Here is a 223792-nt window from a genome sequence, read left to right as displayed (position 1 = left end):
GTGTCCGTTGGTGTGCCGTTTGTGTGTGAGATTCTCCGTCCCACCGTTGTTCAGACCGGCAGGCGGAACTGCTTGCGCAAGGTCTTGTCGAACATCCCCGCGGGGGCGAAGCGGCGCAGCAGGCTGACCTGGCGCGCTGCCTTCCCTGCGGTATAGCGCCGTCGCGGACGGGCGTCGGTCGCTGCCTTGACGACCACATCCGCCGCCACTTCCGGCCGATCGGCTTTGGGCATCACATCGGCAAGCAGCGCCTTGAGACCGGCGCGCGCCTGATCGTAGTCCTTCAACAGGGAATCCGGCTCGATGCCGTTCTGGTCGAAGACGGTGCGCACGAATGCCGGCTCGATGACCGAGACGCGAATGTTGAAGGCGCGAACCTCATGATCGAGCGATTCCGAATAGCCCTCCAGCGCGTGCTTGACCGCCGAGTAGTGCGCTGAGTATGGCGCGGGCGCCAATCCTAGAATCGAGCCGATGTTGACGATGCGCCCTTGGCCGCGGCGCCGCATCGACGGCAACACCGCATTGGTCATGCGCATGACGCCGAACAGATTGACGTCGAACAGAGCCTGCACCTGTGCGACCGAAGATTCCTCGGCGCCGCCAAGCAGGCCGACACCGGCATTGTTCACCAGCAGATCGATACGACCGGTCTGGGCCAGCACGGTTGCAACGAGGGCGCTGACGGACTCCCCGTCGGTCACGTCGCAGGTCAGCATGGACACCTTAGCCGGGCCGTTGCCGGCCTTGCTGCGGCTTGTCCCGAAGACGGTATACCTCGCCCGCGCCAAGGCCTCGGCACTGGCGCGGCCGATGCCCGAAGAGGCTCCGGTCACGACTGCGGTTCTTTCTGAAAGGGTACTCATTTGATACTCCACAGACATGAGGGCTAGCTTTTTGCCGTTGATTGAATTATGATCGTAATATCACATTACACCCATAATGCAATAGCAGAAAGGAATAGCAGCCATGCGCTACGAAAAGGGCCGAAAGGACGCCTCCCGCGATCGCATCGTGGAGGTCGCAGCCCAGCGTTTTCGCGGTGACGGCATCGCCGCGTCCGGACTGGCAGCCATTATGGGCGACGCCGGACTGACGAACGGAGCCTTCTATCCGCATTTCCAGTCCAAGGCGGAGCTCGTGCGTGAAAGCCTTGTAGCGGCACTGGAGAGCCAGGTGCAGCAACTGCAGGAGGTATTGGCCGCCGGTGGTCCGGAGATGGGCATAGCGGCGTATCTGTCAGCTGCGCACCGGGACAACCCGGGAACGGGCTGCGCCAACGCCGCGCTGCTCCCGGAACTCGCGCGTCAGCCGCCCGAAACGCGCCAAGTCTATACCGAACGCTTGCTGGTTCTGGTGCGTCAGCTGTCTGCAGCGCTTCCGCAGGCCAGGGATCCGGAAGGCGTTGCCATGGGCGTCTTTGCGACCCTCATCGGCGCGCTTCAACTGGCCCGCGCGGTGGCAGGGACCGAATTGTCGGATCGCTTCCTTGCGGCAGGAGCAGATGCCGCGCGCAGGCTGATCCAGCCACGTGACGGCGAGAAGGCATCCTAGAGGCCGGTGGCGGCAGCGGCAAAGGGCCCTGACATCGTCCTGCGGGTCGCACACAGGAAGGGCCGGCTTTTGGAGGCGGGCCGAACCGGTATTTCGCTCCGATTCAATCGGGTCTAACGCAGATGCCTGAGCTTGTCGGGATTGCGCATGACATAGACGGCCGCGATCTTCCCGTCCTCGATGTCAAGCGCGGTCGTCTGCAGTTCGCCATCGGCCTCCTGGGTGACGAACCCCGGCAGTCCATTGACGAAGCCGATGCGCACCAGCGTCGAGCGATTGTCGCGCAGCCAGGCCGCGACTTGCGCGTATTGCTTCATGACGGCGTCGAAGCCCAGCACCGGCGCCAAAGCCGCCGGACGCTTGCCGCCGCCATCGGCATGAGCGCTGACATCTGCCGTCAGCAGCGCGCCGAGCGCCTGCATGTCGCCGCTGCGCGATGCCGCGAAAAAGGCTTCGGCGATCTCCAGGCCACGCTGCTTCTCCACCTTGAAGCGGGGCCGCGCCTCGCGGACATGGCCCCGTGCGCGAGCGGCAAGCTGGCGGCAGGCGGCTGAATCGCGCTCGATGGCGGTCGCGACCTCCTCGAATTCCAGCCCGAACACATCGTGCAGCAGAAAGGCCGCCCGCTCGAGCGGCGAAAGCCGCTCCAGCGCCAACATCAGCGGCAAGGTGACATCTTCAAGATCGCCCTCTTCGACGATCGGCTCGGGCAGCCAAGGGCCGATATAAGTCTCGCGCTGGCGCCGCGTGGATTTGAGCTGGTCAAGGCAAAGCCGCGTCACCGTGCGGCGCAGGAACGCTTCTGGCTCGCGAACCTGCGAGTGGTCGGTCCCCATCCAGCGGATGAAGGCATCCTGCACGACATCCTCGGCGTCGCTCACCGAGCCCAGCATGCGATAGGCGACCCGCATCAGCTTCGGACCCAGCGGGCCGAAGCCCGCTGCCGCGTCGTCGGGTGCCGTCGCCGTCATCAGGCCGCCTTGGCGCTGGCGCGTATCGTTGCTGCGTCGGTGTAGAGCCCGAAGCCAACGGCGATGCGGTTCCAGCCATTGATGATGTTGATCAAAACGGTGAGCTTCACCTGCTCCTCCTCGGTGAAATGCGCCTTAAGATCATCATAGGCGCTTTCGCGGTCCTGTCCTTCCGAGAGGCGCGTCAGCGCATCGGTCCAGCCGAGCGCGGCACGCTCGCGGTCGCTGTAGCAGGGCGCTTCGCGCCAGGCCGGCAGCAGATAGATGCGCTGCTCGGTCTCGCCATTCTCGCGCGCTTCGGTGGCATGCAGGTTGATGCAGTTGGCGCAGCCATTGATCTGCGACGCCCGAAGCTTCACCAGCTCGTTGAGGCTGTGCTCGAGCCCGGCGGCGACGGAGAGTTCGGTCGATGCGCGCTGCCACTGCTTGATCAGCGCAGGGGCGGCGGCGAAGAGGTCGATTTTGGCGGTCATGATTGCAGTCCTTGTGTTGGGTACGCCATCATGACGAGGCAGGTCCGGCCGGTGTGACATTCAGGCTGGATTTTTTCGAAGGTGCTTTCCCGGCGCGTTCAATCGTCTTTGATCAGCACGATCTTCGCCGGATCGAAATCGATCCCGACCATCGTCCCTTCCGCCACGGCGGGTGTGACATCAGGCGATGTCGCGAACAGTTCGACCGCCGGATCGCTGATCGCGATCCGGTATTCCATGTGGTCGCCGAGATACGAGCTCTTGACCACCTGGCCCTTCATGGTGCCCGCTGGCTGGCCGGGCAAGATGCGCACGGCATTCGGGCGCACAGCGAGCATCGCCGGCCCCGGAGCGTTACCGCGACCCGGCATGTCGAGCAGCAAGGGTCCGACCTTGACCCTCGCTCTGGTTGCATTGCTGGAAAGCACCTCGACGTCGAGCAGATTGGCGTCGCCCATGAAGTCGGCGATGAAACGGTTGGTCGGCTCGTTGTAGAGGTCGCGCGGCGTGCCGTCCTGGGCGACGCGAGCGGCGTTCATGACGATGATGCGGTCGGAGACGGCGAGCGCCTCTTCCTGGTCATGCGTGACATAGACCATGGTCAGCGCCAGATCTTGCTGGAGGCCGCGGATTTCGTCGCGCACGCGCCGGCGCAGCTTGGCGTCGAGATTGGACAGCGGCTCGTCGAACAGCAGCACCTTCGGCTCCAGCACGATGGCGCGCGCCACCGCGACGCGCTGCTGTTGGCCGCCGGACAATTCGCTCGGCTGGCGCTTCTCGTAGCCGGACAGGCCGACAAGCGACAGCTTTTCGGCGGCGCGCTCGGCTGCCTGCGCCTTGCCAAGCCCCATCGCCCGCAGGCCGTAGCTGACATTCTCCATCACGTTCATATGCGGAAACAGCGCATAGGACTGGAACACCATGGAGACATCGCGCTCGGCGGCGGACAGCAAGGTCACATCCTTGTCGTCGATCAGGATGCGCCCGGTGCTGGTCTGTTCCAGCCCGGCGATCAGCCTGAGCGTCGTCGTCTTGCCGCAACCCGAGGGCCCGAGCAGCGTCACCAGGCTGGCCGGCGCGATGTCGAAGCTGACATTGTCGACGGCGATCACCGCGCCGTATTTCTTGGTGACGCCCTCGAACCGCACGGCCGGCCTGTCCGTGACAACCGGGACAGCATTCTTCGCCGTCTGATCCACGCCGCTTCTCCCCATCAGATTGCTGCCACCACGGCTTCCGCCCCAGGCCGGCGCCGGCCGAGCCGGCGTTCGCCGACCAGCAGCTGGATGCCGATGAGGATGACCATCATGACAACGATCATCACCGCCGAATAGACAATCGCGATGCCGTATTCGCCGACATCTGCGCGCCCGACAATGTAGACCGTGGCGAGATTGAACCGGCCGCTCGCCAGGAAGATGACGGCGCTGACCGCCGTCACCGCGCGCACGAAACTGTAGATCATCGCGGTCACGATCGCCGGCTTCAGGATCGGCAGGATCACCCGCAGCAAGGTAGCAAAAGACCGCGCCCCAAGCGTCAGCGATGCCTCGTCCAGGCTCTTGTCGATCTGGCCCAGATTGGCGAGCCCGGCACGGATCGCCACCGGCATGTTGCGGAAGATGAAGGAGATGACGATGATCAGCCCGGTGCCGGTCAATTGCACCGGCGGCACGTTGAAGGCAAGGATATAGCTGACGCCGATCACCGTGCCGGGAATGGCAAAGCTCATCATGGCCAGGAATTCGAACATGGTGCGCCCGGCGAAACGCTGCCGGTCGAGCAGATAGGCCGTCAGGATGCCGAGCGCCGCGGTGAACGGCATGGCCACCAGCGCCAGGCCGATGGTCATCAGCAGCGACGGCCAGGCCGAGCCGCTGAAAAACCAGCCATTGACGCCTTTCTCGATCGAAAAGGCGGTGAGGAAATATTCGAGCGTCGGCGTGTTGTCGCGCCCGATCGATTGCACGAAACCGCCGCCCAGGATGATGCCGTAGACCACGATGGTCAGAACCAGCCACGGAACGACGGCGGCGTAGCAGCCGATCCGCAAGGCCTTGGGCAGCGTCGCCGGTACGCCGCCATCGCCCTTGCCTGCGACGGTGACGTAGCTGCGGCTGCCGATCCAGCGACGCTGGATGACGAAGGCTGCCAGCGTGAACATCAACAGCACGATCGCCAGCACCGCCGCGCGGCCCTGGTCGTGCGCCGCACCGACCACTGCAAAGAAGATGTCGGTCGACAGCACGTTGAAGTTTCCGCCCAGCACCAGCGGATTGGCGAAATCGGCCATGCTCTCGATAAACGAAATCAGGAAGGCGCTGGCCAGCCCCGGCCGGATCAACGGCCAGGTGACGGTGCGAAACGTGCGCCAGCGGCTGGCGCGCAGGGTTTGTGATGCTTCCTCCATGCTTGGGCTGACCCCTTGCAGCACGCCGACCAGAACCAGGAACGCGATCGGCGTGAAGGCCAGCACCTGCGCGATGGTGATGCCGGCCATGCCGTAGATCCAGCGGCTGCGCGGAATGCCGAGATGCACCGACATGAGGTTGGTGACGATGCCGGCGCGGCCGAACAGCAGGATCAGCGCCAGGCCGATGACGAAGGGCGGCGTGATGATCGGCAGGATGGACAGGCCGCGCAGCAGCCATTTGGCCGGCAGCTTGGTGCGAAGCGCGATCAGCGCCAGGGCCAGGCCGAGCGCCGTGCAGAAAAAGCCGACGAGGACTGCGATCGCCACCGTGTTCCACGCCACGCCGCAGGAGCCCTCGCCATAGAGGCAGCGCAGGCTCCATATGTTGGCGCTGAAGATCTTATCGAAGAACAGCGCCGGCACGACATTGCCGTCATTGTCCTTGATGGCCGAGGTGAGGATCGACAGCAGCGGATAGGCGACGAACAGGATCAGCGAAGCAATCACGATTGAGAGCGAGCCGACGACGAAACGGTCGCCCTTGCACCAGCCGCGCGCGGCGAGCGCCTCGGCGATGAACATCAGCATCGCCACGGCATAGAGCGCCGCACCCCAGCCGAGCCCCGGCTGTATCGGTCCCGGCGTGCCGGCGATCTGGGTAAGCAAGCCAAATCCCCAGCCCGAATGGATGATGGAAAAGCCTTCGATGGCCAGCCACAGCAGGCCCGCCGCGCCTGCAACCGCAAGGCTCTTGGGGTTGTTGCGCGCCACCAGCCAGCTCGCCAGCAAAAGCGGCAGGACAAGCGGCAACAGCCAGGGCCGGCCACCGAGCGCCAGGATGATGGCCGGCGTCGCATCCGCCGGCTGTGCCAGCCAGTCGAACGACAGGAAGCCGCCTTCGACCTTGTACCAAGGCAAGAGCACGAAGCTCGCCCACGCGGCCATTACCCAGGCGAGCGCGCTGCGTCCAGGAGCGGAACTGACCATGGAACCGGCCGCGGCCATTCAATGTCTTTCTGTTGCCAAAGGATGGTGCGCCGGCTGCCGCGAGGGGCAGCCGGCGATCAGATGCTAGAGTGAGCGCAAAAGAACGCGCTCAGCCGCCATTGCGAACCTCGTCGGTGAACTTCTTCAACAGCCGCTTGCGTTCGGCCGACGAGCCATATTTGGCGAAGTCGTAGTCGATCAGCTTGATCTTCGAGAGGTCCGGCGCCTCGGGCGGCACCGGCGTGGCGCTGTTCGACGGGATCTGGAAGCTGCCGTTCGGCGCCGCGAGCTTCTGCGCGTCCGGGCTCAGCGCCCAGTCGTAGAATTTCTGCGCCTCTTCGACATGCTTGGCGCCCGTCACGATGCTCATCGAGCCGATCTCGAAGCCGGTGCCCTCGCAAGGCGAAACCACCTTCACCGCCGGGTTCTGCTTGGCCGCGTTGATGACGTCGTGCTGGAAGGAGATGCCGATCAGCGTCTCGCCCTTGCCGACGGCGAGCGCCGGCGCGGCCCCTGCCTTGGTGTATTCGGCGATGTTCTTGTTGAGCTGCTTGAGATAGTCGAATGCCTTGTCCTCGCCCATCAGCTGGACGATGGTGGCAAGCATCGTCCAGGCCGTGCCCGATGAATTCGGGTCGGCCATCTCGATCTCGCCCTGGAATTCCGGCTTGACCAGATCGGCCCAGCACGCCGGCGCGGTCAGCCCGCGCTGCTTCAGATCTTCCTCATTGTAGCCATAGCCGAGTGCACCGAGATAAATGCCGACCGTGCGGTTCTTCGACCTGTCGGCCTGCTTCAGCGCCCAGTCGCGCAAGTTTGCCAGTTGCGGCGACTTGTATTCCTGGGTGAGGCCCTCTTCCGCCGCCTGCAGATGCGGGTCGCCGGTGCCGCCCCACCAGATATCGGCTTGCGGATTGTCCTTCTCGGCCCGGAGGCGGGCGTAGATTTCGCCGGCGCTCATGCGGGTCATGTCGACGCTGACGCCCGTCTCCTTCTGGTAGGTGGTCGCCATCGCCCGGCACCAGGCCTCGTCGACGGCGCAATACATTGTGAGGCTGCGATCGGCCGCCTGGGCGGCACCCGCCAATCCGAACATGGCCAGCGCCGCGCCAAGGCCAAGCCAGGCGGCGCGCAAGCCTTGCTTACTGTCAAATGTCTTCATCGATATTCCTCCCTATCTTTCACACTGAAACGATCTACCCGTCGTCGAGCGGCACTCCGATCACCTGGGACAATGTCGCCGCAACACCGGGTGCTGCCGCAAGCACGGGATTGCCCTTCGCCATGCCGTCGCCGTCGAGGAACCGGTTCACCCGGCCGCCGGCCTCCTCCACCAGCAGCAATCCGGCCAGGCAGTCCCACGAATTGATGTGCAGCTCGGCATAGGCATCGGAGCGGCCGTCGGCCACATAGGCCAGCCCAAGCGCTCCGGAGCCGGAGCGCCGCACGTTGGCGCCGAGTGCCCAGACAAGGCTCACCTTGTCCAGATAGTCGCGATTGGGAATCCTGGGCGACCAGCCGAACTCGACAAAGGCGCGGTCGAACGCTTGCGTCGGCGACACACGGATCGGCGCGCCATTGCGCGTCGCGCCTTGCCCGCGGCGGGCAAAGTACGTTTCGCCGATGGCCGGATTGGCAATGCCGCCGATCTCGCTGCGGCCGTCCTCGACGAAAGCTATCGAAATGCAGAAATGCGGAATACCGCGCATGAAATTGGCGGTGCCGTCGATCGGGTCGACGACCCACATGCGGGCAGAGCCGATGCCGCCGCCTTCCTCGCCCAAAAACCCGTCCTGCGGAAAAGCCTCTGCCAGAGTGGCGCGGATGTGCTCCTCGACCTTGCCGTCGGTTTCAGTGAGAAAATCTTGCGGGCCTTTCATCGCCACCGGCTGGACGGCGCCCTGCCGGGCATAGCCTTCCATCGCCAGTTGCCCGGCCGTGACAAGCAGTTTCCGGCAGACCTCGGCACGCCTGTCCATCTCGGCCTCGGACAGCCGGTCCGCCTTCGGATGCGCCGCCGCCCTGCTCATGCAGCCGGTCCGGACAATCGCGCCCTCAATGCCGTCTTCGGCGAAATGGACAGGGTATTCCTCCGATGCCACTCTTGAGCCGGCTTGTATTGCACGGCTGTGCAAAGCTGTTGCATTCCGCCATGCCTGTCAAGTGCGGTGGGTGGCAATGGCAGAAGAGTTGCATTACACTGCACGGGTGTGCAAAGAATCACGAAAACAGCAGCGAGAGCGTTCGCTTGACGGTTCCGAGAATCCGCACCGGTTTTTCCAGCGCCCAGCAGGTTGCCGACCTCGCCGGGGTTTCGCGCTCGGCCGTGTCACGTACCTTCACGCCCGGCGCTTCCGTTTCCGGGGAAACCCGCGAGCGGGTGATGCTGGCGGCCGAGCAACTCGGCTATCACGTCAACCATCTGGCTCGCGGCCTGATGCGGGCCTCGACCGGCATTGTCTGCCTCATCGTTGCCGATGGCGACACGCCCTATCATGCCCGCCTGCAGAAGGTGCTGACCCAACATCTGCGGGACGCCGGCAAAATGGCCATGGTGTTCAACACCTCCGGCCCCAGCCACCATGTCGACCAGGCGCTGCGCAACACGCTGAACTATCGCGCCGATGCGAGCATCGTTCTGTCCGGCTCGCCGCCGCAGTTGCTGATCCGCACCTGTCTTGAGAACGGCCAGCGGCTGGTGCTGATCAATCGCGATGACCGCTTCGACGGCCCGCACAATATCGGTGTCGACAACGCTGCAGCCGCAGAGGCAGCGCTGCATGCCTTCATCCGGGCCGGCTGTACCCGCCCCGCTTTGGTGACCTCGGCTGCCGGCACGCCCAGCCTGCTCTCCCGCGAAACCGCCTTCCTTACCGCCGCGCAGAAGGAAGGGCTGGAGGTGACCGTGTGGCGCGAGGGCCGCACCGGCTATGCCACCGGAGCCGATGGCGCCAGGCGGCTCTTTTCCGGCCGGCAGCGGCCGGATGCGGCGTTCTGCGTGACCGACCTGATTGCGTGCGGCTTTCTCGATGCGGCCCGCCACGAGTTCGGCATCAGCGTACCCCGCGATCTCTGCGTCATCGGCTTTGACGACATTGAACAGGCCGACTGGGCCTCTTACCGGCTGACGACGTTCTCGCCGCCGATCGAGGAGATCGCCAGGCGCGCCGTGCGGCTCGCGACCGGCGCGCGGGAGGAGGCTGGCAGCCGCCTGATCTGCCATGCGCCCATGGTCTGGCGCAGCACGGTGAGGCCGGGCCAGGGCTGATGCGAAACATGTGTCGGTCAAGACGGGAAACGTACTGATGTCCAAGAAAAAGGCCAGGAAGACCCGCCAGGCGGCAAGACCGGTGGAGATAGCTGTAGGCCCCGAAATCCGGAGCATGATGCGCAAGTTCGGCCTGACCGAGGAAGAAGCACTGCGCATGATGCGCGAATGCGATGCCACCCTCTATGGCGCCAACTCCGGGCACGTGCAGCCAGGATCTTGACGGCCCGCCAGGCGCGAACGGAATTTTAATGTAAATCAAGCGTAATCCCGACCGTTAAAATGATGCGTATGTGTTGGGGTTGCGCATGCCGGAATATTCTTTCTTCATCCGCTCGATCCGGATCCGCTACATCTCGGGATTGCTCATCTTTGCGCTGGCTTCCACCGCGGTGATGTTTGCGCTCAATCGCGTCAATTCCTTCCGCCACGACATCGACGCGCTGAGCAGCAATCTCGTCGTCTTCACCCGCGACCTGCGCAACGCCTCCAGCTTTGCCGAAACCGCCAGCACGGCCTGGCGCACCGAAACCCGTGACGGCCTTGCCGCCGCCGCGCGCGGCCATTCGCAACGCCTGACCAGCGAGATCGAAACACTGTCCGCGGAGCTTGCCGCGATCAAGCCGAGCCTGTCGGCCAAAACGCTGGACGAACTCTCGTCGGCCGCCGTCAACGGTGACCTGTTCTGGTCGTCGCGCGACATCGTGCGCAACTTCAACCTGATGTCGGCGGCGCAACAGACCGACGAATGGAGTTCGCGCGAAATCCTCAACCAGAACGACCTGTTCGTCCAGCCGATGCTGGTGCGTGTGCGTACCGCCATGGATGGCGAACGCCATCTGGCCGACGCCTCCAGCGACAGGCTGCTGTTTTGGGCAAGCGGCCTTCTGTTCGCGGTTCTTGCCATCGTTGCCCTCTGGATCTTCCGGCCGATGGAAAAGGCGATCCGCCGCGCCTTCACCGAATCCGCCGCATCCTTGTTCAAGGCCGAAGCGGCCGACCGTGCCAAATCGGAATTCCTGGCCAATATGAGCCATGAGATCCGCACGCCGATGAATGGCGTGCTGGGCATGGCCGAACTGCTCGCCAAGACCGAGCTTAACGCGCGCCAGAAAACCTTCACCGAAGTCATCGTCAAATCCGGCAATGCGCTGCTCACCATCATCAACGACATCCTCGATTTCTCCAAGATCAATGCCGGTCAGCTGACGCTCGATCCTGCACCCTTCCGGCTTGCCGAAGCGGTCGAGGACGTGGCCACACTGGTGTCGGCGCGCGTCGCCGAAAAGAACCTCGAGCTGATCGTGCGTGTCGACCCGCGCCTGCCTGCCCATGTCGTCGGCGATGCGGGACGGTTTCGTCAGATCGTCACCAATCTGCTCGGCAATGCGGTGAAGTTCACCGAGAAGGGCCATGTGCTGATCGATGTCGGCGGCGAGGTGGTCGACGGCATGGTCCAGCTCAAGGTCCGCGTCGAGGACACAGGCATCGGCATTCCTGCCGAGAAGCTCGAGAACGTGTTCGAGAAATTCGCGCAGGTCGACGGCTCGTCGACGCGCCGCCATGAAGGCACCGGCCTCGGCCTTGCCATCGCCGCCCGCCTCATCGACCTGATGGGCGGCAAGATCGGCGTCGAAAGCGAGATCGGCCGCGGCTCGGTGTTCTGGTTCGCCGTGCCGCTGCCGGCGCATCAGCAGGACACGCGCAACGAGATCGTGCCGGTCGATGTCACCGGCGCCCGCGTGCTGGTCATCGACGACAACCCGGTCAACCGCGAGATCTTGCTGGAGCAGCTCAGAAGCTGGAGCTTCGACTGCGCGGCCGCCGAAAGCGGCGCCGTCGGCCTCGCCTTTCTAGACCGGGCCAGCCAACTCGGTGCTGCGGTCGACTGCATCATCCTCGACTACCAGATGCCCGGCATGAACGGCGCCGATGTCGCCAAGGCGATTTCCGCCGACAGCCGTCTCTCCGCCATCCCGGTGGTGCTGCTGACCTCCGTCGACCAGGTCGATTTCGGCAAGATGGTCATCGATTTCGGCATCGCCGCGCATCTCACCAAGCCGGCGCGCTCGGCCATCCTGCTCGGCACCGTCATCTCGGCCATCCAGAAAGCGCGGGCCCAGATCGGCAAGGCCCAGTTCGTTCGCGAGCCTGTCGTTCCGCAGGCGGCACCCGTGACGCCACCCGCCTTCACCGTCATTCGCGGCCCGGCAATTCCGGCGGCCACAGTGCCTGAATCGATCGCCACGCCAAACGGCCCGATCGATATTCTGATCGCCGAGGACAATGACGTGAACCAGCTGGTGTTCGGCCAAATCCTCAATGGGCTTGGCCTCAGCTACCGCATCGCCAGCAATGGCCGCACGGCCGTCGAGATGTACCGGGCGCTGCGGCCGAAGCTGATCCTCATGGACGTCTCCATGCCGGAGATGAACGGCTACGAGGCGACCCGCGCCATCCGGGCGGCGGAGGCAGCGAGTGGCAATCACACACCAATCATCGGCGTCACCGCGCACGCACTGAAGGGCGACCGCGACAAATGTATCGAGTCCGGAATGGACGACTATCTGCCCAAGCCGGTGTCGCCCGACCGCCTCGGCAGCAAGATCGGCACATGGCTCAGCGAAACGGTCGCGGTAAAGAGGGCTTGATCAAATCGCCGCGTCCAGATGATAGCGGCGCATCCAGTCCAGACTAATCTCGTCCGAGAGCTTGGCGACGCCCGGCTTTACGTCGGCGGCATTCGGCGCCTGAACGCCCAGGGCCTTGCAGATGGATGCCAATGCCGCTGCCGGATCGCCTGACAGGCGCTCATAGCCGATGCGCAGCGGGACGATCCCCTGCTCCGCGAACCAGACGTTCCAGCCCGCGTCATAGGCTTCGAGTTCGGCAAGCTCGCGCTGGATCCGCTTGAAATCGTAGCGGGGTTCCTGCGGCGGTGCGACTCGTTCGATCTCGGTTCCGTCGGGCGCGATGTGCCAAAGCCCGGTCTGCTCGGCCTTGATCAGCGACACCGCCTGCGCCAGCTTGTTTTCGCGCGAAAGATGGATGTAGAGGACCCGCCCGAAGGCCTTTTCAAAGCGTGCTTTGTCCGATGGCAGGTCTGGGTAGATCCGGTCGAGGATGGCCGAGAGTTCACCCAGGTTCTCCCGCATGAGGCGCAAGCCGAAGACGGCTGTTCCGCCCTTTCCCGCGCTGATTGCCGCCTTGAGGTAGGCGACATCGAAGTCATGCGCGCTCATCGTATCGGGATGCGGCAATTTCCACTCTTCTGCCCATTCCGCCTTGTCCTGCCGCCGGTAGAACGAGTGCGGATCGCCGGCTGTTTTCGTCGAGGCCAGAAGGCCGCACAGCAAAGTGCTTCCGGTTCTCGGCGTGCCGCAGATTATGTAGCCGTCACGCATCTCGGGGCTCTGTCGCTTGTCATGGATTGGGCTAACCTCGCCAGGCGCGGTGACACGCGCGCTTCGCGAAGGACTCCAGTCTAGCCGCGCCGGAAGGGATAGAGGAATTGCTGCCAGTATCCGTTCGGAACGGGATGTCCGTGAATGCCGTAGCCGTTCGGCCAGCGCCCTTCGGGCATATGATGGGTGCCGAACAGCCGGTCGAGCAGCGGGAAATGGATGGCGAAATTTACGTCGATCGCTTCTTTTTCGAGGCCGTGATGCCAGTGGTGGTAACGCGGCGACACCAGCACCTTTTCGACTGGACCGAAACTGGTTCCGATGTTGGAATGGATGAACGACGAATAGACGTAGACGATCAATATATACGTCTGGATAGCCGATTCATCGAACCCCAGCACGAACATCGGGGTGGCCGTCAGGCTGCGCAGCACGATGATTTCCAGGAAATGCATGCGCGCACCGGCAATCCAGTCCATCGACTTGGCGGAATGGTGCACGGCATGGAACTTCCACAGCCAGGGAATGCGATGAAAGGCCCGATGCACCCAATACTGGGCAAGGTCGGTCAGGAACATCACCGCCAGCAGTTGCACCAGCCACGGCAAGCCGTGGACCCAGGCGCGCACCGAACCAAGGGTGCCCTGTGAATTGACGAAGTTGGACGGCGCCAAGGTCAGGTAGGTCAAAATCTGCACCAGCAGCGACGAGACCAGATAGTAGAACAGGTCCTCGCGCCATTCATCGCGGAACACGGTCTGATCCTTGTTGCGCGCGAAAAGACGTTCGAGCGGGACGAACAGCACACCCATGAACAAGGCGTTCAGGATGAAGAAATCGAGCCCGAAGAACACCCCGTCGATGTGCAGTTGATGGCGCACCGGAAGCATGCCGACCAGCGACGCCAGCAGCACAGTGAACATCGCTGCCGCGCCGAGCGTCTTTTGCCTGCGCAGCGTCATGCTGAGGATCGCCAGGATATAGCCGGAGATGAGGACGAAATAGAGCACCGGCTTGAAGAACAGCATCTGGTGGATGGGGGCCAGATCCGGCATCGATGTAAGCGACGGGTAGCGCAGCACGATGACCATCAGCAGGGCGGTGACCCCGGCAAGCAAGCCAATCGAGCCGGACAGCCAGCCAGAACCGAACGGCCGTTTGGCGCGCGGCGTTTCAAGTTCACCGACGACGCGTCCAAGGAAATTTGTCACCGGCATGATTTCCCCCGTTAACGGCCCCAAAGGTCTCGCCAGAAATTTCGACCTGTCTTACTACAGCAAGGCTCATAAATATTTAATCGACACGACTTTGCAGGCCAGAGACGGCTATCGGCGTTTTGGGCAATTGGTAAAAGCTGCGATCGTGTCAAAGACACCGGCCACTATAGTCGGAATCTTTCCTGGATGCGACGGGCGCATTCAAGCGGCGTCAGCCGGCTGGTGTCGACTTCGAGGTCGTAGTCCATGCCCTTGTGGACGCGTCCATATTGCCAGCGCGCCAGGCCAGGCAGCCTGTCGGCGCGCGCGGCCTCGCGCGCTTCCAGCACCTCCAGCGGCGCCATGACGCCGACCAGATGCAGATCGAAACCCGACAGCAGCATGCGGTACTCCGCTATCTCTTCATTGAAGATCACGTCGTCGACGATGAGATTGTTGCCTTGCCCGGCCATGGCAGCGATGGCATGGCGCATGCCGCGCATGGTTCGTGCGCCGACCGGTCCGCTCCTGATCACCACCGACGGCCTGCCGTCTTCCAGCACCGTCTCAAAGGAAAACCCGTCGGCATGATCCTGCAGCGCCGGCGGCAGCATGTCGATGAAAGCATCCATCTGGACATGCAGGAACGGTTCAGCGGCGATTGTTTGCAGCGCCCTGGCGATCGAGCTTTTGCCGGCGCTGCCGACGCCATTGAGCAGGACGATTTTGGCCGTCATGTCGCCCCCTATCGGTTGCGCACGACGATACAGGCGCCGCCGACGCTTTGCAGTTTCTGGCAGATGACGTTGGCGGCGCTACGGTCGTCGACACCGATCCTGACGGCGTAGATGCCGCGTCGGCCGATCGGCGTGCGCACCCGGCTGACCACCGGGTCACGACCGGAAAGCAGCGCCGGAAACCGGCTCCTGACCCGCAGCCACTGATTGATCGCAGCGCCCCTGCGGAAATTGCCGGCCACCTGGACGCCCCATGGCTTCACATTGATCGACGCCATGGCCACGGTTCTCGACATGATCACCGGCAGCTTGCGGCAGGCGACGGCAAAGCTGGTTTTCGCGTCGAGCGGCTCGATCGTTCCGGCGTAGGCGCTGTCGGAGAACTTGTCGGCCGGTTCGCCCATGATGTCGAAGACGTAGCTCTCGGTCTCCATGGGCAAGAAGCCGCCCGAACCCAGCCAGCGCGAAACGCGGCTCTCGCCGGCATTGTAGGCAGCCGCCGCCAGGCCGAGATTGCCGAAGCCGGTCTTCATTTCGGCGAGATATTTCGCCGAAGCCGGGATCGCCTGGTCGATGTCGAAAGGATCGGCCAGCCCGCGCATCTTGGCGGTGCTCGGCATGAACTGGGCGATCCCTTCGGCACCGACCGGGCTAACCGCATTGGGATCGAAGCGGCTTTCTTTCCAGATCAGCCGGGCGAAGTAATCCTTCGGCAGGCCGTTCCGCTCGGCATGCGTCTCGATCAGGTCACAGACACGGCCGATCAATCGTTTCGCCGCCGAGTGCGATTGCGGTGGATCGGCAAGTGCCTGTCCGGCACTCAGCCCGCAGAGCAGGATCACACCGGCTTTGAGCAGCCCCCGCATGGCTCATTCGGCCGCGGCTTTGCCGTGCTGGCCAAACCGCCGCTCGATATAGTCGGCAACCATTTTTTCGAAATCGGCGACGATCGACGGACCGCGCAGCGTCGCCGACTTCTTGCCGTCGACGAAGACGGGTGCGGTCGGCGTCTCGCCGGTGCCGGGCAGCGATATGCCGATATCGGCGTGCTTGGATTCGCCGGGGCCGTTGACGATGCAGCCCATCACCGCGACCTTGAGGTTCTCGACGCCGGGATATTTCTCCCGCCAGACCGGCATGTTCTTGCGCAAATCGGCCTGGATGTTCTGGGCGAGCTCCTGGAACACGGTGGAGGTCGTGCGACCGCAGCCGGGGCAAGCGGCGACGATCGGCACGAACTGACGGAAGCCCATGGTCTGCAGCAGTTCCTGCGAGACCTGCACCTCACGCGTGCGATCGCCATTCGGCTCCGGCGTCAGCGAGATGCGGATGGTGTCGCCAATGCCTTGCTGCAAGAGGATGCCCATGGCAGCCGACGAGGCGACGATGCCCTTGGATCCCATGCCGGCTTCGGTGAGGCCAAGATGCAGCGCATGGTTGGAACGCGTGGCAAGCTCGGTATAGACCGCGATCAAATCCTGCACGCCGCTGACCTTGGCCGACAGGATGATCTTTTCGCGGGCGAGGCCTATCTCTTCGGCCATTTCGGCCGACAGGATGGCCGACTGCACGATCGCCTCGCGGGTTACTTCCTGCGCCGTCAGCGGGAAGCCTTGGCTCTGGTTCTCGTCCATCAGCCGGGTGAGCAACTCCTGATCGAGCGACCCCCAATTGACGCCGATGCGCACCGGCTTGTCGTATCTGATCGCCATTTCGACGATCGCTGCGAACTGGCGGTCCTTCTTGTCCTTGAAGCCGACATTGCCGGGATTGATGCGGTATTTGGCCAGCGCCTCGGCGCAGGCTGGATGGTCGGCCAGCAGCTTGTGCCCGATATAGTGGAAGTCGCCGACCAGCGGCACATTGATGCCGAGCCGCTCGAGCCGTTCGCGGATGCGCGGCACGGCGGCGGCGCTCTCGTCACGATCGACGGTGATGCGCACGATCTCGGAGCCGGCGCGATGCAAAGCCGCAACCTGCGCGACGGTCTGGTCGATATCGGCCGTGTCGGTGTTGGTCATCGACTGCACGACGACCGGCGCGCCGCCGCCGACGACCACGCCGCCGACATCGACGCCGACCGATGTCCGGCGCGCAAAGGGGGAGGAAAAATACCCGGTCATGCCGGCAGCCTCTTGATCACCCGAGCGACACACGTCCACGTCGACGCACGCTCAATCAGCTATCAGCGCATAGCGCTGAGGTTCGGGCATGAGGTGGAGGAGCAAAGATGGCTTGTCAATGGCGACAGACAAGCAGAGCCGCCAAATCGCAGCAGCGCGGCGACCCCACAGACGGGTTTCGCCGGCCAACAGTATGGGAATTAGTAGCAAAAACAGGCCTCCGGCGGCATGTCGCCACCGGAGCGATAGTCACGCGCCAAGGCGGCGCGTCTAATCCTGGAAGGGCGTCAGTGTCTCGTCGGTTTCGCCTTCAGTTTTTCAATCTCGTCCTTGAGTGCCAGCTTGCGTCGCTTCAGATTCACGATTTCGAGGTCGTCGACCGATGGATGGTTCATCGCATCGTCGATCTCGCGTTCGATATCACCGTGTTTCCGCTGCAACTCATCAAGATGGGATGCAAGAGACATGATTGGTTCTCCCTTTCATGGTTTCCTCGATTGCAGCCGTCAAAGGCACGTCCACCGCAGGTCGCATCTGTGACGGCACCATGACAGTCTGCCACCATCCGGCTGCGATGTCGAATGCTGCGTGGTAGCATTCCACGACAATGTGATATGTGATATTGGCTGCGCGCCGGCGGCAATTGATGCCGCCCCCGCCCAATCATGCCCATTGCCGGGCGCCGCAGACATGCAGACGGTAGAGAATGTCCGACCAGGAAAAGGCCGATGTCCGCCTCGAATTTTCCCGCCTGAAGCAGGAGCATGCCGATTTCGACGCGGCCATCAATGCGATGATCGCCATGGGCTGCGACCCCTTGCAGATCCAGCGCATGAAGAAGAAGAAGCTTTTCCTCAAGGACCGGCTGATGGCGCTGGAAGACAAGATCATTCCGGACATCATCGCTTAGCCGACGGCCTCGGGGCCTAACTGCTCACCCCGCTATCGACAGCCGCGCCGCGCGATGGCGCAGCAACGTCAGCAATTCGTCGGTCTTCTCCGCTGAAGTGTCGATCGGCACCACCAGGCACATCGTCGCCTCGACCTTGCCGGCGGCCGCGAAGACAGGGGCGGCCAGGCATTTGGTGTAGGCGTCGACCAGCCCCGAAGTGATGCAATAGCCGGTCGTTCTGGCCGTCGCGATATCGGCAACGAAGTCGTCGAACTGCAGCCTGCGGCCGTCGGGCAGCAAAAGGTCGTCTTCCGAGACCATGTCCTGGATGGCGGCCCTTTCCAATCCGGCCAGAAGCAGCCGCCCCGATGCCGTCCATGGCAGCGGGATCTGCAGGCCGGTGGCCGAGCTGATGCGGAACGGCCTGGTGCCGGGGCTGGAATGGACGATGGTATAGCGCCCGCTTTGCAGCATGCACAATTCGGAGGTCTCGCCGGTCTCGCGCGACAGATTGTCGACCTCCTGCCGGCCCCGCCTAAGCAGGTCGTTGCCCCTGACATAGTCCATTCCATAGAGGTAGAGCTTCTTGCCGAAATAGACCCGGTTGCCGTCGCCCTCCATCTCCAGGAGACCCGCATCGACCAGCGAACGCACCAGCGTATAGGTGGTGGAGCGCGGCGCATTCACCCCCTTGGCGAGATCGCCAATGCCGATGGCGCGCTGCGTAACATGCAGGAAGTCCAGGATCTCCAGCACCCGGTTGAGGCCCTTCTCGCGCGAGCCGGAGGTCTTGTCGGGCGTCGGGCTCCCGGCTGGACCAAGCTCCGCCCGATCCGTGAGTCCATTGCTGTCTTGCATAACTGATTCCTGATGGTAGTATCTGTCTTGTATAGGATACATGTGTCTATTGTAAGAGACAATCAGGTCGGCGACACGTGTGTCTGTAAGGGGAACTCAAACAACAGGAGGTCGCAGTGAACGACGCATCCAAGCGAGATTTTCTGAAACTAGGCATGGCCGGGCTTGCAACGGCGGGCGTGATGACCGCTGTCAGCGCCGAAAAGGCGGCGGCACAAGCCGCATCCGACAGCGTTCTGCGCACCGCGCTTGACCGCGGAAAGCTGATCGTCGGCACCGGCAGCACCAACGCGCCATGGCATTTCGAAAACGATGCCGGCGAGCTGGTCGGCATGGACATCACCATGGGACGCATCCTGGCCAAGGGTCTGTTCGACGATCCGAGCAAGGTCGAGTTCGTCATGCAGGATCCGGCGCAGCGCATCCCCAATGTCACCACCAACAAGGTCGACATTACCATCCAGTTCATGACCATGACCGCGCAGCGCTCGCAGCTGATCCACTTCTCCAGGCCATACTATGTCGAGGGCGTCGCCCTGCTGACGCTGCCGACGGCGGAAAACAAGACCTTCGACAAGCTGCTCGCCGGTGGTTCGGCGACGCGCATCTCGATCCTGCAGAATGTCGATGCCGAAAGCTCGGTCCATTACGCCCTGCCGGAGGCGCAGGTGCTGCAGATCGACACCCAGGCCAATGTGCTGCAGGCACTGGAATCGAAACGCGCCGATGCCGCCGCCGTCGATCTTTCAACCGTGCGCTGGCTGGCCTCGCGCAACCCCGACAAATATTTCGATGCCGGCAAGAGCTGGTACTCGATGCTCTACGGCGCGGCGGTCAGGCAGGGCGACCTGGACTGGCTGACCTTCGTCAACCAGACCTTCACCATCGCCATGTTCGGCCATGAGACCGCACTCTACGACGCCGCCTTCAAGGACTATTTCGGCCAGGAGCCGCCGGCCCGCCATGCCGGTTTCCCGGTTGTCTGACAAGTGCTGGCGGAAGGGTTAGCCCTTCCGCCTTCTAGTTCGCATCCCCTTGGTTATTGCGGGAGACGCATGGGCTATACGCTCAACTTCAACCTGATCTGGCGCCATTTCGACAAGCTGTGGGGCGGCCTTCTGCTCAGCCTCGAGCTTGCCGTGATTTCGATTGCCATCGGCGTCGTCATCGGCCTGGTGCTGGCGGTCTGGTATGTCTCGGCCGGACGCGTGGTGCGCGCCATCATTGCGGCTTACGTCGAATTCATCCGCAACGTGCCGCTGATCCTGCTCGTCTATCTTGTCTTCTACGGCCTGCCGACGGTGATCGACGTCGCCTACGACGCGCCGACCTCGTTCGTGCTGACGCTGTCGGTCTATAGCGGCGCCTATCTGGTCGAGGTGTTCCGCTCCGGCCTCGAAGCCGTGCCGCGCGGCCAGCTCGATGCCGGCAAGGCGATCGGGCTCACGCCTTGGCAGCGGCTGGTTCATGTGCGCCTGCCGACCATGCTGCGCATCACGCTGCCGGCGCTGTCCAACACCTTCATCTCGCTGTTCAAGGACACGTCGATCGCCTCGGTGATCTCGGTGCCCGAGCTCACCTTCGGCGCCCAGTGGATCAACTTCAACACCTTCCGCATCGTCGAGGTCTATCTGGTGACGACGGCGATGTATCTGGTGACCGGCTACACCCTGCTCTTCGGGCTGCGGCTGGTCGAACGCCGGTTCAGGGCTGCGCGCTGACATGCTGAGCCAGATCCTCTACGCCGTACCGTTCCTCGCCCAGGGCTTCGCCATCACCTTGTGGGTGTCGCTGCTGGTCGTGGTGCTGTCGCTGATTGCCGGCGTCGCGCTCGGCGTCGGCCTGGTCTACGGCCCGGTGCCGCTGCGCTGGGCCGTGCGCATCTTCTCCGACACCATCCGCGGCATCCCGATCCTGGTGCTGATGTTCTTCGTCTATTACGGCCTGCCGGCCATCGGCCTGCATCTGCAATCCTTCTCGGCGGCGGTGCTGGCGCTGACCTTGTTCAAGACGGCGCAGGTCATTGAGTATCTCCGCGGCGCCGTCGGCTCCATTCCCAAGGGCCAGTCAGAAGCGGCGATGGCCATTGGGCTGACTTTTCGCCAGCGGCTCACCTACGTCATCTTTCCGCAGGCCTTCCGGCGCTTCCTGCCGCCCTGGATCAACGGCGTCACCGATGCGGTCAAGGGCAGCGCCCTGGTCTCGCTGCTCGGCATCACCGACCTGATGCAGGCGATCAATCAGGTCATCGGCCGCACCTATGAGGCGATGCCGCTCTACATCCTCGGCGCCTTGATCTATTTCGCCGTCAACTATGCGCTTTCCTACGCCAGCCGGCGGCTGGAACGGCGCTTTGCCTTCATCCGGGACTAGCACGATGGCCACAAGCTCGAACGACAATGCCGCCCTTCTCGACATTGCCGGGGTCTCGAAAGCCTTTGGTTCGGTCGAGGTGCTTCGCTCGGTCAGCCTCAAGGTGGACAGGGGCGAGGTGGTCACCGTCATCGGCCCTTCCGGCAGCGGCAAAACCACCCTGCTGCGCTGCGTCAACTTTCTCGAAAGCTACGACTCAGGCTCGATCCGCATCGACGGCAAGGAGGTCGGTTTTCGTGAGGCCGGCGCGCGCCAGCGGCGCAGCGAGCGCGACCTTGCCAAGCGCAGCGAGCGCGACCTTGCCAATATGCGCGCCGAAACCGGCATGGTGTTCCAGAGCTTCAACCTGTTTCCGCACCTCACCGCCGCCGGCAACATCATGCTCGGCCTCACCAAGGTGCGCGGCAAGAGCAAGGCCGAGGCGCGCCAGATCGCCGAGCATTGGCTGAGCCGCGTCGGCCTCGCCCACAAGGCCGACAGCCTGCCGGCGGAACTCTCCGGGGGCCAGCAGCAGCGCGTCGGCATAGCGCGGGCAGTCGCCATGGAGCCGAAGATCCTGCTGCTCGACGAGATCACCTCCGCGCTCGATCCCGAATTGGTCGGCGAGGTGCTGGCCGTTGTGCGCAGCCTGGCCGAAGACGGCATGACAATGGTGATGGTCACGCACGAGATGGCCTTTGCCCGCGACGCTTCGAGCCGCATTGTCTTCATGGCCGATGGCGGTGTCAGCGCTGTTGGCCCGCCGAAGGAGATCCTTGCCGAAGAGACCACCAATGAGCGCCTGCGCTCTTTCCTGGCGCGGTTCCGCGCCTCGCATTTCTGACATGGGCGGCCCAAAGCAATTCCAGGAAAAGTGTAAGCGGTTTTCCCGGGAAAAGCGCGAAGCGCTTTCCCTTGGGAATTGCGTAAAACAACAGGCCGGCCCAAGGAGAATTCTTCCATGACGCCTTACATCCGGCTCGCCGAGCTCGGCCTAACGCTGCCCGAGCCGCCGACGCCGATCGCCAATTTCGTCACCCATGCGGAAAGCGGCCGGCTGATCTTTCTTTCGGGTCAAGGGCCGCTGCGCGCCGACGGCACGCTGTGCACCGGCAAGGTCGGCGAGGACGTCACCGTCGAGCAGGCCTATGAGCATGCCCGCCTCACCGGCCTCAACCTGCTCGCCGTCATGCACGCCGCCGCCGGCGATCTCGGCCGCATCGTGCGCGTCGTCAAATTGCTCGGCTTCGTCAATGCGACGCCGACCTTCAGCGACCACCCGAAAGTGGTCAATGGCTGCTCGGACCTGTTCGCCAGCGTCTTCGACAAGATCGGCGGCCATGCCCGCTCGGCGATCGGGGTCGGCTCGCTGCCTGGAAACATCACCGTCGAAATCGAAGCGGTCGTCGAGATCGCCGCCTGACCGTCAAGGGATTGCTGAACATGAAAACCTATTCCGACACCGGCTCCAACACCACGATCCGTGAACGGCTGGGACTGCGGCCGATCATCAACGTCTCCGGCACGATGACGACGCTCGGCGCCTCGATCATCGTTCCCGAGGCGATCAGCGCCATGGCCGAGATCGCCTCGCAATGGGTGGAGATGGACGATCTGCAGCGCGCCGCAAGCGTGATCACCGCCCGCCTCACCGGCGGCGAGGCCGGCTTCATCACCGCCTGCTGCGCCTCAGGCATCACAATGGCGATCGCCGGGGCGATGACCGGCACCAATTTGCTGGCGATCGAACGGCTGCCCGACGATACCGAAGGGCTGAAGTCCGAAGTCGTCATCCAGCTCGGCCATATCGTCAATTACGGCGCACCGATCGACCAGTCGATCCGCGTCGCCGGCGCCAAGGTCATTCCGGCCGGCACGGTCAGCGTCACGCAGGATTATCATGTGCGCGAGGCTATCAACGAGCGCACGGCGGCGGCGCTCTACGTCGTGGCGCACCACACCGTGCAATACGGCATGCTTTCCCTTGAGGAATTCTGCGATATCTGCCACGCCAGGGGCGTGCCGGTGATCGTCGATGCGGCTTCCGAATATGACCTGCGCAGCTTCCTGGCGCGCGGCGCCGACATCGTCGTCTACAGCGGCCACAAATTCCTTTCGGGGCCGACCAGCGGCATCGTCACCGGTCGCAAGGATCTGGTCCGCGCCGCCTATCTGCAGAACCGCGGCGTCGCCCGCGCCATGAAGGTCGGCAAGGAAAGCATCGCCGGCACCATCGCGGCGCTCGAAGCCTGGGAAAAGCGCGACCATGCCGGCATCCGCCGACGCGAGGAAGCGGCGCTCCATCTATGGAGGGATTCGCTGCAGGGAATACCCGGCATCGTCGCAAACATCATTCCCGACCCAACCGCCAATCCGCTCGACCGGCTGCAGATCTTCGTCTCCCCCGAAAGCCGCTTCAGTGCCGCCGGCCTCGCCTCGGCATTGGCGGCCGGATCGCCGCCCATCATCGTGCGCAACCACGAAGTCGAGCGTGGCCATTTCTTCCTCGACCCCTGCAATCTGCACCCAGGCGAGGCCGAGATCGTCGCCGAACGCCTCCGCGCCGTGCTCACCGCGGCCGACAGGCCGGCGGATGCGATGAGACAGCCGCGAAAGGATTCATCCGGCGCCCTGCGCTGGCCGGACTAGGCTGCGGCGGCCGCCATCCTTGCGGGCCAGCCCGAATTCCGCTAAGGCGCGCCTTTACCGCCGGGAGCATGCGCTTGACCGACCACCGCGCCGACGTCGCCATCATCATGGGCAGCCAGTCCGACTGGGCGACGATGCGCCACGCCGCCGAAACGCTGGACGCGCTGGGCATCCCGCACAAGCGGCTGATCGTCTCCGCCCACCGCACCCCGGACCGCCTCTATGATTTCGCCAAGGGCGCCAAGGCGGCCGGCTACAAGGTGATCATCGCCGGCGCCGGCGGCGCCGCCCACCTGCCCGGCATGACGGCGGCGATGACGCCGCTGCCGGTGTTCGGCGTGCCGGTCGAATCGAAGGCGCTGTCCGGCCAGGATTCGCTGCTCTCCATCGTCCAGATGCCGGCCGGCATTCCGGTCGGCACGCTTGCCATCGGCAAGGCGGGTGCGGCCAACGCCGCCCTTCTGGCGGCCGCCGTGCTGGCGCTGAACGACGAAGAACTTGCCGCCCGCCTGGATGCCTGGCGCGCCGCCCAAACCGCCAGGGTCGCCACCGAACCGACGGACGCGCCGTGAGCCTCCCCGCGGGATCGAGCATCGGCATCATCGGCGGCGGCCAGCTCGGCCGCATGCTGGCTGTTGCCGCAGCGCGCCTCGGCTACCGCACAATTATCCTCGAACCGCAGGCCGATTGCCCGGCGGCTCAGGTCGCCAACCGCCAGATCACCGCCGCCTATGACGATGCGGACGCCCTTGCCGAACTGGCGGCAGTCAGCGCCGTCGTCACCTACGAATTCGAGAATGTGCCGGTAGCGGCTGCCGGCGCGCTCGCCGCCAAGGTCCCGGTCTATCCGCCGCCCAGGGCGTTGGAAATCGCCCAGGACCGGGTGGCGGAGAAGCTGTTCCTGAACGGCATCGGCATCAGGACAGCGGATTTCCGCTCCGTCGACAATGACGACGAGCTGACGGCGGCGCTGAGAGAGTTCGGCGGCAGCGGCATCTTGAAAACCCGCCGCATGGGCTATGACGGCAAGGGCCAGCGCGTCTTCCGCAACATGGAGACGGGCGGCTTTGCCGGCACATGCGAGACCATGGGCAATGTGCCGCTGATCCTCGAATCCTTCGTCGCTTTCGAGCGCGAAATCTCGGTCATCGCCGCGCGCGGGTTGGACGGCGCGGTCGCCGCCTACGATCCGGCTGAGAACGTCCACCGCGACGGCATCCTGCATACCTCGACCCTGCCGGCCCAGATCAGGCTGGAGACGACGGCGACGGCACAGGGGGCGGCAGCGAAAATCCTGTCGGCCCTCGACTATGTCGGCGTCATCGGCGTCGAGTTCTTCGTTCTTGCCGATGGCACGCTGCTGGCCAACGAAATGGCGCCGCGCGTGCACAATTCCGGCCACTGGACGGAAGCCGCCTGCATCGTTTCGCAATTCGAGCAGCATATCCGCGCCATTGCCGGCCTGCCGCTGGGCAACCCTGGCCGGCATTCAAACTGCGTCATGGAAAACCTGATCGGCGACGATGTGCTGCGCGTACCCGCTTTGCTCGCCGAGCCCGATCTGATGCTGCATCTCTACGGCAAGGCGGAAGCGCGCCCAGGCCGCAAGATGGGCCATTTCACGCGCATCAGCCGCCGTAGCTAAGCCATTCCGGCACTTTGCGCGAGGGCGTGGATCGAGCCCTATTGCAGCTCGTCGTTCAGATCCCCGTCCTCGTCGGGGCTGGCGCAACTCGCATCGCCTTCCCTACAATTGGCGCCCGCGGTGAGCTGTTTGATGCGCTGGTCAGTCAGTTCGGTCAGGCATTGTGAAACCTCCATCGGATGGATGGAGCCGCCCTCGCTGTCTGTCGTCGTATAGGCGCATTCGGCGTCGCGGAAGGCGATCCAGGCGCGTTGCGCGACCTGCAGCAGCTTCCTGCTCTTGTCGTCGTTGCGACCGACGAGATCCTTGTAGGCCTGGTTGAGCTTGGCATCGGCCGCCTGATAGTCCTCGCCGGCGCAGATGTTCATCATCTGCTGGCTGTCGTCGTTGCGGTCGCATTCCTGCGCCTGCGCGATGGAGGCGGCTGCCAGAACGGCAAGGCTCGCGGACACAAACAACAGGCGCATGGAGGTCTCCAAATCGGCTTGCGGGTGCCGCACCATTCCAGCCCGCCTTCGGCCGCGCAATGGCGTGGAGCCGAGATGGCGGATATTTGATGGCCAAAGCCATTCTCGGCCTCTATCCAGCACGCTTGCGGTTGACACGGGCAAGGCTCCTCGTTTATGAGCCACCGCAAGTTCAAAGGCGCGCTTTTCAGGCGCGCCTTAATAATTCGGCCCGGACAGGGCCCAGACCGACGGGCAAGACCATGAAGATCAAGAATTCGCTCAAGGCGCTGAAGGCGCGTCACCGCGACAACCAGCTGGTTCGCCGCAAGGGCCGCGTCTACATCATCAACAAGACCGCTCCACGCTACAAGGCGCGCCAGGGCTGAGTGTTCGGCCGGAGGCTCGTTGCCTCCGTCCATACGATGGTAATTGCCTGGTTTCAGGCACTTTCACGCTAATTTCAGTTTGACGATCCGCCGTCCGGGGTTAGATTCCGGCGATGCGGATTCTTTTTGCATTTTTGGCGACCCTGTTTCTTTTCGGCGTCGCTCCGGCGTCGGCGGACGATCCGCCGGCAAAGCCGCCGGTTGCTCTGACCAGGGAAGCCAGGCTCGACCAACTGTTTGCCGAGCTGAAGCGCGAGCGCAACGAAAAGGCGGCCGAGCGCATCGCCGGGCGCATCTGGGGCGAATGGTTCCAGTCCGGCAGCGCCTCGATCGACCTGATGATGCAATGGTCGCAAAAGGCGATGGACGACCAGAAGTTCGACGTCGCCCTCGACTTCCTCGACCAGGTCGTCATCCTGCAGCCAAAATATGCCGAAGGCTGGAACCGGCGCGCCACCGTCCATTACATGATGAAGAATTTCGGGAAGTCGATGTCCGACATCGACCAGACGCTGCAGCTGGAACCACGCCATTTCGGCGCGCTTTCCGGCCTGGCCCAGATCATGGCCGCCACCGGCCACAAGCAATCGGCGCTCGAAGCCTGGCAGAAGGTGCTTACCATCTATCCGATGATGCGTAGCGCCCAGGACCAGGTCGCGGCAATTTCGGAAGAGCTTGCCGGAGAAGGAATTTGATTAGGCAGTAGGAATTAGGGATTAGTCAGTAGTCAGTAGAGAGATTGGTCGAGACGCCACCTCCCTACTCCCTACTCCCTACTCCCTCTCCCTACTCCCTACTCCCTAGAACTTATCCCCCTCCACCCCCGTATCTCCGCGCATGAACCTCATTTACGCCGCCTGTGCTTTGCTCCTCGCGCTCGTCTTTGCCCTGGCCGGTGTCACCCGCGCCGGCGCGTGGCTGATCGAGTGGCGGAACCCGCCGGCCGGCGAATTTGCCGACATCGACGCCACCCGCATCCACTATGTCCACGTGCCGGCGCCACAAAATGCCGAGCTGCCGGCGATCGTCTTCATCCATGGCGCCAGCGCCAATCTCAGGGATCAGATGCTGCCGATCAGGCCTTTGCTCGAAGGCCGCGCCGAGATGGTCTTCCTCGACCGGCCGGGCTTCGGCTGGTCGGCGCGCGGCCCCGGCAATGAGAGCCCGTCGGGGCAGGCCGACACCATCGCCGGGCTGATGGACCGTCTCGGCATCCACAAGGCGATCATCGTCGGCCATTCGTTTGGCGGCGTGATCACCGCCGCCTTTGGCCGCGAACACCCGGAGAAGACGCTCGGGCTGGTCTTTCTGTCGCCGGTCAGCCACCCCTGGCCGGGCGGCGCGACCGCCTGGTACTACAAGCTGACCGCCACCCCCGTCATCGGCTGGCTGTTCTCGGAGACATTGACCTATCCGGCAGGCACGCTGCAGATGGACGGCGCCACGGCCTGCGTGTTTTCTCCCAACAAGGTGCCGGAAGGCTATGTCGGCAATGCCTCGATTCCGCTGGTGCTGCGTCCCGGCGCTTTCCGCGCCAACGCCATCGATATCGCCGGCCTCTACGACTATACGCTGAAGGCCGCGCCGCATTACCGCGACATCACAGCGCCGACGATCGTCATCTCGGGCGATCGCGACAAGGTGGTCTATGCCTCGATCCATTCGGTCGGCCTGGTCAGGGACATCCCCGGCGCCGAACTGATCTGGGTCCACAATCTGGGCCACAAGCCGGATTGGATCGCGCCAGACCTCGTCGTCGGTGCCATCGAAAAAGTCGCCGGCAAGGTCGTCGACCTGCAGGCATTGGCAAAAACCGTGGAAGCACGCATCGCCGGCGATGCCTACAACGATGCACAGTGCCCCGACATTACGGTGCCCGACGCGGAACTGGCCCCGACCTGATCGCAATGTATGTCCTGAAACACGGCATCAAGAGAAACCCGGAGAAGCGATGGGCGTTGCCGGACCGCATCTTCTTCGGCTATGGCGCGTGCGCCATTCTTGCCGGCGCCTTTCTCGAGCGTCCTCCTCTGGACGGCTTTTACGGCGAACGGATCATTCCTGGCGAGGGCTTTTCCGGGAACCATATTTACGCGACGAACGGCGTGATCGCGTTCGACTACCACGGCTATTCAGCCCGCGAGCGGCTTTTGGAACACCACAAGAGGGGCTGGGCGTCGCGCAATCCCGGGTGGCACTGCACGATCGCCACGGTCGATTTCGATCTGCTCGACACAGTCGAACTCAACCGGCGAAAGATGCTGGGTCCGGACCAGTACCTGCACGACCCCGTTCCCCGGGCTCGCCGCTTCCTTCGGCGCATCGATCACGCCGAAGGTGCGGCAAGAGCGCAGCGAACTGTGACGAGGTCTCAGCCTATGTTGCGGGTGGCCTGCACGTCCGATCCGACATAGGCGATGCGCAGCATGTTGGTCGAACCCGGCGTCCTCAGCGGCACGCCCGCCGTGATGATGACGCGGTCGCCCGGCTGGCCGAACCCCTCTTCGAAAGCGATGCGGCAGGCGCGGTCGACCATGTCGTCGAGGTCGCTGGCGTCGGGCGAGACGACGCAATGCGTGCCCCACAAAAGCGACAGCCGCCGCGCCGTGTTGAGGATCGGCGACAGGGCGATGATCGGCACTTGCGGCCGCTCGCGCGCGGCGCGCAGGCCGGTGGTGCCCGACGCCGTATAGGTGATGATCGCCGACAGTTTCAGCGTCTCGGCAATCTCGCGGGCGGCGAGCGAAATGGCGTCGGCGCCTGTTGCTTCCGGTTCCGAGCGCTGCGCGTTGATGATGCCGGCATAGGTCGGGTCGGTTTCGACCTTGGTGGCGATGCGGTTCATCATCGCCACCGCCTCGACCGGATAGGCGCCGGCAGCGGATTCGGCTGAAAGCATGATGGCGTCGGCGCCCTCGAACACGGCGATCGACACGTCGGAGACCTCGGCGCGGGTCGGCACCGGCGCGGTGATCATCGATTCCAGCATTTGCGTGGCGACCACCACCGGCTTGCCGGCGCGGCGCGCGGCGCGCGTGATCTGCTTCTGGATGCCGGGCACCGCTTCCAGCGGCATTTCCACACCGAGATCGCCGCGGGCGACCATCAGCGCGTCGGAGAGTTCGATGATTTCGGCCAGCCGGGCTACCGCCTGCGGCTTTTCGATCTTGGCCATGATAAGCGCCCGGCCGCGCGCGATCTTGCGGGCTTCCGCCAAATCCTCCGGCCGCTGCACGAACGACAGCGCCACCCAGTCGACGCTTTCCGCCAGCACCGCATCGAGGTCCTTGCGGTCCTTTTCGGTCAGCGCACCGACCGGCAGGTCGGTGTCGGGCAGGCTGACGCCCTTCTTGTCGGAAATGGTGGTGCCGGCGACGACCGCGCAGGTGATCGACTTGCCGTCGCTCTTCACCGCCCTGAGCTCCAGCTTGCCGTCGTCGATCAACAGACGGTGGCCGGCCTCGACCGAACTCAGGATTTCGGGATGCGGCAGGTAGACGCGGGTCGACGTGCCGGGCTCGGGATTGTTGTCGAGGGTGAAGGTCTGGCCCGGGGTCAGCACCTCCTTGCCGTTGGCGAACTTGCCGACGCGCAGCTTCGGTCCCTGCAAATCGGCCAGGATGCCGATCGGACGGCCGACCTTTTCCTCGACCGCGCGGATGCGGCCGACCAGCGTGCGCATCAGCTCGTGATCGGTGTGGCTCATATTGATGCGGAAGACATCGGCGCCGGCTTCGAACAGCTTCTGCAGCATCTCCTCGGACGATGAGGCAGGACCGATGGTGGCGAGGATCTTGACCTTGCGGCTACGTCTCATTGACTGTTTGTTCCCGGGGCGGCTGGAGCGCCTCCCGTTGTGGACTCATCGGTCAGCTGGACCATCCAGCTTGCCTGCTCGCCCGTGTCATATTCCTGGAATCCGGCGCGCTGGAAGCCCCGGGCGACGCAATCGGTAACGCCGGCAATCTTGAATTCTTTTTCGGCCACGCACATGTTGATCGGGCCATCCCAGCGCCCGCCGCGCTCGGCGTCTTCTGCATAAAGATAGTAAAACCTCGATGACAGCGGACCTTCGATCAGCGTCTTGCAGCTCGATCCTTCGATGTGCCACCACCCCTCGGTGATCCAGCCTGCCTTGGCGCGGTAGCCGATGCCGACGCCGACCAGGTTCTGCGTGGCGTTGCAGACGCGGAAATCGGCGCGGGCAGGCGAAGCCGCGACCAGCGCGGTGAGCCCTAGCGTCAGGGTCAGGAGCGGCACGGCAAAGGCGGTGCGCGCACGCGGCCTGCCGGCGGAACCCATCCCGAAACCCCTCAATAACGTCATCTGCATCTCTCAGCGCCCCTTTTCGGAAAAGTCCGGGCGCATGTCAACGCGCCGTTCTGTCCAATTCCAATCGATTTAGAAAGGCCCCCGACACGCGATCTGCCGCGCGTCACAGGATTTTCGCAGAAACCGTGGCCAAACAACGGCATTGCGCAACAGTCCTCTTCGTGGGAATGACGATACCACCCTCCCCGGAAGCCAGCGAACAGACCTTTCCAGCCAATGACCCGATCCACAGTTTTCGCGCCTTTCGATATCGTCGAAGGCGACCGCAAGCGAGGCATCGTGCTTGTCGCCGACCATGCCCGCCGCGACCTGCCGGAGGAGTATGGCAGTCTCGGCTTGCCGGCGGCGGAACTCGATCGCCATATCGCCTACGACATCGGTGTCGAGACGGTGACGCGCGAACTGGCCGCAGCGCTCGACGTGCCGGCGGTGATCGCCAATTTTTCGCGGCTGCTGATCGATCCCAATCGCGGCGAGGACGACCCGACGCTGATCCGCCAGCTCTATGACGGCACTGTCGTGCCGGGAAACTACCCTATGGCACCGGCCGAACGCGAAAGGCGGCTCGACGGCTTCTACCGGCCTTATCAGGACGCGGTCGGCGCCATGATCGCGTCGGTGGCGCACGCCTCAGGCAAAGCGCCGCTCATCTTCTCCGTACACTCCTTCACCCCTGTCATGCAGGGCTTCATCCGCCCTTGGCATGTCGGCATATTGTGGGACCTCGACGACCGCGTGGCGCGGCCGCTGATCGACATGCTGGCGCAGGATAAAAACCTCGTCGTTGGCGACAATGAACCCTATGACGGCGCGTTGCGCGGCGACACCATGTTCAAGCACGCCATCGTCAACGGCTTTGCCCATGCGCTGATCGAGATCCGCCAGGACCTGATATCAGACCGCAAGGGGGCGCTGGCCTGGGCGGAACGGCTGGCGCCGATCGTTGACGCCATCGACCGCCGTCCCGATATACATCAGGTGAAGATGTTCGGCTCGCGCACCGGGCCGCTGTGAGGACCCAAGGCAATGACCGAACTCAGCGATGACCAGAAACGCGATTTCGAGGCCGCGGCCTTCCGCCGGCTGGTCGAGCATCTGCGCGAGCGCAGCGATGTGCAAAACATCGACCTGATGAACCTCGCCGGCTTCTGCCGCAACTGCCTGTCGAACTGGTATCGCGAAGCGGCCGAGGCTGAGGGCGTCGATCTCGGCAAGGATCAGTCGCGCGAAATCGTCTACGGCATGCCCTATGCGCAATGGCAGGCGCTGAACCAGACCGAGGCTTCGGACGCCAAGAAAGCGGAGTTCGAGGCAAGACGGCCGAGGGATCCCTGAAGTAGCGCGCGGTTCACAGGATTGACGTCGGCGGGACAGCGCCTAACGGTTTCCCCTTAGATGTGGCCCACAAGCTTTTCGCAGCCAAGCGCTTGACGAGAAATTGAATCGATCTAATTTGCCGCGCAAAGCCATTCCTTGACCGGATTCGGGCCATGAACGCGCAAGACACCATGCAGAGCGCCCTTCAGGGGCGATGGGCCGTAGCCGCGATCTTCCTCGCCAACGGCTTCCTGACCGGCAGCTGGGCGCCGCAGATTCCGGTGTTCCTGACCCGGCTCGACATCTCGAAATTCACCCTCGGTCTGCTGATCCTGCTGTTCGGCGTCGGCGCGGTCGCGGCCATGAGCTGGTGCGGCCATCTGATCTCCAGGCATGGCTCGCGCACCGTGTTGCGCTGGTTCGGCCTTTGCGGCAGCCTCGGCCTGCTGATCGTGGCGCTGGCGCCCAACGTGCCGCTGGCGGCGATCGCCATGATCATCTTCGGCGGCTCGATCGGCGGCATGGATGTCGCGATGAACGCCAATGCGGTGGTGGTCGAGCGCCGGCTGTCCCGCGCCATCATGTCGTCCTCGCACGGCTTCTGGAGCCTCGGCGGTTTCGCCGGTGGCGGTCTGGGCGGTTACGCCATCCAGACTTACGGCCACCTCGCCCATGCGGCTGTGGTCACGGTCATAGCTTTTGCCGTCATTGCCGTGGCGGTCGGCTACCTCATCGCCGAGGACAAGCCGCAGGCCGCCGAGCATCACAGATTAACGCTGCCGGCCAACCCGCTGGTCTATCTTGTCGGGCTGATGGCGCTGCTGACGATGATTTCCGAGGGCGCCGTGCTCGACTGGGCAGCGCTTTATCTCCGGCAGGAGCTCGGCGCCGACCTCGCCATCGCCGGCCTTGCCTACGCCGCCTTCTCCGGCGTCATGGCTGTCATGCGCTTTTTCGGCGACGGCGTGCGCAACCGCTTCGGCGCGGTGGCGACGCTGCGCGGCTCGGCGGTGGTCGCCGCCGCCGGCATGCTGGTCGCCGGCCTGTCGCCTTCGCCCTGGATCGCCATCGCGGCTTTTGCCCTGTGCGGCTTCGGCATCGCCAATATGGTGCCGATCATCTTCTCGGCCGGCGGCAACCAGGAAGGCATGTCGTCGGGCACCGGCATGAGCGTCGTCACCACCATGGGCTATTCCGGCATATTGGTGGCGCCGTCGGCGATCGGCTTCGTCGCCGAGCATTCCAGCTTCGGGCCGATCTTCGTCGCCATGTCGGGGCTGTTGATCGTCGTGCTTTTGATGGCCGGGCTCGCTCACCGCGCCGAATTCGCGGCCGCCCCCGCCGAATAGCGCTTCAGCTCCTCATAGAGGAAATCCGCGACGCGGCGGATGCGCACGCTGGTGCGCACGTCGCGATGCATGGCCAGCCACACCGGCAGGCTGGGCAGTGGCAGGCCGGGCAGCAGTTTCTCCAGCGACGGGTCGCTGTCCGTCAGCGGCTCCTGGCCAAGACCGACGCCGTTTCCCGCCCGCAGCGCTTCCCACAGCACGATCTGGTTGTCGGCCCTGAAGCGGAAGCTGCTTCGGGTGACGGGGATGCCGGCCTGGGTAAAGCCCCGGATCATCTCGTCGCTGCGGTCGAAGCCGATCAGCGGATGGTCGAGAAGATCGGCGGGCTTGAGCGGGCGGCCGTGCTGGTCGAGATAGGATTTCGCCGCGCAGCAGCAGAGCTTGATATCGCAGACCTTGCGCGCCGTCAGCTCGTTCTGCGCCGGCTTGACCATGCGGATGGCGATATCGGCATCCCTTCGCAGCAGGTTCTCGACCTGGTTCGAGGCGACGATCTCGACCTCGATGCCGGATTCCTCGATGCCGAGCCGCGCCGTCATCCTCGGCAGCACATAGGCCGCCACCACCTCGCTGGCGGCAATGCGCACCGTGCCTTCGATCGCCTCGACCGAGCCCAATGCCAATAGTGAGAACGCGCTCGCCTGCTCGCTCACGGCCTTGCCGCGTTCGAACAGCGTGGCGCCTGCTTCCGTCAGCGCATAGCCGCGCCGCCCGCGCCGGAACAAGGTGACGCCCAACGCCTGTTCGAGCTCACCGATGTGACGCCCGAGCGTCGGTTGGCTGGCCGACAGTTTGCGCGCTGCGGCCGACAGGCTGCCGGTCTCCGCCACGGTGACGAAACTCTTGATCAGGTTCCAGTCGATGTCTTCCATTCATTTATGAATAACAAATCTGCATCCATAGTCAATTTTCATTCGCGTATGAACGCATCATATTCACCGTGCAAACACAGACACGGAGAAGAAAAATGACCAAGATCGCAATTCTAGGCGCCAATGGCCGGCTCGGCCGCGTGGTTGGCAAAGCCTTCATCGACGCCGGCTTCGATGTCCGCGCCGTCACCCGCACCGGCAAGGTCCCGGCCGAACTGAAGGGCGCCACCGCCGTCGCCGGCGATGCGCTCGACCGCGAGGCGCTGATCCGCGCCACGCAGGGTGTCGACATCATCTTCAACGGTCTCAACCCGATCTACACCGATTGGAGCAAATGCCTGCCGATGGCGGAGAACGTCATGGCCGCCTGCCATGCCAACGGCGCGCTGCATCTTTTCCCCGGCACTGTCTACAATTACGGCTCGCCGATGCCTGAGGTGGTCACCGAAGACACGCCATTTCGTCCGACGACCGAGAAGGGCCGCATCCGCTGCGCCATGGAAGCGCTGTTTCGCCGCGAGGCCGATGCCGGCCGCGTCCGCACCATCATCCTGCGCGCCGGCGATTTCTTCGGCGGCACCGGCAGCGGATCATGGTTCGACCTCGTCGTCGCCGCCAAGATGAGCAAGGGCGTCTACACCGCGCCTGGCCCGGCCAACCTCGTGCACGAATGGGCCTATTTGTTGGACTTCGCCATCGGCTTCGTCGGCCTGGCGCGTAATCAGGGCAAGCTCGGCTTCTTTGAGGCGCTCAACTTCCCCGGCCACGCCGTCACCGACATGGACATCAAGGCCGCGGCCGAGAAGGCGCTTGGCCGGCCGCTGAAACTGACCTTCATGCCCTGGTGGGTGCTGCGCGCCGGCAGCCCGTTCGTGGCGATGTGGCGCGAGATCGTCTCGATGTCCTATCTGCGCTTCGAACCGCACCGGCTCGTGTCCGACCGGCTGGAAGGCATCATCGGCGAAGTCCCGCACACGCCGCTGGACGAGGCCGTGGCCGAGGCCTTGAAGGACATCGGCATCAGCCTCGACCGTGCAAAAGACGCCGCTTAAATGCATGTCGCCCAGAAGTGTGCGCGGTTCTGGGACAACGACATGCATCAAAACAAAGACTTTAGACAAAATCTCTCGCGGTGCTGGCCCAATCGCTGGAAATCAGCAACCGGATGGTCATTATGAGGAGACTGTTTATAACGGTCGGCGAGATCACCATCACCAAGGGGAGACGATGCGTTACATACGTCCGCTTTCAATCGAAGACGCCGTTGGCCTGCTGGCCGACGCTTCCGGCACATCAGCCATTCTCGCTGGAGGCAGTGACCTCCTCGTTCGGATGAAGGGCGGGTTTGTCGATCCCGACCTGATCGTCGACATCAAGGCGATCGAGGGCTTGAGCGAGATCAGGGAGACGGCCGACGGCTTCAGCATCGGCGCCACCGTCCCCTGCGCCGTCCTGGGCGAGAGCGCGGTTCTGAAGAAGGCCTGGCCCGGTGTCGTCGAAGCGGCGAAGCTGATCGGCTCCAAGCAGGTCCAGGGCCGCTGCACCATCGTTGGCAATCTGTGCAACGCCTCGCCGGCCGCCGACAGCGTCCCGGCCTTGGTGGCCGCCGCCGCAAAGGCCGTGGTTGCCGGTCCCTCGGGCAAGCGCACCATTCCTGTCGAGGCCGTGCCGATCGGGCCCGGCAAGACCTCGCTCACCAAGGGTGAGATCGTCGAGGCGATCCTGCTCGGCAAGCGGGAGCCGCGTTCGGGCGACGCCTATCTCAGGTTCATTCCGCGCACCGAGATGGACATCGCCGTGGTCAGCGCCGGCGTGAAGCTGTCGCTCGACGAGCATGGCGTCATCACGGCCGCGCGCGTCGCGCTGGGCGCCGCTGCCCCGACCGTGCTTCTGGTGGAAGAAGCAGCCGAGGCTCTCATCGGCAGGAAGCTGGACGAGGCGGCACTTGAGCGGCTCGCCAAGATCTGCGCCGGGGCCTGCCGCCCCATCGACGACAAGCGCGGCACCATCGAGTTCAGACGAAAAGTTGCGGGCGTGCTGGCCGGACGGGCCGCGACGACCGCCTACGCACGTGCAGGAGGCAAATGATGGCCGGTGTAGCAGTTTCAACGACAATCAACGGCGATCACGTCGAATACCTTTGCCAGCCCGACGAGACGTTGCTCGACGTCCTGCGCGATCGGCTCGGCCTGACCGGCGCCAAGGAAGGCTGCGGCACGGGCGACTGCGGCGCCTGCTCGATCATTCTCGACAATCGGCTGGTCTGCTCCTGCCTTGTGCTTGGCGCTGAAGCCGAAGGCAGGCATATCGAGACCGTCGAGGGCATGGCGCATGGCGATCAGTTGCATCCGCTGCAGCAGAAATTCCTCGAGCATGCGGCCCTGCAATGCGGCATCTGCACGCCGGGCTTCCTCATCGCGGCCAAGGATCTTCTGGCCAAGAACCCCGATCCTACCGAGGAAGAAATCCGCTTCGGCCTCGCCGGCAACCTCTGCCGCTGCACCGGCTACGACAAGATCGTGCGCGCGGTCCAGGATGCGGCCAATGTGATGAAGGGAGCGCACGCATGAACTTCGATCCACGCTTTTCGGGCCGCAAATTCTCCTCCGTCGGCACGCGGCCCATCCGTCCCGACGGCGTCGACAAGGTGACGGGACGCGCCCGTTACGGCGCCGACTTCAACATGGCGGGACAGCTGGTCGGGCGTGTCCTGCGCAGCCCGCATGCGCATGCCAGGATCCTCAAGATCGACACTTCGAAAGCGGAAAAGCTGGCCGGCGTGAAAGCGGTGATCACCGCCGCCGACCTGCCCGATCTCACCGATGGCGATGCCGCCATGTACGACGTCCTCGACAATTGCATGGCGCGCGGCAAGGCGCTCTATGACGGCCACGCCGTGGCCGCGGTCGCCGCCGTCGATGCCCGCACGGCAAGGCAGGCGCTGAAGCTGATCGAGGTCGAATACGAGCTGTTGCCGCATGTCACCGATGTCGACGAGGCGATGAAGCACACCGCCCCCTTGATCAACGACACGATCTTCACCGAGGGTCTCGAGGAAAAGCCGGTAAAGCCGTCCAACGTCACCAAGCGCAGCCAGTTTGGCCATGGCGATGTCCATCAGGGTTTCGGCCACGCCGATGTCATCGTCGAGCGCTCCTTCAAGACCGAGCAGACGCATCAAGGCTATATCGAGCCGCATGCCTGCGTGGCGAGCGTCTCGTCCGACGGCACCGCCGACCTCTGGGTCTGCACGCAGGGCCATTTCGTCTACCGCCAGCATTGCGCGCAACTGCTCGGGCTGGAAGCCTCGAAGCTGCGCGTCACCTCGTCGGAGATCGGCGGCGGCTTCGGCGGCAAGACCCATGTCTGGGCCGAGCCGGTGGCGCTGGCTTTGTCGCGCAAGGCCGGCCGGCCGGTGAAGCTGGTGATGACCCGCGACGAGGTGTTCCGCGCCTCGGGTCCGACCAGCGCCACCTCGATCGACGTCAAGATCGGCGCCCGCAAGGACGGCACCATCACCGCCGCTGAAGCGACGCTGCGCTACACCAGCGGCCCCTATGCCGGCACCTGGGCCGAGATCGGCGCCATGACGGCCTTCGCCTGCTACAAGCTCGATAACGTCCAGACGGTCGGCTTCGAAGTGCTGGTCAACCGGCCGAAGACCGCGGCCTATCGCGCACCCTCGGCACCCATGGCGGCGTTCGCGGTGGAAAGCGCCGTCGACGAGTTGGCCAAGGAGCTCGGCATGGACCCGGTCGAGTTCCGGATCAAGAACGCCGCCCAGGAAGGCACCCGCTCTTCCTACGGCCCGGTCTACGGCCCGATCGGCATCGGCCCGACGCTGGAGGCGGCCAAGCACCATCCGCACATGAAGGCGCCGCTTGGCAAGAACCAGGGCCGCGGCATGGCCTGCGGCTTCTGGTTCAACTTCGGCGGTCAGACCTGCGTGGACCTGAACATCGGCATGGACGGCTCGGTGTCGCTGGCCGTCGGCACGGTGGACGTCGGCGGTTCGCGCGCCTCGCTGTCGCTGGTGGCGGCGGAGGAGCTCGGCATCGACTATGCCCAGCTCAAGGCGGTGGTCGCCGACACGTCCTCGCTCGGCTACAATGACATGACCGACGGCAGCCGCGGCACCTTCTCGTCCTCGATGGCGACCATCTCGGCCGCCCGCAACGCGATCAAGATTCTGCGTGAGCGCGCCGCCCAGACGTGGGACATCCCCGTCGACGACGTGGTCTGGGAGAACGGCCACGCCATCGCCAAGGGCGAGAAATACGGCAACCTTGCAGCCCTGTCGCTGAAGGAGATCGCCGCCGCTTCCGGCAAGACCGGCGGGCCGATCGCCGGCCACAGCGAGCTCGTCGCCGACGGCGCCGGCGTCTCCTTCGCCACCCATATATGCGACATCGAGGTCGACCCCGATACCGGCTCGACCAGGGTGATCCGCTACACGGTGATCCAGGATGCCGGCAAGGCGGTGCACCCGACCTATGTCGAGGGCCAGTACCAGGGCGGTGCCGCGCAAGGCATCGGCTGGGCGCTCAACGAGGAGTATATCTATGGCAAGGACGGACGCCTCCAGAACGCCGGCTTCCTCGACTACCGCATCCCGGTCTGCTCGGACCTGCCGATGATCGACACGCAGATCCTCGAGATCCCCAACCCCAACCACCCCTATGGCGTGCGCGGCGTCGGCGAAACCTCGATCGTGCCGCCGCTGGCGGCGATCGCCAACGCCGTCTCCAACGCAGCCGGCGTGCGCATGACCCACATCCCGATGTCGCCGCCACGGGTTCTCGCCGCGATCGAGGCGGAACGGGGAGGCTAGGGCAAAAATGAGGTTCTTGCCCTAATGGTCGAAGTGACGCTCTGGGGCGCGCTGGGCCAGCTCGCCGGCGGCCAGAGCAAGGTCGAGGTCGAGGCCAAGGACATAAGGGAGCTGTTCAGGAAACTGGCTGAACAGTATCCCGGCATCGAGCCCTGGATCGAGAAGGGCATCGCGGTGGCCATCGACGGGACGATCTATCGCGATACGTGGTCGAAGGAACTGCCGCCGGGGGCGGAGATTTTTCTGCTGCCGCGGCTGGCTGGGGGGTGAAGTGGGGTGTCGCCCTACGTCCCAGAGCGGACCGGCATCCTCGGTCTGCGACCTTCAAGTGCAGGTCGGTCCTCGCCTAGATACCAGTTTTGCTGACCGCGTCTTATCGGCGGCGGGTTGGCCAATAATCCAGAGAACCTGATCCGCTGGATTACTATCGGCAAGGGACATCAGTCCGCACACCGCTTTGAAGTGACTCGAGCGGGTCACCGTTTGACGGACAACACCGGCCCCTTTCTGGAGAGGCCGGCTATCGTTGATCCAGGATCATCAAGCTAGGTTTGGCGCTGAGACGTATCGGAAATACGTTCGCGCACGGCATGCTCGGTCTTGTCTGCTGTGGACTTCACGATCTCGCCGAGCTGATCGGCTATCGTGTCTGCTTCCATATCTTGCCGGCCAGCTTCCTGCTTGATGGTCTCATAGGCGTCGGCGGCGACCTGCTTGGCCTCATCGAGGCCCCTATTGAGCAAAGTTTCGGCGGAATCGCGAAGCTTGTCGCCATAGGCGCCTAGTTGCTCGTCCTCCGTTGCGGTATGGGGCAGCATAGCACCTATAGCGGCGCCGATGGCGAGACCGACGGCCGCTACGGCCAAGGGTTGATCCTCCAATAGATCTTGCGCGGAGCGGCTGGCTTTCGCCGCCATGTCCCCAGTCGTCGAGCTTGCATTGGCAGCGCTTCCCGTCAGGCCCGCCGCAGCGGCTCTTGCGGCGCTCGATATGGTGTCGCCGACGCTGGTAGCGCTCGAGGAGAGCGATTCCGCGGCGTCGGAGAGCGTGCCGCCCAAGCCGCCGCGCTCCCCTGCTGCATCATGTCGTCCCGGCGCTGAAGACAATGGATAGCCAGCCGAACGTTGGGCGGCGTTTGAGGTACCGCTGCCGAACATCAGCCAGGCCAGACCTGCGCCCACCATGGTGACCGGCAAAGGATTGTCTCGGACCTGCGTTCTGAGATTACTGAGCATGGCCGCGCTCTCCCCTCCCGAGAACAACCCGGTGAACTCATCCAGCAATTGTCCCGGCGTCATCTTGCCTCGAATGGATTCGGCGGTCTCCATCACCCGAGCGCGAGCCGCCTCGGCCTCGCGTTCAAGTTCGGCTGCGGATTTCTCGTTCATCTCACCTGCTCCTTAATCGCGCTCGCGTCGCGCTTGAGCTGTCCCTGGGTCCGGTCGGGGGTAAGTTCCGAAGGCGCCATGCTGGCCGTCCCCGTCCGCAGCAGGATGACGCCGAGGACCGCCACGACCACACCGACCAGCAGGGAAGACCATCCCGCGCCAAGCCCTGCTCGCGTCAGTGCGATAATGAGCGCCTGCAGCAACACCAAGAGCGCGGCGAGCAGGCAAATCGCGCCGCCCAGCACTTCCGCGGCACCTGCTCCGGCTTTGGTAAGCTTTTCAGAGAGCTCGGCCCGAAACAGCCTCGCCTCGGTTTGCACCAGAGTGGTGACATTCTGGGCCAAATCGGTGACTAGCCCGGCAAGGCTGGGATTGTCCTGGTTGTTCATCTGTCCTGCTCCGCGATCTGCGTGGCCCCATCATCGCCGACCACGCCAAAATCTTGTGGACGATCAGCGGACCAACCCTGTGGCTGATCGGTGTGTGATTTGAGGCCTCCCGGAGCGGCCTCAGAATCGGGCCTTGCCGGCGGAGAAGCCTTGATGAACCGCCCGAGAGCCAATCCGGCCAACACCGATCCCGCAAGCAGGACACCGGGATTTTGCCGGCCGAAGGACTGCACGTCATCAAGGACTTGGCTAAAGGGCTTCTGTTTCAAGGACGATGAAAGCCGCTCAAGGCCACTGGCAGCATCCAAAGCGAATTTCGATGCGTTCCTTTCATCGTTGCTGGCAAGATGATCGCTGGCCGCTCGCAGTGCACCACCCAACGCCGCCAAGCTCGATCCGATGTCGCGCTGCGCCTCCTCCGCCTTGTCGGAGATGACCTGCGTGGCTTCAGATGCATAGTCGCCAGCCTTACGGGTCACCTCGTCCCGCGCGTCGTGAAGCAACTCGCTGGCACGCTCATTTTCCTGGCGAAGTCTTTCGGAGACGTCGCTTTTCGCCTTGTCGAAATCGGTGGGCTGTCCGCCCTGATCCTTCTCATGCTGCATGAGGCCACCTAGTGAAAACCGAGGAAGGAGAGGACCGCGAGCACGACGACGATAAGGCCGATAAGATAGATTACACTGTTCATGTGCACGTCCTCCGTAGCTTTCCAACTTCGACGAACCTGCGATGTTCCGTAAGTGAGAACATTTATCTCAGCCGAAACGAAGAGCTTCGTCAGGCACGCACCCAGTCACCAGTGAGTTGCCCTGTCCCTCGTGCGGAGCGCCAGTTGTTCCGTACGAACGGGTGCGCCCGACCCTGCGGGAACGAGTGCCGGCTGCCTCCTCTATTGCAATCTTTGCCTATTCGGCGACCCCGCCTCGGCGTACCGGCGACCAAGGAGAACTCTCCCTTGCCATCAATTGACGGTCCATCGCTCCAACGGCCCCGCGCTGGTTCGGCACCTTCGACGAAGTAATGATGAAGGCATAGGATACGGCTTGAGGCGCAAAGCGGCCTGTCATGCATGCCTGAGCTAGGCTACTGGTGAACGCGTCTCCAAGGCCAAGTCTCTACTTTGCAGAACGCCTCCCTACGCCCCCAACGTCGGCTCCGTATTCACCTCCAGCGCCTCTTCCGCCTCATCTTCCTCGCCGAGCACCTCCCCATGCACCCCCAGCGGCCGGCCGATCCAGATCGGATCGACGAGATGGTCGCGTTTGGGGTTGGTGGTGTTGGGGTGGATGAGAATGCTCAGGCCGCCGTGGTTCAGCATCAGCCATGGGACCAGCGTGGCGAAGATCTCGGTGGCGAAGGAGACCTGGTACATGGCCTGCTCGTGCGGGCCGACCGGCTCGTCGCGCCAGTTGCCCAGGCGCACGCGAAAACGTTCGCCGATGCGCAGGCGCAGCCATTCGGCGTGTTGCCGCTCGGCTTGGCCGTCATAGTAGATGTGGGCGTGATAGCTGGCGATCTCGGCGAGCGGCCTTGGCGGGTTGGCGGTGTTCACCTTGATGGCTCCCTCGGCGATTATGGTGCGGGCAGCGTATACGCAAGGGGGCGGGGTGGCCAAGGGGGGCACAGCGTGTGCTCGTCATCTCGATTTCAGGCCAATCGCATAGGCGTTCCCCCACTCCGTCTCGGCTTCGCCGAGCCACCTCTACCCCCACATTCGTGGGGGAGAGGAAATGCTAACCGCCGAGGTCGTGGCCTTGAAAAGCTTGGCATTTCCTCTCCCTCATGGACATGGGGGAGGGTGGCCGCCCAGCGGCCGGAGTGGGGGCGGGCGCGCCGTATGCCTATTGCCAGCACTTCATCGGGCGAGGAAACGCTGATCGCTGAGGTCTCTTGCCCCGATCAAACCCTGCCCATCAGCACCAGGATCAGCAGCACCACCAGCACAATGCCGACGATGCCCGATGGCCCATAACCCCAGGAGCGCGAGTGTGGCCAGGCCGGTACGGCGCCGATCAGGATCAGGACTAGAACGATGATGAGGATGGTGCTGACGGTCATTAAGAGTCCCTCGCCTTGCTGGTCGGATACGGAGGGACAATGCAAAAGGCCGCCCGGTTGTTCCGGACGGCCTTTTGTCCGACTGCTCGAATGCAGCTATTCCGCGGCTTTCGGGAAGGCGATTGCCGGCTCATCGAGCGGACCCGGCTTCGGCCCTGTGGACGCATCCCTTTTCTTTTCGCGCCCGAACAGCCGGCGGAAGAACGCGTAGAAGCGGCTGTTCTTGCTGCGCGTGAAGATCATCAGCATGGACGGCGTCACCACCAGCGTCAGCAGCGTGGCGAAGGACAGGCCGAAGACGATGGCCGACGACAGCGAAATCCACCATTGCGTCGACGGCGCGTTGATCGTCGTCTCGTGATGGAAGATTTCAAGGCCGAGGCCAAAGGCGATCGGCAGCACGCCAAGGATGGCCGAGACCGCCGTCAGCACGACCGGGCGGGCACGTTCGCGGCAGGTCTGCAGCACCGCCTCCATCTTGTCCCAGCCCTCTTCGCGCAGCCGGTCATAGGTGTCGATCAAGACGATGTTGTTGTTCACCACCACGCCGGCCAGCGCGATGACGCCGATGCCCGACATGACAATGCCGAAGGCTTCGCCGGTCAGCAGCAGCCCCAGGAACACACCGATCGTCGCCATGACCACGCAGGACAGCACCAGAAGCACGCTGGTGAACTTGTTGAACTGCATCAAGAGCACCAGGAAGATCAGGAAGATCGCCGCGCCGAAGGCCTTGCCGAGGAAGGCGCTGGCTTCGGCGCTGTCCTCGTTCGACCCCGCCAGCTTCCAGCGTATGCCGTTGTCGAGCTTCATGTCGGTGACCGCCTTGGTCACCTCCGCCTGCACCGCCGCAACCTGGTTACCGGCGGCGACGTTGGCCTGGACGACCACTGTGCGGGCGCCATCGATGCGGTTGAGGATGCCGACGGTCGGCTCCGGCTTGCGCACGACGAAGTTGGAGATCGGCACCGAGCCTTGCGCAGTCTGCACCCGGAGCTCGTCGAGCGTCGACAGCGTGCGGCGGTCTTCAGGCAGCCGCAGCCTGATGTCGACGGCATCGTCGGCGCCGGCAGGCCTGTACTCGGACAGCTTCAACCCGTTGGTCACCAGTTGCACCACCGTGCCGACGGCGGTCGGGCTGATACCGTATTGCGCCGCCTTGGCGCGGTCGACCTCGAGCGCCCAGTCGACGCCGGGCGGCGGCAGGCCGTCGGAAACGTCGATGACACCGGGCACCTTGGCAATGCGCGCCGCAACCGCGCGGGCCTGGTCGTCGAGCCCTTTGGGGTCGATGGCCGAAAGCCGCAGCTGCACCGCCTTGCCCGTGGGAGGACCGGCCTCCGGCACGCGCACTTCGACATCGACGCCGGGAATGCCGGCCATGACGGTGCGCAGCTCATCCAGGATATTGTTCGCCGATTTGCGCTCGCGCCAGTCGATGAACTCATACTGGATGACGCCGACGACGTCCTCCGGCACGTCCTGTCCGCCGCCCTGCGTCTTGCCGACGCGGGTATAGACCGATTTGACGCCAGGCCAGCCAAGCAGCCGGTTTTCGGCGATCCTGGTCGCCGTGTCCATTTCGGCCAGCGAGAGATTGCCGCGGGCATGCACATAGAGCAGGCCGTAATCGGGCTCGACGCTGGGGAAGAACTCGACGCCGGCGCCATATTTCGAATAGGCGAAGCCGACGCCGGTGAGCAGCACGGCGGTGAGCACCAGCACGGTGATGGGGAAGCGCACCGCCTGTTTGACCAGCGCCATGTACCAGCCGTCGCGATTGTGTTCCTCGTGATGCTCCGGCGCCTTGGCGAAAAGCGCGCCCAGCGTCGGCGCGAACACCAGCGCATAAAGCATCGAGGCCGACAGCGTGACGATCAGCGTGATCGGCATGTATTTCATGAAGTCGCCGATGATGCCGGGCCAGAACAGCAGCGGCGAAAACGCCGCGATGCGGGTCATGGTCGCGGCGATGACCGGACCGGCCATGCGCTTGGCGGCCAGCGTGAAGGCTTCCGCCTTCGGCATGCCTTCGCCCATGCGCCGTTCGGCAAATTCGGTGACGATGATGGCGTCGTCGACCAGCATGCCGACCGCCAGGATAAGGCTGAACAGCACGATCATGTTGATCGTGTAGCCCATCATCGCAAGCAGCAGGATGCCGATCAGGAACGATGACGGAATGGCAAGCCCGATCAGCAGCGAGGCGCGGCCCGACAGCGCATAGAGGATGACGATGAACACCAGGATGACGGCGATCATCACGTGGTTCTGCAGGTCGCCCAGCAGCTGGTTGACGAAGACAGACTTGTCCTGCGTGTAGGTGATGTTCATGCCTTCCGGCATCGTCTTGACGTAGGCGTCGGACACTTCCCGCACCTTGGCCAGCGTGTCGATCAGGTTGGCGCCGATGCGCTTCTTGACTTCGATGGCGATGGCCGGCTTGCCGTTGAGGCGAGTGATGGTCTCGGCATCGGCGAAGGTCGAACGCACCGTGGCGATGTCCTTCGCCTGCACGACGGCATTGGGGCCGGCGACCACCGGCAAGGACGCGACATCCTCGGGTGTCTCGATCAGCGACGGCACCTTGACCGCGTATTTGCCTTCCGAACCCTCGATATTGCCGGCGGCGACCAGGCTGTTGGAAGCGCCGACCGCGCCGATCAACTGGTCGAGCTGCAGGCCGTAGGAGGACAGCTTCATCGGGTCGATGACGACCTCGACGAGATCGTCGCGCGCGCCCTGCAGCGAGCCTTCGAGAACGCCAGGCACTTCTTCGATGCGGTCGCGCAATTCGCGCGCGGCAGCCGTCAGCACGCGCTCGGGCAATTCGCCCGACAGCGTCACCACCAGCACCGGGAATTCGGAGATGTTGACCTCGGTGACGACGGGTTCTTCGGCCGCCTGCGGCAGGTCGGCCTTGCCGTCCTGCACCTTGGAGCGCGTGTCCTGAAGTGCTGTCGCCAGGTTGGTCTGCGGCTGGAACTCGACCAGCACATAGCCGCCGCCCTGGAAGGCGGCCGAGCGCATTTCCTTGAGGCCCTTGAGGCTCTTCAGCTTGCTTTCCATCGGCCGCAGCAGAAGGCGCTCGGAATCCTCAGGCGAAATGCCCTGATAGATCAGGCTGACATACATCATCGGAATCGGAACGTCGGGTTCCGCTTCCTTCGGCGTCGACTGATAGGCGACCCAGCCCGCCAGCAGCAGGAAGACCAGCACCGCAATGGTCAGCCGGGCATTGTTGATCGCGAGTTTGACGATATCCATGGCCTGTTCTCAAGATTTCAGGAGCCGCATTGCGGCCGGTTGTCCCCGCCCCGGCTGTCCCCGGCCGGGGCCGCTCCGGCGCTACTGCGTTGTCGCTTCGCCCAACAGCTTCTGGATGGTCGCCTGGTCGGCCTCGACCGGCTTGACGACGTCGCCTTCCTTGACGAGTTCCTGGCCGGCGACGATGACGCGGGCATCGGCTGGAATGCCGCCAAGCACCAGGCCCTTCGGCGAGTCGTCAACGAGGTCGATCGGGAAGAACACCACCTTGTTGTCCTTGTCGACGGCACGGATGCCAAGGTCGCCCTTGTCGCCCAGCGTCACCACGGAGCGCGGCAGCATGACGGCGTCGGTCGGCTGCGCGCTGAGCGAAATCTCGGCCGTCATGCCCGCCGGCACGGAGCCATCGGCATTGGGCACGGCAATCTCGACGCGGAAGGTGCGGGTCGCCGACGAGGCGTCGCGGCTGATGTAGCGCACCGTGCCTTCGACGGTCTGGCCGCTGACCAGCCGCACAGCAGCCTTGTCGCCGAGCTTGAGATAGCCGAGGTCGCGTTCGCTGACTTCGCCGCGCGCAATCACCGGATCGAGCTTGAGGATGGTTGCCACCTCGCCGCCCTGCATGATGGAACTGCCGAGCTCCACCGGCACCCGGTCGATGACGCCGTCGAAGGGCGCCTTGACTAGATTGCGGTCGAGTTCGGCCTGCGCCGTTTCCAGCTGCGACTGCGCAGCGGTCAGGTTCGAACGCGCCGTGTCGAGCTGCAGCTTGGGCAGATTGCCGGTCTTCATCAGCCGCAGCGATGCGTCGAGTTCAGCCTGGCGCTGCACGACGAGCTGCTTGGCATTGTCGACCATCGAGATCTTTTCTTCCGCCGCAAGCATCAGCACCAGATCGCCGGTCTTGACGTGATCGCCCTGCTTGACCGGCAGCTTTTCGATGACGCCGGCGACACGCGTCGCCAGCACGGCGCGCTTGTCGGCCTCGGTCAGCCCGGAAATGCGGATGGCGCGGGCATAGGTCTTGCGCGGCGGCGTCACCACCGCGACGGTGCGCAGCGGCGCCTTCGGTTCGGCCTCGGCGGTCTTGGTTGCATCCGGTGCCTTGGCCTGATCGCCCGGCTTGGCCTGATCGCCTGCCTTGCCAGCACCTTCGACAGCGGCGCTGCCGACGGACGAGAACGCGCCTGTTCCCATCCAGCCGGCGAAGCCGATGAGCACGACAATAGCGGCAAGCTTGTGAAACCTGATCTTCGGCATCATTGTTTTTCCACTGCGGGGTTCGGCCAAGTCGTTATCCAACAGGGTGTCCGTCGTCTAACAGCTACCGTGTCTTCCAACTCGGGCGCGTCGCCGATATGGGTGCGCGCCAGGCCGTGTTCAATTTGCCGTGAACGGCGAAGCCGCGCTTCTACATCAAAGTTGCATCACAATACAGTCGAAAAGTTGCAGGAACATTGTGCCAGGCGATGTAGTGTGGCCAATGGGAAACGGTTTTGTCAGCGCCCCGCCAGGCGACAGAACCACAGTCTCGGAACCATACGGGTGTTGGAGGCGCTTTGTTTTCAAGGCGTTTTGAGCACTGACATTCTCCTGTGCCTGCACTAGTTTTTGACGCTCAAATGTGGGCGCGACCTGCGTAGCCACTCAGTGAATGGCAGCAGGCGTCAGTATGATTTTGTATACCGTCACACGCAACGGTTGTTCCGGGACGGAAAGTCATCGGCGCTACTCCGATTTGCCGAACACTTCGCTGATCGTCTTGATCGATCCGGGCGGACTCAGGCCCGCCGGCGTTCCGCCTCCGGCTTCTTGCGGGCGGCGAGGAATTCCTTCACCCGCCGTCCCGGTGCCGGCCCGCGCACCGGTTTGAAGCCGTCATCGAGTTCGCCGGAAAGATCGAGCGTCGGCCGCTTGCCGACGGCGTAGTAATTCTCCTCCAGCCAGTCGCTCGCCGCTATGCGGCCAAGGTCGCGCAAATAGGTCAAAAAAGCCCATTCGGCGTTGACCTTGGACGACGCCGACAGATCCTTGAACGCCTCGTCGGCATCGATGCGGTGCATGCGGATGTCGCGGTATTCGCCACGCGGCAGCCGGCCGGCGGCGATCAGCTCCTTGACGAAGGCGATCGAGCGGAATTCGTTCAGCAGCCCGGCATTGAAGGTGATCTCGTCGATGCGGTTCTGGATTTCGTTGGCGCTTCTCGGCGTGCCTTCGCGCACCACCGGATTGATCTGCACCAAAAGCACATCCTCGGTCGCCGCCGTCTTGAAGAACGGGAACAGCGCCGGATTGCCGCCATAGCCGCCATCCCAATAGGGCACGCCCTTGATCTCGACGGCGCGGAACAATTGTGGCAGGCAGGCCGAGGCCATCACCGTGTCGAGGTCGATCTCGCCATCGGAAAAGACGCGCAGCTGGCCGGTCTCGACATTGGTCGCCGAAATGAACAGCTCCATCGACTTGCAGGCGTGAACATTTTTGAAATCGATCTCCTGCTCGACCACGTCGCGCAGCGGGTTCAAGCCCAGCGGATTGGCGACATAGGGCGAAAACACTCGGGACATGGTGTCGAAGAAGAAATAGCCGGGCGTGTTCTCGATCGACCAGTTGCCCCAGGCGACGTCCCACGGCATGCGCTGCACCGGGCTGAAGCGGCCCTTGGCCGCCACCGCGCGCCAGAAGTCGTCGAGCTTTTGCCGTGCACCCTCGACGCCGCCGCGCACAAAACCATCGGCCAGCGCCACCGCATTCATCGCGCCGGCGCTGGTGCCGGACACGGCTGAAATGTCGAGCCTGCCATCCTCCAGCAGCCGGTCGAGTACACCCCAGGAGAAAGCCCCGTGCGAGCCGCCGCCCTGCAGCGCGATGTTGATCTTCTTCGTTTCCTCCGCCTTGCCGTTTTTGGTCATGGCGTTCCTGTTCGGTTTGGTCGCTGCTGCCTCATTCCGCCCGGAAATCGGGCGGGTTCGACGGCAGCGGACTTATATTGCAGTGCAGCATATAAGGGATGACCAAGGCAAGAACACGAACACGGTCGCGTGATCACATGAAATTTTGGTCATGGGGAGTGGTCCTCCACGCCGAGGTCTTCGCCCTACGAATACCTCCACCCTTGATCCCTCCCCACAAGGGGGAGGGAGACTTGGTAGACGCTGATCTCAGTAAACCACCGACGTTTCGGCGGCGCGCGCCAGCTGCCCTCCCCCTTGTGGGGGTCCGAAGGACGGGCGAGACCCGTGGCTCGCCCCGGCAAGCTAGGGTGGGGTCCTCTTCGCAACAATCTGAACTTGGAACCTCAGGCCACGAGGTCCGGCACCGGCCCGACATAGCGCGACTGTGGCCGGATCAGCCGCCCGGTCGTCTGCTGTTCGCGCGCATGCGCGATCCAGCCGGCGACACGTCCGGCGGCAAAGACATTGCTGAACGCCTGTGGCGGAAAGCCAGCCGCCTCAAGCACAAGCGCTGTGTAGAACTCGACATTGGTCTGCAGCGAGCGCTGCGGCTTGGCGATCCGCAGCACTTCGAGCGCCGTCTGCTCGACCTGTTCGGCGAAGGCCAGCCGGCGGCCGGCTTCGCCTTCGCTGCAGAGCTGCCGCACAACGGCTTTCAGCACATCGGCGCGCGGATCGCGCACGCGGTAGATACGGTGGCCGAAGCCCATGATGCGCTCGCCATCTTGGATCTCGCCACGAAGCCAGCTGGCCGCGTCGCCATGCGCCTCGATTGCATCGAGCATCTCGATCACCGGGCCGGGCGCGCCGCCGTGCAGGGGGCCCTTGAGCGCGCCGAGCCCGGCCAGCACCGACGATGTCAGACCGGCCAGCGTCGATGCGACGACGCGGGTGGCGAAGGTCGAGGCGTTGAGGCCGTGATCGCAGACGGTCACCAGATAGGTGTCGAGTGCCCTTGCCAGCGCCGGCGACGGGACGGATCCCTCGAGCATCCTCAGCATGTCGGCGGCATGATCGGCCTTCGCGTCAGGTGCGGTCGGCTGCTCGCCGCGCGCCAGCCGCAGCAGAGCCGGCGTCAGCACAGCGGGCGCCGCGATCAGCCGCAAGGCGTCCGTCAGTGCCTCGCCATCCGGCAGCAGCGCCATGCCGGCGCGCATGGCGCCATAGATCTCAAGCGGTTCGAGCAGCGGCAGCGAGGGCGCAAGCCGCTCGAACACCTCGACGCGAGCCTTGCCCAGCCTCGCTGCCAGTTCGGCATCGCCGGGAAGGCCGTCGAAGAAGCCGTCGAGCAACAGGCGAACCACTTGCGCATAGCGCCAGCGTCCCGCCAATTCCGGCAGCGAACGACCGCGGATCGTCAGGCGGCCGCCAAGGCCATCGACATCGGAGAGCACGGTCTCCGCCGCCACCACATCATCGAGCCCGTTCGCCATATCTCATCTCCTTGCAGCTTTTCTGCATGGGAGATAAGGGTTAGACTGCGCCTCGATCAATCTTGATCAATATAATCAATATGTGAGCTAAAAATGTCCGAATGGCTGTCGCGGGAAGAGGCGCTGGAAAGGCTCAAGGTCCGGCCGCAGACGCTTTACGCCTATGTCAGCCGCGGCCGCATCGGCATGCGGCCGGATGAGAGCGACCCGCGCCGCAGCCAGTACCGCGCCGACGACATCGCGGCATTGGCGACCCGCCGGGCGCGGGGCCGCAGTCCCTCGGCCATCGCCGAGAGTGCGATCGCCTGGGGCGAACCCTCGATTGTCACCGCGATTTCGACTGTGCTGCACGGTCGACTGATCTATCGAGGGCAAGACGCCGTTGCGCTCTCCAAAGCGGCGACGCTGGAGGAAACCGCTGCTGTGCTCTGGGCCTCGACTGAACCGGTGGCTTTCAAAGCTCCGTCATCTGAAGCGCCTCATCCAGTCGGCCGCGCCTCGGCCTTTGCGCAGCTTGCCATGCTTGCCGGCCAGGGGCGGCCTTCGCTCGGGCGCAGCGCCGCCTCGCTGTGCACTGAAGCCGCGCACACAGTCGCAGCGCTGGCGCAGTCGCTGGGCGCCGGAACCGGCACAGCGCCCGTCCATAAGCGCCTGGCGCAGGGCTGGTCGGTGAATGATGCCGGCGCGGAAGCGATCCGCTGCGCCCTCGTCCTGCTCGCCGATCATGAACTCAACGCATCGACCTTCGCCGCCCGCGTCGCAGCGTCCACAGGCGCCTCGCCTGCCGCATGCCTGCTGGCCGGCCTGGCAACGCTGTCCGGCCCGCGCCACGGTGGTGCCGGCGAAGCGGTGATGCAACTGGCTGAAGATGCAGCAGCCCACGGCGCGGATGCGGCGATCCGGCGCTGGCTCGGCCATGATCGGCCCTTGCCGGCGTTCGGCCATCCGCTCTATCCCGAAGGCGATCCCCGTGCCACCGCACTTCTGGAAGTCATCCCTGTCGACGAGACGCTGCAACAGCTGCAAAAAGCCGCCATGGCGGCGGCCGGTGCCCAGCCCAACATCGACTTCGCCCTGGCCACACTAACGCGCGGCCTTGGCTTGCCGCGCGATGCACCGTTCCAGCTGTTTGCGCTCGGACGCAGTGTCGGCTGGGCCGCGCATATGGTCGAACAGATCATTAGCGGCAGCATCATCAGGCCGCGTGGCCGCTATGAGGGACGCGTGACTTAAGCCGACCTGGCCGTGTTCCCGAACCGCGCACGGTACGCGACGGGCGTCGTGGCGAACTGCTGACGAAAATGATGCCGCAGCGTGCCTGCCGCGCCAAAGCCGGCAGTCTCGGCAATCCGTTCGATCGGCATGGCGGTGTCTTCCAGCAGCGTGCGCGCCCGCGAAAGCCGTTCCGACAGCAGCCAGCGCGCCGGCGTGACGCCGGTTGCGGCCGCGAACCGGCGCAGGAACGTCCGCTCGCTCATACCGGCAAGCTCGGCCAAGATGGCGACGGGATAGTCGGCGGCAATATCGGCGCGCATCCTGTCGATCAACGGTCCAAGCCGGCTGCGCTCATGTGGCTCGGGAACGGAACTCTCGACATACTGCGCCTGGCCGCCGTCGCGATGCGGCGGCACGACCAGACGGCGCGCCACCATGTTTGCAGCCTTGGTGCCGAAGTCGCGCCGAACCAGATGCAGGCAGAGGTCGATGCCCGCGGCACTGCCTGCCGATGTCAGCACATTGCCCTCATCGATGTACAAAACGTCCGGAATCACGGTGATGTCGGGGTACATCTCCGTCAGCTTCTCGCTGTAGCGCCAATGCGTGGTCGCTCTTTTGCCCGCAAGCAGGCCGGCGGCGGCAAGCACGAACACGCCCGAACAGATCGAAAGAATGCGAGAGCCGCGCTCGTGTGCCTTTCGAAGCGCCTCGATCAGCGCCGGCGGCACCGGAGCCTCCGTTCCGCGCCATCCCGGTACGATCACCGTGCCGGCCTGGCCGATCAGATCGATCCCGCCGTCGGCAACAATACGCACGCCGCCCAGCGCGCGCATTTCACCGGTATCAATACCGGCAACCGCAAAACGGTACCAATCCTCACCCATTTCCGGCCGGGGCAAGGCGAAGATCTCAACCGCCACGCCAAACTCGAACGTGCACAGCCCGTCATAGGCAACGGCAACGACAAGAGGGTTGGCAGGGCGCGGATTGGCAGAGGATGGCATGATCTTGACGATATATGGCAAAGCTGCCAGCTGCAATCGCCCTGCTTCCTGTCTTATCTCTCCGTCGCATCAGCAATGGAGATACGAGGATGAGCCACGTGACAGACATTCCGGCGGCATCGCCGGATATCGCCCGCGACCATTTTCTGCGCCGGCTTTCCGTCGAGACCGACTGTTCCGACGTCGCCGCCGCAATGCGTGCCGGGGAGCCGGACTTTGTTCTCCTGCATGTGGTCGGTTCGCCGGAAGCCTATGGACGCCGCCATGTGCCGGGCGCGCTGCATCTGCCCCACCGCGAAATATCGGCCGAGCGGATGGTGCAATGGCCCGAAAAGACGCTGTTCGTCGTCTATTGCGCGGGACCGCATTGCAATGGCGCGGATCAGGCGGCCTTCAAGCTGGCCAGCCTCGGTCGTCCCGTGAAGATCATGATCGGCGGCATAACCGGTTGGCAGGACGAGGACCTTCCTTTCGCTTCAGGCAAGGAGCCCGGTGTCTTGCACGCGTGAGGCCACGCGATATGGTCGGCCTTGAAGACTGAGCAAGCATGCAGAAGGCGATGGTTAGAATTCGTCCATTCGAGCGCCAGGATGTCGGTGCGGTGCTCGCCCTCATGCGGGCGCTAGCTGTCTTCGAGGGTTATGACGACAAGCTTCGCGTCACCGAAGCGAACCTCATCGAGCACGGGCTGGGGCCATCGCCCCGGTTCGGCGTGTTGGTGGCGGAGCGAGAGGGCGTGATCGTCGGCATCGCCGTCCACTACCTCATCCCCTGGACCTACGACCTGAAGCCGGTTGTCTGGCTGAAGGAACTCTACGTCACTGAAGCGACGCGCGGCATGGGGGTCGGCCATGCGCTTGTTGAACAGCTTCGCCAACACGCTTTGAGCATTGGCGCCTCCGCCATCAAATGGACGGTGCTGAAATCCAACTCGCCGGCCAAAGCCTTCTACCGCTCGCTCGACGGCCAGCCCGACGATATCTGGGAACCGTGGCAGCTGAAAATCGACCCGTAACGGCCGCCTCGACCAACTGAGGGCGGTCGACCATGCGGCGGTCGCTTACGACATGGTGTCGAGCTTGCGCTGCATGGCGGCGATCTGTTGCTTCAGTTCCTGAAGGTCGTCGCCGCTCTTTTCCGGGACGTCCTTGCGGGCCGGCTCGGGTGCAGCCGCGGCCGCAGCATTTGTGGCGGCGGTCGGGAAGGGCGTGAACAGGCGCATCGCGTTCTGGAACATTTCCATGTTGCGGCGTGTCTGCTCTTCCAGCGCCTTGATCGGCGTGGCGATCTTCATCACATCCAGCGGCGACTTGCCGATCGCGCCCTTCATCTGCTCGCGGAACCGCTCCTGTTCCTTGGAGAAGGCCATCATCGACTGTTCGAGGAAGCTCGGCACGATCTGCTGCATCTGGTCGCCATAGAAAGCGATCAACTGGCGCAGGAACGGGATCGGCAGCATGTTCTGCCCATCCTTGTTCTCCAGTTCGAAGATGATCTGCGTCAGCACCGGATGGGTAATGTCGTCACCGGTCTTGGCGTCCTGGACGGTGAACTCCTCGCCCTTCTTGACCATCTCGGCCAGATCCTCGAGCGTGACATAGGTGCTGGTGCCGGTGTTGTAGAGCCGGCGATTGGCATATTTCTTGATAATGATAGGGTCGTCTTTCGCGGCCATCAGCATCCTCCCGGGACACCGGCGCGCCTGAGTAAGCCGCCGGTAACGATTGCGCCATTTTTAAGGATATGCGCAAAAGCTCTATAATTCCAAGCGCTTTGTGCAGTGCGGCATCATTTATTGCTGCATGGCCGGCCAATTATGCTGCGCAGCAAAGGTTGGGCGATCCCGCCGGCCGCCCGCGCCCTGCTTGCGGCGCTTGGCCGGCATGCCCATTTCCGGTTTGACTTGGGGTGTGGAACGGGCAAGAAAAGTCCCAACAAGCCCCCAAGAACACGACACCTCGAAGTCTGGAGAGAAAAATGTCCGCTTCCAATTCAATCGTCGTTGCCAGCGCCGCACGCACGGCTGTCGGCTCTTTCAACGGCGCCTTCGCCGCCACCCCGGCGCATGAACTTGGCGCCGTCGTCATCAGGGAGCTTTTGGCGCGCGCCGGCGTCGAGCCGGGTGAAGTCGACGAGGTCATTCTCGGCCAGGTGCTGACCGCCGCGCAGGGCCAGAACCCCGCCCGCCAGGCGTCGATCAATGCCGGCCTGCCCCAGGAGACCACCGCCTGGGGGCTCAACCAGGTTTGCGGCTCTGGCCTGCGCGCCATCGCGCTCGGCATGCAGCAGATCGCCGCCGGCGACGCCACTGTGATCATCGCCGGCGGCCAGGAATCGATGTCGCTGTCGCCGCACGCCGAGCACCTGCGCGCCGGCGTCAAGATGGGCGACTACAAGATGATCGACACCATGATCAAGGACGGGTTGTGGGACGCCTTCAACGGCTACCACATGGGCAACACCGCCGAGAACGTCGCCCGCCAGTTCCAGATCACCCGCGACGACCAGGACCAGTTTGCGCTGGCCTCGCAAAACAAGGCCGAGGCCGCGCAGAAGGCCGGCAAGTTCAAGGACGAGATCGTCGCCTTCACGATCAAGGGCAGGAAGGGCGACACTGTCGTCGACCAGGACGAGTACATCCGCCACGGCGCCACCATCGACGCCATGTCCAAGCTGAAGCCGGCTTTCGACAAGGACGGCACCGTGACCGCCGCCAACGCGTCGGGCATCAATGACGGCGCCGCCGGCGCGCTGCTGATGAGCGAGGCTGAAGCCACAAGGCGCGGCATCACCCCGCTGGTGCGCATCGCCTCATGGGCGACGGCCGGCGTCGATCCGGCGATCATGGGCACCGGACCTATTCCCGCCTCGAAGCGGGCGCTCGAGAAGGCCGGCTGGTCGGTCAAGGACCTCGACCTTGTCGAGGCCAATGAAGCCTTCGCTGCGCAGGCCTGCGCCGTCAACAAGGGCATGGGCTGGGATACGTCGATCGTCAACGTCAATGGCGGCGCCATCGCCATCGGCCATCCGATCGGCGCGTCGGGCGCCCGCGTCTTCAACACGCTGGTTTTCGAGATGCGCCGCCGCCGCGCCAAGAAGGGCCTTGCCACGCTGTGCATCGGCGGCGGCATGGGCGTCGCTCTGTGCGTGGAAGCGCTGTGAACAAGAAGTGAGTAGTGAATAGGGAGTAGTGAATAGGGAAGAAGGAGCAGCGCGGCGGGATATCGATCCCTACTCGCTATTCCCTACTCCCTATTCCCTTCTTCCGACCAAAGGGAGGAAGAACTTTCAATGACCAAAGTAGCGCTCGTCACCGGTGGATCGCGCGGCATCGGCGCCGCCATATCGATCGGCCTGAAGAATGCCGGTTACACCGTTGCCGCCAACTATGCCGGCAATGACGAGGCAGCGGGGAAGTTCAGCGCACAAACCGGCATCAAGGCCTACAAATGGTCGGTCGCCGACTACGACGCCTGTGCCGCCGGAATCAAACAGGTCGAGGCCGATCTCGGCCCGGTCTCGGTGCTGGTCAACAATGCCGGCATTACCCGCGACGCCATGTTCCACAAGCTGACGCGCGAGCAGTGGAAGGAAGTCATCGACACCAATCTGTCTGGGGTCTTCAACATGACGCATCCGCTGTGGGGCGGCATGCGCGACCGCAAATTCGGCCGCGTCATCACCATCTCCTCCATCAACGGCCAGAAAGGCCAGGCCGGCCAGGTCAACTATTCCGCCGCAAAGGCCGGCGACATCGGCTTCTCGAAGGCGCTGGCGCAGGAGGGCGCGCGCGCGGGCATCACAGTCAATGTCATCTGCCCCGGCTACATCGCCACCGAGATGGTCAAGGCGATCGACGAGAAGGTGCTGAATGAACGCATCATTCCGCAGATCCCGGTCGGCCGCCTCGGCGAACCGGAAGAGATCGCGCGTTGCGTCGTCTTCCTCGCCTCTGAGGACGCCGGTTTCATCACCGGCTCGACCATCACCGCCAATGGCGGCCAGTACTTCGCCTGAACGACAGCAATTTCGCTCGGTAGGACGGGCCGCCTTATGGCCCGTTTTTCATCGCCGGCCGGCGATGTTCCCCGGGCTGCGCGCGAGACATTGACCCGTTCCGGCACGCAAAGATTAACGATTTTTAGGCGCCATGTGCAAAACCCGGTTCGCAAGCTGTGAATTCTCGGTGGACAAGCTGTGGACAACACAACATGTTGGGGTGAACAAACCAGGAAAATCCCGCCATCGCTGATTCGTCACCCATTCGTTCCGGCTTTGAGCGGAACGTTAACGACCAAGGCCGAATACCACCGGAAAATGGTTAAGGCCGATTAAGAAAATTCAGCAATTTCATAATGTTGGCCGAGGCGTATCGGATCACGACGATGCCCCGCCGGCAAAGGTTAACGCCAATGGTCGCCTTGCAGGAATCGGGCCAGTCTCCGCGATTCAGCATATGGTGAGACTCAGGCTCGCAAAATCCACATGTAGCCGTGAACAAAAGCTGAATCTGCCGGAGTCACTGATTCGTCGCCGATTCGTTCCAGACTCGTTCCAACTGTTAATTGAGACCTCAACGACGAACCGTGGGACTGCCGGCCGGAACATTCCGCTTTCGCTTCGCGCCTGAAATCCCTATGTGTCGCCTGTCATACGCGCCATGCGAGGCGCGCTCCCGACAACACGATGCAGAAAGCCTCATCTCCAGGCCGATGAACATCCAGCCGAAACACACCGAGCCGCTGATCCTGTCGGGTCGCGACGTGACTGCCGTGCTGGGTCCGACCAACACCGGCAAGACCCATCTCGCCATCGAGCGCATGGTGGCGCATGAGAGCGGCATTATCGGCCTGCCGCTCCGCCTTCTGGCGCGCGAGGTCTATGCCCGCGTCTGCGAAAAGGTCGGCGCCCACAAGGTGGCGCTCATCACCGGCGAGGAAAAAATCCAGCCGCCCGGCGCGAAATATTCGGTCTGCACCGTCGAAGCCATGCCGCGCGAGACCGACGTTGCCTTCGTCGCAATCGACGAGGTGCAGCTCGCCGGCGACCTCGAGCGCGGCCACATCTTCACCGACCGTATCCTGCACCTGCGCGGCCGCCAGGAAACGCTGCTGCTCGGCGCGGCCACCATGCATGGCATCCTGCAAAAGCTGCTGAGAGGCGTCTCGGTGGTGACGCGCCCTCGCCTGTCGCACTTGGCCTATGCCGGTTCGAAGAAATTGACCCGCCTGCCGCGGCGTACGGCCATCGTCGCCTTCTCCGCCGACGAGGTCTATGCCATCGCTGAGCTGATCCGCCGCCAGCAAGGAGGAGCGGCGGTCGTGCTCGGCGCGCTGTCGCCCCGCACCCGCAACGCCCAGGTGGCAATGTTCCAGGCAGGCGACGTCGACTATCTCGTCGCCACCGACGCCATCGGCATGGGCCTCAACCTTGATCTCGATCATGTCGCCTTCGCCCAGAACCGCAAATTCGACGGCTACCAGTACCGCAACCTGACGGCGGCCGAGCTCGGCCAGATCGCCGGCCGCGCCGGCCGGCATCTGCGCGACGGCACCTTCGGCGTCACCGGTCAGGTCGATCCGCTGGACGAGGAACTGGTCAAGCGCATCGAGGGGCACGAGTTCGATCCGGTGAAGGTGCTGCAATGGCGCACCGCGCATTTCGACTTCGCCAGCCTCGACGCGCTGAAGCGCTCGATCGAAACCAACGCGCCGGTCGAAGGCCTGACGCGGGCGCTGCCGGCGGTCGATGCGCAGGCGCTCGAACATCTCTCCCGCGACGAGGACATCCGCGCGCTGGCTACCAATGCCAAGCGCGTGGCGCTGCTGTGGGAAGCCTGCGCGTTGCCGGACTACCGCAAGATCGCGCCGGCCCAGCACTCCGACCTGATCGCTTCTATCTACACCGACCTCGCCAAACACGGCCATGTCGACGAGAACTACATGGCCGAGCAGGTGCGCCGCGCCGATACGACCGAGGGGGACATCGACACGCTGTCGCACCGCATTGCGCAGATCCGCACCTGGACATTCGTGTCCAACCGGCCGGGCTGGCTGGCCGATCAGGCACACTGGCGGGAAAAGACGCGCGAAATCGAAGACAGATTGTCGGATGCGCTGCATGAGCGGTTGACGAAACGGTTTGTAGACCGCAGGACTTCCGTCCTCATGCGGCGCCTTAGAGAAAATACAATGCCTGAAGCCGAAATCAGTCCTACCGGAACCGTCCTTGTCGAAGGCCATCATGTCGGCGAGTTGCAAGGGTTCCGCTTCACCGCCGACCAGAGCGCCGGCGGCGAAGACGCCAAGGCCGTGCGTACGGCAGCGCAAAAAGCGCTGGCCGCCGAGTTCGAGGCGCGTGCCGAACGCTTCGGCGCCTGCGCCAATGGCGACCTTGCGCTCGGCTCCGACGGCACGCTGCGCTGGATCGGCGCGCCGATCGGCACGCTGGTTGCCGGCGAGGACGCGCTGAAGCCGCGCCTGGTGCTTTTGGCCGACGAGCAGTTGACCGGCCCCGCCCGAGACAAGGTCGCCGCGCGCGCCGAGCGTTTCGTCAATTTCCAGATCGAGTCGCTGCTGAAGCCGCTGGTCGACTTGAAGAATGCCGAGCAGATCGCCGGCATCGGCCGTGGCATCGCCTTCCAGCTCGTCGAGCATTTCGGCCTCATCAACCGCCGCGACATCGCCGAGGAAATGAAGTCGCTCGACCAGGAGGGTCGCGCCGCCTTGCGCCGGCTCGGTGTGCGCTTCGGCGCCTACCACGTCTTCGTGCCGGCGCTGATCAAGCCGGCGCCCGCCGGACTGATTACGCTGTTGTGGGCGCTGAAGAACGACGGCAAGGACAAGCCGGGCTTTGGCGACGTGGTGCACGCACTGGCTTCCGGCCGCACCTCGGTGGTCATCGATCCGGCTTTCGACAAGAGCTTCTACAAGCTTGCCGGCTACCGCAATCTCGGCCGCCGCGCCGTGCGCATCGACATTCTGGAACGGCTGGCCGACCTGATCCGGCCTGCGACCAACTGGAAGCCCGGTCTGGGACAGCGCCCGGACGGCGCCTATGACGGCCAGTCCTTCATGGTGACGCCGCCGATGATGTCCATCCTCGGCGCAACCGCCGACGACATGGAAGAGATCCTGAAAGGTCTCGGCTATCGCGCCGAGCCGAAGCCGCCGGCAGAGGTCAAGGCGCGGCTGGAAGCACAGGACAACGCGGTGCGCGAAGCCGCGGCGGCAAAGCTGGCGGAAGCGGCAGCGAAGGCCGAGCAGGCCCAGACGGCGGAAGCCGCTGCAGGCGAAGCTGTCGCTGAAGCGCCGACCGACAGTTCGGAGCCGGATGCGGCTTCCGCCACTGAGGTTACGGCTGAGGAGCCCGTTGCCGAAGTCGCATCGGAGGCTGTTGCAGACGCTCAGCCGGAAGCGCCTGCCGAGGGTTCGGAGCCAGCTGCGGCCGTTGAAGCTACCGCCGAGGTCCCAGCCATCGACGAAACAACTGCAGAGCCTGCAGCGCAAGAACACGCTCCGGCCGTTGCAGAGGCTGACGACACTGTCACCGAAAGCGCCGACGCTTTTACCTCCCCCTCGATGGGGGAGGTCGCGGCGCGAAGCGACGCGGGTGGGGGTGACAGCGCTGACGAAACCGATAGTGCAGACCGCGTAGCCGATGCAGGCGCAACCGCCGACGCCGGCGCTGCCCCCACCCCGGCGCTGCGCGCCGACCCTCCCCACGAGGGGGAGGGTGGAAGCGCTGAGCCTGTCCCCGAGGCCGAAGCGCCAAAGCCCATCTTGCTGTGGCGGCAGGGTCGTTTCGAGCAGCGCCCGCGCCATCGTCAAGGCCGGGACAATCGCCCGCGTAACGGCCAGGCTGGCCGCGCCGATGCGCCGGCCGACGCTGCCGGCGGACAGCCGGCACCGGGCGAACGGCCGGCCTATCAGGGCCGGCGCGACCAGCGCGACGGTGCCGCCAAGCCACGCTTCGACCGTTCGAAGTTCAAGCCCAAGCCGCAGGCCGAGGGCGAACAGCGCCGCGACGGCAAGCCGCAAGGCGAGCGTCCGCGCGAGGGCCGGCCTGACTGGAAAGGCGGCAGGCCGGAAGGCAAAGGCGGACCGCAAGGCGCCAAGCCGGCTTTCCAGGCCAAGCCACGCGAGGAACGCCCGGCGCGCTTCGATCCGGACTCGCCCTTCGCCAAGCTCGCCGCCTTGCGCGACCAGCTGAAGAAGTAAGCTCTGAGCATGATCCCGAAAAGTGGAACCGGTTTTCGGACAAGATCATGCTCCAACAAGAAATAACTCGCTGCGATGGTTGCTGAAGGTCGTCAGCGCATCGACAAGTGGCTGTTCTTTTCGCGCGCGATAAAATCGCGCTCGCTGGCGGCCAAGCTGGTTGTCGCCGGACGCGTCCGCATCAACAGCGACAAAGCAGCGCAGGCCTCCGATCTGGTCAAGCCTGGCGACGTTTTGACCATTACGCACGAGCGCCGTATTTTCATTTGGAAGGTGCTTGGCACCGGCGTGCGGCGCGGTCCGGCCGAGGAAGCGCGCACGCTCTACGAGGACATGTCCCCGCCGCCGGCGCCGAAAGGCGAGGCTGTTGCCGATGCCATTCCGGCGCTGCGCGACGCCGGCAGCGGCCGGCCGACCAAGAAAGAGCGCAGGCAAACCGACCGGCTGTTCGGCGAAGACTGAAGCCTTGGCTGTCTGCGCCATGCCGGCGGTCTGGAATTTCATTCCGGACACGCGGGCCCCGCCTGCAATGGCTGCCCTTGCAAGCGGCAGGCAAAGGCGTTACCTCACCAAAAAAGCCGCCGCATCGGCGCGAAAATCGGAAATCGATTTTTCGGAAGGCACGATGCGCAGATTCAAAGTGTTAGAGCGTACTTTGTGCGTCCAAGTGGACGCACGTCGCTCTAGCAAGAACGGGACGTCCCGGAGCCGACCAATGACCTATGTCGTGACCGACAACTGCATCAAATGCAAGTACATGGACTGCATCGAGGTCTGTCCGGTCGACTGCTTTTACGAGGGCGAGAACATGCTTGTCATACATCCCGACGAGTGCATCGACTGCGGCGTCTGCGAACCGGAATGCCCGGCCGATGCAATCAAGCCCGACACCGAGCCGGGCCTCGACAAATGGCTGCAGGTCAACACCGAATACGCCGAGAAATGGCCCAACATCACCGCCAAGAAGGAGCCTCCGGCAGATGCCAAGAGCTTCGACGGCGAGGCCGGCAAGTTCGAGAAATATTTCTCCGCCGAGCCCGGCGAAGGCGATTGAGCGCATGACCCTGGAATCGGAATCGATTTCGGAAAGGGTGATGCGCAAAGCAAAAAAGTGCGGCCTATTGGATCGTCATAACGCTGCGTAACGCGCATCATACATTAACTGCCTTGACAGGCGGCGATGTCGCTCGACCTTCGCGTTTGCAGCAAAACCTTGATTCTTCCGACTTTTTGTGCTACACCAGTTGAAACATGCCGGTGACACAACGTCGATTTATGGCGCAAGCGCCCCAAATCACTGAAAGGTGAAATCCCCAATCGGACCAGAGCGATCTGGGCCAGGCAGTCGCTATGTATGCGGTTTGCCGGTCCCGGCTTTTTCCGATGGGTTCATCTTGTTGTGCGGCTAACGATCGGTGTCCCCGGTCGCATGCGTTCGGACCGGCAGGCCGCCGGTGCCACAACAAGGAGTTCAGGGCGTAATGGCAACGATCACCCCGCAGAAGAAGTCCACCTCGGCACGCCACGGTTTCAAGACCGGCGAGTACATCGTCTATCCGGCACACGGCGTCGGCCAGATCGTCTCGATCGACGAGCAGGAAGTTGCGGGCCACAAGCTGGAACTGTTCGTCATCGACTTCCAGAAGGACAAGATGCGCCTGAAGGTTCCGGTCGCCAAGGCGACCTCCATCGGCATGCGCAAGCTGTCGGAAGAGGATTATGTCGAGCGCGCGCTGAAGGTCGTGCAGGGCCGCGCCCGCGTCAAGCGCACCATGTGGTCGCGCCGTGCGCAGGAGTATGATGCCAAGATCAATTCGGGCGACCTGATCTCGATCTCGGAAGTCGTGCGCGACCTCTACCGTGCCGACAACCAGCCGGAACAGTCCTATTCCGAGCGCCAGCTCTATGAGGCGGCACTCGACCGCATGGCGCGCGAGATCGCGGCAGTCAACCGCATGTCGGAAACCGAAGCCGTGCGCCTGATCGAGGTCAACCTTAATAAGGGCCCGAAGCGCGGCGCCAAGGCCGACAATGAGGAAGCCGAGCAGGAAGAAGCTGCCTGATCGCTTTCACCGTCGAATTCATGAAAACCCGGCCTTGTGCCGGGTTTATGTTTTTACCCTCCCCTTGTGGGGTTCCAAGGACGGGCGAGACCCGTGGCTCGCCCAGGCAGGTCGCTGCGAAGATGGGGGACGGCAACAGACCCGACCCGGACCTTCCGTCCGACCTCCCCACAAGAGGGAGGTAGAAGGCTCAGCCGCCGGCTTCCTTCTCCGCCTCCTGCTTCAGCGTCGCAATAAAACGCTTGGTCCGTTCCCGCTCCGGATTGCTGAACACCACGGTGGACGGCCCCTTCTCGACGACGACACCAGCATCGAGGAACACCACCTCCTGCGCGATCTTGGAGGCAAGGCGAAGGTCGTGCGTGGCCATCACCATGGTGGTGCCTTCGCTGGCGAGTTTTCCGAGCACGTCGACCACTTCCTGCGCCAGTTCCGGATCGAGCGCCGAGGTCGGCTCGTCGCAGAGCAGAACCTTGGGCGACGGCGCCAGGGCGCGGGCGATGGCCACACGCTGCTGCTGGCCGCCCGACAGCGTTGCCGGCCAATCATCCGCCTTGTGCGCCATGCCGACCTTCTCGAGCAGCGCCAGTGCCCGCTCGCGCGCCTTTGCCGTCGGCCATTTCAGCACCGTCACCAGGCCTTCCATGACGTTCTCGATCGCGGTGCGATGCGGGAACAGCTGGAAGTTCTGGAACACCATGCCGGTCTGCAGCCGCAGGCGCTGGATGTCGCGGCTGGGGATCTTGATGCCGGGACGGAATTCCAGCGTCTCGTCGCCGATGCGCACCATGCCCGAGGTCGGGATCTCCAACAGGTTGATGCAGCGCAGCAGAGTGCTCTTGCCACCGCCGGAGGGACCGACAAGCGCGGTGACGCTGCCTTCGGCAATGGTGACCGTCACGCCCTTCAGCACCAGATTGTCGCCGAAGCGCTTTTCGATATCGGTGAGGCCGATCATGAGCGCGCCTCCAGGAAGCCGCCATAGCGGTTGAGCCGCTCCTCCAGCCGCGTCTGCAAGGCCGAAAGCACCGAGCTCATCGCCAGATAAAGGATCGCCGCCTCGACATAGAGGATCAGCGGTTCATAGGTGGTGGCGACGATGCGCTGCGCCGCCTGGAACATCTCCGGCACGGTGATGGCGGCGGCCAGCGACGTATCCTTGACCAGCGAGATGAAGGTGTTGGACAGCGGCGGCACGGCGACGCGGCCGGCTTGCGGCAGGATGGTGCGCCGCATCGCCTGGCTCCAGGTCATGCCGATCGAATAGGCCGCTTCCCACTGGCCCTTCGGCACCGAGCCGATCACGGCGCGGATAATTTCCGAACTGTAGGCGCCTATGTTGAGGGTGAAGCCAATCAGCGCCGCCGGAAAAGCATCCAGCAATATGCCGACCGAAGGCAGGCCGTAAAAGATCAGGAACAGCTGCACCAGAAGCGGCGTGCCGCGAAAGATCCAGACATAGAAGCGGACCACGGCAACCAGAGGCTTGGGGCCGAACAGCCGCACCAGGGCGACAACCAGGCCGACGAACAGGCCGAGTGCGAACGATAGCAATGTCAGCGGTACGGTGAAGATCAACGCCGCCCACAGCAGTGTCGGCAACGAGTCCAGCATCAGGTGTAGCCAGTGCGGCACGAACGGCTCCTCCCTCACAGACCGCCGCGGTGACGGCAGTGCGATTGTGTGCTTCTCATATCATGCGAATAACGGCGAGCCGTCAAAGACGGCCCGCCGCTATTTGTCATTGCCGGCAAACCGCCGGGAGATGGTCTTTACTGCGAGACATCCTGGCCGAAATAGGTATCGGCGATCTTCTTGTAGGTGCCGTCGGCCTTGATGTCGGCCAGCGCCTTGTTGATCGCCGCGACCAGCTCCGGATCACCCTTGCGCACGATGACGCCGGAATAGTCGGCGTTCTCTTCCTGCGCGGCGATCTTCACATTGGCGTCCGGCTTGTGCTTCTTGAAGTCGAGGAAAGACAGGCTGTCATTGATGGTGGCGTCGGCGCGGCCGGTGAGCAGCAGCTGGATCGACTGGTCGAAGCCGTCGGTGCCGACAAGTTCGGCGCCGTTGGTCTCGGCGAGCTTGCCGAAATTCGATGTCAACGACTGTGCCGACTTCTTGCCCTTGAGGTCGGCGAAGGTCTTGATGTCGGTGTTGTCGCCGCGCACGATCAGCACGGCCTTGGAGGCGATGTAAGGATCGGAGAAATCGTACTTGGCCTTGCGCGCGTCGGTGATGCCGACCTCGTTGATCACGGCGTCGTAGCGGTTGGCGTCGAGGCCGGCGATCAGCCCGTCCCATTTGCCTTCGAGGAACTCGACCTTGACGCCGAGCTTGTCGCCGATCGCCTTGGCGATCTCGACGTCGAAGCCGACCAGCGCGCCGGAAGCATCATGATAGGTGAAGGGCGCATAGGTGCCTTCGGTGCCGACCTTGAGTGTGCCGGCCTGCTTGATCTGGTCGAGATTGGCGCCGGCGTGGCCTGATGTAACAGCCAGAACCTGCAGCGTTCCGGCGATGATGAGCGAATTGAGCCATTTCATTTCTATGTGATCCCGTCCTTGGCCGGTGTCCGGCGCTTGTGAGAGCCGGAAACTGACAGATACAGCGCAGCAAAATAAGGAACCAGATTTCAAAAAAACGGCGATCCAGAAATCAGATTCTCAAAGCAGCTCCGATCGGTGCCAATAGTCCCGATCTGCGGTGTCGATGCGCCCTGTCGGACCGCACAAAACAACCGCCCTCGGCGGCGGAACCAATCCCCGGTATGGCACGTTCATGGCTTGTTGTAGGGCGCCGCGTTTCCATTTCAAGAACCCTTGGCTGCGCTAGGCCCGAAGCAATTCCAGGAAAGTGGGAAAGCGGTTTCCTTCGGAATTGCGTCAAACAGAGATAACGGCCGCCAGGCCGTCCGAAAATGTCCGGGAGCAGGAGCGCGGCATGATCGAAGACACGGCAGGACGGACCATGGTCCGCACGGCAATGAAAGCCCCCTACCTCGAGCGCGATGAGGAACATGTTCTCGCCTTGCGCTGGAAGGAGGACCAGGATCAGCAGGCGCTGCATCAGATCACCGTCGCCCATATGCGGCTGGTCATCTCCATGGCTTCGAAATTCCGACATTACGGCCTGCCGCTCGGAGATCTGGTCCAGGAGGGCCATGTCGGGCTGCTGGAAGCAGCCGCGCGTTTCGAGCCGGAGCGCGAGGTGCGCTTCTCGACCTATGCGACATGGTGGATCCGCGCTTCGATGCAGGACTATATCCTGCGCAACTGGTCGATCGTTCGCGGCGGCACCTCTTCGGCGCAAAAGGCGCTGTTCTTCAACCTGCGGCGCCTGCGCGCCCGTCTTGCCAATGGCGCCGAGCCGATCTCCAACGCCACGCTCTACCGCGAAGTCTCGGTAGCCCTAGGCGTCTCCGAGGCCGATGTCGCGAAGATGGATTCCAGGCTTTCAGCACCTGACTCTTCGCTCAACGCACCGCTCGCCGACGAAGCCGGCACCACCGAGCGGATGGACTTCCTGATTTCGGACGATCCATTGCCTGACGAGGTCGCCGGCGACACCATCGACGTCGAACGGCGCCTGATGTGGCTGAAGACGGCGCTCCGCGCGCTCAATGCCCGCGAACTCAGGATCATCGAGGAGCGCCGGCTGACCGACGAAGGTGCGACGCTTGAGGCGCTCGGCGAGACGCTCGGTATTTCCAAGGAGCGTGTCCGCCAGATCGAGGCCCGCGCCATGGAAAAGCTCAAGCTCGCGCTGGTCAAGCAGAACCCCGAATTCATGGCAGCGTGAGATTGCCAGGAACAGGGGTACCGCCCCGAGTTATCTCAGAAAAGTTATCTCAGAAAAAAGCACTACGAAGGCTGGGGTTTCTGACGAAGACCGGCGCTATCTGTCCGTGACGATCTTGACCTTGTCGCCGGCCGAAACCGAGGCGCCCGGCGACATCGCGTTGAGCACGCGGAACAGATCGAGCTTGCGGTCGACGCCGACCATCTGCGCCGAAAGTGTGCCCATCGTCTGCCCGGCCTGTACCGTGACGACGCGGATATGCAGCGGCTTCAGTGCCGCTTTCTCGGCGGGGCTGAGCACGCGGAACGAACCGCTGACCGAGCGTGCCACCGGATCGAGTGTCGTGCTGGCCGAGGGGGCGGCCGTCAGCAGGCGATAGACCTGGCCGCCGGCGCGGATCACTGCAATGTCGAACTGCCAGCCATCGGCGCCGGCGTGCGCTGTCGCCGCCTCGTTGCCGTCGATCGTCTCCTGGCGCACACTGGTCTCGTCGAGACCGGCCACCCAGCCGCTTCTGATGTAGTCGGTCAGCGCACGATCCTTGTCGATCGACACACCGTCGAAGCGGATCGCCATGTCGCCGGGACCGGTCGCCGTCACCGCCGCTGCCGAATTGTCGATGATGAAGCCGTCGGGCACCGTGAACGAAACGCCGAGGCCCGGATGCAGGAAGGTCTGGCCGCGCACATAGCCCTCTTCCGGCGTGTCGCCATAGAGCAGGCCGTCTATCCCGGCCAGGAAGGAATCGCGGTCGCGGGTGCCGATGCCCGGCGCGCCGAACTGGCGGGCGTGGCGCTGCGCCAGATCAATTCGCTGCGGCGTGTTGGGGTGCGTAGCCAGGAAGTCGAGGCTGGCGTCGGTGGCGCCGCTGATCGAGCGGAAATCGGTATAGGCCGACATCGACTGCAGGAAACGCCCGGCGGCATAGGGATCGTAACCCGCCTCGCCGATCGATTTGATGCCGATCGCGTCTGCCTCCAGCTCCTGGTTGCGCGAGAACTGCGCCAGCCTCAGCTTGCCGCGGATCAATGCCTGCTTGGCGGTCGGACTGTCGCCCAGCACATCGGAGACCACCTTGGTCGCCAGGCCTTCCTCGGCCTCGAGCTGCTGTCGCTGCAGACCGTGATTGGCGGTGACGTGGCCCATCTCATGCGCGATGACGGCGGCGAGTTCGGCCGAATCATTGGCCAGCGCCAGCAGGCCGCGGGTGACGTAGAGATAGCCGCCCGGCAGCGCGAAAGCGTTGACGTTTGGCGAATTGAGGATGGTGATGCGATAGGTCTGGGTCGGATTGGCCGACACCACGGTCAGGCTGCCGACAACCTTGGCCACCATGCGCTCGAGCTTGGGATCGGAATATTCGCCGCCATAGGTGGCAAGGATGCGCGGATGCTGTGCCTTCGCCAGTTCGGCAAGCTTGCTGTTGGCGGCGACATTGTCGACCGTGATCGGCTTGTCGGAAGGCTGGAAGCCAGATTCCTGCACTTCGGGAGGCGTGAACATCTGGCAGCTGGCCAGCGCCACGGCAAGGCCGGCCAGCGCGAGGAAGCGCACCAGCGGTCTGCGTTTCAAAGTGTCAGTGCCGGTCGGCAGCACGGCGTTCCTTCAGCTCTCGGCGCATGATTTGGACCGGGGTCCGCGCCAGCGAAAAATCGGTTTTCGTTGGCAATCCTGCACACATCAAAAAACCTACAGCGTTTACGCATCCGGCCGGATGCGGCGCTGTAGGGGGCAAATCACGGCTCGTGCCGGACCAGTACTAAGCGGACCTAGCCACATCAGCTGGACCATGGCAAGCAAGCGCCACATCACCTGTAGCCGGTTTGGTCGTAAATTATGTCCGCTTCCGGGCAATATCGCGTGATCCGCCCGAACTTGCGCCGATATAGCGCCGAAACGCTTCAGGGCCAGTGCCGTCGAAAAAATCGGCGGCAGGTCCCGTCGCGGCAACCCTGCCATTGTCCAGAAAAACCATCTGCTCGCCGATACGGCGAGCGTCTTCCGGCTGATGCGTGACGAACAGCACCGTCATCGCCCGCTCGGCATGAACGCCGGCCACCAGGTCGAGCATGTCGTCGCGCAGTGCTGGCCCGAGCGAAGCGAACGGCTCGTCGAGCAGCAGCACTGGCCGGTCGCGCACCAGAACGCGGGCGAGCGCTACGCGCTGCCTTTCGCCGCCGGAGAGTTCGCGCGGCAGGCGTATCTCCTTGCCGGCCAGGCCGACGCGGTCAAGCGCCTCGGCGATTGCGGCGCGATCGGCGTCGGTCAGGTTGAGCGATGGCGAGCGGCCGAGCCCGACATTCTTCTCCACCGAGAGATGAGCAAACAGATTGTTTTCCTGGAATACCATCGACACCGGCCGCGCCGAAGGCGGCTCGGCGCCGACATCGGCGCCGCCGATCAGCACACGACCGGACTCCGGCGTCTCGAAACCAGCCACCAGATTGAGCAAGGTCGATTTGCCCGAACCACTTGCCCCCATGATGGCGGTGATCTTAGATGTATGGAATTCGACATCGAACAGGAATGACGTTTCGCCATAGCTGAACGAGACCTTGTCCAGCCGGACAGTCGTGCCTTTCTCCACAGCGGACGTCACGATCTCTCTCCCCGTCCCAGCCAGTCTGCCGCGACCACCAATGCAAGGCAGACCGCCCCGAGCAGCAAAGCCAGCCCGGCAGCATCGGCCGTGCGATAGCTGCCCATGCGCGCCAGCAGGAGATAGGGCAAGGTCTGTACCGAATCGCTGCCGAACAGCGCGATGACGCCGAGATCGCCGAGCGACAGTGCCATGGCGAAGGCAAAGCCGGTGGCCAGCGGCCGCCGGAGCGATGGCCAGTCGACCAGAAGCAGCCGGTTCCAGCCCGCAATGCCGAGCTGCGCGCACAGCTTTTCGTGGCGCTCGCTCGCCGCATCATAGGCCGGGCGCATCGCGCGGATGGCAAAGGGCATCGCCATCACCGCATTGACGATGACGACCATGACCGGCGCGATGGCAAAGACATCGCTGACCGTGCGCAGCAGGAGAAACCAGCCGGCGCCGATGACAATGGGCGGCACGACGAGGACGAAGCCGGCGCCGGTGTCGGTGGCATGTTCGAGCAATGAACGGGCACTGGACCGGCGGCGCAGCGACAGTGCCCGCCGAGCCATGATCAGCGACAGCGACAGCGCCACCGAAAGTAGCGCCGCCGAGAGGGCGAGACCGGCGCTGGTCAGGGTCGCCTGACGCACGGCACTCTCGCCCGCCAGCCGGCCGAGATCGGCGCCGAGGCCGGACGCGACGGTGGCCGCCATTGGTCCGGCGACGAACAGCAAGGCGAGCACGATCAGGACGGCGTTGAACGCTGTTTCTGCTTTGCCGGCCAAGTGATAGCGGCGCGGCGCGACAGGCAAATTGGCGTCGCCGGTCACATTGGCGCCGAGCCGCGTCAGCGCCAGCATGACGGCAAAAGTCAGCGCGATCTGCAGCACCGTCAGCGTCACCGCTCGCGCCGGATCGAAGTCGAAACGCAGCGCCTGATAGATGGCGACTTCCAGCGTCGTCGCCGCCGGCCCGCCGCCGAGGATCAGCACGATGGTGAAGGAGGTGATGCAAAGCATGAAGACAAGCCCGGCGACGCCCGGCAGCGCGGCGCGCAGCACCGGCCACTCGATCAGCCGGAAGGCTGGCCTCGCCCCCATGCCGAGCTGGCTCGCCAGCCGCCATTGATCGGCCGGCACCGTTCCCAGCGCTTCGAGGAACAGCCGGGTGGCCAGCGGCAGGTTGAAGAAGACGTGGGCGACGAGGATGCCCGACAGCCCATAGATGTCGGGCCAGCTCTGGCCACGGATCGCGGCGAAATAACCGGCGCGGCCATAGAGCGCCAGTATGCCCAGCGCTCCGACAATTGCCGGCAAGGCAAGGGGCACAGTGAACAGCTGCAGGATGAAGCCGCGTCCGAAGAAGCGCGGATGCCGCGACAGCGACCGGGCGACGAAGAGCGCCGGTACGGCGGAAAGCAGAGTCGAGAGCGCAGCCTGCCAGAGCGTGAAGCGGACAACGCGCAGGAGATAGAGGTCAAAGGCGGACGCGGCGCCGGAAAGGTCGTGCGCGCCTTCGCGGATAAGGCCGGCGAAGGCGCCACCGATCAGCAGCGCGATTGCCGCAAGCGCGACAATGCCGGCCGTGATGCGGGGGTCAGAGCGTTGCACTCTTTACCGGGCGTCGCGTTCCTTCGCGCCCCCCTCTGTCCTGCCGGACATCTCCCCCACGAGGGGGGAGATTGGCGGTTTTAGCGCTCCGCTCATTCCTGCAGCTTCGGAGATTGGCGAAAGTCAACGTAAAGGCCAATCTCCCCCCTCGTGGGGGAGATGTCCGGCAGGACAGAGGGGGGCGCCGTAGAGCACTCATCTTTTGACTATACAGCCAAATCTACTTGCTCATCACCGCCAGCCATTCATCCACCCAGGCCTTGCGATTTGCCGCGACCTCTTCCGGGCTGAACAGCAAGGTCTTCGCCGGCTTGACCAGCCTATCAAAAGCCGGATTGAGCGGCTTGTCGGTTTTCCCGGCCGGGAACATCCAGTTGGTTTCCGGAATGACATCCTGGAATTTCGGCCCGGTCATGAAGGCCAGGAACTTCGCCGCCAGCGGATTCTTCGCGCCCGTGGTGGTGATGCCGGCGACCTCGATCTGCAGATACTCGCCTTCCTCGAACGAGGCCGCCTGGTAGCGCCCGGTGTTCTCGGCCACCATGTGGTAGGCCGGCGACGTCGTATAGGAAAGCACCATCGGCGCCTCGCCCTTGGTGAACAGGCCGTAGGCCTCGCTCCAGCCCGGCGTCACCGTCAGCACTTTGCCCTTGAGTTTCGCCCAGGCTTCCGGCGCCTTGTCGCCATAGACCGACTTGACCCACAGCAGCAGGCCGAGGCCCGGCGTCGACGTCCTCGGATCCTGGATGACGATCTTGTCGGCGGCATCGCCCTCGACCAATTCCTTCAGGCTCTTCGGTGGGTTCTTCAGCTTCTCGGTGTCGTAGACGACGGCGAAATAGCCATAATCGTAGGGCACGAAAGTGTCGTCGCTCCAGCCGCCCGGCACGTTGTTTTCAGCCACCGCGCCATGTCGGACAAACAGGCCGGAAGCCTTGGCTTCCGCGGTGAGGTTGGTGTCGAGGCCAAGCACGATATCGGCTTTGGTCGAGGCTCCTTCCAGCTTGACGCGGTTGAGCAGCGCGACGCCGTCGGCCGCCGAGACGAAGTCGACGCTGCAGCCGCACTCGGCTTCGAATTCCTTCTTCACCTGGGGTCCCGGACCCCAGTCGGCAGTGAAACTCTCATAGGTATAGATCGTGAGTTTTTCCTGCGCTGACGCAGGGCTTGCCAGTAGCGAAACAGCAAGCCCCAGCGCTGGGACAAGACGGGACAAAAACATGCGCATCGGCGCCTCCTTCATTCGTGTTGAAAGGAATTGAGGCGTCGGGCTGTCCGAAGCGTCTAATCCCTCCGCCGGTACAAACCGGATCAGGTTCAGCGGGTTGGCGAGACTGCCTCTCAGCCGGCCCGCGAAGATCGCGTCCGGCACCCCGTTAGAGCGTTTCGACACATAGGCTCGGCCAAGGTGCCACGCAAGCGGAAGTTTGCCCGAGCATGATCCCGGAAAGTGGAATCCGTTTCCGGAAAAAGATCATGCTCCAACAAAGAGTGACGGTGCCGCTCGGCCTTCCGTTTCGTCGGCGGGGCTGGTAAGGGCCAGCGGATATGAGCACATTCACCATCCTGCTTGGCGGCGATCTCGTCCGCACGCCGCGGCTCGACCGCCAGGTCGCGGGCACGCGCGTCATCGCCGCCGACGCCGGCATCGGTCATGCCCGCCTGATCGGCCTGATGCCGGAGCTGTGGGTCGGCGATTTCGATTCTGTGCCGGCGGACCTGCCTGCCGATCTCGCCGCCGTGCCGCGGGAGGTGTTTCCTCCCGAAAAGGACAAGACCGATGGCGAACTGGCGATCGCGGCGGCATTGGAACGCGGCGCCACCAGCCTGGTGCTGGCCGGCGCTTTCGGCGGCAAGCGCGCCGACCACGCCTTCCTGCATCTGGCGCTCAGCCTTCAACTGGCAGAGACAGGCACAAAAGTGCTGTTGACCAGCGGAGCGCAGGAAGGCGCCCCTTTGCTGCCCGGCAAGGCCGGCTTCGACTATGCCGACGGAACGCTGTTTTCGGTGCTCGGCTTTTCCGATCTTTCGGGCCTCACCGTGTCCGGCGCGAAGTGGCCGCTCGACCATGTCGAGGTCGTGTTCGGCTCGTCGCTGACCATCTCGAACGAGGTCAAGTCCAACAAGACCGGGGGCGGCCTCGAAATTGAGCTCGGCCATGGCCGCGCGCTGCTGCTCGCCCACCCCTACCCCTTGCCTGAAAGCTGACATGGCCCCGCCCCTTCTCAACCTCGACGGCATAAGACTGACCTTTGGCGGCACGCCGCTGCTCGATGGCGCCGAACTGACGGCGTCCGCCGGTGACAAGATCGCGCTCGTCGGCCGCAACGGCTCCGGCAAGTCGACGCTCCTGAAGATTGCCGCCGGTCTGATCGAGCCGCAAGACGGCGAGGTCTTCCGCCAGCCTTCGGCAACGGTGCGCTATCTCCCGCAAATGCCCGATATGGACGGCTTTGCCAATGTGCGTGCCTATGTCGAGGCCGGGCTTGGGCCTGCCGACGATCCCTACCGCGCCACATATCTGATGGAGCATCTCGGCCTCGCCGGCACGGAGAACCCCAACGATCTCTCCGGTGGCGAGGCGCGCCGCGCAGCACTTGCCCGCGTCATGGCGCCCGAACCCGATATTCTGCTGCTTGACGAGCCGACCAACCATCTCGATTTGTCGGTCATCGAATGGCTGGAAGAGGAGCTCGTCCGGACGTCTTCGGCGCTGATCGTCATCTCGCACGACCGACGCTTCCTCGAACGCGTCTCGCGCGCCACTGTCTGGCTCGACCGTGGCCAGACCCGCCGCCTCGACAAGGGCTTTGGCCATTTCGAGGAATGGCGCGACCTTGTGCTGGAAGAGGAAGAGCGCGAACAGCACAAGCTGGGCCGCCAGATCGTGCGCGAGGAGCATTGGCTGCGCTATGGCGTGACGGCTCGCCGCAAACGCAACATGCGCCGGCTCGGCGAACTGCAGACCATGCGCCAGCGTTTTCGCGGCCATCGCGGCGCCGAGGGCTCGGCCACCATGGTGGCCAGCGACGCCGCCGAATCCGGCAAGCTGGTGATCGAGACCAAAAACATCGAAAAGAGCTTTGGCGACCTCACCGTGGTCAAAGGCTTCTCGACCCGCATCCAGCGCGGCGATCGCATCGGCCTTGTCGGGCCGAACGGCGCCGGCAAGACGACGCTGTTGAAGATGCTCACCGGCGAGATGAAGCCCGACGCCGGCTCGGTGCGGCTCGGCACCAATCTGGAAATCGCCACGCTCGACCAGAAGCGCGAGGCGGTCGATCCGGCCGAGACCCTGGCGCAGTATCTCACGGACGGGCGCGGCGAAAACCTCGTCATCAATGGCGAGCAGCGCCATGTCGTGTCCTACATGAAGGATTTCCTGTTCAAGCCGGAACAGGCGCGCACCCCGGTGCGCGAGCTGTCCGGCGGCGAACGGGCGCGGCTGCTCCTGGCGCGTGTTCTGGCGCGGCCGGCCAACCTTCTGGTGCTCGACGAGCCGACCAACGATCTCGACATGGAGACGCTGGAACTGTTGCAGGAACTTGTCGCCGGCTTTGCCGGCACGGTCATCCTGGTCAGCCACGACCGCGACTTCCTCGACCGCACCGTCACCAGCATCATCGCCCCGGACGGAGGCGGCCGCTGGATCGAATATGCCGGTGGCTATTCCGACATGCTGGCGCAGCGCGGCGGCACCCGGCTCGACGACCGCAAGGCGCGCGCCAAGGCCGAAGCCAGCGATGCGCCGGCGCCGGGCAAGAGCGAGCCGGCAGCGCCAAAAGGGCCGTCGAAGAAACTGTCGTTCAAGCAGAAATTCGCCCTGGAATCGCTGCCCAAGAAGATCGAGGCGGTAATGGCCTCGATCTCGCGTTTGGAAAACAACATCGCCGATCCCGCCTATTACGAGCGCGACCCGGCCTCGTTCCAAAAGACCATCGCCGCCCTCGACAAGGAACGCGCCACGCTGGCCGCACTCGAGGAAGAGTGGCTGGAACTGGAAATGCTGCGTGAGGAGATGGAGGGGTAGCATTGCCTGCGGTCTTTTATGCGCGTATATTGTGCGCATGAAAGGAGGCATCTCCGTGCTTCAATCGACGCCAAAAACTCAGCGGACCTCTGTGAACACGTCCATTGACTCTCAGTTGATCAAGGACGCCAAAGCGTTGGGCATCAACATCTCCCGCGCTGCCGAAGCAGGGATCGCGAAAGCGATTGCGGCGGAGAAAACGCGTCGATGGCAAGAAGAAAACAGGGAAGCCATCGAAAGCTCCAACGAATATGTCCGAAAGAACGGACTGCCATTGGCTAAACACCGGCCGTTCTGATGGCGCGTTACGATTTCTATCGGAGTACCGAGAGCGACGGTTATCTTCTCGACGTGCAGTCAGATATGCTTGAAGGGCTGAGCACGAGGGTGGTCGTTCCTTTGATGCCGCCCGAGATTGCCCCGCTTCCTGGCCGCCGCCTGAACCCGACCTTCGCTATAAACGGCAAAGATCTTGTGATGGTCACACAGTTTGTGTCGGCCTTCAGCGCGTCCGAATTGCGGATGCCAGAGGGAAACCTTTCTAGACATCACGACGACATCGTCGCCGCGCTCGACATGCTGTTCCAGGGCTTCTGAGCGAAGGCAGCCGCTACTGCCGCCCGTCAACCTGCCGTCTTGGCCTGCCAGGCCTTCAGCGCCTCGTCGAACACCTTCTCGCCCGGAATGCCCTTTTCCATGGTCAGCAGCGCCCGGCGTCCGGTCTTGTAGACCACCGGCACGTCGATCCAGTCCTGGCCTCGAAGCAAGGTCATATTGGCGTCCTCGTCGGCCTTGGTGTCGTTGAGCGCCACCAGAAAGAAGCCGTCGGCGATCTTGGCCGGAATGCCGATCAGCGGGCTGCCGGCATCCTGTTCCGAACTCTTCATGGCGACGCGCAGGATGTTGTCGACGCCACCGCCGTCAAAGCCCTCGGGCGTCAGGAAGATCATCTCGATGATGTGGCTGGCCGGCAGCGTCTGGTCGGTATTGCGGCGGATGGTCATGCGCAGCTGGATGTCCTTGCCGGGAATGGTCGCCTCGGCGCGGATCGCCGGCTCGGGCGGCAGGTCGCCGCCGGGCGATTCCTGCACCAGCGACCAGACGATGCTGCCGGGTTCGGCCGAACCTTGCGCGGTCGAGGTGCGTTCCTCGTAGAAGATCGCCTTCTGGCCGACCGCAACGGTCGGCGCGGGAGCGGCGGCCGCCGGCGCAGCGGGCGGCGTGCCGGCCGCGGGCGGCGTGGCGGCGGCATCAGCCGGTGCTGCCCCGTTGGCCGGCGGAGCGACGCCATCGGCGCGCGGCGTTGCCGGTGGCGTGGCGGAAGCGTCGGGCGCCGGCGTGGCGGGCGCGCCCGTGGCTGCGGCGTCGCCGGCCGGCGGGGTCGCAGGCGCTGGAGCCGCAGGTGGCGCTGGAGCCGGGGGTGGCGGTGTGGTCAGCGCGGCGTCGGACTCGCCCTCGCCGATGCCGCTTTGACCGGCCGCGGGACCGGGATCGGTCTCACCGCCTTCGGGCGACAGGCGCTGGGTGAACTTCGTTCCCTCGCCGGCAGGAGCCGGTGCGGGTGCATCGGCCGCGGGCTTGGCCGGCGCCGGCTTTACCAGCGGTTCGGTCGAGACCGTCTTGGTGTCGCCGCCGAGGCCCAGCATCGAGCCAAAGGCATCCTTGTTCAGCCAGATGCCATAGCCACCGCCGGCCACCACCAAAAGCGCGACGACAGCCGCGATCAACCCGCCATAGCTGCGCCTGCGCTCGGCGGGGCGCAGGCGTTGGAACGTGTCCGCCGCCGGCTGCTCGTCATTGGCAAAGACATCGGCGCTATCGTCGTCGGCGTCCATCTCCGCGGCTTGCTTGTCGATGGTTTCTGCACGCGCCACAGGCGGAGGCGGTGTCGGAGCGGGCCTCTGCCAGCTCGGCTCTGTCCTGGTGGTCGGCGCCGGCTGCACGGGTTTCGCCGGCTGCCAGGCCGGCGCAGGCGTGGCGGAAGGCTTTACATGACTGGACTGGTTCTTGTTGCGGTCTATGGAGGAGAAGATGTGCTCCAGCTCCGCCAGCGGATCGGATGCCGGCAGTGCCCTGGCATAGTCGCGCTCGACGCTCGAGATGGCATCTTCCAGGGATCGCTTCTGCGTGCTTATGGCTTCGGCGGCCAGCGGCGGCGAATACTCCGCAAGCTTCTTCGCCAGCATGGTACGAACGCTTTCATAGATCCGCGTACGCTTTTCGGGCGTTTCGTCGCCGTGCTTGTCGAGCGCCTTTTTCAGAATAGCAACGAAATCTGCCATGCTTCAGTCGACCTGTATTTGTTTCCGCGCCGGCCCCCGCAAATCGGCCGCGATGCCCGGAAAGGCTTCAGAAAACTAGTCTTGAAACGGATCGGTCACAAGTATCGTGTCGTCCCGTTCCGGGCTGGTGGAAAGGAGCGCGACGGGTGCCCCGATCAGCTCCTCGATGTAACGGACATATTTGACGGCCTGCGCCGGAAGGTCGTTCCAGCTGCGCGCGCCGGCTGTGGTGCCTTTCCAGCCTTCGAGCGTCTCGTAGACCGGTTCGACACGCGCCTGCGCGCCCTGGCTGGCCGGCAGATAGTCGATCGTTTCGCCGTCGAGACGGTAGCCGGTGCAGACCTTGATCTCATCCAGCCCGTCGAGCACGTCGAGTTTGGTCAGGGCGATGCCCTTGATACCGTTGACGGCGACGGCCTGGCGCACCAGCACGGCGTCGAACCAGCCGCAACGGCGTTTGCGCCCGGTGACGACGCCGAATTCGTGGCCACGCGTACCGAGAAATTCGCCGATCTCGTTCTTCTGCTCGGTCGGGAACGGGCCTTCGCCGACACGCGTCGTATAGGCCTTGGTGATGCCCAGGACATAGCCGATGGCGCCGGGGCCCACCCCCGAGCCGGCGGCTGCCTGGCCGGCAACGGTGTTGGACGAGGTGACGAACGGATAGGTGCCGTGGTCGATGTCGAGCAGCGTGCCTTGCGCGCCCTCGAACAGGATGCGTTCGCCGGCGCGGCGCTTGTCGTCGAGGATTTTCCAGACGCGGTCCATATAGGGCAGGATCTCATCGGCGACCGAGGTCAGCTCGGTCATGATCGCCTCATGCGTGACTTCGCCATGGCCAAGCCCGCGACGCAGCGCATTGTGATGCGTCAGCAGCCTGTCGACCTTGAGAGGCAGCGTTTCCAAATCCGCCAGATCCATCACCCGAACCGCGCGCCGGCCCACCTTGTCTTCATAGGCTGGGCCGATGCCACGACGCGTCGTGCCAATTTTCGTCCCGGAATTGGAGGCGGCGTCCTCGCGGAATCCGTCCAGCTCCCGGTGCAGCGACAGGATAAGCGCCGTGTTTTCGGCTATTTTCAGGCGGTCCGGCGTGACCTCGACGCCTTGCGCCTTGAGTTTTGCCACTTCCGCGACAAAGGCGTGCGGGTCGAAGACGACGCCATTGCCGATGATCGACAGCTTGCCTTGCCGCACCACGCCCGACGGCAGCAGCGACAGTTTGTAGACCTTGCCGTCGACGACCAGCGTATGGCCGGCATTGTGGCCGCCCTGGAAGCGCACGACCACGTCGGCGCGCTCCGACAACCAGTCGACGATCTTGCCCTTGCCTTCGTCGCCCCATTGCGAGCCGACGACCACCACATTGGCCATGTTTCTTTTCCCTTGAGATGCCGCCCTGGCGGCCTGGATATGGTTCGAAACGACAGGCCTCTATAACGTCAAGACCTCGCAAGCGCGACCTTTCTTTGCCGCCGAAAATGCCCTGAGGCACAACAATTTTCGGCTTTGACATCATTTACTTGCGTCGGCGGGGGCAATAGGCCGGCAAACACAACTCCCCAAGCGGCCGGAATCCCGCAATGCATCGACGCGCCTACCTGTTCCTGCTGCTGACCACCTTGTTGTGGGGCGGCAATTCCGTCGCCGGCAAGCTGGCGGTCGATCACGTCTCGCCGATGACGCTGGTCTTCCTGCGCTGGGTGCTGGCCGTCGCGATCCTGCTGCCGATCGGCTGGCGCACGATCAGGGAGGACTGGCCGGTGGTGCGCAAACACTGGTTCGTCCTGGCTGCACTTGGCGCCAGCGGCTTCACTCTGTTCAACACCATTTTTTACACCGCGCTCAACTACACGACGGCGATCAATGTCTCGATCGAACAGGCGGCGATGCCGGTCTTGATCATCATTGCCAATTTCTTCTTCTTCCGCCTGCGCGTGAGCTGGGCTCAGATTGCGGGCGTGGTGCTGACCATCTTCGGCGTCATCTTGACTGCCTGCCACGGCGATCCGCGCCGGCTGCTCACATTGGAACTCAATTTCGGCGACGCCATCATGCTGGTCGCGGTCGTCCTCTACAGCGGTTATTCGGTCGGGCTGCGGCTGAAGCCGGTGATGCGCTGGCAGAGCCTGATGTTGTCCCTGGCGATCGCTGCCCTCATCACCTCGCTGCCGTTCTTCCTGTGGGAGGTCGCCGCCGAAAAGGTTATCGTCCCCGATATCAGCGGCTGGGTGGTCATCGTCTATACCGCGATCGGCGCTTCGGTCATTTCGCAGATCACTTACATCAGGGGCAACGAACTGATCGGCGCCAACCGTGCCGGGCTGTTCATCAATCTGGTGCCGATCTTCGGCACGCTGCTGTCAGTGCTGATCGTCGGCGAGACATTCCAGCTCTACCAGGCGCTGGCGCTCGCCCTGGTGCTGGGCGGCATTTCGCTCGCCGAATACAGCGGGCGCAAGATGTCGTCACCGAACCGCTGCGGATAACATTTGGCCGCTGCCGCGCTGCGCCGCCGTCGGGATAACTGCTGCCGCGCGCCGACCTGGAACATTTTACCTCTGGCGGAGTTTGCTGGGGAGGGAGGCAACAAGATGAGCCACAACCCTCGCAGCACGGCAAGCATTGCCGGTCACCCCATTCATCCAATGCTGATTCCGTTTCCGATCGCCTTCTTTGTCGGCACCTTCGTTTGCGATCTGATTTTCTGGCAAACAGCCGATCCAGGGTGGGTCACCGGATCGCTTTGGCTTCTCGGCGCCGGCCTGATCATGGGCGCCTTGGCCGCTCTTACCGGCCTGACGGATGTTCTCGGCGATGTTCGGATCCGCAATCTCACGACGGCATGGCTCCATGCCGGCGGCAACGTGCTCGTTGTGCTGATCGAGCTTTATAACTGGTACTCGCGTTATGTCGCTGGAGCGGCGGCCGTGATCCCGACCGGCTTTATCTTGTCGCTGATCGTGGTTCTGGTCCTGCTGTTTACAGGCTGGAAGGGCTGGGAATTGGTCTATCGGCATCGCGTGGGCGTCTCCGACGGCTCAGACGAATTGACCTGAACCGGCCTCTGCGACGGCCGCCCCAATGATGGGGGGAGGACCGCCGCATCCGCCACGCCGTCAACTACATTGCGTTGACGTCGAACTGCAGCCGCTTGGCCGAGTCGATGGACTTGTGCGCCTTGACCTGTTCCAGCACTTTCTCCGGGAACGGCGCGTCGAGATAGAGCAGCGCGATCGCATCGCCGCCCGGCCGGTTGCGGCCGAGCTGGAAGTTGGCGATGTTGACGCCGTTCTCGCCGCACACCGTGCCGAGCAGGCCGATAATGCCGGGCGCATCGGCATTGGTTGTGTAGAGCATGTGCTGGCCGACCTCGGCGTCGAGATTGATGCCCTTGATCTGGATGAAGCGCGGCTTGCCGTCGGAGAAGCAGGTGCCGGCGATCGAGCGCGTCATGTGCTCGGTCTTCACCGTCAGCTTGATGTAGCCGTCGAACACGCCCGACTTGTCGCGCTTGACCTCGGCGACGATGATGCCGCGCTCCTTCACCATGATCGGCGCCGACACCATATTGACGTCGGCGACCTGCGGCCGGATCAGTCCGGCAAGCGCGGCACTGATCAGGGCACGCGTGTTCATCGTCGCGGTCGAGCCATCGAACAGGATCTCGACCTCGTTGATCGGGTCCTCGGTGACCTGGCCGACAAAGGCGCCGAGCACTTCGGCGAGCTTGACGAACGGCTTTAGCCGCGGTGCTTCCTCGGCCGTGATCGAGGGCATGTTGATGGCATTCGAAACCGCGCCCTTGATCAGATAGTCGGCCATCTGCTCGGCCACCTGGAGCGCGACATTTTCCTGCGCTTCCGCTGTCGAGGCGCCCAGATGCGGCGTTGCCACTACATTCTCCATGCCGAACAGCGCGTTGTTCTCCGCCGGTTCGACCTCAAACACATCGACGCCGGCCCCCGCCACCTTGCCGCTCTTCAGCGCCGCGACCAGGTCGGCTTCGACGATGAGCCCGCCACGCGCGCAATTGATGATGCGCACGCCGTTCTTCATCTTGGCGATCGCCGCCGCGTCGATGATGTTGCGCGTCTTGTCGGTCAGCGGCGTGTGCAGCGTGATGAAATCGGCGCGGGCGAACAGCTCGTCCAGCTCGACCTTGTCGACGCCGAGTTCCTCGGCGCGCTTGTCCGACAGGAACGGGTCGAAGGCAACGACATGCATCTTCAGGCCGACGCCCCGCGTGGCGACGATCGAGCCGATATTGCCGCAGCCGATAACGCCCAGCGTCTTGCCGGTGATCTCGACGCCCATGAAGCGGTTCTTTTCCCATTTGCCGGCATGGGTCGAGGCATTGGCCTCCGGGATCTGCCGTGCGAGTGCAAAGATCATCGCCACCGCATGTTCGGCCGTGGTGATCGAATTGCCGAAAGGCGTGTTCATCACGATGATGCCCTTGCGGCTCGCCGCGGGGATGTCGACATTGTCGACACCGATGCCGGCGCGGCCGACGACCTTGAGTCTTGTCGCGGCGTTGATCAGTTTTTCCGTGACCTTGGTCGCCGAGCGGATGGCAAGGCCATCATACTGGCCGATGACTTCGAGCAGCTTTTCCTTGTCCTTGCCGAGATCAGGCAAATAGTCGACCTCGATACCGCGGTCCTTGAATATCTGGACGGCGGTGGTGGAGAGTTTGTCAGAGACGAGAACGCGGGGCGCCATGGCGGCCTCCTTGAACTGGATTGTCGGGAAAGGGCGGCCCGCAGGCCACCACGAAATCTCAGGCTGCGGCCTTCAGCGAAGCCTTCTGCGTGGCGAAGGCCCAGTCGAGCCAAGGCAGCAGCGCCTCGAGATCGGATGTCTCGACGGTGGCACCGCACCAGATGCGCAGGCCGGAAGGTGCATCGCGATAGGAGCCGATGTCGTACGCGACGCCTTCCTTGTCGAGCACAGAGACGATCGCCTTGGCGAAAGCCGCCTGCCCGTCGGCGTCGAGCGCCGCGACATCGGCGTCGGTGAAGGACAGACATACGGACGTGTTGGACCGTGTCGCCGCATCGACCGCGAGATGGCCGAGCCAGGACGATTTGTCGACAAAGCCATCGAGCACGGCGGCATTGGCATCGGCTCTGGCAATCAACGCATCGAGACCGCCGATCGACTTCGCCCAATGAAGCGCATCGAGATAGTCCTCGACGCACAGCATCGACGGCGTGTTGATGGTCTCGCCCTTGAAGATGCCTTCGATCAGCTTGCCGCCCGAGGTCAGGCGGAAGATTTTCGGCAGCGGCCACGCCGGCTTGTAGGTTTCCAGTCGCTCGACGGCGCGAGGCGACAGGATCAGCATGCCGTGTGCGCCCTCGCCGCCCAGCACTTTCTGCCAGGAGAAGGTGACGACATCGAGCTTCTGGAAATCGAGCTTTTGCGCGAATGCCGCTGAGGTGGCATCGCAGATGGTCAGGCCCTTGCGATCCGCCGGGATGAAATCGCCATTCGGCACGCGCACGCCTGAGGTCGTGCCGTTCCAGGTGAAGACCGCATCGCGGTCGAAATCGATCTTGGTGAGATCCGGCAGCTCGCCATAGCCTGTCTCGATCTTTCTGATATCGACTAGCTTCAGCTGCTTGACCACATCGGTCACCCAGCCGGAGCCAAAGCTTTCCCATGCCACCATGTCGACACCGCGTTCACCGAGCAGCGACCACAGCGCCATCTCGACAGCACCCGTGTCCGACGCCGGCACGATGCCGATGCGGTAATCGGCCGGAACCTGGAGAATCTCGCGCGTCAGCTCGATCGCCTGTTCGAGCTTGGTCTTGCCGATCTTGGCGCGGTGGGAACGGCCGAGCGCAGCATTCTTCAGTGCCTCGACCGACCAGCCGGGGCGTTTTGCGCAGGGACCTGAGGAGAAATTGGGGTTTGCCGGACGGAGTCCGGGCTTCGTATGCGTCGTCATCGTGGTCTATCCTTCCAGATAGTGGCCCCTCGTTGGGGAGGGGTGGCCCACGGACGGCGATATGCGTTCAGCCCTCAGGCGTCAAGAGGAAAGTTTTTGTCGCTGGCGGGATACCGGCGATACGGGATCAGCATGTCGTGGGCTAAAACGCAAACAGCGGATCGAAGAGATCCGCCGTTGGGCTTCCGAACAGCAAGCTTCCTACCAGAGGTCGTAGCGCAGGCCGAGCTTGACCTGATGATTGCTGATGCCCTTGCGGATCGGATAGGAGGTCAGGCTCTCGGCCGTGACATATTCGGCATCCGGCGCGGAGAAGTACTGGTAGCCGAGATCTACAGAAACATTCTTGGTCACCTGATAGGCCAGGCCCGCATCCAGCGTGTAGGCGAGGGAATACTGGGTCTTGTTGTCGTTCCGGACGAAATCATCCGTAGGGTCGACATTGTCGGTGAAGTAACTCGCCGACAGCTTGTATTTGCTCCGGACCAGCCCAATGCCGGCGCCGAGGTAGGGCGTGATCCCGACATAAGTGCCGAGATCGACATAGCCATTGACCATGCCCGACAGGGAATAATTCTGCAGCGATGCCGACGCGATGGTCGCACCACCCGGCGGCGGCGTCGCCGAATCGTCAAAGCCGACGCCGATCTTGTTGCCGGGCAGATAGCCAAGATTGACGTCGCCGCGCAGATAGTCGTTGAAGTGGTAGCCGAAGCCGATGCTGGCAAAGGCCGGATCCTGCTTCTCGCTGAAGCTCGCGGGGGCGAAGGTGAAATCCTGATCCTCGTAGCTCTTCTGCGCCAGATAAGAGACGTCGCCGTGCAGATACCAGCCCGAGCCGACCTCGACCGGTTGATAGTCCGGCGCCTGATCGACATAGATCGGCGGATCGTAGTCCGCGGCCTGCGCCGGCGTCAGCGGCACAAGGACGAGTGCGGCGAGCGCCGGCGCTGTCAGCGATTTGAAATTCATGGGTCCCCGGCTCCTGAAATTGGCGCCCGTCATTTTGATCGCAAGCGCCGTTTCACCGAGCATTGTTAACCATAGTGGTTAAGTCAGGGTTAAGGATAACGCGGCGTACCGAATTGATTTCAATTGGGTTTCTTCGGCACACGCGGCCGGTTGAAAACGCGCAAGCATCGGCAAACGAAAACCGCCCGGCAAGACCGGGCGGTTCGCGAATTCCTGGATTTCGAAGCGACTACTTGGTGTAGATCGGCTCCGGCTCTGGAACGTAGGGCTCCGGCGATGTGCAACCATTATTGCCGCCGAACTGATAGCGCAGACCGCCTCGTACCTCATGTGTGTTGATGCCATGGTCGAAGCCGGGCCCGGAACTGCTCACGTCGAAGTCGAACATGCGGCCCCCCTCAATGTGAGAGTAGCGATAGCCGGCATCCAGGATCACCCTGTCGGTAAGGCAATAGGACGCGCCGGCCATGAGCGCGTAGGCAAAGCGCCAATTCTTCGACCCGGGGTTGGTCTCGGTTGTGTTCGGGTCGTGGACGGTATCCCATTTGACGTGCGCGCCGCCGATGCCAGCGCCAACATAAGGCGTGATGCCGTGCCAGGTGCCGATATCGTAATAGGCGTTGGCCAAGAGCAGCAATGCGCTCATTTTCGACACTTCGACCGAGGTCGTAACGCCATCGTTGGTTGATCCGTTGAAGTCCGAAGCGAACCAATAGTCGGCTGTCAGGTCGGTACGGAAATGATCGTTGATCTTGTAGCCAATGCCGGCGCCGAGTGAGAAGCCGCCCTTAAGCTCGCCGGAATCGAAAACATTGCTGCCGGGAGGCGGCCCGTAGGTGATATAGTCGATGCCGCGCAAATCCGATTTATGATAGTCGATGTCGCCGCGGATGTACCAGCCGCCGAAATCGGCCGGCTGCTCGTAGGCGATCGGCGCCGGCGCCTCTTCGACCACCGGCGGCTCCGCCAGATCGGCGGCGAATACTGGCCCGGCCACACCTGCGAACAGCGCGGCAAGGAGGGCCTTTTTTGCTGTATTGAACATGTTTGTCACCCCTGAGAACCGTCGGGAAAGTCCAACTTGCCCGAATGTGATTGACCTCAGTTGTGGATAATGAATTGGAAAAGTTAAAAGGCGTTTAACCCTGTCGATTAACCACGAATTCTCGACATTTTAGCAAACAGTCTCCGCCGGCATAACGCTTGGGACCAACCCTGGCCGAAACAAAAAGCCCGCCTGCAGGCGGGCTTGAAGTCTTGAGCCGGCAGTTCGCCCCTGCCGTTGGACGCAGCGCAATCAGGCGGCGCTGCGCGTTTCCGAAATAATGTCGACGATGTCGTTGACCACGGCCTCGACCAGCTGTGGGTCGTCGCCCTCGGCCATGACGCGGATCAGCGGCTCGGTGCCGGAGGGCCGTATGACCAGGCGGCCGGCCTTGCCGAGACGGTTGCGCGCGTCTTCGATCACCGCCTTGACCGTGGCTTCCTCAAGCGGCTTGCCGCCGGCGATGCGGACATTCTTCAACAGCTGCGGCACCGGCTCGAATTTCTTCGACAATTCGCTGACCGGCCGGTTCTGCCGCTTGATGCAGGCCAGCACCTGCAGAGCCGAGACCAGCCCGTCGCCAGTGGTCGAGAAATCGGACAGCACAATGTGGCCCGACTGCTCGCCGCCGACATTCAACCCGTGCGCGCGCATATGTTCCACGACATAGCGGTCGCCGACCTTGGTGCGATGCAGCTGCAGCTTCATGTCGCCAAGGAAGCGTTCGAGGCCGAGATTGGACATCACCGTCGAGACGACGCCGCCGCCGGCCAGTCGCCCGCTCTGGTGCCAGGACTCGGCGATCAGCGCCATGATCTGGTCACCGTCGACGATGGTGCCGTTCTCGTCGACGATGACGACACGGTCGGCATCGCCGTCGAGTGCGATGCCGATATCGGCGCGCACTTCATGCACCTTCTTCTGCAGGCCGGCCGGATGGGTCGAGCCGCATTCCTTGTTGATGTTAAAACCGTTCGGATCGACATTGATGGCAATGACCTCGGCGCCCAGTTCCCAAAGTGCTGCTGGCGCCACCTTGTAGGCCGCGCCGTTGGCGCAATCGACGACGATCCTGAGACCCGACAGCGACATTGAGCGCGGCAGCGTGCGCTTGGCGAATTCGATGTAGCGGTCATGCACGCCGTCGACGCGCTTGGCGCGGCCAAGTCCGTCGGAATCGGCGAGCGCCAGTTCGATATCCTTGTCGAGCATGCTCTCGATGCGCTCCTCGATCTCGTCGGAGAGCTTGTACCCGTCGGGACCGAACAGCTTGATGCCGTTGTCGTAATAGGGATTGTGCGAGGCCGAGATCATGACGCCGATATCGGCACGCAGCGAGCGTACCAGCATGGCGACCGCCGGTGTCGGGATCGGGCCGAGCAGGAACACATCCATGCCGGCCGCGCACAGGCCGGACACCATGGCGTTTTCGATCATGTAGCCGGACAGCCTGGTGTCCTTGCCGAGCACGACGCGGTGGCGATGGCTGCCGCGCTGGAACGACAGGCCGGCGGCCATGCCGACCCGCATCGCGATCTCAGCCGTCATCGGAAACTTGTTGGCGCGCCCGCGAATGCCGTCGGTGCCAAAATAACGTCCTGCCATGCTTGCCAGAATCCCCGTCGGTTTTCAGCCGGCTCGTAATGCCACAATTGGTCCGAGCCCGACTATCACATTGTGTGATTGTATATTACCAATTCTTAGAAAATCATTGTAGCAGGCTGTTCGGAGCGTTGGCAGCGTATCATGACACGGTGTTGCCGCAATATAGCATTCACACTGGGCCACACTGCGCAGATTGGGCCGGTAAGCCGGACTGTTGGAGCGGCAGATCGCAAGGGTCCATCACCTTATCGGGAGAACGCCGTTTAGCATCTGGCGCAGCCTAGCGTTGAGAGCTATTGATTGACACAGGTACAACCTATGGGCGCAGCAACGGGAGAACGCCATGCTCATCCACCGACTTGCAACTTTGACGGGTCTTGCCGTCGCAACCTTGTTCATGGCGGCGCCCGCCAGCGCGCTGACCATGGCCCAGTGTAGTACCAAGTATAATGCCGCCAAGGACGCCGGCACGCTGAACGGGCAGACCTGGAATCAGTATCGGAAGGCCGAGTGCGGCACCGACGCGGCGGCCACCACCGAGACCGCAAAGCCGGCGGCCAAGAAGGCCGCTGCGGCCAAGACGGACACGACCAAGGCCGCCGCCGCTGCTGATGACGGCGCCAAGGGTCTGACGGCCAAGGAATGCAGCGCTAAATACCAGGCTGCCAAGGCCGCCGGTACGCTCAATGGCGCAAAGTGGAACGACTTCCGCAAGACCGAATGCGCCGCCGGCGCATCCGCCGCGGCAGAACCCGCCAAGGCCACGACCAAGGCCGCAGCCACAACCGACGATGGCGCTAAGGGCCTGACGGCCAAGGAATGCAGCACCAAGTACCAGGCGGCAAAGGCCGCCGGTACGCTCAATGGCGCAAAGTGGAACGACTTCCGCAAGACCGAATGCGCCGCCGGGGCCTCGGCCGCGGCAGCACCCGCCAAGGCAACCACCAAGGCAGCTGCCGACAGCAGCGGCAAGGGCCTGAGCATGGCCGATTGCAGCGCCAAGTACCAGGCTGCCAAGTCTGCCAATACTCTGGGCGGCAAGAAGTGGAACGACTTCCGCAAGGCCGAATGCGGCGCAGGCGCAGATGACGACGACACCGTGCCCGCTCCGAGCGAGGCGACCTATACCAGCGAGCCCGAGAAGCCCTCGGTCACCGCTCCCAAGGGTGTGAAGTTCCCGGCCGCGATCTCGAAGAAATACGCCGGCGAGACGCCGGCCAAGGGCCGCATGCACACCTGCCTCGAGCTCTACTACGCCAATAAGGATGCCAACACGCTGAATGGCCTGCGCTGGATCCAGAAGGGCGGCGGCTTCTACAGCCTCTGCAATGCCAAGCTGAAGAGCTGATCGCGTAGCCATATTCTCCAGACAGAGGCCCGCGCATCGCAGCATGCGCGGGCCTTTTTATTGCGCTCGAACACACCCGGCGTTGATCGACGTCTACATATCGCGGAAGCTGTCGGCATCATCTATTCGCCCACACTGCCCACCCCAGACATATCGGTGGTTCGCAAAGATTCCAATTGAACATATGCAGAACAAATGGTATACAAAAGGACATCGAACTTTTGTCAACCAGGAGAGTCTTATGTCCAGATTGAAATTGGCGGCATTGGCTGTGACGGCATGGATTGCGTGGAGCGTCGCCCCTGCAAGCGCACTGACAATGAAGGAATGCGGCGAGGCTTATCGCACAGCCAAGGAAGGCGGCACTCTGAACGGCATGGATTGGACCGCTTTCCGCACCGAGAAGTGTGCGACGTCAGCTGCGGAGAGTGCCAGTACGGATGCGGTCAAAACCCAGCCGCAGCCGAAGAAGGAAACCAGCGCGGCGGTCGCCCCCGTTGTAGCGCCGACGGGCGTGACATTCCCGACCACCCTCGCCGCCGAATTCAAGACCGAGAAGCCCTCGAAGGCGCGTATGAAGACCTGCCTGCAGGGCTACCACGGCAACAAGGACGCGGGTACGTTGAACGGCCTTCGCTGGATCCAGAAGGGCGGCGGCTATTACAGCCTCTGCAACGCCAAGCTGAAGAGCTAATCGACCAGCAGCGTTTGAAGATCGAAGGCCCCCAACCGCAAGGTTGGCGGCCTTCTCTTGAGTCTTGCGCCGTCAAGCGCCTTGTTTCGAAAGCTGGAGCAGTGCGACCAGGCTTGTAAGATCGGCATTGGCCTGGCCGGCAGCCACCCCGCGCTTCAACAGGCTTTGCATCGGCAGGACGAGTTCGGTGCTGACATCAGCCGACCTGCTGGCATCGATGAGATTGACGTAGGCATCAGCCTGCATGCCCAGGTTGGAAACGACATTGCTGGTGTGATCGCCATTGTCGATCTGTTCGGCCCACTTCGGCAGCAGGCCTTGCATCGACTGAAGCCAGGAGGCCAGCAGCGGCATGAACTCGCCGGCCGGGATTCCTGCTGCGCCCGTCAATGCCAACGCCTGCAGAACGCCCGCGAACATGCCGTACATGCCGGTCAGAAGCGAGATATCATAGAGCGGCGCGAGGCCAGCATCCTCACCGAGGAATTTGCTGGTGCCGAGCGCTCCGAGCTGCCCCGAACAGGCATCGAACGCCTGGCGCGAACCGCTGTAGAGAATCAAGGCGTGCGGCCCGCCGATCATCGGCGGCACCGCCATGACACCGCCGTCGATATAGCTGGCGCCCTGGCTCACCGCCCAGCCCGACATCGCCCGCGCCTGCTCGGGCGTGCCGTTGGTGAGATTGACCAATGTGCGGCCCGACAGCGCCGCTCGGCTTGGGTCGAGCACCTCACCAACGGTGTCATAGACAAGCAGGCACGCCACGATCAGTGGACTCGATCTAACGGCTTCCTCGACACTCTTGGCCACAATGGCGCCCTTGGCTGCCAAAGCCTCAGCCTTTGCCGGAGAACGGTTCCACACCGTCACCGCATGTCCCTGGTTCAGAAAGGCTTCGGCAAGCGCAGTGCCCATGGCGCCGAGACCGATTACTGTTATGTCGCTCATTCTGCTTCTCCTTGGTTTGTTGCGCGGTTACGCCGGTGTCGGGCTCAGGTCCTGGCCAAGGCCACCGTCCACGGTCAGCCGCGCGCCCGTGGTGAAGGTCGCGTCGAACGCCAGGAACAGCACTGCGCGCGCCACCTCCTCCATCGTGCCGTGGCGCTTCATCGGTGTGACCGCGTCGCCGATCGCCATGAAGGCGGCCCGCTCCTCGGCCGAGGCGTCGGCCACACCCATCGTCGGCGTATCGATGAAACCAGGGCTGACCACATTCACGCGGATGCGGCGCGGCAGAAGCTCGGCCGCCAGGACCTTGGCGAAGGCGCGCAGTGCCGCCTTCGATCCGGAATAGACGCTCATGCCGCCGGTGCCGGATTCGTCGGCGATCGACGAGGTGAAGACTATGGCGCCACCATCCCTGATGAGGGGCAGCAGGCGCTGCGCGGTGAAGAAAGCGCCTTTGGTGTTGATGTCGAAGGTGCGATCGTAACTGTCCTCGGTGACCCGCTCCACGGGTTCGAGATTGGCCACCCCGGCATTGACGTGAAGGAAGTCGATGTGGCCAAGCTTCTGCCCCACTTCGGCACCGAGCGTGACGATATCGGCCATGTCTGAGATATCGGACCGCACGACATGAGCTCGCGAAAGCAGCTTGGCTCGCGCGGCCTCGATGTTGCGCTGGTCGCGGCCGGTGGCCAGGACCTCGGCGCCGCTTTCGATCAGGGCTTCGGCAACGGCGAGCCCCATGCCGTGCGTCCCGCCGATGACAACGGCCTTCTTGTTTGCGTATCGTGTCATGATCCATCCCTTTTTGACAAAATCCGGCCGCCGACGGCCTTTGCAGGTCGAAGCGAGGTACCGATATGATGTTGTGGTGTTCGCCGATGCCGGCGAGCTGGTTTGAAGCTATGGACCGGCTTGGTTTTTCTCAAGTACCGACAAAAATGTAAGCTACCCACCGATTGCTCAGAATTGGATGAAACATGGGAAAGAAACAGCCAGATAGTTGCGGATTGGGGCCGGCGCTGGAGGTCATCAGCGGCAAATGGAAGGCGCTACTGCTCTGGCAGATTCACAAGGCGCCGGCACGATTCGGTGAGCTGAAGCGGCTGGTGCCTGACATCAGCGAAAAGATGCTGATCCAACAGCTGCGCGAAATGGAGGCCGACGGCATCGTCCATCGCGAAATCTTTCCCGAGGTGCCGCCGAGGGTCGAATACTCGATTACCGAATTCGGCATCGAGCTGGACAATGCCCTGATCCCGCTGGCCAGATGGGGCAAGCAACATGCTGGCCGGACTGACGGTGTGCGCCCCGGCAAAGCAAATGCATCCGTCCCGCATGCTCTTTGAGAGACCCTGAATAGCAAAACGCCGCGGATTGAGCCGCGGCGTTTTCTTGCATCAAGTGATGTCAGCTCAGCTCGACGGCTGAGGCTCCATGCCGCCTTCGGGCTCGGGACCCTTCTTGCGGCGGCCGGACTTCGGCACAGCCGAGCCGCGGCTTGTGGGGGTGTCATCCCCCAAATCTCGCGCGGGCTTCTGCCCGGCGATCAGCTGCTTGATCTCTTCGCCCGAAAGCGTCTCGTATTCGAGCAGGCCCTGCGCCAGAGCGATCCATTCCTTCTTCTTCTTGGTCAGAATGGACTTGGCCGTGACATAGGCCTCGTCGATCAGCCTGCGCACTTCGGCGTCGATGATCTGCGCGGTCTCTTCCGAGACGTTCTGCGTGCGCGCCACCGAATGGCCGAGGAAAACCTCTTCCTGGTTGTCGCCATAGGCGACATGGCCGAGCTTGTCGGAGAAGCCCCAGCGCGTGACCATGGCGCGCGCCAGTTTGGTCGCCTGCTCGATGTCCGAGGAGGCGCCCGAGGTGATGTTCTCCTTGCCGAACTTGAACTCCTCGGCGACGCGGCCACCCATCATGATGGCGAGCCGTGAGATCATGTATTTGTAGCTCATCGAATAGCGGTCGCCTTCCGGCAGTTGCATGACCATGCCGAGCGCGCGGCCGCGCGGGATGATGGTCGCCTTGTGCAGCGGATCGGCCGACGGCACGTTGAGCGCCAGGATGGCATGGCCGGCCTCGTGATAGGCCGTGAGCTCCTTTTCGGCCTGGGTCATGGCCGACGAGCGGCGCTCGGCGCCCATCATGATCTTGTCCTTGGCGTCCTCGAACTCGGCCATGGTGACAAGGCGCTTGTTGCGGCGCGCCGCCATCAGAGCGGATTCATTGACCAGGTTCATCAGGTCGGCGCCCGAGAAGCCCGGCGTGCCGCGTGCGATCACCTTGAGGTCGACATTCGGCGCCAGCGGCACGTTGCGCACATGCACCTTGAGGATCTTCTCACGACCGACGATGTCGGGGTTCGGCACCACCACCTGGCGGTCGAAACGGCCCGGACGCAGCAGCGCCGGGTCGAGCACGTCGGGCCGGTTGGTGGCGGCGATCAGGATGATGCTCTCGTTGGACTCGAAGCCGTCCATCTCGACCAGCAGCTGGTTCAGCGTCTGTTCGCGCTCATCATTGCCACCGCCGAGGCCGGCGCCGCGATGGCGGCCGACAGCGTCGATTTCGTCGATGAAGATGATGCAGGGAGCATTCTTCTTGGCCTGGTCGAACATGTCGCGCACACGGCTTGCGCCGACGCCGACGAACATCTCGACGAAGTCCGAACCAGAGATGGTGAAGAACGGCACATTGGCTTCGCCGGCGACGGAGCGGGCGAGCAGCGTCTTGCCGGTGCCGGGAGGTCCGACCAGAAGCACGCCGCGCGGGATCTTGCCGCCGAGGCGCTGGAACTTCTGCGGATCGCGCAGGAACTCGACGATCTCTTCCAGATCTTCCTTGGCCTCGTCGACGCCGGCGACATCCTGGAAGGTGACGCGGCCATGCGCCTCAGTGAGAAGCTTGGCCTTCGACTTGCCGAAACCCATGGCGCGGCCGGAGCCGGACTGCATCTGGCGCATGAAGAATATCCACACGCCCAGGATCAGGATCATCGGCAGGTAGGAGATCAGATAGCTGAACAGCGAGTTGGAACCGTCCGACTCAGGCCGCGCATTGATGGTGACGTTCTTGTCCTGCAGCCGCGAGACCAGCTGCGGATCGCCAGGCGAATAGGTCTGGAAGCCATTGGCGTTGTCGGCGTAGGTGCCCGTGATGCGGGCGCCGGCGATGACCACCGTCTTGACCCGGCCGGCCGCGACCTCTTGCAGGAACTGCGAATAGGGAACGTCGGTCGAGGCCCCGCGAGTCTGCGGCGTCTGGAACAGATTGAAGAGAGCAATGAGCAGGACCGCTATGATCGCCCAGAGCGCGAGATTGCGATAATTCGGATTCATCAATTGTCCCGTTGGTGCCCGCTGGGACACGCGTCATGAGAGGAAACTTGCGCCTAACATAGGGAGAGCGCCCCCCCTTGCCAAGCATAACAGCACGTCTGGGTTAAGCTTTCGCGCCATGATCAACCGGCACTGTGGCGGCCAAAGGGCAAGCCGGGACAGGCGGTGCGCCGATCAACTCGGCCACGGCCTGCGCCAACACCAGATCGAAGCACGGCAGGAAACGGGCAAAGGGCGCAACGACCGGGCTGACGGCGATTGCCGGCGCCGCCGCTACATCCCCTGCAAAACCACGGCATTCGCCGCCGCGCCACAGCGCCGGTTCCGCAGCCAGGGCGGCGCGCACAAGGCTTGGCGGCGCGCCATCCCCGGCAATCGGCGTTTTGGCGGCGGCAGCGGCGCCAAGCGGCGCGATCAACCATGCACCCGGACTGTCGTCCAATGTGATCGCCCCGGCTTCGATGTGTGGCGTGATCCGCCGGCGACCGTCCCAAAGCAGAGCGCCAGCTACCGGCGCGGAACGCGGCAGGTCGCGCGATTCACGGCGCAGGAAGATGCCGTTTCGCCTGATATCGACGACCGCCCGCGACAATGTGGCGCAAAGCCGACCGGCCCGCATTTGCTCGAACAGCGCTTCGCTGCGCGCCTGGTCCGGCAACAAGGCGGTGCCGCCCGTCGCCGCCAGCAGGACACGCAGCGCATAGACCGCGGCTCGCGTGTCGTCAGCTTCGGCAAGACCGGGATCGAGACGGATGAGACCCCTCGCCGGCCGGCTGGCAAATTCACCGATCAGGGCGGCGGCGCGGCGACCGAGTTGTTCGCGCTCGCCGGCGGCCCGCCTGGCCAGGCCGATCGCTTCGGCAAAACGCTGCCCGCTCCGGTCTTCGCCGAGCACGGCCCGGATGCGCGGGCGTTCGAAATTCGTGTCGATGTTGGTCGGATCCTCCGCCCAGCCGACATGTTCGCGCTGCAGGAAGGCGCGCAACGCCGCGCGCCGAGCGCCGAGCAGCGGCCGCGCGATCCAGATCCGCCAGTCATAGAGGGTGGCAGGCGCCATGCCGGCGAGACCTCGGCCTGCAAGCTCTCGCCCGTCATTCCGCGCGGCTCGCATCAGGACGGTCTCGGCCTGGTCGTCGGCGGTGTGGCCGGTCACGATCACACCAATGCCTTGCGCCTGCGCTGCCTCGGCCAGCAACCGGTAGCGCGCCTCGCGCGCCGCCGCGGGCAGGCCGGCCGACGGCTTGGCGCCGGACCAGTTGAGCGTCCGGTGCGCGATGCCGCGCTCGGCACAAAGCTTTGCCACGCTGCGCGCTTCGGCTGCTGCTTCCGGACGCAGGCCGTGGTCGATCGTCACCGCCAGCAGCCGGGCTGTCGGGGCGCTGCGGTCGAGGTGAGCCTTGAGGAGAAGAAGGAGGGCGGTCGAGTCGCTGCCGCCGGACACGGCCGCAAGCGCGCCGTTGGTAAAGTCGATCTGCGAAAAATTCGAAAGGTCAGGCTCGGTATCGAGCATCAATGCATGTCGCGCAAAAGTGGTCCCGGTTCTGGGACAACACGGCAAAGACTAGCACGCCGCCAGCGCCCTCTCCTGCTTGACGCGTTCCTTGAGCGCGGCCGAAATATCGGGATAGCGCTTGCCTATCTCGCCGAAGGTGGCGCAGGCGACATCCTTCTGCTTGAGGCCGACCAGCGACACGCCAAGCTTCAGGAGCATGTCAGGCGCCTTCTTGGCCTTCGGATAGTCCTTGCTGGCGGAGAGGAAAACCTCGGCAGCGTCATGATACTTCTGCTGGCCAAGCAGCGATTCGCCAAGCCAGTAATGCGCGTCCGCCGCCTTGGCGTCCTTCGGGAAGCGGGCGATGTGGTCGCGAAAACCCTGCTCGGCGGTGCTGTAGTCGCCCGACAGGATGAACTGGTAGGAGTTGCGGTAGATCTCTTCCGGGTTGTTGGTGGCAGGCAGCGCCGCCACCACCGTGCCGTCCGACTTGCCGGTCTTAGCCCCGGCAGCCGGCGCCTCGGCGGCGGGAGCCGCACCTTCCGCCGGCGCCGCTGCCTGCCTGTTGCCGCCGGCGTCGATTACATTGCCGTTCTTGTCGACGGTAATGGTGCCGAAGGTCTTGGGCGGCGTGCCGTTGATCACCTTGCCGGGATCGCCGGTCTGCGATTCGACGATGACCTCGCCGACGCTCTGGCCGCCATCCGGCTGCGCGCCGGCATCGGCCGGCGCCTGGTCTGCCGGGGCCTCGGCGACGCCGGTGCCCGCGCCACCGTCCTGCGGCGCGGCCTCCGATTTCTTCTGGGCCGGCGGCTGCCCGCTGGAGCCGCCTTCCAACTGCTGGAAGCGGAACTCGTTGTCTTCCTGCTGCTTGCGCATCTGCTCCTGCATCTGCAGGATCTGGAAGTTGAGTTCCTCGAGCTTGCCGTTCATCTGCCGGAGCTGATCTTCCAGCCCCGCGGCGGCGGTGCCGTCCTGCTGCTGCGCGATCTGTTGCTGCTCCGGCTTCTCCTTCTTGCCGAAAATGCCGAGCGTCGGCAGATGGAAGGAAAAGCCGCTATCCGCGGGTTGTCCGGTGCCGCTCGCAGAAGCCGCGAAGCCTGATACGAGCAGCAGCGCAAGCGTGCCGCTCAAGACCGATCTGAAATGCATGTGCCTCTCGCCGTGAAAATCGTGAGCCTGTTCGCGCCTTCCGATCAAAGTGGGACCGGCACGACGCCCTCGGCTCTTAGCAGGAGGCGAGACTTCGGCCAAATTTTGTTTCCGGGTTTGTTTCCGGGGCCGAAAGTGAAAAAGGCGGCCACAAGGCCGCCTTTCGCATGGAGGTGTTGCAATTATGCGACTAAGGCGCCGCCGTCTTGCCTATCAGGAGCCGGCGCCGGAGAGCGTGGTGACCGCGCGGCGATTCTGCGACCAGCAGGAGATGTCGTCGCAGACCGCGACCGGACGTTCCTTGCCGTAGGAAATCGTCTTCAATCGGCTCGCCGAGACGCCCCTGGCGACCAGGAAGTCGCGAGTGGCAGCGGCGCGGCGGGCGCCGAGAGCCAGATTGTATTCACGTGTGCCACGTTCGTCGGCATGGCCTTCGACGACAATGGCGTACTGCTTGTACTGGTTGAGCCACTGCGCCTGGCGCGAGAGCGTCGTCTGCGCATCGGCGCGGATTGCGGTCGAGTCCGTGTCGAAGAAGATGCGGTCGCCAATGTTGACGGTGAAGTCCTGCGCCGAGCCCGGCGTTGCGGCACCCGCGCCATTGAGGCCGAGATCGGCAGCGTTGTTCGGGGTTTTCTTCGAGGCGCAACCGGTGATGGCGAGCATCGCGATCAGGGCGATCATCGCCGGGTTTCTGGTAAGTGCTGCGATACGGCCCATGCCGCCTCTCCTTCGTATTCGAGTGACTTCGTTGATCACCCAGTAACCACGTTTGGGTTAACCGGCATTCAAGAAACACGGTTAAAATTTGGTTTCAGCCGCCGTCCCGGCCAAAATGACCTGATGCCACAATGGTCGCGGACCGTAGGCGGAAATGCGGCCAAAACGCGACTTTGGCGTGAAAAATGGGAACTGACGAACTGGGGAATTGGGGAACTGGGGAAAAAAGGTCACCTCAGTGACCCTCTGAGATTCACCAACATTCCGTAGATCTGGCTGTAAGACAGCTGCCACTCGTCGAATTGCACCTGCTCGATGTATCCGAGATCGAATGCGTAAGAGATCCAGGTCTCGACTTCGCTGCATGACCCCAACGCTATCGAAATGAACCGTGCGAACTCAGGCTTGGAGTGGGTCTGCTTGGCAAATCCCTCAGCCAGATTGGCGCAAATGCCCTTGCTGGATCGGCGCAACTGGTCAGCGAGCGCGTATTGCTCGATCTTTGGAAAGGCAAGCGTGGCTTTGTGGATTTCAAGAGAAACCAGGTAGGCCCTTTTATAGACCTCCAAGTCCCTCGCGCGCCCGACGTACCGTCCCCGTTTCTCCATTTCCCCAGTTCTTCAATTCCGCAGTTCTCCAAATCCCCTTACTCCAGCAGCGGCGACCAGGCGGGATCCGACGCGAAATTCGCGGTCGGGATCGACTGTTCGTTGCGGCCGGTGAGATCGACGGAAACCAGTTTTGGGCCGCCGGCGGAGTCGCGGAAGAACATCAGCACGCGGCCGTTGGGCGCCCAGGTCGGTCCCTCCTGCTGGAAGCCCGAGGAGAGGATGCGCTCGCCCGAACCGTCGGTCTTCATGACGCCGATCTGGAATTCGCCGCCGGTCTGCTTGGTGAAGGCGACGAGGTCGCCGCGCGGCGACCACACCGGCGTCGAATAGACGCCGTCGCCGAACGAAATGCGGGTCTGGCCCGAGCCGTCGGCGCCCATCACATAAATCTGCGCACGGCCGCCACGATCGGAAGTGAATACCACCTTGCTGCCGTCGGGCGAATAAGAGGGCGAGGTGTCGATGGCGGTCGAGTTGGTCAGCCGGGTGGTCGAGCGGCTTCGCAGATCCATGGCGAAGATGTTGGAATTGCCGTCATCGCGCAGCAGGCTCATGATCACCTTCTGGCCGTCGGGCGAGAAGCGCGGCGCAAAGGTCATGCCGGGAAAGTTGCCGACCAGTTCGCGCTGTCCGGTCTCGATCTGCAGCAGATAGACCCGCGGCTGGCCGCTTTCGTACGACATGTAAGTGATTTCCTGCCGGTTCGGCGAGAAACGCGGTGTCAGCACGATCGAGCGGCCGTCCGAGAGATAGCGCACATTGGCGCCGTCCTGGTCCATGATGGCGAGCCGCTTCTTGCGCGCATTCTTGGCGCCGGATTCGTCGATGAAGACGACGCGGGTGTCGAAATAGCCCTTCTCGCCGGTGAGCCTCTCGTAGATCGCATCGGCGATGATGTGGGCGACGCGGCGCTGATTGGCATCATTGGCGAAGAACTGTTCGCCCGACATCTGTTGGCCGGCAAAAGTATCCCACAGTCTGTATTGGGCGCGGATGCGGCCGTCCGCCTCCTTTGCGACACTGCCGGTAACCAGCGCCTGCGCATTGATCACCTTCCAGTCGTCGAAGCGCGGCTGCGCATCCGGATTGGCGATCTTCTCGATGAAGGCGTTCTTGTCTATCGGTGCGAACAGGCCTGAGCGTTTCAGGTCGGCGCTGACGATATCGGAAATCTGGGCGCCAAGCTCACCTTGAAAATCGGTGATTGCGATCGGCAACGGTTCGACATTGCCCTTGTTGACGTTGATCTCGACGAGTGCTCGCGCCGGCAAGGTGGCAACGGCAGTCATGCCCAGCGCCATGGCTGCAATCGTCAGGAGCGGCTTGAGGATGGATTTCATGTCTTCTCGCTTCTCGTAACTGATTTTGTGGATACCAGGCCTAGAGCCCCAGCATCTCCCTGGGGTCGAAAGTGACTCGAACCTGGGCCCAGATATCATGCTTGCCGGCAGGAACTTGCAGGCCAGCCATGTTTGCCTTCTGGACGGCACGTACCGCACTCTCGTCGAATTGGCGGTTTCCGCTCGATTTTTCGACGGTCGGACGGCCTTCGAGCTTGCCGGAGGCATCGAGATTGAACACGATCACGGCGACGAAGTTTTCCGAGCCCTCAACCCCCACCGGAAGGGTCCAGCTATTGCCCAGCTGATCCGACAAAGTGCCCATTTCGGCCTGCGACAGTTTCTGGCCCTGGGTCTTGTCGGCGCCGAGGGACGCCTGCTGCGTCGAGCGCTTGGCGCCGCCGCCAGAAGGCTTCTGCTTGTCGAGCAGAGCAGTGATCTCACCTTCATTGAACTGCTTTTCCTCGGACTTCGGCTTCGACGAGGCTTCCTTGACCGGCTTGTCGGCGTCCTTGCGGTCCGGAGCCTTCGCGCTTTCAGCCTGCGCCGGCTGCGGCTTCGGCCGTGCTTCCGGAGCAGGAGCGGAAGTCGGAAGCTGCGCTTCTTCCAGAGGCTGCTGATCCGATATGGCTTCGGCGACCGCGTCGGGCTTCACGCGTGGCTTCGGCTCTATGGCGGCGGTCGTGTCCGGCTGCGGTGTTGGTGCAGGCTCCTTCACCGGGGTCGGCTTCGGTTCAGCCTGTTTCACCGGCTCGGGCTTGACCTCTTCCTTCGGCTGCGGCGTTGGTGCCACCTCCGTCGCCGGCGTCGGCTTCGGCACTTCCTTCGGTTTCGGCGCGTCCTCGGGTTTCGGCTTCTCGGTCGGCGTAGGAGCCGGAGCAGCCGTCGCTGTTTTCTCCACCGGCTTCGGCTTGGGCTCGTCCGTCACCGGCTTGTCGGTATCAACGCTGTTCTCGCCGATCTTCTGTGCATCTGGCACGATGTCGGGACGCTTGGTCGGCATCGGCGCCGGCTTTTCATGCATCACCGCCTTCTTGTCGCCCTGCAGCGTCTGCGCAATGGCTTCCATGGGAACGATGTCGACCGCTATCGACTCGACATCCGTGGACGGCAGCGCGGCCGGCGCCGACAGGGTGAACAGGCCGAAAGCCAGTGCCACCGTATGCAGTATCACCGATGTGGTGAGGCCGGTCTTCATCGTGCGTCTACTGATCCTGTTGCTGCAGTGAAATCAGGCCGATATTCTTGTAGCCGGCGGCCTGGATGAGGGCCATGACCTCCATCGCGGCGCCATAGTTGGTCGCCTTGTCGCCTCGGATGAAGATGCGCTCTTCGTAGCCGGTCTTGGAAATCGCCTGCAGTTTGGCGACCAGCTCTTCCCTTGGGATTTCGGTCTCCTGCAGGAAAATCTTGCCGGCCGCGTCGATCGAAACGGTGATCGGCTGGGTGTCGGCGTTCATAGCCTTGGCCTTAGTCTCCGGCAGGTCGACCGGCACGCCGACCGTCAACATAGGTGCGGCGACCATGAAGATGATCAAGAGCACCAGCATCACGTCGACCATCGGCGTGACGTTGATTTCCGACATCAATGCATGGTGGCGGCCGCGCCGCCTGTGTCCGCGTCCGCCGCGTCCTGCCATGCCAACCGACATACCCATCTTCTTACCTCAGCCCTTAGGCGCTACTTTTTCATCGATTTGGCGCGAGAGTATGGCGGAGAACTCGTCCGAGAACCCTTCCATCCGCACGGCGATCTTGTTCGCGTCGGATGACAGCTTGTTGTAGGCGATAACCGCCGGTATGGCGGCGAGAAGACCGATGGCCGTCGCCAGCAGCGCTTCGGCAATGCCGGGTGCGACAACCGCGAGACTGGTGTTCTTCGAACCGGCAATCGCCTGGAACGAGGTCATGATGCCAATGACGGTGCCGAACAGGCCGATGAAGGGTGCAGCCGAACCGGTGGTGGCGAGAAAGCCGAGACGGCCCTCCAGCTTCTCCATCTCGCGCGTCAACGCCAGGTCCATCGCCTTGTCGATGCGGGTCTGTAGGCCGAGCGGCGATTTGGCCCCCTTCTCGAAGCTCTTCTTCCATTCGCGCATGGCGGCGACGAAGATCGCACCCATGCCCGTGGTCTTGCGGTCGGCAAGCGTGCGATAGAGCTCTTCCAGCGACTGCCCCGACCAGAACACCTGTTCGAAGCGATTGAGCGACAGACGCATGCGGGCATAGCTGACCAGCTTGTCGACGATAATCGCCCAGGTCCAGACCGAGGCGCAGAGCAGACCTATCATGACCAGCTTGACCACCCAGCTGGCCTGTGTGAACAGCGCCCAAATCGACAATTGCGCTGCCGGATCGGCGAGTGCGGTAGTTTCCATGCTTCAGTCCTTAAGATTTTCCGGGCATCGCTGGCGGCTGGCCCATTGGCATCCCTTGTGGTCCGTTTGCGCTTGGCTTGCGGATTAACCCCAAAATGCACCGTTGGCGGCCTTTTCAGGGCAAATATTGGTGAAAGGAAGGCGCGCGGATTCTTCCAATCTTCACCAATCTCTTCATGAACCGTTATGGTTAAGGATGGGTTAGGAAATATGGCGCGGCGCATTGCCGCGCCCAGCGACGCCGCTGGCCGTCCATCCACTATCGAATGCGCTGTCGATTGGCCGCTCGTTGACGGCTGGCAAGCCTGGATATCAGCTTGCTCCTGGTAGAAAGGCCGCGATCCATTCTTTCGGAAAGCGTTTCGGCCTGCCGTTCTCACCGATGATCGCCGCCTCGACCTTTGCCTCGACCAGCACCTCTGTCCCGCGTTTCAATTGCTGCGCCATGACGATGCGGGCGCCGGAAATATCCTGCGTCGATGTGTCGATGGTCAGGATGTCGTCCATGCGGGCGGGCGAGCGGAAGTCTATTTCCATCCGCCGCACCACCCAGACGATCCGTTCGCCGTGCTTGCCTTCGTGAAGTTCGGTGTGGTGGACGCCGGTCAGCCTGAGATAGTCCGAGCGGCCGCGCTCGAAGAATTCGAGATAGCGCGCATGGTAGACGACGCCGGAGAAGTCGGTGTCGGCATAATAGACCCGCGCCATCAGCCGATGGCCGAATTGCGTCAAGACTCCAGAAAGCCCGCCGGCAAGCGCCGCCGATTCACCATGATCGTCCATCGCGCTTTCCTTTTTGCCCCCGGCGGGGCACCTGTCTTGCCAAAATCACCAGCGCAGCAAACCGGATGGCACTGTTGACGGCGATGATCAAGACCGTGATGGCAGCGCTGCTGGTGCTGGCGGCGTCTGCGCTTCCCGGTCAGGCCGCTAGCTTTTCGATAAAGCGCGGCCTCAACCTCGACCAGTGGACGACCTGGGTCGGAGAAGACAAATGGAACGACCGACAAGCCATCCTGCCCTATCCGGAATGGCGCAAGTTCCTCAACGAGGATGACCTCAAGGCGCTGAAGGCCGCCGGTTTCGACTTTCTGCGCATGCCGGTCGATCCCTCGCCGTTTATGTCGGATCAGACACTGGCGCTGCGTGACGACCTTTATGCCAGCGTGCGGGACTCGGCGCGCATGATCAACCGGGCCGGTCTGAAAGTGATCGTCGACATGCACCTGATCCCCGCCGGCGGCGGCCGCGAGATCGGCATGGGCCAGGTGATGGACGATCCCGCAACCTTCGACGCCTATGTCGAGGTCGTCCGCAAAATGGCGCGCACGCTTGCCACTGAGGACCCGGCGCAGGTCGCTTTCGAGCCGATGAACGAGCCTATCGTCGACTGCGACAGCGATGGCACCAGCCTGTGGCCGGAGCGTCAGCAAAAGCTGTTCGCGGCCGCGCGCGCCTCGGCCACCAGGCTGACGCTGATCCTGACCGGCGCCTGTTATTCCAATGGGGCTTCGCTGGTCAGGATCGACCCAAAGTCGATCCCCGACGACAACATCATCTGGACCTTCCACTCCTACGACCCGTTCCTGCTGACCCATCAGGGCGCGACCTGGGCCGGCGATTTCATCCCTTATGTCACCGGCCTGCCCTATCCGCTGACCGCGGTGCCGCGCGCCGAGCTCGATGCGACGCTGGATGCAATCCGCGCCAAGATAAAAGCCGAGGCGCCATGGACCAGACGGAACGGCCTGCTCGCCTATCTCGATGAACAAGCCGCCAGCATGGACACGGACGAAAAGCTGCTCGGCGTCATGGATGCGCCGTTCGAAAAGGTCGAGGCCTGGGCGAAGGCCAACGCCATCAAGCCGGAAAACATCACGCTGGGCGAGTTCGGCATGATCCGCCAGGAGGATGGCAACCCCTATGTGATGCCGCCCAAATACCGCGCCGCCTATGTCAAAGACATGATCGCGCGCGCCGAGGCGCATGGCTTCTCATGGTCGGTGTGGAGTTTTGGCGGCGCCTTCGGCATCGTCGATGCCTTCAACGGCGAAAAGGCCGAACCCGCCGTGATGGATGCAATCCGCTCGCTCCATTAGCCCTAGGGCATGTCGAGATCCAGATCAGGCCGAGTCGAAAATGAGGGTCCGAGAACCGGAACGGAGCGGACTTTGGTCCGTGACTACCGGAAGCGCAGGAACACCTCATTTGCAGGCCGGCATCACCTGAATACCGGCATGCTCTAACCGAGGTCGATCTGTAGTATTTCCGGCCGCATGCCGCATCGCACCGGTGCGATGCTGAAGCCGAGCCCGCCTGACACGATCAAATTGCGGTCATTCTCGACGACATGGCCATAGGCATAGCGGTTGCCGAATCGGGACGGCACCACCGGCGAATAGCCGAACAGGCGGACCTGTCCGCCATGGGTGTGGCCCGACAGCGTCAGCGAAACCCGCCCCGGCAGTTTCGGAAAGATGTCAGGTTCATGCGCGAGCAGGATGATCGGCGCCTGGTCGCTGACCTTCGCCAGCGTGCCGTCGAGATCGTCGAGGCCTTCAAATTTGTCGCGGCCTGCGGCCTTGTTCGGTAACAGTGCCAGTTGGTCGGCGAGTCCGGCGATCCAGAAGCCGTATCCCAGACGCACAGTGTCGTTCTCCAGAACCGAGATGCCGGCTTCCTCCAATGCCTTGCGCGCCACAGTCGGCCCCGCTCCGGCCTGCTGCGCGAAAGGATCGTGCCACCAGTCGTGATTGCCGAGGATCGACAGGACACCAAGCGGCGCCTTCAGTCCTGACAAGGCCGGAGCCCATTCATGGGCCTCCACCCGGTTCGTCACCAGGGACATGCCTGAGATATAGTCGCCGAGCAGTACGATCAGATCGGGCTGCAGCACGTTCGCACCCTCGACGAGCGAAGCGATCCGCTCAGGCGTCATCCAGGGGCGGCAGGCGTGAATATCGGCAAGTGCTACAACGCGCAGCTTCAAGCCCGCCGGCCAATGCGGCGGCGTCAGCCGGTAGCGCTTCACATGGGTCAACAGCATCGGCTCGATGCCGACCGCATAGGCACTGAGCGACGCCAGCGAGAGGAACGAACCCCCGACGAATTTCAGGAACCCGCGTCTGGTGATCACTTTTCTGGCTCCGACGCTTGATCGGAGCAGTTCGCGCCGACACTACGACGCCCGATAGCATCCAGGAATGCGCCTTCACGCTGGCAGGCTTGAGGAAATTCTGCGCAGACAGCCCGTTCCGGAGGACAAATCTCCGTTACTCTTCCTGGAACAGGTTGATCTGCTGCTGCGCCAGATCCTTCGGTGCGTCGAGGCCGAGATGGCGCCAGGCATTGGCGGTCAGCACGCGGCCGCGTGGCGTGCGTTGGATGAAACCCTGCTGGATCAGATAGGGCTCGATAATGTCCTCGATGGCGTCGCGCGGCTCGGACAGGCCGGCGGCGATGGTTTCGATGCCGACCGGCCCACCACCGAAATTGCGCGCGATCATCGAGAGATAGCGGCGGTCGAGCGCGTCGAGGCCGAGCGCGTCGACCTCCAGCCGCGTCAGGGCTTCGTCGGCAACCTGCTTGTCGACGTGACCGTCGCCGGCAACGGAGGCGAAGTCGCGCACCCGGCGCAGCAGCCGGCCGGCGATGCGCGGCGTGCCGCGGGCGCGACGTGCGATCTCCAGCGCGCCATCGGCGCGAAGCGGCATTTGCAGGATGCGGGCGCCGCGCCGCACGATCTGCTCCAGTTCCTCGACAGAATAGAAATTGAGCCGCACCGGAATGCCGAAACGGTCGCGCAGCGGGTTGGTCAAAAGGCCGAGCCTGGTGGTGGCGGCGACGAGCGTGAAGCGGGCAAGATCGATCTTGACCGAGCGTGCCGCCGGACCTTCGCCGATGATCAGGTCGAGCTGGAAATCCTCCATCGCCGGATAGAGGATTTCCTCGACTGCCGGATTGAGCCGGTGGATCTCGTCGATGAACAGTACATCGCGGTCTTCCAGATTGGTGAGAAGTGCGGCGAGATCGCCGGCCTTGGCGATCACCGGACCGGAGGTCGAGCGGAAATTGACGCCGAGCTCGCGCGCCATGATCTGCGCCAGCGTTGTCTTGCCAAGCCCCGGCGGCCCGACGAACAGCACATGGTCAAGCGCCTCGCTGCGGCCCTTGGCGGCCTCGATGAAGACTTTGAGGTTGGCCCGCACCGCGGCCTGGCCGACGAAATCGGCGAGCGTCTGCGGCCGCAAGGTCTGCTCAGCATCCTCGCCGCGCTTTTCCGGGGCAATGAGGCGGGGTGAAAGGCTCATGCGGCCTTCCTCGCACAGGGCAAAGGACCGGACAAGCAATCACTCACCGCGCCAGTTCCTTCAGCCCGAAACGAATGAGCTTCGAGGCATCGGCGTCCTCGCCGGCCGTCTTCAGCGCCGCCGCGACAGCATTGGCTGCGGTGTCGCGCGAATAGCCGAGATTGACCAGCGCCGAGACGGCGTCGGTGATGGGCGCCGGCGCCACGCCTTCCCCGAGTTCCTGCTTCAGGCCGATGGCGCCGGAGGCGGTTCCGGCATAGGCCGGCGCCTTGTTCTTCAATTCGGTGACGATGCGCTCGGCCACCTTCTTGCCGACGCCGGGCGCGCGGCTGACCATGGCGATGTCGCGCAGCGCGATCGCATTGGCGAGGTCGGCCGGCGCCAGCGTCGACAGGATGGCCAGCGCCACCTTGGCGCCGACGCCTTGCACATTGCTCATCAACAGCCGGAACCATTCGCGCTCAAGCACCGATTGGAAACCGTAGAGCCGGATCATGTCCTCGCGCACATAGGTCTCGATGAACAGCACCACCGCCTCGCCGGGCGAAGGCAGCGCGGCCAGCGTGCGCGCCGAGCAATAGGCGACATAGCCGACGCCGTGCACATCGACGAGGCAGAAATCCTCGTCGATCTCGTCCAGCGTGCCTTTCAATTTGCCGATCATGCGTGATCCCTCATGCCAGCGCCATCCTGTAGGCGACGCTTTGCCGGTGATGCGCGTGGCAGATGGCGATAGCTAGCGCGTCGGCGGCATGTTCGGTGTCGAAAACGGCTTTCGGCAACAGCACCTTGACCATCATGTGGATTTGCTTCTTGTCGCCATGGCCAACGCCGATCACCGCCTTTTTGACGGCATTGGGGGCATATTCGGCGACGACAAGGCCGGCGCGCGCCGGCACCAGCATGGCTATGCCGCGCGCCTGGCCGAGCTTCAGTGTCGCCACCGCATCCTTGTTGACGAAGGTTTGCTCGACGGCCGCTTCCTGCGGCATGGCCGCATGCAGGATCTCGGCCAGCCCGTCATGCAATTGGCAGAGCCGTGTCGCCAGCGCCGCCTTGTCGTCGGAGCGTACAGTGCCGGAACTGATAAAGCGCAGCGAGTTGCCGAGGCTCTCGACGATGCCCCATCCGGTGCGCCTCAGCCCCGGATCGATACCGATAATGCGAATCGCTTCCCTCATGCGCGAAGTCTACCTCCGGCGCACAGCGATGTCAGGGAAATGTGAACAAACCAGAAACGGGAAGCGTTTAACCTCGAGCGAAAGCCGTATTCAGCAGCGTGATCTGGTCGGAAACCGGATTGACGCGGCGGGCGGCGGCAGGCGTCTCGGCAAACGCGCCGCCATAGATCTCTTCGTCCATGCGGCGCACCAGCGCCTGCAGGCGCAGCGAGCGGGTGACGAGGTCGAGGAAATCCTTCGGCAGTTCGCCCCAGCCGACCGCTTCGTCATGCGCCGAGGCGGTGTCGAGACGCACCTTGGATTTTTCCGAAGCGACCTGGTCGCGGGTCATCTCGCCGGAATTTGCCGCCCGCTGCAAAAGCAGCCAGGAGGCGACTTGCATCAACCTTGTGGTCAGCCGCATCGATTCGGCCGCATAGAGCGTCGCCGCCAGCCTGGACAGCTTCTTGGCCTCGGCACGGCCCTTGCCGTCAAGATACTCGGCTGCCTGTTCGACCAGGCCCATGCCTTCCTGGTAGAGCGGTTTGAAGGATTGGGAGAAAACCCGGCGTTCCGCCAGCTTGATGGTTTTCGCGATGCCCTTCGAAGGCTCGTTCATCGATACGCCCCTGCACTGCCCCGTCGGCTGATTCGGCTTCTCGCCGTCACGCCGGCACCCTAGATGACTGAAGCTTGAAAATGCGCTTCGCCGCCGGCGAAGGCAAGCACATGTTTAACAAACGGTTAACGCCTGCGCAGGGGCGCCAAGCGGACCAAAAGCAGACAAAAAAAGAGCCGCGGATAAGGCGGCTCTCAGGAGTTTAACAGGGAGGCGTCAAACGAAGTGGCTCCAACCACTCGGTAAGAATCCAGATCACTGGATGGACATAGTAAACACCTGTAAAGCTTAATGAACCCTTAACGGCGCGAATATTTCTTGATCGACCGCTGCCCTTCTGTGCCGTATCAGCACAACGACCCCCGAAGCCTGATCGTCAGCTTGTTCATGCCTTCTTCCATACAGCCGGCAAGGAAATGAAGGCGAACAGCAGCATTGCCGCATAAAAGCCCATCGAGGAGGAACCCAGCACCGGCTCGATCTCCGGATGGCCGGCAAGTTCAAAGTAAAGCCCGATCATCAGTGCGATGCCGCAGATTGCCGTCAGCCAGAAATGCACGACCGCAATCGTCTTTTGCCCGACCGCTGGAAACAGGTGGTAGAAGAAAGCAAACACCGCCGACATCAGCCAGCCCGCCACCATGGTGTGCGCGTGGGTCGGCATCTGCCCATGGTCATTGGAGATCGCCATATCCAGGCCGAGCGCCATGCCGCAGAGGGAATAGATGACGGCCAGGGTGAAGAAATTTCGTGCTACGCCTTACATGGGATACCCTCGTTGGTTGTTGCAGACTTGGTCCGACCGCGCGCGGCCAAAATGGAGCGTCGGTCGCGAGCGGCTTAGTCCCCGCAGGTTTCAGGATCATGCCGCGAAACCAGCCAATGCCGACACGGCGTCTATCCGGCAAATGCCGGGTATTGTGCGGGCTGGCGGTAAAATCCGGCGACGGCGCCACCGCAACAAGCCGGCACCCACGCGGCATCTTCTGGATACATGTACGGAGATAATCCGCCCTCCTTCGGAAGCAGACGCGCGAAAGCAGCGTTTACCCCCGGAACGATGCACAAGGAGCGGCAATGGACTGGTATTCTCTCTTCAAATTCCTGCATGTCATGGCAGCGATCCTCTGGCTCGGCGGCGGTTTCGCCATGCTGCTGGTTTCGATACTCGCCGATCGCGCCGGCGACGACGAGACGCTGATGGTCATGCTGAGAATGACGGACAAACTCGGCTTGCGTCTGTTCGTGCCGGCGTCCGTCGCGACCCTGGCTTCTGGTCTGGTGCTGACTTCGCTATGGACCGGCTTCTCCGACCTTTGGGTCGTCATCGGCCTTTGCGGCTACGCCGCCGCGTTTCTGACCGGTATCCTCGTGCTGAAGCCTTCGTTCGAAAAGCTTGCCACAATGCTTGCCGCGGACGGCATGACCCCGGCTGCCATAGCGTTTGGGCGCCGCATGATACGGATCGTCAAGTTCGATTTCGTCATCATGATCGTCGTCGTCGCCGACATGGTGCTGAAGCCGACCGCGCACGACATCGCCACTCTCGGCGCCATGGCGGTCGTGGTCGTTGGTGGTGCATCGCTGACCTTTGCGAGCGCCCCGCGAACCAAACCGGCAGCCGCCTGAGCGGGATTTAGAGCAGGCCGGCGATCCCGTCCCAAAGCAGCTTGACCGCGACCACGGCCACGGTCGCGTAGGTGAAGGGATAAAAAATCTCCGGCCGCATGCGCCGCACCAGCCAGGCGCCGGCGATGGTGGCCAGCGGCGCCAGCGGCATCAGCACGGCCGACGCCGTCAGGTTGGCGGTGTCGAACTGGCCAAGCGCGAAGTAGGGGATCAGCTTCAGCGCGTTGGTGGCGGCAAAGAAGATCGCCGATGTCCCCGACAGCACCTTCGGATCGAGCCGGATCGGCAGCGCATAGACCTGGAAGGGGGGCCCGCCGACATGGGCGACGAAGCTGGTGAAGCCGGCGACGGTGCCCCAGAAGGCGGCGGCGATGCGGTTGGGCGCCGCCGCATGGTCGGAACCGTGGCGGAACTGGAGATAGAGCCAGCGCAGCACGAAGATCAGCGCGACAGCGCCGACGATCAGCCGCACCATCTCTTCGGTTACGAGCGCTGCCGTCAGCCAGCCGAGCCCAATGCCGATCACCGCGCCCGGCATCATGTCGACCAGCATCTTTCTGTCGTAGACGCCCCACCACGTCCACACCGAAACGATGTCCATCAGGCACAGGATCGGCAGCAGGATGGCCGCCGCCTGCACCGGCGGCATGGCCAGCGCCATCAAAGGCACGCCAACGAAGCCGACAGCGCCGCCGAAGCCGCCTTTCGACAGCCCGACAAGTATCACCGCCGGAATGGCGGCGGCATAAAACCACGGATCGGCGAGCAGACCTGACATGAACTGGAAATGCTGGAGGGAAGACGGTTGCCCTGCAATAGCCCAGAAACCCTTGCGCCGCGACCGGGAAAATGCCGGCCGTGTCGATCAACTGTGCGTAAAGCGACGGTTCCGGATTTACGGCAAGATCGCCGCCGATGCATAAGGGCGCCGTCCGATGCATCAGGTTTTGACCCCAGGTTTTGGCCCCAGGTTTTGACCCCAGGTTTTTGACAATGAGCGAACCCCACATCCGCCGCGCCGAAGCGGCCGACCTGCCTGCCATCGTAGCCATGCTCGCCGACGATCCGCTTGGCCGCAGCCGCGAGGATGCGACCGAGCCACTCGCCAAGGCCTATCGCGACGCCTTTGCCGCCATCGACGCCGACCCCAACCAGTTTCTTGCCGTGATGACGGATAGCGGCCGAGTCATCGGCACGTTGCAGATCAGCTATCTCGCCGGGCTGTCGCTGCAGGGCGCCTTGCGCGGCCAGATCGAGGCTGTGCGCGTCGCCGCGGACCGCCGCGGCGAACGGCTGGGACAGCGTCTGCTGGAATGGGCGGTCGAACAGTGCCGTGAACGCGGCTGCAAGATTGTCCAGCTGACCACCAACAAGAGCCGCCAGGACGCGCATCGCTTCTATGACCGGCTCGGCTTCAAGGCCAGCCACATCGGCTACAAGCTGGAGCTTAATTCAGTGGCGGCGGACGGCGCCGGATCGGCTGCGCCTTGATGATGGCGGTGCTGGTCTCCGCCTTGTCGGCGATGCGGTCGAGAAGCTTGTCGAGCTCGCCGATGGAGCGCACGTAGAGCCGGGCCACGAAACAGTCGTCGCCGGTGACCTTGTCGCATTCGCCGAATTCCGGGATCTCCTCGATCAGCTTCTGGACGATATGCAGCTTGCCCGGCAGTGGCCGCACCCGCACGATCGCCTGCAACGGAAACCCCAGCGCTTCCGGGTCGATCTCGATGGTGAAGGCGCGGATGACGCCGCGTTCCTCGAGCCGCCGCAGCCGTTCCGAGACGCTCGGCGATGACAGCCCGACCTGCTGCGCCAGATCCTTCAACGAAGTCCGCGAATCCAGGATCAGGATGTCGAGAAGCTTTCTGTCCAACTCGTCCAGCATTTTCATCTCCTCGCAAAAGGGCAGCGCGCGCCTTATTAAATAAGGTCCTGCCCCCCTATCACCTTTCATAGGGTATATAAACCCTCAAGACGGCATGAGATTATGGCATCAACAGATAGAGGTATTGTCATGGACAACACGGTACGCGGCACGATCGAGATGACGGCGGCGATGACAATCGTCGGCACGATCGGCTGGTTTGTCGTCATGTCGGGCCAGCCCGTTATGGACGTGGTGTTCTGGCGCTGCGCCTTCGGCGCGGTGGCGCTGCTGATCACCTGCGCGGCACTCGGGCTGCTGCGCGGCAGGCTGACGCTGCGCATTGTTGCCATCGCCGCTCTTGGCGGCGCGGCTATCGTCATCAACTGGCTGTTGCTGTTCAGCGCCTTCTCCCGCGCCTCGATCTCGATTGCCACGGCGGTCTACAACACGCAGCCCTTCATGCTGGTCGGCTTCGGCGCGCTGTTCTTCGGCGAGCGGCTGACCCTGGCCAAACTGACCTGGCTCGGCATCGCCTTCGCCGGCATGCTGCTAATCGTGCAGACAGGGCCCGATGCGGGTGTCGGTTCCGGCATAACCGGCACAGATTATGTCATCGGCATCGTCATGGCGCTCGGAGCGGCCTTCTTCTGGGCTGTCGCGGCAATCGTCGCCAAGAAGCTCAAGGGCACCCCGCCGCATCTGATCGCGCTGATCCAGGTCTGCGTCGGCGTCGTCATGCTGGCGCCCTTTGCCAACCTCTCGCATTTGCCCGCCGATGCCTGGAGCTGGGCCATGCTGGCCACGCTTGGCGTCGTTCACACCGGCCTGGTGTACATATTGATGTACGCCGCCATCCAGAAACTGCCGACGCATCTGCAGGGGTCGCTGTCCTTCATCTATCCTGTCGTTGCGATCCTGGTCGATGTGATGGCCTTCGGCCACCGGCTGCATCCGGCCCAGCTCGTCGGCGCAGCCGCCATCCTGATCGCCGCCGCCGGCATGAATCTCGGCTGGACTTTGTGGAGGGCCAAATCGCCGGCCGAAAGCCCGCAAGCCGTCAAATGAGCCGCAGAGCGTCGGCTCGCCGGCGATCGTAAACCAAAGCCAGCGCATCGTTCCCCGCCCGCCTGTTCAAGGCGGGCGCTTTGTTCTATGCCGCAATGCAACCATCTTCGCCCGGCAAAGGCGAAACCCGGGATCGAAAGCCATGAACGACGCAACACCCCCCAACCGCTGCCGCATCGTGCTGATCGCACCCAAGGACGCTCCGGCGCAGCGCATTGCGGCTGCCTTCGACGGCGGTGATATCGCTTCGCTGATCCTGCCTGAGAGCGGCATGGACGAGGCTGCCTTCCAGGCCTTTGCAGAACAGATCGTACCGGCTGCGCAAGCGGCCGGCATCGCCGTCATCATCGCCGGCGATACCCGCATTGCCGGCCGTGTCCAGGCCGACGGCATTCATGTCGAGGTTTCCAAGGACGCGCTCGCCGAGACCATCGAACACTTCCAGGGCAAGATGATGGTCGGCGCCGGTGGCGCCAAGACGCGCGACGACGCGCTGGAACTCGGCGAAACCAGGCCCGACTACATCTTCTTCGGCCGCTTCGGCTACGACAACAAGCCGGAACCGCATCCGCGCAACCTGTCGCTCGGGCAATGGTGGGCGGACGTGATTGAGATCCCTTGCATTGTCATGGCCGGTTCCGCCATCGCTTCGGTAGAAGCGGTGGCCGCCACTGGCGCCGAGTTCGTGGCGCTGTCCAGCGCCGTCTTTGCCGAAGGCGCCGATCCGAAGGCGGCGATTGCTGCCGCCAATGCGCTGCTCGACCAAACCGCGCCGCGCTTCGAGGGCTGACGTGCGCCGACCTGGACTTCCTCTCGCGGTTCTCGTTGCGGCCTTGATAAGCGGGGCAGCGATCGCGGCGGAAACCGTTCCGCTGCCGCAGCCGAGGCCGGACACCAGCGCGCCCGCCCTCAGCGTGCCGGATGCGGTCGCCCCCGATGCGGGTGCCCCAAAAGCCGGCGCCACCGATTCCGGCGTCCATATCGACAAGCCGATCGACACCCCGCTGCCGCAGCCCGCGACAACCGCGCCGCTGCCGTCGGCCGACGCGATCAACCCCGAACGTTTCGGCGCCAAGCCGGCGGACCCCGCCTATGGCGCTTTCCAGCGCGGCCTTTACAAGACAGCCTACAATCTGGCGTTGGTGCGGGCTCAGAATGGCGACCCGGCGGCGCAAACGCTGGTGGCCGAGATCCTGTCGCGCGGGTTGGGCGTGCCGCTCAACCCAGCGGAAGCCGCCAAATGGTATGCGCAGGCCGCCGAGCAGGGGATTCCTGAATCGCAGTTCCAGTATGCGCTGATGCTGCTCGACGGCCGCTACGTCAAGAAGGACGAGAAGGGAGCTTATGCGCTGATGCAGGCCGCCGCCGAGGCCGGCAACCGGCTGGCGCAGTTCAACTTCGCGCAATTGCTCGTGCAGCAGGATCCGGGCGATGCCGGCATCGCCAGGGCTGTGCCTTATTATGAGCGTGCCGCGGCGACAGGGCTTGCCGACGCCCAGTATGCGATGGCGCAGGTCTATGCCAATGGCGTCGGCGGCAAGACCCGCGACGATGGAAAGGCCCGCAGCTTGCTGGCACAGGCTGCCAGGCAGAACTACGACACCGCTCAGATCGATCTTGCCGCCTGGATGATCGAGGGCCGGGGCGGTGTTCGCGACCTGAAATCCGGCTTCAACTGGATGAAGCAGGCAGCTGAAGGCGGCAATGTCGCTGCCCAGAACCGGTTGGCAAAGCTCTATATGGGCGGCATCGGAACCGACCCCGACCTGATCCTGGCCGGGGCCTGGTATGTGGTCGCCCGCCGCGCCGGCCTTATCGATCCGGAGATGGACGATTTCCTGCAAGGGCTGACCGACGATCAGACAAAGCAAGCCTTGCAGAAGGCCAACCGCCTGCCCTGACACGCAACGTCACTGTGTATGATCCAGCACGACCTTGCCGAAGGGAGAGCCGTGTTCGAGATGGCGAAAGGCCTGCGCTGCCTCTGCCCATGGGAAGACCCGGTCGATCACCGGCCGCAGCCGATTGACGGCGAGCGCCCGGTTCATCGCTTCGAAGGACTCGCGCGAGCCGACCGGTATGCCGCGTGCTTTCACCTGGCGTCGGAAGATGTCGAGCGGATTGATCACCCCTTCGCTGCTGCCGAGATAACCGATGACGTTGATCTGGGCGCCGCGCGCCGACGCCTTGAGCGACTGCGCGAAACTTTGGGGACCACCGACTTCGATGATGTGATCGGCGCCGCGGCCATCGGTCAGCGCCAGCACGGCCGACGACCAATCCGGATCGTCGCGGTAGTTGACGCCATCATGCGCGCCAAGCCCCTTCGCCCGGGCAAGCTTCTCATCGCTGCTCGACGTAACAATGACGCGCGCGCCGGCCGCCCTTGCCAACTGCACGGCAAACAGCGACACGCCGCCGGTGCCGAGGCTGAGCACGGTTTCGCCTGGCTTGAGCTTGCCCTCGGTGAACAACGCATGCCAGGCAGTGACTGCGGCGCAAGGCAACGTCGCCGCCTCGACATCGCTGAGCTGCGCCGGGGCGATGACCGCCGCCTGTTCGTCCAGCCGGGCGAATTCGCTTAGCAGCCCATCGATGGGGCCACCGCGCTGGTATGAGGGTTCGGCCATGGCGAAGCTGCCGCCGACCCATCGCTGCCAGAACGTGCCGCAGACCCGGTCGCCGACCTTGAAGCGGCTGACCTCGGAGCCAACCGCAACGACCTCGCCGACGCCGTCGGAAAGCGGCACCAGCGGCAAGGGGAATGTCGTGTGATAGCTGCCGCGCGCGATCTCGACATCGCGATAGTTGAGCGCCGTCGCCCTGACGCTGACGATCATCTCCTGACGGCCGGGTTCCGGCATTGGCCGTTCGACCATCTTGAGATTGTCGATGCCGCCCGGCTTCTGCAGTTCGATTGCCTTCATTGTCGTCGTCCTTTCGTTTGAAAGGAAAATTGCTTGCCAGGCGATGGATTTCAAATTCATAATGTTTACAATGATTATGCCTACGAGACATGGTTCTGGCTATGCTTGAGGAATTGCGCACGCTCGCCCTGTTTGCCGAGGAGGGCTCGATCCAGAAGGTCGCCCGGCGCCTGCCGCTGACCCAGCCGGCTGTGACCCGGCAAATCCAGCGGCTGGAGGACATGCTTGGCACGACGCTGCTCGACCGCCGGCAAAAGCCGCCGCGACTGACGCCGACGGGGCTGGAAGTGCTGGCGCGCGGCCGCGATATCATCGCTTCCGTAGAAGCGCTGAAATCCTTCGCCGGAAAGACCGAGCCGGAAGGACTGTTCCGCCTGGGTCTCGCCCATGGCCTCTCGGACCGCGACATCGCCGGGGCCATCGCCAACGCCGCGGCGGCGTTCCCGAAAGTGTCGCTACGGCTCAAGACCGGCTGGAGCGCCGAACTGATCGATCAATTCGAACGCGGCGAGCTCGATGTGACGATTGTTCTGCGATCGTCGGATAAGCCAGGTCCGGAAGCGCTTGGCACTGAACGTCTTGGCGTCATAGCTGCGTCCACCGTCCCCGATCCGGAAGACGGTGGCCGGACACCCATGCCGTGGGTGCTTAGTCCGGCCCCTTGCGACGCGCGCCAGAAACTCATGTCCGTTCTGGTCGGCGGAAGGCGTTATTTCGAGATCGCGGCGGAGATACAGGATCCGGCCTTGCAGATGGAATGGGTCCGTCGGGGGCACGGCCTTGGGCTAGTGCCGTTGCGTCTTGCAAGGCGCGGACTTCCCGACGGCCTCATGCTGGTCAACACGGAAGATGTCGACCTTTCCTTGCAGGTCGCCGCACTTCGTTCGCCTCATCTCAACCGGCTGACTGAGGCTGCGGATGCCATAGTCGAGGCCGTCGGCAAAGTCATTGCAGCCCAGGTTTGAGGCTACCAGCCGCTGTCGGGCGATCTGGCATCCCTTGCCTCTCCTGCCGATTTGTGGTCTTGGGGGCCCGAAATCGCTTGTCCAGCGACCATCCCCATACCAACGGCCAAGCCGTTGGTAGCATCCCGGATCAATCTCATCATGGCCAAGATCAATGGCAACGAAATCCGTCCCGGCTATGTCATCGAGCACGATGGCGGCCTTTGGGTGGCGGTCAGGACCAACACCGTCAAGCCCGGCAAGGGCGGTGCCTACAACCAGGTCGAACTGAAGAACCTGATCAACGGCACCAAGCTCAACGAGCGCTTCCGCTCGGCCGAGACCGTCGAGCAGATCCGGCTCGATCTGAAGGATTTTTCCTTCCTCTACGCCCAGGACGACGCGCTGGTGTTCATGGACACGCAGAGCTACGAGCAGCTCGAGCTGGCGAAGGATTTCGTCGGCGACCGCGCCGCCTTCCTGCAGGACGGCATGATGGTGACGGTCCAGCTCTATGAGGACAGGCCGATCGGCATTTCGCTGCCCGACCAGGTGACGCTGACCATCACCGAGGCCGACCCGGTGGTGAAGGGCCAGACGGCCGCGTCCTCGTACAAGCCGGCGGTGCTGGAAAACGGCATCCGCGTGCTGGTGCCGCCATTCATCGGCGCCGGCGAACGCATCGTCGTCGACACCAACGAACTCACCTACATGCGCCGCGCAGACTGACGCGTAGGCAGGAACAGATACGATGGCACGCTCCGCACTTCTCAATGTCATGGTCCAGGCCGCCATGAAGGCCGGCCGCTCGCTGTCGCGCGATTTCGGCGAGGTGCAGAACCTGCAGGTGTCGATGAAGGGACCGGGCGACTATGTCAGCCAAGCCGACCGCAAGGCCGAGGACATCCTGTTTGCCGAACTGTCGAAGGCACGGCCGGGCTATGCCTTCCTTATGGAAGAGCGCGGCATGATCGCAGGGGACGACGACCAGCACCGTTGGATCGTCGACCCGCTCGACGGCACCACCAATTTCCTGCACGGCATTCCGATCTTTTCCATCTCGATCGCGCTGGAGCGACAGGGCCAGTTGGTCGCCGCCGTCATCTACAATCCGGCAATGGATGAGCTCTACACCGCCGAGCGCGGCGGCGGCGCCTTCATGAACGATCGCCGGCTGCGCGTTGCCGGCCGCAGCAAGCTCACCGACTGCGTCATCGGCTGCGGCGTGCCGCATCTCGGCCGCGGCCAGCACGGCAATTTCCTCGTCGAGTTGCGCAATGTGATGGCCGAGGTCTCGGGCGTGCGCCGCCTGGGTTCCGCCGCGCTCGATCTCGCTTATGTCGCCGCAGGCCGCATGGACGGCTTTTGGGAAACCGGCCTGTCGGCCTGGGACATTGCCGCCGGCCTGCTGCTGATCCGCGAGGCCGGTGGCTTCGTCTCCGACATGGATGGCGGCCAGGATATGCTCGAGGCGGGTTCGCTCGTCGCTGGCAACGAGGTCATCCAGCGCGCGCTGCTCAAGGCGGTGAAGAAGCCGCTTTCGGCGCGCTGATCACTTGGCATGCCGGCGCGGCGCGCTGAAGCGCCGCAGTCGCAAAACCGCAATCAAAGCTTGAAATACTGCCCGGCGGCCGCCCAGATAAGGGTGACGCAGGATCTTTTATGACGAGCATACCTTCACTATCCTCGCGAGAAGCGCAGCCAGACCAGCCAATTGAAATCCCTTTTGTCGGGCGTTGGCACTATTCGCGTGCGGAGATGATCGCCGATGGCATCGTCCACGCGGTCGGCATCGTGCTGGCGATAGCCGCCGGCTCGGCGTTGCTGGCGCTGGCCGCCTTCCATGCCGGTCCCGGCGAATACATCGCCGCCGCCTTCTTCGTGGTGTCGCTGCTGACTGTGCTGTCGATTTCGCTGACCTACAATCTGTGGCCGGTGACGTCGCCGGCGAAGTGGATCTTGCGGCGCTTCGATCATGCGGCGATCTATCTCCTGATCGCCGCGACCTACACGCCCTTTCTGGCCCAGCTCGACGGCTCGCCGCTGGCGCTGCCGATGATTGTGCTTGTCTGGACCGCTGCTTTGACCGGCATTGCCATGAAAGTGTTCCTGCCCGGCCGCTTCGATCGTCTGGCCATTGTCTTCTATCTCGCCATCGGCTGGAGCGGCGTCGTCCTGGTCAAGCCGCTGGTGGCGACGTTGCCGACGACTTCGATCGCGCTGATTGTCGCCGGCGGCATCGTGTACTCCTGCGGCGTCATCTTCTTCGCCTGGAAACGCCTGCGCTTTCACAATGCCCTCTGGCACGGCTTTGTCGTCACCGGCGCCGGGCTGCATCTTGCCGCAATGGTCGACTGCCTGGTCGTCAACCGCCTCTGAACGGCGTGGTGCGGCCCGACAGTCGGGCAATATTGCCAAGCGCCATTCAATTTGGTCACAATTCCGTTTAGAGTCGCGAATTACGTGATCGGCGGCAATGGAGCGGTTCCAGGGAAGTATGAGCGGCTTCCCGTTCGGAATTGCGTCAAGGCAAATAGAGCATCGGAAACGGGGCACGGATGGCTTTTCTCAGATCCTTCGGCGTGGGCAGGCGTTCTGATGTCCTGATGTACGATCCGCACAAACTGTCGAGCCCGCAGGTCTTCCTCCTGACCATGGTCATCTTCCTGGTCATCGTCGCCTTCATCGCCGCCATCCTCACCCGCCAGATCTCGACCGCTTTCGGGAGCAATCCCGGCCTCAATGGCCTCATCGTCGGCGTCCTTGTGGTCGGCATCCTGCTCGCCTTCGCCCAGGTCGGACGACTGTTTCGCGAAGTGCGCTGGGTCAATTCCTTCCGCGCCGGTTCCGAAACCACCGAGCCGGTGCTGCTGGCGCCGATGAAGGCGATGATCGGCCGCTCCTCGACGGTCGCCTTTTCGACGTCTTCGATGCGCACCATGCTGGATTCGATCGCCACCCGCCTCGACGAAAGCCGCGACACGTCGCGCTATCTTGTCGGCCTGCTGGTGTTCCTCGGTTTGCTCGGCACCTTCTGGGGCCTGCTCAACACCATCGGCTCGATCCGCGAAACCATCGAATCGCTCGATCCCGGCACCGGCGACGCCGCCGCGGTGCTCGATTCGCTGAAGCAGGGGCTGTCGGCACCGCTGGCCGGCATGGGCACGGCCTTTTCGTCCTCGCTGTTCGGTCTTTCCGGGTCGCTGGTGCTAGGCTTCCTCGACCTGCAGGCCGGCCGCGCCCAGACCCGTTTCTATACCGAGCTGGAAAACTGGCTCTCCTCGGTCACCGATCTCTCCTCCGACATCGCCGTCGCCGACCCGGCCAAGACTGAATCCTCCGACGAGATCCGGGTCCTGTCGGAACGGCTGCGCAGCATGCAGGAAAGCGGCGGCGGCTCCAATCCGCGCGTCGCCACCGCCATGGCGAATCTCGCCGACGGCATTTCCGGCCTGGTCAAGAACATGCGCTCCGAGCAGCAGATCATGCGCGACTGGGTCGAGGCTCAGTCGGACGAGCAGAAGGCGATGCGCAACACTCTGGAAAAGATCGCCGACGCGCTGAAGAAACCCGGGGTCCACTAGCATGGCTCTCGCCAGGGGCCGGCGCACCGATCGCCGGATCGACTATTGGCCGGGCTTCGTCGACGCGCTGTCGACGCTGCTGCTGGCCATCATGTTCCTGCTCACCGTTTTCGTGCTGGCGCAGTTCCTGCTCGGACGCGAACTCTCCGGCAAGGATACGGCGCTCACGCGCCTCAACTCGCAGATCAACGAACTGACGCAGTTGCTGGCGCTGGAGCGCTCGAGCGCGCAGGACAAGGACGATTCGCTGGCCAATCTGCAGGCGTCGCTGTCGGCCGCCGAAGCTGAGAAGAGCCGGCTCGAGCAGCTGCTGGCGCAAGGTGCCGGCGCCGGCGACGCCGCCACCCAGCGCGCCGCGGAACTCGGCGGCGAACTCGACAGCCAGCGCCAGATCAGCCAGCAGGCGCTGAGCCAGGTCGAGATCCTCAACCAGCAGATCGCAGCGCTGCGCAAGCAGATCGGCGCGCTCGAGGATGCCCTCAACGTCTCTGAAACGCGCGACCGCGATTCCAACACCAAGATCGCCGATCTCGGCCGTCGGCTCAACGTCGCGCTGGCGCAGCGCGTGCAGGAGCTGAACCGCTATCGCTCCGACTTCTTCGGCCGCCTGCGCGAAATCCTCGCCGACCGCGAGAACATCCGCATCGTCGGCGACCGCTTCGTCTTCCAGTCGGAAGTTCTGTTCCCGACCGGGTCGGAAGTGATCAACGATGCCGGCAAAGTCGAGATGAAGAAGCTCGCCGATGCCATCATCGAGTTGCAAAAGGAAATCCCGCCCGAGATCAACTGGGTGCTGCGCGTCGACGGCCACACCGACAACAAGCCGCTGTCCGGCGCCGGCCGCTATCGCGACAATTGGGAATTGTCGACGGCGCGTTCGACCTCGGTGGTCAAATACCTGATCGAGAACGGCGTGCCCGCCAACCGGCTGGTTGCGGCCGGCTTCGGCGAATTCCAGCCACTCGACCCCGCCGACACCGAAGACGCCCGCAACAAGAACCGACGCATTGAACTGAAGCTCACCGAACGGTGATTTTCAGTCACGCGAAATTGTTTGCCGGCTCAACTCTAGGGCGCAACGCCAAGCCGGCAAGGCCTGAAAACATTATCTTTCTTTAATTACACTTCGCGTTTCCGGGCTCCTACTTTGACGCGCAGGGCCGAGAACCGCCGGCGATGCCTCCCATCGCGACGCGACGGAACCGGACGGCCCGCTTCCGGAAGGTGGAGCGAAAGCGCTTGCCCCTTCCACAGCAGGAGGAGACGCACATCATGCGCTCTTTGAAGACTCTCAGGACCGCAACCCTCACGACACTTCTGATCACTGTTCCACTCGCCGGCGCCCATGCCGCCGGACATCACAAGGGCGCCCTCGACGCCAGCGACCCGACCGACATGACCGGTCCGCGCGTGACCGGCCTGATCGAGCAGGTGCGGGGCGTCGAACAGGGCATCGCGGATGCGCGCGAGACGAAGGGCATCTCGACCTCGGAAGCGCAGTGGCTGCATCTGCGTGCGGCGCATATCGGCCAGGCCGCCGAAGGGGTCGCCGCTTCGGACCATGGCCGGATCCCGGCCGCGCAATATCACGATCTGCTGCGCCGCCTCGACAATGTCGATCAGAGGCTGATGTCCGACACCGGCAGCGGCTTCATGATCGGTGATGGCTCCGACGGCGGGAATTATCCGAACGGCTGAGGTCCGTTCTGATATCTCCAGGAATGAGGAAGGGACTGTCTGACGCCCGCGGGATCTGGTTCCGAGGGCGTCTTTTTTGTCACCAGCCCAGCCACAGCGCAGCGAGGGCCAGCACCGCCGGCACGGTCTGAACATACAGGATCTTCCGGCTGGCAGTCGCCGCGCCATAGAGCCCGGCGACGGCGATGCAAAGCAGGAAGAACACCTTGATCTGGAATCCCGCCGCGCCGAGATAGAGGCCCCAGATCAGCCCGGCGGCAAGGAAGGCGTTGTAGAGCCCCTGATTGGCGGCGAGCACCTTCGATGCGCTGGCGAAGTCCGGCTTGAGGTTGAACGCCCTGTGCCCGCGCGGTGTGTCCCACGCCACCATCTCCAGATAGACGATGTAGAGGTGGATCAGGGCCACCAGCCCGACCAGGATATTGCCGATCATCTTAGTCTCCCCTGCATGGCGGTGTTCCACCGCCAGCCAGCATTCCACGCACAAGCTCATCGGCGCAAGCTGCATAGCCACCTTTGAGGGTTGCCAATCCTGGCGCGTTGGTATCTTTTCCCGCGGTCCAAAACGCGGAACCTGCCATGTCTTTTCAGAAGCTCGATGATCTCGGCCACAAGCTCGAAGCGCTGGAACATGCGCTCGCTATCCTCGGCGCCGACGAGGCGACCCACATGGCCGTCGGCGGCGGCGAGAAGCGCGCCGAAGCGATGGCTTCCCTTTCCGGCATGCTGCATATCAGGGCAACGGCGCCGGAGATCGCCGACTGGCTCGCCGCTGCAGAAGCTGAAGCGCTCAACGAGGAGCAGCAAGCCGCGGTCCGGGAGTTGCGCCGGCAATACACCAACCTGACCTGCCTGCCGGTCGAATTCGTCGAGCGCCAGACGGTAGCGCGCATGCGCTCGGAGCAACTCTGGCGCGACCTGCGCGGCAAGAACGACTGGGCCGGATTCCTGCCGGCGCTCGAAGGTGTCATCGCGCTGGTGCGCGAGGAAGCCGCCCTGCGCGCCGACGCGCTCGGCCTCGATCCCTACGACGCGCTGATGGAGCAATACGATCCTGGCAACCGCGCCGCCGACATCACGCCGGTCTTCACCGAGCTGAAGACATTCCTGAAGGGCTTCGTGCCGGAAGCCCTGGCCGCGCAGGAAGCGCGCCTGGCCAAGCATCCCGTGAAGCCGCTCTCCGGCAGCTATGCGATCGACCGGCAGCGCGAGCTTGGTCTCGCCATGATGGCTTCGGTCGGCTTCGACCTCACCCACGGTTCTCTGTCCGTATCGCACCATCCCTTCTGCGGCGGCGTGCCGAGCGACGTGCGCATCACCACCCGCTACAAAACGTCCGACTTCCTGTCGGCCTTGATGGGCGTGCTGCACGAGACCGGCCATGCGCTCTACGAGCAGAACCTACCGAAGGCCTGGGCGCACTGGCCGCTCGGCAAGGCGCGCGGCATGGCGGTGCATGAAAGCCAGAGCCTGTTCGTCGAAAAGCAGATCGGCCGCAACCCCGAATTCTGGCGCTGGGCGCTGCCGGTGGTGGAAAAGCATCTCGGCGAGGCCTGGTCGCTGGACGACATCCTGCCGCATGTGCACCGGGTCGAGCGCGGCCTGATCCGCGTCGACGCCGACGAGGTCACCTACCCGCTGCATGTCATCCTGCGCTACGAGTTGGAGCAGGAGCTGGTCTCGGGGCGGCTGCAGGCGGCCGACCTGCCCGAAGCCTGGGACGCCAAGATGCGGGAGTATCTTGGCCTTTCGACCATCGACAACCCAGCCGACGGACCGATGCAGGACGTGCATTGGCCGGGCGCCGCCTTCGGCTATTTCCCGTCCTATACGCTGGGCGCCATGATGGCGGCGCAGCAATGGGCTGCGCTGACGCGCGACCATCCTTCAGCCGACAGCGATCTCGCCAGGGGCAATTTCGCCGCCATCAATGACTGGCGCCGCGACAAGATCTGGTCGCAGGGATCGCGCTGGTCGACGCCCGAACTGCTTGAGCGCGCCACCGGCGAGAAACTGAATGCCGCGCATTTCACCGAGCATCTCCGCAAGCGGTATGGTCCCGCCTGATTGCGGGTTGCTACTCCGCGGCACCCCTGAAGGCGCTTGCTCCGGTTTCGAACTGCAGCTTTGCCAGCCTTGCATAGATTCCGCCCTTGGCGACCAGGCTCTGGTGCGTGCCTTCCTCGACGATGCGGCCGCCATCCATGACCAGGATGCGGTCGGCCTTCAGCACGGTCGCCAGCCGGTGGGCGATGACGATGGTGGTGCGGCCCTGCATCAGCCGTTCCAGCGCCGTCTGCACCAGCGTTTCGCTTTCGGCGTCGAGCGCCGACGTGGCCTCGTCGAGCAGCAGGATCGGCGCGTCGCGCAGGATGGCGCGGGCGATCGCCACGCGCTGGCGCTGGCCGCCGGACAAGGTGACGCCGCGCTCGCCGACCTGGCTGTCGTAGCCCTTGTCGAGCCTGAGGATGAACTCGTCGGCCAGCGCGTCCCTGGCGGCGGCCTCGATCTCGGCATTCGTCGCGCCCGGCCGGCCAAAGCCGATATTGTCGCGCGCGCTTGCCGCAAAGATGGTGACGTCCTGCGGCACGATCGCAATGCGCTCCCGCACTTCGGCCGGATCGGCTTCGCGCACGTCGACGCGGTCAATGGCGATGCGGCCGGTTTCTGGATCGTAGAAGCGCAGGATCAGCGAAAAGACGGTGCTCTTTCCGGCGCCCGACGGGCCGACGATCGCCACCGTCTCGCCGGGCTTGACCTGAAAACTCAAGCCGTGGACGGCGGCACGGTCCGGCCTTGCCGGGTAGGAGAAGGAGACGTCGTCGAAACTGATCGCGCCTGTCGCCTTGGCGGGCAGCGGCAGCGGATTGGCCGGCGGTTGAATCGCCGGCGTCTCGTCGAGTATCTCGGTCAGCCTTTCGGCCGCACCCGCCGCCTGGGCAAGCTCGCCCCAGACTTCCGACAGTGCGCCCAGCGCGCCTGCGGCAAACACGGAGTAAAGCAGGAACTGGCCGAGCGTGCCGGGCGACATCGTGCCGGCAAGCACGTCACGCGAGCCGAACCACAACACCGCCACGACCGAGGAAAAGATCATGAAGATGGCAAAGAAGGTGAGCAGCGAGCGGGAGAAGATCGACGAGCGCGCCGCCTGGAAGGCGGCTTCCACCGCGGCCGAGAACCGCCCGGTGACCAGCGTCTCGTTGGTGAACGCCTGCAGCGTGCGCACCGCGCCGATCTGCTCGCTGGCATAGGCGGTCGCTTGCGCCAGCGTGTCCTGCGCCTGCCGTGACCGGCGCCTCACCGAACGGCCGAACGCGACCAGCGGCAGCACGATGAGCGGAATGGCCGCGATCACCAGGCCCGACAGTTTCGGGCTGGTGACGACCATCATCGCCACCGCGCCAAGGCCGAGGATGACGTTGCGCAACGCCACGGAGGCGGTGGCGCCGACCGCGGATTTCACCTGCGTGGTGTCGGCGGCAAGCCGCGAGACGATCTCGCCCGATTGCGCGGTGTCGAAGAAGGACGGCGAAAGCGTCGTGACATGCGAAAACACGTCGCTGCGGATGTCGGCGACGACCCGCTCGCCGAGCGTGATGACGAAGTAGTAGCGTCCGGCCGACGCCGCCGCCAGAATGGCTGCCATCGCAACCAAAGCGGCGAAATATTCGGCGATGAAGACGGTGCCGGAAGCACTGAAACCGTGGTCGATCATGCGCCGCACGGCCAGCGGCAGCGCCAGCGTCGTCGCCGCGGCGATGGCGAGCGAAATGAGGGCGCCTATGACCAGTTTGCGGTAGCGGAATATATAGGGATACAGGCGCCTGAGCGGCCCGAGCGAGCGCCTGCGCCCGTCTTGCTCGCCGCTGATGTCCGCCATGACCGTTTCCTCTGGCCGCTTCCAGGTGGGCGCGTTCAATATGCGCCTGCCGTGGCCTTGTGATTCAATTCCGGCTGATGTATAGGCTCGCCGACCGTTTTAGAAGCCGTGGCTTTTCAATAGCTGCGGCTTCGAGTTTTAAAAAGGGGCGCATCGACGCAGGCCACGGGCCCGTCTGTAGCGCCACAAGCCAGGAAGCACGACAATGAAGGCCGATATCCATCCCGACTACCACACCATCAAGGTCGTCATGACCGATGGCACAGAATACTCGACCCGTTCGACCTGGGGCAAGGAAGGCGATACGATGAACCTCGATATCGACCCGACCACGCACCCGGCCTGGACCGGCGGCCAGCAAACCCTGCTCGACCGCGGCGGCCGCCTGTCGAAGTTCAAGAAGCGCTTCGAAGGGTTCGGCCTTTAAGCCTATCGGCTTTCGCAGATCAGGAACCCGCCCTTGTGGCGGGTTTTTTGTTCAGCGGATCGTGGCGCGGACGAAATCGCCTTTGATCACGATCGAGGGTTTGGCGCCGGCAGTGTTGGCAAGCGAACTGTCGACGAAGGACGCCGACGCGGTCACCGAGTAGCTGATTTGAACCTGCCGGCCGAAGGTCAGCGTGGCATCCAGCGCCTTGCCGGGCAATGGCGACAGTCTCGTCCTTCCGGACGCTGCCATAGGCGAGATTGGCCCTCAGCGCCTCGCCCTTGAGATCGATGCGTGAAGCATGCCCTTCGAGCGAAACATCGGCCGCCTTGCCGGTAATGGCGATGCTGGAGAAATTCCCCGTCATACTGGCCAGCAAGGCCGCCTGCTCGATCGACACAGAACTCTCGGGCGCAATGTTGGCGTTGATCTCGACCCTGCAATCCGAAGGATCCAGCCAGGACGACGGAGCGACATTGATGCGCAACGTCGAGGCCTCCCGCTTCATGTCGCTGGCGGTGCGGCAGTCATTGGCGAACCAGGACGAATACCAGCTGGCAAACCAGCCCTCGCGGCGGCTGCCGATCGTCGCCTGGTAGGGTTCTGCACCTGAAGTGGTCAGCTTGACCGAGCTTGCCTCGCCGGTGATGATGATGGCGGTCACACCGGCGAGATCGAGCGTCTTTGCGGCATCACCGGCCACCGGCGGTGCCAGGGCAACTGCGGCAAAGGGCAGCAAGACGAGAATTGCGGATTTCATCATTGTCTCCGATCATGGGTGGGCGGTCGCGAAAGGACCGCAGCGTTGCCCAGATGATCCGAGACGTCGATTTTCGCGACCTCGATCACGATCCGGGACGACCGTGAACGCAATCCAGGTCATTGTCGGCCGCCCGGTCCATCGTCGGCCGCCTTGGAACCACGCTTGCGATCATGATTTTCATTCCCTTGCCATTCGTCGTTGCCCTGCTGCTCGTCATCCTGCTTGCGCAGATGATCCGCCGAAACGAGGCCGATCTGCGCGAAAACATGTTTTTCATGCTGCTGATGGCTGCCTACGCCTTGCAGTCGGTGCTGATCGGCATCCGCTGGGGCTACGAAGTCAGGGCAATCATGCCTTTCCAGGCGGTGTTGGCGACATTGATCGCGCCGCTTGCCTGGATAGCTTTTAGCGGTCTGGCGAGGGAACGCTCGCGGCATCGCCTGGCTTCGCTGTGGCCGCATCTGTTGCCGGCCTGTCTTGTGGCCCTGCTGCTGATCTTCTGGCGCGAGCCGGTAGGCCCCGTGATCATGCTGGTCTTCCTGTGTTATGGCGTCGCCCTTCTTTGGCTTGCGCGGGTCGGGCCGGACGGCCTTGCCGAGTCGCGTCTGGACGGTGTCTTGCGCTCCCTACCGGGCGCTGCTGGTGACGACGCTGGCGATCCTGGCGTCGCCGGTCACCGACATTATCATCAGCCTCGACCTCGAATGGACCGGCGGTGCCCATTCCGGCGCGGTGATTGCCGCCGGCAATGTGCTGGCGCTGCTGCTGCTTGGCGGTGCAGCCGCGGTGGCCAGCGAAACCGCGCCTCTGGATGACGATGAAGACGATGGGCCGCAAGCCACGCCACGGGCGACGAGCGAGGATTCCGCGGTCGCGGCGGCGGTCGACGCGCTGATGCAGTCAAAAGAACTCTACAGGGACGTTGACCTCAACCTCGGCCGTATCGCCAGGCGCCTCGGCCTGCCGGCGCGGCAAGTGTCGTCGGCGGTCAACCGCATCCACGGATCGAGCGTGTCGCAATATGCCAACAACCAGCGCATCGGCGAAGCCTGCCGCCTGCTGGCGGCCAGCGACGAACCCATCACCCGCATCATGTTCGACGCCGGGTTTCTCAGCAAATCGAACTTCAACCGCGAGTTCCTGCGCGTGACAGGCTTAACCCCGAAGGTCTGGCGGCTGGAGCATCGGCTGTCAAACCGAAAGCTGGCGGCCCTGCCGTTGCCAGGCGAGACAAAATGAAGGCGGGCGACACCGGTCAGGCGCCGACTAGTTCCCGCAGCGCCATGCGCTTGTAGGCGGCGACCAGCCTGTCGCCCTCCTGCCGGTCGACCGAGATCGCCAGCCGCACGGCAGCCTCGCCCATCTGCCAGACGAGGAAGGCCGTCGTCTCCAGCGCTACCGGATCGGCGCCGGGATGCAGCCGCTTCAGCACCGTGGTCAGGAATTCGGAATTCGCCCGACTGTCGGCAAGTTCGAGCTGGCGCAGCGCCTTGTCAGCCTGGGTGCCCGACCAGATGTCGCGCATCACCGGCTCGGCCAGGAACAGCTGGTAGTAGATATCGACCAGCTCCGAAAACGCCTGCCGCAGGCCCTCGGCGTCGACGACATCCTTGAGCGCCGAGGAGATGCAGGCCTGGCTTTCGGCGGTATAGCGCTCGGCCAGCGCCCAGACGATCGCCCGCTTGTCGGGAAAGAACTGGTAGAGCGAGCCGATCGACACCGCGGCCCGTTCCGCTACCTCGCCCATGCGCATGGCGTCGCTGCCTTGCTCGGCAATCAGCGCCGAGGCTGCGGCCAGCATGCGCTCGACCCGCTCGCGGCTGCGCTGCTGGGTGGGCGCCCGTCGCGGCGATGCGACCTGCTCCTCAGATGCGGGCGTTGCTGTGTCTTCCATGACGGCCTCCGGTCTCGACAAAATCTGCCAACAAACGGCTTGACTCCCAAAATACGAGGGTTTATCACATTTTGCAAATGTGAGGATTACTCATATTTGTAACAAAGGAAAACCACCATGACCGACACCAAACCAGTCCTGATCCTCGGTGGCACTGGCAAGACCGGCCGTCGCCTCGCCGAGCGGCTGACCTCACAGGGCATTCCCGTGCGCATCGGCTCGCGTTCCGGCAGCCCCCGCTTCGACTGGGAGGTTCCGGAGACCTGGGAGCCTGCCATGCAGGGCGTGGGCGCCGTCTACATCAGTTACTATCCCGACATCGCCGTGCCGGGCGCCGCCGAGACCGTCGGCGCCTTCGCCAGGCTTGCGGTGGCAAATGGCGTCACCCGCATGGTGCTGCTCTCCGGCCGCGGCGAGACCGAAGCCCAGCGCGCCGAAGAGATGGTCAAAGCCTCGGGCGCTGACTGGACGATCCTGCGTTGCGCTTGGTTTTCGCAGAATTTCAGCGAAGGTTTTCTCGTCGAGTCCTTGCGGCAAGGCGAAGTGGCTTTGCCTGTCGGCCCTGTTGGCGAGCCCTTCGTCGATGTCGACGACATCGCCGATGCTGCCTTCGTTGCGCTGACCGAACCGGGTCATGTCGGCCAGCTCTATGAGTTGACCGGGCCGCGGCTGCTAAGCTTCGCCGACGCGGTTGCCGAGATCGCCAAGGCGACCGGCCGCGACATCCGCTATATCAAGATCTCGCATGACGAATTCACCGCCGCGACGGCGGCATACGAACTGCCGCCCGAAATCGCCTGGCTGCTCAACGAGCTGTTCACCGAAGTGCTTGACGGCCGCAACGAGACGCTGACCGACGGCGTCCAGCGTGTGCTCGGCCGCGCGCCGAAAGACTTTTCCGCCTACGCAAATGAAACCGCTGCAACCGGCATCTGGAGCAACTGAGATGATCAAGCTTCTTCCCACCCTCACCATCATCGCCGCCATCGGCTCGGGCGTCGTCGGCGGCGTGTTCTTCGCCTTTTCCAACTTTATCATGTCGGCGCTTGCCCGGCTGCCGGTCCCCCAAGGCATCGCAGCGATGAATTCGATCAACATCACGGTGATCACGCCCACCTTCATGACGGCGCTGTTCGGCACCGGCCTGCTCTGTCTGGTGCTTATCGCCGCCGTTCTCATGGGGTGGAGCCAGTCCGGCTCATACTGGCTGCTTGCCGGCGCCGTGATCTATTTGATCGGCAACCCGATCGTGACCATGGTCTTCAATGTGCCGCTCAACGATGCGCTCGCCGCCGTCGACCCGGCCAGCGCCAATGGCGCAGCCGTGTGGGCGAACCATCTGAATCAATGGGTGATGTGGAACCACGTCCGCACCATCACCGCCATCGTGTCGATGGCCTGCTTCATGTTCGCATTGCTCTGAAAAATGACACTTCGCAAACGCAAGGACCTCGCCTCAAGCGGGGTCCTTTTGCGTGTGACCCTTGCGGTCGGAATGACCGAGATCGCGGCCCGGATCGATGACGTCGCGCACCAGCTGCTTGAGCTTGGCGGCATCGGGAAAGCCGCCGTCGCGCTTGCGGTCCCAGACCAGCACATCGTTGCAGGAAACGGTGAAGATGCCGCCTGTGCCCGGCACCAGCGTCACTTCACCAAGATCCGTGCCGAAGGTGGAGAGCAGTTCCTGCGCCATCCAGCCGGCCCGCAACAGCCACTGGCACTGCGTGCAATAGGTGATGACCACGCGGGGCCTCTCCGGCACACTCATGTCTGGGCCTCCTGTATGCGCACCGTGGTATTTGCGAATCGATCGTGTATCGGGTCGTCGCCCAGAGCTATGGATATCGCAATCCAGACCGGCCAGATCAGCACCAAAACGAGGGCAGCGGATGCAACCACTATTTCCAGGCTGGAGTAATCCTGCACGCCACCGGGAGCGGTGCCCCAAGCCTGAAAAGCATACCAGCTTCCCGTCAGGACGATCGGTAATGCGCCGAGAAACTTGATAAGTTGCCGCCGAACAGCCTTTCTCGCCGGCAGGCCGACCCTATGTCTGTCGTCCTCATCATGTACAGTGAGCTCCGTGAGCCGCTTGCCGATTGATTGGCCGGACTTCAACTCCATAATGAGGAGATAAGACGCCAGAGCGATCAGCTCGAGGAAACCCAGGTCCAATGCTGCAGGCCTGAAATTCCCTTGCGAATCCAGATCGATCGAGATGGAGGAGGTTTCTCCAGGCTTTGAGCCCGGCGCCGTACCCACGCTCCATATGGCGACCGGCAAACCGAGTACTGATGTTCTACACACCTGCCAATCATAACGGGCAAGTGTCGGGGCACCGTGAACCGTACCCTCCTGGCATAGTTTCCAGTTCAGCCAAAAGCTGCCTTTTACGCCACCGTTGGTCAGCAGAAATAGAGCCCCTACGAGCAAATAGAGGGCGATCAGGATTACAAGGTAGTCGATGAGTGCAGCGAGAAACCGTCGCCATATGCCGGGCCGGCGAGGCCAGGCCACCGCATCGGCAAAACTTGCCTCTTTATAGTCGGTCATCGGCCCCCCCTGATAACTGACTAATCTATAGGCAGGCCGCCGTCATACAGCAATATTCGCATCCGACTGTATTGCACGGACCTACGCCGCGCTGAGCTTGGCCATGGTCTCGTCGTCGACCTCGAAATTGGCGTAGACGCTCTGCACGTCGTCATCGTCCTCGAGCGTTGCCACCAGTTTCATCAGCGATTGCGCCCGCTCTTCGTCGACCGGGACATTGTTCTGCGGCTGCCAGATCGGCTTCACCGATTCGGCCTCGCCAAGCGAGGCTTCCAGCGCCTTAGACACTTCGCCCATACTCTCGAACGCACAGTAGATGGTGTGGCCTTCCTCGTCGGACTCGACGTCATCGGCGCCGGCCTCGATCGCCGCGTCCATCACCTTGTCGGCGCTGCCGGCGGAGGCCGGATAGTAAATCTCGCCGGCGCGGTTCCACATGAACGACACCGAGCCGGTTTCACCAAGCGCACCCCCGGCTTTGGTGAAGGCGGCGCGCACGTTCGAGGCCGAGCGGTTGCGGTTGTCGGTCAGCGCCTCGACGATCAGCGCCACGCCGCCTGGCCCATAGCCTTCATAGCGCACCGCTTCGTAATTCTCGGCATCGCCCATCGATGCCTTGTTGATGGCGCGCTGGATGTTGTCCTTCGGCATCGACACCGCCTTGGCGTTCTGAATGGCCAGGCGCAAACGCGGGTTCATCGACGGATCCGGTGTTCCGCTCTTGGCGGCGACGGTGATTTCGCGCGCCAGCTTGGAAAACATTTTCGACCGCACCGCGTCCTGCCGGCCCTTGCGGTGCATGATGTTCTTGAACTGTGAATGGCCAGCCATGGCACCCCTGTCGTCTTAGGCTAAGAGCATCCCGAAACGAGGTGATCTCACCTCGTCTTCCGCGATACTCGAACTCAAATTTTCAGAGCCGTCCAAGGTGCAACGCGATGGATGCACGGCGTTCTCTGTCGGAATGGCCGGCTTATAGATAAATCGGCTCAATTCGTCCAGCCGCGCCGGTTCACCCCTCCAGATCGGACTTCAGCCGGTCGATAATGCTGAGCGCATGGCCGGCATACTGGCTGATCCAGCGGTCGTGGATGTGCTTGATCGGCAGCGCGTTGAGATGGTTCCAGCGCTCGCGCCCTTCGCGCTTTGCCACCACCAGTTCAGCTTCTTCCAGCACCTTGAGATGCAGCATGACGGTGCAGCGATCGATGTCGGGAAACGCCTCGCACAACATGCCGGTCGTCTGCGGCGCATCCTTCAGCCGATCCAGCAATTCGCGACGGCGCGGATGCGCCAACGCCTTGAAAACGTGATCGTCTGCGGTTTGGCTTGACATGTTATGTTTCTATAACATATCGTCGAGCCAATCAAGGAAGGAGCTGTGGATATGTCTCTTGGATTCAGAGTTTCCGGGCGCATCGGCAAACCGGTCGCAGAAGTCTTCGACGCAGTCGTCAATCCGGAGAAGCTCAGCGGCTATTTCACCACCATCGGCGGCGCCAGCGCCCCGCTGGAAGCCGGCATCGGTGTCGTCTGGTGGGGAAAAGTGCCGGTCGAGGTCGATGAAGTGGTCAAGGACAGCCGCATCGTGTTGCGCTGGGATGCCACAGATGCCGACGACAGGCCGGCCTACAAGACACGCATCGAGATGAACTTCGAGCCGCTGGACGATGGCGGCACCCTTGTGACCATTGCTGAATCCGGCTGGCCGGAAGGCGTGGTCGGCCTGCAGAAATCCTACCTCAATTGCGAGGGCTGGTCGCAGATGCTGGCTTGCATGAAGGCCTATGTCGAATACGGCATCAACCTGCGCGACGGCTACTACCGCGGCGAGATGAGGGGCGAGCCGGCCAACGAGACAAACAGATGAACCGCGCAACGGAGCCCGCAATGACCGCGAAAATGACAGGTGGAATCAACATCGCCATGAAAGTCCCGTCACATCAGTACGAGGCGACGATCGCCTTCTATCGCGACGTCGTAGGCTTGAATCCATTCACCGCCAAGGCGCCGGCCATCGGCTTCGAGCTCGGCCCCAACCGTCTGTGGATCGACGAGGCGCCGATGCTGAGCCAGGCCGAAGTCTGGCTTGAGCTTTTCACCGACGATTCTGCAGCCATTGCGGATCATCTCGCCAAGGCCGGCGTCGTCCGTTGCGACGCGGTCGAGCCCCTGGGCGAAGGCTTTCGCGGCTTCTGGATCGCCAACCCGGCCAGCATCGTTCACATGGTGCGCGAGCCCGACGCCTGGTAGCGCAAAGCCGGACAAGGAAGGAGCATCGATGGAAATTCACAAAACGCCGACTGCCGAGCCGGCATGCTGATTAAGCGGCCGGTCGCCGAGGTCTTCGAGGCGATCGTCAACCCGGCCATCACCACGAAATTCTGGTTTACCCACAGTAGCGGCCGGCTGGATAGCGGCAAAGAGGTTCGCTGGGAGTGGCGCATGTACGGCGCCTCGGCGATGTCAATGTCAGCGAGATCGTCGAGAACAAGAAGATCGTCATGCAATGGAGCGATCCGCCGACCACTGTGGTCTGGACATTCACGGAGATGCCCGGCGCCGAAACGCCTGACGGTGCGACCTTTCTTGAGGTCAGCAATTTCGGCTTCGCCGGCACCGCCGACGAGCAGGTCAAGCAGGCGGTCGGCTCGACCGACGGCTTCGCACTGGTTCTTGCCGGCGCAAAGGCATGGCTGGAACAGGGCCTGTCGCTTGGCCTGATCGGGCGCTAGGGCCGCCCCTGCGACGCCAGCCTCAATGCCCGCCGCCGGATTTCTTGCGCCGCCGCGCCAGCATGTTCAGGCCCTCGACCAGGGCGGAAAAGCCCATCGCCGCGTAGATGTAGCCCTTCGGCACATGATAGCCCATGCCGTCGGCGATCAGCGTCATTCCGATCATCAGCAGGAAGCCCAGCGCCAGCATGACGATGCTCGGGTTCTTGGCGATGAAGTTGGCCAGCGGCCCGGCCGCCAGCATCATCACGCTCACCGCCACGATCACGGCGATGTACATGATGGCAATCTCGTCGGTCATGCCGACGGCGGTGATGATCGAATCGATCGAAAAGACGAGATCGAGCAGCAGGATCTGGAAGATGGCGCCGGCAAGCGAGATCTGCAGCGTCTCGCCCATCATCGTATCCTTGTGGTCGTCGGGATCGACGGTGTGGTGGATTTCCTTGGTCGCCTTCCAGACCAGGAACAGGCCGCCGGCAATCAGGATCAGGTCGCGCCAGGAAAAGCCATGGCCGAACGCTGTGAACACCGGCGTCGTCAGCTGCACGATGATGGAGATGGTTGCGAGCAGCACCAGCCGCATGATCAGCGCCGCCGAGATGCCGAGACGCCGGGCGCGGGCGCGCTGCGCTTCCGGCAATTTGTTGGTCAGGATCGAGATGAAGATCAGATTATCGATGCCGAGCACGACCTCGAGCACGATCAGCGTCAGCAACGCGACCCACGCGGTTGGATCGGAAACAAATTGAAAATGCGGCGCAAAGAACTCGATCAGCTGCATGGAGGTCGTCCCCTCTTTAACGATCTAGAGCAGTTTCGTCGCCAGTTAGGTACTTTACTCGACTATATCAATGTCATGACCAGAAGGATGGCGCGGTTTCTTCGAGCCGCGGCCCGCGACGAAAAGGCGCGATCTTCTCGGTCAGGCCGGTGCGGTCGGAAATAGTGACGCCGACGCCGCACAATGTCGCCGGTCCGGTCGCTGCTTCGAAGCGGCCCTTCGGCACTTTCGACAGGAAGCGGTTGAGCGGTTCTTCCTTGTCCATGCCGAGCGAGGAATCATAGTCGCCGCACATGCCGGCATCGGACATATAGCCCGTGCCGCCATTGAGGATCTGGTGGTCGGCCGTCGGCTGGTGCGTATGGGTCCCGATGACGAGGCTGGCGCGGCCGTCGACGAAATGCGCGAAGCACATTTTCTCCGAGGTCGCTTCGGCATGGAAGTCGATGACCACGGCATCGGCCTGCTCGCCCAGCGGACAGGCGGCCAGCTCCCGCTCGCCGGCCTGGAACGGATCGTCGAGCTCGGGATGCATGAACACCCGGCCCATAATGTTGGCGACCAGCACGCGCGCGCCGTTTTTGGCGATGTAGACGCCGGAGCCGCGCCCCGGCGTGCCCTTGGGGAAGTTGGACGGACGCAGGAAGCGCTCCTCGCGCGGCGCGAAGACCAGTGCGTCGCGCTGGTCCCAGACATGGTTGCCGGTGGTGACGACATCCGCACCGGCGGCGATGGTGTCGCGAAAAATGTCTTCGGTGATGCCGAAGCCGCCGGCGGCGTTCTCGCCATTGACGATGACGAAGTCGAGTTTGAAATCCGAGATCAGGCCGGGCAGTTGTTCCCACACCGCCGTACGTCCCGATTTGCCCACCATGTCGCCGAGGAAGAGAAGTCTCATGCCCACTTCTATCCAGAGGCACGGACGCTAGGCAAGCGCTACCCGGGCGATTGGCGCTAACGCCGGCCGAAAGTACCACGCTGCTGTTGAGACTGCTTTGCGCTCGCGCCCGCGACGCGAACTGCCGAAGGCATCATCGGTGACGCCGGCGGTGCGGTGCGTCCGCGCAGCCAGAAGAACCAGACGTAGAAAACAGTGAACCCACCAGTAGTGGCCAGGAGCAACAGCCCGCCGCGCCAGCCCTTCATCGCCGCGGTATCGAGGATCGATGGATTGGCAGGGTTGTAATACAACTCCACCGCGTCGCCTTTGGACGCCGTGTAGAGGCCGATGTCCTTTCCCTTGCCGGACCACGTCATCGGTGCATCGTTCGCGACATAGGTGACAGCGACGTTGATGCCTTTCGCGGTGAGGCCATTACCCTGGGCTTCGCTGTAGGAACTGACATCCGTCACAGTGGCAACGGCCTGCTGCCAGGCGAAGTGGTGATGCAGGGCAGTTCCCACAATATGCACTGCCATCGCGAACAGCGCCACCGCGATAAGGACGAACGGCATCAGCAGGAAGCGTGCGAAGACAAACATGGATGGCCGCCATCGGATCGGACTGTGTTGCCGGAATACTATCCGGCACGTCTTGGAAACGCGTTAAGCGGGATCGCGGTCTTTTAAGCGATGTCGAAGCGGCGCAAACCGCTCTCGGTGAGTATTTCCGGGATGATGACGTCGTGCGCCTCATCCGGCACCAGACCCACCTCCTGGCAATCGAAAGCGATGCCGATCAGTCGTGGCGGCTGGCCCTTGTCGATCAGCCTGGCGATGGCGCGGTCGTAATAGCCGGCGCCATACCCGATGCGATGACCGCGGCTGTCGAAGGCCGCGAGCGGCACCAGCATCACCGCGGGATCGAGAACCTCGGCCTCCGCATGCGGACCGACCGTGCCAAAACCCATCTCGACCATCGGCGCGCCGCGCACCAGTTCGCGAAAGACGATGGTGGTCTTGTCGAGGATGGCCGGCAGGCAAAGCCTGGCCCCGTTCTCGCGCAAGGCGAACATCAGCGGCCTGACGTCGACTTCCGATCGCATCGGCCAGAAAGCTGAAACGATCTGACCCGGCTCGATGGCGAGGTGGTCGCGCGCCGTCTCGGCCATTTCAAGCGCGATCTCCACCCGCCACAGCGGATCGAGCGCATCGCGACGGCCGAGTGCCTCGAGGCGCAACTGCTTTTTCAGGTCTTTGGGAGATGTCATGCGCGGACGATAGAAAAGGTCGGATCTGGGTGACGTTTCATGAGCGACGTTTTCTACCACATCATCCGCCAAACTGGGCGGATAGAGGTAAGTGACGATCCACACAACCGGTGGAGAGAGCGATCCCGGGAACCTACAAAGTAGGTGGGCGCCGTATGAGAAAACCCACGGGTCTTCCCAGGGACAGCTCCCTAAGGATCGTTAAGGCCCCGGGGAAAATGTTCTCCTGCCGGGAAGCGCAGACCGCCAAGCCCAATATAGGCGGCTGGTCGGTCAAGCGCTAGTGACATGAGCCGATGTTTCCATTTCGATCTCACACGCTTTGGTCGCAGCCGGCTCGCCCTTGCACAGGTCAAGCAGCATCCTTACGCTCGCGCTGACCAACCGAGGAGCAAGTATGCGTTTCGAAGGCACGGCGGCCTATGTCGCCGACAAGGATCTGATGGTGGCGGTGAACGCCGCGATCGCGCTGGAGCGGCCGTTGCTGGTCAAGGGCGAGCCGGGCACCGGCAAGACCGAGCTTGCCCGCCAGGTGGCATCGGCGCTCGGCCTCGACCTGATCGAATGGCACGTCAAGTCGACCACCCGTGCGCAGCAGGGACTGTATGAATATGATGCTGTCTCGCGGCTGCGCGACAGCCAGCTCGGCGATGCCAGGTTCAACGACATCAAAAACTACATCAAGCGCGGCAAGCTCTGGCACGCCTTCGCGGCCGGTAAGAAGGTCGTGCTGTTGATCGACGAGATCGACAAGGCCGATATCGAATTCCCCAACGACCTGCTGCAGGAACTCGATCGGATGGAGTTCTTCGTCTACGAAACCGGCGAAACGATCCGCGCCGCTGTGCGCCCCATCGTCATCATCACTTCCAACAATGAGAAGGAACTGCCCGACGCCTTCCTGCGCCGGTGCTTCTTCCACTACATCCGCTTTCCCGATGTCGACACGCTGCACAAAATCGTCGACGTGCACTATCCCGGCATAAAGCAGAATTTGGTGCGTGCTGCCCTGACCCAGTTCTACGAGATCCGCGATGTGCAGGGGTTGAAGAAGAAGCCGTCGACCTCCGAGGCGCTCGACTGGATCCGCCTGCTGGTCGCCGACGACATCGCACCCGAGGATCTGCGCGCCGACCCCAAGAATGCGCTGCCGAAGCTGCACGGCGCACTGCTCAAGAACGAACAGGACGTGCATCTGTTTGAACGCCTGGCCTTCATGGCCAGACGGCAGGGGTGAGGATCGAGGGTTGGCTGACAGCTACGGGCGGCTTTGGCCGCTTACTCCGCGGCGGGAGCAAACCCTCTCTCCTGCGGCGCGACGCGCTTCGGCCCGAAGATGACGAAGCCGATGACCGACAGGGCGAGAACGCCGATCCCGCAATAGAGCATGACCCAGCCGAAACCACTGACCAGGGCGGCATGCACGATGGCGCCGGATGGGTCGAGGGCTGCGAGCTTCGGCGTCCCCTGCGCAAGGCCCTCCAGATTGCCGGTGGCGACCCTTTCCGCCAGTGCCCGCAATTCATCCGGCTCCAAAGCCGCGCCGAGTGTGGCCCGCAGGTGGGAAACGATACCTTGCGTCAGCAGCAGGCCGAGCACCGCGATGTTGATGGCAAGCGTGATCAGGCGTGCGCTGATATCGATGCCGGACGCCATGCCGGCGCGATCCGGCGATACCGCGCCGGTCGTGGTGTTTGTGGTCGGCGAATTGGTGAGACCGATGCCTATGCCGGCAATCAGCGTGCCCGGCAGCATGGTCAGCCAGGTGGTGCCCTCGAGCTTGGAGCCGATCCACATGGCGATGAAACCGATCCCTAGCGTCAGCAGACCGAGCGGGATGGCAATTCGCGCCTGATAGCGCGCGCGAATGCGCTCGGCGATCGGCGGCATCACCATGAACGGCAGCGTGTAGACGAGCAACAGCAGGCCGGTCGTCGTGCTGTCGTAGCCGAGAACGCCCGAATAATAGATCGGCAGATAGATGATGAACGGCCAGTAACTGAAATTCATGCCGATGGCGCCCATGATCGCGCCGGAAAACTGGCGGATGCGGAACACGGAGAAATCGAACATCGGATAGGGATTGACCCTCTCGGCGACAAGGAAAGCGATGAACGCAGCCACGGAGGCTGATATCACGCCGATGCGGGCGCTGGTCCCGAGATCCGCACCCTGCGTGATCAGATAGGAGAAGCCGAACACAGAAGCCGACAGCGTCAGCATGCCGGCCCAGTCAAGCTTCTGGGCGTTGTGATCGCGCGATTGCGTGACACCGGCGCCGATAAAGGCGAGCGCCAGGATCGCCAGCGGCACGTGGATGAGGAACACCCATTGCCAGTTCGACAGCGCCACGATCAAGCCACCGATGGCGGGCCCGAAACCGAGCCCGATGCCTGAGACGACGCTCCAGGCGACGAAAGCCTTGCCGCGTTCGCGGCCGTCCTGGAACTGATGCGACAGCACGGCGACGCTGCAGGTCAGCATCGCGCCGCCGGCGAGACCTTGCAGGAAGCGGGCGGCGATCAGCAGCGCCGCACTCGGCGCTAGGCCGCACAGCAGCGAGGCGAGGCTGAAGGCGACGGTGGTGATCACCATCACGCTCTTGCGGCCGAAACGGTCGGCCAATGTCCCCGTCGCCATAAGCACTGTCGTGCAGGCGATGGTGTAGGCGTTCATGATCCACTGCAAATCCCTGAAATTGGCGGCGAGCACGCTTTCCAGTTTCGGCAGGATCACCGGCACGCTGGAGATTTCGAGCCCGAACAGCAGCGACGCCAGGCACACGCCGGTGAGCGCTATGGTGTTTCGTTGAATTGGCATATCGATCTCTTTCCATCCGAGCATGAGGCGCTCTTCAAACCGCGACCGGTTTGAGATAGAGGAGACTCGACCATGAAAAAAGGCTATGCTCGGCTATATCAGAAATGACAAAACGGAATGATTGGCCCAATGGAGTGCTGCGATGACCAGTCTTGATGTGGACGCCGTACGAACCTTTGTGATGGTGGCCGATCTGCAGAGCTTCACCCAGGCGGCATCGGCGCTGGGCAGCACGCAGGCGACGATCAGCGTCAAGCTGCGCCGCCTTGAGGAGAAGCTCGGCGCGCGATTGATCGAAAGAACGCCGCGCCGCGTCAGCCTGTCGGCACGAGGCGCCGTCTTCCTCCCCGCCGCGCGCGACTTCCTTGCCGCGCACGAGCGCGCCATGGCGGAGTTTGCGTCAGCACCGTGCCGGCTTGCGCTCGGCTTTGTCGATCATGCCGCCGGTCCGGCGCTGTCCATTCTGATTGCCCAGCTCCATGCGCACGATCCATCGCTGACGCTCAGTTTGAGGATCGATACCAGCACGGTGCTCAAGGAAGCTTTCGATCACGGCGAGCTCGACGCGGTTATCGTGCACCGCGAAGGCGACAGCCGTCCTGGCCGGACCTTGTCGCGCAACCACTATGGCTGGTTCGCCGCACCTTCCTTCGAGTGGCAGCGCGGAACGCCGTTGCGCCTCGCGCTCTTAAGCACCGTGTGCAACTGTCCGGATCGTGTGCGGGCGGTCGAGGCGCTGGACAAAGCAGGCATCGCCTGGGAGGAGGCCTTCGTCGGCGGCGGCGGCGCGGCCGTCAACATTGCGATATCGGCGGGCTTTGCCGTTTCGGCGCTGGCTCACTGCGTCGCTCCGCCCGGCCTGATCGAGGTTGGCCGCAAACTTGGTCTTCCATCGCTTGACCCTTCCGAAGTGGTGCTGCATTCGCACAATCTGGCGCCGCGCGCGCGTGACGCGCTGCAGATGCTGGCAACCGCATTTCGCGAGTACAATTCGCCGGTGGATTAGGCGATGGTGTTTCCGATCTGATTCCGCCGGAATCCGATAAGGCTTTGGAGGAACCGAAATGACCGAGATCACCGTCCGCCCGCTGGCGCTGGCCGACCATGCCGACTGGCGGCGGCTGTGGACTGCCTACCTCACCTTCTACGAGACCAAGCTGCCGGACGAGGTCTACGACATCACCTGGAAACGACTGTTCACGGAAGGTGAATTCGAACCGAAGGGGTTTATCGCCACGCTCGACGGCAAGGCGGTCGGCCTGACCCATTATCTCTATCACCGCTCCGGCTGGTCGGAGAAAAACAACTGCTACCTGCAGGACCTGTTCGCCGACCCTGATGTGCGCGGCAAGGGCATCGGTGCGGCCCTCATTGAAGCGGTCAAGCAGGCAGCCGGCAAGATCGGCGTCAAGAACGTCTATTGGATGACCCACGAAACCAACGCCACAGCGCGCAAGCTCTACGACCATGTCGCGCGGCGGACAGGTTTTATCGAGTATGATCTGCTATGATGCGAGCGCGATCGAAATAACGCGGAAGGAGCCGAATGATCCGCTATGTCGGAATCCTGGATGGCAGTGACGGCGTTTGGGGAGTGCGGATGCCCGATCTCGCCGGCTGCCACGGGGCCGGCGCAAACCCGGCTGAAGCGATAGCCGATGCCGCGTCGGCTATGCGCGAATGGGCGGAAGCCCGCATCGCAAAGCACTTGCCCATGCCCAACCCACGTACTGTGGCAAATCTTCTGCAATCCGGCGAAATCGACAGTGCCCGTGGCGACTCCGCCGTGACCGTTCGGCATAGATAACGGCCAACCATGTTCCTCCCCTTCTTTCTCGAACTAAAGGCCGCGCGGGTTCCCGTTTCGCTCAGGGAATATCTGTCGCTGCTGGAAGGGCTGGAGGCCGGGCTGGTCGACTATGACGTCCAGGGTTTTTACTACCTCGCCTGCGCCGCGCTTGTGAAGGACGAACGCCATATCGACCGCTTCGACCAGGTGTTTGCGCATGTCTTCAAGGGGATCGAGGCGTTCACCGGCCCCGATGCCGTCGGTGTCGCCAACATCCCTGAGGAATGGCTGCGCCGGCTCGCCGAAAAGCACCTGACCGAGGAAGAGAAGAAACTGATCGAGGCGCTCGGCGGGTTCGACAAGCTGATGGAGACACTGAAGCAGCGGCTGGAGGAGCAGAAAGGCCGCCACCAGGGCGGCTCGAAATGGATCGGCACCGGCGGCACTTCGCCTTTCGGCGCCTATGGCTACAATCCCGAAGGCGTGCGCATCGGCCAGCATGAAAGCCGCAATCGCCGTGCGGTGAAAGTCTGGGACAAGCGCGAGTTCAAAAATTTCGACGACGCCGTCGAGCTCGGCACCCGCAACATCAAGGTGGCGCTGAAGCGCCTGCGTCGCTGGGTGCGCGAGGGTGCGGAGGAAGAGTTCGACCTGCCCGGCACCATCCATGCCACCGCCGAGCACGGCTATCTCGATGTGCAGACGCGCCCCGAACGGCGCAACGCCGTGAAGCTCTTGATGTTCTTCGATGTCGGCGGCTCGATGGACGACCACATCAAAAGCGTCGAGGAGCTGTTTTCGGCCGCCCGCGCCGAATTCCGCCAGCTAGAATATTTTTACTTCCACAACTGCCTTTACGAGGGCGTCTGGAAGGACAACCGGCGCAGGCATGCCGAGACCATCCCGACCTTCGATCTGCTTCACAAATACGGCCCCGACTACAAGGTGATCGTCGTCGGCGATGCCTCGATGAGCCCTTACGAGATCGCGCATCCCGGCGGTTCGGTCGAGCATTGGAACCCGGAAGCCGGCAGTGTCTGGCTTGGCCGCCTCATCCAGCAATGGCCGAATGCGGTCTGGCTGAACCCCGAAAATCAGAAAAACTGGGGCTTCACCCATTCGATCGCGATGATCCGCGATCTCTTCGGCGGCCGCATGTTCCCACTGACGCTGGCCGGGTTGGAAGCCGCGACGAAGCAGCTCTCACGCAAGCATTGATATGAGAGGAAAACCGATGACCTGCTTTCTTTGCCCGCAATGCGGCGTCCAGTTCGCGGCAACGCAGACCCCTCCAGAAAATTGCCCGATCTGCGAGGACGAGCGACAATATGTGCGCTGGGAAGGCCAGGCCTGGATCACTGGGGAAGAACTCTCTGCCGGGCATAGGCTTGTGATGAAGGACCATGCCGGCGTTCTCGCTTTCGGCATCGAGCCGCGCTTTGCTATCGGCCAGCGGGCGCTGCTGGCGCAGACGCCGCACGGCAATGTGCTGTGGGATTGCATCTCGATGGTGAGCGACGAGGCGGTAGCCGAAATCAACCGTCGCGGCGGCCTGGCCGCGATCGCTATTTCGCACTGCCACTATTATTCGGTGATGGTCGAGTGGAGCGAGGCGTTTGGCGGCGTGCCGATCTATCTCCATGCCGACGACCGCCAGTGGATCATGCGGCCGCACAACGCCATCGTCAGCTGGGCGGGCGAGACGCTGGCCATAAACCCGTCGCTGACACTCGTGCGTTGCGGTGGCCATTTTGCCGGCGGCCAGGTGCTGCATTGGAAACGCGATGACGGTAACGCCCTGCTGTCCGGCGACATATTGCAGGTGACGCCGACGCGTCGCCATGTCAGCTTCATGTACAGCTATCCGAACTACATTCCGCTCAATGCGCCGGCCGTGCGACGCATCGCGGCGGCACTTGAGCCTTTCGAATTCGACGACATCTACGGCGCGTGGTGGCAGCAGAACATCATCGGCGGCGCAAGAACGGCATTTCATGCGTCGATCGCCCGCTATCTTCAGGCGATTGGGTAGGAGCTCGGCTGAAAATGCGAGCAAAACACGTAACAAACGCCTATCTCTAAGCGAATATAGCTTGCAACCAACAACAAGCCGCCAAGGCTGAGGAGATCAAATGGACACCCACACCTACCCTGTCACCCGCACCGACGCTGAATGGCGCGCCCGCCTGACGCCCGAGCAATATGCGGTCATGCGCGGCCATGGCACCGAACGGCCCGGAAGCTGCGCCCTGCTCTACGAAAAGCGCGCCGGCACCTTTTCCTGCGTCGGCTGCGACCAGCCGCTGTTCGAATCCAAGCTCAAGTTCGAGAGCGGCACCGGCTGGCCGAGCTTCAATGATCCGGTGCCCGGTTCGGTCGAAAACACCGTCGACCGCAGCTACGGCATGGTCCGCACCGAATGCCACTGCGCCCGCTGCGGCAGCCATCTCGGCCATGTCTTCGAGGACGGCCCGCCGCCGACCGGCCTGCGCTATTGCATCAACGGCGTGGCGCTGAAATTCGAGCCGGCGGCTTAAGCCGCGGCTTGACCCCCATCTTCAAAGGGCGGCTTCGGCCGCCCTTTTCGTGTCAATCTTCTCAGACAACCACCACCAGGATCAGCCAAAGCGTAGCCCCGAGCGTCATCAACGAAGCCTTGGCGCCACTGGATTTTTCCGTGGTTCGCCAGACGGCAAAGGTCAAAAAGATGTTGTAGGGCACGGGCGCGAAATGCACCGCCAGGACGACGGCGAGCGGCAGCTTCAAGCCGAGCAGAATGAGCGCGGCCACCGACGAGGTGATGTTGATCGCCGTGCCGACAAGGACCAGATCGCGCCAGAACAACCGCTCGACCGGAACCGCGCCTTGCCAGCGCGAGCCGAAGAAGGATCCGATGCTTTGCACCAACACCTGATAGCTATCCCTCTCTCAGCACGTCGGTGACGGCGCGCTCGAAGCGCGAGCATTCCGTCACCAGCCAGTCGGCCATGGCCGGCCAGTTGTCCTCGGCATAGCAGTTCACCCGCCACATCGAATTGATGCCGAGGCCCTCGCAGCTCTGCTCCGGCCTGAGCTTCAGCCTGTCTTCGATTGCCGGTTGGAACGGCTTCAGCCGCGACCAGACCCCGGTCGCGCCGAACTTCTCGTTACGGCCGAAAAAGACGCCAACTTGACTTTGCGCCGGCGCGACATACATGGACAGGACCAGAGCGAAGTCGGGCAGCCCGCGCTGCCAGAACCAGGGTCCGCGCCGCGCCATGGAAGCGCGTTCCTCCGGATGCCGTTCGGCGAACAGCGCCCAGAAGCTGCGTTGGCGGAATTCAGAGGCGCGGCGGGCGCCGAAGTCGAATTCGCTCATGGTTCGATGCCCGTTCCAGCATCATTCCTTGGCCCGAGACTGTTTCGAAATTCGCTCTGGCGATATCAGCCGGAGTAGAATTTCCAGACAGCCTTACACCATGCCGAGCGCGGCCTTGTAGAGATCGAGGATGGTTTCCTCTTCCTGGCGCTCGGCCTGGTCCTTCTTGCGCAGCCGGATGATCGACCGCATCGCCTTGGTGTCGAAGCCGGTGCCCTTGGCCTCGGCGAACACTTCCTTGATGTCGTCGGCGATGGTCTTCTTTTCTTCCTCGAGCCGCTCGATGCGCTCGATGAAGGCGCGCAACTGGCCGGCGGCAACAGTCTGGCTGGTATCTGTGATGTCGTCGGCCATGTTTTTTCTCCGCTACTTTTTAAGCACCGCGATTCTGGCGCGGTAAATTGGGAGCGGGTTCGATGCCCGAGCAGGCGCGGCGGGTCAAGCCATTATCGATGCTCCATCAACGGCTGCTGCCAGCCGTCCCCAGTGTGATGGATCCGCGCGTCAGCCAAACGCGATCAACAGATCCTTCGCATCGATCTGATCGCCGGCCTTGACCAGCACTTCGGCCACTGTGCCGTCGCGCTCGGCATGCAGGGCCGTCTCCATCTTCATGGCTTCGATCGACAACAGCACGTCGCCGGCCTTGACCGCTTGGCCGGCGGCAACCGAAAGGGCGGAGACCACGCCCGGCATCGGCGCGCCGACATGCGCCTCGTTGCCGGGCTCCGCCTTGCGCCGAGCCTTGGCCGCCGAGGCGCCATGCGCCCTGTCCGGCACCCTGACGCGGCGCGGCTGTCCGTTGAGCTCGAAGAACACGGTGACCATGCCCTTCTCATCGACGTCGCCGATCGCAAGGCAGCGCACTACAAGCGTCTTGCCTTTTTCGATGTCCAGGAAGATCTCGTCTTCGGACTTCATGCCGTAGAAATAGGTCGGCGTCGGCAGCACACTGACCGGCCCGTAGGTTTCCTGCGCGGCGGCGAAGTCGGTAAACACTTTCGGATACATCAGCCAGGAGGCGAATTCGTACTCCGAGAGCTTGCGCTCCAGCTTCTGCTCGATCTCCTTGCGGCTGGCCTTGAGGTCGGCTGGCTTGAGCAGCGAGCCCGGCCGCACGGTGATCGGCTTGCTTTCCTTCAGTGCCTTCTTCTGCAGCTTCGCAGGCCAGCCGCCGGGCGACTGGCCGAGATCGCCGCGCAGCATCGAGACGACCGAGTCCGGGAAGGCGATGTCCTTGGCTGGGTTTTCGACGTCGGCAACGGTCAGATCCTGGCTCACCATCATCAGCGCCATGTCGCCGACCACCTTGGACGACGGCGTCACCTTGACGATGTCACCGAACATCAAATTGACGTCGTGATAGGCTTGTGCCACCTCGTGCCAACGCGTTTCCAGCCCCAGCGAACGCGCCTGTTCCTTGAGGTTGGTGAACTGACCGCCCGGCATCTCGTGCAGGTAGACTTCCGAGGCTGGCCCCTTGAGGTCGCTTTCGAAGGCGGCATACTGGTTGCGCACCGCTTCCCAGTAGAAGGAGATTTTGCGGATCCATTGCGGATCGAGGCCGGGATCGCGCTCGGTTCCCTTCAGCGCCTCGACGATCGAGCCCAGGCAAGGCTGCGAGGTGTTGCCGGAGAAGGAATCCATCGCCGCGTCGATGGCGTCGACGCCGCTTTCCACCCCGGCCAGCACCGTCGCCGCCGACAGGCCTGACGTGTCGTGGGTGTGGAAATGGATCGGCAGGTCGGTCGCCTCGCGCAGCGCCTTGAACAGCACGCGGGCGGCGGCCGGCTTCAAAAGCCCGGCCATGTCCTTGACGGCGATGATATGGGCGCCGGCGGCCTGCAATTCCTTCGCCAGCCCGACATAATATTTGAGATCGTATTTGGCGCGCGCCGGATCGAGGATGTCGCCGGTGTAGCAGATCGCTGCTTCGACCAGCTTGCCCTCGGCGCCCACCGCGTCCATGGCGACGCGCATATTCTCGACCCAGTTCAGGCAGTCGAAGACGCGGAACAGGTCGACGCCGCCAGCAGCGGCCTGGCTGACGAAATGTTGCACGACATTGTCGGGATAGTTGGTGTAGCCGACGCCGTTGGCGCCGCGCAGAAGCATCTGCAGCAAAAGGTTGGGGGCTGCTTCGCGCACTTTGCTCAGCCGCTCCCACGGATCCTCGGTGAGGAAGCGCATGGCGACGTCGAAAGTGGCGCCGCCCCAGCATTCCAGCGACAGCAGCCGCGGCAGCGCCCGCGCGTAGGTGCCGGCAATGCCGGCAATGTCATGCGTGCGCATGCGGGTGGCGAGCAGCGACTGGTGGCCGTCGCGCATCGTCGTGTCGGTGACAAGCACCTCTTTTTGCTCACGCATCCAGGCAGCGAATTTCTCCGGCCCCAACGCGTCGAGCTTCTGCTTGCTGCCCTCAGGCACATTGCCGTTGAGATAGGGCACGACAGGCGCTGCCGCATCGGCCTTCGGCATCGGTCGGCCGCGGGTTTCGGGATGGCCGTTGACGCTGACGTCGGCCAGATAGTTGAGCAGCTTGGTGGCGCGGTCCTGCCGCTTCACCTGCGCGAACAGCTCCGGCGTCGTGTCGATGAACCTGGTCGTGTAGGAATTGTCGGCGAAGCGCGGGTGGTTGATGATTGCCTCGAGGAAGGTGAGGTTGGTGGCCACGCCGCGGATGCGGAACTCGCGCAACGCCCGGTTCATGCGGGCGATCGCCTCGGCCGGTGTCGGCGCCCAGGCAGTCACCTTCTCCAGCAGCGGATCGTAGAAGCGGGTGATGACCGCGCCCGAATAGGCGGTGCCGCCGTCGAGGCGGATGCCGAAACCGGCGGCTTCGCGATAAGCGGTGATGCGGCCGTAGTCCGGAATGAAACTATGCTCCGGATCCTCGGTCGTGATGCGGCACTGCAGCGCATGACCGTTCAGCCTGATGTCGGCCTGCGCCGGCACGCCCGACTCTTTCGTGCCGATGGCAAAGCCGTCCAGTATGTGGATCTGCGCCTTGACGATGTCGATGCCGGTCACCTGCTCGGTCACGGTGTGCTCGACCTGGATGCGCGGATTGACCTCGATGAAGTAGAACTTGCCGGTGTCGGCGTCCTGCAGGAATTCCACCGTGCCGGCGCCGATATAGCTGGTCTCCCGCGCGATCTTGAGCGCATAGCCGCAAAGCTCCTGGCGCAATGCCTCGCTGAGGTAGGGCGCCGGCGCCCGTTCGACGACCTTCTGGTTGCGGCGCTGGATCGAGCAGTCGCGCTCGAACAGATGTACAGCGTTGCCATGCGTGTCGCCGAGCACCTGGACCTCGACATGGCGGGCGCGCTCGATCAGCTTTTCGAGATAGACCTCGTCCTTGCCGAAGGCGGCCTTGGCCTCGCGCTTGCCTTCCATCACCTCGCGGGCGAGGTCGGCTTCCGTGCGGATGGCGCGCATGCCGCGCCCGCCCCCGCCCCACGATGCCTTGAGCATCACCGGATAGCCGACTGTCTTGGCGAGCTGCTTGACTGCTTCCATGTCGTCCGGCAGCGGTTCGGTTGCCGGCACCACCGGCACGCCGACCTCGATGGCCAGATTGCGCGCGGCGACCTTGTTGCCGAGCCGGCGCATCGTGTCGGGCTTCGGCCCTATGAAAGTGATGCCGGCCTCGGCGCAGGCATCTGCGAATTCAGGGCTTTCCGACAGCAGGCCATAGCCCGGATGGATGGCGTCGGCGCCGGACAGCCTGGCGACGCGGATCACTTCCTCGATCGACAGATAGCTTTCGATCGGCCCCATGTCCCTGGCCAGATGCGGCCCGCGCCCGACCTGGTAGCTTTCATCGGCCTTGAACCGATGAAGCGAATATTTGTCCTCCTCGGCCCAGATCGCCACGGTTTTGAGGCCGAGCTCGTTTGCCGCGCGAAAGACGCGGATGGCAATTTCGGACCTGTTGGCGACGAGGATCTTCGTGATGGCCAAGGAAGGAGGCTCCGGACAGGGAGGGATGGGGCAGAGGCATGATTAACGCGAAAATGCTGCAGTGCAACCAAAATCGGGGAGAGATTAAACCGATTTAAATGGATTCTAGCACCTCTGCTCGAAAAGCTGCGTGCGATTGGCGTCGCGAGGTGACGCTAATTGTCGTGCCCGCACAAATTCGACCCCGGCTAGCGGCTTATCCAGCCACCCTCGCTGCGCCCTGTCACCAAAGAAAAATGCCCGGCGCGAGCGCCGGGCATTCCATAGAGCTGTGTCCCGAATTACGACTTCGGGAACCAGGAGATCTTGCCGTCCGGACCCTTCTTCCATTCGTACATGATGTAGCCCGGGAGCTTCGGATCGCCCTTCGCGTCATAGGCGAGATCGCCCAGAACGGTCTTGAACGGGCCCTTCTCGTGCAGCGCCTTGGCCACTTCCACGGGGTCGTTCGACTTGGCCACGGCAGCAGCCTCGGCGATCACCTGCATGGCGGCGTAGGAGTAGAGAGTGTAGGCTTCCGGCTCGAAGCCCTGAGCGCGGAACTTCTCGACCAGTGCCTTGTTCTCGGGGATCAGGCGCGGATCGGGACCGAAGGTGTTGAGCGTGCCGATAACCGCATCGCCGGCGATCGCAGCCAGCTCGTCGGTGACGATGCCGTCGCCCGACATCAAGGTAGCCTTGAGGCCCTGGTCCGCCGACTGGCGGATGATCAGGCCGGCTTCGGTATGCAGGCCGCCCCAATAGATCAGGGTAACACCGGCGTCCTTCATCTTGGCAATCAGCGCCGAGAAGTCCTTGTCGCCGACATTGACGCCTTCGTACATGACTTCGGTCAGGCCGGCTGCGTTCATCGCCTTCTTGGTCTCGTCGGCAAGGCCCTGACCATAGGGGGTCTTGTCGTGGATGACGGCAACCTTGGCGTCCTTGAAGTTGGTCGCGATATAGCCGCCGGCGATGCCGCCCTGCTGGTCATCGCGTCCGCAGGTGCGGAACACGTTCCACAGGCCGCGCTCGGTGAATTTCGGGTTGGTCGCCGCAGGCGTCACTTCGACGATGTTGTTGTCGACGTAGACTTCCTGCGAAACCGGGATCGAGACGCCCGAGTTGAAGTGGCCGATCACGAATTTCACGCCGTCGCCGACGAACTTGTTGCCGACCGAAATGCCCTGCTTCGGATCCGAGACGTCGTCGCCGACTTCGAGCTTGATCTGCTCGCCGTTCATGCCGCCTGCTGCGTTGATGTCGGCAACGGCCGCTTCCGCACCCTTCTGCAGCTGCGCACCGAAGGCCGCATTCGGACCGGTGATCGGACCTGCGACGCCGACGATAACGTCAGCCCATGCATTGCCACCGAACGCGACAAGCGCGGTCAGGGCAACGGCGGACAAAAGTGATTTCTTCATTTAAACGCTCCCATTTACGAGGTGGGCGTGGATGAAACTTTCATGCGATGCCCACCCTTATCGCAGAAAGCGTACTTTGCCGATTTTCAGGCCCTTGTCACGCCGATTCATCCCCGGAACGGCGTTAATGATGAACGTCAACCTTTCGGTTTCCAGCTTAAGATCGAAGCCCGTTCGTAAAGCCAATTATACTGCGTCACCATCTGGTTCGTACGCGTGTATTGATAGCCGACAAATCCCAATATCATGAGCACGATTGTGTCCACGACATAGTATTGCAGCGAAAACATCGTGCCGCCGAACAAGGCATGATGGATGAACCTGATGCCTATGCCGAGACCCAGCAGATAGGCGAACAGCGCCGGCAGGCTGCGCCATGTCTGGGCGCTGGCCTTGCCGGTCATCCATGCCGCCCAGCCGCCGAGCAGACAGGTGACGAAGAAGAACTGCCAGATGGAAGGTTCCTCGTGAAGAATGCCTTGCATGATGAAGACTCCCTAGCATGATCCCGAAAAGTTGCAGACTTTTCGGACAAAGGTCATGCGACAAACAAACAAGTTGGAGCGGAATACCGTATGCATACATTCCGCTCCAAAATCAGTGATGGCCGCCTTCGAGATAGGCCGCCCGCACTTCCGGATTGGCGAGCAATTCCTTGCCTGTGCCGCTCATGGTCACGTTGCCGTTGACCATGACATAGCCGCGCGTGGCGAGTTTGAGCGCGCCGAAGGCGTTCTGCTCGACCAGGAACACGGTCAGCCCTTGCGTGCGGTTCAGCTCGCGGATGGCATCGAAGATCTGCTTGACGATCAGCGGCGCCAGACCCAGCGACGGCTCGTCGAGCAACAGCAGCTTAGGCCGCGCCATCAGCGCACGTCCGATCGACAGCATCTGCTGCTCACCGCCCGACAGCGTGCCGCCGCGCTGGGCAATGCGCTCCTTGAGGCGCGGGAACAGCGCGAACACCTTCTCAGCATCTTCGTCATAGTGCTTGAGATTGTCGAGACCGGCGCCCATCTGCAGGTTTTCCATCACCGTCATGCGCGGGAAAATGCGCCTGCCTTCCGGCGACTGCGCAATGCGCATGCGGGCGATCTCGTGCGTCGGCATCTGGGTGATGTCGGTGCCGGCGAAAGTGATTGAGCCGGCACGAGCGCGCGGCGCACCGAAGATGGTCATCATCAGCGTCGACTTGCCGGCACCGTTCGCACCGATCAGCGCGACGATCTCGCCCTGGTTGACGTGGACATCGACGCCGTTCAGCGCCTTGATGTTGCCGTAGTAGGTCTCGACGCCCTTGATGTCGAGCAGCGTTGTCTCGGCCATCACTTACGCCCTCCGCGCGGCTTGCCTGTCGGGGATTTGGTGGCCGCCGGCTTGGACTTGGCCGTTAGACGCTCGGACGGTGCTCTTGGCGCGGAGTTGGCTCTTGTATCGTATTGGGTGGCCTTTGAAGCTCCCTTCGACACTGTGACCCGCTCGCCCTGGCTGTGGCCGATCGTGTCGCTTACCGGGCCGGCGAGATAGGAAGACGATGTGCCTGGTCCGTGAGCCGAATCCGGCCCGATGTCCAGCTGCTCGATGACGTCTTCATCGCCGACCTCGGTCAGCACCGTCTCGACCTCCTCGTCGTCGACGCCGAGATAGGCGGCGATGACGCGCGGGTCGGTACGCACCGATTGCGGGCTGCCGTCGGAAATCTTGCGGCCATATTCAAGCACCACGACATGGTCGGAAATCTGCATGACCACCGACATGTCATGTTCGATCAGCAGGATCGAGGTACTGCTCTTGATGTCCATCAGCAGCGAATTCAGCGCAGCCGACTCCTTCGGATTGAGACCGGCCGCAGGCTCGTCGAGGCACAGAAGTTCGGGCCCTGTGCACATGGCGCGCGCAATCTCGAGGCGCCGCTGCGCGCCATAGGGCAGGTCGCCGGCCGGATCGTCGGCGCGATCGACAAGGTCGGCCTTCTCCAGCCAGTGCTTGGCAAGCTCCACCGATTCAGCCGAGGCCCTGCGGTAGCCGCCGATCCCGAACAGGCCCAGGATCGTATAGCCGGATGCCTTCATCAGCTTGTTGTGCTGGGCAACCAGCAGATTCTCCAGCAGCGTCATGCCCGAGAACAGGCGGATGTTCTGGAAGGTGCGCGCCACCTTGGCGCGCGCCGGGATCTCATGATTGGGCAGCCGTTCGAGCAGGAAGCTCGAGCCGTCGGCCCGGTTGAGCGTAATCATGCCTTCCGACGGCTTGTAGAAGCCGGTGATGCAATTGAAGACGGTGGTCTTGCCGGCGCCATTGGGTCCGATCAGAGCGGTAATCTCGCCGCGCTTGGCCTGGAACGACAGATCGCCGATGGCGATCAGGCCGCCGAACTTCATCGAAAGATGCTCGACCTGGAGGATGGCGTCTTTCATACCCGGATTGGTCTTCTGAATGGAGGTCGCGCTCATCAGCCGTGCCCTTCCTTGGTGAAGGAGGAGGAGACCGCTTTTCGTTCACTGAGGAAGGCCGTCGGTTCACGGCTGCCGACAAAGCCGCGCGGCTTCCACAGCATGACGATGACCATCGCCATGCCGAACAAAAGCATGCGGTAAAGCTCCGGCGTGAAATCTTTTCCGAAGACACTTTTCAGGAAATCGAGTTCGCGCAGTGCCTCGGTGCCGCCGATCATCACCAGCGCGGCGACCGCGATGCCGACCAGCGAGCCCATGCCGCCGAGCACCACGATGGCCAGGATGATCGCCGATTCCAGGAAGACGAAGGATTCAGGGCTGACGAAGCCTTGCCGTGCGGCGAAGAAGGCGCCGGCAAAACCGCCGAACATGGCGCCGGTGGCAAAGGCGGTGAGCTTGGTGGTGGTGGTGTTGATGCCAAGCGAGCGGCAGGCAATCTCGTCCTCGCGCAGCGCCTCCCAGGCGCGGCCGACAGGCATGCGCCTGAGCCTGATGGTGACGAAGGCGGTCAGCAGCGCCAGCCCGAGAATCAGATAGTAGAGGAAGATCTTGTAGTAGGCGCTCGACTGGGCAATGTGCAGCACCTTGCCGATGTAGTTCGGGTCGGTCGAATTAAACGTCATCAGGCCGAAGAAGGTGACCTTCGGGATGCCGGAGATGCCGGCCGAGCCGTTGGTGACTTCACGCCAGTTGATCAGCACCAGGCGGATGATCTCGCCGAACGCCAGGGTCACGATCGCCAGGTAATCGCCACGAAGCCTGAGCACCGGAAAGCCGAGCATAACGCCCCAGAAGGCGGCCATGGCGCCGGCGGCGGGCAGCAGGATCCAGAACGACAGGCCGTATTGCGAGCCCAGCAACGCATAGGCATAGGCGCCGACCGCGTAAAAGGCGACGTAGCCGAGATCGAGCAGGCCGGCGAGGCCGACGACGATGTTCAGCCCCCAGGCCAGCATCACATAGATCAGGATCTGGATGCCGAAATTGTCGACCCACTTCAACGAGCCCTGCAGGCCGCCGGTTATCGACCACGCGTAGATCGACAGCACCACGACGACGAGGATCGGGTATAGCACCAGCGCCGCAATCCCGAGCTTGGTGAAATTGGCGTGGATGAAGGAGCGGAAATAGAAGATCACGCAAGCGAGCGCGTAAATGACGGCCAATGCGCGCAGGAACTGAAGGTAGCCGGCCAGATCGGGTCCCACCAACACCGGCAGGGCGCTGCCGAACGCAACCAGGACAACCGCCAGCACGACGGCGACGATGAAGGCCGGAAGCAGGAAGAAGCGCGACGCGACGCTCGCCGGCAACAGGCCGGTGGCGACATTGGTGATCTTCTGATTGGCCATGAACGGCTGGCCATATGCAATGTAGAAGAAGCGGCCAAGCATGGTCAGCACGACCACGGTGATGAGCAGCAACCAGCGCTGCACCAGGATCAGCTGGTTGCTTATGTTCTGGTCGGTCTTCAGGCCGATGAAGAGAATGAACAACCCCAGCGAGATGGCGCCGGCATAGAACGCTTCGCGCAATGCACGCTGCACGGGGGAGGCGACGGTGTCGCGCTCCGAGGATACGGAAACCGCCATTGTCTCAGACCTTTTCGACTTCTGGCCGGCCCAAAATGCCGGAAGGCAGGAAGATCAGCACGATCGCCAGGATCGAGAACGCCGCGACGTCCTTGTAGTCGATCGAGAAATACGCCGACCACATGCTCTCGATGAAGCCGATCAAAAGCCCGCCAAGCACCGCGCCCGGCAGAGACCCGATGCCGCCGAGAACGGCCGCGGTGAAGGCCTTGACCCCCGGCACAAAGCCGTCGGAAAAGGCGATGACGCCGTAATACATCAGGAACAACGTGCCCGCGACGGCCGCAAGCGCTGCACCCATGATAAAGGTGATCGAGATCGTACGGTCGACATCGACACCGAGCAGCGCCGCCATCTTGCGGTCCTGCTCGCACGCCCTTTGCGCCCGGCCGAGGGAAGTCCTGTTGACCAGGTACCAGAACAGCGCCAGCAGCAGGGCGGTGACGACGACGATGATGATCTGCTTCAGCGACACGCTGATGCCGTTGATGTTGTAGACCTGGCTGACCATCGGCGGGATCGGCTTGTTGCGCGGGCCCTGCGTCACCTGGATGAAGTTCGACAGCGCGATCGACATGCCGATGGCGGTGATCAGCGGCGCCAGCCGGAACGAACCGCGCAGCGGCCGGTACGCCACCTTCTCGATCGTCCAGTTGTAGAGGCTGGTGAGCAGCATCGCCACGATCATCATGATCAGCAGCGCCAGGACGACCGGCACCGAATAGAACAAGGAGCCGAGGATGAGGAAGACGACGAGGGCGGCGAATGCCCCGACCATGAAAATGTCGCCGTGGGCGAAGTTGATCATGCCGATGATGCCGTAGACCATCGTGTAGCCGATTGCGATCAGCCCATAGATCGATCCCAGCGTCAGCCCATTGATAAGCTGCTGGACAAAGTACTGCATGTGTACATGGCTCCCCTGGAATGTCGCCCATGCAGACGCATTCCTTTTCGTATTTCCCCTAGTCGTAAAGTTTCGAGCCCGGATTGCAACGTGATTTTTCAAACGTCGAGCGTGTTTTGCCGGCACGCCTTCCGATTGCCCGTTTTTTTGCTCCCGACCCCTGGACTATCGCGGACCCTATCATTGGCATAACGCAATGTCTTTGACGATTCAGCCGGACCAGCGACCTCATTTCGAAGAAATCCCGGTCAAAATTAGGTGATGAGACGAATCTTTGCGTTGTTGGCGGGCTTCGTTTTTTAGCCACATTCCGTACTGACCAGCTGCAACATGGGTTACTTCCCGACTATGGCGGTGGATGCCTCGCCCAACGCGCTAACCTTTCGCTGACTGGTTTCGCCAAGAGGTCCCGCTCTGGGTCCAAGTCTTGGGTCTCGGTGGATGATCGGCAGCCTACCGTATCACTTAACCACAAAACCGTGCGCGAACGGATCGCGGTCGTCGATGAAGATGGTGTTCAGGCCGGTCATCCGCGCCCAGCCGCCGATCGAGGGAATGATGGCCGGCTTGCCGGCGACGGTGACGTCCTTTTCGACCTTGCCCTCGAACAGCGAACCGATGATCGATTCATGGACGAAGCTGTCGCCTGCCTTGAGCTTTCCCTTGGCATGAAGCTGCGCCATGCGCGCCGAGGTGCCGGTGCCGCAAGGTGAACGGTCGATGGCCTTGTCGCCATAGAAGACGGCGTTGCGCGCATCCGCGCCCGCTACCGTCGGCTTGCCCGTCCACAGCATGTGGGACAGCCGGTTGATGCCGGGGTTTTCCGGATGCACGAACGAGTACTTCTCGTTGAGCCGCTGCCGCACCACGGGGCTCCAGGCGATGAAATCGCTGGCGGAATAATCAGCGATGTCGCGAAAATTCGCCTGCGGCTCGACGATTGCGTAGAAATTGCCGCCATAGGCGACATCGACAGTGATCTCGCCAAGCTGCGGGCAGTCGACCGTCAGTCCCTCGGCATAAAGGAAGGACGGCACATTCGTGATGCGCACCTCCTCGACATAGTCGCCGACTTGTTTGTATTCGGCGATAACCAGCCCGGCCGGTGTGTCGAGCCGGAGCACGCCGGGTGTCTTCGGCTTGATCAGCCCATGTTCGATGGCCATCGTCACCGTGCCGATCGTGCCGTGGCCGCACATCGGCAGGCAGCCCGACGTCTCGATGAACAGGATGGCTATGTCGCAATCCTCGCGCGTCGGCGGATAGAGGATCGAGCCCGACATGACATCGTGGCCGCGCGGCTCGAACATCAGCCCGGTGCGGATCCAGTCATACTCCGCCAGGAAATGCGCCCGCCGCTCCATCATCGTCGACCCCTGAAGCAAAGGGCCGCCGCCGGCGACCAGCCGCACCGGATTGCCGCAGGTATGGCCGTCGATGCAAAAGAAGGATTTTTTGGCCATGATTTCCTCGAACTCAAAACCGTTGCGGGCTGAAGGGAGCAAGATCGATCGGCGAAGTTTGCCCGAGAACAAGATTGCGGATCAAGCGGCCGGTGGCCGCCGCCTGGGTCAGGCCGAGATGGCCATGGCCGAAGGCGTAGACAACGTTGGGCGCGGTTCGCGCCGTGCCGATCACCGGCAGCGAATCCGGCAGCGACGGGCGATAGCCCATCCACTCGCGGCCGCCTGACGCGTCCAGCCCCGGAAGGAACTGTCTGGCTTTTTCCAGCATGGCCTTCGAGCGCGCAAAATTCGGCGGCCGGTCGAGACCGCCCAACTCGACGGCGCCGCCGACGCGCAAGCCCGTCTCGAGTGGCGTGATGACGAAGCCATGGCCGGAAAAGATCAGCATCCGCTGCACGTCGAAAGCGGTCTTCGGCAGTGTCGTGTTGTAGCCGCGCTCGGTTTCGAGCGGGATGGTGTCGCCAAGCGCCTTCGTCAGCAGATGCGACCATGCCCCGGCGGCCACGACAAGATGTCTTGCCTGCCTGGTCGTGCCGTCCGTCAGCGTCAGCGTCGCGCCATCAGGATTGGCGGCGACGCGCTCTATGCGCGCCTTTTCGAAACGCGCGCCCAGCCTTTCGGCATAGGCCCACACCCCCTTGCCGAGCAGTTTCGGATCGGCGACGGTCTTCCAGCCCGGCACGAAGGTGCCCTTGATGAAGCGCGGCGACAGTCCCGGCTGCAGCCGCGCCAGTTCGTCGCCTTCGACATGGCGAAAGCCGATGCCGAAGCGCTCGCGCGCCGCCCAGCCCGGCAGCCCGGCCTGAAATTCGGCCTCGCTTTCATAAAGCTCCAGCGAGCCGTCCTCGCGCAGCATCAGCCGCGTGCCGGAACGGTCGAGCAGGCCCATCCATTCAGCCTCGGCGAGCTTCATCATGCCTGCCTGAGCAGCAAGGCTCGCCTCATATTTTTCTGGTGCGCCAGCGCGCCAGAAGCGCAACAGCCAAGGCAACAGCTTCGGCAAGTAGGCCGGCGGGATGCTGAGTGGCCCGAGCGGATCGGCAAGCCATTTCGGCAAGTGCCGCATCATGCCCTTATGCGCCAGCGGCAGCACGTCGGAGAAGGCGAAGGCGGCGGCATTGCCGGAGCTCGTCTCCTTGCAGATGCCGGTGCGGTCGAAGACCGTGACGCTGCGCCCGGCCTCGGCCAGCATGGCCGCCGCGCAGATGCCGACAATGCCGCCACCGACAATGGCGATATCTACCCTCTCTCCCCGTTCACGGGGAGAAGGGGCCCTAAGGGCGGATGAGGGGCGGCGGCCCTCCTCTGTGTCCCTGGAATTTCCTTGCACGTCGGCGCTGCCCCTCATCTGGCTGCCGCCATCTTCTCCCCGTGCACGTGCACGGGGAGAAGAAAGCCTTCAGAACTGCGGCAGCTTCGGCCGTACCGCCAGCGCGTCCTTGACGATCTTCTCGACCGCTTTGCGGCGCTCGCCCGACAGCGGCTGGCGCGGCATGCGCACGCGGTCATTTGTGTCGATCGCGAGCACTTCGGCAAGCTTGATGTTTTGGACCAGATAGGTCGAGACATCGAGATCGAGCAGCGGCCGGAACCAGCGATAGATCGAAAGCGCCTCCTCGCGGCGGCCCTGCTTCATCAACTGGTAGATGGCGACTGTCTCGCGCGGGAAGGCGACGACCAGACCCGCCACCCAGCCGATGGCGCCCACCGACAGCGCCTCGAAGGCGAGATTGTCGACGCCGGTGAACAGATCGTAGCGGTCGCCGAAGCGGTTGATGATCTCTGTCGAGCGGCGGATGTCGTCGGAGGACTCCTTGATGGCGACGAAGCGCTTGTCGGCGGCCAGTTCTTCCATCTGGCCGACGGTAACGTCGACGCGGTAGGCGAGGCGGTTGGAGTAGATCATCACCGGCAGGTCGCCGGCCTGAGCGACGGCGCGCAAGGCGGCGACCGTCTCTTCCGGGTTGGTGTGATAGATCGGGCTCGGCACCACCATCAGCCCGTTGGCGCCTTCCCGGCTCGCGCGCTTTGCGATGCTCGCCGCCTCCCGGGTGCCTGCCTCGTTGACCGTCAGCAGAACCGGCTTGCTGCCGGCAACTTTCTGGGCAGTCTTCAGCACCTCGATCTTCTCGTCATGCGACAGCATCGGCCCTTCGCCGAGCGAACCGCAGACGATGATACCGTCGCAGCCTGCCTCCATCTGCAACGCAAAGCAGCGCTCCATTTCGGCATGGTCGAGGCGGCCGTCTTCGGTGAATTTGGTCGTGACGGCGGGGAAAACTCCGGTCCACATGATCGTCTCTCCATCTGATATATCAGGCGTATATCTGTTGGAAAACCGGCTGTCAATGCGGAATCCGTTGTGATATATGGAAGATATATCAGGAGCCCACCTTTGATATTCAGTGAGACAGCATACCCCGAGCCGGCCGCCGCCAAGGCCTACCATGTACTCGAGCATATGATCGTGACGCTGGAACTGGCGCCGGCGAGCTTCTTGACGGAAGGCGCGCTGATCGAAAAGCTGGCGCTAGGACGCACGCCGGTGCGCGAAGCGATCCAGCGCCTCGCCTGGGAAGGACTGCTGGATGTCAGGCCACGCGCCGGCATCGCCATTGCCCCGCTGCATCCCGGCGACTGGCTGCGCGTGCTGGATGCCAGGCGCGGTGTCGAGGTGGTGCTGGCGCGCTCGGCCGCCCGCTTCGTCACCCGTGAGGCCGCCGACCTGTTTCATGAGGCAGCCCTTGCCATGCAGAAGGCCGTCATCTCGGGCAATGTGCTGGCCTTCATCCAGGCCGACAAGGCGCTCGACGAGGCCTTGGCGATGGCCGCCGACAACCCGTTTGCGGCCCGTCTGGCCGCGCCCCTGCAGACCCACAGCCGCCGCTTCTGGTTCCGCTACAAGGCCGACACAGGACTGGCCGAATCGGCCGAACACCACGTCGCGCTAATCCGCTCGATCCTGGCCGGTGACGAAGAGGCTGCCGCCAAGGACGCCAAACGCCTTATGGCACTGCTGCGCGGCCATGCCGAAGTGGCCGCCACACGCTGAACTCCGTCTCTGCTCCAGACTTCCGACCGGTCTTTATCAGGTGCCCGGCAAGACTGCTGCCATAGCCGCCCCGTCCCAGCCTTCGCCAGCCGTGATGATGCAGCTTTGGCCGCGTGTGTCGGTGGCCAGGATGGTCCAGGTGCCCTGGTCGGAGACGAAGATCTCAAGCACCACATTCGGGTTCACCAGGCCACGTGCGGCTTGGCTTTCGTGGAACTTCTCGCCGAGCGCCTTGACCAGGTCGGTCCGCGCCGCGCATTGATCGGCTTTGGCCTGGGCGATGCCGGACATCGCGAACACCGCAAAGAACATCGCCGCCACAAGACGTCGTGTCATCTGACACCTCCTTGCGCCAGACGAGAACCCCGGCTGCAACCGGCGCTATTTTGATGGCCTGCACCACGGCAGGAATGCAATTTAAGGCAGATGACAGGCTCTTGGTTCCATCGCTTTAACGTGATGGCCAATGTCGGTTTCGTACAAAGAAAGGCCCAGGACGTTGAACCCAGGCCTTCTTGCCGATCTTCGAAATCGTCCGGTCAGTTCATCGTCGGGATGACGAACTCGGCACCGTCCTTGACGCCGGAGGGCCAGCGCGAGGTCACCGTCTTGGTCTTGGTGTAGAAGCGGAACGCGTCCGGGCCGTGCTGGTTGAGGTCGCCGAAGGACGACGCCTTCCAGCCGCCGAACGTGTAGTAAGCGATCGGAACCGGGATCGGCACGTTGATGCCGACCATGCCGACCTGGACGCGCGAAGCAAAATCACGAGCAGCATCACCGTCACGGGTGAAGATGGCGACGCCATTGCCCATCTCATGATCGTTGGCTAGCTTGATGGCGCTCTCATAGGTCGGCGCACGCACCACCGACAGCACCGGGCCAAAAATCTCTTCCTTGTAGATGCGCATGTCGGCGGTCACATTGTCGAACAGGCAGCCGCCCATATAGTAGCCATCCTCGTAGCCCTGCATGGAGAAGCCGCGGCCATCGACGACCAGCTTGGCGCCTTCCTTGACGCCGGTGTCGACATAACCCTTGACGCGTTCCAATGCCTGCGCCGTGATCAGCGGGCCGAAATCGGCGGACGAATCCGTCGACGGGCCGACTTTGAGGCTTTCGACACGCGGGATCAGCTTTTCCATCAGCCGGTTAGCGGTGTCGTTGCCGACGGGAACGGCAACCGAGATCGCCATGCAGCGCTCGCCGGCCGAGCCGTAGCCCGCGCCGATCAGCGCATCGACGGTCTGGTCCATGTCGGCGTCGGGCATGATGACCATGTGGTTCTTGGCGCCGCCAAAGCACTGCACGCGTTTTCCCGCCGCCGTGCCGCGCGAATAGATGTAATGCGCGATCGGCGTCGAGCCGACAAAGCCGATAGCCTTGATATCAGGATCGTCGAGGATGGCGTCGACGACGTCCTTGTCGCCATTGACGACGTTGAGGACGCCAGCCGGCAGGCCAGCCTCGAGGAACAGTTCGGCGATGCGCATCGGCACGCCAGGGTCACGCTCGGAAGGCTTCAGGATAAAGGCGTTGCCGCAGGCCAGCGCCGGGGCAATCTTCCACAGCGGGATCATGGCCGGGAAATTGAACGGGGTGATGCCGGCAACGACGCCAAGCGGCTGGCGCATCGAATAGACATCGATGCCGGGGCCGGCGCCGTCGGTGAACTCGCCCTTCATCATGTGCGGCGCACCGATGCAGACTTCGACGACTTCGAGGCCGCGCTGGATGTCGCCCTTGGCGTCGGCAATGGTCTTGCCGTGCTCGCGCGCCAGGAGATCGGCCAGTTCGTCATAGTCGCGGGCAACCAGTTCCAGAAACTTCATCAGCACGCGCACACGCCGCTGCGGGTTGGTCGCAGCCCATTTGATCTGTGCTTCCTTGGCATTCAGGACAGCCGCACGCAGTTCCGCCGGCGAAGCCAGCGCCACCGTGCCGCGCACCGAGCCGTCCATGGGCTGCATGACGTCCTGCTTGCGCCCGCTGGTCCCGGCGACATGCTTGCCGCCGATGAAATGACCGTATTCGATCATGGTTTCTCTCCCTGAGTTTGTGATGAAGCATTCAACGCCTTTGCAGGCGCGAAGGCAACGCGAGGGGAAACGCAACCGTTGTGCAAGAAATAGACAACGGAGGACGAGTGTGCATTAATTGCCGCAAATTACAGATTGCTGAAGGCCCGAAGGTTGCGCTCCGTCACACCCCCCTCTGTCCTGCCGGACATCTCCCCCGCAAGGGGGGAGATCAGATGTGGCCGCCGCCTTCGCAAATCTTCAACGCAGCAAAAGAGACGCAGGTGGCGGAGCTGCCAATCTCCCTCCTTGCGGGGGAGATGGCCGGCAGGCCAGAGGGGGGTGGGCGGGAACGCCGCGTTCGCCGCTAGCCCGGACCACCCCCATGAACTGGGATGACGTCCGCATCTTCCTCGCCGTGGCCCGCGCCGGGCAGATCCTTGGCGCCGCCAAGCGGCTGGAACTCAATCACGCCACCGTCTCGCGCCGCATCGCAGCGCTTGAGGATGCGTTACGCACAAAACTGTTTCGCCGGCTTACCACCGGCAGCGAGCTGACGCCGGCCGGCCAGCGCTTTCTCGACATTGCCGAGCGTATGGAAGCCGACATGATCGCCGCGCGCTCCGCCGTGTCGGGCGAAGGCGACGATATCTCAGGCACCGTGCGCATCGGCGCGCCCGACGGGTTTGGCGTTGCATTCCTCGCCACGCGTCTTGGCGCGCTGACCGCGCTGCACCGCGAACTCACCATCCAGCTGGTGCCGGTGCCGCGTTCCTTCTCGCTGTCGCGGCGCGAGGCCGACATCGCCATCACCGTCGAGCGGCCGACCGAAGGCAGGCTGGTGGCGGGAAAGCTGGTCGACTACACCCTCGGCCTGTTTGCCTCGCGCGACTATGCGCAGGCGCACGGCTTACCGGAGACCGCTGCCGAACTCGGCCAGCATACGCTGATCGGCTATGTCCCAGACCTGATCGTCAGCCCGTCGCTCGACTATGCGGCGGAGTTCAGCCCGGACTGGCGCACCAGCTTCGCCATCTCCTCAGCGCTGGGCCAGGCCGAAGCGGTGCGCTCGGGCGCTGGCATCGGCATCTTGCACACCTTTGTCGCCCGCTCGATGCCGGAGCTGATCCCCGTCGACATCGTGACGCCGATCCGCCGCGCCTACTGGCTGGTCTATCATGAATCGGTCCGACCGCTGCGCCGCGTGCAGATCGTCGCCAACTTCATCACCAAGGCGGTCGAGAGAGAGCGCGGGCTGTTTGTCTGATGGCCGCGCCGCCTTGCCCTCGCCACAAAATCGGCCAGTGTGGCAACAAGCGCGATGTCGCCTATCATTAAGGATTGGCTGCGCCGGGTGGGACACTTTTTTGCAAAGCTGGTGCGGATCAAAATGCGAGCGGTGCTCGCCATCTTGCCGCTTGTCGCGCTTTCCGCCTGCGCCAATCCATGGACCGTAGTTCCGGAAGCCGAACTGCCCAAGCCGGTCCGTATCGCAATGGCCCGCCCGTCGCCTTTCGTCTTCGGCAATTACTGCGGTCCCGGCACCCGCACCGGCGACCTCTCGGCTCGCCCTGTCAATCGCCTCGACAGCGCCTGCCAAATCCATGACGCCTGCTACATTGCGCGCCATAATCATTGCGACTGCGACGGCGCGCTCGTCGCCTCGGCAAAGGCGATCCGTGATGACAAGACAGCGCCGAAAAAGATGCGCGGCGAGGCCGAGCTTTTGATCGCCACTTTCGCGCTTCCCGTCTGCAAGGTGTTTCCGCATGGCTTCCTGCCGCCGCGCGATCCGGCTGAACTGAAGACGATGAACGGTGCGACCGGATGAACCGCGCCATCTGCCTGGCCTTGGCCGGGCTGGGGCTGGCGGCCCTTGCCGGTTGCGCCGCCCCGATCCGGCACAGCTGCGATTTCTTCCCCGATGCGAAGGATTGCGGCCGGCCGTCGGTATCGGCCGGCACGCCCGAACCGCAGACTGCAGCAGCAGCGTTTTTCGGCGATGCCGGTGCCAGCGACTATGAAAGGCAGTTTCTGGCGCTGCTCGCCCACAACCAGATCGGGGCCATCGACAGGGCGAACGGCACCGGTCCGTTCGGACATGACCGCCACGCCATCGCCAACCGCGATTTCCAGGCCACCTACCGGACGCTGGAACGGCTGGCGAAGCCGGTTACCGCCGAACAGATGCCGGCAGTGAGCGGCACAGCCGGCGAAGGCCATTTCAACGGCCGTTGGCGCGTGTCGCGGCAGACGCTCTATGTCAACGCCGCCGCGCGGCCCTCCGCGCCAAAGACGTTCAGCTTTTCCGGCCTGCAGGCGCGCTCGGTCGAGATCGTGATGCGCCAGGCGGGAAAGCAGCCGGTTGAGATATCGGGCGCCTGCGACGGGGCGCTGGCGATTCGCGCCGGCGGTGGCTCGCGCAGCGTGGCGAGCGGTGCCGCCTTCCGCCTCCGCCTGTCGGCCGGGCAAACCGCCAGCCTGTTCCCCAGCGATGGTTTGAACCGCTGCAGTCTCAAGCTCAGCTCCAGTCTGGCGCCGGCAGGCGCCCCGCTCACCATCCTGCGCGAAGAGGTTGCCTATCCGGCGATAGCCGCGCTCGACAGCCGCTACGAGCGTTGTCCAGTGCCCGGTCCATCCGGCCTGGATGAACTCGCCCGCGTCTTCTCCGCCGGCCGCTGGCTGTCGCAGAGCTGTTCGCTGCCGCTCGGGTCACCGCGCCTGTTACGCAAGTCGCGCGACGGCTTCAACGCCAAGGTCGAAGCGCTGCTCGGCGCGCCTTTACCCGACAGCGCCTTTGACAAGGCCGACCCCGAACTGCCGCTCGATTTCTCGCGCGCGCCGAAACTCAAGCTGGTCTATCTGTCGTCGCTGGAGTTCAAGGCCGATTTTTCCGGCCGCGTCATCGAGCGGCTGATCCGCCATCACGCAGCCCTCGGCACCAAAGTGCGCATCATGGTCACAGACGTGCTGGAGCGCGACAAGGACGATGCGCTGCTGCACCGGCTGGCGGCCGATTATCCCAATGTCGAGTTGCAGGAATATCGTTGGCGGGCCGACCACGGCGCGCCGGTCGACGAGCAACTGTCACAGCTGCACAAGACCCATCACGTCAAGATGCTGGCGACACTTGCCGAGGATCCAGCCCGCTCGCGCGTCATCATCGGCGGCCGCAACATTCATGACGGCTTCCTGTTCCACAAGCCGATCGACCTGTCGCGCTATCCGAACCTCGAGCAATACGGCAAGACCGACGGCCTCTCGCTCAACTACTATTCGAACTGGAGCGATTTCGACATCGAGTTTGCCGACCCGGCCACGGTCGAGACGCTGGCCGCGCATCTCTCGACATTGTGGCTGCGCGACGCCGACACCAACATCGCAAGACCCTTCTCCATTCCGGTGCGCTCCGACAGCCGGCGCCTGCCGGGCACGGTGCGCCATTTCATTTCCGTGCCCTACGAGGACAACCATGCGCTCGAGACCTATTTCGTCGAGCTGATCGACACTGCCCGGCACCATATCGAGATCGTCAATCCCTACCTTAATCTGACGCCGAAGCTCAGCCTGGCCATCGAGCGGGCGCTGGCGCGCGGCGTCAGGATCGACATTGTCGGCCGCATCGACCTCAAGGGCGATATTGGCGGCAAGCTGCTGACCGCGCTCAACAAGCTGTTCGTCGAGAGATATGGCGACCGCATCAACATCCGCGAATTCAAGGCGCCCGATGTCGTGCTGCACTCCAAGATCATGATGATCGACGAAAGGCTGGTGACGATCTCGTCGGTCAATCTCAACAACCGCAGTTTCTTCCACGATCTGGAGAACGGCATGACGGTGCTCGACCCTGCCTTCTACGCCAGGATGCAGCCGGTCTATGACGACTATGTCGCCCATTCGAACCCGGTATCGACCAAGGTGACGATACCGTGGGCCTACCGATGGCTGTTCTCGAAGGGTTGGGTGAAGGAGGCGTTTTGAGGGGCTGGCGACGCTGAAGGAATGCCGTTCTGTAGCGATCCTTTACACCCCTCTGTCCGGTAGGACAGAGGGGGTGCTGGCCCGCGAGCTTTAAAAAGCACCCCTACCTCAAATACCGCTCCGGCCCCAGCTCCCGCACATCGATATCAGGCACCTTGCTGGAGATGATGTCGGACAGCACCTTGGCCGAGCCGCAGGCCATGGTCCAGCCAAGCGTGCCGTGCCCGGTGTTGAGATAGAGGTTGGAGAACTCGGTGCGGCCGACCAGCGGCGGCCCGTCCGGCGTCATCGGCCGCAGCCCGCACCAGAAGGACGCCGCCTTGAGGTCGCCGCCATCCGGGAACAGATCGCCGACCGAATGTTCGAGGGTGCGCCGGCGCGATTCATGCAGCCTGAGATCGAAGCCGGAAATCTCCGCCGTGCCGCCGACGCGGATGCGGTCGCCGAGCCTGGTGATCGCCACCTTGTAGGTTTCGTCCATTACCGTCGACACCGGGGCGGCGACCGCGTCCTTGATCGGAACGGTGATCGAATAGCCCTTGACCGGATAGACCGGGATCGGGCGCCTGAGCAGGCGCATGAAGCGTGCCGAATAGCTGCCCAGCGCCAGCACATAAGCGTCGGCCGCGCGCGAGCGCTGGTCGGTGCCGACGCTGACGATGCGATTGCGGTTCTTGGAGAAGCGCCGGATCTGCGTGCCGTACTCGAACGTGACGCCGCGCGCCACGCAGAGCTCGGCCAGCCGATCGGTGAACATCTTGCAGTCGCCAGTTTCGTCGCCGGGCAATCTCAGCCCGCCGACAAACTTTTCCCGCACGCCGGCCAGCGCCGGCTCGGCCCCAATGCAGCCTTCGGGATCGAGCAACTCGTAGGGAACGCCATATTTCTTCAGCACCTCGACATCGCCGCCGGTGCCGTCGATCTGCTTTTGCGTGCGAAACAGCTGCAGCGTGCCCTTGGTCCGCTCATCATAAGCGATGCCGGTCGCCTCGCGCAGCGCCTTCAGCGTGTCGCGGCTGTATTCGGCGAGCGGCACCATGCGCGCCTTGTTGATGGCGTAGCGATCCGCGGTGCAATTGCGCAGCATCTTGATGAGCCATGTCCACATATACGGATCGAAGGCCGGCCGCACCACCAGCGGGCCGTGCTTCATCAACAGCCACTTGATTGCCTTCAGCGGAATGCCGGGGCCGGCCCAGGGCGAAGCATAGCCCGGCGAGATCTCGCCGGCATTGGCGAAGCTGGTTTCCAGCGCCGGCCCTTTCTGGCGGTCGAACACCGTCACCTCGTGGCCGGCCTCAGCGAGATAATAGGCAGTGGTGACCCCGATAACGCCGCCGCCCAACACGAAGATCTTCATCGCATCACTCTCCACGACGACTTCCGTCAGAGGGCCGCCGCCTCCTGTCTGCCGGATTCTGCGGCGTCCGCCAAGGGGCGGCGTGTCGCGGCTCTATTCGTTGATATAGCGGCGGTGGAAGCGGGGGCCGAGACTGGTCAGGATTTCATAACCGATCGTGCCGGCATGACCGGCGGCGTCATCGACGCTCTGCGAGGGACCCAGGAGTTCGACAAGGTCGCCCTCGCGCAGCCGGCCGGCCGGCAGGGCCGAGATGTCGAGTATGATCGAATCCATCGACACCCGCCCGACAAAGGGCAGCCGCACGCCGTCGAGCCAGGCAGCCGAAGCCGCGCGCCGGTGCCAGCCATCGGCATAGCCGAGCGAGATAGTGGCCGCTCGCAAGGGACCACTGGCCAGAAACGCATGTCCGTAGCCGACGCCCGCGCCCTTATCGATGCCGCGTGTCTGGATAATCTTTGCCTCGAGCCGCACCACCGGCAGCATCGGGTTCGCCTCATCAGGTGTCGGATTGATGCCGTAGAGCGCAGCGCCCGGACGCGCGAGGTCGTACTGATAGCGCGGCCCAAGAAAGATGCCGGAGGAATTGTCGAGCGACGCCGGCGCCCTGGGCAGCATTTTGCGCAGCCGTTCGAATTCCCGAAGTTGCGCGTCATTGGCCGCATTGGTCGGTTCGTCGGCGCGGGCCAGATGGCTCATGACGAGGACGACATCGACGCCGGCGAAAGCATCGGCCGAAAGCGCCTCGACCTCTGCCGGCGCCATGCCCAGCCGCGACATGCCGCTGTCGACCTGGATGGCGGCCTTGAGCTTGCGGCCGGCCTTTTGGCCTGCCTCGCTCCACGCCTTCAGTTGCCCGGTGCTGTTGATGACGGGAACAAGGTCGGCGGCCACCGCTTCGGGTTCCGAGCCCGGCGGCAGGCCGTTCAGCACATGGATTTCCAGCTTCGGTCCGAGTGCGTCGCGCAGCGCGACACCCTCGGTGAGATGAGCGACAAAGAAGCTGTCGCAGCCTTCGGCAACCAGTGCCGCCGCCACTTGCCGCGCGCCGAGCCCGTAACCGTCGGCCTTGACGACGCCGGCGCAGCGCACGCCGCCGAGCTTTGCCTTGAGCCGCCGGTAATTCTCCCTGACCGCGCCGAGATCGATGGTGAGAATGGCGCCGGCCGCCGCTTCGCTGATCGGCTGCAAGCCGGCTTCCGGTGCAGAATGCAATGACTTCCCTGAGGCGCTGCTCATCCCCGCTCCTGACCAGAGCACGAAACAAACCCTATCAGTAAGGACAGATCATGGACGTCGCAACAGCGAGCCGCCTAAGCCAAATGCCGGAACGCCGTCACCACGTCCTCATAGACCTTGCGTTTGAACGGCACTATCAGATCGGGCAGGTCCTGCATTGGCCGCCATGCCCATTCATCGAATTCGGCGGTGTGGCCGCCCGGCGGCGGATTGATCTGGATCTCGCTGGCCTCGCCGTGAAAGCGGTAGGCGAACCATTTCTGCGTCTGGCCGCGATAACGCCCCTTGAGGGCTATGCCGACCAGATCGGGCGGCAGGTCGTAATTGATCCAGTGCGGCGCCTCGGCGAGCAGCGTGACCGAGCGCATGCCGGTCTCTTCATAGAGCTCGCGCCCGGCCGCCTGCAGCGGCTCCTCGCCCTCGTCGATGCCGCCTTGCGGCATCTGCCAGAGCTGCGTGGTCCCGGCGAATTCGCTGTCCGGCTCGGCGATGCGGTGCCCGACCCAGACCAGCCCGTCGCCATTGAGGATCATCAGTCCTACGCAAGGGCGGTAAGGCAGCGTCTCGGGGTCGACAGGTTTCTTCGTCATGATCAGCCTTTTTCCGGGTCGATGGCCACCGCCGAGATCGGCACGATCTCGATGCCGCGCTTTTTTGCTTCGACCACCCAGGACGCCACGGTATCGACGGTGAGGTCGAAGGCCGAGCCGATGCCGACGGCGGAGCCTTTGGCACGCGCGGTCGCTTCCAGCGCGTCGAGCTTTTTCAGAATGGCGCCGCGGTCCTGCACGGCATCGATTGCCGTATCGCCGGCAACGAACGGCACTCCGTCCTTCAAGGCGAGATCGGACGCCAGGCTCCGCGCGGACGAGCCGTCATCGACATAGGCAAGGCCACGCTTGCCGAGTTCGGCCATGAACGGTCCCATCGCCGTCGCGTCCGCCGAAAAGCGCGCCCCCATATAGTTCATGACGCCGGTATAGTTGGTGGTCCGCGACAGCGCCCAGCGCAGATTCTTCAGATTCTCGTCCGGGCTTGCCGCCACCGTCAGCGTGTTGCGGCCGGGATTGACGTTGGGATAGTCGAACGGTTCGAGCGGCACCTGCATGACCACCTCATGCCCGCTCTGCCGTGCCGCCTGCATCCACCGGCCGATGCTGTTGCCTTGCGGCGCAAAAGCCAGCGTCACTTCGGCCGGCAGCTTGGCGATCGCCGCCTGCGTGCCGGTCTGCGACACCGCAAGCCCGCCGATGACGATTGCCACGCGAGCGCCGCGCGAACCCGACCACGGCCGCGCATAGACATCGAACGGCCGCCGGCCGTCAGCGGCGCGAACCGGCAGCGGGCCGGTGTCGCTGGCCTCGATCAGCGCCCTGTCGGGGATATGCGCGATCTTCAGGTTCTGGCCGATCGTCGACGGGTCATGGATGACAATGGCTGCATTGGGCGGGCCGTCACCCTCCTGGGTTTGCACATGGATGATCTGCGGACCGCTGGCCTTGGGCGTTTCCGCCTTCGGCGCTGCCGCCGTCGCTTGAGCAGGGGGCGCTGCGGCCGCGGGCTCGGCCGCCGCCGTCACCCTCGGCGTCGAGACCGCGATTGCTTCCGGTTTGCGGAACGGCTTCTCGCGCAGCGCGATCGCGCCGGAGATGCCGACCGCGGCCAGCACGACCAGCGTCGCCGCGACGGCGCCAGCGCTGATCCCGCGCGACGCGGCACGCGGTCGGACGGTCTGTCCGAGCGGGCGTTCGATGTCCTTGCCGACGTCAGCCAAGCCGCATCCCCCGGCGCGTGATCAGCGAAATCTTCGCCATGCGCAGATCCAAAACTGACGGCGCGTCCCCTGCGCCTTTTGAGGCACAGCGCCCAGCTGCCCCCGAATCAAACTGCCGGAACCTCACGGTCCCGGCAGCATTGCATCGCTTCGATTGGGCAGCCAGAGCTACCAGTCGATTTCACTGGTTAAGTACTGCCTTCTCCGGATTCGGCGGGAATGCCGGATCGGTCTTTTGGCCGCGCAGCAGCTGTTCGGCATAGATCAGCTGCAGATCGTCCTTCGGATCCGGCGGCACATAGGCAGCCGAGCCCGAGCCGGTATCGCTCTCGTCGGCGCCCTTGATATGGCCCTTGAGGTCCGATTCGCCGCGCGTCAGGTCCCTGCCCTGCAGTTCGGGCGGCAGCGGCTGGTCGACCTTGATATCGGGCGTGATGCCCTTGCCCTGGATCGACTTGCCGGACGGCGTGTAATAGAGCGCCGTCGTCAGGCGCAGCGCGCCGTTCTCGCCAAGCGGGATGATGGTCTGCACCGAGCCCTTGCCGAACGACTGCGTGCCGACCACTGTGGCGCGGCGCAGATCCTGCAGCGCGCCGGCGACGATCTCGGAGGCGCTGGCCGAACCGCCATTGACGAGCACGATCAGCGGCTTGGCGCCGATGTCGTCGCCTGCCTTGGCGTCGAAGCGTGTGACGTCCTTCGGGTCGCGGCCGCGGGTCGAGACGATCTCGCCACGGTCGAGGAAGGCGTCGGACACGCTCACCGCCTGGTCGAGCAGGCCGCCCGGGTTGAGCCTGAGATCGAGCACATAGCCCTTGAGCTTGTCGTTCGGCACCTGCTTCTTGATCGTGTCGATGGCGTTCTCGAGGTCGTCATAGGTCTTTTCGGTGAAGGAGGTGATCTTCATGTAGCCGATGTCGTTCTCGACCCGGAACTTGACCGCCTTGACCTTGATGATATCGCGCACCACCGTCAACTCGATCGGCTTGTCGGCGCCTTGGCGCAGGATGGTCAGCTTGATCGGCGTGTTGACCAGGCCGCGCATCTTTTCGACCGCATCGTTGAGCGTCAGGCCGCGAACCTCTTGGCCGTCGATCTTGGCGATATAGTCGCCGGCCAGCACGCCTGCCTTGGCAGCCGGGGTGTCGTCGATCGGCGTGATCACCTTGACCAGGTCGTTCTCCATGGTGACCTCGATGCCGAGGCCGCCGAACTCACCCTTGGTCTGCACGCGCATGTCCTGCGCCTGCTCGGCATTCATGTAGGAGGAGTGCGGATCGAGCGAGGTGAGCATGCCGTTGATGGCGTTTTCGACCAGCGACTTGTCGTCCGGCGGCGTCACATACTGCGCCCGCACGCGCTCGAAGATGTCGCCGAAGATCGCCAGTTGCTTGTAGGTCTCGGAGCCTGCAGCGTTCGCCGTCGAGCCGGGCGCGCCATAGACCAGGCTCATCGCTGACGCGCCCATCAGCGCACCGGCAATAAGAAGCGACAGTTTCCGCATCATTTCACGTCCTTCCAGAGAAGCGGTCCGCCCACCATGGGGTCGGATCGACGGGTTTTCCATCCTTGCGGAACTCGACATAGAGTTCCGGCGTGGCATTTCCATTCTTCGAGGCCGAGGTGCTTGCCACCCGGGCCTCTCCCATCGCGCCGACCGGCTCTCCTGCGAGCACCGACTGGCCAGACGCGACGCTGATTCTGCTCATCCCCGCCAGAACGACATGATAGCCGTCTCCCGCATTGAGGATCAAGAGTTGACCATAGGAGCGAAAAGGCCCCGCATAAAGCACATTTCCGTCCGCCGGTGCCGTGACGATGGCTCCCGATTGTGTCGCAACCATGTCGCCAAGCATCACCGCGCCGTTACCGTCATCGGCCCCGAAACGCAGCTTGATCTTGCCGGTGACCGGCAGCGAGACTTGTCCCTGAAGTGCCGAAAACGGCGCGGCGGCGGTGAGGCGGTTGCCTTCCGGCACGGGCAGCGAAGCCAGCTCCGTCGACGCGGTTGTGCCTGCATCGGCGTTATCGGCGTCGGGCTTATCGCTGTCGGCCGCTTTCTGTTCGCCTGCCTTGACGGCATCCGCCGCCTTGCGGCTCTTGTCGACTTCAAGCGAAGCGATCAGCTCTTTCAGGCTGCCGGCCTTGGCCGCAAGCGCCTGGGACCGCTGCTTTTCGGCGGCCATCGCCGTCCAGGTGTCCGCCTCGAGCTTCTGCTTGGCTTCGAGCAGCATGGAGAGGCGTTTCTTTTCCGCCGTCTGCTCGCCGACCGCCGCTGTCAGCCGCGTCCGCTCGGCCTCGATCGAGCCCGTCACCCGGGTCTGTTCCCTGAGGTCGGCCAGCAATTTGTCGGTCTGCTGGCGCAGTTCGGGCACCACTGCGCCGAGCAGGATGGCGCTGCGCACCGACGACAGTGCGTCTTCCGGCTTGACCAGGATCGCCGGCGGCGGATTGAGCCCCATGCGCTGCAGCGCCCCCAGCACCTCGGCCAGCACGTCGCGCCGCGCCGCCAGCGAGACACGGATCTTCTGTTCCTCGCCCTTCAGTCCTTCGAGCCTGGCGCCGATATCCTCGATGTCCTGGCCGAGCTTCTGCTCGGTCATCGCCGACTGGATAAGCGCCGCGGTGATCGAGGCATGGTCCTTCTTGACCGAAGCAATGTCGGCGGCGAGCTTGGCCAGCCGTTCGGACGACAGCGTGATCTCGGCCGACACCTTCTCATATTCGGCACGGCTCAGATCGGGGTCGGGCGCCACGTCCAGCGTATTTTCGGCCCGCGCAAGCCCGAGCGACAGCAAAACCACCGCTGCAGCGATGCCGCAGCGCGCGTGCCGGAAGCCCGTTCGTGATTTCCCGTTGTCAGCCATTGAAGCCCGACTCTATGCGTGGCTTCGTTAACGAACCATCAACCATGATCGAACCGAAGCCTAGCACAAAACAGCCGCGCATTGGGGCGGAAATCCGGACGATTGATCCTCGACCCACTGATTTACGAACGGTGGTAGGGATGTCCTGAAAGAATCGTTGCCGCCCGATAGAGCTGCTCGCCCAGCATGACGCGCACCAGTTGGTGCGGCCATGTCGCCGCGCCGAACGAGACCATCAGCTCAGCCTGATCGCGAATCGACTGGTCGTGCCCGTCGGCGCCGCCAATGGCGATGACCAGCGCCTTGCGGCCGCCGTCGCGCAACTGGCCGATACGGTTGGCGAAATCGTCTGAGGACAGGTTCTTGCCGCGTTCGTCGAGCAGGAACAGCGCCGTGCCCGGCTGCAACTGTGCCTGCAGCTTCTGGCCTTCCTCGCGGCGGCGCTCATTGGCGTTCTGGGCGCGTCCCTCGGCGATCTCGGCGACACCAGAGAATTCGAGCCCGATCGCCGGGCCGCCCTTGGCGAAACGCTCGAAATAGCGGTCGGCGAGTTCTCTCTCGGGGCCGGTCTTCATCCGGCCCACGGCATGAACTGCTATCTTCATCCCTGCCTCGGCGAGCTTTCAATCCATGTCGCACCCAGGATGGTTACGACATGAGACGGAGCTCAGTGCAAGGTCTCTTCCTCGAGGTCCGGCGCCTGCCACATCTTTTCAAGATTGTAGAATTCGCGGACTTCTGGGCGGAAGACATGGACGATGATGTCGCCTGAATCGATCAGGACCCAGTCGGCGCCGGACAGCCCCTCGACGCGCGCCGTGCCGAGACCGGCATCCTTGAGCGCCTTGAGCAGGTGGTCGGCGACAGCCGAGACATGACGGTGCGACCGGCCCGACGCGATGACCATATAGTCGCCGAGGCTCGATTTCCGCTGAATGTCGATTGAGACAATATTTTCGGCCTTGGAGTCTTCCAGACTGGCAAGGACTGTCTTGATGGCACGGGACACGGCGTCATCTACGCTGATCCTGGCCGGCGAAGGCATGATGTCAGCCTTCTTCCGCAATGCTGTTCTCAGTGTATTTCCTTTCGCAGCAAGAACAACCAAATCACCCACGAAATCAGGTGACACCCTATAGATAGGCAGAGTTCCCTTGCAGTTTCAAGACGGGAGGCCCTGCCAGCGCGAACGCGGTGCACGACTTCCGGTTCCGGAGCCTTGAGAAAAATCGGAACCCATGGCCGCGGCAGGGGTTATCGACACACCCCCCAAACGGATTTTCCTGATGCCAATCGACCCCCAGAACACGCTGCTCACCGTGCAGGCTGGCCTTGCGCAACTCAGCACGCTGATCGTTTCCTATTCCTTCTCCGCCATCGGCGCCATCATCCTGCTGGTCGTCGGCTATCTCGTCGCCGGGCTCGCAGAACGATCGATCTCAGCCGGCCTCGGCCATATCCATGGTTTCGACGCGACGCTGCGCCATTTCTTCTCGAAGATCGTGCGCTACGCCATCCTGATCCTGGTCGTCATCATGGTGCTCGGCCAGTTCGGCGTTCAGACGGCCTCGATCATCGCCGCCATCGGCGCCATCGGGCTGGCAATCGGCCTGGCGCTGCAAGGCACGCTGCAGAACATCGCCGCAGGCATCATGCTTCTGGCGCTCAGGCCATTCCGCATCGGCGAATATGTCGAGGTCGGCGCCATTTCCGGCACCGTCGAGGAAATCGGCCTGTTCGCCACCAAGCTCCGCACGACAGACGGCGTCTATGTGCTGGCGCCCAATTCGACGCTATGGAACCAGCCGGTGCGCAATTTTACCCGTAATGGTGTGCGCCGCGGCGATATCACGCTGAGCATCGGCTCCTGGAACGACATCGACCTGGCGCAGAAAACCATGCTGGGCGTTGCCGGCAGCGAGCGCCGCGTCAAGCGAGAGCCGGCGCCGATCGCCTTCGTTGCCACCGTGGGCGATGCCAGCGTCGCCATCACCTTGCGCTACTGGACCACGGCGGCGGATTTCTTCGCCACCCAGATCGATCTCACCAAACGCGTCAAGCAGGCGTTCGACGCCGAAGCCATTTCGGTTCCCGCACCTCCGCCGGAGGCTCGACAGGAAACTGCCGCCACCAGGCAGTAGGAGCTGTGAAACCGTTCAGCGCTGATCTTCCGGGGCGTAGGCGAGGTCCACCGGCAGCGGCGCCTGCGCCGACATCGGCGCGAAACTGCTGGTCTCCGTAGCGGGGACGGCGCGCATGGTGGCCACCCGCCACAGCACGAACAGGCAGAAGACGGTGGCGATGACGATGGCCACATAAATGAAGGCCTGCGTGCCATAGATAGCCGACAGTGCCGTCACGATACCAGGCACGATGAACCCCGACAGCGACCAGGCAAACAGCAACGAACTCGAAAGCGCCACCATGTCGTCCTTGCCGGCGCGATCGGCGGCGTGTGCGCTGGCCAGCGAATAGATCGATTCCGAAGCGCCGTCCCAGATCACATAGATCACCACCAGCACCGCCAGAGCGCCACCGTCAAAGCCGATAGCCAGAATACCGGCAACGATGGCCAGTGCCGCAGCGCCGGCCAGCACGTAACGGCGATCGGTACGATCCGAAATCCAGCCGAGCGGGATCTGCAGGATCAGCGTGCCGACGGGCATGGCCGACAAAAGCAGCGCCACATCGGCCTGGCTGTAGCCCTTGGCCGTGGCATGGATCGGTGCGAACCCGGCGATCGCCATCGACAGGCCGCCGACGGCCAGCATGCCGGCCACGCCGACCGGCGAGATCCGCCAGGCGCGGCCAAGCGCCACGGAGGCTGCGCGAGGTGGCGGCGGTTGAGCCAACCGCGTCATGCCGACCGGCAGGATCGACACCGCGGTGAAGGCAATGCCGATCAGCGGCGCCTGCGCCGTCGCGATGTCGACCGCCGCCAGCAGGGCATAGCCGACGCCAAGTCCGGCGACATAGGCGACGTAAAACACCGCCATCACCCGGCCGCGAATGGCGTTTGCGACGGCATCGTTGAGCCAGCTCTGGGCGACGATGAACAGGCCGCATATTGCAAAACCGTAAAGCGCGCGCGCCGCGATCCACAGCAGCGGGTAGGTGCCGGCGCCAATGGCAGCATTCGACAGCGCTATCAGCGCCGACAGCACCATGAAGGCGCGGGCGTGCCCGACGCGGCGCACCAGCGGCCCGGTCAGGATACAGCCGGCAAGTCCGCCGGCAGACAGGCCGGTGATGATCAGCCCGGCCCAGGTCGGATCGAAGCGCTCGACGCCAAGCCGGACCGGGATATAGGCGAACATCAACCCATTCCCGACCGCAATCAGCGCCATCGACACGATTACGCTGGCAATGGCGATCACGGGCGCCGGCGGGGTGCCATGATCGGGGCCGATGTCGGTCTGGTTCACTGAAGTGGCCATATCCAGCGCAGCATCGCCCAGCCAATCGCGAAAGGCCGCCGTAAAAGCGACATCGGCGATCTGGTCTTACGGAGTTACCTTGGCTTGCTGGCGAATAGCACTCGATGACAGCGACGAGCGTGGGCCGTGGATGAAGGTCCAGGCCGGCGCCTTCATGCGGGCGAGCCGGGGCGCGTCACCCTCGTCGACGCGGGCATAGTCGAAGGTCTTGGCCACGACCGAGGACAGGAAGGACAGCGTCGCGCCCGGGCGGTCGATGACGGCGATCGGGAAGGTCATGACGATCTGGCGCCAGCGCTGCCAGCGATGGAAATCGCGAAGTGAGTCAGCGCCCATGATCCAGACGAAGTCGACGCCGGGATTGCGCGCCTTGACCAGAGCCAGCGTGTCGGCGGTGAAGCGAATATGATGCGCCGCCTCGAAGGCGGTGACCTTGATCTTCGGGTTCTTGGCGACCTGCTCCGACTGGAGCAGCCGGTCGCTCAGCGGCGCCAATTCCCTGGTGCTCTTCAGCGGATTGCCTGGCGTCACCATCCACCATAGCTGGTCGAGCGCCAGCCGCCTGAGCGCGATTTCCGCCACCAGCGCATGACCGGCATGCGGCGGGTTGAACGAGCCGCCGAACAGGCCGACGGCAAGGCCCTTTTCGGCATGCGGCATGCGGAGGTAGTGCGAGGAAAGAGGCGCCCCACCCTCCCCCTTGTGGGGAGGGTCGATCCGCGAAGCGGAGCGGGGTGGGGGGATTGCAGAATTCAGCGTCGTACCCCCACCCGGCTCGCTGCGCTCGCCACCCTCCCCACAAGGGGGAGGGTAAGGCCAGCGCTCAAGGCCTCACCTGTCCCGACCCGCGCACGCGGTATTTGAACGAGGTCAGCTGCTCGACACCAACCGGTCCGCGCGCGTGCATCTTGCCGGTGGCGATGCCGATCTCGGCGCCCATGCCGAACTCGCCGCCATCGGCGAACTGGGTGGAGGCATTGTGCAGGAGAATCGCCGAGTCGATCTCGCTGAAGAAGCGCTGCACAGCCTTTGCATCCTCGGCGATGATCGCCTCTGTGTGGTGTGAGGAGAACGTCTCGATATGGTCGATGGCGCCGGCAATCCCGTCGACCAGTTTTACCGCGATGATGGCGTCGAGATATTCGGTCACCCAGTCGGCATCGGTCGCCGGCTTGGCGTCGAAGAACAGCTTCATCACTTCCTGATCGGCATGGATCTCGCAGCCGGCGGCGCGTAGCGCGTCGAGGATCGGCACCAGATGCGTGGAGGCCACCATGCGGTCGACCAGCAAAGTCTCTGCAGCGCCACAGACACCGGTGCGCCGCATCTTGGCGTTGACGGCGATCCTGACCGCCATGTCAAGATCGGCCGAGCGGTCGATGTAGAGATGGCAGATGCCTTCAAGATGGGCAAAGACCGGCACCCGCGCCTCGCTCTGGACGCGCCCGACCAGGCTCTTGCCGCCCCGCGGAATGATGACGTCGAGATTGCCGGAAAGCCCTTTCAGCATCTCACCGACGGCGGCGCGATCGGTGGTCGGCACCAGCTGGATGGCATCCTCAGGCAAACCAGCGGCCTTCAGGCCCTCGACCAGGCAGGCATGGATGGCGGCGGATGAATTGAGCGAGTCCGAGCCGCCGCGCAGGATCACCGGATTGCCGGCCTTGAGGCAGAGTGCGCCGGCATCCGCCGTCACATTCGGCCGGCTTTCATAAATGACGCCGACAACGCCGAGCGGCGTGCGCACGCGCTCGATCTGCAGGCCGTTGGGGCGATCCCAGGCCGCGATCACATCGCCGACCGGGTCCCTGAGCTCGGCGATTTCACGGATGCCATCCGCCATGGCACGGGTGCGCGCCGGATCGAGCTTCAGCCGGTCCATGAACGAGCCGGACAATCCCGATTCGTGGCCATTCGAGACATCGATGGCGTTGGCGTCGAGAATGTCCTGCTCACGCGAAATGATCGCGTCGGCCATGGCGACGAGTGCGGCATTCTTGGCGTTGGTCGTGGCGATAGCCAGCGGTCGGGCGGCGGCGCGCGCATTGCGGCCTATCCGTGCCAACAAACTGGCTACATCTTCGCCTTGGTGTTTGTTCAACATCTGACCGCTCCGGTGAAGCCTGGTGGATTTACACGCGGCCGGCCTTCGCGGCAATGGCCGCAAATTCGGGAGAGCAGAATGAAGAGCGCCGCAGTCTTGTTTGCTTTGGCCACGATGCTGGCGCCCACCGGCCTTCGCGCAGCCGATTACTGCGATGACAAGATCGAACTCGGCGAGAGCCCCGATGGCCTGGCCATGACCATGGTAGGTTCGATGATGTCCCTCGTACTCGCTGAGCGCTATTGCGGCGCGCTACCGACGCCGTTTTCCCAAATCTACGTCGTAGTTGAGGAGGGACATGGATGTGGGCCGCGTGTGAGGCTTGAAGCAGAATTCAAGAAAAAGATGGAGGAGGAAAAAGCGACAGACGCAATGATGGCCGACTCAGTCATGCACGACCTCATCGCAGACGGGACGGACCTCCCCCAAGCCGAAATGGATAAACGTGCCAAGGCTATCATTGAAGGACAGTTGGGAGGTTGCAGCAAGCTTCTGAAAATTCAACGGGACGTTCAGGAGAGGTACCGCAACCCGCCCAAATGGCCGCGTGAACCTGACAAGTAGCGCGCCGTCAATCGCAGGGCCGCGCCTCACTCGGCCGCGCCGCTCACTACCAGATCGTCCCTGTGGATCATCGCCGAGCGCGCCTCGTAGCCGAGCACGGTTTCGATCTCGGCGGTCTTCAGGCCTGCGATCCTTACGGCATCGGCGGCATCATAGGCAACCAGCCCGCGCGCGATCTCGCGGCCCTCGGGCGACAGGATCGCCACCGTGTCGCCACGCGAGAAATTGCCGCTGACCAGCCTGACGCCGGCCGGCAGCAAAGATTTGCCGGACAGCAGCGCACCGATGGCGCCGGCGTCGACGGTGAGCCGCCCCGCCGGTTCGAGCTGGCCGGCGATCCAGGTCTTGTAGCCTTTCACCGGATTGGCGCTCGGCCTGAAGAAGGTGGCGCGCTCGCCACGCTCGATCGCCATCAGTGGCGACAGCCTGGTGCCCGAGGTGATGATCATGGCGGTGCCGGCGGCGGTGGCGATCTTGCCGGCATCGAGCTTGGTGCGCATGCCGCCGCGCGACAGTTCGGATGCGGCCGCCCCGGCCATAGCCTCGATATCGGGCGTGATGCGGTCGACCACCGGAATGAATTTTGCATCGGGATCGCGCGCCGGCGGCGCCGTATAGAGCCCGTCAATGTCGGAGAGCAGCACAAGCAGGTCGGCGCCCATCATCGTCGCCACCCGGGCCGCCAGCCGGTCATTGTCGCCATAGCGGATTTCGGAGGTCGCCACCGTGTCGTTCTCATTGATGACCGGCACCGCCTTCATCTTGAGCAGCGTCGAGATCGTCGCGCGGGCATTCAGATAGCGGCGGCGCTCTTCGGTGTCGCCCAGCGTCAGCAGGATCTGGCCCGATTTCAGCGAACCCTTGCCCAGCGCATCCGACCACGCGCCGGCCAGCGCGATCTGGCCGACGGCCGCAGCCGCCTGGCTTTCTTCCAGCTTCAGCGCCCGTTTGCCGAGACCGAGAGTGGTGCGGCCGAGCGCAATGGCGCCGGACGATACGACCAGGATCTCGGCGCCGCCATTGGCGAGCACCGCAATATCCTCGGCAAGCGAGGCAAGCCAGTCGCGCTTCAGGCCGCTGGTGCGGTCGACCAGCAAGGCCGAACCTATCTTGACCGTGATGCGCCGGTATTTTGTCAGCGATTGCGCCGTCATCGCTATTGGTCCCAGCGGGTCTCGACGGGAGCGGCAGCCCTGTCGCGCGCTTCGCCGACAACCGCCATCAGCGCCCGCAGCACCGCTTCGACGCCCTCGCCGGTGGCCGCCGACAGCAGCATCGGCGCGCGGCCGGCAGCGCGTTTGAGCGACGCAACCTTCTTCTTGCGCTCATCGGCGTCGAGGATATCGACCTGGCTCAGCGCGACGATCTCGACCTTCTCGATCAGCCCATTGCCATAGGCATCCAGCTCGGCGCGCACGGTCTTGTAGGCCTTTCCAGGATTTTCCTCCTGCGCCGAGACCAGGTGCAAAAGCACACGCGTGCGCTCGACATGGCCGAGGAACCGGTCGCCGATGCCGACACCCTCATGCGCGCCCTCGATGAGGCCCGGAATGTCGGCGATGACGAATTCGCGCGCATCGATGCGGGCAACGCCGAGACCTGGATGCAGCGTGGTGAAGGGGTAGTCGGCGATCTTTGGCTTGGCTGCGGTGACGGTTGCCAGAAAAGTCGACTTGCCGGCATTTGGCAGCCCGACCAGGCCGGCGTCGGCAATCAGCTTCAGCCGCAGCCAGACATTCATCTCTTCGCCGGGCTGGCCCGGATTGGCGCGGCGAGGCGCCTGGTTGGTCGAGGTCTTGAAATGCTGGTTGCCGAAACCGCCATTGCCGCCCTTGGCCAGCAGGAAGCGCTGGCCGACCACGGTCAGGTCGCAGATCAGCGTCTCATTGTCCTCGGCAAACACCTGGGTTCCGGCCGGCACCTTGAGCGTCACATCGGCGCCCTTGGCGCCGGTCATGTTGCGGCCCATACCGTGGACACCGGTCTTGGCCTTGAAGTGCTGCTGGTAGCGATAGTCGATCAGCGTGTTCAGCCCATTGACCGCTTCCAGCCAGACATCGCCGCCGCGGCCACCGTCGCCGCCATCCGGGCCGCCGAACTCGATGAATTTTTCGCGCCGGAACGACACAGAGCCGGCGCCACCGTCGCCGGAGCGGATATAAACCTTGGCTTGATCGAGAAATTTCATTGGACTACGCAGTTTCTGTTGGCCTTGCGGCTTTGCTTTAGATCTTGCGCCTTGCTCTAAACCAAGGCGCGGCCAAGGGCGAGGCCGTTTTGCGACTAAAGCGCCGGATGCCCTTTTGTCGGGGACGCGGTAGCAGTGTCGCGGACGGAGCTTGAGGGGCGCGGGAATGAAGGTTGTAAGCTACAACATCCAGTACGGTATCGGTCTGGATGGCCGCTACGATCTCGGCCGCATCACCGAGGCGGTTCGCGGCGCCGACGTGATCGCGCTGCAGGAAGTGACCCGCAACAATCCGAGGAACGGCAACCGCGACATGGTCGCCGAGATCGGCGACGCGCTGCCCGAATATTTTGCCGCCTACGGCAGCAATTTCGAGGTCAATGTCGGCTCGCGCCTGGAGGCCGGCCGCGCCATCACCACCACTTTCCAGCTCGGCAACATGGTGCTGTCGAAGACGCCGATCCATCTGTCGCGCAATCTGCTTTTGCCGCGCAGCCGCAGCCTTGAGGCGATGAACTTCCAGCGCGGCGCACTCGAGGCGCTGGTCGAGACCCCGCTCGGCTTCATCCGCTTCTATTCCACGCATCTTGACCATCGCAGTCCGGTTGAGCGCGCCAGCCAGATCCGGTTCCTGCGCCAGCGCCTGTTGAACTATGCCTTCGAGGGCGGCGGTCTCTCCGGCATTCCCGAGATCGGCCTGCCGGACCTGCCCTATCCCGAAGCCTTCATCGTCATGGGCGACTTCAACATGCTGCCCGGCTCGCCCGAATATGTCGAACTCGTCGGCCGCCCGGACCATGAATTCGGTATGCCGCTGACCGCCGATCTCGCCGTCGACGTCGCCCAGCGCCTGAACACACCAGACGTCGTCACCTGGGTCGATCCCACGCGACCCGAAGACACAAGCCGCCACAAGCGCATAGACTACATCTTCACCTCGGCCTCGCTCGCCGGATCGCTGAAGCGCCTGTGGGTCGACCGTGAAGCGGTCGGCTCGGACCATCTCCCGATTTGGGTCGAGATGGGCTAAGTTGAGCCCGATCCACAACCAACGTTTCCAAACCTGTCGTTTGGAGGCACGCGCCTAGGTGTGTTGAGATTCAGGTCAGGCCGAGCCGAAAACACTGGTTTTCGAGAACCGGAGCGGAGTGTACTTAAGTACGTGCACCGGAAGCGCATAAAACCCGCGTTTGCAGGCCGGCCTCACCTGAATATCAAAACACCTAGAAATGCACCCAGTTTCGAAGACTGATCCAGGTCTTTCTGTCCAGCCGGTACCGCTCGACCGGCACCTGGCCGGCGACGATCGAGTTCAGCATGCCCTGGCCGGCATACTGGAAGCCGCATTTGTGGATGACCCGGCGCGAAGCCGGATTGATCACCCGCGTCGAAGCCTGCAGCACCTGGATCGACGTCCGTTGGAAGGCAAGGTCGACCAACGCGTGCGCGGCCTCCGTCGCATAGCCGCGCTTCCAATAGGGCTCGCCGATCCAGTAGCCGAGTTCCAGCCCGCGATCGGTCATGTTGAGGCCGGCGCAGCCGACGAAAATGTCGGTGCCGGCGAGCGTCAGGGCGTAGGCGATGCCGGCCCGGCGCGACCGGGTCATAGCCAGGAAGGCGCGTGCCTCGGCCTCGCCATAGGGGTGCGGCATGCGGGCCAGCATCTCGGCGACGTGACGGTTGTCGGCAAGCTCGACCAGTTGCGCGATGTCGGCTTCACACGGGGCGCGCATCACCAGCCGCTCCGTGGCCAGCACCGGGCAGTCTATCGCGTAACTTTCGTCTTCGGTGTCTTCCGCTTCGGCAACCATTCGACGTCCTCCAAGCAAGAAAAAGGGGAGATGGAAAACCCATCTCCCCTGATCCTTTTCCTGGCTCCATTCACTGGTTTGGCCAGACACCGGTTCCCGAGATGGGCGCCGGTTTTATAGTGCGGAACCGGCTACTCCGCGGCTTTTGTAATCGGGTTGACCGATACGTAGGTTCGGCCGTTGGCTTTTTTGTTGAAGGTGACTGCGCCGGTCTCGAGCGCAAAAAGGGTGTGGTCCGTGCCCATGCCGACATTGACGCCGGGATGCCAGGTGGTGCCGCGTTGACGGATGATGATGTTGCCCGGGATGACGGCTTCGCCGCCGAACTTCTTCACGCCCAGACGCTTGGAATGCGAGTCGCGACCGTTGCGCGACGAGCCGCCAGCTTTCTTGTGTGCCATCTAACTAACTCCGATGCGCCCTAGGGCGCTTGAATGGTCTTATGAACGCGTTCGCGTTCCGTTTCAAGTCCGATCCGGCAACCTTGTCGCCGGTTCGTTTTACTTCTTCGCCAGTTCCTTGGCCTGCTCGCGCCAGTCGTTGATCTGGTCGGTGCTGAAGGGCATGTGCGCGTCGATCTTGGCCACGTCCTTGTCCGACAGCTTGGCAAGCTGGGCGAAGGTGGTGATCCCCTGCTCGTGCAGCTGGCCGGCGGCAACCGGGCCGATGCCCTTGATCACGGCCAAATCGTCCGGCTCGCCCTTCGGCGCCTTGAACAGCGGCGCGGCGACGGCGGTCTCCGTCTTGGCTTCATCCTTCGGAGCAGCCTCGGCTTTGGCTTCCTTCTTCGCCTTGGCTTCCTTCGGCGCGGCCTCGGCCTTCGCCTCGGGCGCTACGTCAGCCTTGACTTCCTTGGCTTCCACCTTGGCTGAGGCCTTCTTGGAAGGCTTGGCGCCACCCAGCAGGATCTCGGCGATCCGCACGGTGGTCAGAAGCTGGCGGTGGCCGATCTTGCGGCGCGAATTCTGCCGGCGGCGCTTCTTGAAAGCGATGACGGTGCGGTTCTTGCCCTGCTCGACGACTTCCGCCGTGACCAGAGCGCCATCGACGAACGGGGCGCCGAAGGTGACATTTTCGCCTTCGCCATGGGCGAGGACGCTGCCGATTTCGACGATATCGCCGACATTGGCTTCGAGCTTCTCGATCTTCAGGAGATCGTTGGCGGCAACGCGATACTGCTTACCGCCCGTTTTAATGACTGCGAACATTTTTTGCCTTTCGCTGTTCGGTCGGCCTCGATGAGCCGCGTCACGCGGTTCGGCCGTCTTTTTGTCAGTCTGCGGGTTCGAAAAACAAGCGGCGTGGAAGAACCCTCCACGCCGATTGCGCGCTTCCCCTAACCGAAGGTTCGGTACGAGTCAAGGCAAACGGCCGGATTCCTTGGCCATGCGGCCTCCTTGCCGCGCCCGATCCCTCTGGTCGAGACCGGTTGGCCTATCTGCCGACGTGGCCGCGGCGCAGCCCTCCCGGCAAAGCCCGCACAGGAAGCTGAATTTCCCCGCGGATTTGGCCTTGTAACCTGCCCGCCCAGCCGTTATCTAGTGCGCCGCGCCGGCAACGGCCGACCATGACCGCGGAGAGGTGGCAGAGTGGTCGAATGCACCGCACTCGAAATGCGGCATGGGTGCAAGCCCATCGGGGGTTCGAATCCCTCCCTCTCCGCCACCCTACGCCCTGCGGGCTTCGGGTGGCAGGCCACCCGGAACCGCATCTGGGCGTAGGAGTGTCGCCCGAAGCTACGAAGTAGCGTAGGGGGACCGGAACGAAGCAGGATGCCCTCCGAAGCTTCAGCGAAGGGGCTGCCGCTAGGCAACGAGGCCTTGCCTCATTTGGTTTACCTCTTCGATCGGGACTGGATGCCCGGTGAGGAAGCCCTGCATCAAATTTACCCCCAGGCGCTGCAGCAATATGTACTGCTCTTCGGTTTCGACGCCCTCGGCGAGCACGACATGGCCGAGATTGCGAAGCAGTCCGACCATGTCCCGCAACAGGCTCAAGCCGCGAGAGGTCTGGCAATCGTGGAGGAAGCTGCGATCGATCTTTACCACGTCGAATTTGAACCGGCGCAGCCATGTAAGGCCGGCAAATCCCGTTCCGAAATCGTCCAGCCAGATCTGAACGCCGAGTTTTCGCAACCGCTCCACGTTTCTTACCGCTTGCGCCTCCAGAAAGATGTCACTGCCTTCGGTGATTTCGATGGCCAGTTTCTGGGGCGCAAGGCCGTGCCTGCCAAGGATCTCGGTGATCCGGAGTGAAAAGTTGGGAGCCTTGAGCTGAAGAACGGATACGTTCACCGTCACGACCGAGCCCAATCCGTATTCCGCCATGTCACCGCAGGCTCGATCGATCAGCCATGTACCCAGTTCCACGATCGCTCCGGTCTGCTCGGCAACGGGTATGAATACGGACGGACTGATCATGGTGCCGTCGAAGTCGCATACACGCATCAGACTCTCGTGCCCCAGCACGCGGCCCGACGCCAGCTCGCGAATTGGCTGGTAAGCGACAGAAACGAGCTGGTTGGAAACTGCCACCTTCAGCAGTTCTGAAAGATTTTCGCCGGAGCGATCCTGGCTGGTGGCGTGCGGGTCGTAAATCGTGAACGTAGCCCGACCGGCAAACTTGGACGCGTAGAGCGCGCGGTCAGCTTCCTGCAGCAGGATTCTAAGCTCTATGCTCTGATCGGCGCGCGTCAACGACGCCCCGGCACTGATCGTTACGATGTTGAGCTTGTCGCCCCGATCAGGGTGGTAGATATCCAAATCCTCTACAGCGCGACAGAATTTCTTCGTTATCTCATGAAGGTGAGCCCGCCCGGTGACCTTGCAGAGAATGACGAATTCTTCTCCGCCATAGCGGGCCGCGATAGCGTTGTTGGCAGCCGCCATCTCGGAGAGGACATGGGCGAGTTTGATCAGGCAATCGTCGCCGGCCTGATGACCAAGTCCGTCATTGAACCTTTTGAAGTAGTCGACGTCGATCAGAATGAGCCCTATCTCGTCGTCGTCCGCGGCCCAGTCTTCGCGCAGCTCCGAGAATTCTCGAATGATCGCCCTGCGGTTCTTCATTCCCGTGAGCGGATCGGTGTCGGCGATTTCGGTTAGCTTCTGCCCCTTCTTGATAGCAGCCTGCTCCTGGAACTGCGCCCGAAGCGCGTGCAGGAAGGTCTGGTACCGCTCCAGGCTCAGCCGCCAGGAAAGATAAAGCGACAAGACGAGGCAGTTCACGAAATAGGCCGACAGCACGATGCGGCCGGCGATGTCGGCCTGAAGGGAGAACATCGCGGCGTACACAAAGCTTGCGGCGACCGTCGCGGAGGCAAGGGCTGAAAGCCAAAAACGGAAGTTGAAGAACAGATTCGCACCCAGGATGAACACTGTGCCAAAAACCATGAAATGGGAGAGGGCATCCTGATGCTCTGTTCCAACAGCGGAGACGAGCCACCCAAGGGCACCGGAGACAATCGCCAGCGCTGCTACAAGGTGCAAGGTGGCAAGGGCAAAGCCCCGTCGGGCGACAAATTCGACAAGCGCCAGGGAAGTGACCCCTAGCGTAACGCGCGTCAAAACAAGCCGGCCGGCGACATCCGGAAAGAGAAACCAATCGAAAAGGCCATAGGCCACATAGCTGAATACAGCAGCCGCAATACCCCATCGCACAAGGCTGCGATTCTCATCGGCATCCTTCTGCAGGAACAGTGTCAGGAGTTCCGGATCGGCGGAATGCCACCGCGGACGTCCAATCGCTGCCGCCACCTTCTGGGCAACGTCCTCGCTCAGTTGCATCGCAACGCTCCTCCGCGATCTGCAGTAGCGAATGCAACAGCCGACGTCGCCTGCGGTCGGGGAATGAAGACGTCCCTGTCCGCAAGAAAAGTCAGATGTCGCTAACCGAGGGTAAACGGGCGGTTCGGATTTAGCCAGTTTGCAGGATTGATGGCCGTTCCATTGATTAAAATTTTACTAAAATTTAATTAAAATTGTTAGCATTGGTTGGCGGCGCACCTATGCTGCTGGCCGGGGACCGGGGCGGTAACCGGAGAGTAAACGGCATGCCTATCAAGCCAAAACTGCAGCTCGACCAATACAGCCTGGTCACCACCAGGCTGATGAAGAAACATGTTGCGACCTCCGAAGAGGCGGCTGACTCCGACGAGTTGAGGGACAGCACGGCCCAGCTCGCCCTGATACTGGACCTTGCTCATCAAGCCTTTGCGCGGCACAAACCGGCCGCCCCCATTGTCCATCGTTTGGCGGGGCGACTCCACAAGCTCCGCCGGCAGGTTGCTCCCGCGGTTTGGCAGAAACTCGTTCCTTTGGCTCAGCAGCATCGGGTTGCGGAATATTTGCTCCAGGACCCGTTCACGCGGTGGTCGGTCGAAAAACCGCGCGGGTATTCGGGCGATGCAGGCCTGCTGGATATTTACTACAAGCATCCGATCGCCGACGAGATCGTGGCCTCGTCGACCTTACTTGGTCGGCAAATCTATGCGTACACCAGTGAAGCTGCCAGTTCGGTGGCGGGGCGCGAGCGGCGGGATATTCTGGCCAGGACCGTGGACGAGACGGCCAGTAGTGTGGAAAAGGCTGAGGTGCTGGCGATTGCCTGCGGCCACCTCAGGGAAGCCGAACGCTCCGACGCGTTGGCCAGGCATAAACTGCAACGTTGGATCGGCCTGGATCAGGACCCCGTCAGCGTAGCCACGGTGAACCACGACTTTGCCGGCACGGCAGTCGAGGCAGTCCAGGGTTCCGTACGCGGCATCCTGCGCCGCGCCTACGCCCTTGGCACATTCGATCTCGTCTACGCATCGGGGCTTTACGATTACCTGCCGCGTGCCATCGGCGTCCGCCTGCTTCAAAGAGCCATGGAACTCGTCAAGCCCGGTGGCGAATTCCTGTTTGCCAATTTCAGCGACGGGATAACGACGGATGGGTACATGGAGACTTTCATGGATTGGCCGCTCATCCTACGTTCGGCCGACGATATGTGGGACATCATCAATGCCGCCCTCGGCGGGAGTCCTTTCGACGCGAAAGTCTACTATGGCTCGAACCGGAATATCGTTTACGGCAAGGTGAGGAAGGGCGATCTCTAACTAGGCGCGGGAATCGCGCGCGCATCCCCGTAACAAGGTAGGTCTGCCATGACGAGGCCATGCCTTCGCCGGCTTTCCGGCGACGGGCGAGCAGGTCGTCCGGGCTGCGGGCGGCCTACGCCGTGTTCGTTCTGCTTGCCGCCATACAGATGTGGCGGCGGTTCCGGCAGCACGACGGTGCTGCCCGCTCGGCGCGCTGCGGCTGGCCGTGTTGCTGGCACTGCCGCTGATCGCCAGGCTGTCGGTCGTGCAATGCAACGCGACTGGCCGGCCTGATCAGGCCTCGAAATAGCGGGCACGATCGAGATCGGCGACGAGCCCCGGCCCGGTCGGCTGCCATCCCAGCGCAGTGCGGGTCTGCTCACTTGACGCCGACAAGTCCCTGCCGATGAAATGCCCGAGAAAGCCGAAATGCGCAGCCGCGTCCTCGGGGCCTATGGAAACGACCGGCAGGCCGAGCCGGCGGCCGATGATCTCGGCGATCTCTTTGCTCGCCACGCCCTGTTCGGCAACCGCATGATAGCTGACGCCGCCCGCCCCCTTCTCCACTGCCAGCCTGTACAGGGTGGCGGCGTCGAACCGGTGCACCGCCGCCCAGCAATTTGCGCCGTCGCCGACATAGGCCGAGACGCCCTTTTCACGCGCAATGGCAATCAGCATCGGCACGAAACCGTGATCGCCCTCGCCATGGACGGTCGGCGCCAGCCGCACCGTCGATGCGCGCACCCCGCGCGCTGCGAGCGCCACGGCCGTTGCTTCCGAAGCGCGCGGCATGGCGGCCGATGGAGGCGCGGGTTTGTCGTCTTCGGTTGCCGGCCTTCCCTGCGCAAAACCGGCGAGGCCGGAGGTGACAAGCAGCGGCCGCTCGGAACCCTCGAGCGCCGCGCCGAGCGTTTCGATGGCGCGCTGGTCAACTGCGCAACTGGCGGCGAATCTCGAAAAGTCGTGGTTGAAGGCCGTGTGGATGACGCCATCCGATTGGGCAGCGCCGCTGCGCAGGCTGTCGAAATCCTCGATATCGCCGCGATGCGCCTCGGCACCCGCGGCCACGATCGACTCCGCACCTGCTTCCGACCGCGCGAGGCCAAGCACCTGATGGCCCGCCCCGAGCAATTCCCGCACAACAGCCGAACCGACAAAACCGGTGGCGCCGGTAACGAACACACGCATGATGATTTCTCCTTGGTTCTTGTCGAGGGCCGTACAGGCAGCCCGTCGCGAAGGAGATAGAAGTTTGAGATCATACGATCTATGCTGTAAAATCCGAGATATCTTCGCAATCGTCCGAGAACGCTCATGGATCCGCTGTCAGACGTGCTGTCGCTACTGAAGCCGCGCAATTACCTGTCGGCTGGGCTGGAAACCGGTGGCGACTGGGCGATCCAGTTTCCCGACCAGCAGGCCGCCATCAAATGCGGCGCCGTGGTGTCCGGCCGATGCTGGCTGTCGGTCGAGGGCGTCCCCGACGCGGTGCGGCTGGACGTGGGCGACTGCTTCCTGTTGCCGCGCGGCCGGCCTTTCCGCCTTGCCAGCGATCTCGGCCTGCCGACGGTCGATGCGCGAACGATCTTTTCACCGGCGCGGACCGGCGGCATCACCGTCCATAATGGCGGCGGCGATTTCCTCCTGGTCAGCAGTCGCTTCACGCTGTCCGGCGACCATGCCGGCATCCTCTTGCGGATGCTGCCGCCCATCGTCCACATCCGCGGCGAGAGCGGCCATTCGGCGCTTCGCTGGCCGGTGGAGCGGATGATGCAGGAATTGCGCCAGCGGCGCCCCGGCGGCTTTCTCATCGTCGAGCACCTCGCCCACATGATCCTGATCGACGCCTTGCGCCTGCATATGACGGCGCAAGGCAATGTCGGCTGGCTGTTCGCGCTGACCGACAGGCAGATCGGCGCGGCGATCGGCGCCATGCACGAGGACCCTGCACATGGCTGGACATTGCAAAAACTGGCGGAACGCGCCGGCATGTCACGGTCGACCTTTGCCCTGCGCTTCAAGCAGACGGTCGGGGCCTCACCCCTGGATTATCTGACGCGCTGGCGCATGATGCTGGCCGGCGACAGGCTGATGCATTCCGGCGATCCCGTCTCCGTCATCGCGCTGGCGCTCGGCTACGAATCCGAAAGCGCCTTCAGCACGGCATTCAAGCGCGTCATGGGCTGTTCGCCGCGGCAGTACAGCCGCCGGGAGCCGGACCTGACTGCGCAGGCCGATCGCGAAGCCGCCTGAGGCGGCGATCCGATCGCCTTGATCACCTTGCCCTTAAAGGCTGTAGCGCGAACGAAGCTCGGTGAACGACATCGCCAGATTGTTCTCGTCCATGCCCTGCTCCCATAGCCAGACGGGCGCCGAAAATTCGGCGCGCCCCGTTCGTTTCATGCAAGCTGTAAACGTCGCCCGAAGCTCAGCGAACGCAATACGAATGGCGGTCTATTGCCTTCGCTGAATTCGGGCATATTAGCTGTATCTACGGCCGCCTCTGTGAAACCCTTCACCAGAACTGTCTAGGAGGCGCTTCGTGTCTTCCCACAAACGGACGGCCACTGGCCGCCCGTTTCGTTTCCAGCGACAGGATCAATAGCTGTCGACGTCGATGAGGGCCTGGGCGAAAGCCTGCGGCGCTTCCTGCGGCAGATTGTGGCCGATGCCGCCCGCGATCGTCCGATGCTCATATTTGCCCGAGAACTTGTTGCGATAGGCCTTTGGGTTAAGATGCGGCGCGCCATTGGCGTCGCCCTCCAGCGTGATTGTCGGCACGCCGATGATCGGGCCACCGGCAAGCCGGTTTTCGAGCTCATCATATTGCGGGTGGCCCGCCCGCCAGCCCGCCGCGCCAGCGGTAATTGTGAATGACGATGGCGACGTGGTCCGGATTGTCGAAGGCGGCGGCGCTGCGGTCGAAAGTGGTGTCGTCAAAATTCCATTTCGGTGACGCCGTCTGCCAGATCAGCTTGGCGAAATCATGCCGGTATTTGTCGTAACCGGCGGCGCCGCGCTCAGTGGCGAAATAGAACTGGTACCACCACTCATGCTCGGCGCTCGGCGGCAGCGGCACCTTGCCGGTCTTGATGTTGCTGACGAGATAGCCGCTCACCGAGACCAGCGCCTTTGCGCGTTCCGGCCACAGCGCCGCAACGATGCAGGCGCAGCGCGCGCCCCAGTCGAAACCGGCAAGGATAGCCTTGGGGATACCGAGCGCATCCAGCAGGGCTACAATGTCCTGGGCGACCACCGATTGCTGGCCGTTGCGCATCGTCTCGGCGGACAGGAAGCGCGTCGTGCCATAGCCGCGAAGATAGGGCACGATCACCCGGTAGCCCGCCGACGCCAGCAGCGGCGCGACTTCGACAAAGGCGTAGATATCATAGGGCCAGCCATGCAGGAGAATGACCGGCGGCCCATCGGCCGGACCAGCCTCGGCATAGCCGATATCGAGGACGCCGGCCTTGATCTGCTTCAGCGCGGCGAAGGTCGTGTTCGTCCCTGGCTTGACCGTGGGCAGGGTCGCCGCCTTTGCCGTGCCGGCTAACGCGCCGGTCGAGCCGACCATGCCGGCGGCAGCGATAGTCAGAGCCGCCGTACCAAAGAAGCGGCGGCGGTCGTGGTTGATTTCGTCGGTCATGGATTTCTCCTACTGATTTGATACCTGCTGGAAAGAATGGCCGCGGTGTATCTCGCATGTGTCCCCATCCGTTCAAATTGAAAGCGGATGTAGCAAGCCGGCGCTCAGATACATTGCGATACATTTCCAGCCGATCAGCACACAATCGGGATACGTCGCTTGCCTCTTATGCGGATGTCGCTGGCCTCCGGGCTATCGCGGCTCAACGCTATCCCTCCCTCAAGGAAATTATCCCATGACGACGATCGAAAAAGTTCTCTACACCGGCAAGACCCACACCACGGGCGGCCGCGACGGTGCATCCCGCAGCTCGGACAGCCACCTCGACATCAAGCTTTCACCGCCCGGAACCGGCGCCGGCACCAATCCGGAGCAGTTGTTCGCCGCCGGCTGGTCGGCCTGCTTCATCGGCGCCATGGGCCTGGCGGCACGCAAGATGAATGTCGCCTTGCCGTCCGATGTCGCCGTCGATGCCGAAGTCGACCTGACCACATCAGAGGGCGGCTATCTGCTGCAGGCCCGTCTCAATGTCAGCCTTCCCGGTGTGGATCGGGAAACTGCCCGCGCCGTGGTCGATGCCGCGCATCAGACCTGCCCCTACTCCAAGGCGACGCGTGGTAACATCGTCGTCACGATCGAGCTGGTCTAGCCAACTGGCAAAAACAACGGCATCGCTGCCGGCAGCTTGTCGCGTCTCGCGGATACACTGCCGGCGGCACTTGATGCACTTTCCCTAGGGAAAATGTACAGGTGACATCGGGCGAAGAAGACAGGAAGCATCCACGATGGATCATGTCGATCACATCCTGATCGTCGATGACGATCGCGAAATCCGCGAGCTGGTCTCGGGCTATCTCAAGAAGAACGGCCTGCGCGCCACCGCCGTGCCGGACGGCCGGCAGATGCGCGCCTTCCTCGAGACGGATTCCGTCGACCTCATCATCCTCGATGTGATGATGCCCGGCGATGACGGCCTCGTTCTGTGCCGGCAATTGCGCGCCGGCAAGCACAAGGCAACGCCTATCCTGATGCTGACCGCCCGCAACGACGAAACAGACCGGATCATCGGCCTGGAGCTGGGCGCGGATGACTATCTGGTGAAACCTTTCGCCGCGCGCGAGCTTCTGGCCCGCATCAACGCGGTGCTGCGGCGAACCCGCATGCTGCCGCCAAATCTCCAGGTGACGGAGACCGGGCGTCTGCTGAAATTCGGTGCGTGGCGTCTCGACACGGTGGCACGTCACCTTCTCGACGAGGATGGCACCGCGATCGCACTCAGCGGCGCCGAATACCGGCTGCTCTGCGTCTTCGTCGACCATCCGCAGCGTGTCCTGAACCGCGACCAGCTGCTCAACCTGACGCAGGGGCGCGAAGCGGAGATCTTCGACCGCTCCATTGACCTGCTGGTCAGCCGCCTGCGCCAGCGCCTGCGCGACGATGCGCGCGAACCGGCCTACATCAAGACGGTTCGCAGCGAAGGCTATGTGCTGTCGATGCCTGTCGAAATCAGCGAGCCGGGTTGAGCCAGATGGCGACATTGCAGCGCTTCCGGCCCTGGCCGCGCACATTGCGCTCCCGGCTGTTCCTGATCCTGCTCGCCGGCCTGATCGTGGCGCAGGGTCTTTCCTTTGTGCTCCTGATCGCAGAGCGCTTCGCCTCGGCCCAGACGATCATGACCGATACGCTGGACAGGGATGTGAAGGCTGCGATCGCCATCCTCGACCGCGTTCCCGCGGCGGAACGGGCGCAATGGCTGCCGCTGCTCGACCGGAACACCTATCGCTATGTGTTGGGACCGGGAGTGCCGGGCGTGCCCGAGCTGACCGGCAGAGGCCCGTTGATAGGCGCGACCATAAGCGCTGCAGCCGGCCCGCGTTTCCTAGTGAGGGTCGAGGCCATTCCCGCTGACGGAAACCGTCTTCAGGCGCATTTGACGCTAAGCGATGGCGCACCGCTGACCATCGATGTCCACCCCTCGCTGATGCCGCTGGCGCGATGGCTGCCCTATGTGCTGGTGGCGCAGCTGCTTTTGCTCGTGCTGTGCAGCTGGTTCGCCGTCCGTCTGGTCATCCGTCCGCTGGTCGATCTGGCCAACGCCGCCGACACACTCGATCCGGGTAAGCCCACGCCGCGCTTGAGCGAATCAGGGCCTCTGGAAGTCGCGCATGCGGCGACCGCCTTCAATTCGATGCGCGAGCGCATTGCCGAGCACCTCGAAGAGCGCATGCAGATCCTTGCCGCGATCTCCCATGATCTGCAGACGCCGATCACGCGCATGAAGCTGCGCGCCGAACTGTCGGACGAGACGCCGGGGAAAGAGAAGCTGATGCACGATCTGGCCGAGATCGAGAACCTCGTGCATGAGGGCGTGGCCTATGCCCGCAGTGCCCGCGGCAGCCTCGAAAAGCCGTCGCGGATCGACCTCGGCTCCTTCGTCGAAAGCCTGGTGTACGACTACCAGGACACCGGCAAGGCCGTGTCGGCCGGTGCGGAAATCGATGCCGCGGTGGTGACGCGCCCGCAAGCGCTGCGGCGCATCCTCACCAACCTCGTCGACAATGCGCTGAAGTTTGCCGGCAAGGCGGAAGTCCTGGCGGCAAAAGGGCTTGGAGACCACGTCGTCATAAGTGTGCTCGATCGCGGCCCCGGCATTCCGCAAGACCAGCTCGAAGCGGTCCTGCAACCGTTCTTCCGCCTCGAGCAATCGCGAAACCGGGGCAGCGGAGGCGCCGGATTAGGCCTGGCAATCGCCTATCAATTGTCGCTTGCTATCGAAGGCAGGCTGGAGCTGAAAAACCGAAGCGGCGGCGGATTGATCGCCGAAATCCATTTGCCAGATCGGATGCAGGCGAGCCGCAACGCGTAGTCACCCGCCAGCTTGATGTTCGGCAATGGCGCTCAGAAAAACCTTGCCGAACTCCTTGAGCTTGGCGGCGCCGACGCCATTCACTTCGGCAAAATCGTCGAGGTCTTGCGGACGACGCTCGGCCATGTCGATCAGTGTACGATCCGAAAACACCACATAGGCCGGCACCTGACGTTCCTTGGCCAGCCGCAGCCGCACCGTCTTGAGCGCCGCGAGCAGCGACGCATCGACATTTTCGCTCTGAGGGCTCTGCCCGGCGCGAGCCGCGCGGCGCGCGGCGCGCGTGCGCATCTCGACCCGATACTGGAACGGCACCTCGCCCCGGCCGAGTGCGTGGCCCTTGTCCGCGATGGCCAACCCGCCATGGCCGGCCGGGTCCGGCATCAGGAAACCGTTCGCGACCAGCTGGCGAATCATAGATTGCCAAAAATCCTTCTTGTGCGCGGCGCCATTGCCGAAGGCTGCCAGCCTGTGATGCCCCCTTGCCGCGATCTTTTCAGTCTCGTGGCCGATCAGGATGTCGATGACATGGCCGGCGCCGAAGCGCTCGCCGCTCTGCGCCACCGCCGCCAGGATGAGGCGCGCCTCGGCGGTGCCGTCGGCGCGCGGCGCCTGTTCCAGGCAATTGTCGCAATTGCCGCAAGGGACCGCCTCTTCACCGAAATAACCGAGCAGCACCTGGCGGCGGCACTCGGCCGTCTCGCAATAGCCGATCAGCGTATCGAGCCGGCCATGCGAGCGGCGCTTGTGTTCGACAGCGGCGTCCTCGTCGTCGATGAACATGCGGCGCATGCGGATGTCGCCAAGGCCGTAAAGCATATGCGCCTCCGCCGCCCGGCCGTCGCGACCGGCGCGGCCGATTTCCTGGTAATAGGCTTCGAGGCTGCCCGGCAGGTCGGTGTGGAAGACATAGGCGACATCAGGCTTGTCGATCCCCATGCCGAAGGCGATGGTCGCCACCATGACGACGCCCGACAGCGTCATGAAGGCGTTCTGGTTGGCATCACGCGCCTCCTTGCTCATCCCGGCGTGATAGGCGAGCGCGGTCACGCCGTTCTTTTCGAGGAATGCCGCCATCTCTTCGGTCTTCTTGCGCGACAGGCAATAGACGATGCCGCTGCGCCCCTGATGGCGCCCGATGAAATTGAGCAACTGCCGCTTGCTGTCCTGCTTGGGCTCGATGGCAAGCTTGATGTTGGGCCGGTCGAAGCCAAGCACCTGCGTTTCGACACGCCCGCCAAACAGCCGTCTCTCGATGTCTGCCCGCGTCGTCTCGTCCGCCGTCGCCGTCACCGCAATGATCGGTACGTCGGGAAAGATGCCACGCAGCTGCGACAGGTCTTCATATTCGCGCCGGAACGCCGGCCCCCACTGCGAAATGCAATGCGCCTCGTCGATGGCGATCAGGCTGACATCGAGCCTGGCAAGCGCATCCAGCATCCGCTCGGTCATCAGCCGTTCCGGCGCGAGGTAGAGCAGCCGCGTCTGGCCCGACGCGACGCGGCGCCATGCCGCGACATTGGCATCACGGTCGATCGAGGAATTGATCGTATCGGCGGCGACGCCGGCGAGGCGCAGTGCCGCGACCTGATCCTGCATCAGCGCCACTAGCGGCGAAACGACAATGGTCAGCCCACCCTTGACCAGCGCCGGAACCTGGTAGCACAGCGATTTGCCGGCACCCGTTGGCATGACGGCCAGCACATGGCGGCCGCCAAGCAGCGCCTCCATCACGGCGGCCTGTCCGGGACGGAAATCGTCGAAGCCGAACACGTCCTTGAGGACGCGCCGTTTGGGATCGTGCGTCGGCACGCTTGTCGTCGATATCTGCATCACTGATTTTTTTGCGATCGGCCGCCCGAAGCAGCGGCGTGGACAGAACGATTAGCGCAGCCCCTGCGTGACCACAACAAGCAGCAGCAACACCCCACCGGCGATCGACCTGATTGGCATCGTTAAACCTAATCTTCACCATGTTGCGGCACCGTCCAACCCTGCGGCAATGTTTCGAGTACCGCTGCGCCACGAGCGCACAGGCAACAGCCCGCGCCTCCCCAAGAGGCGCGGGTTTCCTGTTTCTGGAATTGCCGAAAAAGGTTCAGGCCAGGAAATCGGCGCGGTTCGGGGTAAAGCTGTCGACCAGGCGCCCGGCCTCCAGCGCCTTGACGCCGTGCACCAGATTGGACGGCACGATGAAGCTGCCGCCGGTCTCGATGGTCGCGGTGCGGCCGTCGATGGTCACCTCGAAGCGACCTTCGGCGACATAGCTGGCCTGGACATGCGGGTGCGAATGCAGTGCGCCGACGCCGCCCTTGTCGAAGCCGAACTCGACCATCATCAGCTCATCGGTGGAGACGAGAACGCGGCGTCTGTTGCCGTCCGGCGTCGGCGTCCAGGCGCTCTCGCCGGGCTGTGCGAAAATCTTGGCTTCAATCATGACCATCTCCTCATCGCGCCAGCCAGCCGCCGTCCACGGGAACCACCGCGCCATGCATATAGTCGGACGCTGGCGCCAGCAGGAACACGGCGGCATCGCCTATGTCTTCCGGCCCGCCCCAACGTCCCGCCGGAATGCGCGCCAGGATGGCAGCACTGCGGTCGGGATCGGCGCGCAACCCCTCGGTGTTGTTGGTTTCGATATAGCCGGGCGCAATCGCGTTGACGTTGATGCCTTTTGCCGCCCATTCGCAGGCCAGCAGCCGGGTTATGCCGAGCGCGCCATGTTTCGACGCGGTGTAGGACGCGACGCGGATGCCGCCCTGGAAACTCAGCACCGAGGCGATGTTGACGATCTTGCCGCGCCGGCCCGGATCGGCCAGCACGCGCCTGGCAAAACCCTGGCTCAAAAAGAACAGCGTCTTCAGATTGACGTCGATGACGTCGTCCCAGTCGGTTTCCGAGAAATCGACCGCATCGGCGCGGCGGATGATGCCGGCATTGTTGACCAGCCCGTCGATCGGGCCGGTCTTTTCCCAGACCTGGTCGAGCATCGCCTTGGCGGCCGCATGGTCGGCAAGATCGCATCGCACCGCCTCGAACTGGCCACCGGCTTCCGCGACTTGTCTTTCCGTGTCGTCCATCGCCGAGCGGCCGACACCGATGACGGTGCCGCCGGCGCGCGCGATCGAGCCGGCGATGCCCTGGCCGATGCCGGTGTTCGCGCCGGTGACCAGGATACGCTTGCCGGCCAGGCTGAAGGAGGAAGGGCCGCTCAACGCAATTCACCCAGCGGCACCGGGTCGACATCGGTGTAGTCGACATTGTCGCCGGCCATCGCCCAGATGAAGGCATAGTTCGAGGTGCCGGCCCCCGAATGGATCGACCAGCCCGGCGACAGCACCGCCTCCTCGTTGGCCATCACCAGATGCCGCGTTTCGTCCGGCTCGCCCATGAAATGGAAGACGCGCGCCGTCTCCGGCAGGTCGAAATAGAGATAGGCCTCCATGCGCCGGTCATGCACATGGCAAGGGATGGTGTTCCACACCGAGCCCGGCGCCAGCTGGGTCAGGCCGACGACCAACTGGCAGGTCTTGACGCCATCGGCATGGATGAACTGGAAGATCGAGCGTTCGTTGCAGGTTTCCTTGCTGCCGAGATCGAGGCGCTTGGCATCGCCGATGCGGATCAGCCGGTTGGGATAGGTGTGATGCGCAGGCGCGCTGAGCAGATAGAATTTGGCCGGTGCGCCCTCATCGGCCGAAGCGAACGCAACGTCGGTGCTGCCCATGCCGAGATAGAGCATGTCTCGCGCCTGCAATTTGTGGGCCTCGCCATTTGCCGTCACCGAGCCGGCGCCGCCGATGTTGACGATGATCAACTCGCGGCGGTCGAGAAAATTCTTGGTGCCCGTCGGCTTGATCGCCTCCAGCGGCAGTTGTGCCGCAGCCGGCACGGCGCCGCCGACGATCATGCGGTCATAGTGGGTGTAGGTCAGGCTGATGCGTCCCTGCTGGAACAGGTCGTCAATATGGAAATTGTGACGCAGTTCGTCGGTGCCCATGGAAGCAGCGGCGACCGGGTCGATGGCGAAACGCGAGGTGAAATCGGTATGCGGGTGACTTTGAGTCATTGCTGCTCCAGCTGAATGAATGGCTATTTGGTTGCCGACGCCTTGACCGAGTCGGCGTAGTAGACCTGGCGGGCGTGCAGCCGCTCGCGGTAGCGCTCTTGGCTGGCGGTGAGATGAGCGCGCATCGCCTCGCGCGCGGCTTCGGCGTCGCCTGAGGTGATCGCATTCAGGATCACCAGATGCTCGCGTTGCAGCCCTCGCTGATAGCTGTCGGATTGCACCAGTTCGGTCGACCAGGGCGAGGTCACGTCGCAAGGAATGGCGCGGCGGCCCAGCACATCGAGCATCTCGACATAGAACGGGTTGTTGGTGGCGCTGGCGATTGCCCGGTGGAAGGCGAGATCGGCCGGACCGGTCGGCTCGCTGTTGAGCAGCAGCCGTTCGAATTCGAAGAACGCTTCCTGGATCGCTGCTTCCTGCGCGGCGTTGCGGCGAATGGCGGCGAGCCCGGCCGATTCGATTTCGACGGCCAGGCGCACTTCGAGCACATTGAGCGCGATGGAATCCTTGCTGCCCATGTCGGCGGCGAGCGCGCCGAACATCGTTGAGATGTGCTCGGTGACGAACACGCCTGCGCCCTGGCGCGCCTCGACCAGCCCGTCGGCGGCGAGCTTGGCCAGCGCTTCGCGGATGACGGTGCGGCTGACGCCGAAGGTCTCGGTCAGTTGTCCTTCGGTCGGCAATTTGTAGCCGGGCAGGATCTCGCCCGCCTGCAGCTGCTTGCGGATCGCTGCGACGACGGTCTCCGACAGTTTGGGTTTTCTCTCGACCCTGAGATCAACAGCGCTATCCGATGCCATATCGCACCCCTGTTTGAAGACGTCTATTTGAAGACGCCCTATTTGAACACGCTCGGCAACCAGAGCGAAATCGCCGGAATATAGGTGACCAGCCCCAGGACCACGATGCCCGCGCCATAGAACGGCCAGATCGAGCGCATCGCTTCCCAGACCGTAATCTTGCCGACGGCACAGGCGACGAACTGCACCGTGCCGACCGGTGGCGTGTTGAGCCCAATGCCGAGATTGAGGATGGTGATGACGCCGAAATGCACGGGGTCGACGCCGTAATGGGTGACCAGCGGCAGGAAGATCGGCGTGCAGATGATGATCATCGGCCCCATGTCCATGAAGGTACCGAGCAGCAGCATCAGGACGTTGAGCAGAAGCAGCACCACCAGCGGATCGGTGGAGATGGCGTTCATGCCTGCGATCAGCAGCACCGGCACTTTTAGATAGGCCATCAGCCAGCTGAACGAGGCCGCCGTGCCGATGATCAGCAGCACCATCGAGGTCGTGCGCACCGCGCCCTTTGTGGCATGGACGAAATCGCCCCAGGCCATCGACCGGTAGACGAAGACGGTGACCAGCAAAGCGTAGATGATGGCGATGCAGGAGCTTTCCGTCGCCGTGAAAATGCCCGAGCGAACGCCGCCGAAGATGATCCCGATGAGCAGAAGTCCGGGGATGGCGATGACCGCCAGCTGGCCGACACGCGAGAAGCCGGGAAAAGCCTCGACCGGGTAGCCGCGGCTGCGGGCGACGAAATAGGCGGTGACCATCAGCGAAGCGGCGAACAGCAGACCAGGCAGGATACCGGCGGTGAACAGGTCGGCGATCGAAATCTTGCCGCCGCCGGCGATCGAATAGATGATCATGTTCTGCGACGGCGGCAGAAGCAGCGCGATCAGCGCCGCCATCGAGGTGACGTTGACGGCATAGTCGGCGCCGTAGCCGCGCGCTTTCATCTGCGGGATCATCAGCCCGCCGACGGCAGCGGCTTCCGCCACAGCCGAGCCGGAAATGCCGCCGAACAACGTCGCGGCGATGATGTTGACCTGACCGAGCCCACCGCGGACATGACCGACCAGCGAGCCGGCAAAGGAAACGATGCGCTGCGCGATGCCGCCGCGCACCATCAGATCGCCCGCAAAGATGAAGAACGGGATCGCCATCAGCGAGAACGCCGACATGCCCGACTTCAATTGCTGGAACACCACCAGGGGCGGCAGGCCGAGATAAAGCACGGTGGCGAAGGACGCCGCACCCAGGCAAAAGGCGATCGGCGTGCCGGCAAACATCAAAAGCGTGAAGACGCCAAACAGGATCCAGAGTTCCATCTAGGCCTCCTGCACGGCCGGCATTTCCGGCACTTCCTCGAGATTGATATCCTTGTCGATGTCGGCGCCGGACCAGCGCAGCACGATGCGTTCGGCCGAGAACAGGCAGATCAGAAAGCCGCCGGCGACCAGCGGCAGATAGTCGAAACCGCCGGGAAGCTCGAGCGCCGGGATGATGGTCCGCCAGGTCAGCCCGACCAGCTTGCAGCCGTACCAGACCATGCCGAAGCCGAAGCCGAACGCGATCAGGTCGGACAGGGTGCGCAGCGCCCACTTGCTGCCCTTGGGCAGGATGTAGAGCAGCACGTCGAAGCCCATATGGTAATTCTCGCGCACGCCGACGGCAGCGCCCAGGAAAATGAACCAGTTCATCAGCATGATGGCGGTGACTTCGGTCCAGCTCGGTGACGCGTTGAGCACGAAGCGGGAAAACACCTGGTAGGCAACAAGCGCGGTCATGGCGACCATCCCGATGCCCGCGAGATAGAGCGCACCGTCGCAAATCTTCGAAAGCACCGCGCTGAAGCGCGGTGGCGCTCCGCTCCTGGCCGTTCCCGCAGTCATCCGATCCTCCCGGTCTTTCCGTCCCCTAAAAGCGATTGGCGGGGCGGCGCCATGCCGCCCCGCCAGAAAATCACTTGGTCGCCTGGATGCGCGTCGCGAGGTCCTTGAGCTCCGGCGTCTTCAGATACTTGTCGTAGACCGGCTTCATCGCATCGATCAGCGGCTGCTTGTCGATCTCGCTGACCTTGACGCCGGCCTTCTCGACGATCTCTCGCGACTTCTTCTCCTGCGCGTCCCACAATTCGCGCATCTTGACGACGCTATCCTTGGCCGCCTGCTTGACGATCGCCTGGTCTTCCGGCGTCAGTCTGTCCCAGCTCGATTTCGACATCACCAGCACTTCCGGCACGATCTGGTGCTGGTCGACGGTATAGTGCTTGGCGACTTCGTAGTGCTTGGCGGATTCGAAGCTGGGCCAGTTGTTCTCGGCGCCGTCGATGACACCGGTTTCGAGCGCCGAATAGACCTCGCCATACGCCATCGGCGTGGCATTTGCGCCAAGCGCGTTGACCATATCGACGAACACGTCGGACTGGATGACGCGGAACTTCATGCCTTTCAGATCGGCGATCGAGGTGATGTCCTTCTTGGTGTTGTAGAAGGAACGGGCGCCGGAATCGTAGAAGGCAAGGCCGACCAGATCATGCGTCTCGAAGGCCTTGAGGATCTCGTCGCCGATCGGCCCGTCCATGACATGGCGCATGTGCTCGACCGAACGGAACATGTAGGGCAGCGACGGCACCGCGGTTTCCGGCACGATGCCGTTGAACGGACCCATCGAGACGCGGTTCAGATCGATGACACCGGTCTGCGTCTGCTCGATCGTGTCCTTTTCCTCGCCGAGCTGCGCCGAATGATAGACCTCGACCGAATAGCGGCCGGCGGTGCGCTCCTTGATGAGCTCGCCGAGATATTTGACCGCCTCGACAGTCGGATACCCGTCCGGATGGGTGTCGGCCGAGCGCAGTACGGTCTGGGCGCCGGCAACGCCGATCATCAGCGAGCCGAAGGCGAATGTGGCTGCCATCAGTTTTGAAAAATGCAACATGACTGTCTTCCTCCCTTAAAATTCCACGCGCCCGGCTCACAGCCGGTACGCCTTCTTGGCAAGCGTGTAGGCAAGCTCCCGCGCCAGCTCATGCGCCTCGTCCTCACGCAGCCGGTGCTCGGCGACGAGACGGGCGAGAAAGGCGCAGTCAACCCGGCGCGCCACATCGTGGCGGGCGGGTATGGATGGAAAGGCGCGGGTGTCGTCGTTGAAACCGACAGTGTTGTAGAAGCCGGCGGTCTCGGTGGTCATCTCGCGGAACCGGCGCATGCCTTCCGGACTGTCATGGAACCACCAGGCAGGCCCGAGCTTCAGCGCCGGATAGACGCCGGCAAGCGGCGCCAGTTCACGCGCGTAGCTGGTCTCGTCGAGCGTGAACAGGATGATGGAGAGGTCGCGCTCCAGCCCGACGCAGTCGAGCAAGGGTTTGAGCGCCGCGGCATAGTCGGTGCGGGTCGGAATATCGAAGCCCTTGTCGCGGCCGAATTTTTGGAAAACACCAGGCGAGTGGTTGCGCCATGAGCCGGGATGGATCTGCATGACCAGCCCGTCGTCGCGGCTCATCTTGGCCATTTCGGTCAGCATCTGGGCGCGAAACAGTTTGCGCTCGCGCTCGTCGTCCGAGCCGCGGCGGATGCGGTTGAACAGCTCTTCCGCCGCCGCATCGGAAAGATTGGCGGTCTCGGCCGTCGGATGGCCGTGATCCGACGAGGTTGCGCCGAAACTTTTGAAGAAGGCGCGGCGCTGGCGATGCGCGTCCAGATAGCCGGCCCATGTGCCGGTGTCGCAGCCGGCGATCTCGCCCAGGCGATCGAGATTGGCAGAAAATCCTTCGAAGTCGGGATCGACGACGGCATCCGGCCTGTAGGCAGTGACGACGCGGCCCTGCCAGCCGCTGTCGCGGATCGTCTTGTGCCATTGGAGATCGTCGAGTGCGCCCTCGGTCGTCGCGATGACCTCGATGTTGAAGCGTTCGAACAGCGCGCGTGGACGATAATCGTCGCGCTGCAGCAGGGCGGCGATGGTGTCGTAGTGGCGGTCGGCGGTGTCGGCGTTGAGCGGCTCTTCGATGCCGAACAGATGCTCGAGCACATGGTCGAGCCACAACCGCGTCGGCGTGCCGCGGAAGAGGTAATAGTGCTCGGCGAAGCGCCGCCAGATCGCCCTGGGATCGGTCTCGACCGGCGAGCCGTCGAGGGTCGGGACGCCGAGATCTTCCAGCCGCACGCCCTGGCTGAACAGCATACGGAAAATGTAGTGGTCGGGCACCACCAGCAATTGCGCGGGATCGGGGAATGGCTCGTTGAGCGCATACCAACGCGGATCGGTGTGGCCGTGCGGGCTGATGATCGGCAGGTCCTTGATGCCGGCATGGAGATCGCGCGCGATCGACAGCGCGCGCCCTTCGGCGGCAAAAAGCAGATCCGGATCGGTCAGTCCCGCCACGTCGTTCCTCCCAGGGGCGATATCGGTAGGATTGGAAAGAAATAATGTCAACATACAAAAACTGGATTGTTGTATGATGACTTTTAACCGGCGTCAGGTCATTGTGCGGCGGAAGAGCGGATGTTACGCCGCTAGCAGATCCCGCCCCGCACACCATCCAGCGACAAGCCGCGCCATGACCAGCAGACGCCTTTCCAACGCAACAGTGCAATCCTTGCCGGCCTCGGTCGCCGTCCCCGCCTATGATCGCGCCAGTGTCGCCCCAGGCATCGTCCATCTCGGCGTTGGAGCCTTCCACCGTGCCCATCAGGCCGCCTATGTCGATGACTGCCTAGCGGCCGGCGAAACCGGCTGGGGCATTGTCGGCGTCTCGCTGCGCAGCCCCGACACGCGCGATGCGCTGACGCCACAGGACGGGCTCTACACGCTGGCGGTGCGCGGCAGCGATGGCGAAGCGCTGCACATTATCGGCTCGATCCAGTCGATGCTGGTCGCGCCGGAAGACCCCGGCGCGGTGCTGGCCGCGCTGACCGACCCGCGCACCCGCATCGTCACCCTGACCATCACCGAAAAGGCCTATCTCAGGGCCGCCGACGGCAGCCTCGACGAAAACCATCCCGATATCGTCCACGATCTGGGCAATCCCGGATCTCCCAGGACAGCGCATGGATTCCTGGCGGAAGCGCTGGTGCGACGCCGGGCCGCCGGCACGCCGCCCTTCACCGTGCTTTGCTGCGACAACCTGCCGGCCAATGGCGCCACGCTGCACCGGCTGCTGGTCGGGTTTGCAAAACTGCGCGATGCCGGCGCTGCTGCTTCAGGCGACGCTGCCCTCGCCGGTCATATAGCCGATGACGTTGCATTCCCATCGAGCATGGTCGACCGCATCGTGCCGGCAACCACCGATGCCGACCGGGCGCGCATCGCGGTCGAACTCGGCCTCGAGGACGCCTGGCCGGTGATGACCGAGCCATTCCGGCAATGGGTGATTGAGGACAGGTTTCCAGCCGGACGGCCGGCCTGGGAGAAATTCGGCGTCACCATGGTCGAGGATGTCCGGCCGTTCGAGGACATGAAGCTTCGGCTGCTCAACGGCGCCCATTCGGGCATCGCCTATATCGGCCTGCTCAGCGGCCACGTCACGGTCGACCGCGCCTTCGCGGATCCCGCGATCCGCGCGTTCGTCGACCGGCTCTGGGCCGAGGCCATCCCGACCTTGCCTAGGGATGCCGGGCTCGACACCTCAGCCTATACGGCCGAACTTGCCGAACGTTTCTCCAACACAGCGCTGGCCCACCGCACGGCGCAGATCGCCAATGACGGCAGCCAGAAATTGCCGCAACGCATTGTCGCTACCGCCATCGAGCGCATCCAGGCCGGCCTGGTCCCGGAGCATCTGACGCTGGTGATCGCCGCCTGGATCGCCGCCTGCGAGGTGCGCGGCAAGGACCTGCCGGAAGCCCACTTTACCGATCCGCTCGACGCGGCACTGGCGGCGCTCGGAGCGCAGCCGACGCTGGAACGGGTGGTGACGGTGTTTGACCTCGCCGGCTTCGCCAGCGGCAGCCCCGACCGCCAGACGCTGATCGAACTGGTTGCCGCTCATCGCGAGCATATCCTGCAAGGCGGGGTGGCGCTCGCGCTCGCGGCACTGGGTATACCGGGAAAGACCAGGTGACCTGACGTCGCCCGGATACAAAAAGCCGGGCTTAAGCCCGGCCTGTTTCATACCTTTGCCCGACCATGACCCCTCGGATCACGTCCAGTCATTCTGCGGCTTACGCCGGCAGCAGCGCGCCTTCGAGCGTGGTAAGCTGGCTAAGGAACTGCTCCGCCTTGCTGCGGCTCTGGTCGTCCTTGGCGTCGGCGGCGTCTTCCTTGGCTTCCTGGATGCGGCGGGCGAGATCGGCGCGGTCGATATCGCCGACGGCGACCGCCGATTCGGCGAGCAGCGTGCAGCCGGCAGGGACGATGTCGGCAAAGCCGCCGAACACCACATAGCGTTCTTCCTTGCCGCCGGCGGTCTTCAGCGTGACGACGCCCGGCTTGATCGTGGTCATGACTGGCGCATGGTGCGCCATGACTGTCATTTCACCTTCGGCGCCTGGAATGACGACGGACTCGACCTGCTCGGAAACCAGGAGGCGCTCCGGCGAGACCAGTTCGAACTTGAAAGCTTCAGCCATGTCAATTTAGTGAGTAGGGAATAGTGAGTAGGGAGTAGGGAGAGGACAGCTGTCCTGATCACCCGGCCGCTATTCACTACTGACTACTGACTACTCCCTATTGCCTTGATTACGCTGCTTCAGCCGCCAGGCGCTGAGCCTTCTCGACCGCTTCGTCGATGCCGCCGACCATGTAGAAGGCGGCTTCCGGCAGGTGATCGTAGTCGCCGTTGCAGAGGCCCTTGAAGCCCTTGATTGTGTCGGCGAGGTCGACCAGCTTGCCCGGCGCACCCGTAAACACTTCGGCGACGAAGAACGGCTGCGACAGGAAGCGCTCGATCTTGCGGGCGCGGGCCACCGTCTGCTTGTCCTCTTCCGAAAGCTCATCCATGCCAAGGATGGCGATAATGTCCTGCAGCGACTTATAGCGCTGGAGGATCGACTGCACCTGGCGGGCGACGGCATAGTGCTCCTCGCCGACGACCAGCGGATCGAGCATGCGCGAGGTCGAGTCGAGCGGATCGACGGCGGGGTAGATGCCCTTTTCCGAGATCGCGCGGTTGAGCACGGTCGTCGCGTCCAGGTGGGCGAACGAGGTCGCAGGCGCCGGGTCTGTCAAATCGTCGGCCGGCACGTAAATCGCCTGCACCGAAGTGATCGAACCCTTGGTCGTTGTGGTGATGCGTTCCTGCAGCGCACCCATGTCGGTGGCCAGCGTTGGCTGGTAACCCACGGCCGAAGGAATACGGCCGAGCAGCGCCGACACTTCAGAACCGGCCTGCGTGAAGCGGAAGATGTTGTCGACGAAGAACAGCACGTCCTGGCCCTGGTCGCGGAAATATTCGGCGACCGTCAGGCCGGTCAGGCCGACGCGGGCACGCGCGCCCGGCGGCTCGTTCATCTGGCCATAGACCAGTGCCGCCTTGGAGCCTTCGCCGCCGCCCTTCTTGTTGACGCCGGACTCGATGAACTCGTGATAAAGATCGTTGCCCTCGCGGGTGCGCTCGCCGACGCCCGCGAAGACCGAGAAGCCGCCATGCGCCTTGGCGACGTTGTTGATCAGCTCCTGGATCAGAACCGTCTTGCCGACGCCGGCGCCGCCGAACAGGCCGATCTTGCCTCCGCGGGCGTAGGGCGCCAGAAGGTCGAGCACCTTGATGCCGGTGATCAGGATCTGCGCTTCCGTCGACTGTTCGACATAGGTAGGCGCCGGCTGGTGGATGGCGCGCATCTCGATGCCGTCGACCGGGCCTTCTTCGTCGACCGGCTCGCCGATGACGTTGATGATGCGGCCGAGCATGCCCGGGCCGACCGGAACGGTGATCGGCGCGCCGGTGTCATAGACGTCCTGGCCGCGAACCAGGCCTTCGGTGGAATCCATGGCGATGCAGCGCACGGTGTTTTCGCCCAGATGCTGGGCAACTTCGAGCACCAGGCGGTTGCCGACATTGGAGGTTTCGATGGCGTTCAAAATGGCCGGCAGATGATCGCCGAACTGCACGTCGACGACGGCGCCGATGACCTGGCGAACCTTGCCGATGGCGCCGGTCTTCTTGACGGCAACGCTCGTCGTCTTCACTGCCGGGGCCGCGGCCTTGGCGGGCGCGGCCGCCTTCTTGGCCGGAGCGGCCTTCGCCGCTGCTGCCGGAGCCTTTGCGGCCGCCTTGGGGGCCGTCTTCGCGGGGGTCGCTGCTTTCGCCATCGTCTTTACCCTTCTCGTCCTTTGTTTCTCACGCTCCATCAGAAGGTCGATGACCTCCTGGCGGTCGCGCCTAGAGCGCTTCGGCGCCCGAAATGATTTCGATCAGTTCCTTGGTGATCTGCGCCTGCCGCTGGCGGTTATAGGTGATCGACAGTTTGTTGATCATGTCGCCGGCATTGCGCGTTGCATTGTCCATGGCGCTCATTTTGGCGCCCATCTCGCCGGCTGCGTTTTCGAGCAGCGCGCGGAAGACCTGGACCGAGATGTTGCGCGGAATGAGATCGGTGAGGATCTCGCCCGGCTCCGGCTCGTATTCGTAGACGGCATTGCCACCGGCGGTCGCTTCGGCGGGAGCGGAAGCCACGCCGGCAGGAATGATCTGCTGCGCGGTCGGAATCTGGCTGATCACCGACTTGAACTGCGAATAAAACAGCGTGCAGATATCGAAGCCGCCTTCGCCGAACAGATGGATGATCTTACGGGCGATCGCATCGGCATTGACGAAGCCGAGCTTCTTGACATCGCGCAGGTCGACGCGGTCGATAATCAGCGAGGCATAGTCTCGGCGCAGAATGTCGAAACCCTTCTTGCCGACGCAGATGATCTTGACCTGCTTGCCGTCGGCCAGAAGCCGGCGGATATGGTCGCGGGCCAGACGTGCGATCTGCGAGTTGAAGCCGCCGCACAGGCCGCGCTCGGCGGTGCAGACGACGAGCAGATGCACATCGTCCTTGCCGGTGCCGGTCATCAGCGCCGGGGCATCGCCGCCGCCGCCGATCGCCTGCGTGATATTGGCCAGCACCGCACCCATCCGCTCGGAATAGGGACGCGCCGCCTCCGCTGCTTCCTGCGCGCGGCGCAGCTTCGCCGCGGCGACCATCTGCATCGCCTTGGTGATCTTCTGCGTCGCCTTGACCGAGGCGATACGGTTACGAAGGTCTTTTAATGAAGGCATGCTTCAAACCTGATCCCGAGCGTCCGGCTTCTTCTCAAGCGAAGGTCTTGGCGAAGGCGTCGATCTCGGCCTTCAGCTTGGCGCGCAGATCGTCCGACAGCGCCTTTTCCTTGCGGATGCCGTCCAGCACGTCCTTGCCGGCCGAGCGCATATGGCTGAGCAGGCCGTGCTCGAACTTGCCGACCTGGTTCAGCGCCAGCTTGTCGAGATAGCCGTTGACGCCGGCGAAGATCACCGTGACCTGCTCCTCGACCTTGAGGGGCGAGAACTGCGGCTGCTTCAACAGTTCGGTCAGGCGCGAGCCGCGGTTGAGCAGGCGCTGCGTGGCGGCGTCGAGATCGGAGCCGAACTGCGCGAACGCAGCCATTTCGCGGTACTGCGCGAGCTCGCCCTTGATCGAGCCGGCGACCTGCTTCATCGCCTTGATTTGCGCCGACGAACCGACGCGCGACACCGACAGGCCGACGTTGACCGCCGGACGGATGCCCTGGAAGAACAGGTTGGTTTCGAGGAAGATCTGGCCGTCGGTGATCGAGATCACGTTGGTCGGGATGTAGGCCGACACGTCGTTGGCCTGCGTCTCGATGATCGGCAGCGCGGTCAGCGAACCGCCACCCAGATCGTCGTTGAGCTTGGCGGCGCGCTCGAGCAGGCGCGAATGCAGGTAGAACACGTCGCCCGGATAGGCTTCGCGACCCGGCGGGCGGCGCAGCAAGAGCGACATCTGGCGATAGGCGACGGCCTGCTTCGACAGATCGTCATAGCTGATCAGCGCATGCATGCCGTTGTCGCGGAAATATTCGCCCATGGTGGCGCCGGTGAACGGCGCCAGGAACTGCATCGGCGCCGGATCGGAAGCTGTGGCGGCGACGATGATCGAATATTCAAGGGCGCCGCGCTCTTCGAGAACCTTCACGAACTGCGCGACCGTCGAGCGCTTCTGCCCGATGGCGACGTAGACGCAGTAGAGCTTTTCCTTTTCCGGCCCGTTGTCGTGCACGGCCTTCTGGTTGAGCATCGTGTCGAGGATGATCGCGGTCTTGCCGGTCTGGCGATCGCCGATGACCAGCTCGCGCTGGCCGCGGCCAACGGGGATCAGCGCATCGATGGCCTTGAGGCCGGTCGACATCGGCTCGTTGACCGACTTGCGCGGGATGATGCCTGGCGCCTTGACGTCCACGCGCTTGCGTTCGGTCGCCTTGATCGGGCCCTTGCCGTCGATCGGATTGCCGAGCGCGTCGACGACGCGGCCGAGCAGGCCCATGCCGACAGGCGTATCGACAATGGCGCCGGTGCGCTTGACGATGTCGCCTTCCTTGATGTCGCGGTCGGCGCCGAAGATGACGACGCCGACATTGTCGGCTTCGAGGTTGAGCGCCATGCCGCGGATGCCGCCGGGGAACTCGACCATTTCGCCGGCCTGGACATTGTCGAGGCCGTAGACGCGAGCGATACCGTCACCGACGGACAGCACCTGGCCGACTTCGGAGACCTCGGCCTCCTTGCCGAAATTCTTGATCTGGTCTTTGAGAATTGCGGAAATTTCCGCGGCGCGGATGTCCATCAGCCGACCTCTTTCAGTGCAAGCTTGAGCGAATTGAGTTTGGTTTTGAGCGACGTATCGATCTGGCGCGAGCCCATCTTGACCACCAGCCCGCCGAGCAGCGACGGATCGACGGTAACAGTGATGGCTACGTCCTTGCCGGCGACGCTTTTCAGCGCGGCCTTGAGTTCCGTCTGCTGGGCAGCCGTCAGTTCATGCGCCGAAGTGACCTCCGCTGATGTCTCACCGCGCTGTTCGGCGGAAATCCGGCGAAATGCCTTGATCATGCCGGGCACCGCGAAGAGCCGGCGGTTGCGGGCGACGACGCGCAGAAAATTGCCGGTCAGGCCGGTGATGCCGGCCTTGTCGGCGATCGACGCGATTGCCTTGGCCTGGTCCTCGCTGGAGAACACTGGGCTGTTGATGAGGCGCGTCAGGTCGGCGCTGTCATCCAGCATCTTGGCGAAACTGTTGAGGTCGGCCTCGACCTTGGCCACCGAATTCGACTGCAGCGCAAGTTCGAACAGCGAACCCGCGTAGCGTTCTGCGACACCTGAGATTGGCGATGACGATTGAGCCACGGACCGTCTTTTCTCTTGTCTGAGGGGCCGCAGATTGTTGGCGCGAGCAAAAACTCTGGCTAAATCTTTGACCTTACTAAGTTTTTCCAAGCACGGAGGCGCGGCTTCCGCTATCCCCGGCCGAAAGTCGATTGCCGTCTAGCACAGGCCTTTTAAGACCGCAATGCGTCGTTCCGCATGCTTTTCGGGCACTATTGTCGCATCCGGCCGTAGAGTTCAACCGAAGCCTTTGGATTGGCTGCCGATTCAGGGCAGAAAGCCGAAGACGAAGGCGAGCGGCAACGCGGCCAGGACGAGTTCGACGACGATCGACGCCCAGTTGAAAGGCGTGTTGGCGCCGTCCGACATCATCGACAGCAAACGGCCAAAAGCGGTGAACAGCCAGGAAAAGCCGAGTGCCATATAGAGCCACGGCTGCGCCAACAGAATGCAGCACAGGCTGACGCCGAGATAGAAGCCCGACATGCGGCCGCGCCCTTCCGCGATTGCCGCTCCCCTTTCGGGCCGGACCTGCAGCCGCAGAATCCGAAATGCCAGCCCTGGCGCGAGGAAAAACAGCAGACCGAGCGCCAAGGTGACGACGGCGCTGGACCAAGCCAGCCATTCGCCCTGGCTGGTCGGCCACGGAAACGCAAATTCCATCTTGCTTTCATCCCCTCACAGCAATGCCGGATGTATTGAATGTCGCTGCAAAAAGAAGTCAAGCGCGCGGCAGTTTTGGCACGCAATTCGTGAAGGAGCGGAAGGCTGTTTAGGCCGCGCGCGCGTCCGGCCAGCATCGTGGCCAACCTGTATTATCAGGCGACGCCTCCCTCCTATCTGCAGGACCGGTTTTGCACAGCCAAAGGCCCCGACACCGATCGCCCTTATTTCCTGACCAGGCACCTCAATCTGGCCGGCACGGAAGCAGATCGATGGAAGCTGAAAGTTGTCGGCAGCGGCAATGTCGCCGTGGCCGCCCAGCCCTGATCTCTGTTTTGGCCCTTCAGGGCAGCATGAATGCGACCGCCGCCTCGGCATGGATGCGCGTGGTGTCGAACACCGGAATGTCGAAATCGCGCTCGCCAATCAACATGGTGATCTCGGTGCAGCCCATGATGACGCCATCGATCTTCTCATCGCGCCGCAGACGGGCGACCTCGTCGATATAGGCCGCCTTCGATGCCGCGCTGACGATGCCCCGGCAGAGCTCGTCGTAGATTACCTGGTGCACCATGTCGCGCCCGGCCTGGTTCGGCACCACGGGCTGCAGCCCGTATTTCTCCGTCAGCCGGCCCTTGTAGAAATCCTGCTCCATGGTGAAGCGGGTCGCCAGCAGCGCCGGCCGCTTGACGCCGGCGCCCTTGACCGCGACTGCCGTGGCGTCGGCAATGTGGATAAGCGGGATCGACACCGCCGCCTGCACCCGGTCGGCGAGCTTGTGCATGGTGTTGGTGCAGATCAAAAGCCCCTCTGCGCCGCCCGCCTCCAGCTTGCGCGCCGCATCCGCCAGCAGCACGCCCGCACTGTCCCAGTCGCCATGATGCTGCCGGTCGGCGATTTCGGCGAAGTCGAAGGAATAGAGCAACAGCTTTGCCGAATGCAGCCCGCTCAGCCGCTCGCGCACGATCTCGTTGAGCAGGCGATAATAGATCGCCGTCGATTCCCAGCTCATGCCGCCGATGAGGCCAAGGGTTTTCATGCGCAGAGCCTCCAGCAGGACCGAACGATCTCTCTCACAGAAAAGCTTTACGGGTCGATGTCAATCTTAACGCGCGCCGTACCACGCTCTTCGGCCCGCCTCCACAAACATCACCGCGCGCTCGATTCGGTCATCCTCGCATTGGCGCCGAGATGATGCAGGCTTTGTGTCGTGTGCCTTGAACTCCAGGCAACCGGCGGATCGGGCAGATCGAGATCGAACTGTGCCCGCCCGAGCAGCGAATTGACGATCTTGGCGCTGCGCCAAGCCATCAGGCTGAGCTGCGGCTCGGCTATGCCATGGCTGAGCCGGCCGGCATTGAGTGCGTAGATCCGGCGGTCGTCGGGCCCGTCCCATTCGACCTCGAAGCTGGCGTTGAGCCTGTAATGACCGCGCTCGTCCAGCGCGATCCTGTTCATGAGCGGTGCCATGCAATCAGGAATGGCAAAGGCATAGCCGGTGGCCAGAACCACGGCATCGACGGTGCGCGTCTCGATGGCGCCGTCGAAGCCGTTGCGCATGATCAGCCGGTATTCGCTGCCTTCCCGCGTCACGTTCAGCACTTCGCGGTGCGGCGTCATGTTGACCGCCGTCGTTTCCTCCGAGAGGTGCCGCAGCGTGTAAAGCTGGCGATAGATCGCCTTCAGCGTGCTCGTCGATGCGCCGTCACCGGCAAGCAGCTGCTGTTCCAGGATCGTCTCGCGCCGCCCTTGCGGCAGCCGATGGAAGTTTTCGACATAGCCCGGCGTGAAGAGTTCGTCGGTGAAAGGCGAGTCGTCCAGTGGCAGGAAATTCGGCCGCATCGAGATCCACTCGATTTCGCGGCCGGCGAAGCGGTCGGAGGAGATCAGATGCAGAAGCACTTCGGCGCCGCTCTGGCCACCGCCGATCACGGCGACACGCTGTCCGCTCAGGCGATCGAGGCGGTTGGCGGCCTGGGCGTTGTGGAAGCATTGATCGGAGGCCGCCGCCCGCGCCCAGGGGGGGATGTTGGGCACCAGCCCGACGGCAATGGCGAGATTGCGCGCGTTCACCTGCTCGCGGCCGATACGCAGCCTGAAATTCGTTCCGTCGAAGTCGATCCGGTCGACGGCGCTGGCGAAGCTCAGCGAAGACAAGTTCTCGCCGACCCATCCGAGATAGCGGGCGAATTCCGGCCGCGGGATGGCTGAGAAATCCGCGTTGAGGAATTCATAGAACCGCTTCTGCGCGACCAGATAGGACATGAACGACCATGGGCTGGTCGGATGCGTCGCGGTGACGAGATCCTTGAGGAAGGATGTCTGCAGTTCGACGCCCGGCAGCATCATGCCCGGGTGCCATTCGAGCCGCGTCGCCCGATCGAAGAAGCGCGCTTCGACGCCGTCCACCGCATCGAGATGGGCGGCGAGGCTGAGATTGAACGGCCCGATGCCGATGCCTGCGAGGTCAAGCGTATGGGTCATGGCGAACTCCTTATGGAGCTGGCTGGGCTGATGGGAGATCGCCGGGCTGACTCGGGGTTAAGCGGATTGTCGAGCGGTGTGCCAAGGTCAGGCAGAGGGCGTTCGCCGCTGTCGCCGTAGCCGATGGCGAAGCGCACCTTGTTGATGGCGATGCGTGGGATCTTCGGAGCAAACAGATCGAAGAGCGCGAACCGTTCCGACAGCTCAGGGTTCTGCGCCTGGTAGCGCCGGATGGCGGCGGCCAGGATGGCGTAGAAAGTCCTCTCGTCGAAGCGGTCATAGGCGGCCAGCGCCTCGGACAGGAAGCGCAGAACGCTGACGATGTGTCCCGTTTGCAGATGCTGGAGAAGATGTGCCGGCGGCCGGCGCTTCAGCGTCGACAGGATTTTGGGGTCGAGGCCGGCCAGTTCGGGAAACGGCTGGTCGACGAGATCGAGGTCGCCCTGGAAATCCTTGACCGCCACGCCGAGAGGCGCCGCTCCGTCGAGGATGATGGTGACGTTCTGGCCATGGGCGATGAAGCCGACGCCGTAACGGCACATGAAGTGGTAGAGCGGCACGAAGGCCGTGGAGAACAGGCGATCGAGCCATGCCTCCGGACCAAGGCCGGACTGCTCCATCAGGGCGCTGGCGATCGGCCTGCCATGCGCGTCGCGCTGCGGCAGGGCGCCCATCATCATCGGCCGCTGGCCCGCTGTCAGATCCTTTTCGGGGCTTTCGCGCCATATGGCGCCCAGCATCTCGCAAAACTGATAGGGCGCGCCTTCAACGCCGGTATAGTGCGGATGCGGATAGAAGGCGCCGGCGACTTCCTGCAAGACCTTGACGTCCTTGAGCACCGGGTCCGCGGCCGCCACCGTGGCCAGCCAGCGCGACAGATCGGCGCCGATCGCCATGTATTTGCCCGGCACGCCGCGCCACGCTGAGGTGTTGAGGACGGTCAGCGGCAGCTTGACGTGCAGCGCCTCGGGCCGTGCCACATTGGCAAGCGTGCGCAGCGACTGCAAGGGCAGGAACGGATCGCCGAACTGGCCAAGCGGCACCAGCCGGCCGGCGGCGATCTCGCTACCATATTGCGAGGCGATCATCGCCTGCCACTGCCAGGGGTGGACCGGCAGCAGCCTATGCGTCGATCGCGAGATCCCGGCGGCGCTGAAAGCCGCTTCGAGCCTTGCGCGCTCGTAGTCGCCGAGTGCGGCCTGCAGCAGCGCCTCTTCGTCGAGCCCGCAGTCAAGCGCCAGCAGGCAGCGATCGCTGGCGGCGGCAAGCCAGAAGAGCTGGAATGCGGTGGCCGATTCTGGCGCGTAGCGCTCGAAGTCGTCCCGTCCCCAGCCAAGCCGTCCCTTGTTGGCAGGGGCCTTCGGATGGCCGTCGAGCAATGCCTGCAACTCGGTATCCGGCAGCGCGGCTAGATCGGCGGCCGGTCGATTGCCGCGTGCCTTGGCGATCCGCATGTCGGCCATCAGCGTGTTGTAAAGCTCCTTCGCATAGGTGCAGAATGTTGCCGGCGACATGCCGAGCGTCTCGCGCGCGTCGGCGAAGAAGGCGACCGCATCGTCGACCGGCAGCTCGATGCCGGCGTCGCGAGTCAGCGTCTCCGGACGGACGGCGATCTGGCCCCACAGGCGCCGCGTCGCGGCAAAGCGATAGGTCACGCCGGGGCCGGGCGTCAGCTCCCATCGGCCGGGCGAAAGCTCGCGCGGCGACAGGCACTCCTCGAAGGTCAGTTCGGAAATGGCCTTGGCGACGGCGTCGCGGTTGATCGCGGCCCAGCGTGTCGCCTCCCTCGCTTTGGCAATCGGTTGCTGCACCGTCACAGCGGCACCTCGCGGAAGAAGCGCTCGCGTTCGCAGCAGACCAGCGCCGCGCGCTTGTGCGGGAAGTCGAACTCCTTGACCTTGTCGTAGGCGGCGCCGGCGCAATAGCTCAGCATCTTCTGGTGCGCGGCGCGTGGCTCGCCGACGACGCGCTGCGTGCGCGGCTCGTCGAGGAACAGATAGTGGGTGACGGAGCGGAACAGTGACAGCGTCTTCGGCCGGCCGAGATGGCGCATATTGCCGATCAGCCCATGCCAGCCGCGGTCCCAGTCGAGCGGCTCATAATAGGGCCCGAGCCGGTCCTCCTTGGCCCAGTAGAACTCGAAATAGCCGGTCGGCTCGCCGTCGAAGCTGGCGATGACGCCGAAAATATGCGGATCGCTTTCCTGCTCGGCGAGATATTTGTCGAGATCCTCATGGCTCTGGGCAAGTTCCCAGAAGAAGGCGACGCGGCCATCGTTCATCCAGCGATGGAAGAGGTCGAGATCGGTCCGGCGGTCGATCGGCCGCAGCGACACGGTGACGCCGATTTCCGGAATCCAGCGTTCGTACATCGGGCCGCAGGGGCGCGGTTGGCGCAATGGCGGCAGCCGGTCTTCCGGGCCGATAGCGGTCGTCAATGCCGGATAGGTGACATGCGAGGCCTGGCTGCGCCACAGCAGCGGCAGCTGGCGCAGGACCGAGCGATGGATGACGGCGCATTCCGGTTCACCCGGAACCGTCTCGGTGGCCAGCGCCGAAACCGGCCACAGCGTCTTGGCCGCCGGCAGGAAGGCGCAGTCGAAGGAAGGATGCAGGCGCAGCGCGGCGTCGACGAGACCTGCCAGGATTTGCGGTTGGTCGAGGCGGCCCCCAATGAACGCGACATCGTCGATGAGCAGGCGGCCATCCGCGTCGGAGATGCGGGCCTGTCCCACCGCTGTTCCCTCAGCGTTGACCAGGCTGACATGGCCATCGCCGGCACGGATGGCGAGCGGCTCCGCGGCCGAGGCCAGATGCTGCCATCCTTCGTTGCCGGCGACGGTGGCGGGTGACCAGTTTTTCGCAGCCTCGATGTTCATGCGTATTCTCTCACATGCAGGGGGTTGGGAAGCTCGACGTAACCGGCCAGCGGGTCGGTCACCTCGGTGTTCTCATTGATGTCGCGCAGCGCGATCAGGAAATTGCCCTTGGCAGCAAGCGTCGGCGCGTTGAGCAAATAGTCGACGCAGGACCGGTCAGCCATCGGCGTGGCGGCCAGCCGCTCGAGCGAGCGGCGGAATATCGCCAGCAGATCGTCTTCGTTGGTGAGGCCAGCGGCGGCAAGGGCTGCGACGGCGGCGAAAGCGCCATTGACGACCAGATAGTAGCCGAACAGCTTCGCGGCCGCTTCCGCTGGGAAGACATGATCGCCCGCCTGACCGGCCTCGGGCACGAATTCGCGCAGCCTGGGCAGAAATTCCTCGACATAACCGGTGCCCTGGCAGTCGCGAAAATAGAGCGCATTCGGCCAGCCTCCGGAAAGACCGACGACGAGGTTCTGCTGATGGGCGCCGAACAGCAGGCCGAATTCCGAGAAGGCAACGATAAACGGCTCGATGGCGGCATGAAGGAAACGCTCGAACCACAAACGCGCCGTTTCCTCGACAGGTCGCTTCTCGTCGCGGGCGATACGGTGGACCAGGTCGGACAGATGGCTTTCGGTACGGCCGGGATGGCGCTCGCAAAGCGCGCCGAGAACGGCAGCCGGCGGATTGCCCGTGCCGCGAAACGGATTTTCGCGAAACGAGACGATGGTATCCGTCATCAGCCGGCCGTCTTCGCCACGCAGGCCGAACCAGGCGGGCTCACCCAGCGCCGTCATGGTCGGACAGCGCCGCTGCAAGGCATAGCCGAGCTTGCCCTTGACCAGCCGGTGCACCGAAAGGCCGCGCCGGCACTCATGCTCCTCGACGATGCGCCTGGAATTGGTCAGGCGCAGGCTGAGCGAGAATTTCAGCATCCACTCGGCTTCAGCTGAATGAACCGTGCGCAGCGAGGTCGTGGCCCGCCACGCTGGTCCGCCGAGCCCAACATCGACGATACGGCCGGCGCAAAACAGGCGCTCGACGCGGTCTTCCAGCATGAGCCGTACGGCCTGCCACGGATGCATCGGAACGAGAACCTTGCCCTGTTGCTTGCCAGCCCGAGCAAGCAGCTGCGGATCGCTGGCGGCAAGCCCGCGGACCATCTCGGTGACATCTAGCGGCTCGACGCTGCCCCCAGTGAGGATGGTCGGGTCGACGGCCCACCAGCGCAGTTTGAACGCATTGCAGTATTCATGCCCGAAGCGCGCGGAATCCGTGTGCGTGAACTCTTCGCGACTCATCGGCGCCGGATGCACGGCATGGCCGAAGCGCAGGGCGCTTTCGGCATCGATGAAATCAGGATCGCCTTCGGAGAAGGGCCGCGACGATCCACGCGCCGCAGTCGCGTCAGCGATTGCGGCGATGCTGGCCAGGCTGCGGCGCAGGAAGGTCAGTCGGCTTTTCGCTGTCGCCCGGCCGGCAATGTCAGGCTCCGCCAGGATCAGCGCCAAAAGACTGAAAAGGTCGATCTCGGACGCCTCGCCATCGGCCCCCTCGCTACTAATATCGAGGCGCCAGAGCGGCATCGCGAAATCGTGGTAACCAACCTTCGAGCGATGCCGCGCCTCGACGAGCACCGCCGCGCGCGAGGCAGGGAAATTCAGACGCAGCACGGCCGCCTGCGGCCGAAACAGCCCGGTTTGGCTGGCGTCGACGAATTCCCAGCCATCCCATTCCCGCAGCAACGCGTTGAGGAACGGGCTTAATGCAGAGGAAGATTCTGGTTTTACTTGTTCCATGTGCATCCTCATAAATCCACACAATACTGTGGTATTATATCTTATACGCTGTGGTTATTAGAACATTTCTGTTGATTATTTATTCTAACCAGGAAATAATCTTCGCGTTATGACGACCAGTATGAAAAATCGATCTTCGCTTCTTCGCCGCCTGGCAATCGCGGTCTCGGCAATCGGCTTCGGCCAGTCGGCCTTCGTATCGCTCGTTCCCCTGGTGATGGAGCGGCTGAGGCTCGACACGTTTGCCATCGGCGCGGCAACTGCTGTCGGCGCGGCGGCCTTTCTGGTCGGCTCGCCGCTGTGGGGCCGCATGGGCGAGCGGCTTGGCCATGCCAGGCTGCTGCGCTTGCTCGGCCTCGCCATGCTGGCCGGCCAGGCGGTGTTCGCCATTCTGCTGATAGCCGGCATGGGAGCCGCGCTCGGCATCGCTTTGCTGATGCTTTCGCGAACCGTGTACGGTTTTGCCGCGTCCGGCGTCATGCCGACGGCGCAGGTCTGGGCCAGCCGCTCGGTTGCCGATGACAGGCGACAGGCCGCGCTGGGACTGCTTGGCGCCGGCGTCAGCATGGGGCGGCTGGCCGGCGCGCTGGCGGCAACGGCTGCCGTCTTGTCGCCGCTGCTGCCGCCCATCCTGTTCCTGTTCAGCCCGCTGTTGCTGTGGCTCGCGCCGGGCAAGGAGGCAGGCGGCGGACAGATCGACGGCAAGGCGGCTGATGCCGGCCGTGGAATATCGCCCTTCGATCGCCGCGCTCTGCCTTGCCTGGTGATAGGCTTGTGCCTGACTCTGGGCTTCGGACAGGCACAGATGATGCTCGGCCCGCTGGTCCAACAGCGTTTTGGCCTTGGTGCGACGCAGGCCACGACGGTGACCGGCCTGGCCTTGATGCTGGTGGCTGTCGTCATGGTTCTGGTTCAGGGTCTGGTCGTGGCGCGCCTGCGGCTGGCCGAGCGCAACAGCGTTGTCGTCGGATGCCTCCTGGTTTGCGGCGGCATGACGATGCTGACCGTCACGGCAAGCCACGTCGCCTCGGCTGCAGCCCTGATGGTGGCGGCGGCCGGCATTGCCCTGGCTACACCCGGCTACACCGCCTGGCTGATGAAGCGCCTGGAGCCCGGCGAGCAGGGCGCGGCGGCCGGCTGGCTCACCAGCACCCATGTGCTCGGCCAGAGCATCGGCGCATTGGCCGGCGGCTTCGCCTTCACGCTCTGGCCCTTTGCGCCGCTGGCCGGCTGCGCGGCGCTGGCTCTGGCCGCCGCCGGTCTTGCAGCCATGGTTCATAAGCACTAGCGAACCCGCGCTCATTCGGCGACCTCCGGCAGCGGCATCGACGTTCCTGGCTGGGTCTTTGCGGCATCGGCGAAATGGGCATTCAGCATGCGATAGGTCGCCAGCACGGCGATGCCCGACAGCACTGTCGCCAGGGTGAACAGCGCGGAGTAGCCGAGCATGTCGGCGAGGCGGCCGGCCAGCATGGAGCCGACGAGATAGACGATGAGCTGGGCGCAGGACAGGATGGTGAAATCGGTGCCGGGCTGGTCCGACGACGCCACGGACATGAACAGGCTGTAGAGCGCCACGATCTCCATGTAGCGCACCAGCGTCTGCAGGAACGAGGCGCCGAAGATCGGCCAGAAGCCGGCGATAGCGCCGAAAGCGTGCAGCGCGAAGATCAGGAAGCAGATGGTGCGCAGCGCGCCGAGCAGGCCGAGCACCGAGGCGGCGCCGCGCTTGTGCAGCAGCCACGCCGCCAGCGCCGAGCCGCCAAGCCCGACGGTGAGCGCAGCACCCCCCGAGAGATAACCGATGATGTCGAGCGGCACGCCGGCATCGACGAGATAGGAGCCTTCCATCGACTTCACCAGCCCCTCGCTGGCGCGGTAGATGAGCGCGATCCACAGGATCTGGCGTGCCTCCGGCCGGCGCAGAAAGCGCAGGATCGAGGGGCGGTCGATGGCCGCCTGCGGCGCGCTGGCGACGGGATCGGTCTCGCGCATGGCGAAGGCGGCGACCAGCGGGATGATGGACAGCGCGGCCACCATGGCCACCATGGTTTGCCAGCCGGCATGATGATAAGCCAACAGGCCGAGCGTGCCGCCGAGAACGACGCCGAGCGCGACGGCGCCGCCCTGGATCGCATTGCCGATCGGCCTGTCCTTCGGGTCGAGATATTTGGCCGCGTAGCCGTCGGTGGCGATGTCCTGGGTCGACATCAACAGGCTCACGACAAGGCCGACGGCAAAGATACCGGCGACATCGGTCGGCTCGATCCAAAGCATGGCCGCGATGCCGGCGATGACGCCGATCTGGGTGATGATGACCCAGCCGGCGCGATGGGCGCGGGCCACTGGCCGAAAGTGATCGACCAGCGGCGCCCACAGGAATTTCAGCACCAGCGGCAGCATCAGCAGCGCCATCATGCCGATGGCGGTGCGCGACACGCCCTGCTCGCGCAGGATCGGCGGGATCGTCGCGGCAAACAGATAGCTCGGGATGGCCTGCGCCAGATAAAGGCAGGCGAGAACGACGAAAAGCCGCAGGCGCGAAAGCCCGGCGGGCGCCGGCCGGTCTGCGTCGGCGCTCATTTGACATAATCCTTCGGTGCGTAACCCGTTCAGGAAGGCGCCGGCCTCCGCCCGGCTGCGGGTGACGAGCACTGGAAAGCCGAACAGGCTTTGCCAGATGCGCTGCATGTTCTCGTCGACGGCGGTGCGCACCAGCGCACAGGCGCGGCAGGCTTTTTCGAGCTGCTCGCGTTCCGCCTTGTACCAGAGGTTTTGCGCCTTGCGCTGGGCGTCGCTCAGCGCGATCTCGATGCGGATATCGACCAGGAGCACGAACGGCTCCCGTTCCTGCGAAAGGCGGCCGAGCGCCTCGATATAGCGCGCGCCATCCGCCGGATCGGCTGGCGCTTCTGCCAGCAGCGAGACCAATGCACCGTTTCGTTGGAGAGACACCGCCACCGCCGCCCCTCAGAATGTGATCTGGTAGGACAACGCAACCGAACGTCCCAGACCCGGAACGTCGGCGCCGCGGGTCGCCGATGCGGAAGGGTTGATGTAGTAGGTGTCGAACACATTGCGCACGGCAAGGTTCAGCACGCTTTCATTGCCGAACGTCTTCGAGACGGCGAGATTGACCAGTGCTGCACCGTCCAGTTCCTGGGTGGCGATGCGGTCGCGTCCGGAAAACAGCTCCAACTCGCTGCGCAGGGTCAGCTCGTTCTCGAAACGGGTGGTGAGATAGACCAGGCCCTTGTAGGTCGAGGGGACACGGTTGTTCGGCAGATACTCGTTCGCTTCGATGTGGCCGTCGCGATCCGCGTCGTATTTGCCTTCGACATAGCCGACCGATCCGCCCAGCGTGAACATGCCGCTGAGGTCTGCCTCGAGATTGGCTTCGACGCCCCAGATACGTTCCTTCTGCTGCGACACCCGGTTGTTGACGATGTCGTAGCTGACGCCGTTGTCCGAGGTCGACAGATAGGTGCTGACGCCGCCGCGATAGTCGCCCCAATCGCCGCGCAGACCGGCTTCCCAGGTGTTCACCAGCTGGGGTTCAGGCGCGATATCGGCATAGCTGATCGCGTAATCCGGCGCGTTGGTGCACGGCAGCAGCGGCCGGATGGCGGTGCCATAGGCGTCGCAGGTTTCGGCGTTGGAGTTCAACCCGGCCCGGCGGGTGAAGCCGCCAATGTCGGTCAGGCTGTAGCCTTGCGAGAAATTGCCGAAAAGCTGCATCCTTTCGGTCAGATCGTAGACGGCGCCGGCGTTGAAGGTGACGGCGTCGTAGTCGAACGAGCCGCCGGTCACCTGGATCGCCGGCAGGCCGATAATGTTCCGGCCTAGCAGAACGGCAGCGGCAGGCCGGGTGAAGTCTTCAACGTTGAGATAAAACTGGTCGTAGCGCGCGCCGCCGCTGATGCGAAAGCGATCCGTCACCGGAATTTCGCCCTGCGCAAACAAGGCGACCGAGTTCTGGGTCGTGGGCGAGATGGCGTCCTGACCGTTGGTCAGCTGCTGATCGGTGGCATCGAAGACGTAGTCGGCGCCCCAGGTCAGCGTGCTGCCCTGAGTGATAAAGTCCATCGGCGTGTTGACGGTCAGGTTGACGCCGCTGCGCCGCGATTGCAGCGCCGTCTGGTTGAAGTCGGCGGTCGGGTCCGTACCCGGCGGCAGGATCACCGGCCGCGTCGGGTTCGTCGGTAAATACACCTGGCTGTTGACGGCCGAGAATTTGGTAAAGGGCGACTGCTTGAAGATGTCGTTGTAGAACGCCTTGACCTCCAGGTTTCCGAGCGCGAAGTCGCTGTCGGTGTATTTGGCGGTCAGATATTTCGAATCTTCCTTCAGCGGCTTGCCTTCATAGGGATCGCCGAAATCCGGGGAGACGGGATTGGTCGTGTAATCGGTGAACCAGTCCGGCTTCTGGTTGGCATAGGTCCAGTCGACGCTGGCCTCGAAGCGCCTGGAATCGAACTGGTAGCCGGCCACGCCGAAGAGATTGCCCGTGCCGGTGCGGTCGCCGCCGCCTTGCCCAAGCATGGCGTCCGAAGCCATCTCGTTGCCGTGGCCGGCATAGGTGCGGCGCGACAGATCACCGGACGCCGAGAAGAAATAGTCGAAATCGCCTTTCTTGCCCTCGACCGAGACACTGGTGCTTGGCCCGGCCGACTTGCCGGGGTTTTCGGTGAAGGCGGTGACGCCGGTGCGCACCGTCACCTTCGGCTTGTCGCTGTCGCCGCGCTTGGTGATGAAGTTGATCGTGCCGCCGGTGGCGCCGGCGCCATAAAGGCTGGACGCGCCATTGATGACTTCGATGCGCTCGACCGAATTCAGGTCGATCATCGACAGGATGCGTGAGACGTCCCGCAGCGGTGTGTTGCGCGGCACACCGTCGACCATGATGAGAAGACTGCGCCCGCGGAAGGTTTCCGAAGCGCCGGAAATGGTCTGGTTGCGTGGCGCGTAGCCGGGGACGATGCGGCTGATCAGGGTCGCGGCGTCGATATTTTCCTGCGCGGCTTCCTCGACCTGTTCCTGTTCCACGACCTGGACAGACTGAGCGACGCTGGAAATCGACCTTTCATTGCGGCCGGTGACCAGTATCTGATCGAGCACGGTGGCTCCCTGCTGGTCCGTCGGAGCGGCTTCCTGGGCAAATGCCGCGCCTGCCATAATCGACGAACCCAAAGCCGATGACCAAAGAAGCGTACTGAAAAATCTGCGCATGCTGTCCCCATCTATGCCCTGGTCCCCAGCGCCAGAGCGGAAAGGCCCAGTTATAATTCATGATAAAACGAGTCAACATTTATTTTGTGGCTTTTCAAATCAGGATTAGTCAGCGAACGGATGGGAGCCGGGTACATGAACGGCGCGCATTTTAGCCGGCGCTAAGATGTTGAGCTTTCTTGACAAAACGGCATAGGGCAGCCGGCGGCGTCGTCAGCCTTTGTGCTTACAAGAAGCTCTGCGGATCGATGTCGACCTGCACGCGAACCGAGCCGCGCTGCTTCGGCCCTTCGGCCAGCATGGTGCGGATGAAGCCTTGGATGTCGGCGCGCTTTTCACCCTGGATCAGCAAGCGGAAACGATGGCGCCCACCAAGCAGCGACAGCGGCGCCTCGGCCGGGCCGAGCACGAACAGGTCGCTGGCCTGGGGTGCTGCACGGCGCAGGCCGCGCGCGTGGCCTTCGGCCTCGGCCCGCGTCACCGCACTGACGATGACGCCGGCAAGCCTGCCGAAGGGCGGCAGGGCTGCCCGTTCGCGCTCAGTGATCTCGCGTTCGTAAAAGGCCTCGGCATCGCCCGAGACGATCGCCCGCATCACCGGATGGTCCGGCTGGAAAGTCTGCAGCAGGCCGAGGCTCTTCTTGCCGGTGCGGCCGGCGCGTCCAGTCACCTGGCTGAGCAATTGGAAGGTGCGCTCAGCGGCGCGCGGATCGCCATTGGCGAGGCCGAGATCGGCATCGACGACGCCGACCAGCGTCATGTTGGGAAAGTTATGGCCCTTGGCGACCAGCTGCGTGCCGATGACGATGTCGGCCTCGCCATTGGCGATGGCCTCGAGCTCCAGCCGCAGCCGGCGCACCCCGCCCATCAAATCGGATGACAGGACGATCGTGCGC

General features: G+C 63.5%; 219 protein-coding genes, 1 tRNA gene, 1 other RNA gene, 3 pseudogenes and 1 riboswitch (1 of these 225 only partly in view). Of the genes and pseudogenes, 88 read left to right on the top strand and 136 right to left on the bottom strand.

All coding sequences use genetic code 11. From position 1 onward, the window contains the following. Window positions 1–50: 50 nt before the first annotated feature. Entirely contained in the window at window positions 51–866 is an 816-nt protein-coding gene (locus NKI32_RS12950) for an oxidoreductase (protein ID WP_353002775.1), read from the bottom strand. A 103-nt stretch (window positions 867–969) separates the two neighbouring features. On the opposite strand from NKI32_RS12950, the gene NKI32_RS12945 reads away from it, so the two are divergent. Next, window positions 970–1554, top strand: coding sequence for a TetR/AcrR family transcriptional regulator (locus tag NKI32_RS12945; RefSeq protein WP_023736996.1), 585 nt, complete (start codon window positions 970–972; stop codon window positions 1552–1554). Between the two features lie 113 nt (window positions 1555–1667). Here NKI32_RS12945 and NKI32_RS12940 read toward each other — a convergent pair whose 3' ends face one another. The 6 genes from NKI32_RS12940 to NKI32_RS12915 form a co-directional block, all read right to left on the bottom strand. Continuing rightward, window positions 1668–2525 carry a sigma-70 family RNA polymerase sigma factor gene (locus NKI32_RS12940; RefSeq protein WP_023736997.1) on the bottom strand — a complete coding sequence of 286 codons (858 nt, stop codon included), beginning with the start codon at window positions 2523–2525 and terminating at the stop codon, window positions 1668–1670. After that, the gene (locus NKI32_RS12935) at window positions 2525–2998 is read right to left on the bottom strand and encodes a carboxymuconolactone decarboxylase family protein (RefSeq protein ID WP_023673089.1); all 474 of its coding nucleotides are present in this window, start codon (window positions 2996–2998) and stop codon (window positions 2525–2527) included. Before NKI32_RS12935 ends, NKI32_RS12940 begins: the two co-directional genes overlap by 1 nt. A gap of 98 nt (window positions 2999–3096) precedes the next feature. After that, on the bottom strand, window positions 3097–4197 hold the full coding sequence (locus NKI32_RS12930; RefSeq protein ID WP_352656832.1) for an ABC transporter ATP-binding protein: 1101 nt from the start codon (window positions 4195–4197) through the stop codon (window positions 3097–3099). A 14-nt stretch (window positions 4198–4211) separates the two neighbouring features. Continuing rightward, window positions 4212–6416 carry an ABC transporter permease gene (locus NKI32_RS12925; RefSeq protein ID WP_502897944.1) on the bottom strand — a complete coding sequence of 735 codons (2205 nt, stop codon included), beginning with the start codon at window positions 6414–6416 and terminating at the stop codon, window positions 4212–4214. 91 nt (window positions 6417–6507) lie between these two features. Beyond that, the gene (locus tag NKI32_RS12920) at window positions 6508–7533 is read right to left on the bottom strand and encodes an ABC transporter substrate-binding protein (RefSeq protein ID WP_502897948.1); all 1026 of its coding nucleotides are present in this window, start codon (window positions 7531–7533) and stop codon (window positions 6508–6510) included. Window positions 7534–7594: 61 nt separating this feature from the next. Further along, window positions 7595–8428 carry an inositol monophosphatase family protein gene (locus tag NKI32_RS12915; RefSeq protein ID WP_050587118.1) on the bottom strand — a complete coding sequence of 278 codons (834 nt, stop codon included), beginning with the start codon at window positions 8426–8428 and terminating at the stop codon, window positions 7595–7597. Window positions 8429–8646: 218 nt separating this feature from the next. Between NKI32_RS12915 and NKI32_RS12910 the strand changes: the two genes are divergently transcribed. The 3 genes from NKI32_RS12910 (at window position 8647) to NKI32_RS12900 (ending at window position 12317) form a co-directional block, all read left to right on the top strand. Beyond that, window positions 8647–9666: a LacI family DNA-binding transcriptional regulator gene (locus NKI32_RS12910; protein WP_353002773.1), complete on the top strand. Its 1020-nt coding sequence runs from the start codon at window positions 8647–8649 to the stop codon at window positions 9664–9666. 37 nt (window positions 9667–9703) lie between these two features. Further along, complete coding sequence (locus NKI32_RS12905) at window positions 9704–9889, top strand: hypothetical protein (protein WP_023684018.1); 186 nt, start codon at window positions 9704–9706, stop codon at window positions 9887–9889. An 85-nt stretch (window positions 9890–9974) separates the two neighbouring features. Beyond that, window positions 9975–12317 carry a response regulator gene (locus tag NKI32_RS12900; protein ID WP_353002772.1) on the top strand — a complete coding sequence of 781 codons (2343 nt, stop codon included), beginning with the start codon at window positions 9975–9977 and terminating at the stop codon, window positions 12315–12317. Here NKI32_RS12900 and NKI32_RS12895 read toward each other — a convergent pair whose 3' ends face one another. From NKI32_RS12895 to NKI32_RS12870, 6 genes are all read right to left on the bottom strand, one after another. Beyond that, entirely contained in the window at window positions 12318–13070 is a 753-nt protein-coding gene (locus NKI32_RS12895) for a Stf0 family sulfotransferase (protein WP_353002771.1), read from the bottom strand. An 80-nt stretch (window positions 13071–13150) separates the two neighbouring features. Further along, the gene (locus NKI32_RS12890; protein WP_352623643.1) at window positions 13151–14287 is read right to left on the bottom strand and encodes a sterol desaturase family protein; all 1137 of its coding nucleotides are present in this window, start codon (window positions 14285–14287) and stop codon (window positions 13151–13153) included. A gap of 164 nt (window positions 14288–14451) precedes the next feature. Then, window positions 14452–15003, bottom strand: a complete 552-nt coding sequence (locus NKI32_RS12885) for a chloramphenicol phosphotransferase CPT family protein (protein ID WP_352623645.1) — start codon at window positions 15001–15003, stop codon at window positions 14452–14454. Between the two features lie 8 nt (window positions 15004–15011). Continuing rightward, window positions 15012–15869, bottom strand: a complete 858-nt coding sequence (locus tag NKI32_RS12880) for a lytic transglycosylase domain-containing protein (protein WP_353002770.1) — start codon at window positions 15867–15869, stop codon at window positions 15012–15014. Between the two features lie 3 nt (window positions 15870–15872). Then, window positions 15873–17126: a flavodoxin-dependent (E)-4-hydroxy-3-methylbut-2-enyl-diphosphate synthase gene (gene ispG, locus NKI32_RS12875; protein WP_353002769.1), complete on the bottom strand. Its 1254-nt coding sequence runs from the start codon at window positions 17124–17126 to the stop codon at window positions 15873–15875. 287 nt (window positions 17127–17413) lie between these two features. Beyond that, a complete protein-coding gene (locus NKI32_RS12870) occupies window positions 17414–17593 on the bottom strand; it encodes a YdcH family protein (RefSeq protein ID WP_023684024.1) in 180 nt (59 codons plus the stop codon). Between the two features lie 239 nt (window positions 17594–17832). On the opposite strand from NKI32_RS12870, the gene NKI32_RS12865 reads away from it, so the two are divergent. Next, window positions 17833–18036, top strand: a complete 204-nt coding sequence (locus tag NKI32_RS12865; protein WP_023673103.1) for a YdcH family protein — start codon at window positions 17833–17835, stop codon at window positions 18034–18036. A 24-nt stretch (window positions 18037–18060) separates the two neighbouring features. Here NKI32_RS12865 and NKI32_RS12860 read toward each other — a convergent pair whose 3' ends face one another. Further along, complete coding sequence (locus tag NKI32_RS12860; RefSeq protein ID WP_023698476.1) at window positions 18061–18876, bottom strand: IclR family transcriptional regulator; 816 nt, start codon at window positions 18874–18876, stop codon at window positions 18061–18063. 155 nt (window positions 18877–19031) lie between these two features. On the opposite strand from NKI32_RS12860, the gene NKI32_RS12855 reads away from it, so the two are divergent. The 8 genes from NKI32_RS12855 to NKI32_RS12820 all read left to right on the top strand — a co-directional run bounded on the left by NKI32_RS12855 (window position 19032) and on the right by NKI32_RS12820 (window position 25522). After that, the gene (locus NKI32_RS12855) at window positions 19032–19862 is read left to right on the top strand and encodes a transporter substrate-binding protein (protein ID WP_353002817.1); all 831 of its coding nucleotides are present in this window, start codon (window positions 19032–19034) and stop codon (window positions 19860–19862) included. Between the two features lie 69 nt (window positions 19863–19931). Then, a complete protein-coding gene (locus NKI32_RS12850) occupies window positions 19932–20597 on the top strand; it encodes an amino acid ABC transporter permease (protein ID WP_023693641.1) in 666 nt (221 codons plus the stop codon). A 1-nt stretch (window position 20598) separates the two neighbouring features. Next, window positions 20599–21249 (top strand): amino acid ABC transporter permease, encoded by a 651-nt coding sequence (locus tag NKI32_RS12845; RefSeq protein ID WP_023698475.1) that lies wholly within the window; start codon window positions 20599–20601, stop codon window positions 21247–21249. Between the two features lie 4 nt (window positions 21250–21253). Next, window positions 21254–22072, top strand: a complete 819-nt coding sequence (locus NKI32_RS12840; RefSeq protein WP_023698474.1) for an amino acid ABC transporter ATP-binding protein — start codon at window positions 21254–21256, stop codon at window positions 22070–22072. A 117-nt stretch (window positions 22073–22189) separates the two neighbouring features. Beyond that, on the top strand, window positions 22190–22651 hold the full coding sequence (locus NKI32_RS12835; protein ID WP_023673109.1) for a RidA family protein: 462 nt from the start codon (window positions 22190–22192) through the stop codon (window positions 22649–22651). A 20-nt stretch (window positions 22652–22671) separates the two neighbouring features. Further along, window positions 22672–23877, top strand: coding sequence for an aminotransferase class V-fold PLP-dependent enzyme (locus NKI32_RS12830; RefSeq protein ID WP_031197096.1), 1206 nt, complete (start codon window positions 22672–22674; stop codon window positions 23875–23877). Window positions 23878–23951: 74 nt separating this feature from the next. Further along, complete coding sequence (gene purE / locus NKI32_RS12825; protein WP_352499894.1) at window positions 23952–24449, top strand: 5-(carboxyamino)imidazole ribonucleotide mutase; 498 nt, start codon at window positions 23952–23954, stop codon at window positions 24447–24449. Next, complete coding sequence (locus tag NKI32_RS12820) at window positions 24446–25522, top strand: 5-(carboxyamino)imidazole ribonucleotide synthase (RefSeq protein ID WP_353002768.1); 1077 nt, start codon at window positions 24446–24448, stop codon at window positions 25520–25522. Before purE ends, NKI32_RS12820 begins: the two co-directional genes overlap by 4 nt. 38 nt (window positions 25523–25560) lie before the next feature. Here the strand turns inward: NKI32_RS12820 and NKI32_RS12815 are convergent, their stop codons facing one another. After that, complete coding sequence (locus tag NKI32_RS12815; RefSeq protein ID WP_353002816.1) at window positions 25561–25989, bottom strand: lysozyme inhibitor LprI family protein; 429 nt, start codon at window positions 25987–25989, stop codon at window positions 25561–25563. Between the two features lie 242 nt (window positions 25990–26231). Between NKI32_RS12815 and ykgO the strand changes: the two genes are divergently transcribed. The 4 genes from ykgO (at window position 26232) to NKI32_RS12795 (ending at window position 28771) form a co-directional block, all read left to right on the top strand. Next, window positions 26232–26357 carry a type B 50S ribosomal protein L36 gene (ykgO, locus tag NKI32_RS12810; protein ID WP_006327841.1) on the top strand — a complete coding sequence of 42 codons (126 nt, stop codon included), beginning with the start codon at window positions 26232–26234 and terminating at the stop codon, window positions 26355–26357. Window positions 26358–26470: 113 nt separating this feature from the next. Further along, entirely contained in the window at window positions 26471–27052 is a 582-nt protein-coding gene (locus tag NKI32_RS12805) for a tetratricopeptide repeat protein (RefSeq protein WP_023684032.1), read from the top strand. A gap of 142 nt (window positions 27053–27194) precedes the next feature. Then, window positions 27195–28259 (top strand): alpha/beta fold hydrolase, encoded by a 1065-nt coding sequence (locus tag NKI32_RS12800; protein WP_353002767.1) that lies wholly within the window; start codon window positions 27195–27197, stop codon window positions 28257–28259. Window positions 28260–28264: 5 nt separating this feature from the next. Further along, window positions 28265–28771 (top strand): hypothetical protein, encoded by a 507-nt coding sequence (locus tag NKI32_RS12795; RefSeq protein WP_353002766.1) that lies wholly within the window; start codon window positions 28265–28267, stop codon window positions 28769–28771. Here NKI32_RS12795 and pyk read toward each other — a convergent pair. Continuing rightward, entirely contained in the window at window positions 28729–30174 is a 1446-nt protein-coding gene (gene pyk, locus NKI32_RS12790) for a pyruvate kinase (protein ID WP_023690053.1), read from the bottom strand. The two genes, NKI32_RS12795 and pyk, sit on opposite strands and share 43 nt — an antisense overlap. After that, window positions 30171–30659: a DUF1036 domain-containing protein gene (locus NKI32_RS12785; RefSeq protein WP_023673118.1), complete on the bottom strand. Its 489-nt coding sequence runs from the start codon at window positions 30657–30659 to the stop codon at window positions 30171–30173. The genes pyk and NKI32_RS12785 overlap by 4 nt, the downstream gene beginning before the upstream one ends. Window positions 30660–30905: 246 nt before the next feature. Here NKI32_RS12785 and NKI32_RS12780 point away from each other — a divergent pair, with 246 nt between their 5' ends. From NKI32_RS12780 to NKI32_RS12770, 3 genes are all read left to right on the top strand, one after another. Then, complete coding sequence (locus tag NKI32_RS12780) at window positions 30906–31703, top strand: N-formylglutamate amidohydrolase (protein ID WP_023690052.1); 798 nt, start codon at window positions 30906–30908, stop codon at window positions 31701–31703. Window positions 31704–31715: 12 nt separating this feature from the next. Then, window positions 31716–32024 carry a DUF1244 domain-containing protein gene (locus NKI32_RS12775; RefSeq protein ID WP_353002765.1) on the top strand — a complete coding sequence of 103 codons (309 nt, stop codon included), beginning with the start codon at window positions 31716–31718 and terminating at the stop codon, window positions 32022–32024. A gap of 155 nt (window positions 32025–32179) precedes the next feature. Then, window positions 32180–33355: an MFS transporter gene (locus NKI32_RS12770; protein WP_023690050.1), complete on the top strand. Its 1176-nt coding sequence runs from the start codon at window positions 32180–32182 to the stop codon at window positions 33353–33355. Here NKI32_RS12770 and NKI32_RS12765 read toward each other — a convergent pair. Next, entirely contained in the window at window positions 33319–34227 is a 909-nt protein-coding gene (locus NKI32_RS12765; RefSeq protein ID WP_023832032.1) for a LysR family transcriptional regulator, read from the bottom strand. The genes NKI32_RS12770 and NKI32_RS12765 overlap by 37 nt on opposite strands. 95 nt (window positions 34228–34322) lie before the next feature. Between NKI32_RS12765 and NKI32_RS12760 the strand changes: the two genes are divergently transcribed. The 5 genes from NKI32_RS12760 to NKI32_RS12740 all read left to right on the top strand — a co-directional run bounded on the left by NKI32_RS12760 (window position 34323) and on the right by NKI32_RS12740 (window position 39328). Continuing rightward, complete coding sequence (locus tag NKI32_RS12760) at window positions 34323–35279, top strand: SDR family oxidoreductase (protein ID WP_353002764.1); 957 nt, start codon at window positions 34323–34325, stop codon at window positions 35277–35279. A 175-nt stretch (window positions 35280–35454) separates the two neighbouring features. Further along, window positions 35455–36315, top strand: a complete 861-nt coding sequence (locus tag NKI32_RS12755; RefSeq protein ID WP_352512243.1) for an FAD binding domain-containing protein — start codon at window positions 35455–35457, stop codon at window positions 36313–36315. Next, on the top strand, window positions 36315–36797 hold the full coding sequence (locus NKI32_RS12750; RefSeq protein WP_023684040.1) for a (2Fe-2S)-binding protein: 483 nt from the start codon (window positions 36315–36317) through the stop codon (window positions 36795–36797). The genes NKI32_RS12755 and NKI32_RS12750 overlap by 1 nt, the downstream gene beginning before the upstream one ends. Then, entirely contained in the window at window positions 36794–39058 is a 2265-nt protein-coding gene (locus NKI32_RS12745; RefSeq protein WP_023673127.1) for a xanthine dehydrogenase family protein molybdopterin-binding subunit, read from the top strand. Before NKI32_RS12750 ends, NKI32_RS12745 begins: the two co-directional genes overlap by 4 nt. A gap of 24 nt (window positions 39059–39082) precedes the next feature. Continuing rightward, window positions 39083–39328 (top strand): MoaD/ThiS family protein, encoded by a 246-nt coding sequence (locus NKI32_RS12740; RefSeq protein WP_023684042.1) that lies wholly within the window; start codon window positions 39083–39085, stop codon window positions 39326–39328. A 275-nt stretch (window positions 39329–39603) separates the two neighbouring features. Here NKI32_RS12740 and NKI32_RS12735 read toward each other — a convergent pair whose 3' ends face one another. From NKI32_RS12735 to NKI32_RS12695, 9 genes are all read right to left on the bottom strand, one after another. Then, window positions 39604–40446: a hypothetical protein gene (locus tag NKI32_RS12735; RefSeq protein ID WP_353002763.1), complete on the bottom strand. Its 843-nt coding sequence runs from the start codon at window positions 40444–40446 to the stop codon at window positions 39604–39606. Beyond that, window positions 40443–40835, bottom strand: a complete 393-nt coding sequence (locus NKI32_RS12730) for a phage holin family protein (protein WP_023693628.1) — start codon at window positions 40833–40835, stop codon at window positions 40443–40445. The genes NKI32_RS12735 and NKI32_RS12730 overlap by 4 nt, the downstream gene beginning before the upstream one ends. After that, entirely contained in the window at window positions 40832–41440 is a 609-nt protein-coding gene (locus NKI32_RS12725) for a hypothetical protein (RefSeq protein ID WP_023693627.1), read from the bottom strand. Before NKI32_RS12725 ends, NKI32_RS12730 begins: the two co-directional genes overlap by 4 nt. Window positions 41441–41970: 530 nt before the next feature. Continuing rightward, the gene (locus NKI32_RS12720; RefSeq protein WP_023690511.1) at window positions 41971–42387 is read right to left on the bottom strand and encodes a DOPA 4,5-dioxygenase family protein; all 417 of its coding nucleotides are present in this window, start codon (window positions 42385–42387) and stop codon (window positions 41971–41973) included. A gap of 347 nt (window positions 42388–42734) precedes the next feature. Further along, window positions 42735–42893, bottom strand: a complete 159-nt coding sequence (locus tag NKI32_RS12715) for a DUF3309 family protein (RefSeq protein WP_023734747.1) — start codon at window positions 42891–42893, stop codon at window positions 42735–42737. Window positions 42894–42989: 96 nt separating this feature from the next. Then, complete coding sequence (locus NKI32_RS12710) at window positions 42990–46160, bottom strand: efflux RND transporter permease subunit (protein WP_353002762.1); 3171 nt, start codon at window positions 46158–46160, stop codon at window positions 42990–42992. 81 nt (window positions 46161–46241) lie between these two features. Continuing rightward, window positions 46242–47420 carry an efflux RND transporter periplasmic adaptor subunit gene (locus NKI32_RS12705; protein ID WP_031204473.1) on the bottom strand — a complete coding sequence of 393 codons (1179 nt, stop codon included), beginning with the start codon at window positions 47418–47420 and terminating at the stop codon, window positions 46242–46244. Between the two features lie 521 nt (window positions 47421–47941). Further along, the gene (locus NKI32_RS12700; RefSeq protein ID WP_353002761.1) at window positions 47942–49072 is read right to left on the bottom strand and encodes a patatin-like phospholipase family protein; all 1131 of its coding nucleotides are present in this window, start codon (window positions 49070–49072) and stop codon (window positions 47942–47944) included. A gap of 386 nt (window positions 49073–49458) precedes the next feature. Further along, on the bottom strand, window positions 49459–50547 hold the full coding sequence (locus tag NKI32_RS12695) for a citrate synthase/methylcitrate synthase (RefSeq protein ID WP_353002760.1): 1089 nt from the start codon (window positions 50545–50547) through the stop codon (window positions 49459–49461). 93 nt (window positions 50548–50640) lie between these two features. On the opposite strand from NKI32_RS12695, the gene NKI32_RS12690 reads away from it, so the two are divergent. Next, the gene (locus tag NKI32_RS12690) at window positions 50641–51780 is read left to right on the top strand and encodes a citrate/2-methylcitrate synthase (RefSeq protein ID WP_027050805.1); all 1140 of its coding nucleotides are present in this window, start codon (window positions 50641–50643) and stop codon (window positions 51778–51780) included. On the opposite strand, the gene ftrA is transcribed toward NKI32_RS12690, so the two are convergent. Continuing rightward, window positions 51777–52769, bottom strand: coding sequence for a transcriptional regulator FtrA (ftrA, locus tag NKI32_RS12685; protein WP_023708560.1), 993 nt, complete (start codon window positions 52767–52769; stop codon window positions 51777–51779). The genes NKI32_RS12690 and ftrA overlap by 4 nt on opposite strands. Window positions 52770–52858: 89 nt before the next feature. On the opposite strand from ftrA, the gene NKI32_RS12680 reads away from it, so the two are divergent. Together NKI32_RS12680 and NKI32_RS12675 are read left to right on the top strand one after the other, a co-directional pair. Then, window positions 52859–53278, top strand: coding sequence for a rhodanese-like domain-containing protein (locus tag NKI32_RS12680; protein WP_027050807.1), 420 nt, complete (start codon window positions 52859–52861; stop codon window positions 53276–53278). A gap of 50 nt (window positions 53279–53328) precedes the next feature. Continuing rightward, window positions 53329–53784 carry a GNAT family N-acetyltransferase gene (locus NKI32_RS12675; protein WP_031194243.1) on the top strand — a complete coding sequence of 152 codons (456 nt, stop codon included), beginning with the start codon at window positions 53329–53331 and terminating at the stop codon, window positions 53782–53784. A 45-nt stretch (window positions 53785–53829) separates the two neighbouring features. On the opposite strand, the gene phaR is transcribed toward NKI32_RS12675, so the two are convergent. Next, complete coding sequence (gene phaR, locus NKI32_RS12670; protein ID WP_023685813.1) at window positions 53830–54444, bottom strand: polyhydroxyalkanoate synthesis repressor PhaR; 615 nt, start codon at window positions 54442–54444, stop codon at window positions 53830–53832. A gap of 302 nt (window positions 54445–54746) precedes the next feature. Between phaR and NKI32_RS12665 the strand changes: the two genes are divergently transcribed. The 6 genes from NKI32_RS12665 (at window position 54747) to NKI32_RS12640 (ending at window position 63051) form a co-directional block, all read left to right on the top strand. Then, window positions 54747–55931 carry an acetyl-CoA C-acetyltransferase gene (locus NKI32_RS12665; protein WP_352652190.1) on the top strand — a complete coding sequence of 395 codons (1185 nt, stop codon included), beginning with the start codon at window positions 54747–54749 and terminating at the stop codon, window positions 55929–55931. 129 nt (window positions 55932–56060) lie between these two features. After that, the gene (phbB, locus tag NKI32_RS12660) at window positions 56061–56786 is read left to right on the top strand and encodes an acetoacetyl-CoA reductase (RefSeq protein WP_023698448.1); all 726 of its coding nucleotides are present in this window, start codon (window positions 56061–56063) and stop codon (window positions 56784–56786) included. Window positions 56787–57481: 695 nt separating this feature from the next. Further along, on the top strand, window positions 57482–60988 hold the full coding sequence (locus NKI32_RS12655; protein WP_353002759.1) for a helicase-related protein: 3507 nt from the start codon (window positions 57482–57484) through the stop codon (window positions 60986–60988). A gap of 75 nt (window positions 60989–61063) precedes the next feature. Beyond that, window positions 61064–61450 carry an RNA-binding S4 domain-containing protein gene (locus tag NKI32_RS12650; RefSeq protein WP_023673663.1) on the top strand — a complete coding sequence of 129 codons (387 nt, stop codon included), beginning with the start codon at window positions 61064–61066 and terminating at the stop codon, window positions 61448–61450. Window positions 61451–61703: 253 nt separating this feature from the next. Then, window positions 61704–62042, top strand: coding sequence for a ferredoxin FdxA (fdxA, locus tag NKI32_RS12645; protein WP_013529180.1), 339 nt, complete (start codon window positions 61704–61706; stop codon window positions 62040–62042). A 427-nt stretch (window positions 62043–62469) separates the two neighbouring features. Beyond that, window positions 62470–63051, top strand: a complete 582-nt coding sequence (locus tag NKI32_RS12640) for a CarD family transcriptional regulator (protein WP_023673664.1) — start codon at window positions 62470–62472, stop codon at window positions 63049–63051. Window positions 63052–63241: 190 nt separating this feature from the next. Here the strand turns inward: NKI32_RS12640 and NKI32_RS12635 are convergent, their stop codons facing one another. The 3 genes from NKI32_RS12635 to NKI32_RS12625 all read right to left on the bottom strand — a co-directional run bounded on the left by NKI32_RS12635 (window position 63242) and on the right by NKI32_RS12625 (window position 65597). Next, complete coding sequence (locus tag NKI32_RS12635; protein ID WP_023673665.1) at window positions 63242–64009, bottom strand: amino acid ABC transporter ATP-binding protein; 768 nt, start codon at window positions 64007–64009, stop codon at window positions 63242–63244. Beyond that, window positions 64006–64686: an amino acid ABC transporter permease gene (locus NKI32_RS12630; protein WP_023693608.1), complete on the bottom strand. Its 681-nt coding sequence runs from the start codon at window positions 64684–64686 to the stop codon at window positions 64006–64008. Before NKI32_RS12630 ends, NKI32_RS12635 begins: the two co-directional genes overlap by 4 nt. 137 nt (window positions 64687–64823) lie before the next feature. Beyond that, on the bottom strand, window positions 64824–65597 hold the full coding sequence (locus tag NKI32_RS12625; protein WP_023673667.1) for an amino acid ABC transporter substrate-binding protein: 774 nt from the start codon (window positions 65595–65597) through the stop codon (window positions 64824–64826). A gap of 397 nt (window positions 65598–65994) precedes the next feature. Between NKI32_RS12625 and NKI32_RS12620 the strand changes: the two genes are divergently transcribed. After that, window positions 65995–66852, top strand: coding sequence for an RNA polymerase factor sigma-32 (locus tag NKI32_RS12620; RefSeq protein WP_023731851.1), 858 nt, complete (start codon window positions 65995–65997; stop codon window positions 66850–66852). A gap of 96 nt (window positions 66853–66948) precedes the next feature. Here NKI32_RS12620 and NKI32_RS12615 read toward each other — a convergent pair whose 3' ends face one another. From NKI32_RS12615 to thiB, 4 genes are all read right to left on the bottom strand, one after another. Next, the gene (locus NKI32_RS12615) at window positions 66949–68355 is read right to left on the bottom strand and encodes a M48 family metalloprotease (protein ID WP_245260366.1); all 1407 of its coding nucleotides are present in this window, start codon (window positions 68353–68355) and stop codon (window positions 66949–66951) included. A gap of 331 nt (window positions 68356–68686) precedes the next feature. After that, entirely contained in the window at window positions 68687–69451 is a 765-nt protein-coding gene (thiQ, locus tag NKI32_RS12610; protein WP_353002757.1) for a thiamine ABC transporter ATP-binding protein, read from the bottom strand. Beyond that, window positions 69448–71046: a thiamine/thiamine pyrophosphate ABC transporter permease gene (gene thiP / locus NKI32_RS12605; protein WP_353002756.1), complete on the bottom strand. Its 1599-nt coding sequence runs from the start codon at window positions 71044–71046 to the stop codon at window positions 69448–69450. The genes thiQ and thiP overlap by 4 nt, the downstream gene beginning before the upstream one ends. Window positions 71047–71266: 220 nt before the next feature. Continuing rightward, the gene (thiB, locus tag NKI32_RS12600; RefSeq protein WP_353002754.1) at window positions 71267–72274 is read right to left on the bottom strand and encodes a thiamine ABC transporter substrate binding subunit; all 1008 of its coding nucleotides are present in this window, start codon (window positions 72272–72274) and stop codon (window positions 71267–71269) included. Window positions 72275–72317: 43 nt separating this feature from the next. Next, a riboswitch (TPP riboswitch) is annotated at window positions 72318–72432 on the bottom strand. Window positions 72433–72594: 162 nt separating this feature from the next. Here thiB and NKI32_RS12595 point away from each other — a divergent pair. Genes NKI32_RS12595 through NKI32_RS12580 form a run of 4 tightly spaced genes read left to right on the top strand, consistent with a single transcriptional unit; the run spans window position 72595 to window position 75673 of the window. After that, window positions 72595–73254, top strand: a complete 660-nt coding sequence (locus NKI32_RS12595) for a thiamine diphosphokinase (RefSeq protein ID WP_352666382.1) — start codon at window positions 72595–72597, stop codon at window positions 73252–73254. A 1-nt stretch (window position 73255) separates the two neighbouring features. Beyond that, window positions 73256–75076 carry an ABC-F family ATP-binding cassette domain-containing protein gene (locus NKI32_RS12590; protein WP_353002753.1) on the top strand — a complete coding sequence of 607 codons (1821 nt, stop codon included), beginning with the start codon at window positions 73256–73258 and terminating at the stop codon, window positions 75074–75076. 55 nt (window positions 75077–75131) lie between these two features. After that, window positions 75132–75374, top strand: coding sequence for a type II toxin-antitoxin system CcdA family antitoxin (locus tag NKI32_RS12585; protein ID WP_023693600.1), 243 nt, complete (start codon window positions 75132–75134; stop codon window positions 75372–75374). After that, window positions 75374–75673, top strand: a complete 300-nt coding sequence (locus NKI32_RS12580) for a CcdB family protein (RefSeq protein WP_023673676.1) — start codon at window positions 75374–75376, stop codon at window positions 75671–75673. The genes NKI32_RS12585 and NKI32_RS12580 overlap by 1 nt, the downstream gene beginning before the upstream one ends. Before the next feature lie 26 nt (window positions 75674–75699). Here the strand turns inward: NKI32_RS12580 and NKI32_RS12575 are convergent, their stop codons facing one another. Both NKI32_RS12575 and NKI32_RS12570 read right to left on the bottom strand, forming a co-directional pair. After that, a complete protein-coding gene (locus NKI32_RS12575; protein WP_353002751.1) occupies window positions 75700–77358 on the bottom strand; it encodes a hypothetical protein in 1659 nt (552 codons plus the stop codon). A gap of 75 nt (window positions 77359–77433) precedes the next feature. After that, window positions 77434–78732 (bottom strand): adenylosuccinate synthase, encoded by a 1299-nt coding sequence (locus NKI32_RS12570; protein ID WP_023684197.1) that lies wholly within the window; start codon window positions 78730–78732, stop codon window positions 77434–77436. 209 nt (window positions 78733–78941) lie between these two features. On the opposite strand from NKI32_RS12570, the gene NKI32_RS12565 reads away from it, so the two are divergent. Both NKI32_RS12565 and NKI32_RS12560 read left to right on the top strand, forming a co-directional pair. After that, the gene (locus tag NKI32_RS12565) at window positions 78942–79847 is read left to right on the top strand and encodes a DMT family transporter (RefSeq protein ID WP_353002749.1); all 906 of its coding nucleotides are present in this window, start codon (window positions 78942–78944) and stop codon (window positions 79845–79847) included. A gap of 105 nt (window positions 79848–79952) precedes the next feature. Then, window positions 79953–80417, top strand: a complete 465-nt coding sequence (locus NKI32_RS12560; protein ID WP_023742249.1) for a DUF2231 domain-containing protein — start codon at window positions 79953–79955, stop codon at window positions 80415–80417. 64 nt (window positions 80418–80481) lie between these two features. Here NKI32_RS12560 and serA read toward each other — a convergent pair whose 3' ends face one another. The 5 genes from serA to glmM form a co-directional block, all read right to left on the bottom strand. Further along, window positions 80482–82083, bottom strand: a complete 1602-nt coding sequence (serA, locus tag NKI32_RS12555) for a phosphoglycerate dehydrogenase (RefSeq protein ID WP_023699182.1) — start codon at window positions 82081–82083, stop codon at window positions 80482–80484. Between the two features lie 58 nt (window positions 82084–82141). Further along, entirely contained in the window at window positions 82142–83317 is a 1176-nt protein-coding gene (locus tag NKI32_RS12550) for a phosphoserine transaminase (RefSeq protein ID WP_352623693.1), read from the bottom strand. Between the two features lie 201 nt (window positions 83318–83518). Then, window positions 83519–84289, bottom strand: a complete 771-nt coding sequence (locus NKI32_RS12545; RefSeq protein WP_353002747.1) for an outer membrane protein — start codon at window positions 84287–84289, stop codon at window positions 83519–83521. Between the two features lie 229 nt (window positions 84290–84518). Next, window positions 84519–85334 carry an outer membrane protein gene (locus tag NKI32_RS12540; protein WP_023684191.1) on the bottom strand — a complete coding sequence of 272 codons (816 nt, stop codon included), beginning with the start codon at window positions 85332–85334 and terminating at the stop codon, window positions 84519–84521. Between the two features lie 252 nt (window positions 85335–85586). Further along, a complete protein-coding gene (glmM, locus tag NKI32_RS12535) occupies window positions 85587–86939 on the bottom strand; it encodes a phosphoglucosamine mutase (protein ID WP_023673591.1) in 1353 nt (450 codons plus the stop codon). A 343-nt stretch (window positions 86940–87282) separates the two neighbouring features. Between glmM and NKI32_RS12530 the strand changes: the two genes are divergently transcribed. Both NKI32_RS12530 and NKI32_RS12525 read left to right on the top strand, forming a co-directional pair. Beyond that, the gene (locus NKI32_RS12530) at window positions 87283–88287 is read left to right on the top strand and encodes a hypothetical protein (RefSeq protein WP_023755560.1); all 1005 of its coding nucleotides are present in this window, start codon (window positions 87283–87285) and stop codon (window positions 88285–88287) included. Between the two features lie 241 nt (window positions 88288–88528). Beyond that, window positions 88529–88981, top strand: coding sequence for a hypothetical protein (locus tag NKI32_RS12525; protein WP_031194264.1), 453 nt, complete (start codon window positions 88529–88531; stop codon window positions 88979–88981). 72 nt (window positions 88982–89053) lie between these two features. Here NKI32_RS12525 and NKI32_RS12520 read toward each other — a convergent pair whose 3' ends face one another. Both NKI32_RS12520 and NKI32_RS12515 read right to left on the bottom strand, forming a co-directional pair. Then, window positions 89054–89929: an NAD(P)-dependent oxidoreductase gene (locus NKI32_RS12520; RefSeq protein WP_352623696.1), complete on the bottom strand. Its 876-nt coding sequence runs from the start codon at window positions 89927–89929 to the stop codon at window positions 89054–89056. Between the two features lie 27 nt (window positions 89930–89956). Continuing rightward, on the bottom strand, window positions 89957–90721 hold the full coding sequence (locus NKI32_RS12515; protein WP_353002746.1) for an SDR family oxidoreductase: 765 nt from the start codon (window positions 90719–90721) through the stop codon (window positions 89957–89959). Between the two features lie 215 nt (window positions 90722–90936). On the opposite strand from NKI32_RS12515, the gene NKI32_RS12510 reads away from it, so the two are divergent. Then, a complete protein-coding gene (locus NKI32_RS12510; RefSeq protein WP_023673597.1) occupies window positions 90937–91275 on the top strand; it encodes a winged helix-turn-helix transcriptional regulator in 339 nt (112 codons plus the stop codon). 66 nt (window positions 91276–91341) lie between these two features. Here NKI32_RS12510 and ftsH read toward each other — a convergent pair whose 3' ends face one another. From ftsH to ybgC, 10 genes are all read right to left on the bottom strand, one after another. After that, window positions 91342–93267, bottom strand: a complete 1926-nt coding sequence (ftsH, locus tag NKI32_RS12505) for an ATP-dependent zinc metalloprotease FtsH (RefSeq protein ID WP_023673598.1) — start codon at window positions 93265–93267, stop codon at window positions 91342–91344. 103 nt (window positions 93268–93370) lie between these two features. Beyond that, window positions 93371–94777 (bottom strand): tRNA lysidine(34) synthetase TilS, encoded by a 1407-nt coding sequence (tilS, locus tag NKI32_RS12500; RefSeq protein ID WP_353002744.1) that lies wholly within the window; start codon window positions 94775–94777, stop codon window positions 93371–93373. Between the two features lie 51 nt (window positions 94778–94828). Continuing rightward, window positions 94829–95911 carry a tol-pal system protein YbgF gene (ybgF, locus tag NKI32_RS12495; RefSeq protein ID WP_353002742.1) on the bottom strand — a complete coding sequence of 361 codons (1083 nt, stop codon included), beginning with the start codon at window positions 95909–95911 and terminating at the stop codon, window positions 94829–94831. A 213-nt stretch (window positions 95912–96124) separates the two neighbouring features. Next, window positions 96125–96631, bottom strand: coding sequence for a peptidoglycan-associated lipoprotein Pal (pal, locus tag NKI32_RS12490; RefSeq protein ID WP_023684182.1), 507 nt, complete (start codon window positions 96629–96631; stop codon window positions 96125–96127). 230 nt (window positions 96632–96861) lie between these two features. Then, window positions 96862–97200 carry a four helix bundle protein gene (locus NKI32_RS12485; protein WP_353002741.1) on the bottom strand — a complete coding sequence of 113 codons (339 nt, stop codon included), beginning with the start codon at window positions 97198–97200 and terminating at the stop codon, window positions 96862–96864. A 77-nt stretch (window positions 97201–97277) separates the two neighbouring features. Continuing rightward, window positions 97278–98582: a Tol-Pal system beta propeller repeat protein TolB gene (gene tolB / locus NKI32_RS12480; RefSeq protein ID WP_023737860.1), complete on the bottom strand. Its 1305-nt coding sequence runs from the start codon at window positions 98580–98582 to the stop codon at window positions 97278–97280. Between the two features lie 40 nt (window positions 98583–98622). Next, entirely contained in the window at window positions 98623–99780 is a 1158-nt protein-coding gene (tolA, locus tag NKI32_RS12475; RefSeq protein WP_353002740.1) for a cell envelope integrity protein TolA, read from the bottom strand. A 7-nt stretch (window positions 99781–99787) separates the two neighbouring features. Next, on the bottom strand, window positions 99788–100240 hold the full coding sequence (gene tolR, locus NKI32_RS12470) for a protein TolR (RefSeq protein WP_023673843.1): 453 nt from the start codon (window positions 100238–100240) through the stop codon (window positions 99788–99790). 9 nt (window positions 100241–100249) lie between these two features. Then, window positions 100250–100960 (bottom strand): protein TolQ, encoded by a 711-nt coding sequence (gene tolQ / locus NKI32_RS12465; RefSeq protein ID WP_023673844.1) that lies wholly within the window; start codon window positions 100958–100960, stop codon window positions 100250–100252. Window positions 100961–101272: 312 nt separating this feature from the next. Further along, on the bottom strand, window positions 101273–101743 hold the full coding sequence (ybgC, locus tag NKI32_RS12460; protein WP_353002739.1) for a tol-pal system-associated acyl-CoA thioesterase: 471 nt from the start codon (window positions 101741–101743) through the stop codon (window positions 101273–101275). Window positions 101744–101808: 65 nt separating this feature from the next. Between ybgC and NKI32_RS12455 the strand changes: the two genes are divergently transcribed. Then, entirely contained in the window at window positions 101809–103059 is a 1251-nt protein-coding gene (locus tag NKI32_RS12455; RefSeq protein ID WP_353002738.1) for a glycoside hydrolase family 5 protein, read from the top strand. Between the two features lie 143 nt (window positions 103060–103202). Here the strand turns inward: NKI32_RS12455 and NKI32_RS12450 are convergent, their stop codons facing one another. The 6 genes from NKI32_RS12450 to NKI32_RS12425 form a co-directional block, all read right to left on the bottom strand. Beyond that, window positions 103203–104096 (bottom strand): metallophosphoesterase, encoded by an 894-nt coding sequence (locus NKI32_RS12450; RefSeq protein WP_353002737.1) that lies wholly within the window; start codon window positions 104094–104096, stop codon window positions 103203–103205. 136 nt (window positions 104097–104232) lie between these two features. Beyond that, window positions 104233–105270 (bottom strand): Holliday junction branch migration DNA helicase RuvB, encoded by a 1038-nt coding sequence (ruvB, locus tag NKI32_RS12445; protein ID WP_023716073.1) that lies wholly within the window; start codon window positions 105268–105270, stop codon window positions 104233–104235. Between the two features lie 43 nt (window positions 105271–105313). Continuing rightward, entirely contained in the window at window positions 105314–105934 is a 621-nt protein-coding gene (gene ruvA, locus NKI32_RS12440; RefSeq protein ID WP_023684176.1) for a Holliday junction branch migration protein RuvA, read from the bottom strand. Window positions 105935–105944: 10 nt separating this feature from the next. Then, a complete protein-coding gene (gene ruvC / locus NKI32_RS12435; RefSeq protein ID WP_023668769.1) occupies window positions 105945–106451 on the bottom strand; it encodes a crossover junction endodeoxyribonuclease RuvC in 507 nt (168 codons plus the stop codon). A gap of 67 nt (window positions 106452–106518) precedes the next feature. Beyond that, the gene (gene rcdA, locus NKI32_RS12430; protein ID WP_023684175.1) at window positions 106519–107049 is read right to left on the bottom strand and encodes a protease adaptor protein RcdA; all 531 of its coding nucleotides are present in this window, start codon (window positions 107047–107049) and stop codon (window positions 106519–106521) included. A gap of 385 nt (window positions 107050–107434) precedes the next feature. Next, window positions 107435–107758, bottom strand: coding sequence for a hypothetical protein (locus NKI32_RS12425; protein ID WP_023716072.1), 324 nt, complete (start codon window positions 107756–107758; stop codon window positions 107435–107437). A 368-nt stretch (window positions 107759–108126) separates the two neighbouring features. Between NKI32_RS12425 and NKI32_RS12420 the strand changes: the two genes are divergently transcribed. Further along, a complete protein-coding gene (locus tag NKI32_RS12420) occupies window positions 108127–108678 on the top strand; it encodes a DUF2269 family protein (protein ID WP_353002736.1) in 552 nt (183 codons plus the stop codon). Between the two features lie 7 nt (window positions 108679–108685). Here NKI32_RS12420 and NKI32_RS12415 read toward each other — a convergent pair whose 3' ends face one another. Beyond that, entirely contained in the window at window positions 108686–109456 is a 771-nt protein-coding gene (locus tag NKI32_RS12415; protein WP_023668765.1) for a sulfite exporter TauE/SafE family protein, read from the bottom strand. 215 nt (window positions 109457–109671) lie between these two features. On the opposite strand from NKI32_RS12415, the gene NKI32_RS12410 reads away from it, so the two are divergent. Continuing rightward, window positions 109672–110169: a GNAT family N-acetyltransferase gene (locus tag NKI32_RS12410; RefSeq protein WP_023728625.1), complete on the top strand. Its 498-nt coding sequence runs from the start codon at window positions 109672–109674 to the stop codon at window positions 110167–110169. Here NKI32_RS12410 and NKI32_RS12405 read toward each other — a convergent pair. Continuing rightward, entirely contained in the window at window positions 110126–110563 is a 438-nt protein-coding gene (locus tag NKI32_RS12405) for an Lrp/AsnC family transcriptional regulator (RefSeq protein ID WP_023704892.1), read from the bottom strand. The two genes, NKI32_RS12410 and NKI32_RS12405, sit on opposite strands and share 44 nt — an antisense overlap. A 129-nt stretch (window positions 110564–110692) precedes the next feature. Between NKI32_RS12405 and NKI32_RS12400 the strand changes: the two genes are divergently transcribed. The 3 genes from NKI32_RS12400 to NKI32_RS12390 all read left to right on the top strand — a co-directional run bounded on the left by NKI32_RS12400 (window position 110693) and on the right by NKI32_RS12390 (window position 113511). Continuing rightward, window positions 110693–111610, top strand: coding sequence for a DMT family transporter (locus NKI32_RS12400; RefSeq protein ID WP_023716071.1), 918 nt, complete (start codon window positions 110693–110695; stop codon window positions 111608–111610). Between the two features lie 142 nt (window positions 111611–111752). Next, complete coding sequence (locus NKI32_RS12395) at window positions 111753–112400, top strand: thiamine phosphate synthase (RefSeq protein ID WP_352741537.1); 648 nt, start codon at window positions 111753–111755, stop codon at window positions 112398–112400. A gap of 1 nt (window position 112401) precedes the next feature. Further along, window positions 112402–113511 (top strand): tetratricopeptide repeat protein, encoded by a 1110-nt coding sequence (locus NKI32_RS12390; protein WP_353002734.1) that lies wholly within the window; start codon window positions 112402–112404, stop codon window positions 113509–113511. Between the two features lie 9 nt (window positions 113512–113520). Here NKI32_RS12390 and NKI32_RS12385 read toward each other — a convergent pair whose 3' ends face one another. Then, entirely contained in the window at window positions 113521–114537 is a 1017-nt protein-coding gene (locus tag NKI32_RS12385) for a zinc-dependent alcohol dehydrogenase family protein (protein WP_353002732.1), read from the bottom strand. A 101-nt stretch (window positions 114538–114638) separates the two neighbouring features. Here NKI32_RS12385 and NKI32_RS12380 point away from each other — a divergent pair, with 101 nt between their 5' ends. The 7 genes from NKI32_RS12380 to NKI32_RS12350 all read left to right on the top strand — a co-directional run bounded on the left by NKI32_RS12380 (window position 114639) and on the right by NKI32_RS12350 (window position 120763). Continuing rightward, window positions 114639–115502 carry a LysR family transcriptional regulator gene (locus NKI32_RS12380; RefSeq protein WP_023688948.1) on the top strand — a complete coding sequence of 288 codons (864 nt, stop codon included), beginning with the start codon at window positions 114639–114641 and terminating at the stop codon, window positions 115500–115502. A gap of 141 nt (window positions 115503–115643) precedes the next feature. Then, window positions 115644–116210, top strand: a complete 567-nt coding sequence (gene efp / locus NKI32_RS12375) for an elongation factor P (RefSeq protein ID WP_023668757.1) — start codon at window positions 115644–115646, stop codon at window positions 116208–116210. Between the two features lie 22 nt (window positions 116211–116232). Further along, entirely contained in the window at window positions 116233–117033 is an 801-nt protein-coding gene (locus tag NKI32_RS12370) for an inositol monophosphatase family protein (RefSeq protein WP_023684166.1), read from the top strand. Window positions 117034–117143: 110 nt separating this feature from the next. Then, window positions 117144–117860, top strand: coding sequence for a PAQR family membrane homeostasis protein TrhA (gene trhA, locus NKI32_RS12365; protein WP_023700276.1), 717 nt, complete (start codon window positions 117144–117146; stop codon window positions 117858–117860). A gap of 179 nt (window positions 117861–118039) precedes the next feature. After that, complete coding sequence (locus NKI32_RS12360; protein WP_023668754.1) at window positions 118040–119065, top strand: MotA/TolQ/ExbB proton channel family protein; 1026 nt, start codon at window positions 118040–118042, stop codon at window positions 119063–119065. Between the two features lies 1 nt (window position 119066). Continuing rightward, the gene (locus NKI32_RS12355; RefSeq protein ID WP_353002730.1) at window positions 119067–120098 is read left to right on the top strand and encodes a peptidoglycan -binding protein; all 1032 of its coding nucleotides are present in this window, start codon (window positions 119067–119069) and stop codon (window positions 120096–120098) included. A gap of 239 nt (window positions 120099–120337) precedes the next feature. Further along, a complete protein-coding gene (locus NKI32_RS12350; protein WP_353002728.1) occupies window positions 120338–120763 on the top strand; it encodes a hypothetical protein in 426 nt (141 codons plus the stop codon). A 79-nt stretch (window positions 120764–120842) separates the two neighbouring features. Here the strand turns inward: NKI32_RS12350 and NKI32_RS12345 are convergent, their stop codons facing one another. Beyond that, entirely contained in the window at window positions 120843–121196 is a 354-nt protein-coding gene (locus NKI32_RS12345) for a DUF1304 domain-containing protein (RefSeq protein ID WP_023711988.1), read from the bottom strand. Between the two features lie 146 nt (window positions 121197–121342). On the opposite strand from NKI32_RS12345, the gene NKI32_RS12340 reads away from it, so the two are divergent. Continuing rightward, window positions 121343–122830 (top strand): carboxypeptidase M32, encoded by a 1488-nt coding sequence (locus tag NKI32_RS12340; RefSeq protein ID WP_353002727.1) that lies wholly within the window; start codon window positions 121343–121345, stop codon window positions 122828–122830. A 10-nt stretch (window positions 122831–122840) separates the two neighbouring features. On the opposite strand, the gene NKI32_RS12335 is transcribed toward NKI32_RS12340, so the two are convergent. Beyond that, window positions 122841–124643: an ABC transporter transmembrane domain-containing protein gene (locus NKI32_RS12335; protein ID WP_353002725.1), complete on the bottom strand. Its 1803-nt coding sequence runs from the start codon at window positions 124641–124643 to the stop codon at window positions 122841–122843. A gap of 205 nt (window positions 124644–124848) precedes the next feature. Between NKI32_RS12335 and rpmE the strand changes: the two genes are divergently transcribed. After that, a complete protein-coding gene (rpmE, locus tag NKI32_RS12330) occupies window positions 124849–125070 on the top strand; it encodes a 50S ribosomal protein L31 (protein WP_023668748.1) in 222 nt (73 codons plus the stop codon). Between the two features lie 19 nt (window positions 125071–125089). Here the strand turns inward: rpmE and NKI32_RS12325 are convergent, their stop codons facing one another. Both NKI32_RS12325 and NKI32_RS12320 read right to left on the bottom strand, forming a co-directional pair. After that, window positions 125090–125830 (bottom strand): hypothetical protein, encoded by a 741-nt coding sequence (locus tag NKI32_RS12325; protein WP_353002724.1) that lies wholly within the window; start codon window positions 125828–125830, stop codon window positions 125090–125092. A gap of 119 nt (window positions 125831–125949) precedes the next feature. Next, window positions 125950–126270: a hypothetical protein gene (locus NKI32_RS12320; RefSeq protein ID WP_353002722.1), complete on the bottom strand. Its 321-nt coding sequence runs from the start codon at window positions 126268–126270 to the stop codon at window positions 125950–125952. Between the two features lie 154 nt (window positions 126271–126424). Between NKI32_RS12320 and NKI32_RS12315 the strand changes: the two genes are divergently transcribed. Further along, the gene (locus tag NKI32_RS12315) at window positions 126425–127072 is read left to right on the top strand and encodes a helix-turn-helix domain-containing protein (RefSeq protein ID WP_352759227.1); all 648 of its coding nucleotides are present in this window, start codon (window positions 126425–126427) and stop codon (window positions 127070–127072) included. A 16-nt stretch (window positions 127073–127088) separates the two neighbouring features. Here NKI32_RS12315 and NKI32_RS12310 read toward each other — a convergent pair whose 3' ends face one another. Further along, window positions 127089–127727: a TetR/AcrR family transcriptional regulator gene (locus NKI32_RS12310; RefSeq protein WP_352759225.1), complete on the bottom strand. Its 639-nt coding sequence runs from the start codon at window positions 127725–127727 to the stop codon at window positions 127089–127091. Window positions 127728–127844: 117 nt separating this feature from the next. Here NKI32_RS12310 and NKI32_RS12305 point away from each other — a divergent pair, with 117 nt between their 5' ends. Together NKI32_RS12305 and NKI32_RS12300 are read left to right on the top strand one after the other, a co-directional pair. Next, a complete protein-coding gene (locus tag NKI32_RS12305) occupies window positions 127845–128672 on the top strand; it encodes an NAD(P)H-binding protein (RefSeq protein WP_353002720.1) in 828 nt (275 codons plus the stop codon). Window position 128673: 1 nt separating this feature from the next. After that, window positions 128674–129150 (top strand): anthrone oxygenase family protein, encoded by a 477-nt coding sequence (locus NKI32_RS12300; protein WP_353002719.1) that lies wholly within the window; start codon window positions 128674–128676, stop codon window positions 129148–129150. A gap of 33 nt (window positions 129151–129183) precedes the next feature. Here the strand turns inward: NKI32_RS12300 and NKI32_RS12295 are convergent, their stop codons facing one another. The 4 genes from NKI32_RS12295 to NKI32_RS12280 form a co-directional block, all read right to left on the bottom strand. Continuing rightward, window positions 129184–129495: an Rdx family protein gene (locus tag NKI32_RS12295; protein ID WP_023668742.1), complete on the bottom strand. Its 312-nt coding sequence runs from the start codon at window positions 129493–129495 to the stop codon at window positions 129184–129186. Further along, a complete protein-coding gene (locus NKI32_RS12290; RefSeq protein WP_023700267.1) occupies window positions 129492–130280 on the bottom strand; it encodes an RDD family protein in 789 nt (262 codons plus the stop codon). The genes NKI32_RS12295 and NKI32_RS12290 overlap by 4 nt, the downstream gene beginning before the upstream one ends. An 81-nt stretch (window positions 130281–130361) precedes the next feature. After that, window positions 130362–131111, bottom strand: a complete 750-nt coding sequence (locus tag NKI32_RS12285; RefSeq protein WP_023668740.1) for a YebC/PmpR family DNA-binding transcriptional regulator — start codon at window positions 131109–131111, stop codon at window positions 130362–130364. 181 nt (window positions 131112–131292) lie between these two features. Beyond that, entirely contained in the window at window positions 131293–131616 is a 324-nt protein-coding gene (locus NKI32_RS12280; protein WP_023744976.1) for an ArsR/SmtB family transcription factor, read from the bottom strand. Between the two features lie 51 nt (window positions 131617–131667). On the opposite strand from NKI32_RS12280, the gene NKI32_RS12275 reads away from it, so the two are divergent. The 3 genes and pseudogenes from NKI32_RS12275 to NKI32_RS12265 all read left to right on the top strand — a co-directional run bounded on the left by NKI32_RS12275 (window position 131668) and on the right by NKI32_RS12265 (window position 133015). Then, a complete protein-coding gene (locus tag NKI32_RS12275; RefSeq protein WP_023684154.1) occupies window positions 131668–132150 on the top strand; it encodes an SRPBCC domain-containing protein in 483 nt (160 codons plus the stop codon). A gap of 20 nt (window positions 132151–132170) precedes the next feature. Further along, on the top strand, window positions 132171–132533 hold the full coding sequence (locus tag NKI32_RS12270) for a VOC family protein (protein WP_023728642.1): 363 nt from the start codon (window positions 132171–132173) through the stop codon (window positions 132531–132533). A gap of 28 nt (window positions 132534–132561) precedes the next feature. Further along, a pseudogene (locus NKI32_RS12265) lies at window positions 132562–133015 on the top strand (SRPBCC family protein). Between the two features lie 22 nt (window positions 133016–133037). On the opposite strand, the gene NKI32_RS12260 reads toward NKI32_RS12265, so the two are convergent. The 5 genes from NKI32_RS12260 to ssrS form a co-directional block, all read right to left on the bottom strand. Beyond that, entirely contained in the window at window positions 133038–133799 is a 762-nt protein-coding gene (locus NKI32_RS12260) for a TerC family protein (protein WP_031205303.1), read from the bottom strand. Window positions 133800–133872: 73 nt separating this feature from the next. Then, window positions 133873–134697, bottom strand: coding sequence for a TIGR00282 family metallophosphoesterase (locus NKI32_RS12255; RefSeq protein WP_023668734.1), 825 nt, complete (start codon window positions 134695–134697; stop codon window positions 133873–133875). 56 nt (window positions 134698–134753) lie between these two features. After that, complete coding sequence (locus NKI32_RS12250) at window positions 134754–135281, bottom strand: DUF3592 domain-containing protein (protein WP_023716054.1); 528 nt, start codon at window positions 135279–135281, stop codon at window positions 134754–134756. Between the two features lie 83 nt (window positions 135282–135364). Then, the gene (locus tag NKI32_RS12245) at window positions 135365–135949 is read right to left on the bottom strand and encodes a 5-formyltetrahydrofolate cyclo-ligase (RefSeq protein ID WP_023698428.1); all 585 of its coding nucleotides are present in this window, start codon (window positions 135947–135949) and stop codon (window positions 135365–135367) included. A 92-nt stretch (window positions 135950–136041) separates the two neighbouring features. After that, window positions 136042–136197: non-coding RNA, 6S RNA (ssrS, locus tag NKI32_RS12240), on the bottom strand. A gap of 149 nt (window positions 136198–136346) precedes the next feature. On the opposite strand from ssrS, the gene NKI32_RS12235 reads away from it, so the two are divergent. Then, a complete protein-coding gene (locus NKI32_RS12235; RefSeq protein ID WP_023684147.1) occupies window positions 136347–137186 on the top strand; it encodes an AAA family ATPase in 840 nt (279 codons plus the stop codon). 41 nt (window positions 137187–137227) lie between these two features. Here the strand turns inward: NKI32_RS12235 and NKI32_RS12230 are convergent, their stop codons facing one another. Beyond that, window positions 137228–138769, bottom strand: coding sequence for an MFS transporter (locus tag NKI32_RS12230; RefSeq protein ID WP_156940805.1), 1542 nt, complete (start codon window positions 138767–138769; stop codon window positions 137228–137230). Between the two features lie 142 nt (window positions 138770–138911). Between NKI32_RS12230 and NKI32_RS12225 the strand changes: the two genes are divergently transcribed. From NKI32_RS12225 to msrB, 6 genes are all read left to right on the top strand, one after another. After that, window positions 138912–139775 (top strand): LysR family transcriptional regulator, encoded by an 864-nt coding sequence (locus NKI32_RS12225; protein WP_023698426.1) that lies wholly within the window; start codon window positions 138912–138914, stop codon window positions 139773–139775. A gap of 58 nt (window positions 139776–139833) precedes the next feature. Next, on the top strand, window positions 139834–140280 hold the full coding sequence (locus tag NKI32_RS12220) for a GNAT family N-acetyltransferase (protein ID WP_353002717.1): 447 nt from the start codon (window positions 139834–139836) through the stop codon (window positions 140278–140280). Window positions 140281–140315: 35 nt separating this feature from the next. Continuing rightward, entirely contained in the window at window positions 140316–140576 is a 261-nt protein-coding gene (locus NKI32_RS12215) for a type II toxin-antitoxin system HicB family antitoxin (RefSeq protein ID WP_050485875.1), read from the top strand. 9 nt (window positions 140577–140585) lie between these two features. Then, complete coding sequence (locus NKI32_RS12210; RefSeq protein ID WP_353002716.1) at window positions 140586–141776, top strand: vWA domain-containing protein; 1191 nt, start codon at window positions 140586–140588, stop codon at window positions 141774–141776. Window positions 141777–141792: 16 nt separating this feature from the next. Then, window positions 141793–142590, top strand: a complete 798-nt coding sequence (locus tag NKI32_RS12205) for an MBL fold metallo-hydrolase (protein WP_352839679.1) — start codon at window positions 141793–141795, stop codon at window positions 142588–142590. Window positions 142591–142690: 100 nt separating this feature from the next. Next, on the top strand, window positions 142691–143095 hold the full coding sequence (msrB, locus tag NKI32_RS12200; RefSeq protein WP_013529102.1) for a peptide-methionine (R)-S-oxide reductase MsrB: 405 nt from the start codon (window positions 142691–142693) through the stop codon (window positions 143093–143095). A 61-nt stretch (window positions 143096–143156) separates the two neighbouring features. On the opposite strand, the gene NKI32_RS12195 is transcribed toward msrB, so the two are convergent. The 13 genes and pseudogenes from NKI32_RS12195 to NKI32_RS12135 all read right to left on the bottom strand — a co-directional run bounded on the left by NKI32_RS12195 (window position 143157) and on the right by NKI32_RS12135 (window position 157996). Next, window positions 143157–143468 (bottom strand): hypothetical protein, encoded by a 312-nt coding sequence (locus NKI32_RS12195; protein ID WP_031196451.1) that lies wholly within the window; start codon window positions 143466–143468, stop codon window positions 143157–143159. Window positions 143469–143475: 7 nt separating this feature from the next. Continuing rightward, complete coding sequence (locus NKI32_RS12190) at window positions 143476–143916, bottom strand: hypothetical protein (protein WP_352741522.1); 441 nt, start codon at window positions 143914–143916, stop codon at window positions 143476–143478. 93 nt (window positions 143917–144009) lie between these two features. Beyond that, window positions 144010–144270, bottom strand: coding sequence for a DUF2312 domain-containing protein (locus NKI32_RS12185; RefSeq protein ID WP_023668722.1), 261 nt, complete (start codon window positions 144268–144270; stop codon window positions 144010–144012). Window positions 144271–144420: 150 nt separating this feature from the next. Beyond that, window positions 144421–147879 (bottom strand): pyruvate carboxylase, encoded by a 3459-nt coding sequence (gene pyc, locus NKI32_RS12180; RefSeq protein WP_353002714.1) that lies wholly within the window; start codon window positions 147877–147879, stop codon window positions 144421–144423. A 281-nt stretch (window positions 147880–148160) separates the two neighbouring features. Then, the gene (locus NKI32_RS12175) at window positions 148161–149282 is read right to left on the bottom strand and encodes a branched-chain amino acid ABC transporter substrate-binding protein (RefSeq protein ID WP_023668720.1); all 1122 of its coding nucleotides are present in this window, start codon (window positions 149280–149282) and stop codon (window positions 148161–148163) included. Between the two features lie 137 nt (window positions 149283–149419). After that, on the bottom strand, window positions 149420–149767 hold the full coding sequence (locus NKI32_RS12170; RefSeq protein ID WP_023668719.1) for a DUF6867 family protein: 348 nt from the start codon (window positions 149765–149767) through the stop codon (window positions 149420–149422). Between the two features lie 112 nt (window positions 149768–149879). Continuing rightward, window positions 149880–150608, bottom strand: coding sequence for an ABC transporter ATP-binding protein (locus NKI32_RS12165; protein ID WP_023668718.1), 729 nt, complete (start codon window positions 150606–150608; stop codon window positions 149880–149882). 20 nt (window positions 150609–150628) lie between these two features. Continuing rightward, a pseudogene (locus NKI32_RS12160) lies at window positions 150629–151735 on the bottom strand (ABC transporter ATP-binding protein); the annotation flags it as partial. Then, window positions 151735–153330 carry a high-affinity branched-chain amino acid ABC transporter permease LivM gene (gene livM, locus NKI32_RS12155; protein WP_023668716.1) on the bottom strand — a complete coding sequence of 532 codons (1596 nt, stop codon included), beginning with the start codon at window positions 153328–153330 and terminating at the stop codon, window positions 151735–151737. The pseudogene NKI32_RS12160 and the gene livM, both read right to left, overlap by 1 nt. 4 nt (window positions 153331–153334) lie before the next feature. After that, window positions 153335–154237 (bottom strand): branched-chain amino acid ABC transporter permease, encoded by a 903-nt coding sequence (locus NKI32_RS12150; protein ID WP_023668715.1) that lies wholly within the window; start codon window positions 154235–154237, stop codon window positions 153335–153337. A gap of 461 nt (window positions 154238–154698) precedes the next feature. After that, a complete protein-coding gene (locus NKI32_RS12145) occupies window positions 154699–155700 on the bottom strand; it encodes a 4-hydroxyproline epimerase (RefSeq protein ID WP_023829296.1) in 1002 nt (333 codons plus the stop codon). Window positions 155701–155713: 13 nt separating this feature from the next. Beyond that, the gene (locus NKI32_RS12140) at window positions 155714–157051 is read right to left on the bottom strand and encodes an NAD(P)/FAD-dependent oxidoreductase (RefSeq protein WP_031197165.1); all 1338 of its coding nucleotides are present in this window, start codon (window positions 157049–157051) and stop codon (window positions 155714–155716) included. Window positions 157052–157102: 51 nt separating this feature from the next. Next, on the bottom strand, window positions 157103–157996 hold the full coding sequence (locus tag NKI32_RS12135) for a dihydrodipicolinate synthase family protein (RefSeq protein ID WP_023744961.1): 894 nt from the start codon (window positions 157994–157996) through the stop codon (window positions 157103–157105). A 69-nt stretch (window positions 157997–158065) separates the two neighbouring features. Between NKI32_RS12135 and NKI32_RS12130 the strand changes: the two genes are divergently transcribed. Next, window positions 158066–158755: a GntR family transcriptional regulator gene (locus NKI32_RS12130; RefSeq protein ID WP_502897942.1), complete on the top strand. Its 690-nt coding sequence runs from the start codon at window positions 158066–158068 to the stop codon at window positions 158753–158755. A 36-nt stretch (window positions 158756–158791) separates the two neighbouring features. On the opposite strand, the gene NKI32_RS12125 is transcribed toward NKI32_RS12130, so the two are convergent. Both NKI32_RS12125 and NKI32_RS12120 read right to left on the bottom strand, forming a co-directional pair. Continuing rightward, entirely contained in the window at window positions 158792–159091 is a 300-nt protein-coding gene (locus NKI32_RS12125; protein WP_023728657.1) for a hypothetical protein, read from the bottom strand. Window positions 159092–159294: 203 nt separating this feature from the next. Beyond that, window positions 159295–160791, bottom strand: a complete 1497-nt coding sequence (locus tag NKI32_RS12120) for a CoA-acylating methylmalonate-semialdehyde dehydrogenase (protein ID WP_023728658.1) — start codon at window positions 160789–160791, stop codon at window positions 159295–159297. Between the two features lie 364 nt (window positions 160792–161155). Between NKI32_RS12120 and NKI32_RS12115 the strand changes: the two genes are divergently transcribed. From NKI32_RS12115 to NKI32_RS12105, 3 genes are all read left to right on the top strand, one after another. After that, window positions 161156–162037: a LysR family transcriptional regulator gene (locus NKI32_RS12115; RefSeq protein WP_023728659.1), complete on the top strand. Its 882-nt coding sequence runs from the start codon at window positions 161156–161158 to the stop codon at window positions 162035–162037. Window positions 162038–162160: 123 nt separating this feature from the next. Continuing rightward, a complete protein-coding gene (locus tag NKI32_RS12110; protein WP_023728660.1) occupies window positions 162161–162601 on the top strand; it encodes a phospholipase A2 family protein in 441 nt (146 codons plus the stop codon). Beyond that, on the top strand, window positions 162598–164751 hold the full coding sequence (locus NKI32_RS12105) for a phospholipase D-like domain-containing protein (RefSeq protein ID WP_353002711.1): 2154 nt from the start codon (window positions 162598–162600) through the stop codon (window positions 164749–164751). The genes NKI32_RS12110 and NKI32_RS12105 overlap by 4 nt, the downstream gene beginning before the upstream one ends. A 103-nt stretch (window positions 164752–164854) precedes the next feature. Here NKI32_RS12105 and NKI32_RS12100 read toward each other — a convergent pair whose 3' ends face one another. The 8 genes from NKI32_RS12100 to rsfS form a co-directional block, all read right to left on the bottom strand. Further along, window positions 164855–166111: a D-amino acid dehydrogenase gene (locus NKI32_RS12100; protein WP_023693156.1), complete on the bottom strand. Its 1257-nt coding sequence runs from the start codon at window positions 166109–166111 to the stop codon at window positions 164855–164857. Window positions 166112–166204: 93 nt separating this feature from the next. Further along, a complete protein-coding gene (gene alr / locus NKI32_RS12095; RefSeq protein ID WP_353002709.1) occupies window positions 166205–167350 on the bottom strand; it encodes an alanine racemase in 1146 nt (381 codons plus the stop codon). 74 nt (window positions 167351–167424) lie between these two features. Continuing rightward, a complete protein-coding gene (locus tag NKI32_RS12090) occupies window positions 167425–167940 on the bottom strand; it encodes an RNA pyrophosphohydrolase (protein ID WP_352520825.1) in 516 nt (171 codons plus the stop codon). Window positions 167941–167942: 2 nt separating this feature from the next. Beyond that, on the bottom strand, window positions 167943–169124 hold the full coding sequence (locus NKI32_RS12085) for a divergent polysaccharide deacetylase family protein (RefSeq protein ID WP_353002708.1): 1182 nt from the start codon (window positions 169122–169124) through the stop codon (window positions 167943–167945). A gap of 181 nt (window positions 169125–169305) precedes the next feature. Beyond that, complete coding sequence (locus NKI32_RS12080) at window positions 169306–170631, bottom strand: S41 family peptidase (RefSeq protein WP_023668701.1); 1326 nt, start codon at window positions 170629–170631, stop codon at window positions 169306–169308. A gap of 1 nt (window position 170632) precedes the next feature. Continuing rightward, complete coding sequence (locus NKI32_RS12075; RefSeq protein ID WP_353002706.1) at window positions 170633–171991, bottom strand: murein hydrolase activator EnvC family protein; 1359 nt, start codon at window positions 171989–171991, stop codon at window positions 170633–170635. Between the two features lie 122 nt (window positions 171992–172113). Continuing rightward, window positions 172114–172596 carry a 23S rRNA (pseudouridine(1915)-N(3))-methyltransferase RlmH gene (gene rlmH, locus NKI32_RS12070; protein ID WP_353002705.1) on the bottom strand — a complete coding sequence of 161 codons (483 nt, stop codon included), beginning with the start codon at window positions 172594–172596 and terminating at the stop codon, window positions 172114–172116. A gap of 62 nt (window positions 172597–172658) precedes the next feature. Next, window positions 172659–173036, bottom strand: a complete 378-nt coding sequence (gene rsfS, locus NKI32_RS12065; protein WP_023668698.1) for a ribosome silencing factor — start codon at window positions 173034–173036, stop codon at window positions 172659–172661. A 241-nt stretch (window positions 173037–173277) separates the two neighbouring features. On the opposite strand from rsfS, the gene NKI32_RS12060 reads away from it, so the two are divergent. Continuing rightward, window positions 173278–174132: a mechanosensitive ion channel family protein gene (locus NKI32_RS12060; protein ID WP_352537831.1), complete on the top strand. Its 855-nt coding sequence runs from the start codon at window positions 173278–173280 to the stop codon at window positions 174130–174132. A gap of 15 nt (window positions 174133–174147) precedes the next feature. Here NKI32_RS12060 and NKI32_RS12055 read toward each other — a convergent pair whose 3' ends face one another. From NKI32_RS12055 to NKI32_RS12045, 3 genes are all read right to left on the bottom strand, one after another. After that, a complete protein-coding gene (locus NKI32_RS12055; RefSeq protein WP_353002703.1) occupies window positions 174148–175428 on the bottom strand; it encodes an MFS transporter in 1281 nt (426 codons plus the stop codon). Between the two features lie 66 nt (window positions 175429–175494). After that, window positions 175495–176088, bottom strand: coding sequence for a nicotinate-nucleotide adenylyltransferase (locus tag NKI32_RS12050; protein WP_352512182.1), 594 nt, complete (start codon window positions 176086–176088; stop codon window positions 175495–175497). A gap of 163 nt (window positions 176089–176251) precedes the next feature. Continuing rightward, on the bottom strand, window positions 176252–177532 hold the full coding sequence (locus NKI32_RS12045; RefSeq protein WP_353002702.1) for a glutamate-5-semialdehyde dehydrogenase: 1281 nt from the start codon (window positions 177530–177532) through the stop codon (window positions 176252–176254). A gap of 78 nt (window positions 177533–177610) precedes the next feature. On the opposite strand from NKI32_RS12045, the gene NKI32_RS12040 reads away from it, so the two are divergent. Next, window positions 177611–178096 (top strand): hypothetical protein, encoded by a 486-nt coding sequence (locus NKI32_RS12040; protein ID WP_023668693.1) that lies wholly within the window; start codon window positions 177611–177613, stop codon window positions 178094–178096. Between the two features lie 26 nt (window positions 178097–178122). On the opposite strand, the gene proB is transcribed toward NKI32_RS12040, so the two are convergent. Both proB and obgE read right to left on the bottom strand, forming a co-directional pair. Further along, window positions 178123–179250, bottom strand: coding sequence for a glutamate 5-kinase (gene proB, locus NKI32_RS12035; protein ID WP_353002700.1), 1128 nt, complete (start codon window positions 179248–179250; stop codon window positions 178123–178125). A 2-nt stretch (window positions 179251–179252) separates the two neighbouring features. Next, window positions 179253–180284, bottom strand: a complete 1032-nt coding sequence (gene obgE, locus NKI32_RS12030; RefSeq protein ID WP_023693164.1) for a GTPase ObgE — start codon at window positions 180282–180284, stop codon at window positions 179253–179255. 166 nt (window positions 180285–180450) lie between these two features. On the opposite strand from obgE, the gene NKI32_RS12025 reads away from it, so the two are divergent. Next, window positions 180451–181314: an endonuclease/exonuclease/phosphatase family protein gene (locus tag NKI32_RS12025; protein WP_353002698.1), complete on the top strand. Its 864-nt coding sequence runs from the start codon at window positions 180451–180453 to the stop codon at window positions 181312–181314. A gap of 193 nt (window positions 181315–181507) precedes the next feature. Here the strand turns inward: NKI32_RS12025 and NKI32_RS12020 are convergent, their stop codons facing one another. The 3 genes from NKI32_RS12020 to NKI32_RS12010 form a co-directional block, all read right to left on the bottom strand. After that, window positions 181508–182095: a GNAT family N-acetyltransferase gene (locus tag NKI32_RS12020; protein WP_023688901.1), complete on the bottom strand. Its 588-nt coding sequence runs from the start codon at window positions 182093–182095 to the stop codon at window positions 181508–181510. Window positions 182096–182226: 131 nt separating this feature from the next. Continuing rightward, on the bottom strand, window positions 182227–182496 hold the full coding sequence (gene rpmA / locus NKI32_RS12015) for a 50S ribosomal protein L27 (RefSeq protein WP_015315190.1): 270 nt from the start codon (window positions 182494–182496) through the stop codon (window positions 182227–182229). Between the two features lie 99 nt (window positions 182497–182595). Beyond that, window positions 182596–183303, bottom strand: a complete 708-nt coding sequence (locus NKI32_RS12010) for a 50S ribosomal protein L21 (RefSeq protein WP_023693165.1) — start codon at window positions 183301–183303, stop codon at window positions 182596–182598. A 367-nt stretch (window positions 183304–183670) separates the two neighbouring features. On the opposite strand from NKI32_RS12010, the gene NKI32_RS12005 reads away from it, so the two are divergent. Further along, window positions 183671–183760, top strand: a tRNA-Ser gene (locus NKI32_RS12005). Window positions 183761–183900: 140 nt separating this feature from the next. Here NKI32_RS12005 and NKI32_RS12000 read toward each other — a convergent pair. After that, window positions 183901–185880, bottom strand: coding sequence for a putative bifunctional diguanylate cyclase/phosphodiesterase (locus NKI32_RS12000; RefSeq protein WP_352596748.1), 1980 nt, complete (start codon window positions 185878–185880; stop codon window positions 183901–183903). Window positions 185881–186146: 266 nt separating this feature from the next. Between NKI32_RS12000 and NKI32_RS11995 the strand changes: the two genes are divergently transcribed. Then, the gene (locus NKI32_RS11995; RefSeq protein ID WP_353002697.1) at window positions 186147–187193 is read left to right on the top strand and encodes a class I SAM-dependent methyltransferase; all 1047 of its coding nucleotides are present in this window, start codon (window positions 186147–186149) and stop codon (window positions 187191–187193) included. Window positions 187194–187469: 276 nt separating this feature from the next. On the opposite strand, the gene NKI32_RS11990 is transcribed toward NKI32_RS11995, so the two are convergent. Beyond that, window positions 187470–188363, bottom strand: coding sequence for an SDR family oxidoreductase (locus tag NKI32_RS11990; RefSeq protein WP_353002695.1), 894 nt, complete (start codon window positions 188361–188363; stop codon window positions 187470–187472). A gap of 126 nt (window positions 188364–188489) precedes the next feature. Here NKI32_RS11990 and NKI32_RS11985 point away from each other — a divergent pair, with 126 nt between their 5' ends. Continuing rightward, a complete protein-coding gene (locus NKI32_RS11985; RefSeq protein ID WP_353002693.1) occupies window positions 188490–189428 on the top strand; it encodes an AraC family transcriptional regulator in 939 nt (312 codons plus the stop codon). Between the two features lie 345 nt (window positions 189429–189773). On the opposite strand, the pseudogene NKI32_RS11980 reads toward NKI32_RS11985, so the two are convergent. After that, a pseudogene (locus NKI32_RS11980) lies at window positions 189774–190821 on the bottom strand (alpha/beta hydrolase). Between the two features lie 235 nt (window positions 190822–191056). Here NKI32_RS11980 and NKI32_RS11975 point away from each other — a divergent pair. The 3 genes from NKI32_RS11975 (at window position 191057) to NKI32_RS11965 (ending at window position 193687) form a co-directional block, all read left to right on the top strand. Then, complete coding sequence (locus tag NKI32_RS11975; protein ID WP_353002692.1) at window positions 191057–191470, top strand: organic hydroperoxide resistance protein; 414 nt, start codon at window positions 191057–191059, stop codon at window positions 191468–191470. A gap of 136 nt (window positions 191471–191606) precedes the next feature. Then, a complete protein-coding gene (locus NKI32_RS11970; RefSeq protein ID WP_023715918.1) occupies window positions 191607–192344 on the top strand; it encodes a response regulator in 738 nt (245 codons plus the stop codon). Further along, window positions 192341–193687: an ATP-binding protein gene (locus tag NKI32_RS11965; RefSeq protein WP_502897941.1), complete on the top strand. Its 1347-nt coding sequence runs from the start codon at window positions 192341–192343 to the stop codon at window positions 193685–193687. The genes NKI32_RS11970 and NKI32_RS11965 overlap by 4 nt, the downstream gene beginning before the upstream one ends. Here NKI32_RS11965 and recQ read toward each other — a convergent pair whose 3' ends face one another. The 9 genes from recQ to uxaC all read right to left on the bottom strand — a co-directional run bounded on the left by recQ (window position 193688) and on the right by uxaC (window position 202933). Next, a complete protein-coding gene (recQ, locus tag NKI32_RS11960) occupies window positions 193688–195520 on the bottom strand; it encodes a DNA helicase RecQ (protein ID WP_353002814.1) in 1833 nt (610 codons plus the stop codon). Between the two features lie 265 nt (window positions 195521–195785). Next, window positions 195786–196124, bottom strand: a complete 339-nt coding sequence (locus tag NKI32_RS11955) for a cupin domain-containing protein (protein WP_353002691.1) — start codon at window positions 196122–196124, stop codon at window positions 195786–195788. A gap of 10 nt (window positions 196125–196134) precedes the next feature. Further along, window positions 196135–196902 carry a 2-dehydro-3-deoxy-D-gluconate 5-dehydrogenase KduD gene (gene kduD / locus NKI32_RS11950; protein WP_353002690.1) on the bottom strand — a complete coding sequence of 256 codons (768 nt, stop codon included), beginning with the start codon at window positions 196900–196902 and terminating at the stop codon, window positions 196135–196137. Continuing rightward, window positions 196899–197756, bottom strand: a complete 858-nt coding sequence (kduI, locus tag NKI32_RS11945) for a 5-dehydro-4-deoxy-D-glucuronate isomerase (protein WP_353002688.1) — start codon at window positions 197754–197756, stop codon at window positions 196899–196901. The genes kduD and kduI overlap by 4 nt, the downstream gene beginning before the upstream one ends. Window positions 197757–197779: 23 nt before the next feature. Next, window positions 197780–198556: a FadR/GntR family transcriptional regulator gene (locus tag NKI32_RS11940; RefSeq protein WP_023668680.1), complete on the bottom strand. Its 777-nt coding sequence runs from the start codon at window positions 198554–198556 to the stop codon at window positions 197780–197782. 38 nt (window positions 198557–198594) lie between these two features. Further along, on the bottom strand, window positions 198595–199875 hold the full coding sequence (locus NKI32_RS11935; protein ID WP_023684106.1) for a TRAP transporter large permease: 1281 nt from the start codon (window positions 199873–199875) through the stop codon (window positions 198595–198597). Then, a complete protein-coding gene (locus tag NKI32_RS11930; RefSeq protein ID WP_023688890.1) occupies window positions 199876–200439 on the bottom strand; it encodes a TRAP transporter small permease in 564 nt (187 codons plus the stop codon). A gap of 70 nt (window positions 200440–200509) precedes the next feature. Then, the gene (locus NKI32_RS11925) at window positions 200510–201487 is read right to left on the bottom strand and encodes a TRAP transporter substrate-binding protein (RefSeq protein WP_023684104.1); all 978 of its coding nucleotides are present in this window, start codon (window positions 201485–201487) and stop codon (window positions 200510–200512) included. Between the two features lie 36 nt (window positions 201488–201523). Continuing rightward, the gene (gene uxaC, locus NKI32_RS11920; RefSeq protein ID WP_023732975.1) at window positions 201524–202933 is read right to left on the bottom strand and encodes a glucuronate isomerase; all 1410 of its coding nucleotides are present in this window, start codon (window positions 202931–202933) and stop codon (window positions 201524–201526) included. 175 nt (window positions 202934–203108) lie between these two features. Between uxaC and NKI32_RS11915 the strand changes: the two genes are divergently transcribed. Continuing rightward, window positions 203109–204611, top strand: a complete 1503-nt coding sequence (locus tag NKI32_RS11915; RefSeq protein ID WP_353002687.1) for a mannitol dehydrogenase family protein — start codon at window positions 203109–203111, stop codon at window positions 204609–204611. Window positions 204612–204711: 100 nt separating this feature from the next. On the opposite strand, the gene NKI32_RS11910 is transcribed toward NKI32_RS11915, so the two are convergent. The 6 genes from NKI32_RS11910 to NKI32_RS11885 all read right to left on the bottom strand — a co-directional run bounded on the left by NKI32_RS11910 (window position 204712) and on the right by NKI32_RS11885 (window position 210521). After that, on the bottom strand, window positions 204712–205119 hold the full coding sequence (locus NKI32_RS11910) for a F0F1 ATP synthase subunit epsilon (RefSeq protein ID WP_023668674.1): 408 nt from the start codon (window positions 205117–205119) through the stop codon (window positions 204712–204714). Between the two features lie 109 nt (window positions 205120–205228). After that, window positions 205229–206800, bottom strand: a complete 1572-nt coding sequence (gene atpD / locus NKI32_RS11905; RefSeq protein WP_023698224.1) for a F0F1 ATP synthase subunit beta — start codon at window positions 206798–206800, stop codon at window positions 205229–205231. Window positions 206801–206870: 70 nt separating this feature from the next. Further along, window positions 206871–207755 (bottom strand): F0F1 ATP synthase subunit gamma, encoded by an 885-nt coding sequence (locus NKI32_RS11900; RefSeq protein ID WP_023668672.1) that lies wholly within the window; start codon window positions 207753–207755, stop codon window positions 206871–206873. A 34-nt stretch (window positions 207756–207789) separates the two neighbouring features. After that, window positions 207790–209319: a F0F1 ATP synthase subunit alpha gene (gene atpA, locus NKI32_RS11895; protein WP_023684101.1), complete on the bottom strand. Its 1530-nt coding sequence runs from the start codon at window positions 209317–209319 to the stop codon at window positions 207790–207792. Continuing rightward, entirely contained in the window at window positions 209319–209879 is a 561-nt protein-coding gene (locus tag NKI32_RS11890) for a F0F1 ATP synthase subunit delta (RefSeq protein ID WP_023700226.1), read from the bottom strand. Before NKI32_RS11890 ends, atpA begins: the two co-directional genes overlap by 1 nt. A gap of 246 nt (window positions 209880–210125) precedes the next feature. Next, window positions 210126–210521 carry an AGROH133_08824 family phage infection protein gene (locus NKI32_RS11885; RefSeq protein WP_023736848.1) on the bottom strand — a complete coding sequence of 132 codons (396 nt, stop codon included), beginning with the start codon at window positions 210519–210521 and terminating at the stop codon, window positions 210126–210128. Window positions 210522–210659: 138 nt separating this feature from the next. On the opposite strand from NKI32_RS11885, the gene NKI32_RS11880 reads away from it, so the two are divergent. Then, window positions 210660–210848: a hypothetical protein gene (locus NKI32_RS11880; RefSeq protein WP_352984724.1), complete on the top strand. Its 189-nt coding sequence runs from the start codon at window positions 210660–210662 to the stop codon at window positions 210846–210848. 16 nt (window positions 210849–210864) lie between these two features. Here the strand turns inward: NKI32_RS11880 and NKI32_RS11875 are convergent, their stop codons facing one another. From NKI32_RS11875 to NKI32_RS11855, 5 genes are all read right to left on the bottom strand, one after another. Then, a complete protein-coding gene (locus tag NKI32_RS11875; RefSeq protein ID WP_353002686.1) occupies window positions 210865–211560 on the bottom strand; it encodes an aspartate/glutamate racemase family protein in 696 nt (231 codons plus the stop codon). A 110-nt stretch (window positions 211561–211670) separates the two neighbouring features. Next, a complete protein-coding gene (locus NKI32_RS11870; RefSeq protein ID WP_353002685.1) occupies window positions 211671–213005 on the bottom strand; it encodes a lysine N(6)-hydroxylase/L-ornithine N(5)-oxygenase family protein in 1335 nt (444 codons plus the stop codon). Next, window positions 213002–214822: an IucA/IucC family protein gene (locus tag NKI32_RS11865; protein ID WP_353002684.1), complete on the bottom strand. Its 1821-nt coding sequence runs from the start codon at window positions 214820–214822 to the stop codon at window positions 213002–213004. The genes NKI32_RS11870 and NKI32_RS11865 overlap by 4 nt, the downstream gene beginning before the upstream one ends. Next, a complete protein-coding gene (locus NKI32_RS11860; protein WP_352741754.1) occupies window positions 214819–215883 on the bottom strand; it encodes a GNAT family N-acetyltransferase in 1065 nt (354 codons plus the stop codon). Before NKI32_RS11860 ends, NKI32_RS11865 begins: the two co-directional genes overlap by 4 nt. Beyond that, window positions 215880–217667 carry an IucA/IucC family protein gene (locus tag NKI32_RS11855; RefSeq protein WP_353002683.1) on the bottom strand — a complete coding sequence of 596 codons (1788 nt, stop codon included), beginning with the start codon at window positions 217665–217667 and terminating at the stop codon, window positions 215880–215882. Before NKI32_RS11855 ends, NKI32_RS11860 begins: the two co-directional genes overlap by 4 nt. Window positions 217668–217788: 121 nt before the next feature. Here NKI32_RS11855 and NKI32_RS11850 point away from each other — a divergent pair, with 121 nt between their 5' ends. After that, entirely contained in the window at window positions 217789–218955 is a 1167-nt protein-coding gene (locus NKI32_RS11850) for an MFS transporter (protein ID WP_353002682.1), read from the top strand. Window positions 218956–218966: 11 nt separating this feature from the next. Here NKI32_RS11850 and NKI32_RS11845 read toward each other — a convergent pair whose 3' ends face one another. The 3 genes from NKI32_RS11845 to NKI32_RS11835 form a co-directional block, all read right to left on the bottom strand. Next, a complete protein-coding gene (locus NKI32_RS11845; protein WP_353002813.1) occupies window positions 218967–220250 on the bottom strand; it encodes a RhtX/FptX family siderophore transporter in 1284 nt (427 codons plus the stop codon). Window positions 220251–220637: 387 nt separating this feature from the next. Further along, window positions 220638–222842: a TonB-dependent receptor gene (locus NKI32_RS11840; protein ID WP_353002681.1), complete on the bottom strand. Its 2205-nt coding sequence runs from the start codon at window positions 222840–222842 to the stop codon at window positions 220638–220640. A 280-nt stretch (window positions 222843–223122) separates the two neighbouring features. Further along, a protein-coding gene (locus NKI32_RS11835; protein WP_353002679.1) for a primosomal protein N' crosses the window boundary here: on the bottom strand, window positions 223123–223792 show its end. 1514 nt of this gene lie beyond the right edge of the window; 670 of the gene's 2184 nt are visible here — the last part of the coding sequence; the start codon falls outside the window, past its right edge; it ends in the stop codon at window positions 223123–223125.

The sequence above is a fragment of the Mesorhizobium sp. M0761 genome (genome assembly GCF_040320205.1).
GTDB lineage: Bacteria > Pseudomonadota > Alphaproteobacteria > Rhizobiales > Rhizobiaceae > Mesorhizobium.
The sequence above is the reverse complement of the archived record's forward strand: the minus strand, read 5'-3'. Positions and strand labels throughout refer to the sequence as shown.

Excerpts from the sequence above, each read along its gene's own strand:
- NKI32_RS12950 (WP_353002775.1), bottom strand. The coding sequence starts at position 866 with ATGAGTACCCTTTCAGAAAGAACCGCAGTCGTGACCGGAGCCTCTTCG.
- NKI32_RS12300 (WP_353002719.1), top strand. The coding sequence starts at position 128,674 with ATGATCAAGCTTCTTCCCACCCTCACCATCATCGCCGCCATCGGCTCG.
- NKI32_RS11985 (WP_353002693.1), top strand. The coding sequence starts at position 188,490 with ATGGATCCGCTGTCAGACGTGCTGTCGCTACTGAAGCCGCGCAATTAC.
- ftrA (WP_023708560.1), bottom strand. The coding sequence starts at position 52,769 with ATGCCATCCTCTGCCAATCCGCGCCCTGCCAACCCTCTTGTCGTTGCC.
- NKI32_RS12415 (WP_023668765.1), bottom strand. The coding sequence starts at position 109,456 with ATGTCAGGTCTGCTCGCCGATCCGTGGTTTTATGCCGCCGCCATTCCG.
- NKI32_RS12150 (WP_023668715.1), bottom strand. The coding sequence starts at position 154,237 with ATGCAGTACTTTGTCCAGCAGCTTATCAATGGGCTGACGCTGGGATCG.
- NKI32_RS12780 (WP_023690052.1), top strand. The coding sequence starts at position 30,906 with ATGACCCGATCCACAGTTTTCGCGCCTTTCGATATCGTCGAAGGCGAC.
- NKI32_RS12120 (WP_023728658.1), bottom strand. The coding sequence starts at position 160,791 with ATGATCGAATACGGTCATTTCATCGGCGGCAAGCATGTCGCCGGGACC.
- NKI32_RS12295 (WP_023668742.1), bottom strand. The coding sequence starts at position 129,495 with ATGAGTGTGCCGGAGAGGCCCCGCGTGGTCATCACCTATTGCACGCAG.
- NKI32_RS12215 (WP_050485875.1), top strand. The coding sequence starts at position 140,316 with ATGATCCGCTATGTCGGAATCCTGGATGGCAGTGACGGCGTTTGGGGA.
- NKI32_RS11855 (WP_353002683.1), bottom strand. The coding sequence starts at position 217,667 with ATGGAACAAGTAAAACCAGAATCTTCCTCTGCATTAAGCCCGTTCCTC.
- NKI32_RS12210 (WP_353002716.1), top strand. The coding sequence starts at position 140,586 with ATGTTCCTCCCCTTCTTTCTCGAACTAAAGGCCGCGCGGGTTCCCGTT.
- NKI32_RS12830 (WP_031197096.1), top strand. The coding sequence starts at position 22,672 with ATGAAAACCTATTCCGACACCGGCTCCAACACCACGATCCGTGAACGG.
- NKI32_RS12350 (WP_353002728.1), top strand. The coding sequence starts at position 120,338 with ATGCGCTCTTTGAAGACTCTCAGGACCGCAACCCTCACGACACTTCTG.
- fdxA (WP_013529180.1), top strand. The coding sequence starts at position 61,704 with ATGACCTATGTCGTGACCGACAACTGCATCAAATGCAAGTACATGGAC.
- NKI32_RS12940 (WP_023736997.1), bottom strand. The coding sequence starts at position 2,525 with ATGACGGCGACGGCACCCGACGACGCGGCAGCGGGCTTCGGCCCGCTG.
- NKI32_RS12075 (WP_353002706.1), bottom strand. The coding sequence starts at position 171,991 with ATGGCTGACAACGGGAAATCACGAACGGGCTTCCGGCACGCGCGCTGC.
- NKI32_RS12520 (WP_352623696.1), bottom strand. The coding sequence starts at position 89,929 with ATGAGCGACATAACAGTAATCGGTCTCGGCGCCATGGGCACTGCGCTT.
- rpmA (WP_015315190.1), bottom strand. The coding sequence starts at position 182,496 with ATGGCACACAAGAAAGCTGGCGGCTCGTCGCGCAACGGTCGCGACTCG.
- thiB (WP_353002754.1), bottom strand. The coding sequence starts at position 72,274 with ATGCGCATGTTTTTGTCCCGTCTTGTCCCAGCGCTGGGGCTTGCTGTT.
- NKI32_RS12770 (WP_023690050.1), top strand. The coding sequence starts at position 32,180 with ATGAACGCGCAAGACACCATGCAGAGCGCCCTTCAGGGGCGATGGGCC.
- NKI32_RS12575 (WP_353002751.1), bottom strand. The coding sequence starts at position 77,358 with ATGGCAGATTTCGTTGCTATTCTGAAAAAGGCGCTCGACAAGCACGGC.
- NKI32_RS12110 (WP_023728660.1), top strand. The coding sequence starts at position 162,161 with ATGCGAGCGGTGCTCGCCATCTTGCCGCTTGTCGCGCTTTCCGCCTGC.
- NKI32_RS12785 (WP_023673118.1), bottom strand. The coding sequence starts at position 30,659 with ATGGGTTCCGCCGGCAGGCCGCGTGCGCGCACCGCCTTTGCCGTGCCG.
- NKI32_RS12730 (WP_023693628.1), bottom strand. The coding sequence starts at position 40,835 with ATGAACAACCAGGACAATCCCAGCCTTGCCGGGCTAGTCACCGATTTG.
- NKI32_RS12885 (WP_352623645.1), bottom strand. The coding sequence starts at position 15,003 with ATGACGGCCAAAATCGTCCTGCTCAATGGCGTCGGCAGCGCCGGCAAA.
- NKI32_RS12010 (WP_023693165.1), bottom strand. The coding sequence starts at position 183,303 with ATGTTCGCAGTCATTAAAACGGGCGGTAAGCAGTATCGCGTTGCCGCC.
- NKI32_RS12805 (WP_023684032.1), top strand. The coding sequence starts at position 26,471 with ATGCGGATTCTTTTTGCATTTTTGGCGACCCTGTTTCTTTTCGGCGTC.
- NKI32_RS12850 (WP_023693641.1), top strand. The coding sequence starts at position 19,932 with ATGGGCTATACGCTCAACTTCAACCTGATCTGGCGCCATTTCGACAAG.
- NKI32_RS12455 (WP_353002738.1), top strand. The coding sequence starts at position 101,809 with ATGGCACTGTTGACGGCGATGATCAAGACCGTGATGGCAGCGCTGCTG.
- NKI32_RS12320 (WP_353002722.1), bottom strand. The coding sequence starts at position 126,270 with ATGCCGCGAGCGTTCCCTCGCCAGACCGCTAAAAGCTATCCAGGCAAG.
- ybgF (WP_353002742.1), bottom strand. The coding sequence starts at position 95,911 with ATGCATTTCAGATCGGTCTTGAGCGGCACGCTTGCGCTGCTGCTCGTA.
- NKI32_RS12925 (WP_502897944.1), bottom strand. The coding sequence starts at position 6,416 with ATGGCCGCGGCCGGTTCCATGGTCAGTTCCGCTCCTGGACGCAGCGCG.
- ruvB (WP_023716073.1), bottom strand. The coding sequence starts at position 105,270 with ATGAGCCTTTCACCCCGCCTCATTGCCCCGGAAAAGCGCGGCGAGGAT.
- NKI32_RS12305 (WP_353002720.1), top strand. The coding sequence starts at position 127,845 with ATGACCGACACCAAACCAGTCCTGATCCTCGGTGGCACTGGCAAGACC.
- NKI32_RS12185 (WP_023668722.1), bottom strand. The coding sequence starts at position 144,270 with ATGGCCGACGACATCACAGATACCAGCCAGACTGTTGCCGCCGGCCAG.
- NKI32_RS12515 (WP_353002746.1), bottom strand. The coding sequence starts at position 90,721 with ATGACACGATACGCAAACAAGAAGGCCGTTGTCATCGGCGGGACGCAC.
- tolR (WP_023673843.1), bottom strand. The coding sequence starts at position 100,240 with ATGGGTATGTCGGTTGGCATGGCAGGACGCGGCGGACGCGGACACAGG.
- tolQ (WP_023673844.1), bottom strand. The coding sequence starts at position 100,960 with ATGGAAACTACCGCACTCGCCGATCCGGCAGCGCAATTGTCGATTTGG.
- NKI32_RS12655 (WP_353002759.1), top strand. The coding sequence starts at position 57,482 with ATGAACATCCAGCCGAAACACACCGAGCCGCTGATCCTGTCGGGTCGC.
- NKI32_RS12395 (WP_352741537.1), top strand. The coding sequence starts at position 111,753 with ATGAACGACGCAACACCCCCCAACCGCTGCCGCATCGTGCTGATCGCA.
- NKI32_RS12725 (WP_023693627.1), bottom strand. The coding sequence starts at position 41,440 with ATGCAGCATGAGAAGGATCAGGGCGGACAGCCCACCGATTTCGACAAG.
- NKI32_RS12055 (WP_353002703.1), bottom strand. The coding sequence starts at position 175,428 with ATGGCCACTTCAGTGAACCAGACCGACATCGGCCCCGATCATGGCACC.
- NKI32_RS12420 (WP_353002736.1), top strand. The coding sequence starts at position 108,127 with ATGGACTGGTATTCTCTCTTCAAATTCCTGCATGTCATGGCAGCGATC.
- NKI32_RS12230 (WP_156940805.1), bottom strand. The coding sequence starts at position 138,769 with ATGCCAATTCAACGAAACACCATAGCGCTCACCGGCGTGTGCCTGGCG.
- NKI32_RS12345 (WP_023711988.1), bottom strand. The coding sequence starts at position 121,196 with ATGATCGGCAATATCCTGGTCGGGCTGGTGGCCCTGATCCACCTCTAC.
- NKI32_RS12380 (WP_023688948.1), top strand. The coding sequence starts at position 114,639 with ATGCTTGAGGAATTGCGCACGCTCGCCCTGTTTGCCGAGGAGGGCTCG.
- NKI32_RS11845 (WP_353002813.1), bottom strand. The coding sequence starts at position 220,250 with ATGAGCGCCGACGCAGACCGGCCGGCGCCCGCCGGGCTTTCGCGCCTG.
- NKI32_RS12620 (WP_023731851.1), top strand. The coding sequence starts at position 65,995 with ATGATCGAAGACACGGCAGGACGGACCATGGTCCGCACGGCAATGAAA.
- NKI32_RS11930 (WP_023688890.1), bottom strand. The coding sequence starts at position 200,439 with ATGACTGCGGGAACGGCCAGGAGCGGAGCGCCACCGCGCTTCAGCGCG.
- alr (WP_353002709.1), bottom strand. The coding sequence starts at position 167,350 with ATGAGCAGCGCCTCAGGGAAGTCATTGCATTCTGCACCGGAAGCCGGC.
- NKI32_RS12800 (WP_353002767.1), top strand. The coding sequence starts at position 27,195 with ATGAACCTCATTTACGCCGCCTGTGCTTTGCTCCTCGCGCTCGTCTTT.
- NKI32_RS12285 (WP_023668740.1), bottom strand. The coding sequence starts at position 131,111 with ATGGCTGGCCATTCACAGTTCAAGAACATCATGCACCGCAAGGGCCGG.
- NKI32_RS12710 (WP_353002762.1), bottom strand. The coding sequence starts at position 46,160 with ATGGATATCGTCAAACTCGCGATCAACAATGCCCGGCTGACCATTGCG.
- NKI32_RS12250 (WP_023716054.1), bottom strand. The coding sequence starts at position 135,281 with ATGTTTGTCTTCGCACGCTTCCTGCTGATGCCGTTCGTCCTTATCGCG.
- NKI32_RS12045 (WP_353002702.1), bottom strand. The coding sequence starts at position 177,532 with ATGTTGAACAAACACCAAGGCGAAGATGTAGCCAGTTTGTTGGCACGG.
- NKI32_RS11940 (WP_023668680.1), bottom strand. The coding sequence starts at position 198,556 with ATGGCATCGGATAGCGCTGTTGATCTCAGGGTCGAGAGAAAACCCAAA.
- NKI32_RS12145 (WP_023829296.1), bottom strand. The coding sequence starts at position 155,700 with ATGGCCAAAAAATCCTTCTTTTGCATCGACGGCCATACCTGCGGCAAT.
- trhA (WP_023700276.1), top strand. The coding sequence starts at position 117,144 with ATGACGAGCATACCTTCACTATCCTCGCGAGAAGCGCAGCCAGACCAG.
- tolB (WP_023737860.1), bottom strand. The coding sequence starts at position 98,582 with ATGAAATCCATCCTCAAGCCGCTCCTGACGATTGCAGCCATGGCGCTG.
- tilS (WP_353002744.1), bottom strand. The coding sequence starts at position 94,777 with ATGCTCGATACCGAGCCTGACCTTTCGAATTTTTCGCAGATCGACTTT.
- NKI32_RS12865 (WP_023673103.1), top strand. The coding sequence starts at position 17,833 with ATGTCCGACCAGGAAAAGGCCGATGTCCGCCTCGAATTTTCCCGCCTG.
- NKI32_RS12125 (WP_023728657.1), bottom strand. The coding sequence starts at position 159,091 with ATGACACGACGTCTTGTGGCGGCGATGTTCTTTGCGGTGTTCGCGATG.
- NKI32_RS12840 (WP_023698474.1), top strand. The coding sequence starts at position 21,254 with ATGGCCACAAGCTCGAACGACAATGCCGCCCTTCTCGACATTGCCGGG.
- NKI32_RS12425 (WP_023716072.1), bottom strand. The coding sequence starts at position 107,758 with ATGGCGCTCGGCCTGGATATGGCGATCTCCAATGACCATGGGCAGATG.
- NKI32_RS12135 (WP_023744961.1), bottom strand. The coding sequence starts at position 157,996 with ATGTGGACCGGAGTTTTCCCCGCCGTCACGACCAAATTCACCGAAGAC.
- NKI32_RS12025 (WP_353002698.1), top strand. The coding sequence starts at position 180,451 with ATGAAGGTTGTAAGCTACAACATCCAGTACGGTATCGGTCTGGATGGC.
- NKI32_RS12530 (WP_023755560.1), top strand. The coding sequence starts at position 87,283 with ATGCTCATCCACCGACTTGCAACTTTGACGGGTCTTGCCGTCGCAACC.
- NKI32_RS12735 (WP_353002763.1), bottom strand. The coding sequence starts at position 40,446 with ATGAACGAGAAATCCGCAGCCGAACTTGAACGCGAGGCCGAGGCGGCT.
- NKI32_RS12625 (WP_023673667.1), bottom strand. The coding sequence starts at position 65,597 with ATGAAATGGCTCAATTCGCTCATCATCGCCGGAACGCTGCAGGTTCTG.
- NKI32_RS12340 (WP_353002727.1), top strand. The coding sequence starts at position 121,343 with ATGTCTTTTCAGAAGCTCGATGATCTCGGCCACAAGCTCGAAGCGCTG.
- NKI32_RS12115 (WP_023728659.1), top strand. The coding sequence starts at position 161,156 with ATGAACTGGGATGACGTCCGCATCTTCCTCGCCGTGGCCCGCGCCGGG.
- NKI32_RS11910 (WP_023668674.1), bottom strand. The coding sequence starts at position 205,119 with ATGGCTGAAGCTTTCAAGTTCGAACTGGTCTCGCCGGAGCGCCTCCTG.
- NKI32_RS12100 (WP_023693156.1), bottom strand. The coding sequence starts at position 166,111 with ATGAAGATCTTCGTGTTGGGCGGCGGCGTTATCGGGGTCACCACTGCC.
- NKI32_RS12310 (WP_352759225.1), bottom strand. The coding sequence starts at position 127,727 with ATGGAAGACACAGCAACGCCCGCATCTGAGGAGCAGGTCGCATCGCCG.
- NKI32_RS12895 (WP_353002771.1), bottom strand. The coding sequence starts at position 13,070 with ATGCGTGACGGCTACATAATCTGCGGCACGCCGAGAACCGGAAGCACT.
- NKI32_RS12270 (WP_023728642.1), top strand. The coding sequence starts at position 132,171 with ATGACCGCGAAAATGACAGGTGGAATCAACATCGCCATGAAAGTCCCG.
- NKI32_RS12650 (WP_023673663.1), top strand. The coding sequence starts at position 61,064 with ATGGTTGCTGAAGGTCGTCAGCGCATCGACAAGTGGCTGTTCTTTTCG.
- NKI32_RS12775 (WP_353002765.1), top strand. The coding sequence starts at position 31,716 with ATGACCGAACTCAGCGATGACCAGAAACGCGATTTCGAGGCCGCGGCC.
- kduI (WP_353002688.1), bottom strand. The coding sequence starts at position 197,756 with ATGACTCAAAGTCACCCGCATACCGATTTCACCTCGCGTTTCGCCATC.
- NKI32_RS12545 (WP_353002747.1), bottom strand. The coding sequence starts at position 84,289 with ATGAATTTCAAATCGCTGACAGCGCCGGCGCTCGCCGCACTCGTCCTT.
- NKI32_RS12905 (WP_023684018.1), top strand. The coding sequence starts at position 9,704 with ATGTCCAAGAAAAAGGCCAGGAAGACCCGCCAGGCGGCAAGACCGGTG.
- serA (WP_023699182.1), bottom strand. The coding sequence starts at position 82,083 with ATGGCGCCCCGCGTTCTCGTCTCTGACAAACTCTCCACCACCGCCGTC.
- NKI32_RS12190 (WP_352741522.1), bottom strand. The coding sequence starts at position 143,916 with ATGAGCGAATTCGACTTCGGCGCCCGCCGCGCCTCTGAATTCCGCCAA.
- NKI32_RS12405 (WP_023704892.1), bottom strand. The coding sequence starts at position 110,563 with ATGCTGGACGAGTTGGACAGAAAGCTTCTCGACATCCTGATCCTGGAT.
- NKI32_RS12580 (WP_023673676.1), top strand. The coding sequence starts at position 75,374 with ATGGCGCGTTACGATTTCTATCGGAGTACCGAGAGCGACGGTTATCTT.
- NKI32_RS12565 (WP_353002749.1), top strand. The coding sequence starts at position 78,942 with ATGCATCGACGCGCCTACCTGTTCCTGCTGCTGACCACCTTGTTGTGG.
- NKI32_RS12000 (WP_352596748.1), bottom strand. The coding sequence starts at position 185,880 with ATGCAACTGAGCGAGGACGTTGCCCAGAAGGTGGCGGCAGCGATTGGA.
- ftsH (WP_023673598.1), bottom strand. The coding sequence starts at position 93,267 with ATGAATCCGAATTATCGCAATCTCGCGCTCTGGGCGATCATAGCGGTC.
- NKI32_RS12715 (WP_023734747.1), bottom strand. The coding sequence starts at position 42,893 with ATGACCGTCAGCACCATCCTCATCATCGTTCTAGTCCTGATCCTGATC.
- NKI32_RS12855 (WP_353002817.1), top strand. The coding sequence starts at position 19,032 with ATGGCCGGGCTTGCAACGGCGGGCGTGATGACCGCTGTCAGCGCCGAA.
- NKI32_RS12615 (WP_245260366.1), bottom strand. The coding sequence starts at position 68,355 with ATGTTCACGCCTCCCGAAGTGCAGGAATCTGGCTTCCAGCCTTCCGAC.
- rcdA (WP_023684175.1), bottom strand. The coding sequence starts at position 107,049 with ATGAACGAGCCTTCGAAGGGCATCGCGAAAACCATCAAGCTGGCGGAA.
- recQ (WP_353002814.1), bottom strand. The coding sequence starts at position 195,520 with ATGCAGATATCGACGACAAGCGTGCCGACGCACGATCCCAAACGGCGC.
- NKI32_RS12590 (WP_353002753.1), top strand. The coding sequence starts at position 73,256 with ATGGCCCCGCCCCTTCTCAACCTCGACGGCATAAGACTGACCTTTGGC.
- msrB (WP_013529102.1), top strand. The coding sequence starts at position 142,691 with ATGGACACCCACACCTACCCTGTCACCCGCACCGACGCTGAATGGCGC.
- NKI32_RS12815 (WP_353002816.1), bottom strand. The coding sequence starts at position 25,989 with ATGCGCCTGTTGTTTGTGTCCGCGAGCCTTGCCGTTCTGGCAGCCGCC.
- NKI32_RS12695 (WP_353002760.1), bottom strand. The coding sequence starts at position 50,547 with ATGGCGAACGGGCTCGATGATGTGGTGGCGGCGGAGACCGTGCTCTCC.
- NKI32_RS12845 (WP_023698475.1), top strand. The coding sequence starts at position 20,599 with ATGCTGAGCCAGATCCTCTACGCCGTACCGTTCCTCGCCCAGGGCTTC.
- NKI32_RS11850 (WP_353002682.1), top strand. The coding sequence starts at position 217,789 with ATGAAAAATCGATCTTCGCTTCTTCGCCGCCTGGCAATCGCGGTCTCG.
- ispG (WP_353002769.1), bottom strand. The coding sequence starts at position 17,126 with ATGACCGGGTATTTTTCCTCCCCCTTTGCGCGCCGGACATCGGTCGGC.
- rpmE (WP_023668748.1), top strand. The coding sequence starts at position 124,849 with ATGAAGGCCGATATCCATCCCGACTACCACACCATCAAGGTCGTCATG.
- NKI32_RS12900 (WP_353002772.1), top strand. The coding sequence starts at position 9,975 with ATGCCGGAATATTCTTTCTTCATCCGCTCGATCCGGATCCGCTACATC.
- NKI32_RS12385 (WP_353002732.1), bottom strand. The coding sequence starts at position 114,537 with ATGAAGGCAATCGAACTGCAGAAGCCGGGCGGCATCGACAATCTCAAG.
- NKI32_RS12355 (WP_353002730.1), top strand. The coding sequence starts at position 119,067 with ATGGCTCTCGCCAGGGGCCGGCGCACCGATCGCCGGATCGACTATTGG.
- NKI32_RS12890 (WP_352623643.1), bottom strand. The coding sequence starts at position 14,287 with ATGCCGGTGACAAATTTCCTTGGACGCGTCGTCGGTGAACTTGAAACG.
- NKI32_RS12665 (WP_352652190.1), top strand. The coding sequence starts at position 54,747 with ATGTCCGCTTCCAATTCAATCGTCGTTGCCAGCGCCGCACGCACGGCT.
- atpA (WP_023684101.1), bottom strand. The coding sequence starts at position 209,319 with ATGGACATCCGCGCCGCGGAAATTTCCGCAATTCTCAAAGACCAGATC.
- ybgC (WP_353002739.1), bottom strand. The coding sequence starts at position 101,743 with ATGGACGATCATGGTGAATCGGCGGCGCTTGCCGGCGGGCTTTCTGGA.
- NKI32_RS12170 (WP_023668719.1), bottom strand. The coding sequence starts at position 149,767 with ATGCAAGGCATTCTTCACGAGGAACCTTCCATCTGGCAGTTCTTCTTC.
- NKI32_RS12870 (WP_023684024.1), bottom strand. The coding sequence starts at position 17,593 with ATGTCTCTTGCATCCCATCTTGATGAGTTGCAGCGGAAACACGGTGAT.
- NKI32_RS12675 (WP_031194243.1), top strand. The coding sequence starts at position 53,329 with ATGGTTAGAATTCGTCCATTCGAGCGCCAGGATGTCGGTGCGGTGCTC.
- NKI32_RS12410 (WP_023728625.1), top strand. The coding sequence starts at position 109,672 with ATGAGCGAACCCCACATCCGCCGCGCCGAAGCGGCCGACCTGCCTGCC.
- ruvA (WP_023684176.1), bottom strand. The coding sequence starts at position 105,934 with ATGATCGGCAAATTGAAAGGCACGCTGGACGAGATCGACGAGGATTTC.
- NKI32_RS12050 (WP_352512182.1), bottom strand. The coding sequence starts at position 176,088 with ATGCCGCATGCCGAAAAGGGCCTTGCCGTCGGCCTGTTCGGCGGCTCG.
- NKI32_RS12690 (WP_027050805.1), top strand. The coding sequence starts at position 50,641 with ATGTCCGAATGGCTGTCGCGGGAAGAGGCGCTGGAAAGGCTCAAGGTC.
- NKI32_RS12945 (WP_023736996.1), top strand. The coding sequence starts at position 970 with ATGCGCTACGAAAAGGGCCGAAAGGACGCCTCCCGCGATCGCATCGTG.
- NKI32_RS12525 (WP_031194264.1), top strand. The coding sequence starts at position 88,529 with ATGTCCAGATTGAAATTGGCGGCATTGGCTGTGACGGCATGGATTGCG.
- NKI32_RS12915 (WP_050587118.1), bottom strand. The coding sequence starts at position 8,428 with ATGAGCAGGGCGGCGGCGCATCCGAAGGCGGACCGGCTGTCCGAGGCC.
- NKI32_RS12760 (WP_353002764.1), top strand. The coding sequence starts at position 34,323 with ATGACCAAGATCGCAATTCTAGGCGCCAATGGCCGGCTCGGCCGCGTG.
- glmM (WP_023673591.1), bottom strand. The coding sequence starts at position 86,939 with ATGGCAGGACGTTATTTTGGCACCGACGGCATTCGCGGGCGCGCCAAC.
- NKI32_RS11860 (WP_352741754.1), bottom strand. The coding sequence starts at position 215,883 with ATGAACATCGAGGCTGCGAAAAACTGGTCACCCGCCACCGTCGCCGGC.
- NKI32_RS12060 (WP_352537831.1), top strand. The coding sequence starts at position 173,278 with ATGCCAATCGACCCCCAGAACACGCTGCTCACCGTGCAGGCTGGCCTT.
- efp (WP_023668757.1), top strand. The coding sequence starts at position 115,644 with ATGGCCAAGATCAATGGCAACGAAATCCGTCCCGGCTATGTCATCGAG.
- NKI32_RS11975 (WP_353002692.1), top strand. The coding sequence starts at position 191,057 with ATGACGACGATCGAAAAAGTTCTCTACACCGGCAAGACCCACACCACG.
- NKI32_RS11870 (WP_353002685.1), bottom strand. The coding sequence starts at position 213,005 with ATGACCCATACGCTTGACCTCGCAGGCATCGGCATCGGGCCGTTCAAT.
- NKI32_RS12175 (WP_023668720.1), bottom strand. The coding sequence starts at position 149,282 with ATGAAGAAATCACTTTTGTCCGCCGTTGCCCTGACCGCGCTTGTCGCG.
- pyk (WP_023690053.1), bottom strand. The coding sequence starts at position 30,174 with ATGAGACGTAGCCGCAAGGTCAAGATCCTCGCCACCATCGGTCCTGCC.
- NKI32_RS12105 (WP_353002711.1), top strand. The coding sequence starts at position 162,598 with ATGAACCGCGCCATCTGCCTGGCCTTGGCCGGGCTGGGGCTGGCGGCC.
- NKI32_RS12745 (WP_023673127.1), top strand. The coding sequence starts at position 36,794 with ATGAACTTCGATCCACGCTTTTCGGGCCGCAAATTCTCCTCCGTCGGC.
- NKI32_RS11935 (WP_023684106.1), bottom strand. The coding sequence starts at position 199,875 with ATGGAACTCTGGATCCTGTTTGGCGTCTTCACGCTTTTGATGTTTGCC.
- NKI32_RS12205 (WP_352839679.1), top strand. The coding sequence starts at position 141,793 with ATGACCTGCTTTCTTTGCCCGCAATGCGGCGTCCAGTTCGCGGCAACG.
- pal (WP_023684182.1), bottom strand. The coding sequence starts at position 96,631 with ATGGGCCGTATCGCAGCACTTACCAGAAACCCGGCGATGATCGCCCTG.
- NKI32_RS12290 (WP_023700267.1), bottom strand. The coding sequence starts at position 130,280 with ATGACCGACTATAAAGAGGCAAGTTTTGCCGATGCGGTGGCCTGGCCT.
- NKI32_RS12400 (WP_023716071.1), top strand. The coding sequence starts at position 110,693 with ATGGACAACACGGTACGCGGCACGATCGAGATGACGGCGGCGATGACA.
- obgE (WP_023693164.1), bottom strand. The coding sequence starts at position 180,284 with ATGAAATTTCTCGATCAAGCCAAGGTTTATATCCGCTCCGGCGACGGT.
- NKI32_RS12635 (WP_023673665.1), bottom strand. The coding sequence starts at position 64,009 with ATGATCGGCCTCACCGATATCGAAAAGCGCTTCGGCGACAATCTGGTG.
- NKI32_RS12640 (WP_023673664.1), top strand. The coding sequence starts at position 62,470 with ATGGCAACGATCACCCCGCAGAAGAAGTCCACCTCGGCACGCCACGGT.
- NKI32_RS12245 (WP_023698428.1), bottom strand. The coding sequence starts at position 135,949 with ATGACATCTCCCAAAGACCTGAAAAAGCAGTTGCGCCTCGAGGCACTC.
- NKI32_RS12235 (WP_023684147.1), top strand. The coding sequence starts at position 136,347 with ATGCGTTTCGAAGGCACGGCGGCCTATGTCGCCGACAAGGATCTGATG.
- NKI32_RS12765 (WP_023832032.1), bottom strand. The coding sequence starts at position 34,227 with ATGGAAGACATCGACTGGAACCTGATCAAGAGTTTCGTCACCGTGGCG.
- NKI32_RS12335 (WP_353002725.1), bottom strand. The coding sequence starts at position 124,643 with ATGGCGGACATCAGCGGCGAGCAAGACGGGCGCAGGCGCTCGCTCGGG.
- NKI32_RS12740 (WP_023684042.1), top strand. The coding sequence starts at position 39,083 with ATGGTCGAAGTGACGCTCTGGGGCGCGCTGGGCCAGCTCGCCGGCGGC.
- NKI32_RS12835 (WP_023673109.1), top strand. The coding sequence starts at position 22,190 with ATGACGCCTTACATCCGGCTCGCCGAGCTCGGCCTAACGCTGCCCGAG.
- NKI32_RS12080 (WP_023668701.1), bottom strand. The coding sequence starts at position 170,631 with ATGATGCGGAAACTGTCGCTTCTTATTGCCGGTGCGCTGATGGGCGCG.
- NKI32_RS11995 (WP_353002697.1), top strand. The coding sequence starts at position 186,147 with ATGCCTATCAAGCCAAAACTGCAGCTCGACCAATACAGCCTGGTCACC.
- NKI32_RS12935 (WP_023673089.1), bottom strand. The coding sequence starts at position 2,998 with ATGACCGCCAAAATCGACCTCTTCGCCGCCGCCCCTGCGCTGATCAAG.
- NKI32_RS12360 (WP_023668754.1), top strand. The coding sequence starts at position 118,040 with ATGGCTTTTCTCAGATCCTTCGGCGTGGGCAGGCGTTCTGATGTCCTG.
- rsfS (WP_023668698.1), bottom strand. The coding sequence starts at position 173,036 with ATGCCTTCGCCGGCCAGGATCAGCGTAGATGACGCCGTGTCCCGTGCC.
- phbB (WP_023698448.1), top strand. The coding sequence starts at position 56,061 with ATGACCAAAGTAGCGCTCGTCACCGGTGGATCGCGCGGCATCGGCGCC.
- NKI32_RS11840 (WP_353002681.1), bottom strand. The coding sequence starts at position 222,842 with ATGGCAGGCGCGGCATTTGCCCAGGAAGCCGCTCCGACGGACCAGCAG.
- ruvC (WP_023668769.1), bottom strand. The coding sequence starts at position 106,451 with ATGAGGGAAGCGATTCGCATTATCGGTATCGATCCGGGGCTGAGGCGC.
- NKI32_RS11875 (WP_353002686.1), bottom strand. The coding sequence starts at position 211,560 with ATGAAAACCCTTGGCCTCATCGGCGGCATGAGCTGGGAATCGACGGCG.
- tolA (WP_353002740.1), bottom strand. The coding sequence starts at position 99,780 with ATGAAGACCGGCCTCACCACATCGGTGATACTGCATACGGTGGCACTG.
- NKI32_RS12090 (WP_352520825.1), bottom strand. The coding sequence starts at position 167,940 with ATGACGAAGAAACCTGTCGACCCCGAGACGCTGCCTTACCGCCCTTGC.
- NKI32_RS12795 (WP_353002766.1), top strand. The coding sequence starts at position 28,265 with ATGTATGTCCTGAAACACGGCATCAAGAGAAACCCGGAGAAGCGATGG.
- NKI32_RS11885 (WP_023736848.1), bottom strand. The coding sequence starts at position 210,521 with ATGGAATTTGCGTTTCCGTGGCCGACCAGCCAGGGCGAATGGCTGGCT.
- phaR (WP_023685813.1), bottom strand. The coding sequence starts at position 54,444 with ATGGCCGCGAAAGACGACCCTATCATTATCAAGAAATATGCCAATCGC.
- NKI32_RS12325 (WP_353002724.1), bottom strand. The coding sequence starts at position 125,830 with ATGAAATCCGCAATTCTCGTCTTGCTGCCCTTTGCCGCAGTTGCCCTG.
- NKI32_RS12570 (WP_023684197.1), bottom strand. The coding sequence starts at position 78,732 with ATGGCCAATGTGGTGGTCGTCGGCTCGCAATGGGGCGACGAAGGCAAG.
- NKI32_RS12880 (WP_353002770.1), bottom strand. The coding sequence starts at position 15,869 with ATGCGGGGGCTGCTCAAAGCCGGTGTGATCCTGCTCTGCGGGCTGAGT.
- NKI32_RS12595 (WP_352666382.1), top strand. The coding sequence starts at position 72,595 with ATGAGCACATTCACCATCCTGCTTGGCGGCGATCTCGTCCGCACGCCG.
- NKI32_RS11990 (WP_353002695.1), bottom strand. The coding sequence starts at position 188,363 with ATGCGTGTGTTCGTTACCGGCGCCACCGGTTTTGTCGGTTCGGCTGTT.
- NKI32_RS11925 (WP_023684104.1), bottom strand. The coding sequence starts at position 201,487 with ATGTTGCATTTTTCAAAACTGATGGCAGCCACATTCGCCTTCGGCTCG.
- NKI32_RS12700 (WP_353002761.1), bottom strand. The coding sequence starts at position 49,072 with ATGACCAAAAACGGCAAGGCGGAGGAAACGAAGAAGATCAACATCGCG.
- NKI32_RS12705 (WP_031204473.1), bottom strand. The coding sequence starts at position 47,420 with ATGCCGAAGATCAGGTTTCACAAGCTTGCCGCTATTGTCGTGCTCATC.
- NKI32_RS12755 (WP_352512243.1), top strand. The coding sequence starts at position 35,455 with ATGCGTTACATACGTCCGCTTTCAATCGAAGACGCCGTTGGCCTGCTG.
- NKI32_RS11955 (WP_353002691.1), bottom strand. The coding sequence starts at position 196,124 with ATGATTGAAGCCAAGATTTTCGCACAGCCCGGCGAGAGCGCCTGGACG.
- NKI32_RS12750 (WP_023684040.1), top strand. The coding sequence starts at position 36,315 with ATGGCCGGTGTAGCAGTTTCAACGACAATCAACGGCGATCACGTCGAA.
- NKI32_RS12225 (WP_023698426.1), top strand. The coding sequence starts at position 138,912 with ATGACCAGTCTTGATGTGGACGCCGTACGAACCTTTGTGATGGTGGCC.
- NKI32_RS12040 (WP_023668693.1), top strand. The coding sequence starts at position 177,611 with ATGAAGAGCGCCGCAGTCTTGTTTGCTTTGGCCACGATGCTGGCGCCC.
- livM (WP_023668716.1), bottom strand. The coding sequence starts at position 153,330 with ATGGCGGTTTCCGTATCCTCGGAGCGCGACACCGTCGCCTCCCCCGTG.
- NKI32_RS12680 (WP_027050807.1), top strand. The coding sequence starts at position 52,859 with ATGAGCCACGTGACAGACATTCCGGCGGCATCGCCGGATATCGCCCGC.
- rlmH (WP_353002705.1), bottom strand. The coding sequence starts at position 172,596 with ATGAAGATAGCAGTTCATGCCGTGGGCCGGATGAAGACCGGCCCCGAG.
- NKI32_RS12550 (WP_352623693.1), bottom strand. The coding sequence starts at position 83,317 with ATGACGACGCATACGAAGCCCGGACTCCGTCCGGCAAACCCCAATTTC.
- NKI32_RS11915 (WP_353002687.1), top strand. The coding sequence starts at position 203,109 with ATGACCAGCAGACGCCTTTCCAACGCAACAGTGCAATCCTTGCCGGCC.
- NKI32_RS12020 (WP_023688901.1), bottom strand. The coding sequence starts at position 182,095 with ATGGTTGCCGAAGCGGAAGACACCGAAGACGAAAGTTACGCGATAGAC.
- NKI32_RS11900 (WP_023668672.1), bottom strand. The coding sequence starts at position 207,755 with ATGCCTTCATTAAAAGACCTTCGTAACCGTATCGCCTCGGTCAAGGCG.
- proB (WP_353002700.1), bottom strand. The coding sequence starts at position 179,250 with ATGACGGCGCAATCGCTGACAAAATACCGGCGCATCACGGTCAAGATA.
- NKI32_RS12255 (WP_023668734.1), bottom strand. The coding sequence starts at position 134,697 with ATGAGACTTCTCTTCCTCGGCGACATGGTGGGCAAATCGGGACGTACG.
- NKI32_RS12370 (WP_023684166.1), top strand. The coding sequence starts at position 116,233 with ATGGCACGCTCCGCACTTCTCAATGTCATGGTCCAGGCCGCCATGAAG.
- NKI32_RS12140 (WP_031197165.1), bottom strand. The coding sequence starts at position 157,051 with ATGAGGGGCAGCGCCGACGTGCAAGGAAATTCCAGGGACACAGAGGAG.
- atpD (WP_023698224.1), bottom strand. The coding sequence starts at position 206,800 with ATGGCGAAAGCAGCGACCCCCGCGAAGACGGCCCCCAAGGCGGCCGCA.
- NKI32_RS12220 (WP_353002717.1), top strand. The coding sequence starts at position 139,834 with ATGACCGAGATCACCGTCCGCCCGCTGGCGCTGGCCGACCATGCCGAC.
- NKI32_RS12860 (WP_023698476.1), bottom strand. The coding sequence starts at position 18,876 with ATGCAAGACAGCAATGGACTCACGGATCGGGCGGAGCTTGGTCCAGCC.
- NKI32_RS11970 (WP_023715918.1), top strand. The coding sequence starts at position 191,607 with ATGGATCATGTCGATCACATCCTGATCGTCGATGACGATCGCGAAATC.
- NKI32_RS12540 (WP_023684191.1), bottom strand. The coding sequence starts at position 85,334 with ATGTTCAATACAGCAAAAAAGGCCCTCCTTGCCGCGCTGTTCGCAGGT.
- NKI32_RS12165 (WP_023668718.1), bottom strand. The coding sequence starts at position 150,608 with ATGGCCGAGACAACGCTGCTCGACATCAAGGGCGTCGAGACCTACTAC.
- NKI32_RS12260 (WP_031205303.1), bottom strand. The coding sequence starts at position 133,799 with ATGCAGCTGATCGAGTTCTTTGCGCCGCATTTTCAATTTGTTTCCGAT.
- NKI32_RS12275 (WP_023684154.1), top strand. The coding sequence starts at position 131,668 with ATGTCTCTTGGATTCAGAGTTTCCGGGCGCATCGGCAAACCGGTCGCA.
- ykgO (WP_006327841.1), top strand. The coding sequence starts at position 26,232 with ATGAAGATCAAGAATTCGCTCAAGGCGCTGAAGGCGCGTCACCGCGAC.
- NKI32_RS12280 (WP_023744976.1), bottom strand. The coding sequence starts at position 131,616 with ATGTCAAGCCAAACCGCAGACGATCACGTTTTCAAGGCGTTGGCGCAT.
- NKI32_RS12560 (WP_023742249.1), top strand. The coding sequence starts at position 79,953 with ATGAGCCACAACCCTCGCAGCACGGCAAGCATTGCCGGTCACCCCATT.